This is a genomic window from Pantoea sp. SYBGC1 (assembly GCF_057197005.1).
Genome location: NZ_JBXUNM010000005.1, coordinates 57,672 through 259,306 on the forward strand (window position 1 = coordinate 57,672; position 201,635 = coordinate 259,306).

The window sequence follows — 201,635 nt, forward strand, 5'->3', positions numbered from 1 at the left end:
ATTCAGAGCCGCATTGCTGTATATCTGTATGTAACCTGTTCTCTGCACCAGATATCCACTATAGAGAGTAAAGTCGCTTTTCGGGGTCCGCTGAAAAGAGCTTTTGCCGCGCCGATTTGCCGTTTGTTGTTGTTTTATCAGCCTTTTTGGCACTCAGCCCATAAAGCCCTGAAGGCTCACTGACGCCCCTCTTCCCTCTACAGTGGTCAGTCGCGCAGCTTCCTGCGCAGTCATATATCCCGCTTCACTGGCTGTTCATCCTGCTGGCAGATATCCAGAATGGCGAGCAGATAGATGCGTACCATATCAAGATACTCGCTTATCTCAACGCGCTCGTCAGGCATGGTGTTGTACTTTCCGCCGGGTCCGCAGACGATACCTTCCATGCCCGCATGCTGATAAAAGTGTGCTGCATCGGTACCGTAAAAAGCGGGTGGTGTGATCGCCCCGGTGGGCTGATCGGTGCCGCGTACGGTTTTCCAGGCGCGGTTTACCGCCTGCACAATCGGTGACGCCGGTGAAACTTCAAAAGGCAGCATGGTGGGTTTGTCGCGGATACCGTCATCAAACAGCTCCGCTTTCAGGCCTGGATACTGCTGACAGAGCCTGTCGAGCAGCGCCTGAAGATCGGCCAGCACGCCTTCAACGGTCTGGCCGGGTGCAAAACGCGCCGATCCTTTCAGACGGACAAAATCAGCAACCTGCGGCGGACGCCACTCCTCCAGCTCTCGCCCCAGCGCACCGTGCACCGTACCGATATGGCCGCGATTAATTTTCCGATGTTCGTCGCTTTTAGCGCCGCTGAAAATCATGCCGTTGATTTGCGGAATCAGTTCAACTGCGGCGCTGATAGCATCGACCGCCTCTTCCCGCTTTGAAAGGTGACGCGTATTACCGGTTAGCTCAATGGTAAACATCAGCGAACCGGCATGCATGGTTAACGCCTGTAAATCGGTGGGTTCAGCATTGATAAAGTAGTCAGCGCGCACGCCCTGCTCTATGGCTGCCAGCGTTCCTATCCCGCCCTGTAACTCGCCCACAACATACGTGAGGATCACATCTCCTTTGAGTTTTACGCCAGCATCAATGAGCGTCTTCAGCGCGCAGAAATAGGCGGCATCGCCTGCTTTCATGTTGGAAACACCGATACCGTAAATGAACCGATCGTCAATTTTGCCGGCCCAGGGATCGACGGTCCAGCCTTCGGTAACCGGGTTGGTGTCAAGATGCCCGTTAAACAGCAGGCTGTGACCGCCGCCGCTGCCTGCCAGACGCCCAATCGCATTAAGACGATCGCCCGGCACCTTCTGCAGCTCTGTTTCCAGCCCGAGCTGCGACATCTGTTCAGCCATAAAGCTTGCCAGCGCGCGTTCGCCGTCGGTGGCACTGTAGCTTTTGTGCTGCACCATTTTGGCCAGGAAAGAGAGACAAAACGCGCGATCGATATGATGGATTAACTGTTCAGGATTCATGTGCTTCTCATTAAGCGACGGACGGAGACAAATCGGGAATATGCACAGCGTCAAGGAGCGCACGCGTATAAGGGTGTTGCGCCAGTGACGACATATTCCCGCCGGGCAAAACATCGACCAGATCGCCGCGATACATCACCGCCACGCGGTGGGCAATCTGACGGATCAGGTTGAGATCGTGGGTAATAAACAGATAGGCCGTGCCATAGCGACGGCGTAGCGTCAGCAGCAACTCAATGATGGTGGCCTGCACTGATACGTCGAGCGCAGCGGTGATCTCATCGCAAATCACCAGGTCCGGGGGATTGGCAAAGGCGCGTGCAATGGCCACGCGCTGTTTCTGTCCGCCCGAAAGCGCATGGGGATAGCGAGTGGCAAACTCCGCCGGCAGACGCACCTCTTCAAGCAAACGTGCTACCGCCTGCGCTTCCGTTTCGCCAGGCGGCAAGCCGTACAGACGAAGCGGACGCGCAACTATCTCACCGATGGTCATACGGGGGTTGAGTGAGGCATCAGGATGCTGAAATATCATCTGTACGCGGCGGCGATACGCTTTGTCCATCTGCGCAGGGCCCTGCATTCCCGAACCACAGAAATTTAACTCGCCGTGAAACGGCACAAGTCCGGTAATGGCTCTGCCCAGAGAAGATTTTCCGGAACCCGATTCGCCGACCACACCCAGAATTTCCCCCTGATGCACGGTCAGCGACACCGCATTTGCGGCGCGGGTGGTATTGGCCTCGCGCTTCAGCAGGCGATCGATAAAGCCGTGTTGGCCATAATGGATGGTGAGGTTATTCAGCGTCAGCAGCGGCTGCGTGCCCGCAGCATCCGCGATCAGCCGGTGCTGTGGATTCGGCACCGCCGCGATAAGCCGGCGGGTATAACTGTGCTGCGGCGCGGTAAAGAGCGTTTGTGTCTCTGCCTGCTCGACGATACGGCCTTTTTCCAGTACGCAGACGCGGTCGGCCACTTTTGTCACCAGTGCCAGATCGTGCGAGATATAGAGCGATGCCACGCCCGTCTCCTCGCGCAGGCGTTCATAGAGATCGAGAATTTGTGCGGAACTGATCACATCCAGGGCCGTGGTTGGCTCATCAAAAATCATACAGGCTGGCTGACAGGCAAACGCGGTGGCAATCAGGATGCGCTGTTTCTCCCCGCCCGAAACCTGATGCGGGTAGCGTCGCATCATACGTGCCGGGTGTTTGAGTTCTACATCATGCAGCAGGGATTCAGCCAGCTCCTGCGCTTCACGGGCGCTCAGCCTGCGGTGGCGCCGGAGCACTTCTGTGACCTGCTCGCCCAGTGTTAACGTCGGGTTAAGCGATGCGCCCGGATCCTGAAAGATCATGCCGAGCTTCGCCCCACGCAGCGCCATCAGTGCCGGCGCCGCTAAATTCAGAAGGCTGTCACCATTAAGACGGATATCCCCGCTTTTCTCCTGCGCGTTGTTCGCCAGCCAGCGCATGATTGCCCAGCCAAGGGTGGTTTTCCCGGAGCCGGATTCCCCTACCAGCCCCAGCACTTCACCGGGCATTACCTGTAAATTGATATCACGCAGTACGGGCAGCGCCTGCCCGTTTGTGAGCCGGTAATCGAGGCTGTAATTTTCTACCGACAGCACCGGTGCAGTTTGTACAATCATCCGTGGCTCCGTGGGTTGAGAACATCACGCAGGCCGTCGCCCAGTAAGTTAAAGCCAATGGCCACCAGTGCAATTGCCAGGCCTGGAATCAGCATCATCCACGGCGCGCTGAAGAAGTAGGTTCGCGCTTCTGACACCATTAAGCCCCACTCCGGTTCAGGCGGTTGGGCGCCTAAACCGAGAAAACTCAGGGTGGCAAACAGCATGATGGCAAATGCCACGCGGATGGTGGCCTCAACAATGATCGGTGCCAGAATATTTGGCAGCATCTCGCGCAGGATGATGTAGTGGGCTGCTTCGCCGCGGGCGATAGCCGCATTAATGTAGTCCTGCTGACGCGCAGCCAGCGCCACGCTGCGTGAAATGCGCACCATACCGGGTACAAAGGCGATGGTAATAGCGAGCACCGCATTCATGCTGCTCTGCCCCAGCGTGCTGACAATCAGCAGCGCGAACAGCAGACTCGGGATAGCCATAACGGCATCCATGGTACGCATCATAAATTCGTCGATTTTGCCGCCCAGATAAGCACTTGCCGTACCCAGCACCGAGCCAATGACCATGGCGAGTGCGGTCGCCAGCAGAGAGAGCAAAATCGTAGAGCGCGCGCCCACCAGCACCCGGCTAAAGATATCGCGCCCCATCTGATCGGTACCAAACCAGTGTTCTGCGCCTGGCGGCTTGTAACGTGTCAGTATGGAGATGGACTCGGGATCAAAGGGCGCGACGTGTGCGCCGCCGGCCACCATCAGTAATGTCAGCAGGATGATCAGCACGCCCGCTGCGCCCTGCGGTGAACGCAGTAAACGTTTTAAAATGTCAGGCATAGGAAATCCGCTTATCCAGAATGACGTAGGCCAGATCGGCAAGAAAGTTAACCACCGAATAGGTTGCGGCAAGGATCATGACGCCAGCCTGAATCACCGGCAGGTCACGCGCCTGTACGGCAACGATCAGCTCCCGACCGATGCCGGGGATGGCAAAAATCTCTTCCACAACCACAATACCGCCCAGCAGGTAGCCCACATCCAGCGCCACAATGGTAATGGTAGGCAACAGACCGTTACGCAGCGCGTGACGCCAGAGGATACGCCGGCGCGACAGGCCTTTCAGCCAGGCGGCACGGATGTAATCGGTATGCAGCACGTCCACCATTTCTGAACGCACCATGCGCGAGACGTGCGCCACCAGAATCAGTGCTACTGTGACCGAAGGCAGGATCAGGTGCTGTATCCCGCTGACAAAATCCTCACTCAGCGGCACGTAGCCTGTGGCGGGCAGAACCTGCCAGACGTCCGCAAACAGCAGCAGCACCAGCGTCGCCGTCACAAACTCCGGAAACGAGATCCCCGCATAGGAAATCACGCTCACCAACACATCGGCGGTTTTTCCGCGTCGTACGGCTGCCCAGATGCCGAGCGGAATGGCAACGATCAGCATGAGTATCAGCGCGCAGGCCGCCAGCAGCAGCGATCGCGACAGCGCCGTCAGCAGTGCGGGCGCCACCTCCAGTCCGTTGCGCATGGAGACACCAAAATTGCCCTGCAGCGCCTGTGTCAGCCAGTGCCAGTACTGCAGCCAGGCCGGCGCATCCAGCCCCAGGCGCTCACGCACTGCCGCCAGCGCTTCGGGCGTGGCATTCTGCCCCAGCAAGGTCACTGCCGCATCCGCCGGCAGCAGCTGGGTGATACCAAACACCAGCAGCGACACCACCAGCAGGGTGTAGATCATCAGCAGAAGGCGTTTAAGCAGATAGCTTGCGGTCACGGTCTCTCCTTACACGCTGCGTACGGGCGCGTTGCCGGTAAGCCAGACGTGGTCCAGACGGAACACCGCGCCGCGGGGATGCAGGTGGTAGCCCGCGACGTAGTCGCGACTTGCCGCCAGCAAATCAAAGAAGGTGGGGATCACCGAAGGCACCTCGTCATGCATGAGCTGCTGCGCGTTGGCATACAGCGTGCTGCGCTGAGCCTCATCGCGGGTTTCTCTCGCTGCCTTGATCGCGCGGTCAAAGTCAGCGTTGTTCCAGCGGGTTTCGTTCCATGCGGCAGTTGAGGTATAGAGCAGCGAAAACACGGCATCCGGGGTGGGCTGCATATTGTAGAAACCCACGTAGAAGTTGCCCTTTTTCCACACCTGATCGAGATAGGTGCTGTGCGCCATGGTTTGCACCTTGATGCGAAAGCCGCCAAGCCTCGCCATTTCACGCAGCGCAATGCCCAGCTGTGTGCGCGTCGCAGGTTTATCTGAGGCGATGAGAGTGATATCGAGCCCCTCAGGATAACCGGCTTCTGCCAGCAGGGCCTTGGCTTTACTGTAATCCACGGCCTTGCGGACCAAATCAGCGTAAAAGGGATAAGCGGCATTAATGGGCGTATCGTTGCCGGGGGCGCCCAGCCCATCCGCAACAAAATCCACAGAGGCCTGTCTGTCCACGCACAGCGCCAGCGCCTGGCGTACGCGCGCATCGTTAAAGGGTTTCTGATCGCAGCCCATGTTCACGTTCAAAAACTGCCCTGACGCCACCCGCAGTGGCAGTACGCCGGATGATTTAGAGAGGCGGGCAAACTCACTGGATTGCGCGCCCAGCATCAGATCGGTATCCCCGGAGATCAACGCAGAACTCTCTGCAATCCCATCGGGATAGACCACCACTTCAACGCCGTCGAGATAGGGGCGCGCCGGGTCGTAATAGTGCGGGTTACGCTTCACCACAATTTTGCGTTCAGGATCGTATGACACCAGCTGGAACGGACCCGCGCCCAGTGAACGCTTACTGAGCTGGTCCATCTGGCCCTGAGCAATACTGGCGGGAATGATTTTAGCGTCCGGATAGGCGAGCATCACTGGCAGGTCAGCGTAGGGCGAATCGGTTTCAATCAGTACGGTGCTGGCATCGCCGGCGCTGACGGTCTTGATGGGGCCAATATTATGCAGCGCAGGTGACGCGTTCTTCGGGTCGAGCAGCGCCAGGAGGCTGGCGACCACGTCTGCAGAGGTGAGTGCCGTGCCATCGCTGAATTTCAAATCGGGGCGCAACGTAAAGGTCCACTGCATGAGATCGGCACTGGCTTGCCACGACTGCGCCAGGTCCGATTCTGCCTTCATGTCCTGCGTCAGGCGCGTCAGCCCGCTGTAGAGCAGCTCTGCCACCAGATACTCCGGATTAACACGTACCTGATGCGGGTTGATCACGCTGACGGCCTGGTCAACGCTGATACGCAGCACGCCTCCCCTGCGCGGTGAGCCGCCGGGGGTGGCGCTCGCTACCGGCGCGGCGCGGGCAGAGAAAGGGCCGGTGAGCACTGCTGCCCCCGTCAGTACCGCAGAACCGGCGATGAACTGCCGGCGATTGACTGCTTTTATTGCGCACATGTCTTCTTCCTCGCGATTTAACTACCCTGGGTTGGCTGAAAATCACTGGCGAGATACGCCAGAATGGACTGCGAAAGAGCGATGAGATCGGTCATCGTGGTAAACTCATCGGCGGCATGAATCCGGTTGTCGGGGCGCGCTAAGCCGCCCAGCAAAATCTCCTGAATACCTGCCTGCTGAACCCACCCCATGTCCGAGCTGGTGGATGATCCCCACGGTTTGAAAGCGTCATCAGCAAAGCCAAACCCCTGGCTCAGCGCCGCCTGCCAGCGTGGCCAGTGCGGCCCATACGGATCAGCTACCGGAGCCAGATGCCCAATCAGCTGCACGGAGACATCCAGCGCGCAGCTCTCCGCCATGGCCTGACTGATACACGAGGTAAGTTCCTGCCAGACTGCGTCAAACGCCTCTTCGGGCGCATAGCGGCGATTAATCAGCAGTTCAAACCGCTCAGGGATGGTGGAGCCTTTGCTGCCGCCGTGTACCGCGGCGAGCGTCAGCAGTGATGTGAGCGGTTTGCCTTCATAGTGCGGGGGCGGCGGCATAGCAGACGTGCGCTGCTCAACCTGCCCTTTCAGCTGATACAGCGCGTTCATCAGCGGAAGCGCGGCTTCAATGGCATTGATGCCCGCGAGTGGATCGCCGGAGTGGGCGGACCGCCCGCGCACAATCACTTTGAGGTCAATGCTGCCAAAGCATCCGGCCCAGATGCGCGGTACCGCCCCGCCGTTGAAGCTCAGCAGATGCCCTGAGAAAAGCTGCTTCTCAGCCAGATAACGAATGCCCGGATAGAGGCCTCCCTCTTCATCGGTGCACAGCAGAAATACCGGATTAAAGCGCAGTGGCAGGCCGCAGGCCTGCGCTGCGCGGATAGCGGCCATGGCGGCCACGATGGTGCCTTTCATATCGGCCGCTCCGCGACCATACAGCTTGCCTTCGGCCTCTGTCAGCGCCAGCGGCGGAAAACGCCAGCCATCACCTGCAGGGACGGTGTCAGTATGAAAATAGAGATTACAGTTTTCAGCTGCCCCGCAGTTGAGCGTCGCCAGCAGATTCACACGCTCACCCTGTGCACTGCCGTCAGGAGCCTGCCAGAGCGCTTCCGGGACAGACACGCGCTGAAAATCAAACTGCAGTGGCGCGAGCATCTGCGTCAGCAGGTCTGCAAACGCCTCATAACCGCTGCCCGGCGGAAAACAGGTATCCACGGCAAGCATGCGTTGCAGATCGTCGGTAATCTGCGCGGTATCCCGGGTAATAGTCTCTAACGCATTGTTAAAACGATTATTTTTATCCACAGGGCGATTACCTGTTGTATTACTATATAGTTTATAGATAATGCAATTTATCAACACGGGTCAACCGGTAATCGCAGCTATGCAAAAAAACTATGACGCAGGTAACACCGCACCGTTTATGCGGCTGAATGCAGGCGAAGGTGCTCCGCTGCATGACGTGATTAAGCGCCACATCAGTGAGTCCATCCTGCAGGGAGAGCTGCCGGCCGGCACGATTCTGCCCAGCGAAAGCAGCCTGGCGCATAAGTTTGGTGTGTCGGTGGGCACGATGCGCAAAGCGTTAAGTGCACTTACCACGGAAGGCATGCTGATGCGCCGGCGCAAAACCGGTACGGTGGTCACGGGCTGGGCCCCGCTGCACAACCTGAGCCACTTCTTCCAGTACTTTCGTCTGCACGATAAAACCGGCGGTCTACTGCTCTCTGAAACTATCTTGCTGGATTATCAGGAAAGCATGGCCACCGCTAAGGAAGCCGGGAAACTGCAGATTGCGGCGGGTGACAAGGTTTACCGCTTGAAGCGCCTGCGGCGGGTCAGTGGTATTGCGGCGATGCATGAGACGCTGATTCTGCCCGCGAACCGTTTGCCTGCGTTTCCTGCAGCAGACCAGCTGCCTCCCCTGCTCTACCGGTATCTGTTTGAGCAGTTCGATATTCGTCTGGCCGCAGTACGCGAGCAGATCACGGCATCTCTGGCTAATGAAGAGGATGCTACCCTGCTTGAGCTGACGCTCCCACAGGCCGTGATGGTAATAGATGAAGTCTCCTTCGATCAGAGCGCCATCCCCGTGATTCTGGCGCATCACCGCTACAGTACTGAGCATTTCATGTATGTGAATGAGATCAGATAATTGATGAGCGATCCCGTGTGTTCATTACCACACTCTACTTTTTGATGCATGGCACAATGCAGCAGCACATCTTAAAGCCGTGATGCACGGTCATATTAAGCAGACTGCACTTTTCACACTGATGCTTCACAATGGCGTAGCGGGATGGATTCAAATCCGGAAAGTCCTGCCCGGGAAAGAATTCACCGTTAGCGCGGCTACAGGTAACCTAACCAGATGGCTGATAACTACAGAACTGGAAAACTGGCTGTGTAATGAGCTGCCTGAAGTCTCGCAAATCTAAACCCGAATGCCTTCAGGCTTCAAGGCGATGATAAAAATCAATGACGCTTTTCAAATCAGTGCGCCATTCAGATATTTTTATACCCTCTTCATTATGAGTGGTGCGAGGCTCCACAAACTTATTTATCTGCTCAACGGTAAAGCCACGGCACTCATCTAAAAAAACCATATTATTGTGCAGGTAGACATCCATACCGTCAAAATATAAAACCCAGGTAAATATGAAATTAGTTTGCTCAGGTTCATACATTGAGACCGCTAATGCTGCATGATCTTTCCTGGCCAGACCTTCTCTGAGCGATGCCAGCCATGCCTTTTTATAATCGTCTGCACTCCAGTAAGAGAGTGGCAGATACAGTGATTCTGTGTAATTATCAATAACAATTGATGCTGGCTGAACCCACTCACCCTCAAAAACTATCTGTTCGCCATCGAGTGTTATCTCAAACATTCCCTAGACCTTATTATGGATTGGTTTGCTATCAAAATTTATATTTTGGAGGTTTAAACGCGAACTTCATTAAGTCCCTCTCCATGGCACCGTTACGCCAATAAATGTATGCGTGCAACAACGACACGTCACCGGAATATCTTCGGCTGTTATCTGCGGATCGACCTGTCGCAATAATCCCCTCTCATCAATAAACAAACCCGGATAAAAGCTGAAATCCCCACAGCACACGATGTCTCGTTGCTGATGTTCATGCTGAGCAACCATCCAGAAAATTGGATCCGATCGATCCAGACGTTTTACGGCTTCGCTAAAGACCCTATCCCAACGTTGTCCAATTTTACTCAGCAGAAAATGGAACAACGGCGAATAATCGCGACCACGATGCTGCTTACCATGCATCGATGCCCATAGAGGTAAATCTTCTTCGGACGTTCTCTTTTTGTTTCTCTCCCAGCGATAATCTCCGCCGGGGTTATTCGAGTGATGACGCGTCGTTGTGTTTTGGCTGCGGTAAAGCTTGCGGGATTTGTTCACTTTCTTAACATGCACAATCTAAAATCCTTACCCGGTATTTTGAAGAGCCACCGAATCCAATATCACGATAAGGGTTGCTATAAGCAATTAAGTCTATTTTGCATTCAATTAAGGCTGCTTCATAGCTATGTTAATTGCGTTGGTTTCCTCATCAATCCATTTTTTGTTTTTTAGCATTACTTCTTTGAAATTATCCATGCTGTAAAATTCAGATGGGTTCATGTTGTTCCCTACTCCCTGGACAACATCTGGTGTATCGCTGCCTCTCCATTGATTCCAGAAACTATTCAAATCTAATAATGCATAAATATAGTCCTCATTCAAATCATCCAAAAGTTTCATGAACGCAACGAGTCTCCACTTTCTTGCCGACAGCTGTATGTCTGTATTGTCCCACTCTGCAAGTCGCTCCAGATGCTTTAGGGTTTCATCAGAGATGGCATCACAATAGGCAAGTTCGGCTACAGAAATAAACACGTCATTTGCTTCATCAACTTCGTTGATTTGACTGCATGCATAATCGCTAATGTCTGCAGGATCAACTGTGACGTCTGGAAGGCCTTTTGCGCCCATGTAAAGTGTCCCCCAATCCAGCCATTGGAGTTTTTTCAATAAATTCAATTTGCTATTGCTCATGGTTTCGTTGGGACTCCATTAACTTTACCGCCTGACACAAACATGCGATGGCTAACTCCACCTAATTTAGGGTCAACTATCCACTCAAATCTGCCTGAAGTACCATTCAGGGTGCCCTCAAGCTGATAGAGTGTTGCACCATTTTTAAGACTGGTTTTTACAGCATTACCCGCATAATTGTCGATAATATCATTGAAGCCATGTGCATTGGTAGCTGGCGGGAATTCCTGTTTAGCTATGGGCTTATCGGTGTTTGGATAAACAGAAATAGGTTTACCCTTCGAATCTATTACTGTTTTATCTGAAATTATGTCAACCTTATTACCACTTCCTGAACCTTTCTCTCCATTACCCACTCTGACGTTTTCAATTACGTCATTTTTAATTTCTTGCTCGCTGCGGGGTGAAGTTTTCGTACCAACTGGCCCAACGATTCCGACACCATATGAACCCGGTATTGGGTGACCTTGTGAATCGTGTTTTTGGCCTATTCCATTGGTGATATGAAATATTTCAGGTTCGTGAATTCCTAAATTATCTTCGTGCCCCAGTTCTTCATCATCACCGAGTGTATTATTCTCTACTGCATTCTTACTCGCCATCGTGCCGGCGCCAGAACCCATTAGCGAATCTGACGCGATACCGCCAGCAAATCCGCCTGCCAGCTGGCTCAGGGTGCTGATGGTCTGCTTCTGGCTCTCACTAAGGTCGCCAGGCTGCGTATCCGGATACATGACCTTGATGATTGCCCGCGCAGTGAGTTCTCCGCCTGCCGCGCCGGCGGCGGCGATGCTGTTCCCGCCTCCCATTTGCGCCAGTACACCGGCCGCCACAGCGTGCGCCATAGTATTGGCCAGCAGATCGGTATGCTCCTTACCGTTTGCATCATAGGTTGTAGTGGCCTTTTTAATCTGGTTTGCGATAAAAGGTGCCATGGCGCCGCTGGCAGCCGCTCCCGGATTACTGGCGCTGAGGCCTCCCAGCGCGCCGGCGACCGCCGTTGCCACCATAGAGTAAGTGCCGCCTGTGCCCCATTTGTCTGCGACCGCCTTGTAACCCGGGTCACGCTCTACCAGCGAGTTCATTTCATCCGATGATTTGCTGGCATAGTCAGGATGCGCCTTCAGCAGGCGCGCTTTGGTTTCTTCAGCTGCTGCGTCCAGTTTGTAGGCCTTAACGTCCCCGACCACTTTACCGGCCAGCTCCTGTACGCCCTGCGCAAAGGCCAGCTGATTACCAACTTTCTCTTTATCAAAGATCTTATCGATGTGACCGTTGGCATTGTCCGTATCGTGGCTCAGCCCACTGACATCCTGTGTCTGCCGGGCTTTATCACGGACGACCAGCGTCCCGTCTGCGACAGCAGATCGCGTGGTGCCGGATGCGCTGTCGCTCATATTCACCAGCGTGGGCAGAAGAGAGGGTTTAGTCCCGTCATTGCCGCCACTGATCCCAACAGACGTACTGCTGGCATGATATTCCGCGTGGTTCTCAATGCTGTCCCAGCCCAGCGTACCTGTGGAAAGCCGGTTATTGGCCGCATCGGCGGTTGAGGCGATCACCGCACCGTTGAGCTGCGTATGATGACCGGCAAAAATGTCATAACCACCGTTGCCCGCAAACAGTCCGCTCTGATCGCCAACGCTGGCGTATTCGCTGTTGACCCTGGTCTGGCTCAGGCTTAGCCCGAACGAGCCAGTCATGGTGCCAAAGGTAAAGCTGAAGCCGCCGCTGGCGCTCTGCTGTTTGCTCTGATAGCTATCCGTATCTTGCAGGCTGGACAAGGTCAGGTTATTTCCCGCATTCACACTGATGCTGTTGCCCAGCGCCTGGGCACCTGAGAGCAGCGTGTCATTACCGCTGCTGAGCGTAAGACTGTCTCTGGCGTTGACGCGACTGTTGACGTAGGTAGTGCTGCTGCCGTTCTCCGCGCCGCTGGCCATATAGCCGCTGGCCTGTATGCCAATACCGGTTTCCTGGCCGATAGCCACGTGTACGCCGGCGCTCCAGCCGGAAGACTTATTGCTGCTTTTTTGATCGGTGTTGTTACTGGCTGCGACCAGGTTAAGATCATGCGCGGCTGCGAGCGTCACCTTTTCGCCGGTAATGTTGCTGCCCGCCAGGGTCAGGTCGCCGCTGGTGCCTTTGGCACCCGTGGCCACGACCGCTACGTTACCCCCGCCGTTAAGCGAGCTTCCGCTCACCACATTGGTGTTATATTCAGATGAGGATTTACTCTTGCTGGCGCCGACGTTAAGCGCAATCTTAATGCCCGCTTCACGGACATTGCCGTTAGCCAGTGCAGTCGCCGATTGCGTAGCGCCTTTCGACATTGCCCAGCCGCTTTCCAGCATCTTCACGGCATTAAGCGCTTTCAGACGATCGTCTCCCGCCTCGCCGGCGGCTTTGGCCTGCGAACCCAGGCTGAGCAACGCGTCGGTAATAGGACTGGTGAGCTGCAGCGTCAGTCCGCTCTGCTTCTGCTCAAAACTCTGACGGCGGGTCAGCGTGTCGTTGCCCGGATCGATGGTCACGGATCCGCCAGCCAGAGTGATATTCTGTTTCGCAATCACGTCTGAACCCGCCACGCGCGCATCCTGTCCCGCCACCATGGTAACGTTGCCGCCGGTGCTGCCGATGGTGCTGGCGCTCTGGCTTTCGGTGGTGCCGTTTTGCTTCAGCTCCTGTTTGGATGACGCGCTGCCGAAGGTCACGCCAATACCGCCGCCGCTGATCATGCCGCTTTTTTTGGTCTCGCTCAGGCGATAGCGTGTCTCGGTCTCGGTGGCGGCCGTGATGTTGAGATCGCGGCCAGCCTTGAGGCCCACGTCGCGTTCGCCCACAACCGATGAGCCCTTCACCAGCAGATCATTGCCGGCACTGACTGAAACGCGATCGCCACTCAGGCTGGAGGCCTTTTCTGCCGTAGCACTCTCTTCGCTGAGCGTGTGCATGGTTTTCTTACTGAACAGTTTTTTCCGGGTTTTGGTCTCTTCGCGGTAGGCGTAATCACTCTCGGTCACTGTAGTGATATTGACATCGTGTCCGGCCTGAAGCGTCAGATCGTTACTGGCGGTGAGCGCAGCGGCCTGGCTGGTGATGTCATTTCCCGCCAGCAGCGTGGTGCTGCCGCCGCTGACGATTTCACTACCCTGCTGACGTACCGTTTCGTTGATGATCGTTTTTTTGCTGCCGCGCTCGCTGTTACCCGATCTGGATTCTTCGGCGTTCAGGTTGATATCGCGGCCTGCTTTCAGTCCGATATCGCCTTCTGCCACCAGCGCTGCCGCCTGACTGGTAATGTCCTGTCCGGCGACCAGCGTGAGTTTGCCGCCGCTGGAAACGGCTGTGCGTTCGGCATCAGAGTGATGACTTTCTGTATTGCGGATATGGTCATGGGTGGCAGACTGCTGAGACAGTAAATCCAGGTCATGGCCTGCCGTCAGCGACATATCCTTGCCTGAATGCAGCTGCCCGGCCGCTACAGAAAGCGTGTTGCCGGCATTAATCGTCAAGGCCGACCCTGCGGTTACCGTGCTGCCCGCCGTGGAGGTAGTAGCGTGGTCACGATAGCGGTTAGTAAAGCTGCTGCTAAGCGTATTCGCGCCGAGCCAGACATCGTTCACCGCCTGAATCTTCAGGTCATCGCTGGCTTTCAGCAGAGAGGCTGTGTTGAGAACGCTGTCTCCGGCGACCAGAGAGAGATCACCTGTTGAGATAATGGCCGCCTGATTTCCCTGCTCTGTCAGGGCGTAGCGGCTCCAGAATGAGGTATTGCTGATGCTGGCGGTGTTGGTCAGGTTAACAATGTTGCCACGGGCGCTTTCAAGCGCCACCTGCCTGCCACTGATAGTCGAACCGATGTTATTGATATTGCCTAAGGCGCTCAGGTTCAAGCCTTCGCCCGCCTTGATTAAGCTGCTGTTGATGTTCTCAATCTGCGTCTGGCTGGTGAGCGCGATATTCTGATTGGCGCTGAGGGTGCTGCCGTTATTGCGGATATTCTCTGCCGTCAGCGCAACGTTATTGCCCGCAATCACGCTGCCGTTGGCCACGGTGGCATCGTTGGAAGAAAGATAAAGTTTTGGCACCATCACCGTCTGACCATTGATGGTCGCCTGCTCCCACCACAATATGCTGTGATCAAGTGCAGCAACCTGGTCTGCATTCAGGGATACACCTAATGCTAACCCCAGCGATTGCTGCGCTTTCGCTGCGTTGTCCATCAGCCAGGACATCTGTTGCAGGTCCGACCCCATGCCGTTGATATAGCGATTTCCGGTCTGGCTCAGGAGCGCATTGCTGACATAACGGGTATCAAATGCCGCATCGCCCAGAAAGCGATAATCCTGCTCCGGTTTGAGATGCAACCTGTCCAGTAGGTAGGAAGACCCTAGGAATTGACGGGTATCGGTATAGACACCGCGCGTCTCAGCCGGCGCGGCGGACGGCTGGCGATGCAGCAGGGTATTGAGGTCGCTAAACAGGCTCTGATCGAGATCGCCCAGACCCGCGAGCTTTGGGTTTACGGTGATTAAATAGGGGCTGGCCGGATCCTGCGAAACCGTTAAATAGCCATTCTGCGTGGCCGGAATCGGGTAGGCGCTGGTATCGACTTTCTGCCCCTCGGGCAGGCTTCCGGGCTGTGGCATGAATGCACCGTCTGCGCCTTTAACCAGCGTAACGGGTTGACCACCGGGTTGCCGCGCTACCGTCGGGTCCGTGATGGTGCTTAGCCCCCGGGTTGCCGCATCGGATGACACCAGTGCGCCTGCGCCATTCACGGTTTGCACGGCACGATAAACCTCATCGACCCAGCCAGAACTGCCTACAGTGGTGGCCGCGGCCTGCTCAAGCCCAAGACGCTGTGAGCCGTTGCCTATCCCTGCGTGAGCCAGACTGGCCAGTGCAGGTGCAGCAAGCGTTGGCGTGATGGTGCCACGCACATCATTTGATTCGCTGTTGTTAACGATAGCGGCAAAGTTCGCGCTGACGTTGCCATTCGCCTGAATCACCCCGCGAATAGCCGTGGTGCCTTCTGTGCGATAATTGTCTGTGGCAACGTAGGTCACACTTTTTTTCAGCATGACGCCGGTATTGTAGTCATGAAAATAAAGGGCATCGCCTCTGGTGATGACGTCATCCAGGTTATCCCGGAGATATGGCGAGCTGCTACCGCTTTCGAGCATGGGCTTATATTGGTTGTAAACATCGGAAGGGATATAGGTTCGCCAGACAGACTGCGTGCCTGAGAGATAGGACTGGTTATTTAACGTCTGGCCACTCAGTGAGAGATCCCCGCCTGCAAGAATGTGACTGCCGAGGTTATCTACCGTGGTAGCCTGGCCATATAAATTATGGCCAGCCGCTATTCTGCCTGCTTGTCCGCTGACCTGCGTGCTGGATGTGGTCCGTGCGACCAGTGCCTCATGACTTTTCGTTAAGTCAGCAGGAATCGGGGTGACATCGAAGATTCTGAAATTGGGCCCCGGCTGGATCGGGTGATCCGCAAAATAATATTTCAATTCGCCTGGCTGAAACGCCTCCAGGGGGATTTCCACGGTGCCTGGCTTTTCAGACGCATAGCTGTTTGCCACATTCTCTGTTGTCACCGGCCCCACCGAGAGGGACGCCCACTGATTCAGCAGGTGCGCGGTATGCAGGGTGATATCTCCCTGCTGTGACTCAATGGTGCCGGACGTATTGACGACCTCGCTATTGGCATTTCCCGCCGCGTCGCGCTGCATCCACAGGCTGTTGCCCGCCAGGATATCGCCGTGCTGGTTTTGAATGCTGTTGGCATACAGATAGAGATTCTGACCGGCGTAGAGCAGGGCTGTGTTTACAATGCTGCCCGGTGAGGAAAGCGTCAGGCTGCCACGCGTGCCGGTAAAACCGCTGAGCGTGATATCGCTGCGGCTGGCGAGCGTCACGTTCCCACCGCCCTGTAACGCGCCTGCGCTGTTCAGCGTAATGCGCTGGCCGCTCAGGCTGCTGTCGCCACTGCCGGTGGTGATTTGACCGTTGTTCGTCAAGTCGCCCTCAGCGCTCAGTGTCAGCGCCTGTCCCTGTAATGTGCCCTGATTCTCAATCGCTCCCGTGCTGCTGACGCTGAGACGCTGGCCCGCCGCAAGAGTCTGTCGCGCGGTGAAGCCGTTGATCAGGTTCAGCGTGGCGTTCCCGAGCGCCACCACCTGTCCGAGCTGATCAAATCCCGTGCTTTCCAGCAGCAAATTGCCGCCGCTGAACAGGTTGCCCGAGGCCTGCTGCGTGACGTTTGTCGCTTTGACATTCAGCTGATTTGTGCCGAGCAGTGTGCCGCTGTTTGCGAGTTGCGCGTAGTTTACCGTGAGGTTCCCGCCCTGCGCGGTGCCCTGGTTCTGCAGGCTGGTGCCGGTGAGGGTCGCCTGCTGGTCCGCCATCAGCGTCCCGCTGTTGCTGGCGCTGGAGGCATTCACAACCAGCTGCGCAGCCTGCAACCAGCCGCTGTTGACCAGCTGTGGCGTGGTTAGTATCAGATCGGCCGAAGAGAGGAGTTTGCCACTGTTGCTGGTAAGTCCCTGAGTGGTGATACGGCTGGTGGCTCCCTGAATCAGGCCATAGTTATAGAGTTCGGGCGCAGTCAGCGTCAGGCCGTTCTGACTGAGAACCGTGCCGCTGGCGTTATTGATCAGGCGTCCGCCAGCGTTGAGCTGCAGGTTGCTGTCGCCCTGCATGCGCCCGCTGTTGGTGATGCTGCCGCTAGTGAGTAATAGATCTCTGCCCTGCATCCGGCCTGCGTTATCCAGGCTGGTCGCATGCACATCCAGTGTGCCGCTGCTCAGCAGCGCCGCATTTTGCTGCTGCGTCAGCGTACCTGACAGCGTGGTGGTCAGGCCTTCAGCGCCAGAGATCTCACCGCTGTTGTTAAGCGCCGTACCCTGCAGCGTCAGGTTACGGGCAATCCACTGCCCCTGATTCGCGAAACTCAGCGCAGTGAGCGCAGCGCTGCCATTGGCAGCGATCTTACTGCCGGCAGCGGACGTGAGGGTATCGCCCAGATTCAGCTGCAGATCGCCTCCGCTCTGAATCGCGCCGCCATTATTCAGGCTGCTGGCATCCAGCAGGATCTGCTGCCCCTGCCAGATGCCGTTGTTGGTCACGCCGTCGCCGCTGATGTGCAGCGTGCCCTGCGTCAGCAGCTGACCGCCTGCACTGTTCATCAGCACGCGCGCAGGCTGTGCCTGCGCAGCAAACAGACGCAGCCGGCTCGCCGGGGCGGGCGCCGGCCCGAGCGTCAGCGACTGCAGGCCAATCAGGCTGCCCTGGTTGGTGACGCTGGCGGGATAGATGGCGAGCGTCTCGCCCTGTACCGTGCCGCTATTGTTAAGCGTCTCCCCGCTGAGCGTCACGGCATGTTCTGCCAGCAGCCTGCCGTGGTTAGTGAGACTCTGTGTGTTAATCCGGGCTGCGCCCTGCGACAGCAGATCGCCCTGATTATCCAGGTCTCCGCTGACTGATGCCGTGAGGTCAGCGCTGCTGAGCAGCGATCCCTGATGCTGCCAGCGTCCTGCGCTGACCTGTGCGCGTTGCCCCTGCAGCGTACCGGCGGTCTCCAGCGTGTCCGCACTCAGCAGCAGCGCGCCCCCGGTCAGTGCCTGACCGCCTGCGGACTGTTGCAGATGGTCAGCCGCCTGTGCATCCAGCCCAGTCGTGCCCTGCCACAGCCCCTGATTCGTGAGCGTATCCCCGCGAAGCGTGAGGCTGTCTGCCATGACCTTTCCGCTGTTCATGAGGCTAGCGGCTGTCACGCTGGCGTCTCCGCCGGAGAGCAGGCTGCCGTGGTTGTCCAACAGCGTGTCTGAGATGCCGCTGAGAGAGCCCGTGCCGTTGATCGTGCCGCGGTTTGAGAGTGAGGTGAAGTGATAGCCCAGGGTTTTTCCCTGCCATACGCCGGCGTTGCTGGCCGCCCCTCCCGTGAGAGAGAGTGCATTACCGCTGACCAGCTGCCCCTGGCTGAGGTTATCCAGCTGACCGAACGCTGCGGTCAGCAGTGACTCCCCCTGCAACAGGCCCTGGTTCTGCAGCTTCTCGCCTGTGAGAGTGACCTGCTGCGCGGCAACCGTGCCCGAATTATTCAGGGTATTAGCCTGTAAATCCGCCCGCTGCTGAGCCAGCAGCAGCCCATCTGCATCGTTATCCAATGAGCCACTCAGGCGCGCGCCTAAATTGGCTGCCGTGATGCGACCCCTGTTGCTGACGTGGTGCCCGGTCAGGCTCAGATCGCCCGCCACCTGCAGCAGGCCAGCGTTGGTGAGTGTGACCGGCGCAAGGGAGAGCGAATCACCGGTGATGAGTTCACCCGAGGCGGTGTTTGTAATGTCAGTGCTGCTGAGGGCAAGCGCGCGATTACCCTGAAGCAGGCCTGCGTTCGTCAGCAGCGGTGCGGTGATGCTCAGGCGATCGGCGGCCAGCGTCCCGCTGTTGCTGAGCGCGCCGCTGAGCAGGTTCATCGCCTGCTTGCTGATGAGCGTACCGCTGTTATCCAGCACGCCACTTACGCGGGCGCCGAACTGACCTTCCGCCCGTGCGCTGCCGGTGTTTTGCCAGTTTTCCAGGGCGAGATCGAGCTTGTCTGCCTGAAGCGTGCCCTGGTTATTGAGCGCGGCGCCCTGAATGTCTGCCTTGCCTGCCGTGAGCAGCTGTCCGTTACCCTGATTAACAAGCGCGTCGCCCTGAAGCGTCAGGGCATCGGTACCCTGTATCAGCCCGCCGTTGACCAGGTCGCCCTGCAGCGTCAGCACCTGCGCAAGCAGCCAGCCGCTGTTGTCGGTGTGTCCGGTGACGGCAATGTGCTGCCGGCCCACTATTTTACCGCTGTTAGTGAGCGTGCCGGCCGCAAGCGTTGCGTCGCCCTCACTCAGGGCATCACCGCTGTTCTGCCAGTCACCCGCCGTAACGTCAAGCTGCTGCCCCTGCAGCTGCGCGCGGTTATCCAGCCGGTCCTGCCTGAGCACAAGCCGCCCCCCGCTCAGCACCGTGCCGCGGTTCGTCAGCTGCGTGCCGGTTGCCTGCAGCGTCTCGTTGCCCTGTAGCAGGCCGCTGTTTTCGGTAGTCGTGGTGTTGATATCAAGCTGGCTGGCGGCTATCTGTCCGGCGTTAGAGAGCGTGTCATTGTTCAGCTGCATGGCGTTAGCCGCCAGCAGCAGTCCTCCCTGCTGATTACTGAGACGACCATTTTCTGAGGTGAGGCTGGCCGCGCTGATTTCACCGGCGTTGGTGAGGCTACCGCCGCTCAGCGTCAGATTCGCGCCGCTGGAAATCAGCCCGGCGTTGTTTAGCTCCGGCAGATCGAGCCCGAAGCTGTTATCAGAGCTGACTGTGCCGTTTGCCTGATTGGTGAGACGCTGACCGCGGAAGCGAAGGGCCGTGGTCCCCTGAATCAGGCCATCGTTGAGGGTTTCACCGCTGTTGACGTCGAGTGCCTGCTGACCGAACAGCGTGCCGGTATTGTTCAGGCTGCCGGTCGTGACGGTGCCTTCAACCAGACTCAGCACCTTCCCGCTGTTCAGCCAGTGGTCTGCCGTGACGCTGAGCTGCTGACCCTGAAGTGCCCCCGCGTTGCTGAGCGCGGCGGTCTTAAGCCCTAGCGCCCCTTCACTGAGCACGCTCCCGCTGTTGGTCAACTGCTGGCTTTGGCTCTGGAGCGCTTCCCGGGCCTGCAGCGTACCGCTGTTATCGATGACATCGCCGTTGAGGGCAAGGCGGCGAGCCGCGACTTTTCCACTGTTGGCGAGCGCCTGATTAGTGATCTGCAGTGCCTGCCCGGCAAGCAGCGAGCCAGCTGCGTCATTCAGCACCGTATCATTGAACACGGTGAGATTATCAGCATTGATTTCACCGGCATTCGTCAGGCGCTGACCGCTCAGCGTCAGCGTAGCGCCGCTGCTGATGAGCCCGCTGTTATTCAGCGTCGGAAGGTTCAGTGAAAAGGCGTTATTGGAGCTGAGGGTGCCGCCGCTCAGGTTATCCAGACGCTCACCCCTGAAGCGCAACGTATCAGTACCCTGCAACAGGCCGCGGTTATCGGTCTGCGTGCTGCTGATATCCAGTGCCGGTGCCGAGAGCACGCCCTGGTTGAGAAGGCTGTCGCTTACCGTGGTCAGGCTGCGGGTGGCGGCGACGCTTGCCCCTTTACTGTTCTGTAAGCGCTCTGCTTTGATGCTGACATTGCCTGCGGCGAGCGCGCCGCCATTGTCAAGCTGCCGGGTCTCAGCGGAGAGGGTGCCCGCCGCGGTAAACTGACCGTTGTTGCTGATCTGGTTTTGAGCCTGAAGCTGGATGTTGCCACCGGCACTGGCGCGGGTGGCTTGACTGGCTGTCAGGGCAGACCCGTTCAGCTGGATGTCGTGACCCGCCGTCAGACTGGCGCCGTTGCTGGTGAGGTTACCTTTGGCTGTCAGGGCGATACCGGCATCACTCACCAGAGCTCCCTGCCCCAGCGTAGCGTCCTGCTGTGCACTGACGGTGATCTGCCCGGTGACTTTATTGTCACCGCTTAGCGCAACCGAGGTGCCGCTGGCCGTGAGGGCGCCGTTGCTCAGGCTGTTACGAAGCGTCAGCTTACCGTTTGCATTCAGCTGGATATCACCCTGTTTCGCAGTGAGGTTGCCGAGGTTAACCCCCACGCCTTTCTCACTTGAGACCAGGTGAATACGGTTGGCGTACATGCCGCCGAGTGCGCCGGTATCGACGGCCACCGATGGCGTGGCGCCCTGCCCGGCTATAGGGGTAATGGAACCGTCTGCGCCCACGCGGTTAGCCCCTACGGTGACGGAGAGGTCTTTTGCGTGGATGCCAGCGTTGATGTCGGTGGCGCGCGCAACAATGGCCACCGCGTCGGCACCGCTACCGTCCAGTCCTTTGCCCTCAACGATCACCGATCCCCTGGTCACCTCCAGCGCGGCGAGTTTGCCGCTGGCATCCAGTTGCGGCTTGCCGGTGGTCAGCGTCACGTTTGGCGTATTGATAAAACCGCAGCCGTTACAGGTGATGCCGTATGGGTTCGCCACCATGACATTGGCGGCTTTGCCCGCAACTTCCGTGTAGCCCTGTAGCTGTGAGCGGCTGGCACCCGTGACTTCGTTGATGATTGCGTGCGCTTCATGGCCCGCTTTCAGGTGGGGGTTGTTCTGAATCAGCCCGCCAAGCTGCGTGCGATTGAGCTGGCCGGTGGCGTTGTTCAGGATCAGCCCTTCCTGACTCACGTTGTACTGCTGGTACTGATTATGCGAGACACCGGCCCCGTTGGGCGTGGCAATGTTGACGACCGGCACCCCGTTACCCGCTTTGTCCATCTTTGTGCCCGGCGTCACCGGGGTGATTTGCGCGGCCACGGCCGGCAGCACGGGTTGCACGGCCACCAGAGAGCAGATGAGATAGCTCAGTACACGACGGGCAAGGGAAACAGGTTGGCGATCGTCCATAATCTTAGCCTCTTAGAAAACCAGCCCGACGCGGGCGTAAGCACTGACGCGATCCGGCTGCAGGTGGCCAGGATAGCTGAGCGGTATGCCCAAGGTGTACTGGGTGTAAAAATAACGGCTGCGGGTACTGATGCCCACTGCCCCGCCCCACAGCGTGCCGACCGATTCGCGGTTCTGCGTATCACTCTTGAGCCAGCCGCCGTCCACGGCAGCAAGCGCACTGACATCGCCCATGACCGGCAGCGTGAACAGGCTGTAGTCCAGCTCGTTACGCAGGTACCCCCCGGTGTCGCCCGAGAGGTACTGCTCCTTAAAACCGCGTACCGAACTTTCACCGCCGAGCGTCAGGCGCTCGCTGGCGTAGAGCCGGTCAGGCGACCACTGGCTGTAAACGCTGCTCAGCCACCACAGGCTGCTGGTCAGCGGACGCTGGAAGCTGCCGCTGAGGCTCCATTTGCGAAACTGCGCCTTGGGCAGGTCGCCGGTTTTACCGGCATCACGCTCAGCGTCGAACCACGGCATGCCGCGACTGAACGTCGGGTTAAGCGTGGCCACGCCGCCAGCGATTTTCTGCGTATGGTTCAGACCCGCCTGCAGGCTGGTGATTTTGCGGCTGCTGCTCTGCAATAAGGTGTGGTTGAGGAAGTTGTGACTGGCGTAGTGGTTCAGCCCCAGCTGCACGCCGGTTTTAATGTCACCGTTGCGGAACAGCACCCAGGAGCCGTTCAGGCGGTGTGCAACGTTGTCACCGTTGCTGAGCCAGGTGAAATCATTGTTGATAAAGCTGCTGTGATAGCTGCTGTAGCTGTAGCTGTAATCGAGCAGCCCGTAGCCGTAAGGTACGCTGACGCCTGCCTGCAGGCTCTGCGCATCCCGCCACTGGCTGAAGGCGCTGCTGCGCGCACCGCTCACAAACCAGCGGTCCGCAAGCCCCAGCAGGTTGTTGCCGGTGACGGAGCCGTAGAGTTGCCCCACCCCGGTGCTTTTCTGTCCGCTGTTATCAATGCCCAGCGAGGCACTGAGCGGAAACTCCGGTGTGGCCGTGAGGTTCACCACGGAATAACCGGCTTTGGAAGCAGGCTGGATTTCAATCTGCACCGGCGTGACGCGTACGCGGTTGATCTGCTCCATGCCCTGCTCGATATCGCGCAGGTTAAGTATCTTGCCCTCAAGACCGGGAAACGCCATCAACAGCGCGCGCGGATGCTCACCGTCGAGATGTATTTCATCGAGCTTTCCTTCCAGCACCGGAATAACGAGCTCTCCGGAAGAGAGATCCTGCTCAGTTAAAAACGCACGGCTGGTGATATAACCGCGCTGCATATACCAGTCAGATATCGCGTGCACCAGCGCATTGATGTGCGTTAAATTCAGGCAGCGATGGGTATAGGGCGCGGTGAGAGTTTGCTGCTGACCTGGCGACAGCAAGGACGCATCGCGAAGCACAATATGACGGATCGGGAAGCACGGACCGGATGTACTTATGTCCCCGGCCGGCGTGGCCTGAGGCGACACCGCATTCCACAGCGTATCGCGCTGGTGCTGATCCTGCTGCAGACGCTGCTGCTGCTGCGTCTGAATATAATCACGGTCGCCCGGCGTTAACGGTGCCGCAACTGCTGAAGCAGTCAATAAGCTGACGCTCAGCGCCAGCAACTTCCCTGTATGTGCCATTATGAAAGACTTAAGTAAAATTGATTGTACATGTTTCGCTATCCTGCACATGCAGAATATCACCTGAACAATCAGAAAGTTCCTGGCAGAGCAACAAAACGATAATAGGTCTATAATTTTGCTTAGATCAGTGATTTGATTTTGACTAACTCAAATATAAAGATAGCTGTTTGAGATTGCTGACAATCTCAGAAATTCTTCCGGATTAATTACGTTAATCCTATTATCGGTTGGGATGAAATTAATTTCAAATCGTCTTAACTGATTAGTAAAGCTGCGGCGAACACGTTTGCTGGATACTAAATTTGCCACGCTCACGATAATCGTAGGCCGCATGAGACAGTATAAAATAGGCGGGAAGAAAATTTTGATTCGGTTGGGTACGACCTGAGTGGTTATGCTTACAATAAAGCTATGAAAAGCTGAATGAGAGAATGTGAGAGGAGATGCTTGAGCGTTCCTGTTTTGGATCAATGCAGAGTGTGTGGCGGCTTAAGTAGTTAGTAACTTACTGCCAGACAAGGCTAAAATGCATCCTAAGCAGCTTTACTGAAGTGTGAAGTTGAGAATATCCCAATTATGATAAAGCAATTTAGTTGCATTATCTCTCATGTCTTGATAACTAATTCGATTAGTGGTGCCTTGCTATTCACTTCACTTAAAGGGAGGAGTGAAGCCTTTTTGAGTCTCTAAAAAAATTTTAACGTAGGCCACAATAAAATAATCTTGTGGATTGATATTTGAAGAAGATCAATTACAAGCAATGATCACTACATACCTATTTTCATATAAGAAGTTAAGCGAATGATGTGACCATACTGAACATGAGGAAATAAATGACTGATCGTAAATAGTAAAATAACCTTAAAGTTTGAATATTTTATGCCGATAATATTTTGGACGGTTTCTTTTTCTCCTTAGTTAATATGTATTGTGCTTTGCTATAGTAAAAAGTGATGTTGTCTAATTATGCATCAACCTGAAATGTAAATATTTTCGATTTTTTTTTGATTGTGCTAAAATTAGTAAGGTTTAACCGTTAAACTCAAAAATCAAGGAAAAACAATGTCATACCGTACATTTGTGTTAGACGAGTATCTTACTGTCGAAGCTACGAATGATTTGATTGATGTTGAGGAGAACCACACAGGCGTGGTTGATAATAATATTGTTGACTTTCAAGAAGTAGCATTAAAAATGGAAACTTTAAATGCTTTTAGTAAAATTTTATCAAAAAGCATTATATTTGACTAGGATTCAATATGAGTAATGCTCTTAAAAGAAAATTTAACGCTGCACAGACGCAAAGTCATAACGATGGTAATACAGCAATGGAAACCATCGAATTAAGGCAGTCAAAAGACATTTTTCTTGGCTTATGTGGTTTTGTTGGCTGCGGAATAAAAACTGTTGTTGATGTAACTAAAGAGATCGCTGAAAATTGGGGATATAATGTTATTCACATAAGAATATCTGATCTTATGCTTGATGATCTATATTTCGAAAAGTCTCTTATTGATGTACATTATAATAAGGTTCTCGATCGCCACTTATCTTTACAGAAATTAGGTAACGAATTAAGGAGGCATCATAAAAGAAAAGAATTATTATCTGAAGCGGCTATAGCTGCAATTAGCGCAAGAAAAATCAAAGAATCTTCTAACGCTGCCCCCAATGTTTACATTATAGATCAATTAAAGCGACCAGAAGAAATTGAGCTTTTTCGAGTAATCTATCAACATAATTTCTATCTGTTGGGTATATTGAGAGATCAAGAACACCGTATTAGAAATTTAAAAGAAGATGGCGCCTCAAAAAATGACATCCCTTTAATCATAAACGTTGATGATAAGTCCGATGACGAATATGGGCAAAGGACAAGTCAAGCAATTTTAGATTCTGATTTCTTTATTAAGAATAACCAGAGTCAAAAGAAAGACATCGAAAGAAAAATAGATAGATTTTTTGGCCTTATCCATGGAAAAAATGGCTTAACCCCCTCTTTAAATGAAAAAGGGATGTATGCAGCTTTTACAGCCTCACTTCAATCCGCTTGTCTTTCTCGTCAGGTCGGTGCAGCACTCTTTGATGATGAAGGTAATCTTTTGGCAGTTGGAAAGAATGATGTTCCTAAAGCAGGTGGGGGTTTATATGTAAGTGATGACGGTGATAAGGATCATCGTTGCGTACATAAAAGTGGAAAATGTTATAACGTCACTAATAAAATAAAAATTAAGGATAAAATTTCAAGTATCATATCTAATGAGTTAAAAGACGTTATAGGTAACGATACTGCTTTTGAACTAATTCTTAAAAAAATTACTAACAAAGTCCCCGACATAACTGAAGCTATTTATAAAGGCACAAAAATTGCATCTATAATGGAGTACTCCCGTTCTATACATGCAGAAATGGATGTTATTACCACCATGGCGAGAAAGTCTTCAGAGGGCGCTAAAGGTAAAATACTCTATACTACTACCTATCCCTGCCATAATTGTGCAAGGCATATAGTTTCTTCAGGAATAAAAAAAGTTGTTTATATAGAACCATTCGAGAAAAGCCTTGCTTTGGATTTGCATGATGATGCAATAACAAAAAATGAAGATTCTTCTAAAGTTATATTTACTGATTATGAAGGTGTTTCGCCTCGCAGATATAGTAAATTCTTTATGCCAACTGATGAGCGTAAAGATGATAAAACAGGGGTAGCAAATAAATTCAACACTAAGTATAAAAATCACATTGACGTGCAATATCTTGATAGTCATAGGGACTATGAGGGCATGGTTGCTCAAAAGTTTCTTATTGAAGTGTCAAAGCAAGAGCTGCCATCATCTGATTAAAATAAGCATGAAGCTGTTTTCCTCAGCAGCTTCATTACTTTTATTTGTTTAATTCTTATGTTGTTTGTACCATGTGGTTGCTCTTCGCCTTACAACATAACATCTAACCATTCTTCAATTAATTAACTTTGTGCTCATTACATCCTGACAATTGAAGAATGCTTACCCGATTCTATCATTTAAATAAATGAAACCTTTTTAAAGCACAAAAACTCATTTTCTGCGCTCAACACAAACAATGAGCAAAATTTATTATCCTCGCTGAATTTGCTTCATATAAGCTTGGCCTTTGTTCATCGGAGCTCTATCTCGATTCAATTATTAGTTGCGATCCTAACATTATGTAACTAGGGTTTTATCAGCAGAACATATGAGCTCCTTTCCCTGCCAATACCGACTTCAAGTGCACGGCTATAGCTTCATATAATTGGCGTTATATGAAGTTATAGAGCAGCTAAATCTTGACCATTTGCTCACAAAACAGGCAGCGCTACGCGAATTCTGCAAAGGTAATACCCACATACGCTCACAGATTTCACGTAGCGACGCCTCTGAATTTAAGTGTAAAAGATAGATTTTTATATGCCTTTGATAGCGTTAGCAGATTTTGGGCAGGAAACGCTGTTCTCGATTTGCATCAACTTATGTTCAGGTGCCTTTCAGCGTTGGTACCCCCCGAATAATGGGCTTAATATGTGACAACGTCACATTTCCTAAAGTCTTAACTTCAAACTGGGCACGTTAGCGAGGAGTGATTTTACGAACAATGTTAATTTCAGGAAGGTTATCAAAGCGTGGCAGCATGCACTCAGGGGAAAACCGTTCAAGAGTGCATGAGTGAAGTTTTATTTTGGTGACTGCCCTAACGGGTCTTCAGGATCCAGAAGTTCAATACTGCGAGGTTCACCGTTGACCAGTATTTTAAGGAAATGCCGGCGCTTCCACTTACCTGGTTCATACTGATGCTCTTTGAAAAAGTACGGACCGCGGACAAGTAAATCTTTGTTATCGTTGTAGCCAAAACCCACCTGCTTATTACCTGTCCAGTGCTGCTCAAACGCCACAACTGGCGCAGCGTCAAGGCGTGCACTCTCTTCAGCATCACAGACTGTATAGCTCTTACGGAAAATAAAGCACTGCCCGGATGTGTAGCGGTCGCGACCGTTGGTTTCCACTAATGCGATGGAGTAACCGGTGTAATCGGGGATTTTTACATACAGTTTGGTGTGACCGCCTGAACCCTCAACGTGTACCTTCAGAACCGGGCTCGAGCCCTCACTGTACCAGCTGGCGATCGAATCTGCTCCATCGCGGGCCTGCAGATAGATGTGTGCCACCCCTTCTGGCGTTCTGCCAGAGTGATCAGTTTGTGTCTCACTCTGTGAGAGGAACTGAGCTGTACCAAGCACGCGAACGTGTATTTGTGAGGCAGCATCAGAAAAGTTAAATTCGCCAATATAAAACCATTTGGGTTTATTAGTACGGTTATCCATATGATGTTGGGACGTCATGAAATCATAATTGAGCGACCCCTGAATCACTGCTCCCAAGTCAGAAATCTCCATGATGCCCCGATCGCCTTCAGCCAGCAGAGACCAGGGCTCAATACCTTCTTTACTAAAATCAAAGCCGGCACTGTCACGATGTACGCTTTTCTGGATGATCATCGCACGGCAATAACCCATTTTCATGGGATGGGTAGTTGATTCGATCACCAGCCCTTCGATGGTCCACTGCCCATTGGTCAGGTCGCCGGCAAACTCAGAGTGCTCAATCCAGCCATTGCGTATAAAGGATTGTGTACAACGTGGTAAATCCAGCACGGGTTTTTTGGTGCTGCGCTGCAGATTAAAATTAGAGAGCTCAATAGCAGTGCTGTGGTCCCAGGCACCCTGCTCCCGATCAGACCAGCGTGCATAGACAATACTGTCCTGACATCCGCGTGAGTAGAACTGATCAATTTTGCAGTCAAGCGTGTCGATCAAATCCAGTGCTCGTCCACCCAGATAGCGAAACTCCATACTGGAAACACGCAAAAACTGGCCACCGATAATGGTGTTGGCATAAAAGCCAACCTGATTGAATGCGGTGCCACCATCTTCGCCAGTTGAACTCTTTCCTTTGATAACAAATCCGGAAATTTCCGCATAGCGCGCATTTACTTTGAAAAAGTGCAGGCCACGAGGCTTGGTATCCCAGTTAAAGAGTAGTGTGGTTGTTGGAAAATAACCGAAGTTAACCGTGGCGCCACTAATTTTGAATCGGTTGATTTCTTTATCAGAGATGTCGAAAGTCGACATGCTAAATGTACCTGCAGTGAATTTAATACCCGCTGATGGCAGCACGCGTTGTGACCAGGCAAACATGCGCTTCACAGCTTCAATGCAATCAGTTTTACCATCAGAGACTGCACCAAAATCCACTACGGTTACACTGTTGTAGTCCAGTACAACCCGTTTCCATCGTTTTCCTCCTTGGGTGACAAATGTCATTCCGCCATCATCAACAGAACGGGTATCCGTAGGATCGTAAATGAATACGCCGCCGCCCATTCGAGTATTTGCAGTATATTCAAGCACTGAAGCGATAGCGCCAGGCGTCGTTGGTTCAGCTTGTCGAAGGGCAGCAATGTCAGGAAGCTGCGTAATGGTGCCAGGTGAAGATGCAGCTGCAGCGAATACTCCAGAGGGTTCAGTCATGGTGGCACTCTCCAATTGATAAAAAATCAGAAGAAGAGATAAGTATAAGTTTCTGAAAAAATTATGTTTATACTAGGCCAGTTATATTCGATTTGATTGGCACCATAGTTTCTGTATGGCTATCGCAACCGGCTGAATAATCAGCAAAGCGGACCGGCTATGTAAACACTTTACAGATTAACCTGACCAGATATTTGTATATGAATGGCTCTTAATTATCTTTTTAAGGGATTAACGCTCTGAAAAAATTGTATTAAAAGAAGCCTAAAGTTAAGAAAGTTAGGGGTTTTAGATTAGTGACGAGATGATGCCGTCATGACTATTTCAAAAGTCAAAACATCAGTTTTATTCCCGATTGGTACGTCTGGCCTGGCATCCTGTCAGGTTGCTAGAAGCCATTTTACTTTTCAGCATCAGGTTGCGTTACCCCCCTTTTTTTATGATGCCCGGGCATCAAGTAAGTCTGGTACCGTAAAATCACGGGTAAGTTACCGTCAACATACCTGTCTGATGTTAAGGAGCCAGCCACGATAAAGTCATGTCTGAAATTAACAGGCTGCTTTTCTCATCAGTGCTCTTACTGAAAGCCTTACTCAGGGGGATAAATAGAAAATGGTATATCACACTCTATCGTGACAATGTCACTTTATTGACCAGCAGAGCAGCTTTCCTGACAGTTGCACTGCTTAAAATGCCCCTACCACTTGAAGTGTTGGTAGCAAGACCAACTGGTGCATGGGCTATAGGGATCGTTAAGGCAAAGGGCAGCAGACAAGATTGCGTGCAATATTCTCTATAAGGATTACATGGTTTACCGGCCTGTTTCTACGGCACTTTAGTGATACTAACCAGCCCTCCTCTAACCTGTGCGTGTCCTTTTCACCTTTTCGCTGTCTTATCCTCATTCGCAGATTTCAAATCAATTACATACACCTCATAGCAACCAGCATGCTTTGTGAAAACCACCATAGGGTAATACATTCAAACCCTCTTAAATGACAGATCTGTGAAATTGAATAATTGCTTGTGAAGCTTCCTTTACAGGCGGTTCGTTGTTTTAATCTTAAGCTCGTGCTGACAGCAACAGCCTTTTTGCAAATATATAGAATGCTGTAACTAAATTGATGGCGCATTTTGTTCTTTTCAACATACATCACTTTTCATAGGACCTTTCACGAATGATTTCGCGATCAATACAAGGCAGACACTCATCTGTGTTTTCACGACGAGAGGTTAATTCTATTGCAGTCTGCTCATGCTCACGATCGCGCACGGCGAACGACATTTTAGAACCCACAGTAACCATAGCCTGCCTGGCTTTATGCTCCTCTACCTGTCTCTTTAGCTCTGCCTGGTGGTGCAGTTTCTCTGAAAAAATAAGGTGCTCAGGTTTGGTCTTCTCTGTGCGCGGTACCGATTGCGGCTCGCCTCCCAGTATTCGCTTTATGTTCCAGGGTTGCCCTGTGCCACTGAGCCGGAGGAGCACGCCGGTCATCGGGTTTTCGCGGGCAACCTTCTCTGCCTCCGCCCACGAATCTGCTATCACAGCGCACCCATCCCGGCTGCGCTGAAAGCCGGCAAAACTTCCGCTCTCGTTGCCTGCCCGGCGCAGGGTGCCGCCCGCTGAATACTGGCCTGCTGTTTGCCGGATTTCGCTGATTATCGCACCAGCAGCTTTACCGTTTACATCGAACAGCGGCAGAGCCACCTGAGGCACTGGATAACGGGTAGAGCCGGCAATAATACGCCCCATGAACTCCCCTTTTATCCCGGCATCATTTAGCATCCGCCGGCCCAGACCGTTATCTGCAGCGGGCGTTGCCCGCCTGTACAGGGTCACACCTGTCTGAATATGCCTGTCGGCGTCGGCTTCCAGCACATCGTGTGCGCTCAGCCGGTCGGCAGCACGCGCCATGCGCTGTAACCATGCTTCGCGATCGTCGGTATAGACCTGCACATGCTCCTTGGCGCGAGAAAGTTGTACGTAACTGTTCTCCTGAGAAGCAAGACTGCCGCGGCGCCCCGTCACACCTTGCAGTGAGATACTGAAGCGCTCACTGGCACCCTGACTGCCGTGCGTAGTGACTGCATAGGCAAGATCGATACGCCTGTCATACAGATCATGTACTGGATCCAGAACCCGTGTCGCGTCACCTGAACACAGATGCAAGCGGCTTTGTGCATCAACCCGCTCCAGTGTCCAGGTGCTGTTAGCCACATACCCTCGCCCCGTGTCTGTGGCAGCAAAGCGCAGCCGGTCGCCCTGACTGACTACAATCGTTTTGTTCTCCCATATGGAGATATCCTTTGCGCTGTTCTCTCTGACAGACAGCAGCCGCACCTCTCCATTTACTCCTTCCAGCGTAACGATACCCTGAGAGAGGTGTGTATCCCGGATAAGCCAGAACGCATCATCCATAAACGCCTGCCGACCAGTATACTGTGTCCAGGTTTCCGGGATGCACAGGGCAGTCTGCTGGGTATTAACGCGCGATAATGCACTGATGTGGTACTCCTCCAGCCCCGTATCGCCTGCCGCGTGGCGCAGATCGTGAATTTTGGCGTTGACCACATCCCGGTCTTGATTCGTCTGCGTGATCACGAGCGTATTGTGCTGCGCCTCAGGCGTACGCCCCGCATAGTCCAGGGCCATAGCATCAGTGACATCCAGGGGTACCTTTCGCTGTGTCAGCGACGCTGCAGTTTCAGAAGGTCCCTTTGCAGGGAACTCAACTACCGAGGCCGCAGGCACCCATGCATCCGGGCGACGCGGCACCTGATCCGGCGTTATCTGCTCTGCCTGATCAAGCGCACGCCGGTACGCGCCTTCAATCATGCTGTAAATAACCGGCTTGAGCGCTGGCGTCTGACGAACAATGTCTTTCATCACCGCAATGTCCACCGCGCTGCGACGCTGCTGCATCGTAAAAGGAATGCCGGGCTCGGGCGATTTGAGCTGAGCACTGTCGCCGCTCATCACCGCCCGACCGCCGCCGGCAGCAATAATGCGATAGAGCTCCGCCATATCCCGGTTGCCTGTCATGGAGCTTTCATCCACCAGAAAAAGGCGGCCTGCGTGCCGGTTCGCGTCCCCGCCCTGACCCCGCTGACGTTCATCTGCCAGAAAGGAAGCCAGCGTTTGCGCCTTCACCCCCGCCGCCTGCATTTCATGCACGGCACGGTGGGTGGGGCCAAGTCCGATGACCTCTGGCCGGGTTGCCTCAGGCAATGTGTTCAGCGCATTGAGCACGGCCCGCATCTGCGTGGTTTTGCCCACGCCAGCATAGCCCTGTATAGCGATAAAGCGGTCCGGGCTTTGGAGAATAAGCGCCGACGCTGCCCGCTGTCCCGGGGTTAGCCCCGCCATTACCTTTTCGGGTACCCTGTCCATCAGTGGCCTTACCGCCCCTTTTCCCTCAGCAATATGACGAACGATACTGCGCTCCATCTCATAACTGCTTCGCCGGACCATCATGCTGATACCGGCACCAGGTGCCACGTCGAGGTATAGAAGTTCACCTGTCCTTACCTGCCGCTGTATTTCCTGCCGTAAAGCATCAGGTGAAACACCGTCAGCAGCGCTCCAGGCGGCTTCCAGCAGCTGAACCGATGAAAACGTGATGCCGGACCGGTGTGCGCTTTCCGCCACTGCAGCCCCCTGTCTGACTGCTGACTGTACAGGTGTGTTCAGTGTCTTTTGCCTGGCTTTGATGGCGAGCTGAGGATCGGCAACGCCAACGTGCTGACCGACCTCAGCCAGCGGTGTGCAGGGCTTAAGAGACTCCCGCAGCAGGCTTCGCGCCCGCGCCTCTTCAAGCGCGGTGTAGAGTGAAACCGATTTACCGCTGCGCGCCAGCTGGTTCATGCCTTCACGAGAGAGACTGGCACGCGAAGCCATCGCCAGTACATGCGCTGTCGCGCTTACGCTGCTGCCCGGCGCATGCACATAATCGTGACTGAGTTTCAGCGGCTGCGTGGCATCAAGCGTGAGTGTCTTCTCACCCGCGCGTACTGTCAGCGTCTCTTTACTCACAGCCACTACCTGCACCTGATCGCCTCCCGTAAGCTGTCCACGCGCCTCCCGGGCTGTCACCTTAAGCTTGTCTCCTGGTGCAACCGACAGGGATTCTTTTCTGTAAAGGCTCCAGCTGGCGTCAATCTGACTGATTTTCAGGGTTTGTCGTGCACCCTCTGCATGGTCGAGTGTCAGGGTATGAGTCTGTTCACCTACGCGCTTAACAACCCATCGCGTCATGCGCTTTGCCTCTGCGTCCCACTGCTCCATAACCATGCCCTCACGGTAGTTATCGCGCAGGCCACGCGTTTTAGCGGTAAGCCATACTGGCGTGAGCGCCTCAAGCGTATGTGCTTCGCCAAGCAGGCCACGATCGGTCATCGCGCCGCGAATGGCTGCGGTCAGCGCCTTTTGCTCGCGAGGACCACTGATCTGCGCAGTGATTTCTTCGCCTGCCTCCGCACGTCTGACATATTCTTCTGCCAGGCGAGCGAAGCGTGCTCGTTTATCGGGTTCACAGATAAGGTTTATCTGCGCCTGCGAGCCATCTTTCATCTGGTAACGTGACACGCCCGCGTCTTTGAGTATGTCCAGCGCGCAGCCCGTACCCTGACGCCGGCCAGTGTTCATAAAAATCACCTGCATGGACTGACGTTGTGCGGTATCGAGAAGCGTCAAGGTCTGGCTTAACGACAAACTTTCTGCCTGCTCAACAATCACCGTGGATTGCTCCGGCATCGCGATCTGCCGAGTCAGCAAGTCTCGACCGGACAATGCGGCAACCTCACCCATACCTTTTTCACTGAGCCATTTCTCGCTTCGCCGGTCGGCAGCCAGAACTGTGACGGGTCGTCCCATATCCTGTGCCATGGCTGCGACCTCTCTCAATAGTGACAACGTCACATCAGCCCCTCCTCTACATTCGATAATGGCAAGTCGCGGCCGGTCCTGACGCATAACAGTGACCGCATCACTCCATGGCTGGGTGTGGCGTATTGCCTCTTTCTCTCTGACGGCGGCAGGGCCTTCCTGCCCTATGTCCTGCACAAGACTTCTTGCGCTGAGTTCATTGAGCAAATGGATACCTGAGGTGAATACGCCTTTTTCCTTATCCAGCGGTATCAGCCGGTCCTGTTTGATAGCCTCCTCAATGCCTGTTCGCACTGCATCAAACATGCCTGGTGCAGCCTCCAGCTGAGCGGCTGATTTGGCAAGCAGATCGGAGTAAGTAAAACGGACCGCGTTATCGCTCAGAACAGAGATAGCCCTGTTCACTGCTTTACGTGCTGCTGCGCAAAATGCAGGGTCTGGGATAGCGGGTTTGTCTTTCTCTTCCTGCGCGCGCATGCCGGCTTCCTGACGATACGCGTACGGGCTAAAGCCTGCCTCTTTGAGCCGCAGAGTCCAGTCAGCCAGCAACGTAAGCGGATCCACAGCCGCTTTCGCACGTCGGGTGTCCAGGGCAGCGACCGCGCGCGACTTGGGCGATGCCTCCGGCCCCACGGCTTTCTCAATAGCCTGCCGGCGCTGTGCAAAAGGGTTCACGGGCACATCCGTCATTTCCCAAAGCCCATTGCGGCCGGCATAACGCGTGGTATAGCCCAGCGCTTCGACCTCCTGCCTGAGCGTTCTGAGATAGATATTGCCTAGCGCAAGCTGATTTGCCAGCACGGCCTCAGAGAAACCGCTGCGGGTGTGCCTGTCAGAGGCAAGCGCGCGCCATCCCTGCTCTGTACGAGTGGCATTGGCTATCACCGCATGTGAGTGCAGCTGTGGATCAAGATCGCGGGAGGTATCGTGGGTGAACACGGCTGCCATAAAGTTGCCGGTACGTTTGATGCTGGTCATGCCATTATGGGTAACGCGCGCGCAGGCCAGCGTTTCCGCTTCGCGCAAGGCTGCTGACACAGCCGTATCGTGAGCAGTAAGAAGCCGGCGATCGCCCGCCACCAGGGCCATCACTGACACACTTTTAGGTGCAGAGAATGTCAGGTCGTAGCCGGGCCGGTGCGTTTCACGCCCTCCTGAGACACGCGAGAGTGAACTGCCATCCGGAAGCTGACCATGCAGAATACGTGTGAGTTGCGCATTCTCCACCGGCCCTGAGAGGCAGAGTGCCTGTGCACCTTTTCCTTCCCAGCGCGTTTCAAGAGTGCCCAGCACGTAATAATTGTCTTTGCCACTGTAATAATCTGCACCGGTAGTCGCGGATTTCACCAGGCTGAAGCTCATCACAGTGAATACTCTCCCATGTCATCGCGCTCACTGCGTGCATGATTGATATTCACCTCTTCCCGCCGTACGGCAGTGCGCGTCTCCTGTATCTGACAGTGCTGCTCAAAAGCCTGCATGTCTGTGATTTCACCGTCAGCGCCTACGCCCGGTATCGGTTTTTCAGCTTCTTGCTGGCATTCACTGCAATCAGCTATGCCTGATGACAACAGCGGCTCTCCTCCTGTTTGCTGCGCGTTTGTCTCTGTAGTGAACAAGCCAGCCCATGAAGAAGCCTCACGCTCACGACGCAGCAGCTCCCTCTCGATGACCTCGTCCAGACTCTCGCGCACCTCACGTGGTATGAACTCTGCCGCCACCGCCGGGCGGGAGACGTGCGGCAGCGACATGCGCACCACCGGATAATCGCCGGGAAGCGTCACAAAACAGCTCAGGTCAGGCAGCTTCTGCACCTCGGTGTAGCTCACCACGCTCACGCGGCGTTCATCCTTGCCGAAGCTCACGCCGTCGCGCACCTCATCGTTACCAAAGCTGGTCTGCTCGCTGAACGCTTTTTTCACCGTCTCACCGAGCTCCTCCTCCACGAACTTCGCCACCGCCGCGCTGGGCGAACGAAAGAAGAATTTCGTGTTAAGCAGGTCAAACATGCCTTCGGCCGCTTTGGGTCCGTAAATTTCCTCAAGCTGCGGGTAGCTCTGAAAGCCCAGGCCGAAGCAGCCGCCGAACTTTCGGGCTTCCGCCATGATCTCCGGCAGGCCGGGCAGCTTGTGCAGAGACTTGAGTTCGTCGTACCAGAACCACACCCGGCGCTCGCGGTTCTCGCCCATGGCAAGCAGGCTGTTGGCAGCGATGGCTAGCCACATTGAGATAACCGGCTTGAGCGATTCATGGTGCCGCTGATCGGAGGTAATAAAAAGCCAGCCGTTTTTCTCCCCGTCCTTCACGCCCCTCATCCATTCGCGGATGGTAAACGGCGGGCGGCCATTCTGTTCAATGCCCTGCAGATAGCGGATGGCCTTGACGTAGTTGGTCAGCACGCTGCGAATCGAGATGGCAGTTTTTTCGATCTTTCCCTCCACCAGCACCGAAGCAGGCGTGCCGGCGAGCACCTTACGCAGCTGGTCCAGGTTAATCGAGAGCAGGGTGCGCAGCAGACGGTTGTAGCTCCGGTCGGGCGCGTCGCGCAGCTTTTCCGTGCCCTCGGCAAAGATGGTGCGGGCCGAGCCCTGCCAGAACGGATCCTCGGAGGCCCCCATGGGGATGAGCGTGCTCGCCACCGTCTCCAGGTCCGACAGGCGCGGACACTCTGCCCACAGGTCCCAGTTGGCGCAGCGCGCGTCGTAGGGGTTCAGCACATGGTCAATGGCGGAGTCGTAAAACTCGCGGATAAAGGTGCAGCCCTTGTCGTAGATAATCACGAGGTCCCCGCGGTCGCGGCACTGCTCCAGAAAGCGGCGTATCAGCTGGGACTTACCGGTGCCCACCGAACCGTGCATGGCGAAGTTCTGGATTTCACTGTTCTTCACGATGGGCAGGTCGCCTACGGTGATGGCGGATGCCGTGCCGCGCCGGCGCATCAGGCGGGCCACCTCTTTGGGGTTTTCGCAGAGTACGCGCCCGCCGGTGATTTCATCCTGGCTCTGCAACCGCCCCTGCCTGCCGAGGTACCAGTAAAAGGCGCCGGCCAGCAGAAACACGCACACAAGTGCGATGACGAAGCACACCACAAGCTCCTGCGCAAGCAGCCGCCCGCAGTAGGTGGTATAGGGGTCAGACAGCACTTGCGCGGCCGGAAAGCGCAGCGTCTCTCCGTAGTAGCGCACACTGTAAATAGTCTGTCTGACCATGTGCTTTGAGAGCGGATGAAACGAATAGACCCACCAGTAGAGCAGACCGTTCTGAATGTTCTGCAGGCCCACGCGCAGCCAGAGCGCGCCGCCGGTAATAAGGGCGAGCAGAATAAGCAGGTAATAGGTCAGAATGCTGTTGATCTGCAGGAACATGCGCCAGCGCATAAACGTGACCTGACCGCCCTGCGTGACGTCACGGGCTTTTAAACTCATGTCTTTTTCCTCGGGCTGTAAAAAGGCCGCACGCAGCACGCGCGGCATTAAATCCGGTTAAAGTTTATTTTTCTTCCAGAGGTCATATAGCTTGTTTAGAGCGGAGAGCTCGAAGCGGGCCATGTCAATATTAAATATAAACATTAACATTAAACCGCTAATGAAGAAGCTAAGGGATGCTGTACTTAAAGAAGCCCCGGATGAATTCAGCACATATGCACCTGCGCAAAGATATATGCCAACCCATATCAATATGTACAGGATGGTTTTCTTAACCATTAACCGGATGATAACGGAACTTTTTCTGACTTCCTTTGGAATACAGAGATAACGGGCACGTGCATTCATTGCTGCAAGAGAAGCAATGAGCGCCATCATGCCGGTAAACAGCACATCAAAATATCTGTCACTATGGAAATTATCATCAAAAACATATTGAGAGCAGATATATACTTGCACGAAAACTATAAACATAAAAAATAATACTACCGGCCAAGCAACCGCCCATAACCCGGGAATAACAAAACCCTGTTCCCGGAGCATCCCCATGATTTTATCCATATCATCATCGATCATTTTTTTTGTGAGCATAAGTTCTCCTGGATTAAATGTTCTGAACTAGGGACACTATTTAACTTTTTCACCGGTCTCTCCTTTTTTCTGCCGGAAGTTTCCGTCAGCCATGTCAAAAGCGGCCTCCAGACCGGAGCGATTCTGTTTCATGGCCATCCGCCGCTGCTCAATTAACGGGTCCGAGTGCTCGTTCATTTTCCGGCTCTCTACCATATGGACGTCAGCGCGTGCAGCCGTGTCTGCCCGGATGCCGGCGGGCTCCCCGCGCGCCGCGACGTCGGCTACGCCTTTCTCATACAGGCTTTCGTGCGGGGCCGCCTCGCCCTGCACATCCGGCATGCCCTGCCCCAGGCTTTCGCGATGGCTTGCGAAGTCGCCCTCCACGCGCGCCCGCAGCCGCTCCTCCATGAACTGTCCGGCCAGCGCCTCGCGCTCCTCCCGCGCCCCGGCGTCCGCCGTGCTGGTCAGAACCCTGTCCGCGCGGTCCGGCGCGTGCTGCTGCACCCACGCCACGAACTCCTGTGTGTAGTTGCCCTGCATGCCCGCGGTGGTGCTCTCCGAGGCCGAGGCCATCTCGCTGTACTCGTGGCTGCGCGTGCGGCTCGCGGTATACTGCTGATACTGGCTGTCTGCCCGGCCGAACGTGGCGCCGATCTGGTCAAGCAGTGAGCTGCCGGCGGTGTCGGAACGCTGGGCCGACTGGTCGGTACGATAAGAGGTAAGCCTATCCAGCCCCTGCCGGAAGTCCCGGGCGTCCTGGGCGTTCCGGTCGGCTGAGATGTCCTGCCCGGCCGTATTGCTGGCATTCACACTCTCAGAGGATCCTTTATCTGAAATTTTATCTATTGATCCATGGAGATCTGCTTTACCACTGACTCCAAGCAATGCCTTACCAGCTTTACCCCACAAAGTTTTGGACCCATCAAAAGATAATTGTCCGCCAGCACCATATACATGCCTAGTGTTCTCGCTCAGCGAATGCAGCTGGCTGACCGCCTCGCTCTCGCTGACATTGTTGCGCCGCGCGTAGCTCTGCACCGCGGAGAGCACCTGCCCGGCCGCTTGGCTCGCCGTGGTGCTCTCAGACCGACCGCCGCTCTCCGTCACTCCGGCCGTGTGCCCGGCCTGCGACGCAAACTGCTTCAGCAGGCTGTAGCCGGTGTTCACGCTCTGGTTGTAGCCCTGCAGGGCGCTCTGCGCCTGCGCGTCGCTCTCCCGCGCCAGCCGCTGCGCCGTGCTGCTCTGTGCCCGGCTGAAGCTGATGTCCGTGGCAAGCTTCGATATCGCCGGCTGCGCGTTGATGACAGACCCGCCGTCGCCGGTCACCGTGCGCAGCGCCCCGCTGCCGGTCTGGGTCGTCACCTGACCTGACGCATAGCTGCTGTTGGTGTCCCACTTGAAGCCCTGCACGTTGTCGGTCTGCAGGTTGTTGAATGCCCAGGTCCCGTCCACCGCCTGCGCTCCCGACTGCGCCGCGGAGCTCTGCAGTGCCGAGCCGAGGTAGCTGCCGGCCTGCGACATCACCCGGTGCAGCCCGAACACGATGCCGCCCGCCATAAAGGGAATGGAGAGCGCCAGCCAGCCCGCGGTGGTGGCGATGTCCGAGAACTGCTGCTGCACCACCGAGATGTTGGCGAGCGTGACCGGGGTGTTCCCGGTCTTTACGCTCAGGTAGAAGTTCATGGCGTTGTTAAGGATGGCAAACAGCAACGGCCAGCACTGCAGGTAGGCGATAGAGAACACGTAGCCCTTGATGACCTCCAGCGTAAGCACGCTGATGAGCGCCATTATCATCACCAGCGGGAACATGCCCAGCAGCACGCCCATTAGCACCGACTGCATCACCGGCAGCGTTTTGGTGGCGATGTCCGCCGCCGTGGCCTGGCTCATGCGCAGCCGGGAGTAGGAGGTCTCCGACGCCAGGTTCAGCAGGCTCGCGGTGTCGCCGTTGCGCGCCGCGTAAGCGGGAATACCCTTACGCAGGGCGCTTATCGTGACGTTGCGCTTCATGATGTCGCTCGCGCTCTGGCCCGCGCCGTAGAAGTACTGGTAGCTGTCGCCCATCATCTCGCCGAACAGCGCCGCGGCGTCAGGCCGGGTGCCGAACAGTTCCCGCACGTAGTGCGTCCAGGTCTGGCCGCCCGCGCTGGTATCGGTGGTCATTACGGTCTGCAGCTCCTGCGCCGCCCACTGGCAGGTGCGGAAAGTGCCGGTGCGGTCGAACACCCCGCGCAGCGGGCTGGGCTTCGAGAAAATCAGCGCGTAGGGGTCGCCGGTGTTCATGAGGTCGTACAGGGTGTACTTATGGTTCAGCATGATGTCGCCGATAACGCAGTTCTGCGCGTAGTCGGAGAACAGGCCGCCCATGGCCGGATTAACCGAGAAAAAGTCGGCGCTGCGCCCCATCAGCTCCGCCCCGAACAGCATGCCCGTGCGGCTGTAGGTCAGGGCGTCCGGCTGGTGAAACACCGTCTCGTAGCCTTGCACCAGCGCGTGGCCCACGGAGGTTATCAGGCTGAAGGGCAGCGACAGGCCCACCGGCACGTTGTCCACCTGATAGACGTGCAGGGGGTCGGAGAGGTCGATGATCTGCACCGGGCGCTTCACCCCGACCAGCACGCCGGTGACCAGCACCATGGCCGCGGCCCAGCGCACGAAGGTCAGGATATCCTTGCCGCGCACCCAAACCATGGCCGCTGCGACCACCGAGAGCGTGGTCGCCATGCTGGCAACGGATCGCCAGTCGTTCATCTGAAAAAAGGTGGCAACCGCGTTCAGCGAGTCGCGGAACCAGCCGCCGCCCGTGATGGTGTATATTGTGTCCACGTTTCACTCCCCCTTGCTCATGGCACCCTGCCGGACCTGATATGACATGGTGTGCCTCTGCCTTCCGCAGCGTCACCGCGGCGGGACGACCTCAGCGCGTAAACCGATAGTTCTCCTGATAGCGGGTCAGCAGGTTGCTGGAAACCTGCTGGCGCATGTAGCTCATCTGCCGGTCCACGACCTGCAGGGCGTCCTGCTGCACCTGCACCTGCGACTGCAGCCGCGCGAGACTCTGCCCTGCCAGGCTCAAGCTCTCCTGCAGCGCCTCCATCGCCGGCTGCGGGTAGTTGCTGCCCGCCATCGCCACCCGCGTCTGCTGCATCATCTCGCTCACGTACTGCATCAGGATGTCGTAGCTGATGTAGTCCGCGACCTGCCAGAGCAGGGAGTTCGCCACGCCCAGCGACTGCGGGTCGGAGAGATACTTCAGCACCGGCACCCGGGTGGAGGAGATAAAGCCCTTCTCCTTGTCGTTCAGCGGGTCGTCCGCGGCGGCCTTGTTCTGGATGCTGCCCAGCAGGGCGCGCACCTGCCCGTTGAGCGAGCTGCCCGCGCTGATGCTCACGTCCGTGAGCACGGGGTTCAGGCACTTGTCGGCGGAGTCGCAGTGGTAAATTTTCGCCCGCCCGCCGTTCATCATGGCGCGCAGCACGTCCTCGTTGGTGGTGAGCGGGGCGAGCGGCATCACGTTGCCGTTGTCCGTGAAGACAATCGTGCCGGTCAGGCTCATGGCGAACTCCTTCAGCTCGCGGTTGCCGTCAAACAGCCGGTTTTTGCCGAGCGAGTCCCAGATGAGGTTTTTGTTCTTCAGCACCTGGTCCTTTTCGCTGTCGTCCGCCCGGTCGGTGACGCTGTCGTACTCCCCGCCCACCGTGCAGCCCTGCCGGGACGCGGCCCAGTCGGCGAAAATGTTCTTCTCGCCCGCGATGTCCTGACAGACCTTTTGCTGGGAGACCTGCGTGCGCGGCCAGAGGCCGCCCACGATGCCCTGCGCCGCTTGACAGGAGGACATGTTGGCGCTGTTGAGGTCGGCGGCCATCTTCTGCAGAAAGTCCTTGGCCTGCTTGAGCTCCGGTACGGTGGTCTGCAGCGCCAGGTCAAAGAAGTAGCCCGCGGCATTGCCCATGATCTGCTTGACGTAACGCTGGAAGTTTTCCCCGTTGATGAACGAGAAGGAGCCGAGGTAGGCGTCAATGCCGCCGCAGCCGGCGTTGAGGTCCGGCAGCGCCAGGGAGATCAGCTGGATCTGCTTTACCTGCGTGCGCATGTAGAGCGAGCCCCCGCTGGCGTAGCCCGCGGCCTGCCCCTGCCACGCGTGCGGCGTGCTGACGTTGCCCTCAAAACCGAGCTTACTGAAAAAGCCGTTCAGGTCGCTGCCGACGTCCGCCCCGGCAGGTACCGCGGCCAGCAGCACGAGGGCTGCAATCGTCCGTTTTATGCGCATCACCGCAGCCCCCCGCGCAGGGCCACGTGAAACACCTCGTCCAGCCGGCTCATGAGGGGCGTCTGGTTACCCTGCAGCAGCGGAAAGGCGGTCAGGGTATGCACGTTCACCAGAAACGAGGTCGGGGTGGCAACCGGAATGCCGGGTCCGAAGAAGCGCGTCATCACCTCGGGCGTTGGCGTCAGCGGGTCCGGAAACGCCCGGTCCCCCTGCCCGTCCAGCGAGTAGGCCAGCACGCCGATGCCCGCCGCGTCCGCCATCTGCTTCACCAGCGGATCGTATCGGTGGCAGAACGCGCAGGCCGAGCTCATGAATATCACTACCTTCCAGTTGTTCAGATCCACGCGCGCCCCGCCGGAGATCGCGTGCCAGCGCGGCGCGGGCGCGGCGGCCGGCGCAGGAGCAGGAGCAGGAGCAGACACTGCCGGCACACCGGTCGCGCCCGCCAAGGTTTTACCGGCCTCCAGTGCCGCAATGTCCTCCCGCGTGGAGGACATGGCCGGTCCGGACGTCGCACACAGCGCCAGGACCAGCAGGATCAGGGTCCGCGCCGGATTACAGCTATCAGATATCATCTTCCGTTCCTCAGAAATTTGGTTTGAAGTCGGTGGCGACGTATAGAAAGCGCCGCGCTAGGTCGTCCTGCGAGATGAAGCCGTAGGCTAGCGGCTTCGCCGTGCCCTCGCGCGGATCCACGAGCACTAGCGCGGGAAAGTGCGTGACGGCCAGCCGCTCCGCCTGCCCCTGATTCATCCGGGTCTCCGGCAGGGTGGCGCTGGCCTTGCCGTCCACCGTGACCGGGATGAACGACACCCCGTGCTCGCGGCTGAAGCCCTTCACTACCTCCGCCAGCTGCGCGTCCGCTGCCTCCCCGCCGCGGTAGAACAGAAACACCCCGAACCGCTCCGCCAGCGACGCGATCGCCTTCCGCTCGCGCCGGCGGTCGTCCGCCTGCTGCAGGCGGGCGGTGCCGTTGTAGTGGCTGTGCTGCAGGTTGTAATCGAGTTCGGGGTGCGCCAGCATGGCCTTCTGCGCCACCATGCTGAATTCGCCCGCCCGGGCGGTCCAGAAGTCCTGCAGGCGCTTGAAGCGCGCGAAGTTCTCCACCGTGGGCGTCATGATGGCCGCGGCCAGGGCAGCCTTCGTCTCCTGCTGCAGCGCCGCCATGCGTGCCTCCGGGGACATCGCCGGGAGAGGCGCCTCGTCCTCCGGCTCCGGCTCCGGCTCCGGCTCCGGCTCGTGATACCAGTGCCAGCCCGCCTCCTCGGAAGGATTGCGCAGCACGTCCGCGGCTGGCGCGCACGGCGGTGCCAGCAACAGGACAGGCAGGCTCATCAGGCTCAGCAGGCGCTTCATTTCGCCCCCTTTCGCTGCTGCTGTTGCTGCTGCTGCGCGATGATTTCCTTCGCCCGCTCCAGCAGGGCGCCGTCTTCCGGGATCGCTGACCCGCTCTCCAGGTCCGCGTAGAAGTTGCTGAAGTCCAGCCGGCTGAAGTCGATGCGCTGCAGCTCGTCGATGGTGATGCCCCGGCAGTCCGGCGACTTCGCGTCGCCGAAGCCCGCGCCCAGCTGCCACTGCCGCCCCTGCTGCTGCACGATCTGCGCAAGCTTCGAGTCAAACAGGCAGAAGCTGCGCTTTTTCTGCAGGCAGACCCCGAGCACCCGCCGGTTGCAGTACTCCCCGACCTCCACGGTGAGCTTCCGCTCGCGCGCCTCGCCCAGCGCCTTCTCCTCCGAGCTGCAGTGCGCGAGCCCCGCGTCGCTGCCCCATCCGCCACCCGCGCAGCAGTTGTTAAAGCCGGCCGCCGCCTTGCGGCAGCTCCGCGCCTCGCCCGTGAAGGCCCGCACGTTTGTGTCATTCAGTTCCGCGACGTCCTCGCCCGCCGCGGCCACGGCCGCGAGCTGGGAAATCGCGTGCTGGAAGCTGTGGCTTTTGCCGGCCTCCGCCTGCGCGCAGGAGCCGTCCGCGCAGAAGAACTCGCTCCCGCAGAGCATGCCCTCTGACTCCGTCTTCATTTCGCAGGTGTAGGTGACGTTCTCGTGCAGGCACACGCCCTCATCGCTGAAGGCGCAGGCGCGGGTGGCGATCGTGCAGGCCGGGTTCTGCTCGTACTCCCCGCAGGTGCCGGCGTCCGCCTCCTGCGTGCGGTAGGTGTCGGTGTACTCCCAGCAGTCGCTGTGGACGGGATAGGTAACCCCGTCCACCACGACGTCCCGCGTGCCGCCCGGCACGCTGCAGGCGCTGCCGGTGAGCGTGACGCCGGGCTCCTGCGCGAGCGCGCACGGCTCGCTCCAGACCACCTCCGGCACCCAGCGGCGCGTTTTGACCGCAAGCGTGAGCGTCAGGGTAAAGGCGTAGCGCATGTTTTTGTCCGGCCACAGGGACGCCGCCCACTGGCCGCTGCCGTACTTTTTATTGGTGAGGCTCACGGTCAGGCTGGCGTTCTCCCCGAACCGCCCGCCCGCGGGCAGGGAGGCGGTGCCGCTCGCCTCCTGCATCACCGCCTGGCCGCCCAGGGCGTTCACAATCAGCACGTACGCGTCCCCGCCGTAGGCCAGCTCCTTGTTCCAGGAGTACGCCACGGACGCGCTGACGACCTGCCCCGCCGGCATCGGCGCGCTGGCGCTGTAGGTGTCGCCCGAGAGCGTGAAGCGCAGGCTCTGCCCGCTGATGGTCACGGTTTCCTGCTTCGTGCCCTCTTCCCAATGGCCCGTGACGGAGGCGGTGCGCGTGCAGGTCCGGGTGGCGTACACGTCGCGCTCGCAGACGTGGCTGGTGATGATGGTCTGATCTTTTTTCACCGGCTCGCACCCCTCAAAGCTGCCGTCGGTGACCTGCCCGGCGTTGTCCTGCGCGTCAAAGCCTGCCGACACGAAGGGGGCCTCCGGCAGGATGGGCTCCCGGGGGTTGCTGAGCTCGGATTCGGTGATGGTCCGCCCCGCCTCGGTCTCCTGCAGGGCGCGGTTGCCGTCGTCGTCCATGTTGTTGGAAGGATCCGTGATCCCGCCGTAGCGCGAGGCCTCCGGGGGGCTTGCCGTAAAGCCCGGGATGGAAGCCGCCGGATCCATATCCCGCACCGCCGAGGCGCCCTGCTCCCTGATGCTCTGCGCGTAGCCGGTGCCGGCGGTGAAGTCCTCGTTCGCGCCCGCCGCCGCGCAGAGCAGCAGGGTCCAGCACAGGTGCTTAGCGTTCATCGCGCGCCTCCGCCTCCGCCAGCAGCGCCCGGGCGACGGGCGCGCACTCGCCCGCTTCGGCCACCTTTGCCAGCATCTCCGCGGGCGGCAGGCTGCCAGCGATGCGGTCGTGCTTCGCGCCGCAGACCACGATCAGCGCCGGCACCGCCGTCACGCCGTAGCGCCGGAACGCCACCGGATCGACGTTCAGGCCGCCCTGCCCGTTCTTTTTCACCAGCTCAAAGGTGAGCCCGGCGGTTTTGCGCAGGTCGTTGTCCACGAATCCCCGCAGGGTCACCGGGATGCCGAAGCGCGCCGCGCCACCCATCACGGCCCTGACGCCCGCCTCGCCCATGGAAGACGACGCAAAGTAGAGGGCCCGGTGCGCCGGGCGCGCCTCGCCTCCGGCAAGCTGCCGCTTCGCCCGCAGCCCGCTGATAAAGTCCCGGCCGTCCGGGCTCAGCCGGCTGAAGGGATTCAGGGCCGGGCCGGGCACCGGCCCGGCGGCGGCCGGTGTCCGGTTTTCTCCGGCCAAGTCCCGGGTAAACGCCTCGCCTGCCCGTCCGGCTGCGACCCCGTCGCCGCTCTGCCCGGCAACTGCGGAGCAGGCCAGCAGTGCCGCCGCGCACGTCAGTACACGTTTCATCTCTTTCTCCTCAGAACACGCAGTTGCGCTTGCGCCACATCAGGTAGCCGAAGTTCTTACGGCTGTCCGGGGTGTTGTGCCCCGCCTCCCAGCGCGTGACCGTGCGCCCCACCGGGTGGCAGGCCGCGACGTCGGGGTGCAGGTTCACCATCTGGTAGCGCCAGCGCCCCTTGGGCAGGATCGGGGAGGGATACTCAAAGCAGACGTCCGAGTCCTTTCCGCTGCTGTTCATGACTAGGCCCTGCCGATGCAGCTTGAAGGCCATCCGCTCGGAGAGCAGCACCGAGCTCTGCTGCGGGCTGAACTCGTTCGAGGTCCAGCCGGTCAGCGGGTACATGGAGCCCTGCGCGCCCGCGCACCAGAACAGCGCGTCAATGGGCCGCCCGGCGGCCGCCGCGATCGCGTCCGCGGCGCAGGCGCCCTGCGCGACAGTGTTGCCGAACAGCATCGCCTCGGGGGTCAGGATCAGCGAGAGGCTGCTGTCGTTCCACAGCGGGTCAAGCTCGGAGAGGTAGCCGATGTCCAGATCCCCCTCCTGCCGGCAGGCCAGCGAGGTGATGATGTTGATCCAGTACATCAGCGGGTACTTGTACCAGTGGACGTGATAGAACGCCCCCGCCGAGGGCTTATCGCTCTGCCCGGCGGTGCCGGTGCCGGTGCGCGACCCGGCGTCGAGGTGAATGCCGCCCAGGTTAACCAGGCAGTACGGTGACCTTGTCACGTCCGTCATGGCCACCGGCTCCCAGAAGCCGATGGCCAGGCCTATCCGGTAGCCGATGCCTATGGGGCAGATATGTATGGGACTGGATGGGTTGTCGGTGTCCGGCGCGTCGCCCATGGACACCGAGGCGCTCCCGAGCGAGATCGGGAAGATGCACTCCCAGCACACGTCGGTGATGGGGTTCACGAAGTGCCCCTGACACTCGAGACTGCCTCCGGTATCTCCTTCCGCCCGCGCATCCTGCGCCAGCAAGGCAGGCCCGAGAAGGATGAGCAGCATGCAGACGCTGAAAATCTTCATTACTGCAGCTCCTCCTCCGCGTACTCATCCACCTGCAGGCGCAGCCCGTCCGGGGCGGCGGCGACCCGCGCCGGCACCGCGGTAAGGCCAAAGCGCCGAGTCAGCGCGCCCTGCTGGTCAAAGTAGACCCGCGCGTCCAGGGCGTCCCCGGCCTCGCGCACGCTGCCCTTAACGAGAATGATTTTCGACGCGGCGCCCGCCGCCGCCTGCCGCTTCACCCAGGCCACCTGCTGGGGATCGTCCCCGTCGATAAACCAGAGCGTCTGCGTGAACGGCAGGCTCTCCAGCGGGTTTACCCGGTCGCCCCGCCGGGCAATCACCGCCCCGTCCGGGGTCACGATGTCCTCTGGGACCGTGAAGGTCGGGTCCGCGAAGCGCGTGCGGTGCGCACCCGCCCGCCCAAGGCCCGCCACCGGGTCCGGTCGCAGCGCGCGGGCCGCGATCCCGTCGCGTAGCGCCGCCTGGTGCCGGGCCAGCTCGCCGCTTTTCTCCATCTCCGCGAGCCGCCCGCGCAGGGTGTCCAGCAGATCGGGCTCCGCGACGGGGTACACGTCGCCCCACGTCCCGAGGTCCGCGGCGCGCGCGCAGGCGCAGAGCAGCAGCACCGGCAGGGCCGGGCGCAGGCACCTCATTTCCCGCCCTCCCGCATCCGGGTTGCGATGTCGCGCTGGATCTCCGGCGTCACGTCTTCCGCCCCCGCCACCACCGCCGGGGCCACCAAGATAAGCCCGTGATGCCCGGCCTGCCATGCGGCGAGGCTCTTGCTCACCGCCTCGCTGAAGCGGGCAGACAGGGCCGAGGCCGCCTCCGGGCTCAGCGTCTGCTTCGCGCTCTGGTCCATAAAGGCGTCCAGCGTGCCCTTCATGTCAAAGGTCACCACCCGCGGCGCCCGCCAGTCCGTGATGAACAGCGTCAAGGCCGCGTTAAGCGCGAGCAGGCAGCCCGCGGTCAGCGCCACCGGCACCAAGCACCGGTTTCGCCGCCGGCTGCGCGGGCGCTTTTTCTTCTCCGTACCGTCAGGCGCCCCATCCTGCGCAGGCTGCATACGCCGTATTGCGCCGGCAGGATCTTTTTCCACAGCATCTGTACTCATTCTTTGATCTCCCACGCCTCAAGCTCCCGCATCTCGTCCGGAAAGTTGCGCTGCGCCAGCGCCCACACCGCGTCGTGAATGTCCTCCCCCGCCGCCCGCCGGTCCCGGATGAACTCAAAGTCCGTGCCGCGCGAGCTGAACATCGCCCGGCTCAGCGGATCCACGAACAGGCGGTGGTACGACGAGGTGTCGTTGATGCGCAGCATGAAGGAGCTGAACCACTGATCTTTGGCGTCGCCGAAGCGGGTGATGATGTCGCGCTGCACGGGCGTGAACTGGTCCGGCCGCTTCTGGTTATACTGCCGGAACTCGGCGGTGTCCTGCTTGAGAATGACCTTGAAGGCGGAGTTGCCCCACGCCGCCCTGGCCGCGGGGCTGGCGTCGTCGGCGTCAAAGTCCTTGATGTTCTGGCTGATGGTGATGAACGACCCGAGGTGGCGGCGCACCGTGCGGTAGCCGGTTTCGATGAACGCGCCCACCTTCTCGTTGCGAAAATTCAGCAGCTTCCAGCCCTCGTCGATGGTGCAGCACTTCTTCTGGGTGCGCGGGCTGCGGTACATCCGGTCCTCGATGTAGATGATGAGCGAGAACATCACCGCCGCGAGCAGCGCCGGCTTGTCCTGCAGGCCGCCGAGCTCCAGCACCACCATGCGCGCGTCCGCCGTGAGCGACGGCTCGTCGCTGTTGAAGTACTCCCCGTAGATCCCCTGCGTGCAGTACTTGCCGAGCAGCTTCACGATTTCGTCCATCCGCCCGTAGATGCGCTCGGACTGCCCGGCGCGCGCCGCCTGGCTGGCGGCAGTGAGGTGCGCCACCACGTCGTCGATGCGCGCCCGGTTCTGCTTCTGCGCCCAGGCGGCCTGCACCGCCTCCAGCAGCAGGTCCTCGTGCACCTCGTCCAGCGTGCCGTTGGGGCTCGCCAGCACCGCCAGCTGGTCCCGGATGCGCTCTCCGGACTCGCCAATGTCGGTGATGTTGGCAAAGGGGTTAAACTTCAGGGTCCGGCCGTCCAGGTAGACGCCGCCCATGTTCTCGCAGAACGACTTGTACCCGTCGCCCATATCAAACACCCACACGATACCGCTTGCGTCCAGCACGCTGCGCAGGATGGGCTGCACCAGCCCGGTTTTGCCCGCCCCCGAGGTGCCCGTGACCGCCATGTTGTAGTTGGTGTTGCCCATGCCGGAGCCGTAGACATCGAGAAACGCCAGCTGGTTACGATAGGAAGGCGCGAGCAGGCCGCCTGCGCACAGGCGATTGTCGGCGATAACCGGCAGCAGGTTCACCACCTGCGCGCTTTCCGCCCGGCAGGTGGCGCCCGTGGTGCGGAGGTCTTCCCAGAGCCCCTCCGCTGCCATGAACGGAAACATCGCCATCCAGTTGCGCATCTGCATGTATTTTGGCGCGTAGAGCGTGAGCCCGTTCTTCTTGAAGGTGTTCACGATCTGCTGCTCGCACACCAGGGCCGCCTCCGCCGTGTCCTCGCAGAATGCCGTGACGTTGAAGTAGTAGCGCACCAGGCATGTCCGGTTGCTGTTGAGCCGCTCGCGGACCTCGCCCCACTCGGCGGCCTTGCGCGCCACGCCCGGAAACAGCTTGGCGTAGGGCGTGTTCGCCTTTTTGTCGGCGTCCATGTACTTCGCGGTGGCCTCGCGCTGCGAGCTGACCTGCTCCTCTGCCACCATAATGAACGTCATGACGAAGGGGGCAGAGATGGTGAGATCCGGGTTGAGCAGGTTGCTGATGTTGTCCCCGCCCTGCCAGAGCATGAACATGTCCGGATTGTGCTCAAGCTGAAAGTTCATGACGCGCGCCCGCGACGGCACCCCGCCCGCCCGGCTCAGCTCCAGGCGGATGTCGTCCGGCGTGACCCGGAAGTCCAGGCTCCGGTCCACGCACTGCGTGTTGAGCTGCTCCCACTCGTCGGCGCGCCCAGGCTCTTTATACAGCTGCGCCGGGCGGTGGTTCACTATCTCTCGCACCACGGCCGTAAACGCCTCCCGGTCTGCCACCTCCGTGCAGAGCTTTGCCGAATCCAGCGTGGCCCGGACGACCTTGAGCAGGTGTAAGAGCGCAGTAAGCTGCCCGCGCCGGTCGCGCTTTGTCTTTTCGGCGTAAGCGATAAAAAGCCGGTAATTGCGCAGGGTCACAGGCAGCCCGGTGGGGCTGTTGAACTGCGTCTGAGCGGCGCGCTGGTAATAGGCTCGAGTGATGCGGTTGAATCTCTCTGCCTCCTTGCCGCGCCAGCGAAAGTCCCGCAGGCCGTCGTCAATCATGTCGCCCACGACCTTGCCGGACATCAGGTGAAAGCTTACCGGAACACCGCGCGGCACCTTGCTCCGGATAAGGTCCTCCAGCACCTGCACGATGTGCTCGTTGGCGCCGATGAGCGGCTGCGCCTCAAGCAGAAACCCCACGGTGCGGTGGTTGATAAACATGCCGGTTTCTTTGTCGTAGTCCCGGTAGGGCAGCAGGCTGCTTATCTGGGGAAAGCGCATCTCGCCCAGAATCCTGTTGGCCGAGGCCGCCCCGTCGGGCGTGCGCAGGACGGAAACCAGCTGCCGGATGGTATCTGCAATGCTCATGACGTGCTCACTCTGCCTGTGCCGGCAGGTGCCAGCGTGAAGGGGTCGCCACGAAGGAAACGCGGCCGGGCTGGTGCAGTACGTCGGCGTCGTCCACGTACGGGGCTATCCAGACGCTTGCCGTCACGGCGGAGCTGCGCACGGCGGGCACATTACCGCAGGCCGCGCAGGGCTCAGGAACCTGTGCGCTGACGGGTATCACGGCGCGCGGCACGGGCCGCAGCAGAAGGGTGCCCGCAGAAGCCGCAGTTTTGATTACGGCCCCGGATCCCTGAGCCTGCGTACTGTCTGCAGGCTCCGCGGCTTTGACCAGGGTAACCGCGCGGCCCTTTATCGCCTCCGTGGACCCGGCTGGCGCGGCTGGCGCCGCCGGCCGGTCAGCCAGGCGAGGCAGCGCGCCCGCACCCGGCTTTACCGGTGCGGCCAGCTCCCGGGCCCGGTCGTTGGCGGCCTCCATGGTCATGCAGGTGTCGCCCGCGGTGGCATTACACTGAAAGTCGCTCTGCGCGCCAGCACAGCCCGCCAGCACCACTGCGGCGGCAAGCGTCAGGGCGGGCCTGAGTGTTGCGTTTTGAATACTCATATCAGATCCCTCACTTATCCGGCATTCCACCCGGATGAACGATGTCCCCGAGCTTCAGGTTGCTTACGTCCTGCAGCGCGCCACTGCCGCGAGCCTGCAGGTTATCCGGCCCGTCCTGCCCGCCTTTCGCTGCCTGCTTCCCGGCATGCTTCGCCTCCTCAAGCGTCTGCAGCTGAAAGCCGTCGTTAAAGACCACCGTGACCGGGTTGCCGGCGCCAATGGGAATGATTTCGTGATACTGCTCGGCGCGCTTGATGTAGTACTCCGAGAGCGTCTGCGCGGCCTTGCTCGCGCCGCCGCCGATGCCCGCGCCTACAACGTCCTGCGCGCCCATGCTGGCGGTGGCGCCGATGCCCACCGACGGCGTGGACGCCTTTTCAATGCCCTTGCCGATGCCGTCAAGAAAGCCCGAGGCGCCCGCCAGGCCAAGGATTTTGCCGTTGCGCATCACTACCGTGCCCTTGATGCCATTCTTGCCCATAAAGCTCACGTGGCCCTTTATCTTCATGTCCACGTCGCCCTCCGGCAGGCTGCAGCTGATGCTGCGCGTCCGCACCTCGGCACGCTCGCTTGAGACGTCGCCGTAGGCCTCGGCCGTAACAAAGCAATTGCGCAAGTCTGCGGTTTTGTCGTTAGGCATGTTCACGACGCCCGTAAGCCGGAACTGCATGGGAACGGTATTCTGGCTGCCGGTCACCGCCGCGTTGGCGTCGGCGCCTTCAACAACCAGGGCGTTCGCAAAACTGCCGGAAAAGATGTAGGGCAGCGCGGGCCCGGTTTTCTGCTCATAGCTGAAGGCGGTGTGGTCCATACCGGCTGGCGCAGGCGTGTAGACGGTCTGCTGTGAGGGCGCCTGCCCCATCCCGGGATAAAAGGCCACTGGCGGAGGCACGGCTCCGGACGGGGCCGTACCCGGGCGGGGTTCGCCGGGCGGCACGGCGGCGGGCGCGGCCCCTGCATCCGGAAACGCCGCCGTACCGTAACTCATGCCGTCAACCTGCGACTGCAGCCGGGTCTTGTCCTCCTCCAGCGCCTTAATACGTGCCTGGTCATCCTGCCGGTTTTTGTCCAGTAGCCTCAGCTCCCGGCGTAGGCTCTCCATCTCCTTCATAACCTGCTGGTTGCCGAGCTGGCTCTGCACGATGGCGTTCTGCTGCACCTTGTTATCAAAGGTGCGATCCACTACGCCGGTCAGGTCCGGGGGCGGCTCTTTAGGCGCGGCAGCCTGTGCTGTCTTCTCAGAAGAGAGCGAGGAGAGCCAGAGCCCGCCGCCGCTCACCACCACCACGGCCGCGGTCAGCCCCGCGGCAAGCAGCATCTGCCGGCGCTTTGCCGCCGTGTTGACGTTAGTCATCGCGGTTCTCCCTCGCCTGCGTGACGTACACGTGCGTGCTGCCGCCGCCTGCAAGGCTCCGGCCGGGCGTGGCGAACATCACGGCCCGCACATCCTCGGCGCTGAACTGCGGCTCGTGCAACGGCACGACCGCACGTCCCGGGTTGGTCAGCCGCCAGCGCGTCACCCGCAGATGCCCTCCCTCCCACGCGGCGTCAGGCACGGCCCGCAGCGCGGCGGGCAGGCGCGGAGGCGCATCATCCGGGCGCACCGCCACGGCCGCCCAGCCAGGGGGCAGCGCGCCCTGCAGCAGGGTTTTATTCACCCCGGCCAGCAGCGCTTCATAGGGCTGCGCCCGCTCCCACGCGCGCGCAGCCGGGCGCAGCAGGGGCTTCTGCGGGGCCAGCAGGTAGCTGCGGCCCGGTACCGCAGAGGGGTGCGCATTGAGCGAGAAGGTCTGCCCGCCTTCGGTGGTCAGAAACAGCGTGAAGGGCTTGTCCTGCACGGTTGAGATGAATGCCCCGCCCGCGGGCGTGTTGCGCGTTTCCGTGAGCCTGCCTGGCCCGCTGGTGACGCCAGTGATGCGGTCGCCCGGCACCTCGAAATAGTTAGGGTTTGTGCTGCTGATGCGCACGTCTGCCTGGCCGCCCGCGGGCACGTCAAGCGTGAGCGGCGTAAGAGCTGCCCGGCCCGGAAGCGCAGCTGCAAGCAGGCACCAGAGCACCGGAAGGTTATTGTTCATCCTGTACCTCGATAAATCGCGTAAGCCAGGTATGCCCGTCGCGGTGCTCGTACTGCATGGCGTAGTGCCTGAGCTCCCGCGTAGGCTTGCCGCTGCCTATCCAGGTGGTGAGCTGCCCGCGGATATCTATCTGCGCGGCGTGCGGATAAACCCGGATAGCGGTGGGGATAAAGTTGGAGTCCACGTCGTTGCGAACAATCTGCTCCGCCTCACCCGCCAGCTTTACCTTCATCTCCGGCTGCGCGCCCGGCCTGAACAGCGAGAGCAGGAGCTGATGCTGTTCGTGAATGGTTCCCGGCGAAACGTTCAGGCGCATCGCCAGGGCCGCCACGGCGTACATTTCCAGATAAGCCGGGCTGGCTGCATTATCAGAAACTGCAAAGGGTGCGTTGTAGCCCATTGGGGTTACTATCACCTTCTGCTCATTAGTAAGTCGCCGGTTATCAAGGATCAGCAGGATCACTGCAATCAGGGAGAGCAGGAAAAAACCGCCCAGAATCGCGTAGCCTGCTGCGATAAGCCGGGTGCGCGAGGCGTGTGCTGAGTACGTCACAGACGGCTCCTTATTTAATCCACTGCCGGAAGCTTGAGTCCGGGATCATCCTGAACACCGTGCCGGCCCGCAGGCCGGGCAGGTACCAGTACATGACGTTGTAAAGCCACATGCTGCCCCGGCCCCGCTTCGCGGAGCGGATGGCGAACCACACCGCGCACGCGGCCATCAGACCGAAGAGCTGCCGGTGCGTCCAGAATCCCCATGCAAGCACGGGGATAACGGGAATGAGTTCGTCCAGGGGCAGGCCCAGCACGCGCAGCTGCTCGGACAGTGTTTTGGGAAAGCGGTATCGCTCTGTGTTGTCCGGCTCCATGCTGCGCCCCGTCAGCTCGCCAGGCTGAAGCCAACGGTGGTGAACACCACGACCACGGCCACACCGAACAGCAGCATGATGTTTTTGGTGCGGATATAGCCGATCACGCCAAAAATGACCTCGCCAAGCACAATCCAGACCGCGATGGAGGAGTTGGCGCCAAAGGTGTCGTCAACGGTCTGCTTGCCGCCTGCCAGAAGATCATCCGCGCCCGCCGTGCCGGTCGCTGCTATGAGCACCAGCAGGGGGGCCAGAGCGTATCGTGCCGCCCGCGCAAGCGCTGATCGGTTCATCAGCGTCATGCCCTTATTTGCCAGCGCCGCTTTTACTTTCTGAGGCGTGCGGAGGCCCGCACCATTAACTGAAAAGTTCATGGAGTTTCCTTCATATAATTTATTTAACTTTGGTGAATAAATTCAGAGAGTGACGATCTACTTCCATGGATATTCAATTTTTTCTGCGAATATAATGCTCTTTGTATCCCCCTTGCTCTCGTTCTTTAAATAAATCAGGCGTTAAAAAGTGCTCATACCTTTTGATATGATTAACACTCCTCATTTCAGCCTCGACCACTCCTTAGCACTAAAAATATTAAAAGGTGAAGACCATACAAGTTCATGCTGGCCGAGATTATATCTTGGAAAGTGACTCGCATAGAGGTTGACTAAGTGGTATTGCTGCCAGATCCAACAGCACTCAGTAGAGCCATCTTGTGTAGTAAAAGGAAAAAACCTTAAAGAAGCCAATATACGATGGCGATTAAAAGGATAGATCAGTGAAAAAATGCAGGTTATTTCTCGGCGGTCGCTGATGACCTGCCTTTCGACATAATGTAGTTGAGAAAAATACCTGCTAATGGGTGAGGTGAAATTTTCAATATACTTGGGTGCCATTACCTGGGAGATATCAATTCCCATCCACCCGCAAAATCCGGCATCTATGTACATGACTCTTTTATCCGAAGAACGTATACATTTACCAATCCGCTCAAATTGATAAAACTCTGCAACAGTTCGCTCTGGATACCTTTGCGTATCCTTAGTGACCTTACTGCGAGTCAAAAGTACGGTTTCAGCCATAACAGTCTCTCATTTACGTTGCTTGCTTAGTTTCGCATAACAGTACCTACTACAATGCGAAGCGCTCAATCATGAAAACCTGTAAAGTTAGGATAGGAATTTATTTCATACAGATGATTAAATACATAGGATGATTCTTGTGGATAAAGGTTGCATCTAAATGAGTTAGGCAACCGCTTAATGGTCTTTTCCTTCATCATCGTTAAAGAAACGCTTGATAACTTCCTGCGTTGCTCTTTCCGTATCAGACTTCACTTTTAAAATATCGAACGCCTCATTTCCATTAAGGTCGGGCAACAACTTCATAGCCGCAATGATTTTTGCCGTCTGAATTCGCGCTGCAATCGCGTTCTCCAAAAGAGTACGGTTGAAATCAGTTTGATTGAAGATATCATCGTTGTTTTCTTGCCTGTATTGATAAACTCTGAGCCCAAGATCAATAAGCATTGCTGTTATACTCGACACGTTAGCTTCTTTAACTGAGGCACCTTCATTCAAACGAGCCTCAACAATGTTATTGATATGCTTTATGGATGTTTCGCTAAGAAAGGCCTGTACTCTTGGCATTATTGAACTCCAACTTATGTTCCACTGAATAAACATAGAATACGCACCTACCATATATTATGCATGGTCTGTTAACAAAAAACATGTCGCTAAACTGTGACTTTTCCAGACATTAATAAATTGAACTGATAGAGTATACTCTAGAGCACACTCTATCTAACTACATAATATGATTGCAGATACCATACTAACACTCTAGAGCACTCTATTTAGAGTGTCTTTGATGGCCTTTACATTAAAAAATGCATAGACTGTCAGGTAACTCCATGAGATAAAAGACATAAGCTGCAAGTGATTCACTTGCGTGATGTGTGATGTCAGGATCATTAAGGGAGGGCTATCCTTCAAAAACCAGATCAGACATATTGAATTATAAGCTCACTCAGTGATAATAAGAAAAATCGGCACGCACTCATCTTGCTCTGGAGGATGTTTTGTTTCGCAACTTTATTCTACCTTTGATGGCGCTGATGGCATCGGTTTGTAAGGCTGATTGTTATGACAAGGCAGGATACGATTATAGCCTGGATCCAAATTTGCTACGCGCAATTGCCTGGACTGAGTCACAATATCGCATAGCAGCGATTGGAAATAATCCGGAATCGGGTTATGGAATGGGTCTCATGCAGATTGACTCACAGAATATTGCACACCTTAAGCAATTTGGTATCACGCCGCGAATGCTTCTTTCCGATCCTTGTATGAATATTTACACCGGGGCCTACTTTCTGGCAATTGCATTCAAGCGATGGGGCGCAACGTGGCGTGCAGTGGGAGCGTATAATGCCGGCTTTTCTCCTGCCCCACAACAAGAGCACAGGCGAAAATTGTATGCTAGAAAGGTCTTTGAGGCTTATACTAGCATACGCCAAAAAGCGTCATCTTTTAAAACCAGTCAATAAGCAAACACTATTATTAACACACATAATAATTTAAAATCATTATTGCTTTGAGCCTGCACGCTTAAAAGGCAGGTCCATTTCAATGATACCCTGCTGGTAACAAAGCTTATCTTTCGCACAATACAAATAAACAGTCACATCTATGTGCAGGGTGTCACCACTCATTACTCTTGTAGAAAATAATTTAATCAAAAAAATATAACACCCCAAGAGAAAAAAATAAAAAATTTAATTTTATAGTTCGCGCAATATGCTTTTTTGCAAACATTCACACTCTGTATCTCTAAAAATATTTTTTTGTTTTGTAGCCCTAAGAACACATCGGGGCCATACTGGCCCCGATGTTGAATCAGATAATTTTCACGTTAAAGATAGCTCGCCAGTCACTGTATTCCACCCATTCACTGAGCGGTTCCAGCCGGACAAGATTTTCTGCCAGTCCGTTCATGATGAGGATTCGCTCTACAGCCTGAAACCAGCTCTCCTCTTCTGCGACAGGAAACCACAAATTGCAGTTAATTCCGCTCAGCAGCGCATGATTACAGAAATGGATTCCCTTGCCCTGAGATGTTGCGCAAGTGGTGACCACGACAGCGTTACGACTCAGACCTTTTTCCTGTGCTTTCATTTCTCATCTTCCTCCATGAATTTTCGCACCAGGTGCATAAACTGTGGCCATAACCGGAATAACATTGCCGGTACATGCACTCGCCCTTTCTGCTTAAAGCATTTTACAAACTCTGCCGCCTGTGCGACGATTTCAGGGTCAGTTTTCATTATGTTTATCCGATGTAGCTGATTAACTGACAGGGCCGCCAGCATCTACTGGTGCCCGTAGTAGAGGCAGACTTTGGTCTGCCTTTTTTGTGCCTGCTACATCCTGTTTTGATGTGCGTGACTGACTGGCGACATGCACGCCGCTATCTCAGCGAGGTACTGTGCCTTTGTCTCTATGGCCTCTGCCTGCATCGTCTCAAATGAGGGAAGCACGCCCGGCAGCCGTTCCGGCGTTATCGCCCTGCTCAATGCGTCTATATCACGCACCATGGCGTACACCTGCAGTGATGTAATGGCGCCCATCACATCGAGCCGCCCAATCTTATCCAGCGCTATTGCAGGCGCCTCTATCTCTGCATCCACATCCGCAGGTGCAATGCCCAAACGCGCCAGTGCGCGGTAAAACAACATCTCGCCCTCGCTCTGCGCAAGATCAGTTAGCGCGGCAATTTTACGAGTGAAATAAATGGTTTCCGGGGTGTTCTCCCATGTTTTGGGAGAGTCTGAAGCGGCGGTGTTGACGTTTTGTGTGTGCATGCTGGTTCTCCTGTTAGGTGGGTTGTCATGTTTCGGTCGAATCCTCGCGGCATAGGGCTGAGAAGCGCTGGCAGACAGCAGATACAGGGGCGCCGCAGGCGTTCACTTCACCCTTGTATCTGATGGATGACGGTGCTTTGATTTGCCCGCCGCGTGGAGCAGACCGGAATACAACTCCGCACTGAAGGTGAGCAGGCACACACCCGACCGCAACGCGGTCGGCTGCAGAGGCCACGTTTTTCGTGGCCGGTTAGCGCGCCGGCATCAGCCGGCTGCAGGGAGTCTCTTTCCCATCAAAACCAGGACGAAAGCCCGAGCTGGCTTGTAGTTGTCAACCCGGCGAGCTCAGCGTGTTACCGCAAATGGCATGAAAGTTTCTGGGATACAAGAACGTTCACTCAATGCCCTGTGCCGCGATGGCCTGGACAGTAAAAATGAAGTGTTTAAGAAAACAGAGAGAAAAGACCTTAAGTGCGATTCCTGAAAAGATGATGCACATAAAAAATGCCCTGCCTGCGCGATACGTCACACTCGGTTTCATAGCACGGGCTTTGAATATCCAATGTGGATTAGTGATGTAGCTTGCGGACAGAGAATTAATGGGTGCCTGATCCCGCGTTCAGAAACAGTTTTGACACTCATATCAGGTGTTGATTTCTGCACCCATTAACGTATCGCGACCGGGGATGAATCAGCGTTGAAAGCATGTCAGGTCAGGAGTGCTTTACCCGGACGCTGGATCACCATCCATCGCAAGCCAGTCATGCCCGAACAGAAAAAATTTGTCATTTTCTCCAATTTTCCCTGCACGTGTTTCGAGCCTTAACGCTGAACGCCAGGCCAGAACGCACGAACAGGGAAATCCTGAACGATATAGATAGCGCATAAAATCAGCAGACACGTACTCTGCACGAGTCTGTATATCGGTTCTGACTCTCCCCTGCCGCAGACAAACTGTTGATATCCGGATTTAGCCTGGCGCCTTGTAGCCAACCGGACGCGTGGTATCGGCTCTCGACCGGTTCAGAAATGCTTTAATACGGCATTTTTCTGCAGCATCCGGTTTAACTTTCACAGGAACGGTACAGATGTGAAACCTGTCCCGGCTATCCAGCCTGATTTCAAATAGCGTGCGTACCTCACCGGGCACCGGCAGATAAAGTACCCGCTCTTGTATTAGTTTCAACTTCAGTTCCGGCGTCAGATAGCCTGATTGCATTAGGGAAGCGGCGAAAGCATCAAGTAATCCATTGCCCGTCAATGTCGGTTCAGCCATAACTGTTCCTCTCTAATCGCCAGTGTGATGACGCGTTCATCGGCATACCCTTGGGTACGACGATACTACGAAGATAGCGCACAAACCCTCGCTTTATCGACCATCACTATTATTTTAGATTTCATCAGGTTTTAATGCGTTCAGGATCATACGCCGGACAATATCTCTAAAAAACTTCCTGCGTCTCTCTGCACGCCTGCCTGTCAGCGTTATCAGTCTGCCTGGAAACAATACCGGCCAGCGTGACCTCTCAGACCAGTAAGGGTGCGCATTACGTATTTGCGTACTTATCGTCAGAGACATAGCAGCATGCCTCATGCTGGCAAGTATGACTGGTTGCCATCCTGATGCTGGTGCCTGAAATTGCGAAAACCACCAGCCAGTTAGTCTGCGGCAAGCGGGATTAAAGCTGTTCTGATTTACACTGATAAAGCACGGCCATTGCTTCGCGCAGGTTTGCGGGTGGATCTGGCTGCTCCTCCAGGGTAATGAGTTCCTGAATCGTCAATCCGAGTTCGTGCGCGGCTTCTTCTGGTGCTATGCCGCGATATAAGCGCCAGGCCGCGTGCAGGCTACAGTTGCGGTCATGAGAGAGTGACACCACTTCATCCGGTATCAATGTGTCGTCATCAGACCCGGACGTATAGGGCACTGGCTCAAACGCCTCATCAATCTCTGTTTCAGCCATGAGCTTTTCAAACAGAGCAATAGGAATGACAGCACTGATGCGGTTGCCGTCCTCATCAGTGAGATAGTGAATACCTTGAATCATGGCGATACTCCTTTATAGGCCTGACGGGTGGCGATCAGCGCCTGAGTAAACCAGGCCGATCAAACTCAATGTAGAAGCATGCCTGTTGTCTGTCGAGGCACCACCAGCACCTCCCGGCGCACTGCAAAGTCGTTACACCTTAGGGTAGTTTTGCAGAAGGATACGTATTAAACAGTTTTCAAACACTAGCGATACATAAATGCGCCAGCGGCCACATTCAGACGTTGAGCACAGACACCAGCTGAAGCAATTTGCATCGGCAGCCTTGGGTAGCTGGCAGGTATGATCGCCACGGGTTTAAAAGATACCTCTGAATCATTTAAGACGGCTCAAAAAGAGGTGCCCGTGAGCGATCAGCGTTTTGCAGAAGAGTTTAAATCGAAGATGTCATACAGGTTGTTGATCGTGGCCACTCTGTTTCCAGCGTTGCATCACGTTTTGATATCCTCACTCATAGCTTTTACGCCTGAGTAAAGAAGTAAGGTCCGGATTCATCCACTAAGAATGAACCGTCAGATACTCAGACAGAGATGTGCCATCTTCAAAATGAGCTGAAGCAGGTTCCCAACGGACGGGACATAAAACGCCGCAGCGTACCTCGCAAAGCTGTCCGACTGAGATACGCCTTTACCCGTAGCATCTGTTGTTCCCCTGCTCTGACGAGACTGGATGTTCATCACAGTGACTTTTACGCCCGGCCTCTGCAGCCGCATTCACAACGCTATCAGTGAGACCCGAGACTGACAGGGCTGATTAAAGCGTTCTGATTGAATCACAATGTGTAGAGGGTTATCGCAAGCTAAATCTCGAAGCAGCAGGCAACAATGCAGAGTCAACAGAGTCAGGTGAGTAATAAGGTGCCGGTTCAAAGGCATACCAGACCCCGCGCACACGTAAAAGTGAGGTCAGTATCATGTCGGCTGATACGCCCCAGCGACAGTTCGAGCCGGAAAGGTTGGGTAACGGACATCACCTGCATCTGGCTCCATGAAGGCTGCCTATATCCCGGCGTGGTTGTTGATCTGTTCTCAAGCAACATTATTGGCGGGTCAATGTAATCCCGGATAATAAAGGATATCATGCTGTATGCCTTATCAGTGGCTGTATGACGGCACAATCCTCAAACACAGCTACTTGTTCATTCGGCTCAGGACAATGAGTACACAAACCATGAGTGGCAATCGTTTAAAAACACATGGCCTGGAGGGCAGCATGAGCCGTCACGGTAATTGCCACGATAAGGCGGTTGGCGAAAGCGTTTACCCGTTGCTGATATGCGAACAGGTAAAAGATATACAGAACACGGTAAGAAGCCCACAGCGCTATTTTTGATACATCGAAATGTTTTATAACCGTAAGCGTCGGCAGGGTTGTAGCGATTCGCTGTCATAAGCAGAACAGGAAAACCCGTATTATCATCGGCTCGGAAGTCGCGGCGATTCATTACTTGCCCACGGGCACGAAATGAAGGGTGTGCAGATAACTGAGCTGAGCTGAAAATAAAATGTGTGGGACAGGATGTCGTCCCACTGCCGCGCAGAATCCGGGTTTAGGATTTCTCATTAACCAGTATCGATCGGTCTTTGACCCCAGCTCCTGTAAAGCCCCTTTGAACACAGGTAGAGAAACCCGTTACAGCAGGCCAGTTATGCAGCATTATTTTTGCGCCATTCATCTACCATCTCTTTTGAGACTTCTTTCTTGTAGCAAACAGGCGCATAGCCGCCCTGCTTACTCCACGCGCTTCTTCTGCCACAGCTACTCCCGTTGCGTGCTGAGTTAAAAGGACAGGCACAAACTCCTGGGTATGATGCTATAGAATCTTCGATGATGAGTTGACGAATTTGATCATCGGACTGACGTGTAGATTTAGCCTCAGACACGTTAAGCCAGAATAAACTCATGGCCATAACCAGTGAAACAGCAACAGTACGTATATCCATAACACCCTCCTGATGATAAGAGAGTTAACTTAATCCATCACTGCATCCGCCAATCGCGCGAAAAGAACAATAACTGCTCTTATTTTGAACAGCCAATACTGACTCAGGGCTCGGAGCGCTTAGCCGTCAGGCCCGAATCCTCGAGGGATTCGACGGAACTTAGGGCACGGCTGGTTAGCGCACTGGTGGTGACGACCCGGCAGCGCTAAAGAGGTTATAAGGGTTTCAATGCCAACGTCCGCTTTGTGCCAAAAGCGGACGTTGTAAAAGAACTTCTATGTTGAATATCGAAAGCCGTTATCAGTGAGAAGTTATGGTAAAAGGGAATGACCGGGCAGCAGTGCCCGAAACCTGACAGAGGGGTAAATTATGTCTGATAAGAATGAGTTCGCTGAAGGAAAGGCTATCTGTAACGAGATCGGTGGTGCGGTACTTGAAGTTCTGGGTGACAAACGTGAGTTTGCCGTACAGTCGCTTATCGACGTCCTGCAGAACGCACAGCATGACGGGCACAGCTATGGTGAAGAGCGCGAGAATGGCATGGAGCTGGCGATCAGGATACTGCAGAAATTTGCGTGAAAATCGCCCGTCGGAGAGTTCGCTGTAGCGCTGTTATGTTAAATATGAGTGCTGGACAGAATCAGAAGAGGAAGAGGCCGCCTCATGGGTGCGGCCAGCAAACAACTACAGGGAGGATACGGCTTGCACGTCGTGCTGGAAGACGTAAGGATCGGACAGCAGCTCAAATTGCTCGTCGTCCGGATAGGTGACTGCAATATGATACTGTTCGCCTGCGAATGCCTTTACGGCCTCAAGATCTTTCCAGTAAGTAGCCAGGAAGAAATGCTCCCATTCACCCTGCGTTTCTCTGCGTACATATGTCCCCAGATTTCCTGGTGTCCTCTCTGAATGTTCGACGCCGGTTTTTTGCAGATGGTTTGCAAAGCCTTCTGCATGCTTGAACGGTACGCATCCGTGCCATGTTCTTACGATCATGTTTCTATCCTCATGTTCTGGAAGGGATTTAAACATAACATGATGTGAAAGGTGATGTGATTTGTGATCGAAATTTTATGTTGGATTGAGTGGGCTATGACAATCTAAATCAGTGACAGCAAGGAGCCAGCAGTGGAAAAATTTACGGTACGGCGCATCACCGAAAGCGATCTTGGCGACTTCAGAGAATTGAGGCTGGAGGCTTTGCGGCTTCATCCTGATGCCTTTGGCGCCTCTTACGAGGAATGCAACCATAAGCCACTGCAGTTCTTTGCCGAACAGCTGAGAGCCAGCCATGTTTTTGGCGGATACGATCACCATAATATTCTGCAGGGCATGATTGGCGTTAGCCGCAGCTCGCTAACTAAACTGAGCCACGTTGCAAATATCTGGGGAATGTATGTTCGCGCCGGGATGAGAGGAAGTGGCCTGTCATCTGGTCTCATGGAGGCGGCGCTGGAAGCCGCCAGCTCAGCTAAAACAGTAAAACTCACCGTGGTTACTACTAACCGGTCTGCGTATGCGCTTTATCGTTCCTTCGGATTCATCGAGTGGGCAACAGACACCGCTGCACTATGCGTTGAAGGGGTATATTATGACGAGTTCCTCATGAGGAGGAACTCTGAGACCGATTCATAACAGGGATGTTATGTCTAATGTGGCATAACATCTCTACTTCATAGGCTTGACGTCCGCTTTTCGCTCATAGCGGACGTTGCCCTATGTGCAAGTCCGCCTTGTGTCAGGAGTGGGCTTAACTGTTTTAAAAATGTACAGGCAGGGTCTTTACTCTTCAATCGGGTATACACACCCGGATACGATGGCCGTCAGGATCGAGCGCAACGAACGTTCTGCCAAAAACAGCCTGTCTGAGCGCCTGTTCTATCAGCACACCCCTGTCTGACCACTGCTGATAAAGCATCTCAACAGCCTGAACATCTTTAACCATAAAGCTCAACTCAGAGCGGTTGCCTTCACCGCAGGATACAAAGTCACGTGCCTTTGTTGACCATAGCCCAACGTTCAGGCCGTTATTGAAGGAAAAAGCCACCCATGTCGGAAGCCTCACGTCTGGTTCTGTATTGAACAGCTTCTGGTAAAATTCGCCGCTGGCAATCGGGTTTTCAACATAAAGAATAATCAGGTTAGGTATCATGAGTCTCTCGCATCTGAAAGAATGAGACGTCACTATTGCAGGGAGCATTGACAGAACATGTCAGCATCAGGACCGACGCGTGCAGAGCGCCTACTCAATCTTCTGCAAATTTTGTCTCAGCATCGCTATCCGGTTAGCGGACACTGGCTTGCTTGAGAGCTTTCCGTCAGCCTTCGCACGCTTTACCGTGATATCTCCGCACTGCGTGCTCAGGGGGCAGACATTCAAGGGGAAGCCGGCACGGGATTTCTGCTTTCCCGGAGCCATCATTTGCCGCCTGTGATGTTTACCCCTGAGCAGCTTGACGCGCTGGCGCTGGGTTTGCGATGGGTAGCTGTATATGGTGATGCGGGTATAGCAAAAGCAGCTTCTGAGGTGACGGGTAAGATCCGGCAAGGTCTGCCTCCACAGCTAAAGACGCTATTTGATGACTCGACGCTATTAGTCGGAAAGACTCAGATTGCCCATCACAATCCTGAAAATCTGAACTCTCTTCGAAGCGCCATCAGGCGGAGACAAAAAATCCGTACAGGTTATACAGACAGGTCAGGTAATGTGAGTGAAAGAACGATATGGCCTTTCGCTTTAGGTTATTTCTCAGGAGATATTGTGCTTGCGGCATGGTGTGAAAAACGTAATGCCTTCCGCCATTTCGACGTAACGCGATTCACATCTCTTCAACTTATGCGGGAAGGATACCCTCATTCGCGACATCGCTTACTCCGCATGTGGCGCAGTGCGAGTCTGGATAAAATAACCCCTGGGCATAGCTAAACTGAATGCCAGTGTTCGAGAATATTCAAGCTTGCCAATATCTATTAATTTGTCCGCTTTTTGCTCTTAGCGGACATTGGCCTGACTGCAGTCCGCTTTGTACCAGAAGCGGGCGCTGACGAGGCTGTGCATCAACGCACTACTCAGGCACGTTCATCTATGCTTCATAGTAGGAAATTCGGTATCCACTTCCCTCCCTGCAAACACGGGCAAATCCTGCCTGGCTTAAGTGCATGCCTGCAATAATCAATTTTTTGCTGACGGCTTTTTCCATAATTTGCCTCCTTGTTTTCTCAGCCTGACCGGGATCGGTATCAAATAAAACAGAAACAGCAGGTTGTGCTGCCTGTATATGAGGATAATGAACTATGTCTCCCCATATTAATAAGCGTTTATCCTCTGCACCAATGCAAAACCCTGTATGTCCCGGTGTATGACCCGGTAGCCATACCGGCAGAACGCCTTCTGCTATTTTTTCCCCGTCAAAAAAACGCATACGCCCGGCATAAGCATGAAACATTTCGCGGACCAGCCAGAAATTACGTTGCCCGCGCTCATTGGTCATTTTCATTTTTTCATCGTCCTGCCAGTGCTGTGCTTCGAGAGGATGAAGACGTATTTCAGCGTGTTTAAAACGCGGTCGTTTTTCAGCGTCCAGCAGGCCTCCGATATGATCCGGATGGCAGTGCGTCAATAAAACGGTATCGACGTCGTCAGGCGTAACCCCCACTACAGCGAGGTTTGCTGTGAGTTGTTCACCCCTGTTGTCCGGTTGCCCTGCGCCAGCATCAACCAGAATGGTTCTGCCCCGGCCGCGGATAAGGTAACAGTTTATATGAATATCCCCGGCTTCACTGACGCCAGCATGACATTGGATGGCATCCGCCTGATCTTTTCCAATACCTGACAGCAAATCCAGACTGGCTGACATAGTGCCGTCACTCAGCGCAGTTATCTGAAAATCTCCAATCTGACGGAAGGGAAAGGGCTGTGTCATTTACTACCTCGGATTTAGTTACGTGCGAATATGTGTTCTGCCATAGAGCCAAAACAGCGAATACGGGACATCAAACCAGAGGCCTGGTGAATGGCACAATCCGGTTCACGTATGAAGTTTTCCATCACTTCAGCCCTTCGCCACGTTGCGAGGCGATAGAAGAGTCCGGCACAGGCAGATTGCCCGCACCCCGGCTTCGCATTGGCAAAAATGATATGAACATTTGCGGGTTTTGCGCCAGGAATGTCACAGCGGAGGGCGCGGCGTCGATGGGCAAATTCGCAAAGGTTCCTGAAACTGTCAGACTGATTTTCAGCAATATAAAAGGTCAGAACAGGCATGATGTTAAGAGCTGCCTTCTGCAAAACTCTGCAATTGCGGTGTCAGAGCCGCATAGAGGCATACCCCGGGCATCTCTGCGAACAGCAATGCAATTTCAACGGGTAAAACATACGCAACGCGATATTCAGGAGATGTATCCAGCCCCGCCACATGCATTTCCAGCGCCTGATATTCCGGTTCGCTATCTGAAAAATCTACTGGTTTTGCGCTCAGTAGCAGCATTTCAGCAGAAGACAGGGCCGGAGCAGGACCTTCACATTCATACACATTACGATGCCAGTCAGTAATGCAGTCCTGCCACCGGGAGAAATTACCGCCTCCTTTTAAACCGTAATCATCACTGGTGAGAACAGCCGCGTTTTGAATGGTATGAATGGCAAGGTAAGCAGGGCAGCCGGAGTTCACAGCATGAAAGCGTTGAGAGGTACTGAAGCCAGTCACAGATATGAGTGCAGGTAATTTTTGCTCACTGTAAAAGGAATTCCATTCGGCCTCGCTTTCAGGATCGTTATAGGAGCATTCCACGATATAAAGCATCAGATCATCTCCACATCAAATACAGCCCGGGCAAATACATTCGCTCAATGATTTTTTATCATGCTACAGGCTTTATCTGCTGCTCAGAATCGATAATATGTCATGCTTTAGTGACATTAAGTCAATGGACGCGCTTGCAGGCTCAGAACAGGAGAGATTTTATGCGCAGAAAAATACCCAGTAGCGCGTCTCTGCAGGCCTTTGAAGCCGCCGCAAGACACGGTAGTTTTTCCCGGGCCGCAGAGGAGTTGTCGCTGACGGAAGGCGCGATCAGCCGTCAGATTGCGCGCCTTGAAGCGTTGCTGAACGGTAAATTATTTGACCGTGTGGGAAGCCGGGTAAAGCTTAACCCCGCCGGCGCACGTTATGCGCATCACGTGCGTGAAACGCTTGATCGGCTCGAAAGAGATACGCTCTACTTAACGGGAATGCCTGAAGGCAGTCAGAGTCTGGATATCGCCGTCCTGCCGACCTTTTCCAGCCGCTGGCTTATTCCCCGGCTGAACGGCTTCAGCGCGTTATTCCCGCATATAACGTTGAACATTGCGGCCAAAACGGATCCGTTCATTTTGCACGGAAGTGGCTTCGACGCTGTCATTCATTTTGAACACTCCGCATGGGCTGGCATGCGTATAGAGTTTCTTTTCCAGGAAAATCTGCTGCCTGTATGTAATCCGGCACTCTTAACGCATGATGATGTCAATCAACTCTTAAACAGACTTCCGCGGATTCACCGTCGGCAGAATCCGGATGCATGGCAACATTATGCCCGGGAGAGCGGGATAACCCTCGATAATCCGGCTCATGGCGTACGCTACGATCTTCATGAAATGGCAATCGCTGCCGTCATGGCGGGACAAGGCGTAGCATTGATTCCGCATATGTATATCGAAAATGAATTGAGATGCGGCATGCTTGTTTCGCCCTGGCCTGCTTCAGAAAGTCTGAGCAAGAGATTCTGTTTAGTGAAGCCAGCGGAAACAGGAGTCAATGAACCAGCGTTAAAGAGCTTTGAAACCTGGCTGCGTACTGAAATGAATAGGCTCACCACCACACCTTGATGCCGAACCATGATGTTACGCCTCCTCCTCCCCCAGCAAACCTTAACTCTACGTCAGTCCGCTTTGTGCCATAAGCGGACGCTTGTGATCGGATCGCCCTAAGCCAGCAGCCTGAACATGACGATTTGCGATAGAGCTATGACAACATGCAATACAGCCGTTAAGGTGAACAATCTGTTGCAACAGAGGTGATGAACTGTTGGAAGTTACACATTTATTCACTTATTCTTTTTGGTTAATTAACGCAGGAGTTGAGTCATGGTAGGCGAAATTCGCGGGCGTGGAAGACCGCGAAAAAGAGAAAGTTCTTATACAGATACCCGGGAGGATCTCATCCGAAGCGGGCTTGAGCTGCTGACGAAAAATGGTTTTCTTTCAACGGGAATCGACGCTATTGTCAAAAACGCGCATGTTCCAAAGGGATCGTTTTATTACTACTTCAGAAGTAAAGAGGAATATGCCCAGGCTGTTTTAAATGCTTATGACAGCTTCTTTAATCACAAGCTTAAAAAGCATCTGAATGAACCATCCTGTACACCAATGATGCGTATGGAAAACTTCATCAGAGACGCATGCGCTGGAATTGAAAAATATAATTTTTCCCGTGGCTGTCTGGTTGGAAATCTGATGCAGGAAAGCCCCGGGCTTCCGCCATCTTTCATTGAATTGCTGCAGAGCATCCTTGCGCGCTGGCAGGCGCTTATTGCGGCCTGCCTGTCTGATGCACTATCAGCAGGCGAGATATGCTCAGAGCTGAACGATACTCAACTGGCGGCTATTTTCTGGAGCGGCTGGGAAGGTGCTGTTATGCGTGCAAAACTCTATCGCTCTGTTCAGTCAGTATATGATTTCTGGAGTTTTTTCAAAATTTCAGTGCGCTATCAGCCTGCCGGGCAAGCGAAAGCAGGCCAGTAAAAAAGGGCCGGAGCCCTTAGCAGGATGAACACATCCTGGTTAATTAAATCTTCAGTATCATCATTTGCATTGAATCACTGCCCGTCCGCGAATTTCGCCACTTAAAAGTTTTTCGGCCACGCTTATAGCCTCACTAAGTGGGTAGATAGCGGTCAGGCTAGCCAGTTTTGCTTCTGGCAGATACTGCACTGCCTGTTGCCATATAGAAGCTCTTTTTTCCTTTGCAAACATCACACTGTCAATTCCTTTCAGCGTGATACCACGCAGAATAAACGGCGCTACATTGCCCATCATATCCATACCCTGCGCCATGCCGCAGGCTGCAACAATACTGCCGTACCTTACTCCGGCGCAGACATTACAAAGCGTATGGCTGCCAACAGTATCAATTGCAGCAGCCCAGCGTTCTTTCTGTAACGGTTTCCCGGGGCAGGAAAGTTCGGAGCGATTGATAATCTCATCCACCCCGATTGTTTTATAAAGCCAGGCAGCTTCTTCCGGTCTGCCAGTCGAGCCGGTTACACGGAATCCCATTGACACAAGGAGCATGGCCGCGATGCTTCCGACACCTCCGCTGACACCCGTAACAAGTATAGGGCCATTTTCGGGCCTGATGCCATGATTCCATAACGCGTCAACACACAGCATGGCAGTGAAGCCAGCAGTTCCGATAGCCATCACGTGTTTGCTGTTTGCGCCAGTGGGAAGCGGGGTCAGCCACTCGCCTTTTACACGTGCTTTTTCGGACAGCCCGCCCCAGTGTTTTTCTCCCACACCCCAGCCGGTCAGGAGAACCTTATCTCCGGCCTGATATTGCGGATGTGCACTGGCAGAAACCGTACCGGCAAAATCAATGCCCGGCACCATTGGAAAATGGCGAACGACAGGACCCCGGCCCGTAATGGCCAGCGCGTCTTTGTAGTTTATGGATGAGTAGTCGATATCAACATCAACATCGCCCTGAGGCAGTTCACCTTCTGACATTTCAGTCAGTTGAGTGCTGTAGCCATCATTTTCTTTGTCGATTAATAGCGATTTGAACATATTTACCTCGGCTTTTTTTAGCTACTGGTTGGCAATTAGTTGTTCAAAAATAATATTGACCGATCGTCTAATAATCAACGTTGCTCTCATAATTTTTATCAACCATGCTTCCGGCATCATAATACACGTCCGCTTTTTACTCATAGCGGACGCTAAGCAGGCTGCTGTGGCTAACTTTGCCGTTCGCCATCAGACCCTAGCCGGCCGGCCTGAACCCCGGAGAGATTCGGCGAAACTAACCGGCTCTGCCGGTTAGCGCAGTGGGGCTGACGACCCGGCAGCGCCGGGGAGCCGGAGGGGTCCATCAGTCTGCTCATGCCGTTGATCTTCATGGACAGGAAACAGGTGAAGCAGCCGCAGCACAGAAAAGGGATTAACAGCAGCAGGCAGCAGAGAGAGAAAATCGTGAGACAGTGTCCCGGAGAGAGAAAGCGCAGGCGAAGGGAGTGAAGCGGTAGGTCAGCACCGTCTTTTCCCGGTCCGCAGAGCCGCCCGCTTTTCAGGCAGCGCCCGCAACCTGCTCAGGCGTTACCGGTCACGCCATTAAAGTTGTGCGAGCGTTTGCAATGTTTCCGGGTTTTGCTGCACCATGCGAATCAACAGCACGGCCTGAGCATTTGGCTTAGCTCTGCCCTGCTCCCAGTTCTGATAGGTGGTCTCACCGGTGTGCAGATAGTGTGCAAAAACCGCCTGCGACAGGTTAAGTTTTTCGCGTACGTTGCGCAGTTCCTGCGGCGCGATAGTGATGGGCTCGCGCTTGCTGACCTTGTAAGTCTTTAGCGTGATTTTTCCGTTCTGGTGATCTTTCAGCTCCTGCATGCCCGTCATCAGCTCGGTGAAAATGTCGCGTTCAGTCATGCCTTAGCCCCTTTTTAATTGCGTTTAGCGCCTCTGCAAGCGCAGCGCGCTGTTGTTTAGTTAAATCGTCGCGCTGATCTTTGTCATAAATGGTAAACAGAATGAACTGCCCTTTTTCATTGGTCCAGTAATAGATAACTCTTATCCCACCCCGCGTGCCTTTATGCCGTCGCTCATCCCGAAACCGTACCTTACGTAGTCCGCCCGTATCAGGAATTACATCTCCTTTTTCCGGATCAGCCAGCAGCATGCTCTGAAACAGCCTGAACTGATCATCGTTGAGATAGTTAGCCCGATATTTCTGAAAAATTGAAAGCTCTATGAACAACGCGCGCATGGTTTTCCCTATCCCTAATATGGAATAGCATATCCCCAAAATGGGGATAGTTCAAATTCATTAGTTCCATATCCCCTGAGGTTATGGCCGTGGTCTGTGTGGCGCGGGGCCATATTTTGTCAAGGTTTTCTAATGCTCTGTCTTCGTCATAGATACTAGGGACGGAATCAGGCAGGGCTCACACCCTGCCTTTTTTCTGTCCTGAGTCAGACAAGCCCTCGCTCTGCCATTGGTATGGCATCATTACCCGCCACTACGACGTGATCGATCATCCGCACATCAATCAACCCAAGCGCTTTTTTAAGGCGAACGGTTATCTGCACGTCTGCGCGCGACCCTTGCGTGAAGATGCCCTGGTGCCAGGTTTCTGCACGGCTCAGGGGCTCAAGGGAACAGAACGGAACGCGGAAGGATGAACAGGGCACGGCCCCGGAACGGCACGCAACAGTGCCGGACTGGTCCTCAGCGGCCACGTCTTATGTGGCCAGTGAACGCGCGGGCACCAGCTGGCTGCAGGGGGTAACCTGCAGTTGCCATCAGACCACAGCCGGACAGATAACGCGCTTTTCATCGAGTATCAGGGCGCTTTCAAGCTGGTTAAGCTTACCGATCAGCGCATCATTGCCGTTTTCACTCCACGTCTGCCAGGACAGGCATTTTAGCCCTGCCAGCGTATCATCCTAAAGTCCGTTTCCCGCTCATAGTGGAACTCTGCTCAGTTAGCTTGTCCGCTTGATGTCAGAAGGGGAATCTGGCTGGGAACCCACACTTCAATGTTGTCCTGCCTTTCAAACTATGAATTTGCTGTTCATCACTTGCATGTCGATGCTTCGCTAACGTACAGGCATACTTCGGTGCTGACCGAAGCAACATGCCGTTGTCATCATTAAACTGTCCGTAAATCAACAACGGAGCGAACCATGATTGCAGTCCTTTTTGAGGCAGATGCCCTGCCAGAAGCGCAGGAAAGATATCTTCAGCTTGCTTCAGAGCTGAAGCCTCTCTTATCCGACCTGCCCGGCTTTATTTCAATTGAGCGCTTTCAGAGCCTGACTACACCCGGAAAGATTCTTTCTTTGTCGTGGTGGGAAGATGAGGAGTCTGTAGCCGGATGGAAGCGAAATGTCATGCATCAGGCCGCGCAGAAAGAAGGCAGGCAGTCGATTTTTTCATTCTACAGAATACGGGTAGCCCGCATATTCCGTGACTACTCTTCTGATAAGGGAATACATCAGCATGTATGACATTCACGTTCTTCTCAAAAACAGCCCGGGCTCTCTTGGTTCACTGGGTAGCATACTGGGTGAAAACGGAGTGGGACTCGAAGGCGGTGGCGTATTTACAGGACCTGAAGGCGGGCACGCACATTTCCTGGTTGAAGATGGCTATAAAGCACACAAGGTATTGACTGAAGCCGGTTTTAACGTGTGCAACGTATGTCGTCCCCTGGTCAGAAAGTTACCTCAGAAACGGCCCGGAGAGCTGGGAGAAATAGCTGACACAATTGCCCGGAACAGCATCAATATTCTGGTACAGTACAGCGATCACAGTAACCGGCTGATTCTCATTACGGATGATGATGCACGGGCAGCCGAAGTCACCCGAAAATGGGCCATACCTTCTGAATGAACCTCGTTAAAACAAAGTGCGACAGTGAGCCCGATGATGTGCTTGAAACATCAATGGCGATGGTGGCTTCTGCGCTGTCTGACCCGTCAAGGGTAAGTATTCTGTGCGCCCTGATGGACGGGCGCGCATGGACAGCGACCGAACTTAGCGTAGTGGCTGGCATCGCAGCATCAACCACCAGCGGGCATCTGAACCGACTTCTCAGCAACGGTCTGGTCATTTGTCTGACGCAGGGGCGTCATCGCTATTACAGCCTTGCGGGCCATCATATCGCCGGACTGCTGGAAAACCTGATGGGCGTTTCCATGGGTACTTCCAAAGCCCCCGTTTCCGGTACGCCGGTCTCTTTACGTTACGCACGCACCTGCTATGACCATCTGGCAGGCGAGCTTGCTGTGAATATTTATGAATGTATGCTGCAGGAAAAATGGCTTGAAGCAGATGGCTCGGAACTGACATCAGCCGGCAAAATACATTTTGAGAAAATGGGCGTTTTGCTTAACTCTCGCACACGCCGCAAGCCCTGTTGCGGCTGTCTGGACTGGAGTGAAAGACGTTTCCATCTTGGCGGTTACGCTGGCTCAGCCTTGTTTACACTTTTCCTGCAAAAAAAATGGATAACGCGTACACAGGGATACCGTGAAGTGAACGTAACCCATCCAGGCCGGGGTGCATTATATCGGCTGTTTAATCTAAAGATCACCTGAACTTAAGTCATATACCAGTTAATTTGATGAGGTGACTCAAGATGCCTTCATCTGACTCTTCCATTTTACCTAAAAGGTCCGCTTTTCGCTCATAGCGGAAAATAGGCTGGCTGTACGGGTGACCTTGCTGTTAGCCATCAGACCCTGGCCGTCAGGTCGGGATGCATCGAGGTCCGGCGGAGCTTACCGGCAGAGCCGGTAAGCGCAGTGGGGCTGACGACCCGGCAACGCCGGCGAGCCGGAGGGGGCCATCAGTCTTTTGATACTAATGACCGCTTCGTACCAGAAGCGGGCGTTTATGTATTCAATTTGTGATATTTTAACAAACCTGAATGTTATATACAGACTACAAAGTTCAATAATCGCAGGGGATTATCATTTGCCTGTAGCGATTGAATCATCAGTATTATGTAATTTAGTTTGCTATTTTAAGTTTTCTGCAAGTGAGAGACTTCGCCTGGACGTCTGCATGATGTATTGAAAAAGCACATCGTAAAGCATGACATAATTTCTTAATCCTTCATTTACGCTCTGACTGAGCTCGTAAGCTAAACCAGTCAGTGTATGGTTTTTATTTATTCCCCGAAACAGGCTACGGTCGAATACATTGGCCTGGCCTTTCCAAATGAGTTGTTCATCGCTGGTATGTTTTCTTACTATGCCAAACACACCTGAATTTGCACGGTAGTTGCCGGGCAGATCATAACCTCTGGCGTTTTTCCAGCGGCATATTTCATACTTTCCTTTACTTAAGGGCAACTGGAAGCTGACAGGCTTCATGAAATTATTGATATATATACCGCTTAGCATCACAGTAAAAAAAAGCTTGTCCTGTATCATTTCAAAATTTTTACTGGCATGAATAAATACGCTGCATTTAATCTCATTAGACTTCAATTTCCAGTTATTTATAAACCCGGAAACAAGGGAGTTAAATATCTGCCATTCTTTTTCTCTGTCTTCAGACGCGAGTTCCTTAAAGCGGTCAATAATTTCACGCGCATAAGGGCTTTGAAAAGCTTTCAGCACTGGATCGTTCATCCCTAAAAGTAAATTTTTATTTTGCATAATGTACTAACCTCCGACAAGAACTGTAAACTGAGCTGTCCCTCACTACCCGTTACTCTTACTGTCCAAAAACTTGAAGGAAACATTTATGACACTGAAACAGCTCGAAGCATTCTACTGGGCAGCCAGTCTGGGTAGTTTTAGTGCTGCAGCGAACAAGCTGAACGTTACACAGTCAACGCTTTCCAAGCGTATTCAGGAACTGGAAGTCACATTAGGCCGATCCCTCTTCACTCGGACAACGCAAAACATATCTCTGACTGACTCAGGCCACCGCATTCTGGCCCTGTCCCATCAGATGCTGCAGATGGAGAATGAAATCGTTAAATCTGCCACAGGCGATACTTGGATCAGGGGCTTTTACCGGGCTGGTATCAGTGAGCTTACGGCAACAACCTGGTTTCCGGCCTTCGCGGCACGTTTATATCAGGATAATGAAAATCTTACCCTTGAGTCTCACGTTGATCTCGCCTCTGCACTCTCCAGAAAGCTATTAAAGGGTGAAATCGACTTTGCTATATTACCCTTCAGTTCTTACAGCAATCACAGTTTCAACTCCGTCCCTTTGTCTGTCGTTAATTTTTTATGGGCTTCCTCACCACAACGGATTCCTGATAATCGCAGATTAAATTTAAAGGAAGTCAGCACTCATCCTCATATTACAATGACCAGCGAGTCTCAGTTAAAAAGCGCATATGATACATGGGCTGCCATGCATAAAATAAACCCAAAGCGTTTCATTTCTTGTAATTTACTTAATGCCATTGTTGCACTGACAATTGCTGATGTCGGAATAAGCCTGCTTCCTGAAAGCCTGGTAAAAAAACTCTCTGAACGCGGAGAGCTGACAGCTCATTTATGCGATGTGCCACTCCCTCAGATAGAATATTCATTCTGCTGGAAAAAAGACGATACAAGGCTGTCAATCTCCGCGATGGCGAATATTGCTGTTGAATACGCAAATTACGATCTAAAAGATAACGGATAGCTTATTCAAATATTAAAATCGAAAAATTAAATAAGCGTCTCATTCTTTTGGATTACACCTGCCGCACGAAGTGCATCATCCAGCCAGGGCGAAACCAGGATACCGCTGGCAATTTCTTCAAGTCGCTGTCCTTCCTGCTCAACTTTTTTAGCCGCAGCCTCAAGGACCTGTTCAACCTCCGTTGCGGGAATGACGACTACGCCATCGCAGTCACCTACCACCAGATCGCCAGACGAGACTGATACGTTACCCAGCGAAACGGGGTGACAAATCTTACCGTCAATGTTTTTAGTCGGACCGGCCGGATTGCGCCCTGCAGCAAAAATCGGCATTGAGGAGTGACTGATTGTGTCAAAATCACGCGAAGCACCATCCACTACAAAACCGCTCAGTCCTGCGGCCTCTGCCTGTTTCACCATCAGTTCCCCAAACAGTGCTCCGGAACCGTAACCGTGACCAGCAACAACGATAACATCTCCTGGTTTAGCTAATGCCAATGCAACATGAAACATCAGGTTATCACCCGGCCTGACTTCAACCGTAAAAGCCGTACCGACCAGTTTCATGTCATTTCGCAATGGCGCAATAGAGCTGTGTAGTGCACCTCGACGACCAGCAACATCTGACAGGATTGCTGCCTGATACTCGCGTGCACGTGAAATTACACTTTCTGGCAGGCGTTCAAACGCAACCAGCTGATCAAATTTAGTCGTGCGCATTTCTGACTCCTTTATTCAAACTGCGTTTTTAGGTTCTGAGCCGCTCAGGACGGCTTCGATATTTTCCAGCGCGCCCATACCCATACGGACCAGAGATTCATTACTGGTCCCGGCTACGTGCGGTGAGCCGATAAAATTGTTCAGGGATAATAACGGGTGAGCAGGTTCAACAGGTTCATCCACGAATACGTCACAGGCTGCAGCAAAAATAACGTTGTTTTTTAAAGCATCATAAAGATCTGCCTCATTAACCACACCGCCACGAGAAACATTAATCAGAATGCTTTCCGCTTTCATGATGCGTAACTGCTCCGCAGAAATCAGGTTATGGGTTGCTTTGGTCAGCGGGACATGCAGGCTAATTATGTCGCTGGATTCAAGCAGAATATTCAGCTCTGTTACCCGCTCAGCTCCATATTTACTGAAGGTGCTGTCGGAGGCGAAGGGATCATAGGCCACGACTTTTGCCCCAAACCCGTGAGTAAATATTGCTGCGACGCGCCCGCCTATATCCCCAAGACCAATCAGGCCGACTGTCTTGCCCGCAATTTCAAATGCAGCCGGCTCAGCGCGGAACACGCCTTGCTTGAGCCTGGAAGGATAGATATTTACGTTGCGATAAAGTGACAGTGTTAAAGCCACTACGTATTCCGCAACACTGATTGCATTCGCTGACGGTGTATTAGTGACAATTACGCCAAGCTCTTTGGCAGTATTAATATCAATGTTGTCAACGCCCACACCATGTTTGGCAATAATTTTCAGGCATCTGGCCTGCTCAAGATCCTCACGGCTTACCACCCAGGTACGGACAATCAGGGCATCGGCCTCATTTCTCCAGTCACGGTCACGTGATTCGGGATATGCCACAACTTCATGGTTTTCGCGTGCCTTAGCAATGACGCTTTCATGTACAGGATCGAGCACATAAATTTTCATACCTACTCCTTGTTATAACTGGTGACTTATCTGATGTTTTTCTGTGCTTACTGCTGGCTCATCATGAGTGTGTTCTTTCTCCAGTGGCTCAGTCATGGTTATTAACAAGATAAACGCAACCAGAGAGCTGATGCTGAGGAAAATAAACACCTGATCCCAGCCGCCTGAATCAAGTATCAGTCCGACAACAAATGGCGCGACAGCACCTCCAACGGAACCAACGGTATTCACGACTGAAACGGCTAAAGGAACTTTTTCTTTTTCTACGAGACCCATGGGATATACGAGAAACGTTGAATATCCAATGTTAAGCAGTACGCCGGTGATAAAGAAAAGCACGGCAATCAGGGCAGGTACAGATGGTGTATTGATGAGTACATACATCATCACTACCGTTGAGGCTGAAGTGATAAACATAACCGGCTTACGTCTCTTCCTGAAAAGACGATCAGACATTACGCCACCCAGGATGTTACCAACGATGGCACCCAGCCACGGAGCGGATGCAACGAAGCCCATACTCAGTATTGAAAGATGTTTAACATTGACCAGATAAGTCGGGATCCAGGTCATGATTGAGTAGGTGATGCCTACCATCAGGCCATAACCTATTGCACATGCCCAGTTATTCCATGATGAAAATATCTGACGGGAGGTGCTCAGTTTCTCAACGCGACGGGCACGGATAAAGAAATCAAATCTGGTTTTTTCAACAACCCCTGACTTCTTATTTAATGCACGCTCATTAGCATCTGAATTAAGGATGTAATCTTTCTCACTTTCTGAGCAGAGTTTGCTTTTCGAAGGGTCATCTTTAACCAGGAAAAGCCACAAAACGGCAATAATAAAGCCAGGAACAGCAAAAATATAAAACACTTCACGCCATCCCCAGTTAAATACAATGAAAGCACAGAGGGGAGGCACAAAAGCTGGCGCAAACTTTATTGACGACATGAAAATTCCGGTCGCTAACCCTTTTTCACGGGCAGGGAACCAGCGATTAATAATGGATACAATGCCGATATTAAGTGGGCCTTCAGAGGCGCCCAGGAGCGCCCGGGCAATTTTTAGCTGCAGTACACTGGTCGTAAAGCCCATCAAAAGGGTCGACAGCGAGGTCAGGATCATACAGCCGGATAAAATACGTCCGATTCCAAACTTGCTGAATAAAAAGCCAGAGGGGATCTGCACCGCAGCATAAGTAATGTAAAAAAGACTGGCGAGCATGCCAATATCTGTATTTGTCAGGTGATATTCTTTCTTAATGAAAGGCACCACTACACCGATATTAGCCCTGTCCGCGCCAGCAATCATGTATACCATAAAAAACATTACGGCGACTACCCAGCGATATTTTCCAGCTTTGGGAGATGTCGTTTTCATATAATTATCCCGGTTGTTTACAGATGTAAGGTCACTGCTTCAGGAAAATAATTACCTGTAATGTGACAAAACCGTTAAAGAAATTTGTCGCTGAGGGGTTATGAAATTTTCGAATGAACAACTTTTTTTGATATAATCAAAATTTGCGGAATAAATTATGTGATCTGTGTCGCCTAAATTAATGATTTTACGTTTAAATACGAGATGAAAATCACCCTTCTTTTTGTTTTATTAAAGTCGCTTCACAAAAACATTCCTTACAGGCATATGAACAAAATTCAACGCAGATCACATATGATGTTCAGATAAATCAGCTTTCGTGTCGTTATTAAACACTTTAGCGATGCGATGCACCTTTTCTCAGAATCAAGGTTTACCTTTATTTCTCGGAATATTTAGACTAATCGCCTATTTCTGTAAATAATGCCAGATCCTGTGCAATTTCAGACGCCTGAGCCGCTACTTATGATCGGCAGCGGCTCTTCCTGCCTGTGTAGCCGCATACTGAGGTTTACACGGTAACTGTTTCTTATCCGCCCTTTGTAGTCTTGCTGCGAGGAAATTATAGCGTTCCTGAAATATCTGAATGTCATTTCTAATCCGGACAGCTCACTGCCATATTAGCTGCAAACAGAACGTCCGCTTTTCGCTCACAGCGGACATCGGTTGCGGTTAAGCGCTGTAGTGACAGTTCGCCGGAAAGAGAAGATCGGACCTGTCCGGTTTAGGTATTGAACTATATCTATCTATTTTCGTTTTTTGCAAAACTGCTGTTTATGCTTTTCAGCACTTCATTGATTCCTCTGCTTACAATCCGGTCTTCCCGCATAACGGCCCCAAGCGTCCGGTGAAGAGAGGGCGTCACCGAGTAAAGATCAAGCCCTGCTCTTTCCTCAATGCATGCAACAGACATCCGGGGAACAAGGCTGTAGCCAAGACCTGCCCGAACCATTCTTTTAATAGCCTCAATACTGCCAAGCTCCATGACCGGGCAGGCAATATGTCCCGCCTCCCGAAACCACTGATCAATCAGGGCACGTGTCCCGCTTCCCTGTTCGAAGATAATCAGCGGAAGCGGCAGCAAGGCGCCCGGAGTCCATATTTTCGTGCTCGGCTCTGATGCATCTTTTTCCATGATGACAACAAACTCTTCCGTACCCAGCAGGGTAATGCTCAGGTTTTTACCCGCGGCTGGCAGAGTCACCAGGCCAATATCTATACGGTTTTCCTCTACGCCCCGCACAATATCGGAAGTGTTACCTGTACGTACATCCACCTTCAGCAGAGGATGGGCCTGTCGCAGTTGCTGCAATAAGGGAGGCAGCAGATGAATACAGGCCGTTGCGCCAGTGCCGACAGTAACAGTGCCGGTTATCTCATCGGAATACAGGCACACTGATTCAACTGCTGTATTTACCGCGGCGTCAATTTTCAGGCTGTGCTCAGCGAGGGTCTGTCCGGCAGAGGTGGGTCTGACTCCCCGGCTGGTTCGCTCGATAAGGCGGACCTGAAGCGCCTGTTCCAGTTGTTTTATTTGCAGGCTCACTGCCGGCTGCGACAGCCCCAGTACTTCAGCCGCGCCGGAGAAACTGCCCCGGCTGATAACCAGTCTGAAAGTAGCCAGATGATCGAGATTCAGGTTTGCCATCCCAAAATTTTCCTTATGCTGCTGATAAGTCCTGCTGCCTGTCTGAAATGCTTCATTCGGGTTAGTCTCAGCTTCTGACCCAGATGGAGCCGTATCAATGGAAATAACCCAGGCAGATGAACGACATATTCCTGCCATTCAGCAGATTTATGCTTATCACGTATTGCATGGCACCGCCACTTTTGAAACCGAACCGCCGGATTCGGCTGAAATGGCAGCCCGCTTGAAAAAGGTGCGGGCAGCAGGGCTGCCCTGGTTTGTGGCGGTTGAGAACGGCAACGTCTGCGGATACTGCTACCTGTCACTCTACCGGGAACGGTGTGCCTACAGATTCACCCTGGAGGACTCTGTCTATATTGCTCCCGACGCTCAGGGGCAAGGGATCGGGAAAAATCTGTTATTTAGTGCGATCGCATGGGCAGAGGCCCGTAATTTTCGCCAGCTGGTGGCCGTGGTTGGCAACAGCGAAAACACCGCCTCGCTTGCCCTGCATCGCGCGGCAGGCTTCAGCATTACAGGAACGCTCAAATCCGTGGGCTTCAAGCACGGACGCTGGCTTGATACGGTCATCATGCAGCGTACGCTTGGGCAGGGCGACAGCACACCTCCGGAGAGTACACGGTGACTGACGGGTATCTGACAGGCCGCACTATTTTCTGCGTTGGCATGACGCAGTTTATTAACTGGGGTATCACATTCTATATGCCGGGAGTCTTCGGGGGGGCCATCATGCTGGATACAGGCTGGTCACCGGTTTTCACATTCTCCGGCCTGACTATTGCCATGCTTGTGATGGGCCTTGTCTCGCCGCTTACAGGTGTCTTTGTAGCCCGTACCGGCGGACGAACGATGATGATGGCAGGAACCTTCGCCATTACCATTGGTTGTTTTTTGATGGCTTTTACCCATTCAACAACGTCGTGGGTTACCGTCTGGCTCCTGATGGGCGCTGGCATGCGACTAGCCCTGTATGATGCCGCATTTGCGCTGCTTGTAGAAATCGCAGGCGCAGGGGCCGGCCGGGCAATTACCCTGGTCACACTGCTGGGTGGTCTTGCGTCAGTCGCATTCTGGCCTGCTGGCGCTGCACTACTGCACATCACCGACTGGCGGCATGCCATTGTCATTTACGGCTGTGCGGGCATTGTGAGCCTGCTTTTTCTGTCCACCGTTCCGGCAGGGCATCGGCGTCAACTTCCCGTTGCCAGGCAGCCCGCTCTTACGGCGATCGGAGCAGCAGAAGACCGGAAAACTTTCGTCAGCGGCCTGTGGTACGCCACACTCATTGCGCTGATAAGCTTTGTGTCCACCGGCGTGTCCACGCATTTTCCTCAGATACTGGCCGCTTATGGTATGCCCGTTGTGACAGGTATGTTGTGGGGAGTGGGACAGGTGAGCGCCAGACTGCTGGACGTGACGTCTGGCGCACGGACTTCAGCGGTCCGTCTGAGCCTGGTTACCAGTATTCTGCTGCCCTTTTGCTTTCTGGCGGGCCTTGCAGGAAATGTTACCCCTGTGGCTACAGCCATCTTTATTCTGAGTTACGGCGCTGTGAACGGACTGAGTACAGTTGTTAAGGCCGCCCTGCCTCTTGCGCTGTTTGATCCGCAGCAATATGCGCGTAAAACAGGCATGCTGCTGCCGCCCGCTTTTTTCCTCGCAGCGCTCGCGCCGTCAGCTTACGCCATGCTGCTGGAGCGATATGGCGTACCCGGCACGCTGCTTTTATCAGCCATCCTTACCCTGTTCATTGCGGCAATTTCCATAGTGATCTGGCGGCGCCACCCTGCCCCTGCTGGACAGAACCGGAACAAGGGCATGCCATCCATTCCAGGGAGCAACATTTGACACTGACGATAGTGATTGTCCCGGAAATGGAGTTTAATGAAGCCTGGATTTCAACATCGCAGTAAAGGTGCTTAGGGAGATGGGCCACCCGATCCGTCTCAGCATATACCGGAAGTGAGTCAAGGCAGGCCATGATGGTCTGCCTGAAGGCAAAGTGCAAAACAGCCTGAATCTTTCGGCCTTTACGCTCAGCTATTAATCTCTGAACCGCTATCTTCCGGGCTGGCCAGCCCGAAAGGCAGCCAGTGCGGTGTAATGCGCCCTAACCAACTATCGTTGAACGCTACAGCGGCCAGCAGCAGCGGCGATCTCCACGTTTCCGAGGTTGCCCGCAGATATCGCTAAAGCTCTCAGCACGCGCCTGAAAAACGCTGCAATACGCCGAGGCAAACCCCGTACTGCCGTCAGATTGCGGCTCCACCCTGAAGCCGCGCGCGAGAAACAGCGCCCTGATTTCCTGTTCAATCACTAATGTTCTAATCCTTGCCCGCAAAAATATGAGCTCTCTGTCAGTGTGTCAGCGGGTAATTTATGCCAAAACGCAGGGCTAATTTTTCCAGTCGTTTATCTACCGTCCATAGCCGTGCGCCTGGCGTAATCAAAGCCGAAGCAAGCAAAGTAAAGTCAACTAATCCGCAACCCAGCCCGAAGAGCTTTTCATCTTCGATAAATTGCATAACCTCAGCGATGCTTGCCTGTGAACTTTGCGACAATAAAGCAAGGCTCGAAAGTGTCACCTGCCGTGGAGCTGGCGGTGTTCCGCAGGCTATCTCAGCCAGTATCATTGGGTGCATCAGCACTAAATCCGTATTTAACAAGCGCTGCAGTTCGGCTTCTGGATTTTTGAAATGATTTACCCAAACAGAAGTATCAACCAGGATAGCCATTACTCAGATGGCTCCTGATGGCGCCGGGAAATGTACTCCATATTCGGTGCCGCACCACCAAGCGAGGCCAGTCTCTTAGCAGCCTGTACCCGCACAAAGGTTTTCATGGCTTCACGGAAAATATCAGCTTTCTCCATATCAGGATCAGCCATTTCCAGCGCCTGCGCGTACAGCGCATCATCAATAGTTACAGTAGTTCTCATGATTACCTCCGTTTGTGATTCGTTTTATGATGAAATTATACATCAGTAAATGCATCAACAAACAGAATCATTAGCAGCAAGCGTTACCGTCGGTCATTAAGAAGGCAATTTTGCGATCTAATAAGCCTATTCTGTTGACGACGGTCAACGCTATTTTTTGGCCAGATGCCGATGCAAACAGAAAGTAAGTGGCGAATATCATCAGCGCCAGCGGCCGTTGCCTGACCACCGAGCCGAGCACCATCAACAAACCGGATAACTAGTTTGGCCAGCCCGTTATCAGACAGATGCACAGGCTGCGCCAGTTGCTGAACCCGCTCCAGGCATTGACAGACTATATTTAATTTCGCAAAATGTTACGTTATAACATAACCCAAAGCTTAATAATGAAACTGACCTCTCCGCTACTTATGACTGCAGTACTTTTATTTCCCCTGGTCAGCCTGGGGGCCACCAGCTACCCGCTTACCGTTGAAAACTGCGGGTTTAACGAAACATTCCGTGAGTCACCCTCACGGGTTGTCACCGTTGGTCAGCATGAAACAGAACTGCTGCTGGCGCTGGGACTGGAAAAGAAAATTGCAGGCACCTCTGTCTGGTTTGGCGCACTCCCCGATGATCTGAAGCAGCAGGGAGAAAAGCTGAAACGGCTGGCTGACAATGCGCCCGGATTCGAAGCCGTGGCGGCTCAGCGCCCTGAGCTTGTACTTGCCCAGTACAGCTGGCACGTGGGGCCGCAGGGTGAAGTTGCCACCCGTCAGCAATTTGAGCAGCTGGGTATCAAAACCTGGATATCGCCGGCTGACTGCACAGCAAAAGCAGTCACTGAGGCCTCAAATGGGGATGGCGCACGTTCTGAACCTTACTCAATCGATATAATTTTTGAAGAAATCACCACGCTGGCGCGCATATTTGATGTGGCTCAACGTGGTGAATTGCTGACGCAAACACTGTCCGAACGTATCACTGCCATACAGAAACAGCGTGATGTTAAGCCGTCAGCACCACGTAAAGTTGTTTACTGGTTCTCCAGCACTCGCCTGAAAGGCGATCCGTGGGTCGCCGGTAATAAAGGCGCACCGGGCTGGATCAGTAAAACGCTTGGTCTGTCTGACATCATCGATTCAGACCAGGAGTGGCCCGCCGTGTCGTGGGAATACATTGCTAAGGCTCAGCCAGACATTATCGTCATCGCGAGTATGGACAGGCGGCTTTATCCCGCCGATGACGTGGCAGCAAAAATAAGGTTTCTGAAAACCGATCCGGTCACGCGCGAAATGCCTGCGGTGAAACAAGGTCACATTGCAGTGGTGCCGGCAATGTCGCTCAATCCGTCTTTACGAAACGTAGAAGCGGCTGAGCTGATTGCACAACAGATCCAGACTTTCGAACACGCCAGATGACAAATCATTCTGTATTTAGCTGGCGACACGGCCTGATCATTGTAGCTGGCATACTGAGCCTCCCTGTCATGATGGTGCTGGCTGCTGCCACCGGTGATATCCCCGTGAGTTTTGCCACCACCGCCCAGGCAATCACCAACGGACTGGGCATAACGCATTTCGATCTGCCTTCTGTTGAAGCCGGCATTATCTGGCAGTACCGTCTGAGCCGGTCACTGATGGCCGCCAGCAGCGGGGGTGGGCTGGCGTTATGCGGACTGGTGTTGCAGTCGTTGTTGCGTAATCCGCTCGCCGATCCGTATTTACTGGGCATCTCTGCCGGCGCCTCAACCGGTGCCGTCAGTGTCATGCTGCTGGGGATTGGCAGCGGCGCCATCACCACCGGAGCCGGGGCGTTTACCGGAGCCTGTGTGGCTTTTTCACTGATCGTGGTGTTGTCGGGCGGCATGCGTGAGAACGCGTCACGCATCATTCTGGCCGGTATCGCCGGTACGCAACTGTTTAATGCGCTGACATCCTACATTGTCAGTACAGCGGCAAATGCTGAACAATCGCGCGGCGTGATGTTCTGGTTACTGGGTAGCCTGAGCGGTGTACGCTGGGCGGATGCACTGCTGTGCCTTGTCGTCGTGGCAACAGGCTTCCTGACAGCGCTCTGCTATGCCCGCTCGCTGGATACGTTCAACGTGGGCACCGACGTTTCTGCAACGCTTGGCACAGAGGTATTACGGGTACGCGTGATTTTGCTGCTGACGACCGCTTTACTTACCGCAGTAATCGTGAGCGCGATTGGCGCGGTAGGTTTTGTCGGACTGGTCATTCCGCATATCACGCGCATGATAGTCGGGCACCGGCATCTTATTACGATACCGTTCGCCTTTCTTGCCGGAGGACATTTCATGATCCTTGCGGACCTGGTATCGCGCACGCTGATCCGTCATCAGGTTTTACCTATTGGCGTGGTAACGGCCCTGGTCGGCGCCCCTGTGTTTGCCCTGATGTTGTACCGAAACCGGGAGAAGTGATGATGCATATCGTGGTTGAAAAGCTAAATGTGACGCTTCAGGCGCGTAGCGTGTTATCAGATATCAGCTTCAGTGCGAAACGCTCGCAAACAGTGGGGCTGCTCGGCCCGAATGGCTCGGGTAAGTCCACGCTGATTCGCGCGATGGCGGGCGTACAGGCCTGCGCTTACGCGGGCATAAAAATTGGCGGCATGCTGACAAGCAATCTGAGCCGGCGTGCGTTGTCCCGCACGCTTGCTTTTGTGCCGCAGCATGCGGAGTCTGAGGCGGAGATGAGCGTCAGGGAGATTGTTCGTCTCGGTCGTACGCCGCATCGCAGCGCATTCGCGCCATGGCGTCAGGCCGATGAGGATGCTGTGCAACAAGCGCTTTCGATGATGAAGCTTGATGCGCTGGCGCACCGATCCTGGCATCGCCTGTCAGGTGGGGAACGTCAGCGTTGTCAGATAGCCCGCGCGCTCACTCAGCAGCCGGATATCCTGCTGCTGGACGAACCCGTCAATCATCTGGATATCCAGTTTCAGCTGGAACTGATGCGACTTATCACCGCGTTGCCCGTTACCGTGATTGTGGCACTTCACGATCTCAATCTGGCGGCAAAATATTGCCAGCACCTAGTGGTCTTGCACGAAGGACAGATTGTGGCCACTGGTGAACCGGCTGCTGTGCTGACGCCAGCGCTCATTCGGTCGACCTGGCAGGTTGATGCCATGATCCATCAAACCGAACAGGGCGTGATGAACATCCAGTACGCCTGAGGCAAGGTGGCGGATACGCGTTATTAACCCATTAAATGTGCCATCTATACCTTACTGAACCCAAATCGACTGGCCTGATGTTTAAGCCTGTTTGTATCTGACCCATATCCAAGGAGTCATCATGTCCGTGAAGTCCCCCTGTACTGATATCTGTATCTTCAGTAAAACAAAAGGCTGGTGTGAGGGCTGCGGCCGCACGCTGCAGGAAGCGCGCGACTGGCGCAAGCTTTCTCCGTTCCATCGTAAAAAAATCGAACGGGAACTGCCTGTGCGGTTAAAAATCCTTTCTGCGAAGCCGGAAGCGTAGCAATGATTTTTCCTGGCCTATGCAAAATCGGTTGACGCGCGTTGCGTTTTTCAGAAGCAGACGTGAGTCACGGGTGCTTTATTGATACCATGATCCGCATCGCGAAACGTTGACCTCCTACCATTTTTGTTTATAGTTTAGTGCCTGTCCTGACAAGGCCCAGGCTTCGCCGTCAGCTCCCCGCCCCGGGTTTTGCTGGCTCACTGCAGTCCTGAAGGCACCTTTTGCCGTCAAGGAGAACTCAAACTTATGCGTCTTACGCCACCCTGAGTCGTCGCCCTCCCCTGTCGCACTGAGTTGTCTCGGTCGCACATCCTTAAACATCCCGCCTGCGGATGGACTTTTTCGTACCTGAATTTTTTGCCCTCACGGGCTGACTGTATCTAAAATCTGAGAAATTATTATGCTGCTGTCCTCGACACGTAAGGACTGGCTGGGCAACGTCCGTGGTGACGTGCTCGCCGGTATTGTCGTCGCGCTCGCGCTTATTCCTGAAGCGATCGCATTTTCCATCATTGCCGGCGTTGATCCGCAGGTCGGCCTCTATTCGGCGTTCTGTATTCCTGTGGTGATGGCTATCTTCGGCGGACGCCCTGCGATGATTTCATCGGCCACCGGCGCCATGGCGCTGCTGATGATAACCCTGGTGAAAGATCATGGCCTGCAGTATCTGCTGGCGGCATCGGTGCTGACCGGCCTGCTGCAGCTGGCGGCCGGTTACCTGAAGCTTGGCAGTCTGATGCGCTACGTGTCGCGCTCGGTCGTGACAGGCTTCGTCAACGCGCTGGCGATTCTGATATTCATGGCGCAGCTGCCGGAGCTGACCCACGTGACCTGGCACGTTTATGCGCTCACCGCCGCAGGCCTGGCAATCATCTACCTCTTTCCGTACCTCAATAAAACTATTCCCTCCCCGCTGGTCTGCATCGTGGTGCTGACCGCCATCTCCATGTGGCTGCATCTGGACGTGCGCACCGTGGGCGACATGGGCAAACTGCCCGACAGCCTGCCGGTGTTCCTCATTCCGGACATTCCGCTGAACCTGGATACGCTGCTGATTATCCTGCCTTACTCCGCCGGCCTTGCCGTGGTGGGACTGCTGGAGTCGATGATGACCGCCACTATCGTGGACGACATGACCGACACCCCGAGCGACAAAAACCGCGAGTGCAAGGCGCAGGGCATCGCCAACGTCTGCACGGCGTTTATCGGCGGCATGGCGGGCTGCGCCATGATTGGTCAGTCGGTGATTAACGTAAAATCCGGCGGGCGCGGGCGCCTCTCCACCCTGACGGCCGGGCTGGTGCTGCTCTGTCTGATTATTTTCCTTCGCGATCAGGTGTCGCAGATCCCGATGGCGGCGCTGGTCGCGGTGATGATCATGGTCTCCATCGGCACCTTCTCCTGGCGATCCATCACCGACCTGCGCCGCCATCCGCTCTCGACCAGCGTGGTCATGCTGGCAACCGTGGTCGTGGTGGTGGCCACCGACAACCTGGCCTTCGGCGTGCTGACCGGGGTGCTGATTGCTTCGCTGAACTTTGCCACTAAGGTAGCGCGCTTTATGACGGTCAGATCGTCACGGGAGGGTGAGACACGGATCTATACCGTGACCGGCCAGGTCTTTTTTGCCTCCGCCGATCGCTTTATGAGCCACTTTGACTTCAGGGAAGCGGCAGAGCGCGTGGTCATTGACGTCACGCACGCCCACTTCTGGGACATCACCGCCGTTAGCGCACTGGACAGGGCGGTAATTAAGTTCCGCCGCGAAGGCGCTGAGGTAGAAATACCGGGCATGAACGACGCCACCCGTACCCTCGTTGACCGCTTCGGCGTGCATGACAAGCCGGAAGAAGCGGAAAAACTGATGGGCGGTCACTAACTGACAGGAGTTACAGCTATGAACAATACCGTTGTGGCCTGCGTGGATGGTTCGCCGTCAACCGGGCCAGTCTGAGACTACGTGGTGTAAGTATTACCAGGCTGTTAGCGCCGCTGGCTCTGCCGAACGTGCTGGAAAACGCTCATGCTGCCACCTCTGACATAAGTGGCAGCATGAGCATCGAAGTAAAGAACGGCTTTCCGGCAATCATGGCAGTGAATTTCACTGCGATCTCAGAAAATGCCGGGGAATAAGTGTTGAAAATGCGGCAGAACGCGTTATCAAACAGCATAATCTCTGAGCCGGCATAATAAATCATGCTCTCAAGTCGCTTAACCTCATTCTTCACGCTTTCGCAATAGCGCTTAAGGTTACGTTTTAAGCTGTTCAACAAATTATCGCAGAGCAAAGCAGTATAAGTCCTGAGAGGATTCTTCACCTTTCCCGAATAACGGGCAGCAGGCAACTGACATATGATTGACGCTGAAATGACTCTATAACCTGTATAAGGCAGAGCAAACTCCAGACCTTTCATCAGTAAGCAGTGTACAAAAGCGAGAAACTGATCACGCTCATCTGGCAGATTATGAAAAAATAACGACTTAAATTTCAGGGCAACAGAGGGATATGTATGTCGGCCTTTCACAACTGGCTACTTGAAATCGCAGGCGGAAACTACTTCGTATATATAAAACGTCTTTCCGCTAATGATACTGGCGCAACCGGGGGGCATCAGGTCGGGCTTTATATACCTTCCGGTATCGTTGAAACGCTGTTTCCATCCATCAACCATACTCACGAGCTTAATCCTTCAGTGTTTCTTACAGCACATGTCTCCTCACATGCCTGCCCGGACAGCATAGCTAGGGCAATTTATTATAACAGCCGTCATTTTGGAAAAACCCGAAACGAGAAGAGAATTACCCGTTGGGGTAGAGGCAGCCCACTTCAGGATCCTGAAAATACCGGTGCCCTGACGCTTCTGGCTTTTAGACTTGATAAGCAGGGCGTTGATAGTACGGATGTGGACATCTGGGTTTGTGCAAACCCAGATGAAGAGGACATCATTGAGAGTGCTATTGGTGAAGTTATCCCTGGCACGTTGATCTCCGGGCCGGCCGGGCGAATTCTGGGCGGTCTGTCTCTGCAGCAAACGCCTGTTAATCGCAAGTATACTATTCCAGAGCCTTGGCAGCAGCGCTTTCCTACTGGCAATGAAATTATTGAATATGCCGCTGGCCATTATGCGAAGCACTCTGTTGATCCAGATGAGCAGCTGATAGATCGCCGGCGTGTCGAATACGATATCTTTCTGCTGGTGGAGGAACTCCACGTTCTGGATATCATCCGCAAGGGATTTGGTTCTGTGGATGAATTCATTGCACTGGCCAACTCTGTCAGTAATCGCCGTAAAGCCCGGGCCGGAAAATCACTGGAACTGCACCTTGAGCATCTCTTTATTGAGCACGGTCTGCGGCACTTTGCCACACAAGCCGTCACTGAGGGTAATAAAAAACCTGATTTCCTGTTTCCGTCCGCAGAGGCTTACCACGATGCTGAGTTTCCTGCAGAAAATCTGCGTATGCTGGCAGTAAAAACCACCTGTAAAGATCGATGGCGTCAGATACTTAATGAAGCCAACAGGATTACGCCAGTGCACCTGTTTACGCTGCAGGAAGGCGTATCACTGGCACAGTACAGGGAAATGCAGGCGGAAGGCGTCAGGCTGGTTGTACCGGCATCATTACACAAAAAATATCCGGAAGCAGTAAGGGCAGAACTAATGACGCTGGGTGCGTTTATAGCCGAGCTAACAGGGCTTTATGCAAATCTGTCGTAAATAATTTCCCGGCATACTATGCCGGGAGATAAGCTCAGATCTTTGTTGCCTTATCAGCATCGGCAGATACGGCCTTCAGAATATAAGGTTCAAGCAGTCTGGCAACCGCTTCAAACACCGGCACGACGACAGAGTTACCAAACTGCCGGTAAGACTGTGTATCCGACACAGGGATGCGAAAAGGCTTGCCATCAGGCTTCTCAAAGCCCATAAGACGCGCGCACTCACGTGGCGTCAGCCTGCGTGGTCGACGAGTCTGGTTTACTTCATCTACAAAGTCTGTTTCACCTACAGCCATATCCCAGCCACGGTCTATCAAAATTTCAGATCCGTCTTTGTGATAGCGGGCAGAAAGCGTACGGGCAACGCTCTCCCTGTTTTCAGGATTAACGAGGCCAAAACCAAAACCGTTCCCTTTAGCCGCGTGCTTTTTTGCGTAGTTGTAAAGATACTCCCAGAGCTTGGGTGTCAGGATATATTTACTGTCAACCACAGGCTCCAGCAGCTCGCCAAAGGACGGGCGCTGTTCCGGGTAAAAACGACTAACATCGCGCAGAGTAAAGCCCTGATGGATATTCAGATCGCGACGGAAACCCACCAGCACGATACGTTCACGGTGCTGAGGCAGGAAATGCTTACCATCGATGACTTTAGGGTCGCTTTTACCCATATCGGCGGCATCTGCGACTTCATAACCCAGCTCGTCCAGGGTCTCCATTATGACTTTGAAGGTTTTACCCTTGTCATGGCTCTTCAGGTTTTTGACGTTTTCCAGCACAAAGACAGCCGGCTTTTTGGCGCGAATAATGCGTGCTACATCAAAGAAGAGCGTGCCCTGTGCTTCACATTCAAACCCGTGCGCCCGGCCGAGTGAATTTTTCTTACTCACGCCAGCCAGGCTGAATGGCTGACACGGGAAACCGGCCAGAAGGACATCGTGATCCGGCACGTGCTCATCAATAAAAGCATAGGCCTCAGTTTCTGGCACGTCCGGTTTGTCACTGAGTGTCACTTCACGGATATCAAGATTAAACGTGTGCGCCTGCTCATCATTGAACCAGTTCGCTTTATAGGTGCGCACCGCCTCTTTGTTCCATTCACTGGTAAACACGCACTGACCGCCGATGGCCTCAAAACCTTTTCGGATACCACCAATACCGGCAAACAGATCAACGAACCGAAAGGCGTAGTCCGGATGATGCGCAGGCGCTTCTGGCAGCATTTTTCGCAGAAGTGCTTCTTCAGTGGTTGTCAGGGACTTAGGCGGGCATTTACCATTGATCCAGCGATTGAGCGTCTCGCGACTCCACTCATTTTTACCCACTTTTCTGAGCAGCTCAGCCACGTATTTCTGGTCATATATTTCCAGAACCTGACGGATGAGCTTTGTATCATTTTCCTGACGCAGTTGTTCTTCTACTGCTGCTTTCTCAAGCAGGTCCTGTGCCAGCAACTCAAATTCAGACATAATGCCTCCATAGGGTCTTATGGGTGAAACTCTATCACTCATATGACCCAGAGGGAAAGAAATAATCTGGATATTTAAACAGTGTAATCAGGAACGGCTGCTTAACCCTCAACAGCCTGATCTTGAAAAAAGACTTTCATAAAAGTAGTAAAAACACTAAACACAAAGCTCCAGCAACCCTGTCTAAATGGGGTAATTGATGTCCATTGTTTCTTAATCGCTACTCAACGCATTGACTTTGATTGTTACCCTTCTGTGTTTAGAACGAATCCGTGTCTGACCTGTTTGTATCGCCAGCGAGAGGGTTTTACCTCTGCCTGTCCTGCGTGTAAATCTCCCGGGTTGCGATCCTCCTTTATGGGTGCCTTTTCGAGTACTGCTGTTTGCAGAGCGTGTACTGAAGACTGTCAGCCTGAAATGAAATCATCCTGCTCTGCAGAAGAACAAATGCGGTGGTGCTGATATTGTGGCAGGCAGGTTTACAGCAGAGCACTGGACTGCCAAAACAGTCAGGCAATCAGCAACAGGGGCGGGCAGATGCAACGTTCAAAAAAATGTCACTTAACCTTGTACTTTACATGGGTTATTATTTTTCTGTGGAATATCCTCTGACACTTCCATTCCCTGTTATCTACTATTGACTCTTTAGCCTCTGTTCCCGGAGGCTTTTTTTGTACTAAACATACACTGTTTGGCTGCCAGGCATTGCACTCAGGTCTTGCTAATGACTCCTCACCTCTGACAAACCTTCGCGCTTGCATCGGGTAACAGGCAGGCAGTGTGACTGCCAGATGTAGAATTTACACACATAACTCCCGGCCATCGTGCATCAGTCGCATCGGCTGAGCTTACATTACATGCTGATGGGTATAATAAGATAAGGATGCGGTTACACCCACCCTTTCGCTTAAAAGCTATACCTGAACTCAGATTACAGTTATTGCGCCACCTGCCAGTTGCCCGGCTGATGTGGTTAACAGGAACCAGTATGCCGGTAACAGTGGATCGGCTCCTGATCTGTCGAAACCTGTTACATTCGTCTTGCATCCTGCCCAAAACGACAGATTAAGACAATCGCGACCAAAAGGAATGTTTATGACATGGCAGCATCTGCGAATTGCCAGACCCGTCAGCACACTCAGCAAAAGCTGTGAGATGTACTGCAAGGGACTGGGATTAGTGAAACTGGGCGAGTTTACGGATCACGAGGGATTCAGCGGATGCATGTTGGGACAGAGCGGGTCGTCATGGCATCTGGAGTTTACATTGTGTCACGATCATCCGGTGTTGCCCTCACCTTCTGAGGAAGATCTTCTGGTGTTATACGTCCCTGAAAACGAGCGCTGGCACGCCCTCTGTAACGATATGGATAACGCGGGCTTTATCCGCGTTACCTCCTGTAACCCCTACTGGGATCACACTGGCGTGACGTTCAGGGACAGAGATGGGTACCGGGTTGTGATTCAGAACAGTCACTGGAGCCCGGGCGGCGTTCAGCCCGAAGCGAAAACGGCATAACATGTAAACACTCAAGAGGGACAGCGGTGATAAGCTGGAATCTCTCCTTCAACCATCCGACATTGGCAGGGGCATGGCGTGAGCTGGCGTTGCCGTCAGTCCTGACCGGCCCTGTGTATGCAGGCTTACCACAAATGCGTCGTGCGCCACTTCTTCCCTGCGCCAGATAGCGAACCGCTATGCGCAAGGTTTCGACTAACACTGAAGCATCGTCATGTGGCCTCTGTAAAAACTCGCGTTTTGATGTCGTCTCCTGATTTTTTGCTCTGCGGGCAGGCTGATCGGTTGCGTGCTTTAGCTATGCCTAATGCGATGACACAAAGATCGTGGTTTGCTGCTCAGGCGGAATGGTGAAGTGGCGCTGCATGCGTTTAATCTCTGCCGCCGGCGGCAGACCAAAGAGACGTTTAAACTCGCGAGTAAACTGCGAGGGGCTTTCATATCCCACCGCGTAGCCTGCTTCGGCAGCAGTCACGTGCTGGCGCACCATGAGCATGCGGGCCTGATGCAGACGGACCAGTTTGACATACTGCATCGGCGGCATCCTGATAACGGCCTTGAAATGAAGATGAAACGTCGGGACACTCATGTCGGCTTTGCCTGCCAGCTGCGTCAGCGTTAACGGCTCTGCATAAGCGCGGTGAATATGCCTGACCACGTTGCCAATTTTGCTGAACTGTCCTTGCAGAGCCAGCGCGGCACGCATCACGGTGCCCTGTTCACCCGTCAGCACACGAAAGTAAAGTTCACGCAGCCGGGCATGTCCGAGTATAGCGGTCTCAAGTGGGCTGTTCAGAGCGTGAAGTAACCCCAGTACAGCCTGCCTGACCGACGCATCCATCTGGCTCGACATCATACTCTGCGGCGCGGCGGGCGGCGAAAATGCCTTATGCTGGTCGATCTGCAGGATGAGTTCCGCTGCAAGCTGAAAATCCAGATGGATGTAAATTGCCAGCAAGGGATGCGTGGCGGACGCATCAGTCTCCATGGTAAACGGCACAGGAACTGAAATCGCCAGATAGTGCTGTTCATCATATAAGTAGGTCTGCTGACCAAAATAACCGCGTTTGCTTCCCTGAAGCACAATAACGATACCCGGATCATAGAGCACAGGGGTTCGGGCAAGGGGCCGATCGGCACGCAGGATCCGTACGCCGGGCAACGCCGTAAGGTTATACCCTTCCTGCGGGGCCAGGGTCTTGATCAGGTCAAGCATGCCGGACATCACTGCACCTCATAAAATCAGGCAAGGAAACGAGAAGACAGGGTCTAAAAATACGCCAGTGACGAGAATACCATGCCCTCTCAACAGTTCACGGGAGTTCATGTTATGTCATCAAAAACATTTCTGATCACAGGCGTCAGCAGCGGCTTTGGTCGTGCACTGGCACGGGAGGCCCTCCGGGCCGGACACAGGGTTATCGGCACCGTACGCAGCCGTGAAGCATGCCAGGCGTTTGAAGCGCTTGATGTACAGCGTGCCACAGGTCGCCTGCTTGATGTCACCGACGCTGAGCGTATTCACGAGGTTGTCAGAGAAGTTGAGACAACGGTAGGTCAGATTGATGTGCTGGTGAACAATGCCGGTTACGGTCATGAAGGCATTCTGGAGGAATCCTCCCTTGACGAATTGCGTCATCAGTTTGACGTCAATGTGTTTGGCGCAGTAGCCACGATCAAAGCGGTCCTGCCGGGCATGCGCCAGCGTTGTCACGGGCATATCATCAATATAACCTCAATGGGTGGATTGATTACCCTGCCCGGCATTAGCTACTACTGCGGCAGCAAGTTTGCGCTTGAAGGCATTTCGGAGGCGCTGGGCAAAGAGCTTGCGCCTTTCGGCATACATGTGACCGCTGTGGCGCCAGGCTCCTTCCGCACTGATTGGGCGGGGCGTTCAATGGTTCGTAGCACCCGTAACATTGCCGACTATGACGCGCTGTTCAGACCCATTCGGGAGGCTCGGGCGGAGAAAAGCGGAAAGCAACCCGGCGACCCGGTCAAAGCGGCAGCGGCCATACTGACGCTGATTGAGAGCCCGAACCCGCCTGCACATTTGTTATTAGGCAGTGATGCCCTGGCGCTGGTGCGACAGAAACTTGCGGCACTGAATCAGGAAATCAGTCAGTGGGAGGACCTGACGCGTTCAACCGATGACAGCACTGCTACTGACAATGGGAGCAGGATGCAGTAAAGAGCGGGACCCTGTGGCAGTCATGGCGTAAAGAGAGGCGTAACGCATCTTTTTATTATGTGCTGCAGCGGTGTAAACAGAGTATGCACGTACATTCCCTTTTCAAATACAGGCCGCTTTAGGGCATACAGCAAAGCAAGTTTTGCCCATGATCAGGGCCAGACATAACAAAAAATTCATTTTATCCATATAGTTTCTTGGTGTTATTATCACTGCGTGGTTTACCTCTGTAATGTGTAATTCCTGTCTGAACTCCTTTGCCTCTGCTTGTAGAGGCTTTTTTTTGCCTTAAGCCATGCAGGACAAGCGACGCCTTGAGGAAACGCTGCATCAATGCCCTGCCGGACACGGTTACCTGGTGTTATCAACAAATCACGTGTACAGCCAGCCCGAAATCCTGTGGATAGATAGCGCGGAATCGTATGCTGAAAAACGCTCACTCATCTGGTTGCTTATTGATCAATTCTGTGCGCTGCGATAAAAAAACAGTATGTATAGTGCTGCCTGCCAGGCCCTGATGCACTTTAGATATTCCACCAGATCAAGTTTTCACTGTGCTGACCACAACGGATAGATGCCTGGTCTCCGCGTCAGCAGGGTTTTTGCCTCAGATTTTGCAGCCAGTAGCAGTCACAGTGCGTTAAACCGTAGTCGTGTAGGTTGCATCAGACGCATCAGCCAGACACCCCGGTCTGGCCGATTCCATTAACGCGAGCACTCAGGTAACCAGGTGAGGAGCTCACCTGCAGACCAGAGCCTTGTAATAAAGATAAAACCAGCTGCCGGCACTGGCCCTGCAATGTCGTTTGAACCAGGTGTATGACATGAAAATCATTACGCCGGGCGTATCAGCACTGACATGTATAGGATCCTGAAAAATCACTGTGCACGGGCTGTCTGTAAAAAACGTATCGCCACATCAGAAGAGGGATCTTGACTGCGGTATGTAAGGTCAATGACAACACGTCTTTTCTTAAGGCTCATGCAGTCAGCGCCTGCGTAATCCTGTCATCATACAAGCTAAACAGTCACTTACCGCGTTTATCCCTGTTTTCCACCAGCTCGATCCCATAATAAGATCCCTATAGAGATCCTCTAAGATCCCAAAGAGATCCCCGATCCTCTGCAGGCCGCGTCAGCTCTGCCCTGAAAGGGTGTCGCCATTGACTGTGGTATGCAACATCATGACTGAGGTATGTACTGCCATTAACTGTGGCATGCAAGTACCTTGACTACGGTATGGGTTTACCTTGACTACGGTATGCAGGTAGACTCACTGTCTGTAAACAATTGCTGGCAGGCAAAATGGCAAAGAAATCCAGTCCGTTACCGCTAAATCTCGAAGAAACCAACAAGTCCACGGGCGAGATCGTTTCACTGGATATCAACAAATCCAGCACGGTGCAGCCAGTCCCGCTGATGCGTTTGGGACTTTTCGTTCCCACGTTGAAATCAACGAGTCGCAGCAAAACCAACCGTAAAAGCGTCACCGATGCCACCGAAGAACTGGTGCAGTTGTCTATCGCGAAAAGTGAGGGATACAACGACGTCAAAATCACCGGCTCGCGTCTGGACATGGATACCGATTTCAAAGTCTGGCTGGGTATTGTGCGTTCCATGGCTGAACACGGCGTAAAAAACAGCGCGCTTAAACTCACCTTTGTTGAGTTCATGAAAATGTGCGGGTTCGACAGCCGGCGCTCTAATCAGAAAATGCGCGATCGTATCAGCAATTCCCTGTTCAAACTGGCGTCTGTTACGTTGAAGTTCCAGAACGAGACCAAGGGCTGGGTGACGCATCTGGTAAAGTCTGCCTCCTATGATGTGGTGGAGAACCTTGTCGAGATTGAGGCAGAGCCGAAGCTGTTTGAACTTTACGACATGGACAGGCGCGTGCTGCTGCGGCTAAAAGCCATCGATGCCCTGCCCCGCAAAGAGTCGGCTCAGGCACTCTACACGTTTATTGAAAGTTTGCCGCAAAACCCTGCCCCTATCTCCATGAAGCGGCTACGGGATCGGCTGAACCTGACCTCCAGCGTCTATACCCAGAATCACACGGTCAGAAAAGCCATGGAGCAGCTCAAAGAGATTGGCTATCTGGATTACACCGAGATCAAACGCGGTAACGCAGTCTATTTTGTGGTTCACCACCGCAACCCTAAACTTATTCAGCGCGCCAGATTGTCAAAGCGCGACGAAGAAGCGTTAACAGATACGCCAGCGCCCACCGCAACGGATGAGAATTATGATGAGGTGATTAAAGCGCTGAAAACAGCCGGTATTGATCCAGTCAAACTGGCTGAAGCCCTGGCAAAATCAAAGACCTGACATCAGCTTTCTCTAAAAATTGACTGCGGTATGCAATATTGACTGCGGTATGCATAGACCCCAGTGCCAGGCAGACCTGCCCTGAACGGATTATCCCTCTCCGCGTTTCTTTACTGCGGTATGCAGCGGGTATCAGTGAGGCTGCTTTCTTGACTGCGGTATGCGGAGAACGGCAAAACGCTCCTGTATATTGACTGCGGTATGCATATTACGTTAACCGTACCCTGCATCTTGACTGCGGTATGTAATGGTTACGTACCGCAGTCAAGATGCAGACATACTCTGATGCTGTGCTCTATCGTATTATGCAGCCCTGCCTGATGGGGCCGTTTAATTGGAGCAGGTCTTAGCGAAATATTCGCCTGCGCCGCGGCAGGCCACCTGTCAGTACGCTTGTCGGTATCAATCAGCTGAATTTTCTTTTTTACTCACTGCGTTTTAAAGAACAGGACATTACGTAGCCGTTTCCGGGATCATGCAGGGAAGGTTCGCGCTGTGTGCTGAAAAGCAATCGCCTGCCCTGCCTGAATGTTCAAACAGATCAACACTCTTTGAAGAGCGCATGACAGAAACGGCCTTATCAGGCATTGATCGCACACCCACAGATTTTACAGGCGGAAGAACTGCTGAATGGCACGAGTAAGTAGTGCCACGGCTTCATTCTTACCGGCGGTGTCGCTGCGTAACAGCAGAATGTGGTGGTCAGGAATGGCAGGCAGACCATCGAGGATCTGCATGCGCTCAGTGACCTTTGCCCGATCGATAACGCTCACGGCCAGACCGGCTTCCACGCAGGCATGAACCGCCTGACTGGAATGGCTCTCCAGGATAATGCGCGCGTCCCGTCCATCTGCCTCAAGTGCCGTGGTCATGGCTTTGCGATACACGCAGGGCGCATCGTAAACGGCGAGCGGCAGTGGATTGCACACAGTCAGATTGGCGTTAACCGGACCGGCCCAGACCGGGGTGGTGGTCATGAGCAACACGGCACCTGGAATGACCACTTCATGCGGTTGTACCACCACCGCCATATCCAGCTTGCCGCGCGCCACCTCTTCTTTAAGCATGTCGCTGGTGCCCATTTTCAGCGCCAGTACCACGTTTGGCCAGGCGGCTGAAAACACGGGCAGAATCTCTCTGATGATCCGGGCGGCGTATTCGTCAGGCACGCCCAGCGTAAGTCGGCCGGCAAGACGGGTGCCCTGCAGCTCGGCCAGTGCTCTGTCGTGCGCGCGTAATAACTCAGCCGTTGAGGCCAGCAGGCGTTTGCCGAGCGTCGTGAGGGCCACAGACTGGTTATCGCGGTGCAGTAACCGGCCGCCCGCCACCGCTTCAAGCCGTTGAATGTGCGTGCTGACCGCGGCGGGACTTTTATAAAGGTGTTCTGCTGCCGCGCTAAATTTGCCGGTTCTTACCACAGTGTGGAATGTGCGTAACAGCTCAATGGGAAGCGTATCGGGCATGATTTCGTTTTCCTGAATCACTGCTGCAGGTTATTTTGATTTACCAGATTACACCTGCCGGGTAGCCTTTGGAAATGTGCTCAGGCTTCTTACCAGGAAAAATCATGCGTGCTCACTGGCTTTACGTTCTTCCGTTGCCGCTGCTTGAAGCGGGATTACTGGTCTCCTGGAGTTCAGGCTTTGTTGGCGCCCGCTTTGCGATTGATTATGCGCCTGCGCTGCTGGTGGTGTTCTGGCGCTTCGCTGTGCTGACGCTGTTGCTGCTGCCTTTTGTCTGTAAAACGCTGGTAAACACACCATTCAATACGCTGCTCATTCATGCCGGGATTGGCCTGCTGGCCATGGCGGGCTATATGGCCGGTGTCATACTGGGTATCGCGCTGGGCGTACCCGCCGGGCTCGCGGCCCTGTTCGCGGATCTGCTGCCGGTGGGAATGGCGTTGCTCTCAGCGCTGTTTCTGGGCGAGCGTATTGCCTGCAGGGTCTGGCTGGGGCTGTTCGTGGGATTAGCGGGCATGCTGTGGGTGATGCACAGCGTGCTGAGCGTAGGTAATGCGCCTCTGTGGGCCTATGGATTGCCCGTCGCCGGCATGCTCTCGCTTGCCGTGGCCACCCTGTGGCAGAAGCGCATCCCGGCTAAGCACGCCATGCCGCTGCTGCCCGGCCTCTGGGTTCAATGCTGCGTGGCCAGTGTGGTCTTTGCGCTTGCCGGCGGCAGCCAGGGCAGTCTGGTTCCCCTGCCCTCCGCAGGTTTCATGCTGAGCGTATTGTGGACGGCAACTCTGCCCACCTTCGGGGGATATGGTCTCTACTGGCTCTGCCTGCGCCGCAGTTCTGCCACGCGCGTGTCCACGGTGCTCTATCTGAGCCCGCCGCTGACAATGCTCTGGGCTTGGGCGATGTTTAACGAGCCGCTCTCCTGGCACCTGGCTGCGGGCATGGCCGTTTCCTTAGTAGGTATCTGGTTGGTGTCACGCGCAGAAAATCATACCCTGCAACATGAAACAGAGAGTGCTTAACTGAATTGAATGTCTGCTAACGCCCTTTCACCCCGGGCAGAGCCTGCTAGCGTCTCATGCATCTTGAAACGGACATTGAGCGAGCCGATTTATCTGTTCAAAAACCAAACGAGTTTGTCTGATGCCTCAGTGACAGGTTAGCAAAACAGGACTCAAAACCGGGATATTGAAAAAGATGAAATTAAAGCTGTTAAAGCGGATAAAAACTGGCAGGCGATGCTGATACGCAAAAGGCGAAAGCCGATGCCGTTAAAAGACGCACGAGCGTGGATGCACAGGCAGGAAGTAATCAGTATGCAATGCCTCGTCGTTGCAGAGCTGGTGTCCCCCCTGAAACAGGTTTTCTGTCTGCATGCATTCTACTTGTGCACTTTTCGGCACGCTTTGACGGGTTTTGCAGTCAACAGACAGACACAAACACCATGGTATCTGCTGTTAAGCCTGCGGGGCAGCCCTGCCCCGCGTAAAGGCCTCACAGCCCGCCCAGCCCGCGCTCGGCCAGCGACGTGGTGGTGTGACCCGCCACAATAATGTGATCGATCACCCGGATGTCCACCAGCGCCAGCGCCTGTTTAAGGCGAAGCGTGATGTCGATATCCGCGCGCGACGGCTCAGGCGTAAAAGAGGGGTGGTTGTGACTCAGTATCACCGCCGCGGCATTATGCAGCAGCGCCTGACGCGCCACCTCGCGGGGGGAGACCTCTGTTGAGGCCAGCGTGCCGCGAAACATCTCCTCGCAGGCCAGCAGCTGATGCTGATTATTCAGAAACGCCACCATAAACACCTCGCGCGCATACCCGGCCAGCTTATGACGAAAATAGGTCGCGGACGCCGCAGAGGATGTGAATTTGGTTCCCACGGGATAACGGTAATCAATGGCCAGCGCCGCTTCCGCCAGCACCTGGCTGTCGGTTGCCATGACATAGTTACCCTGCGGGTCACGCGCGTAGAGCCGGCTGAAAAAGCGCAGACGAGAGGTGTTTTCGCATGATGATTCTTCAGATTCCCGAGCCGGGGTGTTGGGGTGTTGCTGTGACATGTTATGTCTCCTGCTGTGCATATGATGTTTCTCCGAGTTCCGTCGCCGTGCGACAGAAACCGGCACGCAGGTAAGCGCCAGCAAGGGAAACGGCAAGGCCGCAGCCCAACGGGACCGGGCGCAGACGTTTAGCATGCGGCCCTTGCGCCGCGCGGCCCGCGTGGCAGGTTTGTGCACGGCGAACGAAGTCGGAGAATCAGCACGCAGGAGATGAACAGGGCACAGCCCCGGACGGTGGCCTCGCACCGTCCGGTCCTCAGCGGCGGCGTACGCGCCGCCAGTGCAGGCGCCGGCCCCAGCCGGCTGCAGAATTAAGGCTGAAAGTGAAATTTATCGGCCACGGTGCCACTGGAGTCTGATTAAGCCAGACGCGTTTGCTGAAAAACGACGCCCGGGCAACCGGGTCACCCCTTAGTCCCTGGGCCAGCTGGCTGTTCGGTGTGGTCTGCAGGCTGAAAGAGGTAATACTATTGCGAGAGTGTCATGTCTGATTCTTATTCCTGACGGAGATCCGCATGAGACCAATCTGCTTATGCCAGAACAAGCCAGCCTGTGACGCCCGGCGTTTATGCTGGTTATGCCATTTAGCGTATGAAGCTGCTGTTCAGCAAACCGGGGCGACATCACCCTTGCAGGCCGTCTGTTTAACAGCGCACTGACAGACCCCTCTCTGCCGTCGGATGGATGGTATGCCTCTGCATTGGTAACCGGTATACGTTTTAACCTTGTGACAACCATAGCAATCGGTCTGCGGCTGCGCTTTATGGCAAAACCACGTGCACGCGTCTTGAAGTGCGCAGCGACCACTGAACAAGGCCGCAAACAAAAAATCGCTTGCGCTCACGGCCTGAAAAGCCGCAAGCCTCTGGCCATCATCTGTTTAAACTGATCACATTCTGTCTGCTCAGGTGCGGTGCACCGGGCAACATGCCTGAGACCCCTGCTTAGCAGCTGCAACCGCTGAATGGCGCTGTCTATGTGATGGGCCTGTTGCTCAAGGCGGGTATGGTCAATGGCCGTGCGGCCATCTTTATTTAACATCGTCGCAATCTCATTGAGCGTAAATCCCGCCACCTGCCCCATTGCGATAAGATCAAGCGTGCGGAGCACGCTTTCAGCGTACTGTCTTCTCAGACCACGGCGACCAATTGGACGAATTAATCCTTTCTTTTCATAAAACCGCAACGTTGAGGCTGGCACACCGGCCCGCTTCGCTACGTCTCCTATATCCAGTTCTTTCATAGTTGACTTGAACCTGAGATGAAGTTGCACACTGCACAGCAGCTTACCATCTTTGATTAATGAGGCTCTGAGAAATGAATTTAGAGATCGTCGCTCAGGCGACCGTAGCCGGTATCGGTGCAACGCTTACGATGGACATCTGGTCGCTGTGCCAGCGGTACCTGTTCAAGGTGCCGCCGCTGCAGTATGCACTGGTGGGCCGCTTGTTTTTAGGGCTATTACGGGGAAAAGTCATACACAACACCATTTTGACAACCCCTCCAATACAAGGAGAAGGACTTGCCGGCTGGGTCATTCATTATCTCACGGGCATCGCGTTTGCCTGCATACCCGTTGTACTGACAGGGACGAGCTGGTATCACGAGCCTGAAGTATTCACGGCGGTGTTGACCGCTTTCCTGACGCTGCTTGCACCGTTTATGATTCTTCAACCTGCGTTGGGTTTTGGCATCGCGGCAGCACGCACCCCGCACCCCTGGCGGGCGCGCCTCTTTAGTGCCTTGTCGCATCTGGCGTATGGGTGCGGGCTTTACATCACGGCGCTCGCGTGGGTTCACTGTGCGCACTTAAGTTAAATGGAAAACGCGGGTGTGTTGCAGACCTCACCGCAGGCCGAAGCATCGGTCAGCGGTATATTTTCAGGGGGCTACTTGCAGGCTCTTTAAAAGAGAGGCCAGCGAGTCTACCGGGCCTGCGTGCTGCTGGTCTGAACGGGTCTTATCCCAGGGCATGGCATCGTCGAGGCAGAAGTCGCCTGCACATGTCATGGCTGTCTTTTCGTTCAGCAAGCCTACCGGGATCCAGACATAAGGCATGTCGCGCAGAAGGTTCGGCACGGTTGAGCCGCATACCGTACAAAAGTCAGTGCGGTAGCCCGTGGGCCTGGACCATGAGGCAATACACGTTTCTCCTTTCACCCAACGAAACGCATGGCTGTTCACGATGGTCGCGAGATTGTAACCGGTGCCGCTCTGTTTACGGCAAAGCGAGCAATGGCAGCGATAAAAACGTGCCGGGTCAACGGTGAGTTCAAATTCCACTGTGCCACACAGGCAGGATCCATACATTTATCATTTTCTCACTGCTGATTGAAGGACTACACATAATCATCTCTCGGGCATCCAGACAGGCTTCCGATGAGCTCAGTTCACGCGGTTTACGCTGACTGCTATTGATTATTCGCTTACGGCCAACCGCTTTATAGCATAAGCGGACGTGTATCTGCGGAGTTCATGCTGAACATAGAGACTTAGGTACAAAGACAGAATCCATGCAGAACAGGGCTGCTGCAAAATATGCTTACCCTGTATCAAACGCCCCTATCCTCTTTTTATCGGGATTGCCGGTATGCAATTTAACCTCGTACACCCGGCTACATCGTTTGTCTCTGTACCCTCTCCTGCCGGCGATCGGCCCCCCTGTAGCTGACTCCTCTTGCAGGTTCTTTTGTGACAAATAAAGAGGTGATTTGATCAATCTCTTAAAGTAGGTAGACTGGTCTACCTACTCACCCGTCAAAGAGGCTGAACATGACAGCGTTATCTGCAGACTCTGAAACCGCCTATGAAAAACTGCTCGGTGCAGCGCGCGTGCTTTTTTACAACCATGGCATCAACGGCACGGGCATTGACGCCATTGTAAAAAGAGCCGGTGTGGCGAAAAAAAGCCTCTACAACAACTTTGCCTCTAAAGATGAACTGGTAGCGGCCTATCTCCGGGTTCGCCATGACGAATGGCTCTTGTTGTATAAAAACCGACTGGACAGCGCCACAACGCCCCGGGAGCGAGTAATGGCGGTGTTTGCGGCTTACGAAGATCACGCGGAATATGCCTATGAGAACGGTTTTCGCGGCTGCGGCCTCCTGAATGCGGCGGCAGAGCTGCCCGCCGGGGCACCGGGACGGCAGGCTGTGCGCGAGCATAAAGAAGAGGTGGAGGCGATACTGACTGCGCACCTGACGGAACTCCTGCACGGAGAGGCTGACCGCGCACGCGATATGGCACGGCATTTTGCTTTTCTGCTGGAAGGCAGCATGTCACGCGCCGGGCTTGAAGGGAACAGCGGCTGCGTGACGCAGGCCGGTAACATGGCCAGACAGATGATGGAGGGGTACTGATGCGTTCTGGACAACGCCCTGGCGGCATAGCGGGTGTGCTGGTCGCCGCCGTTCTCTGGGGAACCACTGGCACTGCCGCGACCTATGCCCCGGGCCTGAGCCCGCTGGCCGTGGGCGCGGTAGCCATGGGCGTGGGGGGATTGCTGCAGGGGCTTATCGCAGCCACCGCGATACTTTGCCAGCGCGTTCTGATACGTCAGAACCGGCACGTTCTGCTCACCGGCGCGGTGGCCGTGGCGATTTACCCGCTCGCGTTTTATGCTTCCATGCACTCTGCCGGCGTGACGGTAGGTACCGTGATTTCTATCGGCTCTGCCCCGATTCTGTCCGCCCTGATTGAATACCGCCTTGATGGGCTTCGCCTGACCCGACAGTGGATGTGGGGTGCCGCCGTGGGGGTCACAGGCATGGGGTTGCTCTGTCTTGCCGAAAGCAATGGAAGCAGTACCGCTCATCCCCATGCCCTGGCCGGTATCGTTCTGGGCCTGCTGGCCGGTTTTACCTATGCTTTTTATTCGTGGTCAGCACGGCGACTCATGCAGGCCGGTATAGCCTCCCGTGCCGCGATGGGCGTGACCTTTGGTGCTGGCGGTCTGTTGCTTATGCCTGTGCTCCTGATAACAGGCGCCCCCCTACTGACGGCCTGGAATAACGCTGCGGTGGGTCTGTATATGGCACTGGTGCCGATGTTTCTGGGCTATCTCTGCTATGGCTACGGGCTGGCGCGCATTCCGGCCAGTATGGCCACCACCCTCACGCTTCTGGAGCCGGTTGTTGCTGCGCTGCTGGCCGTTCTGCTTGTCGGTGAAAGGCTCCCACCTTGGGGATGGGCAGGCGTGGGCCTGATCGTTGCATGTCTGGGTATTATCACGGTGCCAACTGAAAAGCGCACGTTCAGCCTGCGTCGGCAACGCAACGAGTGATATTGCCGACAGGAGAAAACCCTGACAACACACTTTTTCTTGTCGGCTTGCGGTGCAGGCATGGGCTGCAAAGCGTGAAATCTTATCGCTGGCCTGACAACCAACGTAACCCCCTAGGCGAGCCTGAGATGATTATTGGTCAGACGCAATCCCTTAAATGTCACTTGCGAGAGAGTCTGTATACCGGCGCTCTGAGAATATGCCCGGTGATCCTTATCTCCCGTTCGAAAGAACAAAACCGGTCAGGGCATTGCGCCGCCGATCTGGATTGAAAAATAATTCTGATCGGCAGCGCTACGTCTGCGGATTTTCAAGCGGCAGGCTGCACTAAGCACTTCATCGGATGCGGTTCTGTCACACAGCGACCGCTACGTGGCCGGGGTCTGACATTTCAGCTGCCGGGCGTGATAAACAGAACGTGATTCAGGAAACAAATTTACCAGGTGTGGATAAAGGCACGCAAATTTTCTACGCGCTTGTAACTTTCCTGCATCCAACAACCTAGAGCGCACGCAAAACGTTAGTGTAGCATTGCTGCGAAGCCCGAAAACTAGGGGAGCGTGCCCCTATTCGGTCATTAGTGAATCCCTCCATGTCACACGCACTGCCCCATAAACTTACGAAAAACAGTTTAAGAAATGCAGGCACTTTTTAAGCTGGCAATTCAGGCGAAGAAAAAGATAGCAACTGGCACAGGCGTGTCTCTCGAATAAGTTTATGGGAGGTTACAGGCCGCAAGAAACCAAACGCAGGGTGTTGAGTGCCAAAGCAGTATCAGGTTTTAATCGCGTCGCTGGCAGAGCAGTGGCATACGTAAATTTTTACCAGATTCACTTAACAGATTACACATCACAAAATAAACACTGAACGCAGGTTGAAGTGCATCATATAAACCGGATGTTTATACCTGTATTTCAGCAAAGGAAGATTAAGTTAACCTGATTGTGTAGTAATAACCATGAAGCAGGCCATACGGCTTGGCAGCCAAGGGTGGTTTATTGGTTTATGATGAAAAGACTGTCAGATCCTAAACAGGCTCACGAATCGGGAACCCTACTTTGCTGAAACAGCTTATTGCCGTAGTCATAATGGGCATGCCCTTTGTTGCGTACTGTACGCCTGTATCTTCTGCTCTGTTTACGCCAGCAGAACGCGCCTGGATTGAGGCACATCCTGCGGTTACTTATACCGTAAGTGAGCGCTGGCCGCAGGAATTTGAGGAAAAGGGTGTCCATAAAGGACTCAGCCGGGCTGTTCTGGACGATATAGCACGACGAACGGGTCTGACATTTGTCTATGTTTCCCCGACTGAAGCTATGTTACAGCGTCCGATGCTTATCTCGGCGGTCAACCGTGACCTGCTCACAACGGAAGAGCGTGGCAAATGGCTGATGAGTTCAGCGTGGGCTAACACCATGCCCATGATTGTTGGAAAAAACAGTACTGTACGTATTCGCACCCTGGAACAGCTCAAAGGCCAGTCACTGGCCATTGCGGCTGGATCGGATTATGAGCCGTGGCTGAAGCATCATTATCCTGACATCAGGCTGCAGGTTGAGCCTGATATCAATGCGGCACTCGATGCTGTCAGGGTCGGAAACAGCGCAGCTGCCATTGGCTCCGGTCTGGTTATATTGCCTATACTTCAGCGTCACTATCTTCATAAGCTTGCCATTATTGCCCAAGTGCCCGAGATGGCCAGCGGCATCAGCATGGCTGTCGAACCTACCAGTCCTGAACTACTTAGCATCCTTGATAAGACGATGGAAACAGTCACAGCAAAGGAGGCACAGCAAATATTTGCCAGATGGGTAGGTATTGTTGACATCGGTACGCCAGGGATCGCCCTTGTGCTTTATTACTACCGTTATGAAGCTGCAATTTTCAGTATCATGCTAGTGCTGTTGTTTGCCGCGCTTTTTACAGCCATACGCGCAAGTCGCAGGGCAAGACGCAGTGAGCAGCATAAAAGTGATTTTCTCGCTGTTATGAGCCACGAAATACGTACGCCGATGAATGCTATTGTTGCAGCGCTCGAGCTTATGCAGAAAGAAACGTTGCCGACACCCCAGCATGCCTATAACAATCTGGCGCATTCGTCAGCGCTAAACTTACTGGAGCTGCTCAACACTCTCCTTGATAATGAAAAGCTTGAACAGGTTGATTTTATCCTGTCTGCTGAACCACTCAGGCTGGCGGATCTGCTGAAGGCAGTCTGTGACAGTCAGCGTCTGGCGGCTGAAGCAAAAACTCTCCGGCTTGAATTAACCTTTTCTCCTGAGTTCAGCACACGCTGGATAGAAGCAGATGCGTTGCGGTTGCGTCAGATCCTAACAAATCTGATTTCGAATGCCATAAAGTTTACGCAACAGGGTGGCGTAAGCGTTCATGCGGTTGCCGAAATGTCAGATGACAGAATATGCGGTCTGGAAATTGAGATCAGAGACTCCGGAACTGGCATGACAACGGATTTTCAGCAGCGGCTGTTTACCGCGTGGTCCAGAGGAGACCATCCGGCCAGCGGAAGCGGACTGGGACTCTTCCTTTGCCGCAGACTGACGTCGCTTATGAAAGGATCGATGACGCTGAACAGCAGCACAGAGCAGGGAACGACTGTGACGATCGTTTTGCCGGTTGAAGAATGTCCCGCCCCGCTACTTCCGGATGCGTCTGAGCTGGCGCAGATTTCTTATCAATATTCTGCCGCCGTGCTCTTGGTTGAAGATCATCCGGCTAACCTAAGGCTCATGACGGATCAGTTTCAGGCACTGGGCTGTCATGTCAGCCCGGTGGACAGCGCTGAGTGTGCGATGGCTCAGCTCAGGGATGAGAACTATTACGATATCATCTTCCTTGACTGCGGGCTTCCGGACATGGACGGTTACACGCTAGCCAGGCATATCCGGGAGTTTGAGCGGCAGGATGAGCGCGAAGAGACGCCGCTTATTGCCATTTCGGCGCTTTCCGGTCAGATTCATGAAGATAAGTGCTTCTCCAGCGGTATGAATGCAGTAATGACTAAGCCGGTTCGGATGTCACATTTAACCGACCTGCTGGCCGAATGGTGTCCTGCCTGTCAAGTTTCATTTTCACCCGTAAACCCTGTTGCACCGGTAGTGACGTCTGACGTTAATCGTGCTCTGCAGGATGACCTGTCGGCATTTATAAAAGCTATGGCAGACCGCGACCTGCGTTATATGGTCCATCATCTCCATCGTCTGAAGGGCGCAGCCCTTATGTATGAACTTGACGCACTGTCTCTTTACGCAGGGTCACTTGAGGATGCGCTCAGAAACGGGCTGCCTGAAACTGACTGGCACCAGTCTGAGTGGATATCCTGTCTGGAAGGGTTGATCTCTTCGCCTGCTGCCTGAGTGCAAAATCGTAAAGGTTGAGAGTGGTCTTGTAGCCGTAAGCACCCGTCACTTGTTCAAATAACCGTCTTTGAGGTAACGCTGATAGGCGGGTAAAGACCTGTCGGCGATACCTGACTTCTGAGCAGGCTGTCACGGTTATGTTAAGATCTTTTATTCTGTGGGCTTTATGTATTCTTCTGCTGTCCCATGAGGCTGCGGCCTCGGCATCATTGCGCCTGACTTCGGACGAGATCAGCTGGATCAAGAGCCACCGCCAGGTGAGCTACGCCTATATGCCAGTCTGGCCTCTTGAATATGACGAGAACGGGCAACATCGTGGTCTGAGTCGCGCTTATCTGAATGCTATCGGGGAAGCAACCGGACTACGTTTCATTCCGGCGCGTACAGGTGAACTTCCGCAGTTATATACCAACCTGGTTCCGGCACTGATGCCAGCTTCAGTACACAAAATTTGGTCGATATCACAGCGCTGGATGACCTCTAACACACTTATCGTTACTGGTCGTGATACCAGCAGCAGCCGCACGCTTGATCATCTTCAGGGAAAACGTGTGGCCGTGCTGGCCGGAACATGGCATGAGGCCTGGCTCAGGGAGCATTCTCCCGGCCTTATTCTGCAGCCCGTAACGGACGCGGATGAACTTTTCAGACGCGTTTACACGCTTGAAGCGGATGCCGGAATCGGTCCGGACCTGGTGCTGAGACCGCTGCTTCATCGGTCCTACTCACATAAGCTGGTCGTGGCAGGACAGATCCCCTCTATGGTTGCCGGTATTCATATGGGCATTGAAGCACATAATCCACTCCTTCTGGATATCGTGAACAAAGCGCTGTCAGCCATGCCGGCCCGGCAGGCAGATGCCATATATAATAACTGGGCTGGTGAGTTGCAGCTCGGTACCCCTTCCTTTGGCGTGATCTTTTCTCAGTACGCCGTCGAAATGGGTCTGTTCATTCTGCTTCTGTTAGCTCTGGTAATCCTGCTGTACAGATCAGTGATGATGAAAAGGCGAGCGGTTCATAGCGAACAGCGTACAAACCAGTTTCTGGCCATGATGAGTCATGAAATCCGGACACCGATGAATGCGCTTATTGCGGCCTTGGAACTTCTGCGGCTGCCGTGTCCGGAAGAGCGGCGAAAAGAATATGTTGAGCTGGCCTGCTCTTCTTCGGAAAACTTACTTACCCTCCTTAACAACATTCTCGATCATACCAAACTGTCACAAAATCAGATGCGGCTTGAGCAGAACTGCTTTTCGCTTTCCGCCACGCTCAACGCGCTGGTTGCAGCCTTTCAGCCGCTGGCCATTAGAAAAGGGCTGACCCTTGAGCTATCTGACTCGCTTGGCAATCAGGGAGGATGGATAATTTCGGATGAGTACCGCCTGCGGCAGGTTGTCGCCAATCTAATTTCAAACGCCATCAAGTTTACTGAAAACGGCGGAGTCCGGCTTAGTCTGTACTGGATGTCCGGGGAAGAAGCTGAAGGTCAGCTCTGTATTGACGTGGTGGATACCGGAATTGGCATCGCAAAGGAAAATCAGCACCGGCTTTTTGCAGCCTGGACGCAGGTTGACACTGCAACCACACGTCGCTACGACGGGAGTGGACTGGGTCTGTACATCAGTCATCAGCTCATCAGGCTGGCGGGCGGCACATTGCAGTGTTACAGTCAGCCCGGAGCAGGATCGACATTTCGTATACAGCTTCCTGCCAGACATTGTGTTCCTCCCAGCCCTGTCGCAGAGCCGTTCAGTCTTCCACGTTATGAACCGAACACCAGTATTCTTGTCGTTGAGGACCACCAGGCAAATCAGAGAATGCTGGGGGCCCAATTGGAACAGCTTGGCTGCCACTATGATATTGCGCCAGACGGCACGACAGCTTTGCGTCTGCTGGAAGAGGAGAACTACTACGACGTAATGCTGCTCGACTGTAATCTACCGGATATCGATGGCTATGAAGTTGCACGCAGGGTGCGTCAGATGGAAATCGAGCGGGAATTTGACCCGATGCCCGTGATTGCTGTTTCAGCGATGAGTGGAGAAGTCCATCAGAAACGCTGTCACGCATGCGGCATAGACGCATTGCTGACCAAACCAGTCTCCCTTAAAGCGCTTAGCCAGCTGTTGTCACGGTGGTGCAAAGTGACCAGAGAGGTGCAGTCAGTATTGCCCGTATCTTCTCCGCTCAGCGCTATTGAGCTTACCGCCTGTCTGACAGAAGACATCGAAGGTCTGCACCACGCAATAAGCAGCAGCAATACCCGGATGATGATCCATTATGCACATCGCATCAGGGGCGCTGCACTAGTATATGACTGCCCTGGCCTTGCGTCTCTGGCGGAAGAGATGGAGTCAAAGCTCAGAGAAGGGTATATTCCCGCACCAAGTGAAGGAACGCAGTGGCTTGCGAGACTTAGGGCTGAATTACCTTTAAAAGCTCACTCTTGATGAGATAAAGCTCATGGTCGGCTTTCAGTCCCAGCTTGCGCATGGCACGCTGCTTCTGACCACTGACAGTTTTAATACTGCGGTTAAATTTTTCCGCGATCTCGCCCACTTTCATTCCCGTAAGGAAACAGCGTATGACCTCCAGCTCTTTTGGCGATAGCGCCGTGAGAGAAATGGCTTCCTGTACGTTAGTTTCACTCAGATTCCCTCTGATAAGTTTATTGCCGTAAATCTGCTGATCTGAAAGCAGCTGCACCATTTCCGCTTCAATAAATACTTTTCCTTCACTGACGTCGGCCAGCGCCCTGTGTAAATCGTCAGACGGCCGGTTCTTACCAATAAAGCCGCTGGCTCCGGCCCGTAGTGCTGAGGCAACAGTAGCGGCATTATAATGCGCAGAGACAACCAGCAACGCTGTCTGTGGAAATGTGCGGCGCAGGATGCCTATCAGGTTAAGCCCGTCAGTATCAGAAGGTGACAGCTCGAAATCCATGACGGTGACATCCACCAATTCACTGCGCAGAAATTTTATTAAAGATTCACTTTCTGAAAATACTCCTCTGACGCTGACCGCACTGTCCTGATTGAGAATATCTTTCATACCATGCAGAACAACATAGTGATCGTCGAGAATGGCTATTGAAACGGGCCTTTTGTAGCGTGATTGCATAGTCGTTCTTCCGGAATTTTTGGTTAAAGCGGACAGGATTACACCGGATTTCTGACAACTTATCACGAGCTTCATAATTCTCCCTGAACCAGGAAAGCGGCGGATTAGTGTCTGATTACCGGCCAGGCCATATCCTCAGATTCTAGAACATCACAGAAATTTCTCATCATTATAGGCTGACAAGCCCTGATGCATATGAAAAATAAGAACAGATCCATCTCAGAGAATGAGGTTGCCCTTGTATGGTCAGACTTTTGCTCTGGTTCACTATTAAGAAAGAACTTCGTTACGGAGTCACATTCGGAAATTTTGAATGTAAAGAGTGAAAGAATCTTACATTTAATTGTGCACGGAGGATGTCGTGATAAAAAATGTCGTTATATTAGAGAGGCACCCGATTTATTCGACGGATATGAAAACAGTCATGAATTTGAACGCGGGATATTCTGTTGCGGCCTGCTGTCATTCTGCAGAGGCTCTGTTTGGCGTGCTGGAATGCCACAAAGCAGAAATCGCGGTCATCGACGGTGCACAGCCAGAAGATGAGAAAATTGTCATTAAGCTGATCTACCAGTATCCTGGGCTGAGTATGCTTGCAATAGGCGAGTGTGAATATCATAAAAAACTTGCATCAGAACTTTATCCGCTTGTGCAGGACTATTTCTGTAAGGCCCGAGAGGCAGAGAAGTTTATTTTTACACCCAACGAGATTAAAAAAGAAGAAATGCGTACCTGCGCAGTCGTCATGCGCCGGCAGGTATAGAGCCGGTCTATGACCTGGCGCAGGCAGCTGAGAGGACTACTGGCAGAGAGATGCTGGCTACCAAATACCTGCTTGCCGCCTATACCGTTACGCAGAGTGCCGGTAAAGTGCATCGCAGTATCAAAACCGTCAGCGGCCAGAAGCGTACCGCGACGGGAAAACTGCGCCTCCGGAGTATTTGCAGCATCTTCAGAATGACCGGCAGTTGCTGAGGGCTTCAGCAGGAACATTCAGCAGCCACAACCGTTTCCTGACGGAGCGGGAATTTACATATGTATCGTAACTGCTGTAGTGTCAGTTTAAAATCCATATAGAACACCGGCGCCACCTGGTTATTTTACATGGATTTTTCATGTGCTGCGAAATGCGCCAGCTCACTGTGCAGAAAGCGAATCTTTCATTCCTGACGGCGTGTCAGTTGAGATCACTTTCCATCATCAGGGTGACGTTACCTTTCCAGCTGGAACCCGGCTGCCTGACCATCTGCTCCACACCACTTCGCTTCACATTAAAATTCAGGGCTGAGCGCCTGTTAAGGATGATTTGGGGATTGGGACTGTCCACTATAATGCCTGCAGCACTGTTGTTCAGAGGAATATCCCGCATGGCGCGATTACCGCTCGTGAATCCGGGCAGCGTCATTAACACATCCAGCGGAACTTCCTCTGACGTCAGGGCGTTTTTTAACGCACAGCCCGACCCCTGATTATACTCACACAGCATTCTCACACGGATCCCCGTTGACGTGCTGAGCGTAAAAGGAACTTCTTTGCTCAGCCGGTCAGGAATACGGCCCCCGTTCTGCCACTCGGTCCATCCATTCGGAGGAGAAAGGATTACGCGCTCGCTGCCTGCCGGAAAAGCATAGAAAAATATGTGCTCAACTTTCGCTTTTATGCGGATACGAATTTCATTATCCGAGTAATTATCCGCGCCGAAGTCAGTATCCATCCCCTCACCAACAGTGTAAACCACCTCGCCCTCATAATCTCCGGACGGGATCTGAAGCGGATTTGACAGTTTAAGGTTGTAGCCCAGGCTGAAATTATTGATCAGAACGGTGCCGTGATAGTTTGAACTTGCATGCAGTTGTTTGTAACAAGTGACGGCCCTTTCAGGCAAGCCCCATCCGTGAGCGTAATAGTAGTCGTTTCCCACTCCGACCCGGCCTGAACAGCCACCCTCAGGATAAATGCCTGTCCTTGTCATTGCTCCGGATATTGATCCATCAGACTCCGCAGTGCGATGATGTGCTACGCCAAAAAAAGACCATCTGAAACTTCCCTGAATCCTTTTGCCGTTAGCTGTATTTACTAACGAAACCGATTTAACTGCTCCATCCAGAGTGAAGGATGTGTGATTTTTCTTCAGGTCAGATGATGAACTGTCGAATACTTTCGAGGCTGTCAAGCCCGGGATTAAAATGCTGAAGTCACCCGGTTCACAATATGCAGGGTGCTGGCTACAAAACCCGCTGACCGGTGTGGTATTAATGAACTCATTATGTCCGGGCCGCGTGACGTCTGGCTTAAATTCTGTCGTAATATCCAGCACTGCCGCCTGTGAGGCCAGCGCGATGGTGGCTGAAGCAAGCCCGCTCAGCAAGGTTAAAAGATTCGTTTTCATAATATTTTTCTCAGCTTCCTTCTTTATCGCGTGCTGAATTATCACTGGCGAGGCTCGCACCGGCACATACCAGATTGCCGGCAAATATAATCTCGCCCTTTTGCTTCAGGGCAGGGTTAAGCCGGACGCTGCACGTGGTTCCGGAAATATGCTTAACCTCCATGACAGGATTCTTTTCATGCAACTCCAGCGTAAACATGCCATCCGCTTCGCTGACCGTTCGCCCTGCGTGGTTAATCACGTGGGCCCCGCCCAGCGGCTGACCCTTTGCGTCTGTAAGGCGGCCCATGACCGTCACAGTTTTCATCACGCGAACTTCGTGCGCGCTGACGCCGCCGCGCACGTGGTGATAATCCAGATACTGCGGCCAGACCTTCAGCGCCGGCGCGTCGCGGCCGGGAAAATCAAGGTGAACCGAGCCGGGCTTCCAGGCGCTGACCGGGATAAAGTTGCGTCCCGGTTTCAGCGGCGTGCTGCCTGCCTCGTGGTGAGCAATCAGGCGCGCATTGCGGTCATCGGACGCCACGTCAACGATAATCCCGCCGCCCTGGTGGTTCAGCGGCTGACGGCTCAGGACGGCCTTTCCCTGGCCAAAAGCCAGCGTGCTGGACAGGTTGGTGCCGCCAGACAGGCGCTGGTCAAGGCTTGAGCTCTGCCCCCAGAAGCTGCCGGCCGCAACCGGCATGTCAAAGTGGTTATAGGTTGACAGCCCGGCGCCGTGACGATCGCCGGTCACGGTGGCGCTGCTGGACCTGATGAAGCTGTTCTGCCACTCCTGATTCACGGTAGCCGAGGCATACAGATCGCGCGTACCGCTGCGTGAATCTGTGCGGCTGCCGATGCTGGCGCTGGCGCTGCGCCCGCTGTCGCCCAGAGAGAAGCTGGCGGTGAGGCTCACGCCACGGTTGCGCAGGCTGCCCTCCTCGCTGTAAGGCCGGTCGAAGGCCGCAAAGCGCCAGTTCACCGCCGTGCCGGCGACGCTGGTGCGTGTGTTATACCCCACGTCCAGCCCGGCGCCACCGCGGGCACTTGAGTGCGAAAGCCGCCCGTTAAGGCTGTTGTTGCTGTTCAGGCGATAGGTTGCCGAAAGCGCGGTACTCTGCTCTGACAGCGGACGGCTGCTGCGGATAATCCGGCCCCGCCGGTCCTCCTGACGATACCAGCTGCGGCTGTGAGTCAGGGCTATGTTGCCTCTGTCATGCAGCCACATCGCCTGCGTATCAAAGCCATTGCCGGTTACGCTGCTGTGAGAGAGGTTGCCATAGAGCTGATAGTGTTTTCCCGTCTGCCAGTCCAGGGACACGCCGGCCTGACGCTCCCGCGCGGTTTTCTGTAGTGCCGCGCCGCCCGTAAGTGTCGGATGAAGCAGATAGTTGATGCTGCCGCCCGCAGCCATCTCGCCCTCGCTGTCATTTCGCTCTGTATTCCAGAGGGCGCTCTGCCGGCCGGCGAACACATTGTAGCGCAGGCGCTGTTCAGGGTTGCGCCACGCAGCAGACTTACTGACGGTTTCGGTAGTGCGGCTCGTTTCCCTGCCGTCCTCAATGATGCGAACCTCAACCTCATAGATGCCAGCAGGCAGCAGCGTGGTATCCAGCGTCTGCAGCCCGGGCGTGACGGGCTGACTGTTGATAAGCACCCCGTCACGGTATAGTTCCGCAACGCCTTCGCGGTTTGCTGTGACCCACAGGGGATAAAGGCTGGGAAAATTTTCATCTTTCATCAGGGTATCGCTGCTGCCGGCCATTACGCCCGCAAGCGTGGTGACACCTCCCCCGCGGGTATAAGGCTGACGAAGCAGCCCCTGGCTGTCGGGCACGAACAGGCCGCCGCGAATGAAGTTCTGCTTACCCTCACGCAGCAGATAAAGAGACCTGATAGCGTGCCGCGAGGCCATCTCATCGTCGCTGCTGCGGTCCATCTGAAATTCGCTGACGCCGGTCCATTTGCCCAGCCCGGCCTCCAGCCCGCCGCTCCAGCTCATGGCGCCGGGCTGCTGCTGGCCGCCGGTCAGGTTTAGCTGATTGCTGAGCAGGAAGCCCGCGCCGGGTGCGTCGGGCAGGTTATGCCAGAGGTCGGCACCTGCTGCGTTTACGGCAGGGGTATAGACGGCAAGCTGAGCGTTACTCAGGTTATAGTCCAGTGCCAGCACCCCTTCGGGGCAGTCTGCGCTGCAGGTTCCCAGAGATACGGGCTGAGAAAGTGCGGTGAGCCAGCGCTGCCGCTCGGCTTCGCCATACTCACTCTCTGCGCTGTCAGTAAAGCTGACGATCTGAACGCGATTATTTTCATGAAGGATAATACTTGCATCGCCCAGCAGCCTGCCGTCAAGCATGACGCGCGCTGAAAGTGGCGCATTGAAGAAGTGCGCGCGAAAGTCGGCTGGCATCAGGCGGGCCTGTTCTGACAGGGAGCCCGAAGGCTGGCCTCCGGCAGCCAGGGCGGAGCTGATGCAGAGCGCAAGACAACTTACCCCTGCCACTATACGTGAGCGAAGCATACGTATTTCCCGAAAAAGGTGTCAAAAAAAGGGAGCAGAGCTCCCTGAAACCTGCGCCCGGGGGCTGGATAACCCCGCCGGGCTGCCTGTGGCTGCTGCGTTAAGGAGCAGGGATGGTGGCCGGGATGCTCTCGAATACCATCGTAACCGCACCGGTATAGGTGCCCGCGGTCGGGCGCGTTGCGTCGGTGAACGCGCTGCTCTGAGTCACGGCCAGGGTAAGCTGTTTTTCTGTTGCCGCTTCAGCTGCAGTCAGGATGTTCGTTGCGTTTGCCGGACCGACGCCGATTGACTTGTTGAAAACCTTAACGTCCATGTTGATTGGCTCCAGCGATGCCGGGGTGCGCAGCGCGGCCGGGTCAGTAAGATAGGCCTTGATGCCACCGCCGGTGTTTTTCATTTTGAGGTCTTTCGCAATCGGAGCCAGTGACATGGTCTGCTCATTCCATGTGGTGCGGATCGGCGTCGTGTCCCAGCCGGTCGTCACAACATAAAACGAAGTATCCGGTACTTTAGCTTCAACGATGAAGTTAACTTCTTCAGCAGCGTTTACAGCGAAAGCGGAGCCGAACAATACGGCAGCTGCGATAATAGTTTTTGCGTTCATTTTTCTCTCCAGAGAAGTGGGTGTTTAAAAAAATGTTATTTATCGGGCGTCATGTCCCTGATCCGGATTCCTTCAGTCAGGGTGTAATACCAGAATTTGCCGGCTCTTGCGGTTTTAGCCAGCTGCATGCCGGGGCGCAGCTGCTGCGATATGGCGCTGCCGCAGTTTTTCAGGTCCTTGTCGCATTCCCGCAGGTCACTTATTACAATGCTGGCATTGCCGTTATTATTAATATTTAGCCTGCCGGATGAGTTACTTATCCGGGTATCAAAGCGGGCATTCTCCGGCAGCACGGTGACAATAATGCCGAACCCCGTCAGAACGCTGATGCCTGCGCTGATGTCTTTCTGGTAATTTTTCTGCTCTTCATTATTAAGGCCAAACTCATCGTTTTTTTCAGGCACCACCGGAATATACCTCACCCGGTAATACCGTTCATCCGTGCGGCTGCCGGTAAATACCAGCCTGTTGGTCTGCATGCCTTTTGACGGGATAATCATTCGCGCCGGGCTGGATATTAATCCGGACGCTTTTCCCTGCGTGAGAGCAGCAGAGTCCAGTTTGACTTCTTTATAACCGTCTTTTGAAAAAACCATCTCATCAACGGTTACACGAACGAAAGCTGTCGCGTCACCGGTATTGGTAACACGCTTGGCAAGCGTGCTTTTATTTCCCTGAATGTATTCATTAAGAGAGCCAACATTTATTGACGGGCCAGCGAAGGCGGGCAACACTGAGCAGGCCAATGCAGTAGCGAGCATATATTTAATCATGACTTCCTCATTAAGAATTAAGTTGCCCGCTGATGCACGACACGTCCGACATATATTTTGGGTGATTGTGTTAGCCAGCTTTATACTGACGGGCTTTTCCGTACCGGATAAGTGAATAGTACGGGCACACTGCCCTGCGCTATACAAGACCAGTCTCAAACTGGAATCTGTATAATCTGTATCGACATAACGTAACCCCAGAACGATTCATGCTGGTCAGCGCTGGTCTCTCCCACAAGAATCAACAAAACCGCAAATCTGAAGTCTTGTTAGTCAGCCAGGCAGGTATGTTTGAACGGAAGTAAAGTCCGGGAGTTAAACATGTACTGGCTGCCAGGATTAACAGGTATTTTTCAAAGCAAGGTGCGGCAGGTATCATCGGTTGTGAGCGACCTGTCTGCTCCGGTATGCCGCTTAAGCGGCATGGGGCGCATGATATTGCTTAAGATAACACTAATGTTTAATAGCGCCGTGTGCCCGGCGTTGCCGGCTACAGACCTATAAATTCTGCCATACCTTTAACTGCTTCGCCTAAACCAGCTTTTAGCAACAATAAAAGCTGGGTGATCCTATCAATCCCACTGAGCGGGCTTTCAGCTTTTTTGACGTGGAAGGCGAGATGTCCGGGCCCTTAACGGCTACAACGTGCTGCTGACGCTTAGGGGATATTCATCAAAACTTTTAGCGACTGCTGCGGAATTTAACTCAGTCGCTTTCCAGACTCTTATTTGATTTTTGCTAAGTTTATTTTTTCCTCCCCCTATTGAAAACCACGTCCTCTTCGATAACCCCTGCTATGCACCTACGTATTAAAAAAATAACCAGCCTTTCCGTCTGACTGCGCGTCTGTATCACGCCCGGTTTCTGTTGGATGTTGCCGGTTTTTATCATCAATCAACGTGAACGGAAGCTTTTGATGAATAACATCATTAATTCGACGCATTCAGCGCCTCACCAGAGTGTGGCCGGTGCCACCTATCCTTTCATCTTACCGCCAGAACAGCCTGCCATAGCCGGTCCGGCAGGGATCCGGTACGACTTTTACGACGGCGTACGAATTCTTCTGCCAGAAGGAAGCTGGCGCGTAATGATTCTGGATGATGACTCCGACAATATTCTCTTCAGCTGTGAAACGGGTGCCGGCTGGGTGACCTCTGCGAAAAAATATTATGTTCGTTCCCGCATTAAAGTCTGGCGCAGTGCTGAGTTGCAGCCCGTGCTTGACGAAACGCTGTCACTGACCGGACGCGACGTTCTGATCTCGTTTCCCAGTGGCACACTGGGCGACCTGCTGGGCTGGTTTCATTACGCTGAACGCTTTCGTCAGCTGCATCAGTGCCGGCTGGAGTGCGTAATGGCGCAAAACCTCATCGTACTGCTCAAAGCGCAGTATCCGGACATCTGCTTTTCAGCACCGGATACTGCCTCGCCTCGCCTGCCCTATGCCACCTACCGCATCGGGCTCTTCTTTGGCGGCAATACAACGCATCAGCCACTCGACTTCCGCCAGACCGGCTTTCATCGTATCGCAGGGCATATTCTGGGCGTCGCCCCGCGGGAAGAGGCACCGCGCCTGAATCTCAGCGCCCCCCGCACAATTTCTGAGCCCTATGTGTGCATTGCGGTGCAGTCCACCTGCCAGGCCAAGTTCTGGAACAACGGACATGGCTGGGCGGAGGTCGTGACACACCTTAAAAATCAGGGATACCGGGTGCTCTGCATAGATCGCGAAGCGCGTACCGGTCAGGGATTTGTCTGGAATCACATCCCCTACGGCGCTGAAGACTACACCGGCAATCTGCCCCTTCAGCAGCGTGTTGATCTGCTTCGGCATGCCAGCTTTTTCATCGGTCTTGCCAGCGGTCTGTCCTGGCTTGCCTGGGCGACACGCATTCCTGTGGTGCTGATCAGCGGCTTCAGCTTGCCTGGTGCCGAATTCTTTACCCCCTGGCGGGTGTCCAGCAGCCACGGCTGTCGCGGATGCTGGGACAGCATGCACGACACCTTTGATCATCAGGATTTTTTCTGGTGCCCCCGCCATAAGGGCACCGACAGACAGTTTGAGTGCACACGTCTTATTACAGGAAAACAGGTCTGCGGCGTGATTGACCGATTACATGCGCAGTTACAGCACGCCTAAACCCCTTTAACGCAGGGCGAGGATCCGCCCGTAAAAACCAAGAGAGAGACGGAAATGAATAAAGCATACAGAATTGTCTGGAGCGCGGCACGTCAGGCATGGATTGTGGCGTCTGAACAGGCAGGAAGTGGCGGGCGTCCGTCGTTAGCTGTTAAGCGGTCAGCGTGCGCCATGGTCATGCTGACAGGCCTGGTCTCACTGTCAGCGCAAGCTCAGGATTATGTGGATACCACTGTCTCCGGGCCAGGGGTGTCGCAAACGCTGGTATTTGGAGACACCTCAGACAATGTGCTCTTATCCAACAATGCCCAGCAGTATGTCAGCAGTGGCGCGATAGCCACCCGAACACAGGCCACAAGCGGCGCTGATCAGACTATCTATGACGGGGGGGATGCGTCATTTACCAGGGTCATCGGGGAGAAAACGTTCCAGTATGTTCAAAGCGGCGGGCAGGCTGCCGGCACCGTAGTTAATAGTCAGGGCCGGCAGTATGTTTATACCGGCGGCACGATAACTAATACGACATTAAATGAGGGCGGCAGTCTGATACTGACGCCAAATACTTCTGCTTCAGGCATCGTCATTATGTCGCACGCACGGGCAGACATTTTTGGCGCTTCCGCTGAAAATGTGAAGCTCAATACTGGCGGATTTCTGAGTGCAGGTAGTGGTGCCGTGGTGACCGGCATTACTCAGCAGACTGGCGGTACACTCAGCGGCGATACCAGGGCGACGTGGTATGAACCGCCTGGGTGAATTTGCTATCAGCAACGGTGTAGCCCAGAACCTGGTGCTGGAAGGTAACAGCGTGTTTTCTGTGTTGTCCGCCAACAGCCTGAATAATACAACCCTGGGCTCAGGTGCCCGTACATTGGTGTTAGAGGGAGGTACGGCGCACGCCACCCGCATAGCAGAGAATGCCCAGCAGATTGTTTATGCCGGCGGCCAGACAGACGGCACGCTTATAACCAGCGGTGGCCTCCAGACCATCAACGCCGGTGGCGTCGGCGCCTTTTCAACGATCGACGGTGGGCAGGAGAAAGTTGAAGGCCTTGCAATCGGCACCACAGTTAATCAGAACGGGACTCAGATCGTAAACGCCGGGGGTCTGGCTGCTAACACCATTCTCAACACCACGGGCATTCAGGATGTCTACGGTAAAGCTACGTCTGCGCTCGTGAATGTCGGTGCAACGCAATACGTGCAAAGCGGCGGGCAAGCCGATGCGACCACTGTGGCTGGGGGGGGACAGTTTGTTTCTGCAGGCGGGACGGCAACGCAATCTGTTATCAATGCAGGTGGCCAGCTCAATACTTACGGCAATGTCATCTCCGCTACACTCAACAGCGATGCGCAAGCCTTTATATTTAACGGAGCAGTATCAGACTCAACCATTATCAATTCGGGTGCGGCGGAACACGTGCTTTCAGGCGGGTTGAGTACGGGAGCTACCCTCAATAGAAACGGTTACCAGACCGTGGACTTCAATGGCAGAGCCGTTTCAGCCACTGTTGCAGGTGGAACGCAGCAGGTGTGGGGATCCGCGTCAGACACCACATTGATGTCAGGTGGAGTCCAGTACGTCAATGACGGCGGCATCGCTAAAGGTACCCTGATCACCAGTAACACTGCCCAGGGTGTAGGCGGCCTAGCCAGCCTCGCTACGGTTGAAGCACAGGGTGCGCAGTACGTGTACAGTGGAGGGCGGGCAAAGGGTACCACGGTGAAAAACAGCGGCCTCATGAACGTACAGAGTGGCGGAATGGCATCCGGCACCCTGATACAGTCCGGCGGCACGCTGTATGCCGATCAGAGTTCAGTCATCACTGATGTTTTGCTGGATACTGGTGCGTCGCTGAAAACCACAACAGGCGCCACGCTTTCCGGTACTAACACACTGGGTGCTTTTGCGGTGAGTGCGGGTAAAGCCAGTAATGTACTGCTGGAAAACAATGGCTACCTTAATGTGGAAGCGGGCGAATCATCCCTAAAAACCGTGCTGAATCAGGGAGGCTGGGAATCGGTTGGCGGACTGGCAACCGGGACAACGGTAAACAGCAGTGGTACCCAGTCTGTTCGTCAGGGCGGCATCGCCAAAAATACGCTCGTTAATTCAGGCGGCGGGCAGTATGTCGAAGGCACTGCAATTAACACCACCGTGAATGCCGGCGGTCAGCTCTGGGTCTTTGACGGCGGCACGGCCTCTCACGCACTTATCAAGCGGGATGCGCTTTTAACAGTCACCAGTGGCGGTACTGCAACGGATACCTTTGTCAGTGAAGGCGGCTTGCTGAATATTGCAGATGGCGGCGTATTGACGCTGGCAAACAATACGTTTGTGAACGATGGTATGACGACCTACGACACCAGCACCCGTGCCTCACTGAACACCAACATTACCGGTAGCGGGCAACTCACGAAAAACGGTGCCGGCACTTTTACCCTGGGTGGCCATTTCAGCCAGTCACAGGTGAATCTTAATGATGGTGCCCTGGTTATGGATGGGTTGCAGGCCAGCACCACCATCATTGCAAAATCCGGTACCACACTGTCCCTGATCAATAACACCTCGCTCACCGGTATCATTGATCCCACAGATGTGAACATCGATAAAAGCAGTACGTGGATCCTCACCGGTGATTCTCTTGTGGACGCGCTGACACATGCAGGCACTATCGTGTTTGCCTCACCTTCAGGGGCCTTTACGCCGCATACGCTAACGATGGCAAGTCTCTCAGGCAAAGACGGAACAATTACGCTCAATACCCTGGCCGGCAACAGCCAGTCGCTCACTGACAAACTCATCATTGATGGTGGGATGGCAACAGGCCGCACCAATCTTCGGATCCTGAACCGGGGCGGACTTGGCGCGTTGACCACCGGCAACGGCATTGGGGTCGTGCAGGCAGTGAATGGCGCAACCACTGAGACAGGAGCGTTTCGCCTGAGTCAGCCTCTGGTTGCTGGCGCTTATAACTACACGCTTTACCGCAATGTCGATGAAAGCTGGTATCTGACGTCGCAGCAAATCCCGGCATCAGCTACCGATACCGGTACTAAACCCGGCACAACGCCTGGTGTCTCTCCGGTGACTACACCTGCCACGGTGAACTATCGCGATGGAATGTGGAGCTATGCAGCCCTGCCCTCACTTTCGCTTGACTACGATCGTCTGATGGCGGGCTCAGCTGACACACGTTTCCACTATGCTGCTGACAGCCGCGTATGGGGACGTATCGAAGCAGGCCATCTGCATCATCCTGACAGCGGGCGCCTCACAGACAATAGCGTGCCGGAGAGCAGCAGCGCCTACAGTTTTGCGCAGCTCGGCGGTGACCTCTGGCAGCGTGAGGGCGCGAATGCTGACTGGAAAGCCGGTATGTACGGCGGAGCAGGCCTGATGCGCAGTGATGTCTGGCGTGACGGTAGCACACACGCGGCGGGCACCGACCGTGATACGGTCTATTCCGTCGGGACCTATCTGTCAGGCCATACGCAGAGTGGGTTACGTCTCGACGGTGTGTTACAGGCAAGTCATCACAGCCTCTCTGTCGCCTCAAACGACAGTACGCGACTCTCCACTCATGGCACAGGCTGGCTTGCCTCTGCAGAAGTGGGTCAGGCATTCGCCCTCTCTGACCTGCTCTCGTTAGAACCCCAGATGCAGTATACCGTGCAGGGTCTGAATCTGAAGGATGGGGAAGACGATGCAGCAGCGGTCAGCTGGTCAGACAGCCGCCGTCAGGCGATCCGGGCAGGCGTGAAATTCGGCACTTCACTGAAGACAACGCAGACTGTGGCTTGGTGGGTAACACCCTCTGTCACGCAGACGTTTGGCGGCCACAGTGGCGTCACCGCGGCGGTGCCAGGCGTATCCGGGTCTGAAGCGTCGTTCCGAAACACGCTGTCGGGGACAGGTGTAGGCATTAATGGCGGAGTGGAAGCGCAGATCCGTCAGAACGTCACGCTGGGCGTGCAGACCGGCTGGTCTGACTCGCTGCACGGCAGCGAGTCAGGTGGCTATTACGGCATGGTGAAACTGGGCGTGTCATTCCGGTAAGTCTGCACTCAGAGGCTATGTAATCAGCTGCCAGTACAAAAAATACGCACGCATCTTTGCATCCGGAAGCATATTGCTTCCGGATTTTTTAGAATCTGTGAATTGGCAAACGCAGTTTGCTTGCTCTTTACCGTTAAATTTTTAACCAGTAGCCAGGAGAGCGGCTTACTGTTCCCTCATCATGCAGAGCCCTGTCTGCCACGTCGCTATACCGCCTACCCGTGTTGTTCAGAGAAAATGCATGCTCAACTCGGGCTGTCACTGACAAATGGCATCGTCAATACCTGCTTTTTATTCTCATTCGAAGAAATAAAATCATTATTAATGTAACTCATCAAGTGAGATTGTTAGTTAAATGTAATAATAAATTATGGGGCAATGCTCAGTCTTTCATTTTTGTTGTTGTAGTTTTATCTTTAACATCACAATTTATGAATAATACAGATCAAATGCGCAAAGTGAAAAAAACTCACTCACTAATGCATGGCCTGTAGAGTTAGCACTTTTCTTAAATCAATTACATCAGAGAAAAAATCTCAGACAAAGCGAGACGGAAAATCAGTGACTTACATAAATGACAATTTTATTTTTGGGACCGCCCTTTCTTTTTTGCTGAATCGGACTAACTTTAGCGCTTAAAAATCTCTTTTTAAGATTTTTCCGTTAATGGTATCGTTTCCATTAAGCGAAGCCGGAGAAAGCTCTCGCACTCACTGCATGCTTATTTCTGAAAAATAACGCCATATGAATTTTTATGCATTTTACTTTAATTATATTGCTCACAGCAAAAGGCGCTCTCATGTATACAGCACAGAAGTATTATATCAGCGATCACTACCCACACGGCTTGTTATTACATTGTAGCGGCTGTCCGCACTTGCCCGCGATTGAGCAGCGGACGTTTATTGGCAGCTGCTATACGGTGAATCAGGCACATACCGTTGCCAGTATGCATTTCTCAGGTGTCAGCGAATGTCCATTTTGTCTTGATGCCGCCCTGCCCCCCGTGCAAAAGGCACCGCGTACAAGTAAAGCCAGAACGGTAGTTCTGACACCGCCTAAAAGGCCTGAGCGAAAAGTACCGGAAAAAAAATACCAGCCCGTTAAACATTTAAGCACATGGCGATAATAAGATTGATTATCATTCACCTGAAGAGACAGGTAATTTCAGTAGAGTGAGAATAAAAATATCCATGCTTTTAGTTATCTTCGCCTGAGGCGAACGTTATTACGGGCAACTTAGCGTCCCCTTATAATGTTAATAAGCGATAGCACGACTGCAGAAGATCGAATGCCTAACGTTTTGTTCCTTTTTAATCCTGCAGATATCAATTACAGACACCGAGCCCGGTCACCATCGGGCTGGATGTCTGAAAACTCCTGCAGAGGTCAACCAGAGAGTAAAGGTTTAATTCTCATGCCAGACCTGACAACCACTTAAGCACTGCCACTGTCTGCACCTGACTGAAAATGTTCACACGACAAGGCATTCCGCTTCAGGGGCACATATTGCGTAATATATGTCTTCCGCTAAGTTGATGCTTTAACACAGCCAGAATGTGTCCGGCGATGAGAAGCGCAAGCGTCATGCATGCAAGAACATGCACCTTGTTAAAAAACGTAATGACACTCGCATTATGCAGGGGTTGCGGCACGTGAAACATATGGAAGACATCGATAGCATGATTCATCATCAGCACGCCTGTTATCAGCACTACACTGATATTTGCATACAAAGCCAGATGTCCCAGATGCGCAATTTTCTGTTCTCGGGGGGTTAACAGACTTTCTTCCGGGCTGCCATGTTTAAAGAGGTACCATACCCGTAGTATAAAAAACGGGATAAATACTGTTGTCAGCGAAACGTTGAAAAAACCTACCCACTCTTTAACAGGCAGCGCGGGATGAAAAAATGCCACATAAAATCCGCTCAGGGTTGACCAGATTATAATGATGGCTGAGAGCCAATGTAAAATGATTTGCTGTGTGCTGTATTTCATTTTAAAAATCCGTTTTGAATTTAAAGCTCACAAACCGCTACAGGTGCGCCCCGTACAAGCCTGCGAGAAATAGAAGTAAATAAATGTACAGTTAAGAATATGCTGTAAGCATGAACAATATGGATAAGTGGTTCGGGCTTAGCGGCAAAATCATATCCAGACAATTTTTAAATAACAGTAAGGAAATTCCTGATTATCAGCGCCTATCTGGAAACTCGCCAAAGGGCTTATTTTCAATGGTGTAAATAAGCAGCATTCATTTAAAAAATGAATAAAAAATATTCAGCTGCTTCGGAAATTGGTGGTCTGTTCTTTTGTTGAGATTTCGCCTGTTTCACACCTTGTCGGACTTTACATCATGTCTTTAGGCTTTATCTCTGGATATCGAAACGCAAAGCGCTCGGAAATGTCCGTTTGGTGGAAGTCCACCCTAAATTGAGTGCTGATTAATGAGCTTGATAAAAGCGCTCGGGCGGAGTGCGCAATACTTTCAGATAAAGCTGACTTCTGCCGTCATCACAGTTTTATGCGCTAAAGCGATCGATCAGAGCATGACTGAGATCGGGTCCGTTGACCTGGTAATCATGCCAAGCCAACAGATTTCTCCGTGTTATACCTGAACATCTCAAGATGGAGTTAAGCATCCTTTCGTACAGAACTTATACGGTGCAGCGGACAGTTTAACCTGTGTTAACCCGCGTTTGCGGGTTTTCAGGCTGAATGAAGGATAACTGAACAGGAAGTGGCTGTAACAAACCTGGCTGACAGGAAAACACCTGAATAACGTTTCAGAACCTGCTAACCCACGCGATTACGCATCAATCGCTTCTCGCGCCTGTAGCCTGGCATCGAACATTCCACTTTCCGCGCCATCTATAATCACCCTTCCGCATGTCAGGCAGTGACTTCCTCTTACGGCGGGTACCACCTTTTCAGGATCGTTTATATCCATGCACACATCGCGTGTACCGTATAAAAACGACTCTTTCTGACAGCCTGGACATCGCATAACTCTCTCCCTAAGTAATGTCTGTATGACAAGAATAGCTAAGGGCGTTATGAGTGTGTAACAGATTTTTCTTTTTTGCATGCGGAAACGGTATGCGGTCACTTCAAAAAACAGCATTGAACCCGCTTAGGGCGCTCTTTATCGTAAATTATCTGCAGATTGTTTCAGGCTGCATGTCGCCCGCATAAGCAGGCTCTCTCCTTTGCCTCACGGCTAAATAAACAGGGAGTATCTGCCTTTTTCAGGTCCATAGCTGACTTTTACTCATGATAAAATCGCCTTAAAATGTAAGAGGCAAATAATGAAATTTGACAAGCAGGATTTTTTAATCAGATTTGCAGGCAAACCTAACCGGTTGTACCACCTTTCCTTTCTGGCTTATGCAGCAGTTATTTTGTGTAGGACAGCAATGCTGGCGCTGTCAGGCCACAACAACGCAGTGTCAAAGCCATATGTATATGTGGTTTTTTTCACGGCCCTGATGCTGACATGGTTTATTGAAAAATCGTTTCGTACACAGCCGCTGGAAAAACATGTCACTGCGTTCAGGCTGGGCCTGTTTCTGTTGCTCAACGCGCTTTTTGTCATGCTGGCAGGGGGACTTGAACTGGTTGTGCTGGATCATGCCATCCTTATTTCATCTCTGTTGTATGTACCGTCCATGATAATGATAATTACAGCATGTAATCATTTTATTACCTATATCAACGTGAGCTACAAGTCTGCCGTAGACTTGTCCCTGAATGATGAGCTGACAGGCCTGCCTAATCGTCGTTACCTGAATCTTATTTTCCGGGAGCTTGAAAACAAAGCCGGCACCGTGTGTGCACTGGATATCGATCACTTCAAACGCATTAACGACACCTTTGGTCATGAGACCGGCGATAAGGTCCTGACCACACTCGGACTAATCCTTGATAACTTCATCAGCAACGATGTGTTCATTGCACGGTCAGGCGGCGAAGAATTCTGTCTTGTCCTCTCCGACAGGATTGATGCAGAAGTCACTATCAGAGCCATCAAAGCCGCGCTGACGGTGCCCTATAATCAGGATATCAGTATTACGATCAGCGCAGGCGTGGCCCGCAAGCGCAGAAGCGAGCCTTGCAGTGAGGCGCTGATTGCGGCAGACGATGCCCTGTATCGGGCGAAACGGGCAGGCAGAGACTGCATAGTCACGGCTCGTTAATGCGGCTCATCCATTCGATGCCTGGGGCGCGGGCAGCACTCTCTGGCGTATGATATTTGCACATTGACATCTGCCTCTGCGCGCGAAGTCGTTGCTGTATGTTATTATTGAGTTGTGAATGCGAGGCGGCAACGTGGCCAACACCAGGGCAAGCGTGAAGGCCGCCTCGCAGACCCGTGTCATGTTTGCGCTCAGTAAAGGTCACCTGATTTGTGCGTCGTGCTGAAGTTGCCGCTCTTTGTTCAGCAAGAACGGCAGTGCCGGTGTAACAGGAGAGCTGGCTCACAAAACCCCTTACGCATTTCAGCGTCATGCTTATCTCCTCTCCCGCCAGAATGTGAACCCGATCATCGCAGATGCGCCAGATTCAGCGCACTGAGCAGCCAGGCTTTGAACGTTTCCCGGGCAAAATGCGTTTGCTGGTGCTGAGGAAATACCAGGTAATGTCCAATGTAGTGAATTTCACTGGTGGTGCTGATGAGCGGGCACACCAGTTTACCGCTGGCAATCTCTCGCTCGGCCAACAGTGTGGATTCCAGCACAACACCCAGCCCGTCCACGGCCGCCGCGATAGCCATAAAACTGCGATCAAAACGCAGCCCATAATGCCGGGGCGGCGTCAGATCGTTTGCCTGAAACCAGCCTTTCCACTGATAGAGCTGCACATCGCACTGGATCAGCGGCAACGCATACAAATCATCAGGTGTTTTCAACTGCGCGGCCAGCGCCGGTGAGCAAAGTGGCGTAAGTTCTTCTACTGCAAGTGGAATTTTTGCATAGGGTGACGGACGGGGCTCACCATAGACAATATCGAGATCATACGTGTCCTGCTCAAAGCGGGCGTAATCAGTGCTGGCTGAAAGCCGCAAATCAATATGCGGATGCGCCTGAATAAAGCTACCGAGTCTGGGCAGCAACCACTGATGCGCAAAGCTGGGTGCAGTGTGCACCCGTAGCGGCCGGCTCTCATCGGCAGTGATCAGCGACAGACCCTGCTGCATTTCATGAAACCCACGCTGAACATGTTCAAGCAGTAGGGCCCCCTCTTTTGTCAGCGTGATCTCACGCGTACTGCGCACAAACAACCGGATGTTGAGCAGCATTTCCAGCTTGCGAATGGCATGGCTCACGGCGCTGGGTGACAGTTCCAGCTCTGTAGCAGCAAGACTAAACGCACCGGTCCGACCCGCCGCTTCAAACGCACGCAGCAAATTCAGAGGCGCTTTTCGCAATAGCGACATTCATGAATCCTTTTCACCTGCAGGTGTAAAAATTGATTTTGTCAGGCCTGCTGCATGCGGCATAACCTCATGACCTCAGACAGAATTCCCGTGCTCGCTGGCCATGTGCGAAACCCTTACCTCATTACCGGTGCAGCACAGGATGAAAACAGTGCATGCATACGTTAACACGCCGTCGGCCCGTCAGCGATTATCTGCGTCGGCCTGACTACTACAACCAGTAAGGAGAGTACATGAGCACACTGGCTGAATCTGACATAACGCTGGATGACGTTCGCCGTCAACTGGCCCGGCACGCCTGGCGTATCCGCCGCTTTGCGCTGAGGATGGGAGAAGTTCAGGGACAGGGTTATATCGGCCAGGCGCTGGGTCTGGCAGATGTTCTGGCCGTGGCCTGGTGTCATGCGTTACACATCGATCCGGCAAATCCTGAGTGGGAGGGACGCGATCGGTTTTTGCTCTCGCATGGCCATTACGCCATAGCCCTTTATGCCGCACTCATCGAAGCTGGCGTGATTCCGGAAGCCGAACTCGACACATATGGGGCTGATGACAGCCGGTTACCGATGTCCGGTATGGCTACCTATACACCAGGCATGGAGATGTCCGGCGGATCGCTGGGCCAGGGACTGAGCATCGGTGTGGGGATGGCACTGGCATTGCGTCATAAAGGCAGCAATGCCTTTGTCTATAACTCTATGTCTGACGGCGAACTTGATGAGGGCGCAACCTGGGAGGCCGCCCTGTCCGCCGCTCATCACCAGCTCAGTAATCTGATTGTGCTCGTGGATATTAATCAGCAGCAGGCAGATGGTCCGTCGCAAAAAGTGATGGGGTTCGAGCCGCTGGCAGATAAATGGCAGGCCTTTGGCTGGCATGTTCAGCGCATAAACGGCAACGATATTGCGGCCGTTAAATCGGCATTTGACCGCGCGCGTGCGCTCAGGATGCCTGTACCGCGCGTGATTCTGCTGGATACGCTGATGGGCAAAGGCGTGTCGTTTCTTGAGACGCGTGAAAAAAATCATTTTATCCGGGTGGAAGCCCATGAATGGCAACAGGCTATTGCTGAACTCGATCAGGCCTGGGAGGCATACCAATGAGCGTTGCAGAGAAAAAGCCCCGTTTAACAACCTCCGCCATGATTGCATCAATTGCCGCAGAAGGACAAAGAACTGTCACGGCTCCGTTCGGGCACGCGCTGGTGAAAGCTGCCAGGGCGCGTACTGAAATTGTAGGGATGACAGCCGATCTCTCCAGATACACGGATCTGCATATTTTTGCTGAGGCTTATCCTGAGCGCCATTTCCAGATGGGCATGGCCGAACAGTTACTGATGGGTGCCGCAGGTGGCATGGCCAAAGAGGGCATGATCCCGTTTGCCACAACCTATGCAGTTTTTGCCACGCGTCGTGCTTATGACTTTATTCATCAGGTCATCGCAGAAGAGCACCTGAACGTGAAAATCTGTGCCGCTCTGCCCGGCCTCACCACCGGCTATGGACCCAGTCATCAGGCCACAGAGGATATTGCGCTGATGCGCGGCATTCCCGGCCTGACCATCATTGACCCGTGTGATGCGCTGGATACGGAACAGGCAGTGGCGGCCGCCGCAGCGCATCAGGGGCCGGTATACATGCGCCTGTTGCGCGGAAAAGTGCCGCTGGTACTGGACGAGTATGACTATACGTTCACGCTGGGCAAAGCCCATTTGCTGCAGGATGGCCGCGACGTGCTGTTTATCTCCAGCGGCATCATGACTATGCGCGCGCTGGAAACGGCTAAAGCGCTGGCCCAGGACAATATTCACGCAGGCGTACTGCATGTGCCCACGATCAAGCCACTGGATACCGATACCCTTATCGCCCAGTGTCGTCGGCAGGGGCGGCTGGTTGTGATCATGGAGAACCACAGCGTTGTCGGGGGGCTGGGGGAAGCAATCGCGTTGACCCTGATGCACGCGCAGGTGATGCCGCAGTTTCGGCACATTGGCCTGCCTGATGCTTTTCTGGCAGCGGGCGCCCTGCCCACCCTGCATGACCGTTATGGCATTTCCGTCTCCGCCATCGTAAACACGGTAAAAACCTGGCTTAAGTAAGGAGCACGTCATGAGCATTATTTTTGTGGGTGTAGGCGCCATTGGATTACCTATGGCACTCCAGATTAAATCAGCCGGGCATGAGGTACTGGGAGTGGATGTGTCTGACGCCTCCCGCGAACGAGCCCGCAGACAAGGTATAGAGACAGTCGCGCATTATTCGCAGGCCGCGCGTGCAGAGACGGTAATTGTCATGGTGGCCACCCCGCAGCAGCTGGCCGCATTAATTGAAGAGGCGTTACCCACGGTTTCAGGCCAGCACTGGATCATTATGTCTACGGTGGGACCGGATGCACTTTCAGCGGCGGCGTGTCGGTTGCAGCAGGCAGGTGCCTGTGTCATTGATGCGCCCGTGACCGGCGGAACCGCGCGCGCATGTACAGGCGAGCTGGTAATTTTTGCAGCCGGTGCCGCTGCGGCGATAGGCCACGTTACCCCTGTACTCGAGACAATGGGCACGGTAAAAATCGTGGGCAGCGAGCCGGGTGAAGGTCAGGGTATCAAAGTCATCAATCAGCATTTATGTGCCGTGCATATTGTGGCTGCGGCTGAGGCATTGCAACTCGCGCGCGCACTTAAGCTGGATCCGGCTAAGGTGCTGTCGCTGGTGGAAGGCGGCGCGGCCGGATCCTGGATGCTGTCCGACAGGGGACCCCGAATGCTCGAGGATACAGGGGTATCCGTCTCCAGTGCCATTAATATTTTTGTCAAAGACAGCGGCCTTGTGGCGGAGGCCGCCCATGCCTGTGGGGCGGCAGTACCGCTTCTTCAGGTCGCTCATGCCCGTTATCAGGCAGCGGCGCAGTCAGGTCTGGGGCAATGCGATGACAGTCGGGTTATTGAGACCTGGGCGCAATGATTCAGCGTCTGCGCTCAGCATAAAAACGGAGGTGAGGTATGAATACGCATATGGCATCTGCAAAACCGGACAGCAACCCGGTTAAAGTCTCGATTGCATCCATGATTGGATCAGCGGTAGAAAGCTACGATTTTTTTATCTATGGTACAGCCGCTGCAGCCTGGTTTGGTAAGATTTTTTTCCATACAGATAAACCCATCATTGGCATCATGGCAGCCTTTGCCACACTGGCGGTGGGATTTCTGATGCGCCCGGTGGGCGGGTATCTTGCCGGACATTTTGGTGACCGGTATGGCCGGAAAACCGTTTTGTTCTGGTCTCTGCTGGCGATGGGGCTCGCCACAGTACTGATTGGCGCTCTGCCCACCTATGAACAAGCCGGAATCCTGGCGCCTGTGTTACTCATTCTGTTACGTATGATTCAGGGCATCGGTTTTGGGGCAGAATGGGGAGGCGCGGTGCTGATGGCCTTTGAACATGCGCCGGCGAAAAGACGCGGTTTTTATGGGGCCGTGCCGCAGTTAGGTATTCCTCTGGGCCTGCTGCTGGCAAATGGCGCATTCCTTTTGTCTGGTGCGCTGTTTGACGGCGACTGGGTCTGGCGTATGCCTTTTCTGATCTCGTTTGTCATGGTTGCGATAGGCATCTTTATTCGTATGAGTGTGGCGGAATCGCCTGCGTTTGAAAAAGCCAAGGCAGAAAAACAGATCGTCCGGCAGCCAGCACTTGAAGTGATACGCCGCGACTGGCGCACTATCATGAAAATTGTGGGACTCAGGCTGGCAGAAACCGGCGGTTATTATATCACCACGAGTTTTATGCTCTCGTATGTGGTTCTCGCGGAAATAACGGATACGCGCCATATTTTGTGGGGCACACTGGTAGGCTCTGCACTGGGGCTGGGCAGCCACCTGTTTTATGGTGCGCTGAGTGACAGGATTGGCCGCCGGCAAGTGTTCCTGATTGGCGCATTGTTTACCATAGCTTTTGGCATTCCGATGTTTATGCTGATCAACACCGGTGCCGTTATCCTGGTGATTGTGGCGATCTCTCTTTCTCTGTTATTCAGTCATGACCCAATCTTTGCTGTGGAAGCAAGCTGGTTTTCAGAGCAATTTCCGCCTCACCTGCGTTCATCCGGCATCTCACTGGGGTACAACGCGGCATCCGTGGTGGCAGGTTTGCTGCCTTTCATTGCAACCGGGGTATACAGCATGGTGGGATGGGCAGGACCCGCAGTGATTTTTTCCCTGCTGGGTGTTTTATCAACGTGGTGTGCGCTGAAAACGCCAGAAACCGCACCGGTAAAATGTCATGAACATTTACCTCCGTCACACAAAGCCCTTAATACTCCCCACGATAAACAACCTGCTTCGTTCTGAACACAAGAGCAACAGGAGACGGCATCATAATAGCCGGAACAAATTTAAGCGCCTTGACTGGCGCTTTACTTTTTCATCAAATTTTTGGGCTGTATTCAAAACAGGCTGCTAATTTATTAGCACTGTGCACACCTTCTGCCTCGGTGGGTAAAGCCGACCTATGCTTTTGAATTTTTATCAAAATAGTTAGCTAACTGAGATTACAAAAAAAGCGTGCAGACTTTAGATCAGCCACAGTGTAAAAACTTTCCTGAGCAATCATGTGTTAAGCACTGGAATCTGTAAATATCTTCGCACAAGACTAACAGGTTGCGCTTTGTAAGTTATCATCCTATTGTTTTATCTCAAAAAAGCTATAGCAATCAGGCTCCAGATGAACAACGAAAAGGCGGTAACAGCCGTCCATGTCAATGGACGAATAAGTTCGTCGTTCACTTTATCTTTACATATAATTTTCATTTTCCTTTCCTCTTAAATTCTGCCCTGCCTTGATTTTAAATTTATTGTGTCAAATTATTAGTCATCAATAAATAAGACTGGGGCGAGACATTTGTAGTCATTTGACTACAGAACTTTCTTGGTTAAAAAGGAATGATCATTTATTTTATATTTTAAGATTACATGACATTTTATGTAGTCTTTTGACTACAAAAATAATAACTTTGCCGATTTCAAATTGCGGATTATTATTTGTGTGTTTTTTTTGAACAGGTGAATTATGGCTGCATTTATTGTTGTTGATGATCATCCATTGGCTCGTATTGCCCTGCGTCTCTTACTGGAGCAAGCCGGTCATACTGTCGTCGCTGAGACAGACAGAGGTGAAGATGCAACGCATCTTGTACGCAGGTTTGCCGCAGAGGCGCTGGTCATGGATATTGATTTACCCGGTATCGATGGAATTCAGGCTATTGCATCTTTACGTGCTGAAGATATTCATATTCCGGTTATCGTGGTAAGCGGTAAGAATACGGAGCACTACGCGGCACAAAGCCTGAAAGCAGGCGCAAATGGATTTGTGAGCAAGCAAAATCATCTCTCGGATTTCGCCGGCGCCGTGTCTGCAGTGTTTTCAGGCTATGGGTATTTTCCACTGCACACACATCAGGCTTGTCTTAGCCAGGGACCCGACCCCGATACAGCGCGGCTAAATACGTTATCGCGGCGTGAATTTGAGGTGTTACGCTATTTCAGCAAAGGGATCGATATCAGTGGGATTGCATCGTGCATGCAAGTCAGCAATAAAACGGTCAGTACCTATAAGACCCGACTGATGCACAAGCTGAATCTGGAAAATCATCGGGATTTACTGGATTTTGCCCGGCGTCATGCGCTGGACTGATGGTGCTCTGACGGGTACCGTGTGCGGTATAGTATTGCTGTAGTGCGCCCTGGGTCGCGGCTATGTTTGCCCGCTGCCTCTGCCTGAATCCCACAAACGATACCTTCCCTGCCTCACTCGCTGGACGTCTTTAACTCAGAGACGAATGGTTTCCGGATGGCTGTCCTGTTTTATCAGTAATGATTTTTACAGGATTGTCTGGCATTGCAATACAGAGCTTTCATACAAATTGCTGAAATATTATCCGATTTAATCCCTTCTGATTGTAAGGTTAACTACCTCCATGCAGACAGGAGGAATCATGTTTACGTTAACGGTTATAGACAGCGACAAGTGGATTGCCGCCGGCATCGCAAACTATTTCAATGCACGTCACATTCAGACCACGCTGCTTTCAGAAGGCCAGCCTCAGGATATTTTAACCATTGCTGCACGTTCAGATGTGGTTATCAGCGAAGTCTGTGCATGTGGACTGGATATGCAAGCCCTGACAGAGGTACTGATTGAACTTAGGCGCATATCGCCTCTGACACGTCTCGTTATTCTCACAGACAGTGAGGAAGCGGCGTTGCTGGGCTATCTGCAATGCGTTTTACCCGGCGTGCCTATCCTTTCAAAACGCAGTGATATGACGACATTAACGACGCATGTGTTTGGTGCTGAATGCCTTAGTCCCATACACACTCGCATTGACAAGGAGCCTCGCGTAAGCGGCGCGCTTACGCGTCGGGAATTTGAATTACTCAGATTGCTGGCCACTCATCGCAGCCTGACTGATATCAGCACAGTGTTGAAACTGAGTATTAAAACCATCAGTCATCATCGAAAAAGCATTATGCGTAAACTTAACTGCCGCACGTGGATAGAACTGCCTCGGCAGCTGGAACGTTTAGGCTATCGCAAAACACGGGCCTGACCGCCCTGACCTGTTGGCAGTGGTATTGACTGCAGGGCTGCAGTCAGCCTTTTCTGCTCGGGGAGGTGTGATTCCCGTACTCCCCGTTTTTTTTTGCAAAAACGCACAGAATTTTAAAATGGAATGTCATCATCAAATGAAGATGGCTGAACGTTTTCAGTAAAAGGCGTTTCTACCCTTTCTGAAGAGTGTGAAGTGTGTGGGGGCTGATCGATATCGCCACTGGTGTCCCGCTTGTTAAGCATGTGCAAAGTGCCGGTGCTGTTTACAACGATCTCAGTTGTGTATTTATCCTGACCATTTTGATCCTGCCATTTTCTTGTACGTAACTGGCCTTCGATGTAAATAAAAGATCCCTTGCGTAAATACTGACCCGCAATTTCTCCGACTTTGCCGAACAGTACAATGCGGTGCCACTCAGTGGTTTCTTTGTGTTCACCTGTGGTTTTATCACGCCATGTGTCAGACGTTGCCAGGGTCAGGTTTGTGACGGCGTTACCGGCAGGCGTGTAACGTACCTCTGGATCATGCCCGAGATGTCCAATCAGTATGACTTTGTTAATGCCTCTGGAAGCCATTCGATATCCTCCGCGGTTTGATTACTGCGATCTGTATGTAAACGAAAAATATTAAAGATTTATGAATACAGGCAATGCTTTTTTCAGCGACAGAGGGACTATGTTGAAGCACTACGAGATCAAACAATCCATGCGTTTGTCTTTTAAGTGGTTCAGGTCAGTAATGTGAAACCGAAATGTTTTGTTAGGCCTACAGGATGACACCTCTCTGCCATGGATACAGGAGAATTGCTACAGATAACGCCTGCGGGCGTTGCAAATTTTTTGTAGCGCCCGCAGGCGTTGAGCAAGCCGCAGGCGCGGTAGAGCACGATAAAGAGCGTAAAGCGTTAAGTTATTCACAAATCCACAGGACAGATCCAATAGATCTTCCATACAGATCCTTATAGTTCCTAAAAGATCCCGGTAGGCTCAAAGCCGCGTCATCTCTGGGCTGAGCCCCGATCGTGATGTGCGCTGGCGGGAAGTTGATGTGTGCTGGCAGGAAAAAGATGTGTGCTGGCAGGCTGGCAATGTGTGCTGGTGGGAGCTATTGTGTGTGCTGGTGGGATTGGTTTATTTTTAATCCACAACAGGCACTGCTGAAGGATAAACTGAGATAACCTTATGAAGGATAAAACATTTATAGCCGATGCGCTCTATAGCGACATGGTCAGTAAAGGAAAACAACTCACTGTTAATTCCAACAACACAGTTCAGCCAGTTGCTTTGATGCGCTTAGGGGTTTTCGTTCCCAAACCGACCAAATCTCAGGGTGAGAACAACGTTGTGGATGCCTCTGAGTTGTTTTCACAGCTGGAGATCGCCAAAGCCGAAGGTTATGACAATATCAACATCTCCGGACCCAGGCTGGATATGGATTGTGACTTCAAAGTCTGGATAGGCGTTATCTATGCATTCAGTAAATATGGCCTTAATTCCAATAAGATAGAGCTCAAATTCACTGAATTTGCCAAAGGTTGCGGATTCACTTCTAAACGCATTGACGCGCGCCTGCGGGGCTCAATCCATGAGTCACTGGGGAAATTACGTAATAAATCCGTGTCATTCAAACGGGGTGCAGACGTACGCGGTAGTTATCAAACAGGGCTGCTCAAAACCGGCTATTTTGACGCGGATAAAGATATCGTCAGGCTGGAAGCTGATGAAAAGCTGTGGGAATTATTCCAGCTGGATTATCGGGTTCTGCTGCAACATCATGCCATCAGGGCACTGCCTAAAAAGGAAGCTGCGCAGGCCATTTACACGTTTATCGAAAGCCTGCCTGCCAACCCTGTTCCTGTTGCGTTTGCGCGCCTTCGTGAGCGGCTTTCCCTTACCAGTTCGGTGAGTGAACAGAACCGGACGATCAAAAAAGCGCTGGATCAGTTGCAGAAAATTGGCTACCTGGAGTTTTCTCTGATAAGGAAAGAACGGGAAAATCACCTTATTATTCATAAACGTAATCCAAAACTTAAGCCTTTGGATTTATAAAAATGTGTGCTGGGAGGATACGATCGTGCTGTATGTGCGCTGGCGGGTGCGTTGCTTCCGGAGGGCCTGCAATATTCAATTTGCCTGTCGCGCCTGCTGAATTATTAAACGTAGTCTACCCGCCAGCGCACATTCAGGGAGCCGCTGCAGGTTCCCTCTTCCTCTCTTTATAATCCTGCTGCTCATTAAACCTGCCAGCGCACACCCACATACGCTTATCGCGCACCAATCCCGCCAGCACACATTTATTAGATCGTTTTATCCCGTCAGCACACATCGATGAGATCTGCTTTTCCCGCCAGCACACATCGATCCAAATTTTTGCTTTCCCTCCAGCACACATCAGTACAACTCAAATCTTGCTGCTGGTTAACTCGGGTAAAGATAATTCCATGTTTTCATGACGCTTTTATGAAAGCGGTGCGTAAAACGGGATTTTGAAGCCTGATATCTGTATACATCATGCAGGGGGCTCAGATAGCTATAGAGCGCAACAGGATCACAAATAGTGTTCTGATCATGCGAGGATCATTGAAGTCTGGCAGGGCTGGTCTTTTGGTTTTGGCGATCCTGTAGCACCAGATGTTTGCCTGCCTGTCTACTGCTGTTGAAAATGGCCATCCGAGAGGTAAAGGCTGTACTGCATGTCGCTGTGGTATTCCTCAAGCGTGATGTAAAGCGCATGCGTGTTGAAAATCCTTACAGTTAAATGAGCTGGAAGCTCTGATAGGTTTTTAATCGCTCTGTAAGCTGATTTAACGCGCTTTAGGACCTTTTAAGCTGTAGGTATCCATTTCGATGAAAAGTCTCTCAAAGTACTCTGTACGCGGCCTAAAGTGCGACCACAGTATGCAGACTCTTTTTCTGCACATAGAGGCAACAGAAAAACAATTTATATTTGTGACCCGCTTCTATGCTTGTGCTTACTTTTCAATGCATCACACTCAAAAAACAAACAGCTGTGTCATGGTTTTATCCAGGCACCCATAAATATTGACTGGCTGCCATCCGGGCTTTGTATGCAGAGCGGCCCCCCCCTTTGACTCACCACTGAATCTTCCCGTCAGCGCACATCCCTAAACAGGTGCGGTTGACCTTTATAACAGCAGAGACAAACGCAGGACTTCATTGTGGACGTAATTGCTGAATGCCACACACAACAGGCTGGTGAAGCGCAGGCTATTGCTCTGATGATTTGCGACAACACAGACAAATATGATCAGGCATGTTTTCATCAGCTGCCTGGGGGGACTGGAAAAGCAACCTGAACTGCGGGTACTTTAACAATAAAGCATTCTTTAACAGGCATCGGGCATCCTGACGAATTGACCATCACTGGCGTTCTGGTTGAGGATATTTACGGGTGATGTTGCTCATCAAAAATACGATAGTACATATTTTCATCAGTTATTCCGAAGCCAGTGACGCATTCAGACCTTAAGCCTGTTGCTGGCTCGTGCTCAACTTATGGTCAAGATGACAAACAGTCTCTTCTGCCCTTTCCTGCATTCATGTCTGATTACGCTTCAATGTATCTGTCCTTCAGCTGTTCCGGTTTATCTGCCATGTTATACCCACCTCCCCGCAGCAAAGATGAACTGCAAGCACGTGCTGGTGAAGATACAGGAAATAACTTCTCTCCTGAATGAATGATGCACCAGAGCACTTCAGCAAAGAGACGCGTTGCTTTTTTAAAAACCAGCAAAGCAACAAAAAACACGCTGAACGTCAGTACGCTGACATTGAAAGGACCAATATTAAGCTGCTAACAGCCTTTCTTTGCAAACCTGTTGTCAAAAGGCAGCTTGTTTTAATCCTTACGCGTTCACCAACTGGTCATGCGCATGCTTTGCCAGCGTGTATTGTTACAGCAGAACCGCAGTTTCCCGGGCAGCACAGGTGCATTTACAGTCCCGTAAATTATCCGTTATTTCTGTCCCATTATAAGCGTTGACTAATACCCGATACACCCAGTTGTCTTTTGAGAGTTCTGTACAGGAAGGGCATACAGATGGCCGATCCTGAAGCCGCTTAAACCTGTTTTGAGGCAGTGTAACTGCCTTGTGTTGCTGACCTGAATAGGTGCTATTTTGCACATGAGTGATGAACAGCACAGATGTGTCTTGAAGACACAATCCGCTGAGCGTTGCGATTGCGCTCAGCGCCCCGCGCAAGCCCTGGTTTCGCCTACTTAGGGTTTTTGCAAATCAGGCGCAGGGAAGCGTTCAACGTAAGTTCGCATAATGAGAACAGCTTATTGGGTCCGGGTTAATGCATGAAACGTCAACCTATGCACGTCAGGCACTGGCACGGGAGCGCGGTTATGTTGAGTAGACGGTGACTCTGTCTTCATGGCTGATATCCAGTGTGGCATTTGCCGCCTCAGTAAACGCGCCTGGCTTATCATGCACTGCCGGGCACACCTGTTTCAGGCGATAAGCCTTATAGCGGTCTCGATGTTCTTGCTTAAGCGTTAGCGCTGTGAGCATGACGACCGGGAATTTCAGGTTGAAATAAATGATATTTTAATTGCATAAACAATAAGTTAAAAATAAAAACGCATGGGAACCTTCTCAAGGTTTTCTCCTTTAAAATGGCATAGCTGCGTTCAGGATTTGCAACCGTACATGCCTTTGTCAAACCCTCAGAACTGGGTATCCGGAAATAGCTGTGCGGGTCTGAAGGTAATGCGGTGTGGGCTGTGGTGTATTTGGCAGATGCACCTGCAGTTGGGGGGCAGTACGGTTGGCTGTACCTCGCTTCGTTCTGACGGGGTCGCGCGGCCTGCAGTAACAATAGATGAGAATGATGTGGGAATTTCAGGTTGAAATAATGTGGGTTGTCAGTGTTATTTCAGCAGGTTAGACATGAAAAAGTCCGGGGAAATTCATTCTGTCACCTCAGATGAAATGACAGAATGAATTGCGTGAGAGGTAATTCAGTGGGATGCCTCAGCGGCCATTTTGTCCATCACAGCCTGAACAGCTGCATCAAGTTCTGCCTGCCATGCCGCAGGAAGGCGGGAAAATTCATAGGTCACAAGGCGTTTTTCTGCATCTGTTTTTTTGCGCGCAAATTGCTTTTTATCAGCAAAACCTGCGAGTTTCTCAACAGTGATTTTTTTAGCAGATTTCGCTGCGACGGCAGCCTTACTTTCATGGCGAACGGCAGTGAGTATGCGGGTTTTAAGCGCACTTTCATCGATGCTTTCAGACCCATCTGTGGGTATCTTTTCACGCACCTGAGCGGCCAGCGCCTCAGGTGTCATGCCCTTAAGATGGGCTTTTTCTGCACTCTCCAGTAATGTCTGATAATCGCTGATAGACAAATCAGCCATCGCCGGGAAAAGCGCAATCAGGGCATCCGGCACCTCGGCTGCCTGAAAAGCCCGGGTGACTTTTGCCGGCGACAGACCTTCAGCGGCGGCGATATCAGCACGCGTCATGTCTGCAGGGTACATGGTCTTTAAACGCATTCCGAGCTCACGCAGTGTGTGCTCGCGGGCAGTCTGAATATCGATAGCCAGTTGGCGGGCATCAGCCAGTGTCAGCGCATCTCGCGTGATAAGCACCTCAAATGGCATCCCGCTGTAAAGGCACGCGGCGCGTCGCCGTGATCCGTCCAGAACTTCAATGCGTCCATCTACTTCCCGGCCAATCGCAGGAAAGAACTGCTGTAATTTGATGGTTCGTGAAATATCGCTCACAGACTCAGGCGTAAGGAATGCCTGATCCCGGCCGTTAATCGCCGGATCAACATAGGTGTGTGCTTCAATATCATCGTGCAGAATTTTAGTAAGAGTGAAACGCGCTTCTGCGCCCGATTTCAGGACAAAAATGCGGGCGTTTTCTGTTTCGCTCAGCATGCGGGAAAAGCTGGAATTGCCGAGCGTACGGCCCATTTTTTTCATTTCTTTCACGGCTTGCTGCTCCTGATAAATTCGATTCGCTTAAACACAGCCTGTGTAAAACGCTCGGCTTCGCGCTTAGCATTTTTCAGTGCTTCCGTACTGCCAGGATAGGATTGCGGATCGGCACTGACAATGGTGTCAAAGGTTTCGCCACACCGCTCAAAACCATCAAGGCGTGGGAGTGCCGCATCCAGAATGTAAGAGGTAAAGACATCACGTGCCAGACCGTGCGTCATCTCGTGATCCCGCTTGGAGGTCATTTTGGACATAAAGCCAATGTTTCCTTTAATACGCGGATTGATGCCCTCCTCCTCCAGCTGCTCAAGCATTTCAGGCAAACGCGTAAGATATTTCAGTGTGGAATGAAAATCGACCTGTGCCGGAGGGGTAGGCGTCAGCAGAAGATCGCTTGCCGCAATGGCATTCAGCATAAATGCATCCAGATGCGGTCCGGTGTCGACAAAGATAAAGTCGTAATCATCCCCAACCCGATCGATGATATTACGTCGCAGGACTTCTGAGGGCAGCACACCCGGGAGGTGTTCACGGACCAGATCGTTCCACTGGCTGGCCACAAAGCCGTCATCGATTGAGGCTGGAATGATATCCACACCCGGAATAATGGTTGGCTGAATGATGTGCTGGTGTAGCTGTTCTGCATCCAGATCGTTGAGCATTGCCTGCGCTGCCGTTTCCATAATGGACCCGATGCTGTTGGCATGATTGAGAAACATTGTGCTGGATGCCTGCGGATCGAGATCAATGACCAGGTTGCGCAGATCGTATTGCAGCAAATCAGGATGCACGCGCAGCCCGTGAGCCAGTGTCACCGTGCTGACAGTTTTAGAGACGCCACCTTTGAGATTCACAACGAAGATCACAAAGGGCCCTTCGCCTTTGTGAATATCGCGGTACTTAGGCACATCACGATGCGCATAAATGTCTACCACGTCCTGCACGGTCAGTGCATAGGGGCGAGTGTTACCGGCTTCTTTGCGGTTAAACACATGGCCACGGACTTCCATTTCATCAATGGCTTGCTCGACCGCGCGTCGACTGAGTTTTGGAAGGTTTGCTACGGAGTTGCGGGTAAACGTCTGGTAATACTGATCGAGTCCAAATTCGTGACGCTTATCAATGATGTCATCGCTCATGCTGCGCAACATGGCATTGGCTCTGCGCGCCGTTTCGTCCACACCACCATAATTACTTTTCATTACTCCGCTCCGTTGGCAAATTTTGTACCAGTGTACGTGCTGAAATGTTATGTGCAACATTTTTTGCAATTCAGAAAAATATTGTACATGGCAAGAAAAGTCTGAACACATTGTAAGTGCGCATTAAGCCGTCACTGCCAGCCCTTCACTGTGAAGCGCTTTGCTTTGCGCATAGTGAAAAATTTACCCTTAAAATTTCGCCTTTAACTAATTGAATATTATACATTTTATGTAATTATTTCAGGTTGAAATTCCCAGCCCAAAAGGTTTCGTTCATGCAGTAAACGCAGACACTGTCGGCGAAAAGTTATTGCAGCAGGTAACCACAGTAAGAAAACAGACCGCAACCAGAACTGACGCAGGCAGGATTTATGGTGTTGAAGTCTCTGATACTTTCCTGTTCTTTAGACGGGTTTCTTAGTGCGAACTATTACCCCTACCGAAAAGTTAACGCTTTGTACATGATGCACGCTCGCACAGCGCGCGACAGACAGACTTTATAAAAGTATTCGTAGAAGGCCCTGATGACCCTATGGCAGAAAGAGTGCCAGGTAAAGCGGTTTGGTTAACCCTGTATACAGCCGTACGCAATAATTAACCGTTTCCTGAACGTGCCTGGACTGTAGCTTGCAACGGGATACACCTTAGGATCGGTATTGCTGTCTTACGGTCAACAGGCCAAACCGCAGTCATATTGCTTTAAGCGTAATGTAACCAGGGTCAGCACATCTCCTTTTCAAAGCTCTGCCTGTGAGGTTGCCGTCTGGAGTTAATTAAAATATTTCGTGCTAATGTATGACATGGATGTACTGACACGCTGTATCAGCTTCTGTACCTGACATAAGCACAGCTTTATGGAAATTTCTTATAAGCCTCTGACCTTAACGAGCGGTACGCCAGTATCCGATGCTCGAGAGGCACGGCTTACCGTAGAACACCTGTCTGAGCACAACACAGGATTTGTATCTGAACACGGCGCCTTCCTGATAAACAACCTGAAATCAAACCAAAGCCGCATCAAGCAGTTTCAGGACTCACAGACTTCTCGATTGAATATGTTTAGCCCGTCGGTTTTACTGTTATTCGTGATGGTTGCATCCATTTCTTTGCCTGCCCCGTATCCGCACTGGCCCACAAATCAACATTGAGCCCCATGTCAGCCATGACCTGAGCCGGTTTACTAAGGCATATTGGTCATGACGCATCCGTGTATGGCGGTCAGTGCTTATCAACCGGTGCGAAGCGTTTGCACTGCATCCGGCATCAACATCACACTCATCAGTGACATCATAAATATCCACCTTCACTGGTATAGCCGGCAGAAAGGCTCAGATGTACATAATACAGCGCAGCCATATCCAGCATGTCCGCACACGATGCCAGCAAGCGGCGCGGGGATAATGGAGCACGCCAGTGCATGTCCTGGGCAGCTTCTTTTATCAGAGAGATTACGGATTCCCCTGCTGGTCCATGCAGCCGTCTGATTGTGACGCTTGCTTCCTGAGCCAGAGAGCAGGCCTGCCCGGTAAGCGTTTCGAAAGGTAGCCAGCCGATTTCGCCACGCTGTCTGCAGCAGAGAACTTTAACGTCAAAGCGCCTGGCAAAATCGGCTTGTTTTATAAATCTGCTGAGCGGCGCGTTACTGCGCTGCTTTTGTCCTGTTTACCGGGCATGTATGCGCCATCGCGCAATGCTATTACAGACAGTGCGCCTCTGCGCAGGTGGGTCGGTGTGGGTATATTGGGTGGCAAAGATGCTGGCGTATTTAGTGGCCTGCAGGTTGTGCCGGTTCAGAGATTAGGCAGCAACTGAATGAGCAGAACATCAAGCATGCTGATGTCTCTTTTTAAACACATAAGGGGGAAAGCACATTACAGGCATGCCTGAGGATGTGTGCTGACTGATAACACACTGTGTCTGAGCATGACTACCTTATGGCCATGACGGTAAAAGCTCCTGACGCGTCAGCATTCACCCGCAAAATGTCCCGATGTAACTAACATAACGGCGATGCAGTCTGACGTTTTAAGGACACAATCGTCTTTATATTCTGAAGAGCGTTTTCATTTGTCTGGTCTTTATCATACCGGGGTGTCTGACTGAGTCTGATCGATTTGGCGTGTTACCCGGCAGCACACATGTCTCGATGTAAACACAATGCAGGACGTCTGCCAGACCAAGGTTATGCAAAGCTGGATGTGATCATGGTTATCACAGAAAACCGATGTCTGAGGGGAGCACGTTGATATGGCCTGAAAGGCCGCTCTTATCAGGGTAAGTTCAGCGCTCAGTACACATTATCGGTTGTAGCATCAGCATAAAAGGCAAAAAGTACCCATGCATATTCATGCCTAACACTATGTTTTTATTGTCATTTTAGTGATTATTTCATATTGAAATTCCCGAGCCTGCAAAGCGTGCTGACTGAAAACAGTTATGGCCACGCTATATGCGGCCCGGACAGGATGTCTTCCTGTAATGTTATCTGACCCCATTCAGGTTGAGGTATTTTAGCTCGTGAAAATAATTGAAGTGTTGCCGGTCAGCCGCATCCCAGGGCGTTAACACATCCGCATATCATGGCACTAATATAAATAGTCAGCGATATCTGGTACCCCTGCCGACATCATACCGAAGCCGTTAAAAGGATGTTTCCTCACAATGCAGGTACAGCGAAGGCGTGTCAGATGTTCATCGGTTGTGCGCACATTTGAGTACAGGGCAGGGACACGTTATTTTCTCACTCCTCCATGTGTTTTTAATGAAACGTTGCTTAAAAAACGTTATCCAAAACGCTCTGCCTGCTTCCGGGCATCCGATTGTATTGCTGTCAGTACAGAGACGAACGCACAAAGCTTAATACAAGCATACACATGTTCCTGAACCTGCCATATCAGCGTTCAACTTTTGACTGACTGCGATCGGCCCGTAACCTCTTTAGCCAGCCCAGGTGTTATAGCGCATCAATAACTAAAGCATGCTGCCCGATAGGGCAATGTTGCCCATGCGTATGTCAGACGTTGGTTTCGGCGTGCTCTCAATAAAGAGTCTGTAATTGTGTTGTCTATGTCAGAACGCAGTGCTCAGTCGCAATAAACGCGTATTCAACCCTGCCAATCCGACGCTGCGACAGGTTGTGTCATGGCATTTGCGGTCATTGTGGCTACAAGTATCTTCTGCCTGTGCAGCTGGTACAGCTCGTGCTTAAACCGGGTCTGGAAGGATCGCAGCCTGGTAAACTGAACATATATCACAAGCTTTTTCTACGCACGACCACTGCATGCTGACCAAGTCTAAAGTTCTGTTTGTCAGGCAGTAATGCCCGAAAATGCGCGCGAATTACATCTCATAACGGGCAGGCTAAACGACATCGCGTGATAGCGATGATGCGTGCGGACAGAGACGCCTGATGACGTGTGGCAGAGAATTGAGTAATGCAGTCTGTGTTCTCTTACTGTGCAGCTTGCCTGTTGAGAAGATAAACGAGCCTGTATAGCCTGTCAGAGCTGCTGTAAGTAGGGCAGCACACTGGGCGCTGAGCTTACTGCCAGAAATTACGGCTTTGAGACTTAACTTCGAAGAACTGAAGCCAGGAAAGGATTACTTGCTGAACAGCATGCCAAGCAATTCACGAAGATGAGCGGCCTCGATTGGATCCTCTACACAGTCGAGTTTCCCAATGAGTTTCAGACACACTGAGGTGCGTGTCAGCCGACGATCCTGACGCAAAATGTCGACTGTGATTCTGCCCAGCAATTCAATCTGAGAAGGATGGGTGACCTTGCTGAAGTAGCTTGTCAATCCGATGGCAGATTCATTAGGGGGTGAGCCCTGGTACATGTTATCACCTGAAGGTGTGAGTGAGGTCGTGCGCAAAGTAAACGATGTCAGAAGGTCTGTACAGTGCTCTTTTCGTCATGTTGTGTAAGTTACCAATGGTACGAATAAAACTGAAGATATTTCATGAAGATAAATGATTTTTTATTTTCGCATAAGAGTGAATTTTTCATCTGAAGCTTTTATCTCAGGCCAGATTGCATATCTTTTATCTGATGCAACGTTGTAAACATACTTTGTACAAGTTAGTCTGGCTGATGATAAAAAAGACGATCATGGTTTGGTTGTAAGTGATTGAAAAAACGTATTAAGCACATTTTGCAAAAAAAACAATGTGTACATGCAAATAATCTCTGTACAAGTTTGCGTGAGTTGTATAACTTTACGCTCATGCAGTAGTGCTTACATTATACACAATCAGAACAGACAATCAGAGGTTCACCATGCGTCAGAACATCGCGAACTATCCATCATCTGCACAGGATATTGCTCAGTACTTTAACAATATCTCAGCGCTCAGCCAGCAGGAAACGCTGGGCCAGGTTGTGGTGGAGATTCTACGTTCAGGTAAAAACCTAAACCGCAAAGCGATTTGCAGCAAATTATTGCGCCGCCTTGAAACTGCCACCAGCGAGCAGGAAGAGCGCCATTATCAGGTACTTATTGGACTGCTGTTTGACCGCTAAGTTCACTCATTGATGTGCCTGTGCTTGTCAAATGCGTTTCAGGATGGTCTGGATTGGCCATCAGATATTTTTGCCGGAGCAGGCGCACACCGTGAAGAAGCGATTATGCAACGAGATAATTTAGAACGGCTCACAGACATTGTTATTGGCGAGGCGGTTACAGTATTGCTGAATAATGCCGATCGCATTAATGCAAACGCGCTGGTGACCAGTCTCAAGCGTATGGCTGTTACAGAATCCAACCCGGAACGTCTGGCCGCCATAAAAAGCGCCCTGAAGGAAGTTCAGCAGGAATTTCCGCGGACGCGCGATGATGCCTCAGCACTGGGCTCGGATGTCGGCATAGTGGCCATGAAAAAGAGTCATTAAGCAAGGAGTAGTTTCCGCCTACGCGGAAAGTGGCACGAAGCCCGCAGGATGCGGTCATCGCAGGATGGCCGTTTTTATTTCAGGTGTTTAGCCTGGCAACTCAGCCGCCTGATGCGGATTAAACGGAATCAATATGCAACAGCAGAACACTCAGCAATCCTCAACCCTTGAAGCTGACATCATCCATCATTTTCGCCAGGCCGGCGATGCGCTCTCTGCTGAAACAGCAGTGCTGGATGCTGTCATTCGCGATATCGTGATTCATGGCAAACGTGTCACCAGCAAAACCATTATTCTGTATCTGATTGCTGAGCTGGAAAGCACAACAGATGTTGTTCATCTTGATGTGCTTCGTAATGCGCTGGAAATCGTGGTTGGCCGTACTCCTGATGATGAAGGTTTTTAACGCATAACCGCTCAGTTCTGCTGTGCACTCTGCACAGCAGAACGGGCCGCTGTGGTTTCAAACCCACCTTGAGAGGCCCATACAGAGCAGCTCACCGCCGCAACCAATGTTATCGCTATCCACACTTTCATCATGTCCTCCGTCTGGTTCCGTGTTTTCTGAGTAGACAAATAAGTCTGGCACGGATTTGCTGAACTGCAACAATAACAGCGGGATACAGGACGATTCTGAACGGTCAGACAGTAAACCGGGTAGGCTAATCCGCTTTGCTGCATGACGAAGAAATCAACGCAGCGTCCTCGGTCTTTTCGGCTAACGCCAGGCGTAAGCGCATTTCATTTCTGATGTGCTCAATGGCCTGCGTGCTGGCCTGCAGACGGTGCGGGTCAGCAGTGGTGTTAACTTTGATGTGCAGTTTATCCAGCAGCGCATGCCATGTCACAGTTTCGCGCGCTTCAAGCAGTTCCGTTACGGCTTCGCCAAGCACTGCTTCCATTAGTTTTTCGTCAAAAGAGCTCTTCATCACGCTATCCGGCCACAAATTTATAAAATTCCATCACAGCTGTCGTGTCTGTATGGGGAAATTGCAGGCTTACCGGCTCGATTATTAAGGAGACAGTCATCCTCATCACCCTGTCCGTATCAGGAGCGAACCGTCTGTCAGTCCTGCTCTGTTTTTTCCTCATTGAGCCGATAGAGGTAAATATCATTGCGCTCCCGGTATCTAGCCGGATAAATCATGGCGCCGTTGCCATCACTGATATAGTGCATGCCAATGGGTTCAATAATGGCAAACGGCTCCGCCAGCGCAGCGCGATAACGCAGGATTTCACGCGCCATTTCTACCGCTTCAGGTGAATTGTTATCAGGGTGGCCTGCTATATATTGCAGGCGTTCGTCGCTAAGCATCATGCTCTCCTCGTTCTTTCTGACGCTTTACGGCCTTACCTACGTCCGAATCTGTTGCCATCATAGCCAAGAGCAAGACGGAAACCAAAGCCTGTATGCTTTTGTTTGCTTCACCTTTTTCAGAGACGCAACGCGTGGATAAGGTTCTGAGGAAAGCAGGGGGGCTGGTGCCCGGATTTTAGGTGCAGAAATGCAGCCGTGACAGGGAATCAGAAACCTGCGCAGATCTCACGCGGCCTGATTCGGCAAGAATATGATAAGCGCCCTGATAACAGTTTATAGTGCAGACAGGATTGAAAGAAAATGAACAGCGTCAGGGGAACATGCCGCCGTCTGCATTATGCAGGAGTCACTGGCGAGTCAGAGGGATATGAGGTGGTTTTCAAAAAGCTGATAAAAAACAAGGCATCAGGCTTGTGAGTCGAGCAGGAACAGTCTGCCGGCCGCAGCATTACCACCGCGGCCGGCACATCACTTACGCGCTCTGCCACTCAGCTTCGACATCTGATTTGGATTTAGACAGAATGACTTTGTTGTCATCCACCTCTTTTACCCAGCTAAATGGAATGATGTGATGCTGACCACCTGCTTCCGGATCGCTTTTTGCCAGTTTGATCTTATCTTCGCCTTCAAAGTGATCAACGATACCGACGTGCTCACCGTTAACGTCAACAACCTGTGCGTGATCCAGGATTTCTGATTTGTTTACCATATTGCCTCCGTTCTGTTGATGTAAATGCAGCAGTTGTGCTGTCAGACTGCTTAAGTCTGGTTATAAATCTGCAGATTTCCAGTTATTTACAGAATGAAATATTTAGGGGCTTTCAGGTACAACTTGCTGGCGTTGTCTATGATTTGCTGTAGTCGCTGACTGGCTTGCATATCAAGGCGGTCTGAGTATTTCTCTTCATTACAGGAAACCACAGCATGCAGATATCACTCGAAGGGCAGGTGGCATTGGTCACGGGCGCAAGTTCAGGGCTGGGTCACGCCTGTGCGGAAGCCCTTGCCGCCGCAGGTGCGGCCGTTGTGATCAACTACAACAGCCAGCGGGAGCCGGCTGACGCGCTGGCCAGGGCTATTCAGGCGCGGGGCGGTCGCGCCATTGCCGTGGAAGGCGACGTGTCTGATGAAAAAGCCGTAGACGCGCTGTTTGCAGAAGCACTCAACGCCTTTGGGCGTCTGGATATTCTGGTGGCTAACTCAGGGTTGCAGCGCGATGCGCCGGTGGGTGAAATGACGCTTGAAGAGTGGAACAAAGTGATTCAGGTCAATCTCACCGGTCAGTTTCTGTGTGCGCGTGCCGCACTGCGTCAGTTTCGCAAACAGGCGGCCCGTCCTGAAATCAGCCGGGCGGCGGGAAAAATTATTCACATGAGTTCCGTGCATCAGCTGATCCCCTGGGCGGGTCATGTTAACTATGCTGCATCCAAAGGCGGGGTGGACTTGCTGATGCGCAGTCTGGCACAGGAAGTGGGTGAGGAGCGTATCCGGATCAATTCTGTGGCGCCCGGTGCCATCAGAACGCCGATCAATGAAGAGGCGACGGAAGGGGATGCAGAGAAAAAGCTTCTGGAGCTGATCCCCTATGGCCGGGTAGGGGACCCGGAAGATGTGGGTAATGCAGTGGTGTGGCTGGCAAGCGATCTCTCTGACTACGTGCACGGCACGACGTTATTTATTGATGGCGGAATGAGCCTCTATCCGGGGTTCCGCGATAACGGCTGAGCCTGTTCATCAGGTATAATCGTTATCCCAAAATGTGGCCACTTCTGATCTAAGGAGTGGCACTATCAGGCCGATATAACTAACTCTCCTTTACAACCGGAAGTTAGTTATGTCGCTGAAAAAGTCCTCCCTGATTGTGTTCCTCACTATGCTGATGCTGTTCCTCGCCAGCGTTATCCTCAGCAGCTGGCTGCTGGTGCGCAGTAATGCGTCGTTAAACGCCGTTAATAAAGAAATCCGCGTGGTGCTTTCGGTGATTGATCCTATCAACCACAGCCGTACATTACGCGTGCGGGTAATGGAGTATATGGAAGCCGTCGAGGACAACGATACGGCGGTGGCGTCGCTCGACAGTGTTAAAGCCGTGGCGGTTAAAGCCGATGCGGCGTTTCAGGCATACATGGACGCCCCCCGTCTGCCCGGAGAAGCAATGAATGCTGATGCCTATAAGCAGGCCTATCTGGCCTACAGAGATAACGGTATCACTCCCCTGATTGCCGCAGCGGAAGCGCGCGATCAGGCGCGCTTCAAAGCGCAGATCCCGGTGGTGGTGGGCCTCGACAGGCAGTATGAAAAAGTGCTGGATAAGGTGCTGGCTCAGCACGAAGCGTACGCGCGTCAGCTCAATGAAGATGCGCAGAGCCATTTCACCTCAGGCCTGCTGCTGCTTATTCTCTTTGGTGCGCTGTTTGTGGGTGTGATCATCGTGATTTCACTGCTGATGCACCGCTTTGTCTTAGCGCCGCTTAATGCGGCGACGCATCACTGTGACCTGATCGCCGCAGGCGAGCTTGATCGCGTTGTGCCGGCAACCGCCGCATCGCGCAGTGAAATCCAGAGCCTGATGCGATCGCTGGAGTCTATGCGCGGCGCGTTAACCACCATTATTCGTCAGGTGCGCGACTCAGCACACACGGTGTCAACGGCGTCCAGTGAAATTGCGGCCGGCAATATCGATTTGGCCTCGCGAACCGAACAGCAGGCAGCAGCGCTGACAGAAACGGCGGCCAGCATGGAAGAGCTGGGCGCCACGGTTAAGCAGAATACCGATAACGTGTTTGAAGCCTGTCGCCTGACCGGCGAGGCGGTGAAGAATGCCGAAACCGGTGAAACCGTGTCGCGTGACGTCGTTATCTCTATGGATCTCATCAACGCCAGCTCAAGGAAAATTGAAGAGATCATCTCGGTGATTAACGGCATTGCTTTCCAGACCAATATTCTTGCGCTCAATGCTGCCGTGGAAGCGGCCCGGGCAGGTGAGCAGGGCAGGGGATTTGCGGTCGTGGCAGGTGAAGTGCGCAATCTCGCACAGCGCAGTGCGCTCGCCGCCAAAGAGATTGAAACCCTGATTGCGGAGTCCGTGTCAATTATTCACACCGGTTCAGAGCAGGTCAGCCGCACCGGTGAGGCGATGAGTGCCATCATTTCATCAGTGAGCCGCATCAATCTGCTGATGGAGCATATCTCCACCGCCTCCGGAGAACAGAGTCGCGGCATTGAACAGATTGAAAAAGCGGTCACGGAAATGGATGCCGTGACGCAGCAGAACTCCGCACTGGTGCAGGAGTCCGCCGCGGCGTCCGCTTCGCTCGAAGAGCAGGTGCAGTACCTGACCCGTTCGGTCTCCACTTTCCGCCTTGCCTGACACCGTCCCGGCTGACCAGGCTATCTTCCGGGCAGCCACGGCGCTGCCCGGGAACGTACCAAAACGCGTAATTTTCCACTCTCAAACTGCCCGTGTTTTGATCGAAATCAATTTCTCCTGAAATCCCGATTTTTAAAATCATCTGGCCTTTTTAAACCCGGCATGCAGAAAAATGTAAATTTTTCTCATGCTTTGCCGATATGTCACTTGCCACCTTAGTGCATCATCGGGCGCTGTCTGATGATGCGGGTGTGCTGCGGGCAAGCGTGCGCCGCAGTTTTTCTCAGGGAGCAGTAAATGATCAAGCGTAAACCCCTTCTGGCGGCCGTTGTAGCCTCCTGCCTCGTGCTGTCCGGCTGTAGTGCCATGACCACCGCCATTAAAAAGCGCAACCTCGACGTCAAAACCCAGATGAGTCAGACCGTCTGGCTTGAGCCGTCCAGTGAGAAAACCGTGTATCTGCAGGTGCGTAATACCTCAGACAAAGACATGAGCGATCTTCAGACGCTGCTGGCGCGGGATCTGCAGGCTAAAGGGTACACTGTGACCTCATCTCCTGATGCGGCGTACTACTGGATTCAGGCAAACGTGCTGAAAGCGGAAAAAATGGATCTGCGTCAGGCTCAGGGTTTCCTGTCCACAGGTTATGAGGGCGCAGTGGCCGGTGCCGCACTGGGCGCGGGTATCACCGCCTATAACAGTAATTCCGGTGGCGCGATGTTAGGCGTGGGCCTGGCGGCCGGACTGGCAGGCATGGCAGCGGATGCGCTGGTGGAAGATGTGAACTACACCATGGTGACCGATCTGCAGATTTCTGAGCGCAGCAAAAAAGCCGTGACCACCGATCACATTGCTGCCCTGCGCCAGGGCACCTCAGGCATCAAGCTGCAGACCAGCAGTGAAGAGGGTAACCGCATGAAGTACCAGACGCGTGTGGTGTCAAACGCCAACAAGGTCAACCTCAAGTTTGAAGAGGCTAAACCTGTTCTGGAAGCCCAGCTGGCAAAATCTGTCGCAGGCATCATGTAAGTATGCTGCCGCTGGCCGCCTGAACGCCAGCGGCATTACCCTGACCGGCGCTTGCCGGTGCCTTAACTGTCCTGCATGACGATCCTCTCTGCAAGGGCCTGCAGAGTGGGGCCGATGATATCGGGCTGTTCGCCCAGATCCAGCGGCGCATTCCCGGGTCGGGTAAGCAGGGCACCTTTCCAGCCACACCCCATGGCACCAATAATATCCCAGGTATGGGTTGCAATGATTCTGAGCCGGGCGGGCTCCTGCTTAAGCTGATCGGCCACGCAGCGGTAGGCTGCCGCAGCCGGTTTAAAGCACCTGCTGGCCTCCACGGAAAACTGCTGCTCAAAATAACGGTCCAGTCCTGATTGTGCCAGCACGCGTTTTCCTGCTTCACTGGAGGAGTTGGTGAACGTCACCATCCGGAAACCTGCTTCGGAGAGCATGTCCAGCGCGGGCTGTGCATCAGCATGCGGCGGCAGGGTAGCCATAAGGCGTTTAAAGGTATCAATCTGTGCGGCAGTCAGCGTCAGGTGGTGTATTCTGGCGACCATGTTCAGCACGGCAACCGCCAGCTCGCCAAACGGCACATAGCGATGGCTCAGCGTAAGCGTCTGGGAGTAGAGGATCTGTTCGGCAAACCACTGGCGCATTACCTGCGCATGACCAAACGTCTCCTGAAAAAAAGGGGCCAGCGAGGTTAAATCCAGCAGGGTTTCGTTAACATCAAATACCAGTACGGTATTGCGCGGGGTCACATTGGCCTCCTGAAGCACGCATTCCGGTGCAGATACAAAACAGGGGCTGGCGTAATTCACGCGCAGCCCCCAGAGCGGGTTTATTCAATGACCCATACGCTGACGCTGCCGCCGTTACAGGTAAAGGTGGCTTCACCCTGCTCATTGGTGGTCAGGGTTTCTTCACGGTTGCCCAGGAAGTCACGCCAGGTTTTGTTGGCGTAATGTTCGCCCAGCGAAAGGGTTTTCTCTCCGTTATCGCCATTGGACATCACCACCACACAGCCCGGCTGCTCCTCTGTGCCGCTGCGGCTGAAGGCGATGCAGTTGGGATGATCAAAATAGAGGGTCTGTACGCCGTGCGCAAAGCGCTGGCGCGCGATCATGAGCTGATCGAGTTTATCAATGACCGGCATATCGACCTTGTGCATCTCGCCATCGCTGCCGGTATCTTCATACGACGCGCCGTACAGATCAGGGTAGAACACACACGGCACGCCGTTTTCACGCAACAGGATCAGGGCATACGCCAGCGGCTTGAACCAGGCTTCCACCGGCGCTTCTAGCGACTGCAGCGGTTGCGTGTCGTGGTTAGCCACAATGGTCACCGCATGGAACGGATCGGCTTCCACCAGCGTACCGGAAAAGATCTGACGCATGTCATAGCTGCTGCCCTGTTTCGAGGCCTCATGGAATTTCATGTGCAGGGGCGCGTCAAACAGCATGGTTTTGCCTTCGACCTGATGGATGTACTGCTGCAGCTTGTCGAGCTCAAAGGACCAGTATTCCGCCACGATAAACAGCGGCTGCTCTGAGACCTCCTGCACGTGCTCGATCCACTCTTTATAGAACCAGGCCGGGATGTGCTTCACGGCATCCAGACGAAACCCGTCGCACCCGGTGGTCTCCATGACCCAGCGCGCCCAGTATTTGATCTCTTCGGTGGCAGAGCGGTTGCGAAAATCGATGTTTGAGCCCATAAGATAATCAAAATTACCGAGCTCGTTATCCACCTGGTCGTTCCAGCCTTCACCGGTGTAGTCGTTGACAATCTTGAACACGCCGTCTTCATCGGGATTCTCGATATGATCCACACCGCTGAAGCATTTGTAATCCCAGACAAACTCCGAATATTTGCCGGCACGCACCGGAAAGGTGTAGCGCGTCCAGGCCTCGCACTCTACCACCTCTTCATGGATCTGCGAGCGATCCTGCTCATCCACCCGGTTAACGAGAATACGCTCTTTCTCATCCGCCCCCATTTTGTGGTTGACCACCACGTCCAGCAGCACAGCAATATGCTGCTGCTTGAGCGCATCAATGGCTGCGTGCAGCTGTGCTTTGTCGCCGTACTTGGTAGCAACCGTGCCTTTCTGGTCAAACTCGCCCAGGTCAAAAAGATCATAACTGTCATAGCCCACTGAACTGCCGCCGGCTGCACCTTTATACGCAGGGGGCAGCCAGATCATATTGATGCCGGATTCGCTCATGTGTGCTGCGCGCTCTGCCAGTTCAGGCCAGAGTTTGCCGCCTTCCGGGTAATACCAGTGAAATGCCTGTAGCAGGGTTGGATTTTTCATTGTCGGGCTCCGTTTATGGTCAACAGAATTATGGAGCGGGAATAAAAAAACGTGCGAATATCTAGCGGCCACCGCACGATTTGCTGCGCGGATCTAAACAAGGCCTGTGCGGTGCATTTGTCTTAAAAACAGCTCTGCCGGTTTGTGCCGCGGCTTTTAGCGGTATGCTGGCAGACCTGCTGCCTGCCTTTAAACCCGGAGCACTCATGCTACGACCGATTGTGTCTTCTCTTCTTTTACTTGTTGCGTCAGGGACAGCACTGCCTGCCAGCGCAGAGACATCCGCCAGCGAGCAGACGCCGCGCATTGCAGGCTACGGCGCTGTTTTCGCCACGCCGGATGCGGCTTTTCAGCCTGACAGCACCCGGCGTTATAAGCTGGTGTTTAAAGTCAGTGATGCTGCCAGTCACCCCTCAGAGCTTAATCCCGCGCTGAATGAAGTGGCCCGCGTCATCAATCTCTATGCCCGGGCGGGCGTGCCTGCCAGTCAGGTGGAGGCCGTGGTAGCGGTGAACGGCGGCGCGACACAGGCCCTGCTGGATGAGCCGCATTACCGGAAATTGTTCAACACCGCCAACCCGAACCTGGGTCTGATCAGGGCGCTGGATGCCGCCGGGGTAAAAGTCACGCTGTGCAGTCAGGCCCTGGCCTGGCATCACTACGATCCCAGCTGGGTGGCAAGCCCCGTCATTCGTACGCCGTCGGCGCTGACGACCCTGACCACGCTGCAAAATCAGGGCTATGCCTTGCTGGATACACAGGGAGCGGCGCGCTGAGCATCTAAAGCAGCGACAGCGCAACACGGCACGCGAAAAGGCAATCAGTGTTCTGATACGGAGATAACGACATGCGTGAAGTCATAAGAAAAACCTACCCCAGGCTCGGTGAGGTTAGCGCGCCTTACGTTCACGCCGTAAAGCATGGCGAAACGCTTTATGTCTCAGGGCTGACAGCGTTTGGCACCCCGGCACAGCATCAGGGTATCGCCATGCAGGCTGAAGAGATATTCCGGCAAATCCGGTACATTGCGCGCGCTGAAGGCACCGATCTTTCCGCGCTGATTAAAGTCACTATCTTCGTTACCTCTTTCAACGAAATTAGCGCATTGCGCACCGTGCTTTATCAGCACTACGGCGATCACCTACCCGCCAGTTCGCTGGTGGAGGTCAGTCGCCTGTTCTCACCGGATCTCCTCGTTGAGATCGAGGCCATTATCGGCCTGTAAACCCGCAGTTTGTGGGACGTCTGACTGACTGCAGCATAACAAAACCCTTGCCAGTTTTAACTTATAATATGTGCCAGCGCGGAATCAGCTTTTGAACGGTCAGGAAATTTCATCTGATGTGCGAGAAATAATAAAGGTTTGTTCAGATGTTCCTGTCTCTGTCCTTTAAACCAGGCAACGCTATCACGCATGTGCAGGAAAAATGTTAATGGGCATAATTCACTGCCCTCTGTCGCAGCGTGGTGCTACGGCAAGGCACCGCAGACTAGGCGACAGGAGTTGAAAATCCGCAAAACTTATTACCCACTGGGTTTTGCAGAGACGCAATGCATTCACCACCCAGACGAACGTGCGGGTTTAATTAGGCAGATTTTGCGCCATTAACTACGCACGCGGCATGCCAAACATACACTTCATGTGAGCTTGAAAGTTTAAATCCAATCGTACCGCCATTCGCAAATGTGGCTGCAAGCCTATTGATAGAGAGGGTCACGATAAACCGCTGCTTGCTGACCTGTAGAATGGACGATCCAGCTGATCATAACCCTGCTCATCAAGTGCAACATACGCAAAACGGCATCACAGACGCTTATAATTTCGTGATGTTTCGAGAGCCCATTAAAATATAGATAAATATCCTGCATCCTTTTATTTGACCCTATTATTTTTCATATTATATCTTCAAAAAAAAGTTTTATTACATAGAGGGAATATACTTTATAATATTCTCAGTTTTTGTTTTTTAGTTGTTATTATTATTGCTTATGATTTTTGAGATATAGGAAGCATCAGGCACTGAGTTTTTAGATATATTAAATAATGAGAGTTTATTATTAAAGGACATCGTAAATAGCAGAGCGATGTCCTAGGTAAGTATAATTAGATAATTAAGGCCACATGCTATTTTTATCTAAAAAATCTAGCCCAATACGTGTTTGAGAAACGCCGAATTTATGTAAAAGGTTCAACGCATATTCATAACGTAGTTCTGAAATTGCCTTAGCGTGCAAAGATTTCATGCTGAGCGATGGCATTGTGTCCTGCTCAATGATCCTTGGAGAAAGCAGGTTTAGGGAAAAACCTTCAGCAAAGCGTCCAAGATCGGCAGCATAAAAAGTATCCCAATGAGGATTATCGCTACCAATCCAGAAAGCAGTAGGATGACCATCAATATTCAGATAAATATATTCATTCAAGTTCGCTTTTTCGTTCGCTGTAGTCAGCTTAACTGGAATAAAGCGAATAGCTTTAAATACCAAGTAGTTTGAACCAATTCGCGATTGCCACTGAGAGTTTTTTTGGCCGGGAACTAAATCACAGGCAGGACTCAAACATACCCAAGTTTCACTTTCTATTTCAATAATAGTACCTGTAACAAGATGGCTATTACGGATGGGCATTGAGCAGGAATAGGCGTTTAAGTGGCCTAATGCTAATTCCTTATTGCTAATACATTCTTTAAAAAAATATTCGACAAATTTTTTTTCTTCTGAAGGATACATGTTCTGAGCAGCATCAAGTATACGTTTTGAAAAACGGCGCAGTTCCTCTCGCGATGCGTTCGCTAATTGCTCCCAGTGAAGGTTGACAGCTTTGTCATGTGCAAAATCATTCTTCCCGTTTTGCAATAGATGAAAAAGCCATCCTGCTTGCGCATAGCGATTACTGATGATCTCTGAGGCCTGTTCAATGCCACGTTCATCGAGTTCATAACGCATTTTTGCCATCAAAAGTTGCATAGGTGAAGCATTATGATGGATGAGAGCTTCACTCAGTGAACCTATCAATTCTTCTTCAGGTTCTACATCGCTCTTCCTTATAACAGAAATAAATATTTTTCCAGTACTAATATAATTTGTATTTTTATCCCAATACCATTTTAGATCAGAACGCGTATTATCTTTTGGGTGAATATTATAATTTTTTAGCTGTTCAGCCAGTCGCCATCGGACTAAGTCAATTTCTTTAATTCTTATTTCGCGCGCAAATAATTGAATATCATCTGCAAAATTATGAAGTGGGCATAGTGGACTACGAGGTGCTAAGTATCTTTCTGGAGAATCAGAGGTGCAAATTTTAAATATTTCTAGTAATGAGATATTGTCAGTTATCCAGCGATGACTTTTCCCATCCTCGTTAAGATCTAGCCAATCATCTAAACTTTCTTTTATTGAGTCAGCTGGCCATAAAGTGTGCGCCGGATCGATGACAATAAAATCGCTAAGAATATCTGTGAATACTTTTTCAATGTTATCTGAAAAGCCTTTCGTGTGTACAATAGTTAGATTGTAGTGATTGTTTTTATCTAAAGATTTGATAATGTTTCGTGCACGATATCCATCATCGGATGGGCCATTACCATCTAAATGATAGTCTAGTACGATAAGATCGCTATGATGAATATGAGGAGGAACACTATCTTCGCCGCCAAGAGCAGGTGTCTTACCATCAAACACATCTATACTCCAGCGATAACGGGAATGGCACATTGCAATAATTTTTTTCAGGCGTGCAACATTTTCAGTGTTTTTAACTCTTATGGCTCGCGCACTATCGCTATCCTCCTCTATCAGCGACAGCAAAGTTGGGTATTCATCGTCAATAACAGTAACATTACGAATTGGCGTAATAAAAGCTTCTTTTATAAGATCTGAATATTTATTTGTCACTTCAAGCATTTTTCAATCCTTTAAAAGTCATGACAAAATGGGCTCCTTTATCTACTCCATTTATAGATTTACTTTCATAACGAATATTATGACCTCCTGCCTTAAGATTTTGCTTGCATAAATACAGGCCTACACCGCGCCCCCCTTTTTGACGGCGGGTAAAGAACAAAGTAAATAGATGATTAAGATCATCAATGTCCACGCCAGGTCCATTATCACTAATCCATACTTCATTTCCTCTGCAGTCCAAAGTAATGACTGGACAGGGGTCATCCGTTTTTTGTACCCAGAAGAACGCATTATTAAGGAGGTTGATAAACACAGGGTATATTCGGGCAGGAAGTTCTATTAACGTAAGCTGTCTAAATGTATGAGTAAATTTTAGCTGAACCTTACATGCAGCAAGCTGCGCAGAAAAATAATTAGTCACATATTTTTCAATATCTTCCCCACTTATGGTCACAATTTCCTTTTTACCTGAAAGCTTAAGCGGCGAGAGAAATCGGAGTTTTTCCATTAGTGTGCTTTGACTTTGTAGAGCTCGGGTAACGTGGTTTTGTTGAATAGGTAATAGAGGCTCCTTCTCAAGAGATTTGAGCGAGTATGTCAGTTCCTGATCAAGTCCATCAAGTTCATGACCAATAATTTCGACAGTAATGCCCAACTGAGCAAGAGAATGTAATCTTGCTACCTCATCACGATGGCGGGTAGTTTCATTCATACTGTGTATAGCTAGACTTTCCAAATCAATCTGCTCGTTGATTCTCTCTAATGCTGTAATATACGGAGAAAGTTTCTGAACGTTTTCAATATCTATCCGTTGATGTTCTGAATCCAAACGATTCAAAACTGCTGCGAGCGTTGTCTTATTAAGTTTAAGATCTTCTAAACACTCATCTATGCTAAGTTTGAACTGCTCTCGACAATGCCGGACTAGCTCATCGAACTCACCTTGCTGACGAGCAAGCATTTCCTTGCCTCGTATAGCGTACCGTGTTATTGAGTTGTTAATAATAGCAAGCTTACTACGGTATATTTCGTGAGCCTTTTCATAATCAGTTTTCTGTGCAGATGCAGTTATTGCCTGATTGACAGCGAATGTTACTTCACGAATTATTTGTTTACACCTTAACTCTTCTTTACGGTAAGCTCGATAATCTTCTTCTAAGCGTCCAAGGCTTGTTGGCACAGGGCTCAATGAATATCCTTGAATTCTTTCAGAATACTCATCGGTTGCCAATTTAAGGGATTGTAATTCCTCTATCGCATTTAGGCTCAAACGACCAGCAAGGTTTTTTTGAAACTCAGATAATGAATCCACCATTCCAATTAAGTCATGGAAATTTCTATTCATTGCTAGGCGAATTCGTTTACGCTCTTTACTAAGTAATTTGCTACGGTCTTCCTCTGCTTTTAATTGCGCTTTTGTATCTCGAATATCTTCAATAGCAAACTGTCGAGTTTTAGCTCTACTACCAAAATGAGTGTCAGCAGAATCCAACATTATTTTTTCTACTATTTCTCTAAAAAGCTTTGATGCACGATTCTCAATAAAACCTTCTCGACCTGCTTTATCTTTAAGATTGGGATTGTTGTCGCGAGTAATTGCTATGCGCCCAAACATTTTGCGATTAGACCAGAAATATCGACCTGCATTTTTAGAGCGGCGTTCTTCAATTGAAAAGTAATCGCTGTCAACTCGGCCATAGGGCATTACACGTAATCCATCCCGGTAGATACGCAAACCGCCATATTTTTCTGACTGAGCAGTGAAATGTGCGTGCTGTATATCATTGAGGGAGGATGAATGTTTGTTTAATTCATATGTGCCTAACCGAAGATGGAATGAACCAAATGCACTATCTTTTCGGGTCTTATAGGCTTGACGTGGTTTAATGATATAGTCTTCAATCCAATTGCCAAAGACTTTCACCCGTCCACGAAAATAGCCTTCTTCATCTACATATCCTTCGATAATGTGTTCTAAATCTTCAAGATCATTTAAATCAAACTCTCGCATCGGACCAATTATTTCCCGAGCTATATTACCAGACCAGCTAATTGCACGATAAGTAAAATCATTTATAGATGATTCAGTTTTATCTGCAAAAGGATCTGTAAAATTCGATAGCGTTTGAAAAAATCGTTCACGGGTATTTTTTTCCGTATCGTCCGCTTGATTTAATGGGACGCTTGAAAGTTGTATGACTAGGTCATACTGAATATCGGCGATAAACATAGCTGTGCCATGGGTAGATCTACCTGTCCAAACAGACCATTGATTAAAATGATTTTCTTGGAACACAGCACTTATTAGTGTTTTTTCAATTTGCTGCTGTGTAGTGCGTTCTAAACCATCGAGCTTTTCTTGTTCGCTAAAAGCCTGCCAAGCATCGCTAAGGCGAATATTGCGTGCAGTATCATCCGACTCTCCCCAAATATTTCCCATCAACTGATCGAAAAGCAGAGGCAGTACCTCTGAAAGCTGATTTTTGTGATCAAATTCTCGGACTGGAATTCGGATGTCATTGAGATAAAGATAAGGATTTTCAAACAAACGCCAGTCAATGAGTGCGGCAACATAATTCTGATTTTCACGTTTTGACACCAGCAGCAACAGCGGACCTAGGGCAGCGGATGATAGCCTGCCAATACCTTTCTGCCCTTGCTTAGGGCGTACGGATAAACCATTACGATCCTTTTCCGGAATAGTAAATCCATTTGTTTTGGATTCCGTACCGACAGTAAGCCATTTAGACTCAAATTCATTGCGGTTCATGCCATGGCCATCATCCAATAAAGCTGCTACTGGGACATCACCATCAAAAATATGTAAACTAACATCTTGCGCATATGCATCATAAGCATTCTTCCAAAGTTCCGATATAGCAGTCGGGCAATCGGCAATTTGCTCGCGGCCTAAATGATCAATGGTCCTTGCGCGGGTTTTAAAAGTGACATGCCTTGTCATAATTTACATTCCTCCTGGATAGAAGTTCTTAAATTCGCTTGTAATGAAATTGGATCTTCCTGACTTACCAGAAATTCTTTAATGGCCTGCAGGAGCACTTTGCCTAATTTGATAGGAACGGCATTACCAATCTGACAAGCAATAGCAATTGAACCACCTTTGAAAATGAAGTCATCCGGAAACGTCTGGAGACGTGCGGCATGTCTTAAAGATATGCCGTGCGGTAGCCAAGGATGTACAAAACGACCCTTAGATGGGTTATAACAACCTGTTGTTATAGTATTTGATGGTATATGAGGATATAGCCTCCCATACACATCTTTATGACCATTGTGAACAGCATGACATGCAAGCTGTCGACCTGACTCTTGTCTGTCACCAAGAAGTGGGGTCTGTGTAAAAAGTGCAGTCATCTTAGGAGAATGCTTCATCTTAATATTACAAGGATCTTCTTTTTTTAACGGCTCGCCCCACTGAAGTTCCGATACACATCGATCTGATTCCTCAGGGGTAAGATTGTATTTTTCAGCTAATCGTTTTTTGAACGTTTCCAGTACTGTTTCTGACGGACGTTCAAATACTGTTGAAGCGGTCATCCAGGGATTTGTACCACTTTTATGGTTAGTGGCTAAAGGCGGCCAAATCAAGCTCTCCGTGCTGATATCATTGCGCACAGCAAGAATAAAAGCGCGTTTGCGATTTTGAGGGACACCGTAATCTCGTGCATTAAGAATGACAGGGCACCCACCTGGCACGGTATATTCATGTTCTTTTATTAGAGACATGAATTTATCCAAATATTCGGCGTGTCGAGACCATAATAGTCCCGGCACATTTTCTACTAGGAAAGCTTTAGGTCGTAAATTTTTAACAAAATCGAAATATCTTAACAACAAGTCATTTCGTGGATCGCCTTTTCCAGCATCATTAATACGGTGCGACGAAAAACCTTGGCAAGGAGGACCACCCAACAAAATGTCAAGTTCTCCCTGCCTTAATCCTTGGAACTTCATTAATGCATCAATATCAAAGTCATTGATATCTTGTGAAAAAACTTGCGTCGGTACATGGTATCTTTCAACGAGGTTAGCATAATAGGTTTCTGTAGCTTGCTTATCCAGTTCGATCGCAGCCTGAACCTCTATACCTGCCTTGAAAGCAGCAAGCGAGAACCCTCCTGCACCTGCAAACAAATCAATCGCTTTCAAAATTTAGACTCATTCTTTTTGGTTTGAAAAGATATTATACCGAACATTTACTCAAAATCTTCTTAAAGTCGATAGCTTAAGCAAGATAAAATTCATGTTAATTTTCCTTATCCCATTGATTAAAAAATAAAAATTCCCGAAATTCCTTCAATGTGACCGATTAAGCTGATAAAGGTTTGAATGGCGTTCTATGTACCTCTGCTTCATAGTGGCCACAATAGTTGCGACGCTTCAATGCATAGGCATGCACTGAGGATGAAAGTTAACCTACTTTTTTTGTATATTCATACAAGAGAACGCCGTGCGGGCCAGTGCTATGCAGTCTTTTCTCAGACGTATAAAGGAAAAGATAGACGATTTAGTTAGCTTAAGCTTAGGATTATCAGACCTTTAGAATCAGAGGGAAGTGGAAATTCACATGAAACCATATGAGTGACAATCAGCCTAAAAATCATTCAAGTTTTACTCAACCAAGTATCACTTTTAGGGGTAATATGCAATTGCCCTAAGGTTTCTGCCATGGATATGACCAATGTAATAAATATTGTTAAACCTTAAGATAGAAAGAATGGCAAAATCATATAGCTGAGGAGCATAGCTTATAATTACCTGATTAAATCTTAGCAACAATCATTGAAGTGTTTTAGTCAAAACATGCGATTACAAGCTTATTGTGTTCACTAATCTTACTATTAATTGGGAAAATTCATGCTTAAAATATACTTCATCGCTTGTAGCAGAAATTTTGTCAATGCATTACAACATCAACTAAAGCTATCTTCTATAGATCATTGCTCTGTCTGATGCTGATCGGATTGTATAAACGCGTGTAACAGCATTGTTAGGTTGTGATTCAGTTGCGCCTAAAGGATGTCTGATAATCCCAACAGAATTTGCCTTTCGCTTTCCACGCCCTTTTCAATAACTCTATCAATGACTTCAAGGTTCCAAGGTGTCAGCTAAACCAGCATACCTTACGCAGCCTGACATTGGCATGCTGGCTGAAATACGTTAGCTCTTCCAGACGATTAGGCCGATGCGTCATAGTGCCGGAGGTTGCCATCTGAGTGGCAAAAAGCCCCGTTAAACTCAGTCTGTAAGAGACGCTGGCACGTGGCCAGCATATCAAAACTCCCACAGGCTTAAGTCAAACACGGAAAACGTATTTTAAGCTGACCAATCTGCTTGTACACAAAGCAGACAGGCCAAAGCGGATCTGCTGTGCAGGTTCAGCGTGATAACACCTCAATCAGCTCGAACTCTTCTGCCACCAGCTCCATGCGCTCATCAAATGTGCCGGTACACGCAAAAAAGCGCTGATGCTCCCGGCGCCAGTACGCGAGACTCAAATCGCCTTCGCCTTCTTTGCGCGCAAAGTCTGCCGTGACATCGCAGAAGCGCATTAATGTCAGGCATACAATCCGGATCACGCAGGTGGGTTGATTCTGCCCATCGAGAACAATGCAGTAACGGCCCGGCGCGGGGGCGTCAGCATCCTGTTCAAAGGCTGCAAGCGAGCCGCAGGTTGCTGTTTTCTTTCCCTGGGCAATCAGTGCAGCCAGCGTATCGGCAAGGGCCGGTGAGTCGCCAAATGCCCAGTGTAATGCGCGCGGGTATTTTGCCTGCAGGGTAGCCAGATCGGTCATGTTTACGCCTCCTGAATATTTAGGTGTTGAGGCGCTGCATCAAAGCGATCGCCGCGTGGAGTCGGGTGTGATATCACCAGAAATTCGGTGGCAACGTCGCTGTCATTACGCGCCTGATGCATCCTGTCCGGGGCAATCTCAATGCCTTGCCGCGCGCTGAGGGTAACCTCCTGGTCTTCCAGCGCCATGGTCAGTGTCCCCTCCAGAACAAAAAAGAACTGACGGGAAAGGGCGTGATAATGACGCACTTCAGCTGTGCCCGCGGGCATTTTTTCATGGATGATCATTAAATCCGTCCGGTTCAGCAGGTACCAGCCATCGCAGTGATCCCCCCAGGTGTAGTGCTCAGCATTCTCGGTTGAAATCACACATGTCTCCTCGTCCAGTGAGTCTGTTAATCAGGCACGTATCCGTGCCAGGTTCTGACAATCAGGGCTGTTTTGCGTGATCGCGCAAAAACACCGACAGCACATCCTTAGGCGGCGTGACGCCGCTTGCTGATAACAGTCCGCCCACCGCACCACGATGGTAGGTACCGTGAAACAGCATGTGATGGAGCATCTCTTCAGCCTGCATTTCGCCTGTTCCGCCGTCTACAAATCGAAAATGAAGGGTTTCCGCCAGGTCGGCTTCGGTCAGGGTAGCCACGTGCGCCAGATACCAGCGGGTGGTCGCGGACATCTCGCGTATCAACGTGTCAATTGCGGGCGTGTCCGGGGTGTTCAGGGCGGTAAAGCCATGCGGCTGGCCAGTGAGGTTGGCTTTGAAAATGGTATCCACGACGAATACATGATTCATCAGGCGCACTGCCAGATGACGTTTCTCTGCAAACTTACCGGCGTCAATGCAAGCAATCGCCTGTAGGGTCAGCTCATCAATCCATAATTTGTAACGCAAAAGGGTCGTCAGCGAACGGCTCATGATTTCATCCTGAAATGGGCAGAGCCTCATCATAACAGCAAAAAAACACCGGCAGGCGATAAAAAAAAGAGGAGCTAGGCTCCTCTTTTGTCATGTCGTACGTTAACGCACAATGTGCAGGAAGTGCAGGTGCTTCTCGTACTGGTCAAGAATATCATTGATGATCTGCTCCTGATTCCAGCCCATCACGTCATAATCCTGTCCCCCTTCCTTGAGATATACCACTGCGCGGTAGTATTTCTGCTCCTCCGCTTTGTCGCTGCCTGACATGCCTGCTAAGGCGAAGGCAGGCTGCAGGTAAGGGCGCGCACGAACTTCATAAACAAAGTTCAGCTCCTGACCCAGATCGACCTCGAACCGTACCCGGTCGTCTTCATCGTCTCGGGTATGCGACAGCGTATTTTGCTTCGCCAGCTCCTGCTCCACCATCTCCATGGCCGGATAAATCACCTCGGTCATGAAACGTTTAACCTGGGAGCGTTTGGGGAAGTAGGCGATGTTACGCAGACGACGCTGCCACGTAATAGGATTGCGTGCCGCTGTGGGCGCAAGGGTGGCAATCTGCTTGCTGTCCCGTTTCCAGGCATCAATGCGCAGTGCCTTGAGCAATCCATACATCGACATCAGCAGAATAATGGCAAAGGGCAGGGCACTGGCAATCGTCACCACCTGCAGCGCTTTCATCCCGCCGGCCAGTAACAGCGTGATTGCCACCACACCCATCAGGCCAGACCAGAAAATACGCTGCCAGACCGGCGTCTGATCGGTACCGCCAGACGCCAGCGTATCCACCACCATGGCTCCTGAGTCCGCAGACGTCACAAAAAACACCACGACCATGGCCACAGCAATGCAGGACAGCACAAAGCTGAAGGGAAAATGCTCCAGGAAATTGAACAGCGCCAGCGTCTGATCGCTCATCACCGTCTGCGCCAGATCGGTGGCGCCCTGCTGCATGATCATCCAGATTGCGCTGTTGCCAAAAAAAGTCATCCAGAGCAGCGTAAAGCCCGCCGGCACGAACAGTACGCCGGTAACAAATTCACGGATGGTACGACCGCGTGAAACGCGGGCGATAAACATCCCCACAAACGGTGACCAGGCCAGCCACCAGCCCCAGTAAAACAGCGTCCAGCCCCCGAGCCACTTGCTTGACTTTGGCTCATAAGCGTAGAGGTTAAAAGTTTTGTTAACCAGTTCGGAGAGGTAGCCACCGGTGTTCTCCACAAAGGATTTAAGCAGCAGCACCGTGGGTCCCAGGGTGCCGACCAGAATCAAAAGCAGCACGGCCAGCCCAAGGTTAATTTCTGAGAGAATGCGAATGCCTTTATCCAGACCTGAGACCACGGAAAGGGTAGCCAGAGCGGTGATCACCACAATCAGGATCACCTGCATGGTGGCGCTCACGGGCAGGCCGAAAAGATGATTAAGACCGGCATTCACCTGCAGCACACCATACCCCAGGGAGGTCGCTACCCCCAGCACGGTGCCTATCACCGCAAAAATGTCCACGGCATGCCCCATCCAGCCATAGATGCGATCGCCGATGATAGGGTAGAGCGCAGAGCGCAGCGTTAACGGCAGTCCGTGCCGATAGCTAAAGAACGCCAGAATCAGCGCCACAATGGCATAAATCGACCAGGCGTGCAGACCCCAGTGAAAGAAGGTTATGCGCAAGGCTTCCCGCGCGGCGTCGACGGTTTCGGGTTCACCCGATGGCGGTGCCATGTAGTGCATCACCGGCTCAGCCACGCCAAAGAACATCAGGCCGATGCCCATGCCGGCAGAGAACAGCATGGCAAACCAGGAGTGGTAGCTGAAATCAGGTTCGGCGTGATCAGGACCGAGCTTGATATCGCCGTAGCGTGAGACCCCCAGATAGACGACGGTCAGCAAAATCAGGGCAACGGCCAGAATGTAAAACCAGCTGGCATTGGCGAACAGCGACGTCTGAAGGGCAGTGAGTTGTGTATCGGCCTGTTCAGGAAAGAGGGCCGCGAAGGCCACCAGGATGAAAATCAGCGCGGCAGAGGTAAAAAATACCGGGGGATTGATGTGGCTTCTTTTTTTCGGGAGGTCCGTTTCTGATGTTGGCATACGTATCCTGCATAACGTGAATGAAGACCAAATGTAACAATCAGTATGGAAGAGTAAAAGCGACGCGCCAGTATGTGGTTAAAATTTAGGCGAATTATGTGGCGTTTTACACAAGTTTACCAATGCATAAGTTGCGCTACCGTTGTCTTGTCCACGTCTGAAGTCATTGCCTGTCTTGCACGTTCCGCCGCCAGACTGGCATGACGCTTTGCTTCGGTGGCATAGCGATGTGGCGCAATCAGTGCCAGCGCATGAAGTGCTTTTTGCAGGCGGATCTGCACTTCAATCAGACCGGCACCGTCACGTCCAATGGCGGTAAAAACATCATCAAACATATCGCTGACCTGCACAGGCTGAATAAAGAGACGCGGCCAGATGACCGGGCCTGATTGAGCAGGAACAGGCTCACCAAATAGCCTGACAGCACGGCCGATGATATCGATGGCCGTACCCGGATCGTTAACAGCGGGTGAAAGCGCGCGTGAAGCGATTTCTGCAAGCACACAGAGGCCAAAACGGGGATCCTGCTCATAAGAGCGCTGTTCGCCCACGGTAAATGCGCGTTGCAGATGGCTCTGATCGTCTTCGGTGATCGGTTGCGTGCACCAGAGCAGCGGCACGCCAGGATGCACAAAGCTGCCGGGCTGAGCAGCCAGATACAGATGCGCCTGGTGCGTGTCTGCCCATTCACTGAGCCGTTGCAAATCGATGTGTTGCAGGTAACCAATCGTCTCTGGCAGGAGCGGATGGGGTTCTGCTGCTGCGGGCAGCTCACCCTGCCAGGCCGAGCCACCCATGCACGGATTCTGTAATCGTTCAGTCAGCGCCGCGCGGGTGGCCTGCTCCACACGCTGAGACGTTTCACCCAGGCTGCCAAAATTAGCGAGATGCTGGATCCAGCGCAGCAGGGTGATCACAATCATAGCGATCACCAGCAGCGTCACAAAGAACAGCACCACCCGTCCCTGTGTGCCGTAGGCGCCCATACCCAGTGCGATGATCCCCACCAGGCTGAAGAGAAACGAGCCAATAAACGTTGCGAGCACATTCTGCGTGGTACGATCTTCCATCAGCAGGCTGGTGGCCCGCGGCGTCACGCTGCTGCTCGCAGAGTTATAGGCAGTCACCATGATGTTCAGTGAAAACGTCGTCACGGCCAGCATACTGGAAGCCAGGATAGCCAGAATTTCGTCCACCGCTTCACTGCCGATCAGACCGGATACGGAGGCAGGAATAAACGGTTTGACCGCGATAGCCACCAGCGCGGTGATCACAGCCAGTACGGCAAACAGTGAGCTGCGAAACCAGAGCTGTTTGGTCAGCTGGCGTAACACCCATTGCGTTTTTGACATGGTCTTCCCTGTCATCAAAGTGGTTAACTGCGGCTCAGCAGCAGGCGCACACCGGCCAGTGCAAAACACGCGGCCAGCACGGCATCAAGCGTGCGCTGAACGCGCTGGTAAAGGGCCACCATCACGGGCGTGGAGAACAGCAGCGCATAGCCGCCAAACACCCCCACACAAATGGCGGCACAGCCGCCGATCACGTCAGGCAGCACGCTGGCATCCGCACCGGGTGTCAGCGTAACGGACATGATAGAGACCCAGGTAAGGATAGCCTTGGGATTTAATATGTGCATGAGCACGCCCTGCCGGAACAGTTTGCCGTAGTGCACCACAGGCTGCGAAGCAGGGTCCACGCGCGGTGCCGGGCGCAGCGCAGATTTCCCGGCTTTCCACGCCAGCCAGAGCAGATAGAGTCCGCCTGCGATTTTTAGCACGATCAGCAGCTCTGCAAACGTGGCCATAAACGACAGAATGCCTCCGGCGGCCAGCAGGGCCCAGGTCATGGAGCTCACAATGACGCCGCCGGCCAGCGCCAGCGCAGCCCGCCGGCCGCTGCGCATTGCCGTCCCCATAATAGCCATATTGCTGGAGCCAGGACTGGCGGTGGCTACAAAGTAGGTAATAAACACTAACAACAGTTCGCTGATGTGAGGCATTCAGTGGTCATCCTTGTGTGAGTCAGGCGACGTGAGATGCTGAGCGGCTGCGACAGTGGCCTGACGGCGCATCTCAATGAATGACGCCATCTGGGTGGTGGCCTGCGCTACCAGTTCAGCCGGTGCGGTGCGCGGCGTGCCACTGCTAAAGGGAGGTTGAGGATCGTATTCCATCTGCAGCTGAATCATCTGCGCCACTGCCTCACCCTGCAGGTCAGCCACGACCCTCAGTGCAAAATCAATGCCCGAGGTCACCCCTGCGCCGGTGATGCGGTTTCGGTCACGCACCACGCGCGCGCTAACCGGCTCCGCGCCCAGCAGTGCCAGCTGATCCAGCGACCCCCAGTGGGAGGTGGCCCTGTAGCCGTTGAGCAGACCCGCCGCGCCCAGCACCAGCGAGCCGGTGCAAACCGAGGTCACGAGTGAGGCCTGCGCGCTTTTTTCACGAATAAACGCCAGTACCGCGCTGTCCGTCATCAGGGCAATCTGCCCCGGACCGCCCGGCACGCAGATCACATCCAGCGGTGGACAGGTGTCAAAGGTGGTGGTGGGCAACATCGCTAATCCCCGGTCTGAGATCACCGGCTCAGGCGTTTTCCAGATGAGATGCACCCGGGTATCTGGCGCACGGGCAAACACCTCAAAGGGGCCGGTAAGATCCAGCTGAGTGACGCCCGGAAACAGCAGTAATCCTACAGAAAGTGCAGACTCGCGCATGACAGTGTCCTTTCAGGTGTGCGATAAAACACCTTAGCGAATTTGCATACCGCGTGTATAGCGCTCCGGCAGCCCATAAGAGGAAAATCACACGAGATGAAAACCATTGGCATTCTGGGCGGCATGTCGGCCGCCTCCACCCAGACTTACTACCGGCAGCTGTGCGCCCTGACGCAGGCGCAGCTGGGCGGGCTGCACTCGCCGGAGCTGCTGATCCGCTCACTGGATTTTGCGCGCATCGAAGCGCTGCAGGCCGCAGGGCAGTGGGCGGCAGCGGGTGACATCCTCAACGCCGAGGCGCACGCGCTGGAGCGCGGTGGCGCCGCCTGTATCGTGCTCGCCACCAACACCATGCACAAGCTGGCAGAGCCGATGATGCAGGGCATCACGATCCCGCTGCTACATATCGCAGATGCCACGGCTGCGCGCATTGTCTCGGCGGGCCTGCGCACACCGGGTCTGATTGCCACCGCGTTTACCATGGAGCAGACCTTCTATCGCGCAAGGCTTGAGGCCGCAGGCCTGCAGCCGCTGACGCCGGCGCCGGCCGATCGCGCCCTGGTGCATCAGATCATCTATGGCGAACTGTGCAAAGACATCACCACGCCAGCCAGCCGCGCGGCCTTTGAGCAGGTTGCTGCACGGCTGGTGGCGCAGGGAGCCGACTCGCTGATTCTGGGCTGTACCGAGGTCGGCATGCTGCTCGATCAGGGCAATGTCTCTGTGCCGGTGTTTGACACCACGCTGATTCACTGTGAAGCCGCGCTGGCCTTTGCGTTAACGCCTTAAGCCGGGCTGCAGCACCAGCTGAATAAACGCGAGGATATCCGCCAGCGCCTGCTGATGTTTGTCGGGGGACGGGCTGATGCTCAGGCGCTCAGCATACCCATTGAGCATGGCGCTGAGCTGGCGGGTCGCCTGCGCCACATCCGTGGTGCGAAAATGCTGCAACGCCACGCCCCGCTGGATAATTCCGCCAATCAGCGCACACCAGCTCGCCATGTTCTCTTCTGCGAGCGCGGCATAGGCGGGGTTGTTTGCGGCCATCTGCCAGAGCGAGTCGTAGAGCTTCCATGAGGCGTCTGCCGCCTCGGGCAGATAGATGTCAGCCAGCCGGCAGAGCTGCTGCTCGGGTGTCAGCCCCTCAATCTCCTGCGTAAACTGCGTGATTTCCTGCGTCATAAAGCGCTCGACCGCGGCCAGCGACAGCGCCTGCCAGTTGATGAAGTAGTGATAGATATGACTGCGCGAGAGACCAAGCTGTTCTGTGACTTCGCGGGTCGTAACCGCAGCAATGCCTTTTTCAATAAACAGCGCCACCGCCGTGTCCAGAATACGGTGCGTTAACTCATCATTTTTTTTCTTCATCGGGGCGTTTTGCAATCCGGGAATCTCTGCGGCACAGGGTAGCAGAAATCACCGGAACTGCCGCCTTTAACCATTGGTGTGGCCGATATCAGCGATTACTGAAGTTTACGCAGGCTTCGCCGATAACCCGGGGCCATCTCAGCAGCGCACAGTCTGCCGGGAAGGTAGCTTACAGATGAGTTCTGATTGCGAACGGACCCTGCTTTTAGCCCTCTTTGACACCACCAGGATGCGCAGTGTATTGCGCGATAGCTTCAATGCAGGAAATAAAAATATGTCTTTAAAGACGATGTTCACGCGTGCTCATTTCAACTCACACGCACAGCCCTCCGACGGCCGCTATGATTGCCAGCGTCTGCCTGCCGCACCCGGCGACATCGGTCTCTCCGCGCGTGCGGGCGGGATCCTGCTGACCTTTGTGCCACCGGAAGCCGATTTTCATCGCGTCAGCCAGGCCTGGCAGCGTTTTAATTCTGCGTCACGCACGGTGATCACGCTCTCCTCCAACGGGGCGCTCAGCGCCAGTGGTGCGCAGAGCACCTACTGTGACGGAAACGGACAGGAAGGCAGCTGGCTCTGGCTGCCTGATACGCTGGTGGCGGAACATGAGACCCACGTGATCGATCTGCACCTGCAGGATACACACAGCGTTACCGCGCGCATCCGCGCCATTCAGCGGGATCTGGCGGCGTTGCCCCTGCGTATGCCGCTGTCTGCCGATCGCACCTTTGCCATGATCTACTGCGACGGGTTGTCAGCCTCTGAAGGCTTTTTTATGCAGGCCTGGTATGACAGCGGCCGCTTTCCGTGTCTGGCCATTGGCGGCTCAGCGGGGGGGCGTGTGGCTTTCGACGGCACCTGGATTGGGGCGGGCGGACAGGTGCTGCAGGGCAAAGCCGTGGTGGTATTCTGCCGTATGGCGGCCGGAAAATCGTTTGCACCCTTTAAAAGCCAGAACTTCACGCCGCTGGATAAAAGCTGGCTGATTGCAGAAGCGGATCCCATGACGCGCACCGTGACCTCGGTCTTTACGGCGCAGGGCCAGCAGCAGCCCTTTACGGCGGCACTTGCTGAACAATTGGGCTGCAGTGAGTCGCAGCTGAGCACGCGGCTGCAGGGACTCACGTTTGCAGTGAAAGTGGGCGAGGCCTTTTTCATCCGCTCTGTGGCCAAAATCGAGGCCGGACGCGTGCACTTTTTCTGCGATCTGGAGTTTGGTGACCGGCTCTATCTTATGCAGGAGCGGGACTTCAAAGCGGCCACGCTGCAGGACTGGGCGACTTTTACCGCCCGCTATGGTAAACCGGCGGCTGTGATGATGAACGACTGCATCCTGCGCCGTCAGGGTAACCTGGGTGCCCTGCAGAGTGCACATTTCTTCAAAGGCATTCCTGCAGCGGGCTTCTCAAGCTTTGGTGAGATTCTGGGCGTGCCCATCAACCAGACGCTCTCTGCGCTGGTGTTTTTCGATCGCGACGTCAAAGCCATGACGCAGTTTCCGGTGGAGTATGCGGGCTATGCGGCGCACTATGCGCAGCGCGCCCTGCGCCGGTGGGAAGCGCTTAATGCCATTCAGACGCGGGTGCTGGAGCGTGTGGTGAGCTATCAGCAGGAGCTTGCGCCGATTGTGCAGGCGCTGCCCGCGCTGGAAGCGGCTACGCAAAGTCAGGGGGAGACGCTGAGCCTGGCCGAGAGCAGTATTCGCGCCATCAGTGCGCTGGCAAGTGATAGCCAGCAGGCGCAGAGCCAGCTGGGGGAGGGGCTTGACGATCTGGAGCGGATTTCAGACGGCATCAACGTGATCACGCACGGCATCAGTAACATCGCCTTTCAGACCAATATTCTGGCGCTGAACGCGGCGGTGGAAGCGGCACGCGCCGGCGAAGCGGGACGCGGCTTTGCCGTGGTGGCCGGTGAGGTCCGGCGGCTGGCGCACTCCTCCAAAGATCAGGCTGAAGCCACGGCCAGCAACATCAGCGATGCGGTCAGCACGATTTCCCGCATCCGTACGGTGGCAAGTCACACGGTGCAGGCCGCCAGTGATATGGCCGATCGCAGTTTGCATGCGGCGGATGCCATCGCCGCCATGAGTCAGCAGACCCGCAACGAACGGGCTGATATCTCGCAGCAGCTGCAGAGTCTGCGTACGCTCACCGCAGGCATGGATGCCATGCAGGCAGCCGTTGATGAGCTCAAGGTTCTGCAAACCCTTTCCTCCGATCGGTAACGATCGTCGTGCCGGGCGCAGCACGCTGCTGCGCCCGTACTGTTACTCCCCAATAAAAGCACCTGACGGCTCTCCCTGAAGCAGAATGCGGCCCGTCTTTCCTCACACGCATAATGAAACTCAGCGTGCCTCACACGCATAATGAAACTCAGCGTGGTAGTGATGAGGCGTATTGTACTGTGGGAAACAGGAACCCACGGATTGATATCTTGGTTAGTGATAGAACTAATGATCAGAATGCGTGGCTTTAAAGACATTTTCAATGAAACCAAGTGCATGGGTGACGTCTATACCATTACCTTACCCTTGTGTTATCACGACATTTACTGCCAGAGCGGCTTCATAGCCAAATCAAACGGCTCAAGCCCGCGTAATACGCATCGTTGTCGTATTTAGGCGCGTATTCGCGCGGCGCTAACATGCCGCAGGCACGTAAAGCACGTTTCCACTCTGATCCACTCTGAACCTTTCGACCCGATTAAAGGCAGCGACGCTAATTACATCGCCAAATACATCTCGAAGAACATTGATGGCTTTGTAATGCAGGGCGAAAAGGATGATGAAATCGGCTAAATCCTGCGTGATATGTTGAAAGCCGTTTGCGCATGGGCATCGCTCTGGTGCATTGATCAGTTCCAGCAAATTATCAATATGCCGGTTACGGTTAAGCGCGAGCTTCGCTACCTTCGCGATACACTTTTATCTAAGGAGAAGATGAACGCTGTGCTGGCGTCTGCTTCCGTTGTCAGCTGCTGGGCGTCTTATACGATGGCGCAAGACAACCTACTGGTTGCTCGTGATGATGTGGTGATCTGCTTCTGCTACGAAATCACCGAAATGGGCAACGAGTACGCTGAAGATGTACAGAGCATTCACTCGCCTCACTATCAAGATGTTTAAGTATTCACGCATTCGGTGAAGTGGGAAGCCGTAGCCAAATTAGCCTAAGCGTCAGCGAAGGCCGTTCCTTCTAACGGCATTGCCGCCCTTGGAGTTCTGTCAATAACTGTAGGGGGCCAGAGCGCCGACTGTTAGAGCTTGAACTAAAAGCCAGGGGATTCAACGGTGATGAATATGAAATTGGGCTGTTGCTTAAGGGTTGTAGCCTCAATGCAGGGGCGAAAATGCGGCTTTTCTACGGGAAAGGCAGATTGCAGGAAGAACCATTCTGATCTGGCAAGGTTCAGATCAATCCCATTGATAAATAAAAAATAGTTCCAATTCCTACTGGATTTTCTATGCTGTATGCATAAGCAGTAGTTGTAAGCAGAGGAAGGAACATGCAGGACTATCTTTTGGAGTCGGTGAAGCTTCAGCGTATTGATTTCTTTTAAAACTCGTTGCTGTCAGTGATTGTAGTGATGATGAAAAATAGCTTACTATTCAGTGGGTGTCAGAACTGACGGATGAGCTGATGCGAAGGGTTAGCAGCCACGAATATTCACGCATGATGCAGGCTTCTGAATAGTTTTTTCAGATGTTAGATGCAGTGAAATGTGATCGAATGGGAATCTCTAACTAGACCGGAAACGCTTACGGAAGGTAAGTCCGAACATTATCAGAGTTGTGAGGCGTTAGGTTATGGCTAAAAGTCCCGAAAAATTCCAAATCATTTATCAGGGTGAAGTGCTTACCTACTACAATCCTGGCGAATAGGTGTTTTTCCAACGGCCAAAAAAGTGTGGCGGGGGCTATTGGCTCGGTAAAACTCACGACTTCGTTTTCATGCTTGAGATCCCGTATCCCGTTTGATTGCAGCAAGGAATGGAGTTCATAGACATGGCTGAGGGATTTGTCGCTTTTAAACTCCCGTCTGTGGACGACTTCAAGCTGGAGTGAAGAGTGCGTGTCTATGCCGCATGAATTCGCATGATCCGAAAAGGATCGCTTTAGCCTCGGCCCGCCAGTTCTGGCGGGCTTTTGCTTATGTCAGGCAGGTGCATGAAAACCACTGCATAAAGCGGGCAGGCGTGGCGGGGGTACGAGCGCGCGCTGACTAGAATAGGCAAACCCATCAAACTGTCGGATCTTCATTAAAATCTGGAAATATGTTATGAAAAGAAAAAAATAGAGGATTTGAAATGAAGAGTACAAGGAAAATAATTAAGGTATTTATTGGTTCCCCTGGCGATTTAACTTTAGAAAGGGAGTTAGCTAGAGATGTTGCAGCTGAATATAATGCGAATAACTCTAATTTAACCGGATATCAAATTGATATGGTTGGTTGGGAAGAAACTATTGGCGGGATTGGAAGGCCTCAAGAAATAATAAATAAGGACTTGGCTAGCTGCGAATTGTTTGTTGGTATGCTTTGGAAACGATGGGGGACGCCTCCAGATAAGTCAGGAATTTATACGTCTGGCTTTGAAGAAGAGTTTTCATTATCGTTTAAAAAATTTCAGTCTGAGGGAGTTCCTCAGATGCTAATGCTTTTTAAAGATGTAGAGAAAAATCTATTACAAGACCCCGGGGTTGAGCTTAAGAAAGTGATCGATTTTAAAGAAAAGTTGATCAGAGAAAAAGAGGTGCTATACGAAGTATTTAATGATGCACGTTCTTTCGAATTCAAGTTAAGAAGATTCCTTACAAACTATGTCAATGAATTATTTGAGAGTGAGCTAAGTAATCCTGTTAGCGAGGGAACGGATAAAAATAAGCAGAATAAATCAAGTGAGGTTTCGATAGCGGAAGGCGAAGAGCTTTCAGGTTTTTCTAACGAAAGCACTAACTTTATAAACAAACTTGCAGAAGAGATGAAAAAGGATGAGAGAAATAATTTAACTTCTGAAGATGTTGCTTATTTTAGACTGTTAGCTAGCTCTCTAAATAAGCATGGTAATGATGAAATGTATTTAGGTGCTCACGATTCAAATTTAATTTTCTTACATAAGGATAAATTTGATATTGGTTATAGAGAGCGGTTGGCGTTGGCTTCTGCTGGATTGGATTCTTTTGATAATCATAATACTCCATTGTGGGAGTGGTTAGATCTAGATGATGTGCCGGTGAAAATCTATCTTCTATACTTTGAAGGCAAACTTAAGGCTAAGCTTATAGAGGCATTGACTCTAATAGGTCTTGAACTTGATGAATATAGAAGTGAAGAAGTCAAAGATTGGTTTAGAGAAGGTCAAAGCGATGAAGTTAAAATTGCGGCTGCAAAATATCTTGCTAATTTAGGTAAAGTTAATGATATCCCAATCCTGACTTCTGAGTATAATAATAAAAACTATCGAACAGATGCTTTAGTTCGAGAAGCATTAATCTTAATTGAAATGAGAGAGAGTGTCGTAAAAGGATTTGACAAGTATATTGAGTTACAACCTTCAATGTTAAGTGCTAAAGCATTAAGCTATTTGCGCGAGGGGCAGGATAGCCTCGATAATGAAAGATTATATATCGGTTTAAGTAGTAAAAATACAGAAATAAAGCTATTGTGCATTGATAAATTAAAAGAACGTAATTTATTAAGTGTGGATTTGATTGAGAAAGTCATTGAGAGTGATGACTATAAATTGAGATTGCGAGCTTTAGAGTATCTATCAAGTGCAAATAGGGCGTTTTATCGCGATAGGGCTAAGTCAGTTTTAATTATAAAGAATGCTTCTAGTAATAATGAAGAATATTATGATCAATATATCTCAAGCTGTCAAGTCTACGAAGAGTATGATTTATTGGTAAAAGAAAATGATAAGTTCTCATTGAGTGCCATCCCTCTTGTGTGTTTAGCAAAATTAAATAAGAAAAAATATTTGCCTCTGATAAGGGGGATTTTATCAAATGGATGTAGTGACTATTATGATAAGCGGTTGTTATCTATACTACCGGAAGGCAAAACTAAGGACGATTTTTTTTCAGGTAGTGCTAAGGAATTTGTTACCAATAGAATGACATCAGAATTAGTAACATGGCTTTCCTCGTGCATGTACAAAGAAGACCTCATGTTGATTAGAAGCATTGTATCGAATGGTAATATATATATATCAAGTGAAGTTTTAGATTACTTTTACAAGAATGGTGAATGGATAGATATATCGTTGTTGAGTGATGCAAATTTGCAAAAAAGGTCAGCTAGTCTTTTAAGTTTCGTAGATAATAATTCAGCTTATGCTCGAGTTGCTGATGTTGCTCTCAAAATCGGCAAGGGCAGGGAGGGGGAATTGATTGATTTGAATTTAAATAAAAACATAATACCAATTATTATTTCAAGGTTGCCCGCTAAGTCATTTAAAAACCTGAGTGATGATAAGATAGTGAGTTTGTTGAATGACTATTCATCGAAAATAAGAGAGAAGGCAGCATTAAAATCAATTGACTGCCTTAATAAATCCAGAGTTAAAGGTCTTCTAAAAAAATTGCAGCTTGGCGATAGTTATTATTACAACTCAGTGCACTGGCTTGATATGGGTATCTCTGTAAAACATGACTTGATTGGCCGAGCAGTTAAGACCATTTTAAAGGATTGATTTTATAAGGCTGGCCTTGCGTCAGCCTCATTTAAATAAATTTATATTTGAGGAAATTAATAACATTTATGCCTGACCATGTGTTCATCTCTCGAATTCTTTTTTGTTGAGGCAGTATTTCATTTCTTACAAAAACCTCGCTAGCTTTCTCTACTTCCCCAACCCCCCCAACATTATTCGGCATGATTCCCATCATCTGCGGCGGCACCCGGTGCGCGGCCATCATGTCGTCACGGCTCACGTTTTTGATGTTAAGAAACTCATCCTTAGCTGCCACCTCTGACAGCGGGATGATCTGAATCCCGTCCTTCTTCCCGTTCGGCGAGTACATGAACTGATTGCGGAAGTTCCCCGGCCCCTTGGCGCTTTTCATTGCCTGGCGGATATTATTCACGTCTTCCTGATTCTGCGTGGCGTCGGTCATGTACATGATGAAACCGGCATGGCTGCCATTCAGGTAGTATTTGCGGCGGAACAGCGTTGCCGACTCGTTTAGCAGTGTGGACGGGAACGCCGAAAGGTATTCCGGCAGGCCGTAAACTTCCTGGTTTAAATCCGGCTCCATCAGATGAAACACGCTGCCTTTCATGAACTCATAGGGCTGTGTGTTAATGCCGTACTGCACAAACCAGTAGGTGTCTAAATCGGTGCCGCGTCGCGTAAATTTTGCCAGTGCTGGCTCAAGCGCCAGCACGCCGCCGAGCTTGTTGGTGCGCTTCTCCAGATAGGCGTTGCCGAACACCAGATAGTCCTGGGAAGCGGCTAAACGCCTGCTGGCTCAGCAGCGGATGCGGGATCAAGGTGCTGGTCAGAATGTTACGCTTTACGTTGATCGGCGAACTGTGATGCATGGCTGCGCGGAACGCGCGCGCCAGCACGTCAAAGCTCACCGGCGGTTCATACCATTAGTCGTGGCACCAGACCAGCGTCGGTGAGGTGGTGAAAGAGATTGCTGGGCGTCACAAGCTCAAAACGGCGGTGGGCGACGACGTGGCGAAAATGGCATTTGATCACATCGATCAGACTAAAAAGTCAGACGCCAGCTTTTTAATGCGCCTAGCGAAACAGTGCGGCGCGGTGGCCTGTATCAAGGACGGCAATCTGCTTTTTATCCGGCAGGGGCAGGGCAAAACGGCGAGCGGCAAGGTGCTGCCGGTGATCACCATCAAACGTCAAGACGGTGACGGGCACCGCTTTACGCTGGCTGACCGCGACGCCTACACCGGCGTGATCGCCAGCTGGCTGCACACCCGTGAACCTGCAAAGAAGCCGGAAACCAAGGTGAAGCGCAGGCGGCGTAAAACCACGGCCAAGAAGAAGGAGCCGGAGGCAAAGCAGGGCGATTACCTGATCGGCACCGACGAGAACGTGCTGGTGCTGAGCCGCACCTATGCCAACCGGAGCAACGCCGAGCGCGCCGCCAAAATGCAGTGGGAGCGGCTACCGCGCGGCGTGGCAACCTTCTCCATCCAGCTGGCGCGTGGGCGTGCAGATCTCTACACGGAAATGCCGGTGAAGGTGAGTGGGTTTAAACAGGTGATTGATTCGGGGGAATGGATTATTACGACGCTGACGCACAGTCTTAACGCCGACAATGGCTACACGACCAGCATTGAGTTTGAAGTGAAAATAGATTCGCTCGAAATGGAATGAGTGCTATCTCAAAATGGTTAAATTAAGTATTATCCATTTCAATTGGGTTATGGAGACAACGCGATGATGAATTGTCCTTTATGCGGGAATGCGGCACATACACGTAGCAGCTTTCAGGTATCAGCAACAACCAAAGAGCGCTATAACCAGTGCCAGAGTATTAATTGCAGCTGCACGTTTAAATCCCATGAAACGGTTTCTGAGATCATTATGAAGCCCGGAACGGTTAAGCCAGTTCCTCCGCATCCGGGAAGAAATCAGCAGCAACCGCTATGGCTGTGATTTTGGATGATATTTGACTATGCTACAGCCAATCAAAAATTTCAAAAAAATAAAAAACTTTGGTTATTAGGTGCAACTATGCGTAGTTGCACCTTTGTTATTGCGATCAAAATATCAACTGGTTAAGGTATATTTAAAATTTAGGGCGCTTATTGTGAAATCAATCTTCGCTATACTCTACTTTGCGTCTATACATAGTGATAGGTCTTGAACCGAAACGGCCTCTTCCGTATCCACAAATCATCGAAACTACAACTAGCAATGACATTATTGTGCTAACAACTACGAAAATATTAACAGAGTTTGTATCTTCAATAGAACGAATAAGATTTTGGTCTAATAGGTATTTAAAACCTAGAAGAAACCATACTATTACAAAAACACAGCTCACAATCTCATTTATTTTAGAAACAGAATAAGTCTGCGTTGGATAAACAGTTTTGTATAAGGGGCCAGTAAAGGCATCTTCAAGTAAATCAACGTGAACCTCCCAGTGGCGTTGCCAAGTCTTACTACCTATGTTAGTAAAATGCCATGCTAAAGATAATACAAATCCAATGCATATTAAAAAGTACACTTCAACATGATTAAACTTATCTGGCTTGAAATAGTTGTCAGAGGAGATTAAAGCGAAGTATCCGACAAATGTACTGGCTATAAAAGCCCAAAAATATGTAGCTCTTTTCCAATACATTTCAATTTCAAAGTTTCTAGTGGCCCATGCCATTTCGAAAGCTCTTTCCGCTTTTTTTGGATCTATTTCTATTAACTGCTCGAAATATTCCCTTTTACTAAGCTTAACTAACTCAGAAGGTTTGTTTGAAACTAAATATTTAAACATGCTCATAAATCAAGCTCCTATATTCCCTATCAAATTAAATAGATTTTTTATGAAACTATTAAGTATTGGATGCAAAAGTTTTTGTAGATCTTATCTAAATAAAAAAATTGCTTGATAACTTAATTGCATTGTTCAAGCAGTTATATAGAAACGCAGGTTCATATCATCAATTGAATCAATCTTGATCCGAAATTAGCGTTGGCACAACAAGCATACATGTTTTTTGGGCACTTATCAGGAGCTGCATTAGCATGTTCTATGTAAATTTTTAGGCTCCAATTGCCTATCGCTAGGGCGGCATCGAAAAATCTGCTGCCATTTTGCTGCCAATGGCAAATTCTTAAAACAAAAAAGCCACCTCGAAAGGTGGATTAATTATATGATTTTAAAGATAAAATTTGGTAACCCCTGCTGGGTTTGAACCAGCGACCAAGCGATTATGAGTCGTGTGTAGCTTAAATTTCTAAACCCTCCAGTTCTTATACCCATTCGCTTCTTTGTGTCTTATATGCCAAATAGGCGCTGTCTTCTTCTAAGTCAAAAGGCGCATTGACTTTGAGCGACCGCTCAAATAGACTCGCATTCAGTTTGAGCGCTCGCTCAAACACATGCTTAAGTTAAGACGTTATGAATATCCTGAATACTCAACACACTCAGCAGGCGCCTGCAGGTGCAGTTGCCACGCTTAAAAGGCTGGGACTGCGTCACAGCAAAAAACTCATTATCACACTGGGGCTCGTGATTGCTGAGAATGCGCTCTATTTACTTTATCCCCTGTTAGCGGGCTTTGCGGTGAATGCCATACTGGCGGGCAATGCCTTGCATGCCGTGCTCTATGCCGTGATGGTGTTTGTGATGTGGCTGATTGGCGCAGCGCGACGCAGCGTTGATACGCGCACGTTTGCGCGCATTTATGCTGAAATGGCCGTGCCTGTGATCCTTGCTCAGCGTCAGGAAAATAACCGTGCTTCCATGGTGGCGGCACGCGTGACCTTATCACGAGAGTTTGTGGACTTTTTTGAGAAGCACCTGCCGGTGCTGATTACCTCTGTGGCCTCAATTGTGGGAGCGGCGAGCATGCTGCTGATCATTGAGTTCTGGTCAGGGATAGCGTGTCTGGGCATTTTGGTGTTTTTTGCGCTGTTTCTTAAAAGGTTCACACGCCGAAACGAGCAGCTTTTTCTGCGTCTGAATAACCGGCTGGAAAAAGAAGTGGATATGGTGAGTCATGCCCCCGCTTCACCGCTGGTGCGACACTACAGCGTGCTGGCACGCCTGCGCATCTGCCTCTCGGATCGGGAAGCGCTGGGGTATCTCGCCATTGGCAGCGTGGCCGCGTTGCTGTTTGGCAGCACCATTCTGGTGATGAGTCTGCGGGGGCATGTTGAGGCAGGTCATGTCTATTCTGTGATGACCTACATGTGGATGTTTGCCATGAGCCTTGACGACGCGCCTCAGCTACTGGAAAAATATTCCCAGCTCAAAGACATCGGGCGCCGGGTTAACAGCGCACAGGTTTAGCCGGACACCCATCCGGTGATAAAGAGACGCCGGAGGGAACAATGTGGCTCATCACCCTACTGACGCGCCTGACCCACGGACCCCGCTCCGTGAAGCGAAAGGGCAGGTCAGTTAACCGGGGGCCGCTTATCAGCCTGGCCTTCAAGCCAGTCTGCAAAGTGAATGCCTTCACACCAGACGACACGCCCTGAACGCGGCACCGCACCCGCGGCGCTACTGCTCGTTGAGCAGACTCAGCAGGTGCAGCACGCTCCGGCTTGGATGACTGCGACGCCAGGCAAAGGCGATATCCGTAAACAGTGTGTTGTTTTCGATTTCACAAAACCGCAGCTGTGGATGACCAATACAGCACAGCGAAGCGGGAACCAACGCAATGCCGCAGCCGGCGGCAACCATGCCCAGTGAGGCCGCTATCTGCGGGGCCTGCTGAAAGCGCGCGGCAGACAAGCCGGCACGCAGGCAGGTACTGACAATCAACTCATACAGGCTGGGGGCAACTTCGCGCGGAAACATAATCAGCGCGTCATCGGCCAGCTGCGTCAGCGCCAGCGTACCTGCTCCACTCAGCGCATGCCCTGCAGGCAGGGCTATCATCATGCGTTCTGTTTTGATCACCCGCAGATTAAAGGCTTTGCTGCTCTCACACGGCAGCCGGATAAACGCAGCATCAAGCTGCCCGTCACGCAAATCCTGCATCAGCAGCGCCATGTTCTCTTCACGCGTAATGAGCTCCATCGCCGGGTAGCGCGTTTTAAAGCGCTCCAGCAGCGTAAACACAGGTGCGCCAAAGGCCACTGAACTGGCAAATCCCAGTGACATCTGGCCGCTCATGCCACGCGCCACGCCGCGGGCTTTCTCCAGCGCATGATCCGCCAGCTGCACAATCTGCATGGCGTCCGGTAAAAAGGCGCTGCCGGCGTCAGTCAGTTCCACGCCCCGCGTCAGACGCCGGAGCAGTGGAGTGCCTATCTCATGCTCCAGGCGCTGGATCTGCTGACTCAGCGGCGGCTGCGAGATGCCCAGCATTTCGGCGGCACGGGTAAAGTGCAGAGTCTCCGCAACGGCAACAAAATAACGTAAATGGCGAAGTTCCATATCAAAAACGTCTCAAAGTTGGCAGCTTTCGCTATTGGATTCTGTGAGCACGCTGGCTCATCCTGATATTAACACGGCTTAACTATCAGTTTGTGAGGCAGGAAATGTATGATTTTGTATCCGGTTGTTCGTGCGAGGAACAACTTACCGACACCGTCCGTAAACTGGCCACGCATTCAGCAGAAAAGGTTATCTATCAGACCTCACTGATGAGCGCGCTGCTGCACGGCGTGTACGACGGCGCCACCACCGTCGCCGCGCTCTTGGAGCGGGGCGATTTTGGACTGGGCACGTTCAATCAGCTCGATGGCGAACTGGTGGCGTTTGATCGTGAAGTTTATCAGCTCCGTGCCGACGGCAGTGCCCGTCCGGCCCATCCGGAACAGCAGTCTCCTTTCGCGGTCATGACCTTCTTCACCCCTGAATATGAGCACCACTTCAGTGAGACCGCCAGCCGGGAAGCGGTGCATCGCGTGATCGACAGCGTCATCACCTCTGATAACCACTTCTGCGCACTGCGCATCAGCGGCGAGTTTACCGCCGTGCAGACCCGCACCGTGCCCTATCAGTGCCGACCCTATCGCTCAATGCCCGAAGTCCTGGGCAACCAGCCTGTGTTTGCGTTTCATCAGCAGGCTGGCGAGCTCATTGGCTTTCGCACGCCACAATACATGCAGGGCATCAACGTGGCGGGTTACCACGAGCACTTTATCACCCGCGATCGTCAGGGGGGTGGCCACATCCTCGACTACGAACTGGCCAGGGGCACGCTGACGTTCGGTGCCATCAGCAAGCTCGTGATCGACTTACCCCAGGATCGCGACTTCCTGCAGGCCAATTTAAATCCCGACAACCTGGATGAAGCTATCCGCTCCGTTGAAAGTTAAGGACAGAGGTAGAGATGAAAGAGCTGAAAACCCATACAACCTGGCGTAGCGGGGCCGATCTGGTCGTGGCGCAACTGGAAGCCCAGGGCGTCAACCATGTGTTTGGCATTCCCGGCGCGAAAATCGATAAGGTGTTTGATTCGCTGGTGGACTCACGCATTGAACTGATCCCCGTGCGACACGAAGCCAATGCCGCGTTCATGGCCGCAGCGGTGGGCCGGCTCACCGGCAACGCCGGCGTCGCGCTGGTGACCTCCGGGCCTGGCTGTTCTAACCTGGTGACCGGCATGGCCACCGCCACCAGTGAGGGGGATCCGGTGGTGGCCATTGGCGGGGCGGTAAAACGCTCGGACAGTGCAAAGCAGGTGCATCAGAGCATGGACACGGTATCGATGTTCCGTCCGGTCACCAAGTTTGCGGTGGAGGTCACCGACGGGGCCGCGCTGGCCGAGTGCGTGTCGAATGCGTTTCGTCATGCTGAGAACGGGCGTGGAGGCGGGGCATTTCTCAGTCTGCCACAGGACATCGTCGATCAGCCGGTGACCGGCAGCTTGCTGCAGCATAAAGGCCGCGTCACGCTGGGCGCCGCGCCGGATGCGCTGGTGGAGGCGGTAAGCCGTGAAATCGCCCGCGCCAAAAATCCGGTGATTTTGCTGGGGCTGATGGCCAGTCAGCCGGAAAACAGCGCGGCCATTCATGCGCTGTTAAGCAAGAGTCATATTCCCGTGACCAGCACCTATCAGGCAGCCGGCGCCGTGCGTCAGGAGCATTTCTCCCGCTTTGCCGGGCGTATCGGATTGTTTAATAACCAGGCAGGGGATCGTCTGCTGCAGCAGGCCGATTTGATCATCACCATCGGCTACAGCCCGGTAGAGTATGAACCGGCCATGTGGAACAGCGGCAATGCGATACTGGTGCATATTGATGTGCTGCCGGCAGAGACCGATAACCGCTACCTGCCCGATGCCGAACTGGTCGGAGACATTGCGCAAACGGTACGCAAAATTGCCGAACGCGTGACCACGCCGTTGCAGCTCAGCCCCGCGGCTTCCGCTATTCTTGACGATCGGCAGCATCAGCGTCAGCTGCTGGCACTACAGGGCGCGAGCCTTGATCAGTTTGCCCTGCATCCTCTGCGGATTGTGCGTGCCATGCAGGACATCATCAACAGTGACGTCAGCCTCACGGTGGACATGGGCAGCTTTCATATCTGGATTGCCCGCTATCTCTACAGCTTCCGTGCCCGCCAAATCATGATTTCCAATGGACAGCAGACCATGGGGGTGGCCCTGCCGTGGGCGATCGGTGCCTGGCTGGTGGATCCCTCCCGCAAAGTGGTCTCTGTTTCAGGAGACGGCGGTTTTCTGCAGTCCAGCATGGAGCTGGAGACCGCGGTGCGGCTCAAAGCCAACATTTTGCACATTATCTGGGTAGATAACGCCTACAACATGGTGGCGATTCAGGAAGAGAAAAAGTACCAGCGCGTCTCGGGCGTGAATTTTGGTCCGGTGGACTTTAAAGCTTACGCCGAAGCCTTTGGCGCCGCGGGCTTTTCGGTGAACAGTGCCGCTGAGCTTGAACCCACACTGCGCCGCGCTATGGATGTGGAGGGCCCGGCGGTGGTGGCCGTGCCTGTTGACTACAGCGATAACCCGCTGCTGATGGGGCAATTGCACCTCAGTCAGCTGCTTTAATCACCTATAAAAGGATAACGCGATGAAGACCCGAGTGGCATTGGTGACCGGAGCCGGTCAGGGCATTGGCGCGGCGATTGCGCGGCGCCTGGCGCAGGACGGTTTTGCAGTGGCGGTCAGCGATTACAACGCGCAGACCGCGCAGCAGGTCGCTGACCAGATTGTCTCCGCCGGTGGTAATGCGATTGCGCTGCAGGCTGATGTGGCACAGCGCGAACAGGTGTTTGGTGCGGTTGAAGAGGCACGCCAGAGGCTGGGCGGATTTGATGTGATTGTGAATAACGCCGGGGTGGCGCCTTCCACGCCGATTGCGGAGATCACCGAAGAGGTTGTGGACAAAGTCTATAACATCAACGTGAAAGGTGTAATCTGGGGCATTCAGGCCGCGGTGCAGGCGTTTGCGACAGAGGGGCATGGGGGCAAGATTATCAATGCCTGCTCGCAGGCGGGGCACACCGGTAACCCGGAGCTCGCTGTCTACAGCTCCAGCAAATTTGCCGTGCGCGGGCTGACCCAAACCGCGGCACGCGATCTGGCCGCCGCCGGGATCACGGTTAATGCATTCTGTCCGGGCATTGTGAAAACGCCGATGTGGGAAGCGATTGATCGGCAGATTTCTGCCGCGGCAGGTCAGCCGGAGGGCTATGGCACACAAGAGTTTGCAAAACGCATCACACTGGGACGGCTCTCTGAGCCAGAGGATGTGGCGGCCTGCGTAGCCTTTCTGGCCGGTCCGGATTCTGACTACATGACCGGGCAGTCACTGCTCATCGATGGCGGGATGGTTTTCAATTAATCGCCCGCGTCCAGAGCCCGTGATGCAGCCATCACGGGCTCTGGACGCCTGATAACCGGACTCAGCGGCACAGCTCGCGCAGTTTCCACAACAGCCATGTATCCAGATCGGCATCCGTCATCGGGCGGGCATAGAAAAAGCCCTGGGCCTGATCGCAGCCATATTCCGTCAGCGTATGCACGGTTTCTGCATTCTCAACACCCTCAGCCAGCACCACATAATCAAGCTCTTTAAGCATGCTGATAATGCTGCGCGCAATAATACGCGACGCCATATCTGAAGAGAGATCGCTGATAAGAGAGCGATCAAGTTTGATCACATCCAGCGGCATGCGTCGCAGATAGCTGATGTTACTGTACCCGGTGCCAAAGTCATCCAGCGCAATATTAAATCCCCGCTGCTTCAGCCGCACCAGGCCTGCCATGGCCAGCGGACTTTCGATGATGCGTTCGGTCTCCAGGCACTCAATGCCCAGCAGCGAGGTGGGTAACCGATGCTGCTGCATTTGCTCTTCAAGCAGGGCCGCAAAGCTCTCGCGGGCAAAATCATTGAGGCTGACGTTCACCGTAATGGGCAGCTGTATACAGTGCGCGCGCAGGCGCGCCAGGCGTCCGATGGCGCGATCAATCACCCAGCGGGTCATGGCTTCGAGCAGCTCCGTCTGTTCTGCCAGCGGCACAAAGGCCACAGGCGAGAGTTCGCCATACACCGGATGACGCCAGCGGATCAGCGCTTCCAGACCAATGGGCGCGCCGGTTTGCAGACACATTTTAGGCTGATAAACCAGATAGAGTCCGCCCTCAGTACGCAGGGCCGCCGCAAATTCCTGCATCAGCGTGTCATCACGCGTGTCATACACTTTGGAGGACATGCTGTAGGTCACCGACGGCACGCCCCGGCCGATAGCGTCATGCAAGGCGCTGACGGCCCGGCGCAGGATGTCATGGGCCGTAAAAGCATCTGCAGTGAAATCCGCCTGGCCTGTGTGCGTGGTCAGCGCCACAGTCAGACTGTCATCCAGATCGGCCGTGATCCCCTCCATCCGGCCGGCAATCCACTCTGCGCTCAGGCGGCTGGTATGGCGGGTGAGCAGGGCAAAACGCCCCGTCGCCACGGTGTAGAGCAGCTCTCCGAGCGCCGGACGCAGGCGCAACGGCAACAGGGTGGCCACGTCTTTCAGCAGGCCCTCGACCGGGCCCATACCCATTGAACGCGCCAGTTCGTAGGCGCGCGGCATATCAATGCAATCAATTAACACCAGGCGCCGCGGCGTGACGTCACCGGACGCGGCGAGATATTGCAGATCGCGAAGCAGACGCTGCCGGTTAGGCAGGCCCGTCACCGGATCGGTTAAGCCGGAGGCGTGCCAGGCTTCCAGAAACGACATCACCAGCCGGGCCAGCAGCGTCAGGGTATCCAGCTGCTCTGCGTTAAAGGGATGGGGCTTGCTGTCTGTCACACAGAGCGTGCCCAGAATCAGCCCCTCCCGGTTTTTCAGCGGCACCCCAGCGTAAAACCGGATAAAAGGCTCACCTGTGACAAACCGGTGTGTGACAAAACGCGCATCCAGCCAGGTGTCCGGCACCACCATGGCCGCGTCATCATCCACCACGTAACGGCAGAGCGAGTCTTCACGCGTGGTCTGTTTGAGTGAAAAGTTGCATGCCGCCCGGATGTACTGTTCGTGATCGTCCAGGACAGAAATAAAGCAGCCCGGCATGCCCAGTACCTGGCTTGCCAGCCGGACAAATTTGTTCAGCACGTCATCGCGGCATTCATCGGCTTCACGCAGCGCGTCCAGCGCGCGATGACGCCGGTGATCGTCCGTGAGGTCAGTCAGCATAACGCCTCCCGGACAGGCTCATCAGGAGGACGGGTACGCGAAAAAAAGTCATGAAGGGCGTGTTCATCAGGCCGCTCCTCTGGCCGTTAACAGCCGTTCAAATTCGTCAGGACTCAGGGGCTGGCTCAGCGCATGACCCTGCAGAATGTCACACTGCGCCTCATTGACCAGCGCACGCTGCGCGGGACTCTCTATACCTTCTGCCAGCACACGGAGATCAAGGCTCCGGCCCAGTGCCGCAAGCGCGCTGAACATCATGCGAATCCGGCTGCTCTCTGCCAGCTGCGCCGTCAGGGATTTATCGATTTTCAGGCCCGCGATGAAGTCATATTGCAGCAGGTTTACGGCACCCAGCGTGCGCCCGTAGTGATCGATGATAAAGCGGGCACCGGTTCTTCTGAGGGCGTGAAAACGTGCCGGCACCTCCTGAACCAGTGAGGTAAACAGGGACTCGTCCACTTCAAAATGCACAAAACTGGCGTCATTTTGCGTTAATTCGCCCAGCAGCCGGTCCAGCCGGATATCATCAAGCTGACGCGGGAAGAGATTGATACTGACATGTAAGCCGGGATAGCACCGGCGCCACTGGCTGACCTGATGCAGCGCACTGCGCAGCACCCACTCACCCAGCATAATCGACAACGAACTTTTCATCAGCATGCCCATAAACGCATCGGGCAAGAGCAGACCGCGTACCGGATGCTGCCACCGCAACAGTGCTTCACAGCCAATAAGGTCATCGCTTTGTGCACAATATTGTGGCTGATAGAACAGCACAAACTGTTGCTGGCGCACGGCGACTTCCAGCTCTCGCTCCAGGCGACGGCGCTGCTGCTCCGCCTCCCGAAACACCGGTAAAAATTGCACGCTGCAGCCTTTACCCGCAGCTTTGGCCTGATAAAGGGCCAGATCGGCGGCCGACATAATGGCAGAGGCATCCCGTGCATGTTGCGGATACGCGGCGATCCCCACGCTTGCCCCCACGGTGACCGGCGAATCCTGATAGTTAAACGGTCGCTGTATAGCTGCGATCAGCGCCTCTGCAGTCAGCGTTGCCGCCTGACCGCTCTCTGGCAGCAGAACCACAAACTCATCCCCTCCCGGGCGGGCGGCAAGGATGGCATGCCGGCACACTGTGCGGATCTGTTCGGCGACGTGGCACAGCAGCGCATCCCCTGCGGCGTGGCCCAGCATGTCGTTGACCTCTTTGAATCCGTCCAGATCAACCATCAGCAAGGTAAAAGGCACCGCAGCCTGCGTGAGCTGCGTGAGCTGATCCATGAATGCGCTGCGGCTGGCGAGCCGGGTCAGCATGTCCAGCGAGGCGAGCTCACACAAACGGGCCTCACTGGCATGCCGGTCAGTGACATCGCGGACAATCATGCCGACCAGCCGCTCCTGCTCCTCCTGCCAGCCTGAAAACGAGACTTCCGCCGGAAACTCCTGGCCGTTGCGTCGCAGTGCCCAGATCTGCATACGCCGCGGCGGTGACGTCACCGCCTGCTCAGCCATCATGCGCGCCAACTCCTGACGATAATCGGTCTGAGAACGCTCAGAGACCAGGTTTGCCACGTATTCCCCCATCATCTCCTGCGCGCTGTAGCCAAAAAGCCGCGTGGCAGCGGGGTTCCAGAAAATCACGCCCTGCTTGATATCAGTACAGATGATGGCATCAGAGGAGGTTGACGAAATGGCCTCCAGCCGCTGCTGGCTGCTGTGCCGTAACAGCTCCAGCCGGTGTACTTCCATGCGATCCATGACAAGCGAGGCAATCGCGGTAAGGTGCTGATGGTCAACGGCGGTGAGTGCGGGTCTGGGCTGGCTATCCACCAGGCACACCGTGCCAATACGATGTTGCTCAGGCGTAATGAGCGGAATACCTGCATAAAACCGGATGTGCGGATACCCCAGTACCAGCGGATTTTGATTAAAGCGTTTGTCCAGCAGGGTGTCTGTGACACACAGGATGTCGTCTTGCTCAAGCGTGTGATGACAAAACGCAACGTTGCGGGAAGATTCGCAAATGGTCAGGCCGTAGCGCGATTTGAAAAACTGCTTTTCGCTGTCGATAAGCGAAATAAAGGCCATGGGCACCCGGAACAGCCGGGCAGCCAGCATGGTCAGACGATCCAGCGCCTCTGAAGAGGACGTGTTCATGAGTTGATATTGTTCAAGCGCCTTAAGGCGAGCGGCTTCATTATGCTGTGCGGGCTGCATGCCAAATCCCCCTGTAAACAAATACTGTGGCCGGCGTGACACAGCAAAATTGGGGACACGATCAGTCAGACAGGGTCGCTGTCGCCGGAAGAAAGGTCCTGCAAGTAAGCTCTGGCGCGTAAGCCAGAGTGTGGGTTTCTGTGTCTGTTGTTAACAGAACAGGGTCACAGCGTGACAGCAGGAGAAGAGTGTGGTCTGGCCTGCCACCCGATTATCGGCATGTCAGACCAGAACTTCAGGCAGGTTTTATTCTTAACGGTAAGTAACTGTGTCTTACAGCGGACAGCTCAGATCACCCTCTTCACAGTGCAGTAACCCCTGGAGCTCTTTGGTACGCTGCTCGGTTTTTTGCTGCAGACATTGCGATACCAGCATGGGATGGATAGAGCCACCGTGGCTGCTGGAGGTGGTGAAATCGCAATCCGCATCGCGAAATCCGATCCAGCGCCGCTGGGCCGCTTGCAGTAACGCTTTCTGCTCGCTGTCAGTGCGCCTGAGCACCTGCTGATAGGTTTGATTGAGGGCCGCATCCGCCGTTTTGTAGGCCGTCGCTGCGCATTGGTTCATCTCAGTCTGCGTCATGGCATTATCGCACTCTGCGGCAAAAGCACCCGCAGCAGGCAACATCGTCAGCAGGACCACTATCCGTTTTTTCATGCTCTTCTCCTGTTCCGTGTTTCAGCGTACGCGTTTACCCTGTACGCCTGCAGCCATTACGAGGGCGGGAAATGCCCATCCATGAAGTTCACCATGGCGCCATCATGCGCATCCACATGACGAATATAGCGCATCAACGTCTCGGGTTTCTTCCAGGTCCCTTCCTGCATGATTTGGGCAGTACTGTATTTCTGGGCGGCCATATCGATAGCGGCGCCAACGCGCGTGCTGTGCCCGGACCAGCCGCGGTAGCGTTTTTTATTGGTGAGCGCATCTTTTCCCGGACCGGCTTCTTGCCAGGCGCGGACAAAAATGTCTTCCAGCGCGCGCGTGGACAGGGGCTTACTGGTGGCGGGAACAGCGCGATTAGTCCGATGCACGGGCCCGAAAATATAGGCATCCGGCTCATGGATCAGGCCCGAGCGCGTAAGCCAGGCAGTGAGGCGTTCAGAGGAGAGCTCCCCCAGTGCCTTGATCAGGCCGCCGGTCATCACAATGGTCTTTGTCCAGCCCACATCCAGCACGATGCGCCCGTCTGCTGCACGCGTGATATCCCGCACGCGCAGCCGGCTGACTTCACTGACGCGCAGCAAAGTGGCATAGGCCACATGCAAAAACGCCAAATCACGCACCTGCTGCAGCCGCTCGGAGGCACGCCAGCACGTGTCGAGTTTCAGCAAATCCGTAATACGAAACGGCACGGCCTGCCCGGCGCGCTCTCCCTGAATCACGGCGGTGCGGTTGATTTTTTTCATCGCGCGGAACACCTGCGGCGCGCTGTTAGGCGGCACCAGCCCGGCATTGCGATGCAGCATGGAAATCAGCGCGGCGTGGGTGGCAATGGTCGAGGAGGCCTTGCCGCTGGCCTGCAGCCAGAGCAGGTAATCGCGCAGGCAGGCCGGCGCCATGGGTAAAAACGTGCGCCCGTGTTCACTGGCCCAGCGCTGGCAAATGCGCATCACGCTAAGCAACTGACGCCAGGTATTCTCCGAGAACGCCTCTTTATCACTGACAAATTCTTTAAGGCGCTGGGTGATGTCATCACTGCCAGAGACCATCAGGCCTGATGAAGATAAGAGTTCACTCATAAATGCTGTTACGCCCAGGTGCCGGCAATGCAGCACAGAAAGACAGGATTAGCGGGATAGCCAGCATCTTACCGTGATGTATTGAAAAATTACAGGTTCATATAAAGGGGTGCGCGTTAAGGCTATCCCACGCTGTTAACCCACACCGGCAGAAAAGCGGTTATGGGTTTAGCACGGTCGCGGACTAAAGCATGTGCATATGGGGGCAGCGTGAAAAGCGGTGCAGTTATACTGACATAAAAGCAAAAAACCCGTCGATTTGGGCATCACGGAGAGGCCTGACGGGTATGTCAGGAGAGTATACCCTTTGCAGCCTGGCTATCAATCCCCGTTGTTAACTGCAATGCACGCGGTCAGCGTTTATGGGCAGACAAACGAAGCGAACGCGCATGAAGGCACATCAATATGGGGTTGCCGGCTGAAACGCGCCTGCGCGTGGGTTTAAGAATAAATGTACATCCGGGCATGCGCGTTACCATGGCAAAACAATCAGCCGGAGATGTTAAATTTCTCGACGTCTGTGCTGCACGCGTTCAGGTCCCGTTTCGGGTTCCATGAAAAACGCAGGAATAATCAAAGCAACAAGCAGTGTCGTGAAACCATCTTGGAATAACTTTTTGTGATTAACGTTTACGTTCTGTGTGCACGGTGGGGCAATGAAGTATCAGCTCAAGCCATCAACTGCATAATTCACTTCTTTATATTCAACTTAGCCATCATGCCGTTTTTTCTGTTCTTCAGGTCAGCATTCAATAAAAGCAGAACACTGTGCTGTTGCCTGTAAACTTCCTGCAGAAAACGCGGGAGTCGGTTGATATGGACTTTATTAAAGGCAGGCCAATCTTATCAGCAGGAAATGTGAAGTAAGACTTCACCCTGGTAAGCATAACGACAAAGCCCGCCGAAGCGGGACTGGATTACCAATAATACTTGGTTGGTCTTTTATCGCACAGCCAGCCAATTCCATCGGGATCGCGGCCATGCAGAATCTTCCCTGCATTCGCGCGGTCATCAGCACGGCGTTTGCGAGTAGTGAAGATGTTATCCCACCAACCGGGATTTTTGTTGTAGCTCACACCCGGTGATCGTCTGCCATAACGGTCAGCATAATGGCAATATTTCGCCGCATAGCTTGGGTAAGGCACACGAAAGTGTGGTTTGGCTTTTCCGTGACGATCACGGTCTTTAATCTTATTGAAATCAGACATTTCCAGCTCCTTAAAGGTAACTAGAAATGCTCTCCTTCGTAAAACATTCCTTTCTCCTGTTCATGCCTGGCATCATAAGCCCGTTGTTCCTGAATGTCCGGTCTCTGGTGTCTTCTTCTATGACCACACATTCAGCAACCACAGCAACAAGAGGGCAAGAACTTTGTCTCTATACTTTTTTTTCACCCCCGCCAGCATTGTTGGATCTGGAGCTAACGTTTTTCAGCCGCCTATTATGACAGCGACGCATGGCTGTATTTTCAGCTATATCAGGCCTTCTTTTCCGGCGACAGTATGCCGTTTTGGTGTGTGTTCTGAATGGCGTGTTGAACGATATTTATCCATCACAGGCACATTGCGACAGCGTTGTATGAATCGCCACGGATCATTCATACACGCCTGAGTCGTTGATTATATTGGTTTTTGTATTTAGTCGGTCGCCTCTGAACGCTTGAGCCAGGCTAACATTTACTCTTACATAGCCTTCCCATGTAATTAAAAAATATCACTCCAGGCTTCTTCTTTTGGTCTGCATATCTTTACCTATCCATTCACGCTTCAGCAACCGGAAAAGCTTTCTGGTAGCGTTGTCCTGGCCGTCACCGCAACGGTTTATGCTGCTTCCGGACCGCGTGATGTCAAAAATGACTGCTATTCATAACTGGTGTACGGACTGCTCTGATCTGCGTGAACCAGCGCCTGTTTCTGAGGATACGTCCCCACACGGCCATCAGCAGCGCATTCAGGGCGATATCTTTTGTCACCCGGGATTTCATGGACCAGCCAACAGCATCTTTGTTTAAGTTCTTAAATGACGTTGGGGTGTCTGTTAAACCTGTGGCGATTCAAATAGCCGCAAATTGTGGGTGCTCATGGCTGTATAAAATATCTGCATAATGCGTTTGAAAACGCAGAGTTATATTCACAGAGCAGGTTGCTGACCTTCATCTATACTCACAGCGTTGGATACGTAATGTGGCCGGATAGATTTCCGGCTGTTGCGCTATCTTTTTGGCAGGCCTTTTTGCGCAACTCCGTGTGCCTGCGTGGTTTTATGACGTCTTTCAACAGGGGATCTCCTGCTATGTTGCATTCTCAATCATCACGGCTGGGCAGCATATTACTGCTGCTTGCAGCCGTTATCGGCTTTGGCGTGGCGCTTTATGCGTGGCTGACGCCACTCACCGGCGTAACCGGCACCATTGGTGCCCTGGGCGTGGCGATTGCCAGCGTGGTACTGGCGCTGCTGACCTTTATGGTCCGTGGCACCGCGGGGCGGGGCGTACGGGTGCTCTGGATTATCCTGACGCTTGCTGTGTTATTTGGCATCGGTTTTTCCGCTGCGTTACTGCATCAGTACATTATTACCGCTGCCATGGTCGTCGGGCTCATTGGCCTTATCGCGCTGTGTAAAACCCCACGGCATCATGCCAATCGCGTCAGAGTCTGAGGAGCCACCTGTGCAAAACAAACATCACTCACCGCTGATCAAAGTCAGCCTGACGGCGCTGGCCATGCTTGTCAGTGCGTCTTCAGTGCATGCTGAAGATAAAGCCACCGAGGCGTCTATGGGCGCACGGCAAAAGCTCAATGTGGACGCCGCCGACCAGCAGGATGCCGGCACCACAAAAACCACCAGTGAGGCTTCAACGGGTAAGCATGAGGGACAGCCTGTTGCGTCTGCCGCGCATCCAGGCACGCCGCTGGTGCCCACCAGTGCAACGTGGGACAGTTTTCATGGTCAGCTCAATGCACAGAAATACAGCCCGCTTAAGCAGATCACCGCAGAAAACGTCAGCAAGCTCAAAAAGGTCTGGGAATTTCACACAGGCGATGTGTCAGATGGCAAGGGCGATACGCCAGCTACCGTCTGGTCAGCCACACCCATCTTTGCCAATGACACCATCTATGTCGGTACGCCCTTTGACCGTCTGATTGCACTTGATCCGGGGACGGGCAAAGAGAAGTGGCATTACGACACCAAATCCCCGCGCAAAGCGCTGACGCAGCCGGTGCTGAAAAACCGTGGTGTTTCGTACTGGCAGGCGAAAAATCCGGCGGCGGGTCAGGCGTGCCAGAAGATTGTCTACATGGGTACCGTGGATGCCAAGCTCTGGGCGCTGGATGCGGATTCCGGAAAGCCGTGTGAGAATTTTGCAGACAAAGGCGTACTGGACATCGACCAGTGGAACACCGTTAACGCAAAATACCCGCTTTCCATTCTGCAACCACCCACGGTGGTGGGCAATCATTTGATGATTGGCTGGGCAGGAAAAGACTGGGCCTATGCTGAGGCCCCTCCGGGCACAATTTTTACGGTAAATGCGCAGACCGGCAAGCTTGAGTGGACCTTTGAGGCGCTGCCTGAGGATGTCCGCGCGCGCACCGGGACGGCAAACGTCTGGACACACATGTCAGCGGATGAAGCCAATGGCTTAGTGTATCTGCCGGTCTCTTCACCGTCACCGAACTACTGGGGTGGCAATCGCACCGAGTCGATTCCGCTGGGTACCTCAACCACGGCCCTGGACATCAACACCGGTAAAGTGGTCTGGTCACGTCAGTGGGTACATCATGACGTCTGGGATTACGACATCAACTCAGCGCCGACGCTGATGGACATTACCGTGGACGGCAAGCAGATCCCGGCACTGGTTCAGGCCACCAAACAGGGCTTCCTGTTCGTGGTTAACCGTCTGACCGGTGAGGATGTCTGGCCAATTGAAGAGCGTCCGGTACCGCAGGGTGACGGGTCAGTGCAGGGTGAGAAACTTTCGCCAACACAGCCTTTCCCGACCAAACCGGCTCCGTTGCTGGATCAGTCGAAAAAGCCGGCTATCTGGAAACTGGCGGATATCGTAGGTGCGGGCCAGTGTTCACGTCTGTGGGACAAGCTGAGCTACGATGGCATGTATTCGCCGCCTACAACCAAAGGCGAAGGTGTGCTGACCTATCCTGACAGTGCCGGTGGCGTACAGTGGGGCGGTGTAGCCTTCGATCCGCAAAAGCAGATCGCTATCGTGAACACCTCGCACATTGTGCAGTATATAAAGCTCTACAGCCGCGAAGACTATGAAAAAGCGGATAACGGGTCGGGCAATGAAAGCGGTTTTGCACCTCAGGAAGGCGCACCGTATGGTCTGCGTCTGATGGTCGCAAACAACTGGCTGGGCATGCCATGCTGGCAGCCGCCGTTTGGCGAAATCGTGGCTATTGATATGCACACCGGTGATGTGAAGTGGCGTCGTCCGGTAGGGGCATCGCAGCAGTACGGCTTCTTTATGCCGGAAAGCTGGGGCTCACCTACCATTGGTGGCCCGGCTATCACGGCAGGTGGTGTGATCTTTATCGGTGCCTCAATGGATGCCAAGGTTCGTGCTTATTCCGTGGACAGCGGCGAAGAGCTGTGGTCCGATCAGGTCGAGGCACCGGCTGTGGCGAACCCGTCTGTGTATGAATATAAAGGCCGTCAGTATGTGGCGTTTGTGGCAGGGGGCAATACCATCCTGAAAGATCAGGTAGGTGATCAGGTGGTGGTTTACGCCCTGCCTGAATAAGACGTTCTCAGCAACCGTCCGGAAAAGCGGGGCCTCAGTGCCCCGCTTTTTTCAGTTCTGGCCTGCCTTTCGCATCGGCATGCTGTCTACCAGTGAAAGCAGGGCCTCTGCACTGACAGGCCGGGTCTGTCGCAGCTTCATGCCACCGTCTTTGCCCACCAGCACAATTTCAAATCCAGCAGGATTGAGCTCTTTACGCAGTACACCGTTATCCGCAGGGCGGGTATCACTTAGCACCACCATGTCACGCTCACGCAGCGCCTGCTGATGCTGTTGCAGCAGCGTACGCTGCCGGACATAATCGGCATCCTGCGCAGAAGGCGCAAAAATCACCACCGGGCGCTGTTTCCAGCGGTAACCGTCAAGCGAGGTGCTTGACGGCGACAGTGTCTGGAACAGGTCATTGTTGTTCGCGTGCGCCAGACTGCTCATTGAGAGCGCCAGCAGCGCGCTTGCCACCGTAAAGCTGCATCGTGCCGTTCTCATTCCCGTCTCCTCTGTTCACCACCAGTGATAAGGATAGGTTGTCACGACGCGGCAGACGCTGTTCTGACCCTTCTTTACATCCGAATTACGAAACCGGTTCGCTGACACGATTGCGCCCGCTGCGTTTAGCCTGATAGAGCGCGCGGTCAGCCTGCTGTTTGAGCGTGTCTGCTTCACTCATGTCGCCCTGCGACACCAGCGCATAATACCCGGCGCTTATCGTGACCACGCCTTCTGGCAGCTCGCTGCTCTCATGAGCAATGCCCCGTTCCCGAACCGCTCTAACCGCCTGATCCGCGACGATGCGCGCCTCTGAGAAGTCGGTGTTGGGTAAAATGATCGCAAACTCCTCGCCGCCGTAGCGGGCCACGACATCTCCGTGATAATGCACCACACTTTTCAGCACCTGCGCCACATCCTGAAGACACTCATCGCCTGCGACATGTCCGTAGGTGTCATTGAAGCGTTTGAAATCGTCGATATCAATCATAACGAGCGCCACCGGATCGCCGGTTTTGTGTGATTTTATCAACGCCATCTCTAACAGCGCATCAAACTGCCGGCGGTTGGCAAGGCCGGTAAGGCCATCAACAAGCGCCAGCGACTGCAGCGTGTGATTGATGCTGGTGAGCTCATCCCGCACAAAGGTGAGCTCAATCTGATTACGCACGTTGGTGCCAACCTGACGCAGCACCAGAAAGCCCATGCCGGCAATCGCCAGCAACAGTGTCAGGTTAAGTAACAGATTGATCAGGTTGCTGGTTATCCAGTTTTTACGGATATCTGCGATATCATAGCCGGCGGTCACAATCAGCGGATAGCGTTCCAGTCGCGCATAGCCATAAACGCGCACCACGCCATCCAGCGACGATCGCCAGGTAGCATTGCCGCTGGAGGCGGCTTTGAGTTGGGTTTTAAACAGGGGGCTTGCAGACAGCATACGGCCGATATACGCATCTGAAAACGGGCGGATATATAACGCCGACGCATCGGCGAGGATCAGGCCCAGCGTATCTTTACTGCCCAGAGCATAGTAGCTGTAGTACTGGCGAAAGTAATCCACGCGCACGGTGGCCAGAGCAACCCCGGCAAAATTGCCTTTGGCATCATTGAGGCGTACCGAGACCGGGATCACCAGATCTCCCGTGGAGCGGCTGCGGACGACACGGCTTATCAGCAGGTTGGTGTCGTTATGGTTGCGGTGCCACTGAAAGTAGGCGCGATCGGCATTACTGGCGTTTGTAGGAACAAAATTGCCTGACGAGGCGATCCAGTGGCCGTCAGTATCATACACAAACAGCCCGTGAAGCTGCGGCAGTTTGCTCTGCTGCTCTTTGAGCTGGTGCAAAAACG

158 protein-coding genes and 6 pseudogenes are annotated in these 201,635 nt (G+C 53.0%); 67 read left to right on the forward strand and 97 right to left on the reverse strand.

Annotation, left to right across the window (positions count from 1 at the left end):
• Nucleotides 1-230: 230 nt before the first annotated feature.
• From AC2CF9_RS10880 to AC2CF9_RS10905, 6 genes are read right to left on the reverse strand one after another with little or no spacing between them, the layout of a single operon-like run.
• Entirely contained in the window at nucleotides 231-1,472 is a 1,242-nt protein-coding gene (locus AC2CF9_RS10880; RefSeq protein ID WP_484556961.1) for a M20 family metallopeptidase, read from the reverse strand.
• 10 nt (nucleotides 1,473-1,482) lie between these two features.
• Nucleotides 1,483-3,120, reverse strand: coding sequence for a dipeptide ABC transporter ATP-binding protein (locus AC2CF9_RS10885; RefSeq protein ID WP_484556962.1), 1,638 nt, complete (start codon nucleotides 3,118-3,120; stop codon nucleotides 1,483-1,485).
• Nucleotides 3,117-3,947, reverse strand: coding sequence for an ABC transporter permease (locus AC2CF9_RS10890; RefSeq protein WP_484556963.1), 831 nt, complete (start codon nucleotides 3,945-3,947; stop codon nucleotides 3,117-3,119). Before AC2CF9_RS10890 ends, AC2CF9_RS10885 begins: the two co-directional genes overlap by 4 nt.
• Nucleotides 3,940-4,887, reverse strand: coding sequence for an ABC transporter permease (locus AC2CF9_RS10895; protein ID WP_484556964.1), 948 nt, complete (start codon nucleotides 4,885-4,887; stop codon nucleotides 3,940-3,942). The genes AC2CF9_RS10890 and AC2CF9_RS10895 overlap by 8 nt, the downstream gene beginning before the upstream one ends.
• A gap of 9 nt (nucleotides 4,888-4,896) precedes the next feature.
• The gene (locus AC2CF9_RS10900) at nucleotides 4,897-6,495 is read right to left on the reverse strand and encodes an ABC transporter substrate-binding protein (RefSeq protein WP_484556965.1); all 1,599 of its coding nucleotides are present in this window, start codon (nucleotides 6,493-6,495) and stop codon (nucleotides 4,897-4,899) included.
• A gap of 17 nt (nucleotides 6,496-6,512) precedes the next feature.
• Entirely contained in the window at nucleotides 6,513-7,793 is a 1,281-nt protein-coding gene (locus AC2CF9_RS10905; RefSeq protein WP_484556966.1) for a M20 family metallopeptidase, read from the reverse strand.
• 79 nt (nucleotides 7,794-7,872) lie between these two features.
• Here AC2CF9_RS10905 and AC2CF9_RS10910 point away from each other — a divergent pair, with 79 nt between their 5' ends.
• Entirely contained in the window at nucleotides 7,873-8,643 is a 771-nt protein-coding gene (locus AC2CF9_RS10910) for a GntR family transcriptional regulator (protein WP_484556967.1), read from the forward strand.
• A gap of 295 nt (nucleotides 8,644-8,938) precedes the next feature.
• Here AC2CF9_RS10910 and AC2CF9_RS10915 read toward each other — a convergent pair whose 3' ends face one another.
• The 5 genes from AC2CF9_RS10915 to AC2CF9_RS10935 form a co-directional block, all read right to left on the reverse strand.
• Nucleotides 8,939-9,376 carry a hypothetical protein gene (locus tag AC2CF9_RS10915; protein WP_484556968.1) on the reverse strand — a complete coding sequence of 146 codons (438 nt, stop codon included), beginning with the start codon at nucleotides 9,374-9,376 and terminating at the stop codon, nucleotides 8,939-8,941.
• A 69-nt stretch (nucleotides 9,377-9,445) separates the two neighbouring features.
• Nucleotides 9,446-9,928, reverse strand: coding sequence for a hypothetical protein (locus AC2CF9_RS10920; protein WP_484556969.1), 483 nt, complete (start codon nucleotides 9,926-9,928; stop codon nucleotides 9,446-9,448).
• Nucleotides 9,929-10,021: 93 nt separating this feature from the next.
• Nucleotides 10,022-10,549, reverse strand: a complete 528-nt coding sequence (locus tag AC2CF9_RS10925; protein ID WP_484556970.1) for a DUF2247 family protein — start codon at nucleotides 10,547-10,549, stop codon at nucleotides 10,022-10,024.
• The gene (locus tag AC2CF9_RS10930; protein WP_484556971.1) at nucleotides 10,546-22,014 is read right to left on the reverse strand and encodes a hemagglutinin repeat-containing protein; all 11,469 of its coding nucleotides are present in this window, start codon (nucleotides 22,012-22,014) and stop codon (nucleotides 10,546-10,548) included. Before AC2CF9_RS10930 ends, AC2CF9_RS10925 begins: the two co-directional genes overlap by 4 nt.
• A 12-nt stretch (nucleotides 22,015-22,026) precedes the next feature.
• Nucleotides 22,027-23,688, reverse strand: a complete 1,662-nt coding sequence (locus AC2CF9_RS10935; protein WP_484556972.1) for a ShlB/FhaC/HecB family hemolysin secretion/activation protein — start codon at nucleotides 23,686-23,688, stop codon at nucleotides 22,027-22,029.
• A 1,065-nt stretch (nucleotides 23,689-24,753) separates the two neighbouring features.
• On the opposite strand from AC2CF9_RS10935, the gene AC2CF9_RS10940 reads away from it, so the two are divergent.
• Together AC2CF9_RS10940 and AC2CF9_RS10945 are read left to right on the forward strand one after the other, a co-directional pair.
• Nucleotides 24,754-24,942 (forward strand): hypothetical protein, encoded by a 189-nt coding sequence (locus tag AC2CF9_RS10940; RefSeq protein WP_484556973.1) that lies wholly within the window; start codon nucleotides 24,754-24,756, stop codon nucleotides 24,940-24,942.
• A gap of 8 nt (nucleotides 24,943-24,950) precedes the next feature.
• Nucleotides 24,951-26,534: an anti-phage dCTP deaminase gene (locus AC2CF9_RS10945; protein WP_484556974.1), complete on the forward strand. Its 1,584-nt coding sequence runs from the start codon at nucleotides 24,951-24,953 to the stop codon at nucleotides 26,532-26,534.
• 845 nt (nucleotides 26,535-27,379) lie between these two features.
• Here the strand turns inward: AC2CF9_RS10945 and AC2CF9_RS10950 are convergent.
• Entirely contained in the window at nucleotides 27,380-29,233 is a 1,854-nt protein-coding gene (locus tag AC2CF9_RS10950; RefSeq protein ID WP_484556975.1) for a hypothetical protein, read from the reverse strand.
• A 538-nt stretch (nucleotides 29,234-29,771) separates the two neighbouring features.
• On the opposite strand from AC2CF9_RS10950, the gene AC2CF9_RS10955 reads away from it, so the two are divergent.
• A complete protein-coding gene (locus tag AC2CF9_RS10955; RefSeq protein ID WP_484556976.1) occupies nucleotides 29,772-30,032 on the forward strand; it encodes a hypothetical protein in 261 nt (86 codons plus the stop codon).
• A 354-nt stretch (nucleotides 30,033-30,386) separates the two neighbouring features.
• Here AC2CF9_RS10955 and traI read toward each other — a convergent pair whose 3' ends face one another.
• The 21 genes from traI to traM form a co-directional block, all read right to left on the reverse strand.
• Nucleotides 30,387-35,480, reverse strand: a complete 5,094-nt coding sequence (gene traI, locus AC2CF9_RS10960) for a conjugative transfer relaxase/helicase TraI (RefSeq protein ID WP_484557088.1) — start codon at nucleotides 35,478-35,480, stop codon at nucleotides 30,387-30,389.
• Entirely contained in the window at nucleotides 35,480-37,543 is a 2,064-nt protein-coding gene (gene traD, locus AC2CF9_RS10965) for a type IV conjugative transfer system coupling protein TraD (protein WP_484557089.1), read from the reverse strand. Before traD ends, traI begins: the two co-directional genes overlap by 1 nt.
• Before the next feature lie 57 nt (nucleotides 37,544-37,600).
• Nucleotides 37,601-38,134 (reverse strand): hypothetical protein, encoded by a 534-nt coding sequence (locus AC2CF9_RS10970; RefSeq protein WP_484556977.1) that lies wholly within the window; start codon nucleotides 38,132-38,134, stop codon nucleotides 37,601-37,603.
• Between the two features lie 36 nt (nucleotides 38,135-38,170).
• Entirely contained in the window at nucleotides 38,171-40,942 is a 2,772-nt protein-coding gene (gene traG / locus AC2CF9_RS10975) for a conjugal transfer mating-pair stabilization protein TraG (RefSeq protein ID WP_484556978.1), read from the reverse strand.
• 91 nt (nucleotides 40,943-41,033) lie between these two features.
• Entirely contained in the window at nucleotides 41,034-42,386 is a 1,353-nt protein-coding gene (traH, locus tag AC2CF9_RS10980) for a conjugal transfer pilus assembly protein TraH (RefSeq protein ID WP_484557090.1), read from the reverse strand.
• Nucleotides 42,386-42,961, reverse strand: coding sequence for a conjugal transfer protein TraF (gene traF, locus AC2CF9_RS10985; protein WP_484556979.1), 576 nt, complete (start codon nucleotides 42,959-42,961; stop codon nucleotides 42,386-42,388). The genes traH and traF (AC2CF9_RS10985) overlap by 1 nt, the downstream gene beginning before the upstream one ends.
• Before the next feature lie 10 nt (nucleotides 42,962-42,971).
• Entirely contained in the window at nucleotides 42,972-43,742 is a 771-nt protein-coding gene (traF, locus tag AC2CF9_RS10990; RefSeq protein ID WP_484556980.1) for a type-F conjugative transfer system pilin assembly protein TraF, read from the reverse strand.
• Entirely contained in the window at nucleotides 43,739-45,580 is a 1,842-nt protein-coding gene (gene traN / locus AC2CF9_RS10995; RefSeq protein WP_484556981.1) for a type-F conjugative transfer system mating-pair stabilization protein TraN, read from the reverse strand. The genes traF (AC2CF9_RS10990) and traN overlap by 4 nt, the downstream gene beginning before the upstream one ends.
• Nucleotides 45,570-46,205, reverse strand: coding sequence for a type-F conjugative transfer system pilin assembly protein TrbC (gene trbC, locus AC2CF9_RS11000; RefSeq protein WP_071669497.1), 636 nt, complete (start codon nucleotides 46,203-46,205; stop codon nucleotides 45,570-45,572). The genes traN and trbC overlap by 11 nt, the downstream gene beginning before the upstream one ends.
• A gap of 10 nt (nucleotides 46,206-46,215) precedes the next feature.
• The gene (gene traU, locus AC2CF9_RS11005) at nucleotides 46,216-47,226 is read right to left on the reverse strand and encodes a conjugal transfer pilus assembly protein TraU (protein ID WP_484556982.1); all 1,011 of its coding nucleotides are present in this window, start codon (nucleotides 47,224-47,226) and stop codon (nucleotides 46,216-46,218) included.
• Complete coding sequence (traW, locus tag AC2CF9_RS11010) at nucleotides 47,226-47,858, reverse strand: type-F conjugative transfer system protein TraW (protein ID WP_484556983.1); 633 nt, start codon at nucleotides 47,856-47,858, stop codon at nucleotides 47,226-47,228. Before traW ends, traU begins: the two co-directional genes overlap by 1 nt.
• Nucleotides 47,855-48,319 (reverse strand): type-F conjugative transfer system protein TrbI, encoded by a 465-nt coding sequence (gene trbI, locus AC2CF9_RS11015; RefSeq protein WP_484556984.1) that lies wholly within the window; start codon nucleotides 48,317-48,319, stop codon nucleotides 47,855-47,857. The genes traW and trbI overlap by 4 nt, the downstream gene beginning before the upstream one ends.
• Nucleotides 48,316-50,904 carry a type IV secretion system protein TraC gene (gene traC, locus AC2CF9_RS11020; protein WP_484556985.1) on the reverse strand — a complete coding sequence of 863 codons (2,589 nt, stop codon included), beginning with the start codon at nucleotides 50,902-50,904 and terminating at the stop codon, nucleotides 48,316-48,318. Before traC ends, trbI begins: the two co-directional genes overlap by 4 nt.
• 7 nt (nucleotides 50,905-50,911) lie before the next feature.
• A complete protein-coding gene (gene traV / locus AC2CF9_RS11025; RefSeq protein ID WP_484556986.1) occupies nucleotides 50,912-51,487 on the reverse strand; it encodes a type IV conjugative transfer system lipoprotein TraV in 576 nt (191 codons plus the stop codon).
• Between the two features lie 10 nt (nucleotides 51,488-51,497).
• Nucleotides 51,498-52,841: an F-type conjugal transfer pilus assembly protein TraB gene (traB, locus tag AC2CF9_RS11030; protein ID WP_484556987.1), complete on the reverse strand. Its 1,344-nt coding sequence runs from the start codon at nucleotides 52,839-52,841 to the stop codon at nucleotides 51,498-51,500.
• Nucleotides 52,834-53,562, reverse strand: coding sequence for a type-F conjugative transfer system secretin TraK (traK, locus tag AC2CF9_RS11035; protein ID WP_484556988.1), 729 nt, complete (start codon nucleotides 53,560-53,562; stop codon nucleotides 52,834-52,836). The genes traB and traK overlap by 8 nt, the downstream gene beginning before the upstream one ends.
• Complete coding sequence (gene traE, locus AC2CF9_RS11040; protein WP_484556989.1) at nucleotides 53,552-54,115, reverse strand: type IV conjugative transfer system protein TraE; 564 nt, start codon at nucleotides 54,113-54,115, stop codon at nucleotides 53,552-53,554. The genes traK and traE overlap by 11 nt, the downstream gene beginning before the upstream one ends.
• A 10-nt stretch (nucleotides 54,116-54,125) precedes the next feature.
• Nucleotides 54,126-54,431 carry a type IV conjugative transfer system protein TraL gene (traL, locus tag AC2CF9_RS11045; protein WP_071669503.1) on the reverse strand — a complete coding sequence of 102 codons (306 nt, stop codon included), beginning with the start codon at nucleotides 54,429-54,431 and terminating at the stop codon, nucleotides 54,126-54,128.
• 11 nt (nucleotides 54,432-54,442) lie between these two features.
• On the reverse strand, nucleotides 54,443-54,805 hold the full coding sequence (gene traA, locus AC2CF9_RS11050; protein WP_484556990.1) for a type IV conjugative transfer system pilin TraA: 363 nt from the start codon (nucleotides 54,803-54,805) through the stop codon (nucleotides 54,443-54,445).
• A gap of 180 nt (nucleotides 54,806-54,985) precedes the next feature.
• Nucleotides 54,986-55,510: a hypothetical protein gene (locus AC2CF9_RS11055; RefSeq protein WP_484556991.1), complete on the reverse strand. Its 525-nt coding sequence runs from the start codon at nucleotides 55,508-55,510 to the stop codon at nucleotides 54,986-54,988.
• Nucleotides 55,511-55,687: 177 nt separating this feature from the next.
• On the reverse strand, nucleotides 55,688-56,077 hold the full coding sequence (traM, locus tag AC2CF9_RS11060; protein WP_071669505.1) for a conjugal transfer relaxosome DNA-binding protein TraM: 390 nt from the start codon (nucleotides 56,075-56,077) through the stop codon (nucleotides 55,688-55,690).
• A 461-nt stretch (nucleotides 56,078-56,538) separates the two neighbouring features.
• On the opposite strand from traM, the gene AC2CF9_RS11065 reads away from it, so the two are divergent.
• A complete protein-coding gene (locus AC2CF9_RS11065; RefSeq protein WP_484557091.1) occupies nucleotides 56,539-56,979 on the forward strand; it encodes a transglycosylase SLT domain-containing protein in 441 nt (146 codons plus the stop codon).
• 349 nt (nucleotides 56,980-57,328) lie between these two features.
• On the opposite strand, the gene AC2CF9_RS11070 is transcribed toward AC2CF9_RS11065, so the two are convergent.
• The 4 genes from AC2CF9_RS11070 to AC2CF9_RS11085 form a co-directional block, all read right to left on the reverse strand.
• The gene (locus tag AC2CF9_RS11070) at nucleotides 57,329-57,607 is read right to left on the reverse strand and encodes a hypothetical protein (RefSeq protein ID WP_071669507.1); all 279 of its coding nucleotides are present in this window, start codon (nucleotides 57,605-57,607) and stop codon (nucleotides 57,329-57,331) included.
• 245 nt (nucleotides 57,608-57,852) lie between these two features.
• The gene (locus tag AC2CF9_RS11075) at nucleotides 57,853-58,293 is read right to left on the reverse strand and encodes a hypothetical protein (protein WP_071669509.1); all 441 of its coding nucleotides are present in this window, start codon (nucleotides 58,291-58,293) and stop codon (nucleotides 57,853-57,855) included.
• Nucleotides 58,294-59,263: 970 nt separating this feature from the next.
• The gene (locus AC2CF9_RS11080; RefSeq protein ID WP_071669510.1) at nucleotides 59,264-59,569 is read right to left on the reverse strand and encodes a hypothetical protein; all 306 of its coding nucleotides are present in this window, start codon (nucleotides 59,567-59,569) and stop codon (nucleotides 59,264-59,266) included.
• A 403-nt stretch (nucleotides 59,570-59,972) separates the two neighbouring features.
• Complete coding sequence (locus AC2CF9_RS11085; RefSeq protein ID WP_484556992.1) at nucleotides 59,973-60,341, reverse strand: transcriptional regulator; 369 nt, start codon at nucleotides 60,339-60,341, stop codon at nucleotides 59,973-59,975.
• 345 nt (nucleotides 60,342-60,686) lie between these two features.
• Between AC2CF9_RS11085 and AC2CF9_RS11090 the strand changes: the two are divergent.
• Nucleotides 60,687-61,733: pseudogene (locus tag AC2CF9_RS11090) on the forward strand (DDE-type integrase/transposase/recombinase).
• 254 nt (nucleotides 61,734-61,987) lie between these two features.
• On the opposite strand, the gene AC2CF9_RS11095 reads toward AC2CF9_RS11090, so the two are convergent.
• The gene (locus tag AC2CF9_RS11095) at nucleotides 61,988-62,284 is read right to left on the reverse strand and encodes a hypothetical protein (RefSeq protein ID WP_071669512.1); all 297 of its coding nucleotides are present in this window, start codon (nucleotides 62,282-62,284) and stop codon (nucleotides 61,988-61,990) included.
• Nucleotides 62,285-62,653: 369 nt separating this feature from the next.
• Between AC2CF9_RS11095 and AC2CF9_RS11100 the strand changes: the two genes are divergently transcribed.
• Complete coding sequence (locus AC2CF9_RS11100; protein ID WP_071669317.1) at nucleotides 62,654-62,863, forward strand: hypothetical protein; 210 nt, start codon at nucleotides 62,654-62,656, stop codon at nucleotides 62,861-62,863.
• A gap of 105 nt (nucleotides 62,864-62,968) precedes the next feature.
• Here the strand turns inward: AC2CF9_RS11100 and AC2CF9_RS11105 are convergent, their stop codons facing one another.
• Nucleotides 62,969-63,280 carry an antibiotic biosynthesis monooxygenase gene (locus tag AC2CF9_RS11105; RefSeq protein WP_484556993.1) on the reverse strand — a complete coding sequence of 104 codons (312 nt, stop codon included), beginning with the start codon at nucleotides 63,278-63,280 and terminating at the stop codon, nucleotides 62,969-62,971.
• 132 nt (nucleotides 63,281-63,412) lie between these two features.
• On the opposite strand from AC2CF9_RS11105, the gene AC2CF9_RS11110 reads away from it, so the two are divergent.
• Nucleotides 63,413-63,919: a GNAT family N-acetyltransferase gene (locus AC2CF9_RS11110; protein ID WP_484556994.1), complete on the forward strand. Its 507-nt coding sequence runs from the start codon at nucleotides 63,413-63,415 to the stop codon at nucleotides 63,917-63,919.
• A gap of 154 nt (nucleotides 63,920-64,073) precedes the next feature.
• Here AC2CF9_RS11110 and AC2CF9_RS11115 read toward each other — a convergent pair whose 3' ends face one another.
• Complete coding sequence (locus AC2CF9_RS11115; RefSeq protein ID WP_223810686.1) at nucleotides 64,074-64,436, reverse strand: VOC family protein; 363 nt, start codon at nucleotides 64,434-64,436, stop codon at nucleotides 64,074-64,076.
• Nucleotides 64,437-64,604: 168 nt separating this feature from the next.
• On the opposite strand from AC2CF9_RS11115, the pseudogene AC2CF9_RS11120 reads away from it, so the two are divergent.
• Together AC2CF9_RS11120 and AC2CF9_RS11125 are read left to right on the forward strand one after the other, a co-directional pair.
• Nucleotides 64,605-64,673: pseudogene (locus AC2CF9_RS11120) on the forward strand (transcriptional regulator); the annotation flags it as partial.
• 42 nt (nucleotides 64,674-64,715) lie between these two features.
• Complete coding sequence (locus AC2CF9_RS11125; RefSeq protein WP_484557092.1) at nucleotides 64,716-65,210, forward strand: helix-turn-helix transcriptional regulator; 495 nt, start codon at nucleotides 64,716-64,718, stop codon at nucleotides 65,208-65,210.
• Between the two features lie 157 nt (nucleotides 65,211-65,367).
• On the opposite strand, the gene AC2CF9_RS11130 is transcribed toward AC2CF9_RS11125, so the two are convergent.
• Both AC2CF9_RS11130 and AC2CF9_RS11135 read right to left on the reverse strand, forming a co-directional pair.
• On the reverse strand, nucleotides 65,368-66,207 hold the full coding sequence (locus AC2CF9_RS11130) for an MBL fold metallo-hydrolase (RefSeq protein ID WP_484556995.1): 840 nt from the start codon (nucleotides 66,205-66,207) through the stop codon (nucleotides 65,368-65,370).
• Between the two features lie 345 nt (nucleotides 66,208-66,552).
• On the reverse strand, nucleotides 66,553-67,086 hold the full coding sequence (locus tag AC2CF9_RS11135; protein ID WP_484556996.1) for a sugar ABC transporter: 534 nt from the start codon (nucleotides 67,084-67,086) through the stop codon (nucleotides 66,553-66,555).
• Nucleotides 67,087-67,247: 161 nt separating this feature from the next.
• Here AC2CF9_RS11135 and AC2CF9_RS11140 point away from each other — a divergent pair, with 161 nt between their 5' ends.
• Both AC2CF9_RS11140 and acuR read left to right on the forward strand, forming a co-directional pair.
• On the forward strand, nucleotides 67,248-68,147 hold the full coding sequence (locus AC2CF9_RS11140) for a LysR substrate-binding domain-containing protein (protein ID WP_484556997.1): 900 nt from the start codon (nucleotides 67,248-67,250) through the stop codon (nucleotides 68,145-68,147).
• A gap of 258 nt (nucleotides 68,148-68,405) precedes the next feature.
• Nucleotides 68,406-69,062, forward strand: a complete 657-nt coding sequence (gene acuR / locus AC2CF9_RS11145; RefSeq protein ID WP_484556998.1) for an acrylate utilization transcriptional regulator AcuR — start codon at nucleotides 68,406-68,408, stop codon at nucleotides 69,060-69,062.
• A 60-nt stretch (nucleotides 69,063-69,122) separates the two neighbouring features.
• Here acuR and acuI read toward each other — a convergent pair whose 3' ends face one another.
• The 4 genes from acuI to AC2CF9_RS11165 form a co-directional block, all read right to left on the reverse strand.
• Complete coding sequence (gene acuI, locus AC2CF9_RS11150) at nucleotides 69,123-70,106, reverse strand: acrylyl-CoA reductase (NADPH) (RefSeq protein WP_484556999.1); 984 nt, start codon at nucleotides 70,104-70,106, stop codon at nucleotides 69,123-69,125.
• A gap of 543 nt (nucleotides 70,107-70,649) precedes the next feature.
• The gene (locus AC2CF9_RS11155) at nucleotides 70,650-70,964 is read right to left on the reverse strand and encodes a helix-turn-helix domain-containing protein (RefSeq protein WP_484557000.1); all 315 of its coding nucleotides are present in this window, start codon (nucleotides 70,962-70,964) and stop codon (nucleotides 70,650-70,652) included.
• Entirely contained in the window at nucleotides 70,957-71,301 is a 345-nt protein-coding gene (locus AC2CF9_RS11160) for a toxin (RefSeq protein WP_484557001.1), read from the reverse strand. Before AC2CF9_RS11160 ends, AC2CF9_RS11155 begins: the two co-directional genes overlap by 8 nt.
• A gap of 206 nt (nucleotides 71,302-71,507) precedes the next feature.
• A complete protein-coding gene (locus AC2CF9_RS11165) occupies nucleotides 71,508-71,774 on the reverse strand; it encodes a JAB domain-containing protein (protein WP_484557002.1) in 267 nt (88 codons plus the stop codon).
• A gap of 447 nt (nucleotides 71,775-72,221) precedes the next feature.
• On the opposite strand from AC2CF9_RS11165, the gene AC2CF9_RS11170 reads away from it, so the two are divergent.
• The 3 genes from AC2CF9_RS11170 to AC2CF9_RS11180 are packed head-to-tail and all read left to right on the forward strand — an operon-like array spanning nucleotide 72,222 to nucleotide 73,637.
• Nucleotides 72,222-72,545, forward strand: coding sequence for an antibiotic biosynthesis monooxygenase family protein (locus AC2CF9_RS11170; RefSeq protein ID WP_333715610.1), 324 nt, complete (start codon nucleotides 72,222-72,224; stop codon nucleotides 72,543-72,545).
• Nucleotides 72,538-72,930, forward strand: coding sequence for an amino acid-binding protein (locus AC2CF9_RS11175; RefSeq protein WP_484557003.1), 393 nt, complete (start codon nucleotides 72,538-72,540; stop codon nucleotides 72,928-72,930). The genes AC2CF9_RS11170 and AC2CF9_RS11175 overlap by 8 nt, the downstream gene beginning before the upstream one ends.
• Nucleotides 72,927-73,637 carry an ArsR/SmtB family transcription factor gene (locus tag AC2CF9_RS11180; RefSeq protein ID WP_484557004.1) on the forward strand — a complete coding sequence of 237 codons (711 nt, stop codon included), beginning with the start codon at nucleotides 72,927-72,929 and terminating at the stop codon, nucleotides 73,635-73,637. The genes AC2CF9_RS11175 and AC2CF9_RS11180 overlap by 4 nt, the downstream gene beginning before the upstream one ends.
• 423 nt (nucleotides 73,638-74,060) lie before the next feature.
• Here AC2CF9_RS11180 and AC2CF9_RS11185 read toward each other — a convergent pair whose 3' ends face one another.
• Nucleotides 74,061-74,705, reverse strand: a complete 645-nt coding sequence (locus AC2CF9_RS11185) for a hypothetical protein (RefSeq protein WP_484557005.1) — start codon at nucleotides 74,703-74,705, stop codon at nucleotides 74,061-74,063.
• An 88-nt stretch (nucleotides 74,706-74,793) separates the two neighbouring features.
• Between AC2CF9_RS11185 and AC2CF9_RS11190 the strand changes: the two genes are divergently transcribed.
• The gene (locus AC2CF9_RS11190) at nucleotides 74,794-75,693 is read left to right on the forward strand and encodes a LysR family transcriptional regulator (RefSeq protein ID WP_484557006.1); all 900 of its coding nucleotides are present in this window, start codon (nucleotides 74,794-74,796) and stop codon (nucleotides 75,691-75,693) included.
• A gap of 26 nt (nucleotides 75,694-75,719) precedes the next feature.
• Here the strand turns inward: AC2CF9_RS11190 and AC2CF9_RS11195 are convergent, their stop codons facing one another.
• From AC2CF9_RS11195 to AC2CF9_RS11210, 4 genes are all read right to left on the reverse strand, one after another.
• Entirely contained in the window at nucleotides 75,720-76,412 is a 693-nt protein-coding gene (locus AC2CF9_RS11195; protein WP_484557007.1) for an RraA family protein, read from the reverse strand.
• Between the two features lie 15 nt (nucleotides 76,413-76,427).
• Complete coding sequence (locus AC2CF9_RS11200) at nucleotides 76,428-77,351, reverse strand: NAD(P)-dependent oxidoreductase (RefSeq protein WP_484557008.1); 924 nt, start codon at nucleotides 77,349-77,351, stop codon at nucleotides 76,428-76,430.
• Between the two features lie 12 nt (nucleotides 77,352-77,363).
• Nucleotides 77,364-78,734 (reverse strand): MFS transporter, encoded by a 1,371-nt coding sequence (locus AC2CF9_RS11205; RefSeq protein WP_484557009.1) that lies wholly within the window; start codon nucleotides 78,732-78,734, stop codon nucleotides 77,364-77,366.
• 742 nt (nucleotides 78,735-79,476) lie between these two features.
• On the reverse strand, nucleotides 79,477-80,382 hold the full coding sequence (locus AC2CF9_RS11210; protein WP_484557010.1) for a LysR family transcriptional regulator: 906 nt from the start codon (nucleotides 80,380-80,382) through the stop codon (nucleotides 79,477-79,479).
• 97 nt (nucleotides 80,383-80,479) lie between these two features.
• Between AC2CF9_RS11210 and AC2CF9_RS11215 the strand changes: the two genes are divergently transcribed.
• Nucleotides 80,480-81,007, forward strand: coding sequence for a GNAT family N-acetyltransferase (locus AC2CF9_RS11215; protein WP_484557011.1), 528 nt, complete (start codon nucleotides 80,480-80,482; stop codon nucleotides 81,005-81,007).
• The gene (locus AC2CF9_RS11220; protein ID WP_484557012.1) at nucleotides 81,004-82,230 is read left to right on the forward strand and encodes an MFS transporter; all 1,227 of its coding nucleotides are present in this window, start codon (nucleotides 81,004-81,006) and stop codon (nucleotides 82,228-82,230) included. Before AC2CF9_RS11215 ends, AC2CF9_RS11220 begins: the two co-directional genes overlap by 4 nt.
• A 509-nt stretch (nucleotides 82,231-82,739) precedes the next feature.
• Here AC2CF9_RS11220 and AC2CF9_RS11225 read toward each other — a convergent pair.
• Nucleotides 82,740-83,117, reverse strand: a complete 378-nt coding sequence (locus tag AC2CF9_RS11225; protein ID WP_333715593.1) for a type II toxin-antitoxin system VapC family toxin — start codon at nucleotides 83,115-83,117, stop codon at nucleotides 82,740-82,742.
• Nucleotides 83,117-83,320, reverse strand: a complete 204-nt coding sequence (locus tag AC2CF9_RS11230; protein WP_333715592.1) for a type II toxin-antitoxin system VapB family antitoxin — start codon at nucleotides 83,318-83,320, stop codon at nucleotides 83,117-83,119. The genes AC2CF9_RS11225 and AC2CF9_RS11230 overlap by 1 nt, the downstream gene beginning before the upstream one ends.
• Nucleotides 83,321-83,706: 386 nt before the next feature.
• On the opposite strand from AC2CF9_RS11230, the gene AC2CF9_RS11235 reads away from it, so the two are divergent.
• The 5 genes from AC2CF9_RS11235 (at nucleotide 83,707) to AC2CF9_RS11255 (ending at nucleotide 88,695) form a co-directional block, all read left to right on the forward strand.
• A complete protein-coding gene (locus AC2CF9_RS11235; protein WP_484557013.1) occupies nucleotides 83,707-84,723 on the forward strand; it encodes an ABC transporter substrate-binding protein in 1,017 nt (338 codons plus the stop codon).
• Nucleotides 84,720-85,748 (forward strand): FecCD family ABC transporter permease, encoded by a 1,029-nt coding sequence (locus AC2CF9_RS11240; protein ID WP_484557014.1) that lies wholly within the window; start codon nucleotides 84,720-84,722, stop codon nucleotides 85,746-85,748. The genes AC2CF9_RS11235 and AC2CF9_RS11240 overlap by 4 nt, the downstream gene beginning before the upstream one ends.
• On the forward strand, nucleotides 85,748-86,506 hold the full coding sequence (locus tag AC2CF9_RS11245; protein ID WP_484557015.1) for an ABC transporter ATP-binding protein: 759 nt from the start codon (nucleotides 85,748-85,750) through the stop codon (nucleotides 86,504-86,506). Before AC2CF9_RS11240 ends, AC2CF9_RS11245 begins: the two co-directional genes overlap by 1 nt.
• A gap of 121 nt (nucleotides 86,507-86,627) precedes the next feature.
• Nucleotides 86,628-86,813 (forward strand): DUF1289 domain-containing protein, encoded by a 186-nt coding sequence (locus AC2CF9_RS11250; protein WP_071669340.1) that lies wholly within the window; start codon nucleotides 86,628-86,630, stop codon nucleotides 86,811-86,813.
• A 403-nt stretch (nucleotides 86,814-87,216) separates the two neighbouring features.
• On the forward strand, nucleotides 87,217-88,695 hold the full coding sequence (locus AC2CF9_RS11255; RefSeq protein ID WP_484557016.1) for a SulP family inorganic anion transporter: 1,479 nt from the start codon (nucleotides 87,217-87,219) through the stop codon (nucleotides 88,693-88,695).
• 142 nt (nucleotides 88,696-88,837) lie between these two features.
• Here AC2CF9_RS11255 and AC2CF9_RS11260 read toward each other — a convergent pair whose 3' ends face one another.
• Nucleotides 88,838-89,341 (reverse strand): hypothetical protein, encoded by a 504-nt coding sequence (locus tag AC2CF9_RS11260; RefSeq protein WP_484557017.1) that lies wholly within the window; start codon nucleotides 89,339-89,341, stop codon nucleotides 88,838-88,840.
• Here AC2CF9_RS11260 and AC2CF9_RS11265 point away from each other — a divergent pair.
• Nucleotides 89,327-90,535: a type II restriction endonuclease gene (locus AC2CF9_RS11265; protein WP_484557018.1), complete on the forward strand. Its 1,209-nt coding sequence runs from the start codon at nucleotides 89,327-89,329 to the stop codon at nucleotides 90,533-90,535. The two genes, AC2CF9_RS11260 and AC2CF9_RS11265, sit on opposite strands and share 15 nt — an antisense overlap.
• Before the next feature lie 34 nt (nucleotides 90,536-90,569).
• Here the strand turns inward: AC2CF9_RS11265 and AC2CF9_RS11270 are convergent, their stop codons facing one another.
• Nucleotides 90,570-92,003, reverse strand: coding sequence for a DNA cytosine methyltransferase (locus AC2CF9_RS11270; protein ID WP_484557019.1), 1,434 nt, complete (start codon nucleotides 92,001-92,003; stop codon nucleotides 90,570-90,572).
• Between the two features lie 1,095 nt (nucleotides 92,004-93,098).
• Between AC2CF9_RS11270 and AC2CF9_RS11275 the strand changes: the two genes are divergently transcribed.
• A complete protein-coding gene (locus tag AC2CF9_RS11275) occupies nucleotides 93,099-93,521 on the forward strand; it encodes a VOC family protein (protein ID WP_484557020.1) in 423 nt (140 codons plus the stop codon).
• 304 nt (nucleotides 93,522-93,825) lie between these two features.
• Here the strand turns inward: AC2CF9_RS11275 and AC2CF9_RS11280 are convergent, their stop codons facing one another.
• Nucleotides 93,826-94,746 carry an AraC family transcriptional regulator gene (locus AC2CF9_RS11280; protein ID WP_484557021.1) on the reverse strand — a complete coding sequence of 307 codons (921 nt, stop codon included), beginning with the start codon at nucleotides 94,744-94,746 and terminating at the stop codon, nucleotides 93,826-93,828.
• A gap of 105 nt (nucleotides 94,747-94,851) precedes the next feature.
• Here AC2CF9_RS11280 and AC2CF9_RS11285 point away from each other — a divergent pair, with 105 nt between their 5' ends.
• Nucleotides 94,852-95,715, forward strand: a complete 864-nt coding sequence (locus AC2CF9_RS11285) for an oxidoreductase (RefSeq protein WP_484557022.1) — start codon at nucleotides 94,852-94,854, stop codon at nucleotides 95,713-95,715.
• 1,305 nt (nucleotides 95,716-97,020) lie between these two features.
• Nucleotides 97,021-98,043 carry a RepB family plasmid replication initiator protein gene (locus AC2CF9_RS11290; protein ID WP_484557023.1) on the forward strand — a complete coding sequence of 341 codons (1,023 nt, stop codon included), beginning with the start codon at nucleotides 97,021-97,023 and terminating at the stop codon, nucleotides 98,041-98,043.
• Nucleotides 98,044-98,651: 608 nt separating this feature from the next.
• On the opposite strand, the gene AC2CF9_RS11295 is transcribed toward AC2CF9_RS11290, so the two are convergent.
• Nucleotides 98,652-99,506: a LysR family transcriptional regulator gene (locus AC2CF9_RS11295; protein WP_484557024.1), complete on the reverse strand. Its 855-nt coding sequence runs from the start codon at nucleotides 99,504-99,506 to the stop codon at nucleotides 98,652-98,654.
• Nucleotides 99,507-99,610: 104 nt separating this feature from the next.
• Between AC2CF9_RS11295 and AC2CF9_RS11300 the strand changes: the two genes are divergently transcribed.
• Nucleotides 99,611-100,525, forward strand: a complete 915-nt coding sequence (locus AC2CF9_RS11300) for a DMT family transporter (RefSeq protein WP_484557025.1) — start codon at nucleotides 99,611-99,613, stop codon at nucleotides 100,523-100,525.
• Nucleotides 100,526-100,997: 472 nt separating this feature from the next.
• Here the strand turns inward: AC2CF9_RS11300 and AC2CF9_RS11305 are convergent, their stop codons facing one another.
• Together AC2CF9_RS11305 and AC2CF9_RS11310 are read right to left on the reverse strand one after the other, a co-directional pair.
• Nucleotides 100,998-101,564 (reverse strand): JAB domain-containing protein, encoded by a 567-nt coding sequence (locus AC2CF9_RS11305; RefSeq protein ID WP_484557026.1) that lies wholly within the window; start codon nucleotides 101,562-101,564, stop codon nucleotides 100,998-101,000.
• Nucleotides 101,565-102,404: 840 nt separating this feature from the next.
• Nucleotides 102,405-102,806 (reverse strand): helix-turn-helix domain-containing protein, encoded by a 402-nt coding sequence (locus tag AC2CF9_RS11310; protein ID WP_484557027.1) that lies wholly within the window; start codon nucleotides 102,804-102,806, stop codon nucleotides 102,405-102,407.
• A 74-nt stretch (nucleotides 102,807-102,880) separates the two neighbouring features.
• Between AC2CF9_RS11310 and AC2CF9_RS11315 the strand changes: the two genes are divergently transcribed.
• Nucleotides 102,881-103,381 carry a DUF2938 family protein gene (locus AC2CF9_RS11315; RefSeq protein ID WP_484557028.1) on the forward strand — a complete coding sequence of 167 codons (501 nt, stop codon included), beginning with the start codon at nucleotides 102,881-102,883 and terminating at the stop codon, nucleotides 103,379-103,381.
• Nucleotides 103,382-103,444: 63 nt separating this feature from the next.
• Here the strand turns inward: AC2CF9_RS11315 and AC2CF9_RS11320 are convergent, their stop codons facing one another.
• The gene (locus AC2CF9_RS11320; RefSeq protein ID WP_484557029.1) at nucleotides 103,445-103,873 is read right to left on the reverse strand and encodes a GFA family protein; all 429 of its coding nucleotides are present in this window, start codon (nucleotides 103,871-103,873) and stop codon (nucleotides 103,445-103,447) included.
• A 462-nt stretch (nucleotides 103,874-104,335) separates the two neighbouring features.
• On the opposite strand from AC2CF9_RS11320, the gene AC2CF9_RS11325 reads away from it, so the two are divergent.
• The 4 genes from AC2CF9_RS11325 (at nucleotide 104,336) to AC2CF9_RS11340 (ending at nucleotide 111,676) form a co-directional block, all read left to right on the forward strand.
• Nucleotides 104,336-104,923 carry a TetR/AcrR family transcriptional regulator gene (locus tag AC2CF9_RS11325; RefSeq protein ID WP_484557030.1) on the forward strand — a complete coding sequence of 196 codons (588 nt, stop codon included), beginning with the start codon at nucleotides 104,336-104,338 and terminating at the stop codon, nucleotides 104,921-104,923.
• Nucleotides 104,920-105,846, forward strand: a complete 927-nt coding sequence (locus tag AC2CF9_RS11330) for a DMT family transporter (protein ID WP_484557093.1) — start codon at nucleotides 104,920-104,922, stop codon at nucleotides 105,844-105,846. Before AC2CF9_RS11325 ends, AC2CF9_RS11330 begins: the two co-directional genes overlap by 4 nt.
• A gap of 1,058 nt (nucleotides 105,847-106,904) precedes the next feature.
• Entirely contained in the window at nucleotides 106,905-109,220 is a 2,316-nt protein-coding gene (locus tag AC2CF9_RS11335) for an ATP-binding protein (protein ID WP_484557031.1), read from the forward strand.
• A 140-nt stretch (nucleotides 109,221-109,360) separates the two neighbouring features.
• On the forward strand, nucleotides 109,361-111,676 hold the full coding sequence (locus AC2CF9_RS11340; RefSeq protein ID WP_484557032.1) for an ATP-binding protein: 2,316 nt from the start codon (nucleotides 109,361-109,363) through the stop codon (nucleotides 111,674-111,676).
• On the opposite strand, the gene AC2CF9_RS11345 is transcribed toward AC2CF9_RS11340, so the two are convergent.
• Complete coding sequence (locus tag AC2CF9_RS11345) at nucleotides 111,642-112,346, reverse strand: response regulator (protein ID WP_484557033.1); 705 nt, start codon at nucleotides 112,344-112,346, stop codon at nucleotides 111,642-111,644. The genes AC2CF9_RS11340 and AC2CF9_RS11345 overlap by 35 nt on opposite strands.
• Before the next feature lie 361 nt (nucleotides 112,347-112,707).
• Between AC2CF9_RS11345 and AC2CF9_RS11350 the strand changes: the two genes are divergently transcribed.
• Nucleotides 112,708-113,109, forward strand: a complete 402-nt coding sequence (locus tag AC2CF9_RS11350) for a helix-turn-helix domain-containing protein (protein ID WP_484557034.1) — start codon at nucleotides 112,708-112,710, stop codon at nucleotides 113,107-113,109.
• A 414-nt stretch (nucleotides 113,110-113,523) separates the two neighbouring features.
• Here AC2CF9_RS11350 and AC2CF9_RS11355 read toward each other — a convergent pair whose 3' ends face one another.
• The 4 genes from AC2CF9_RS11355 to AC2CF9_RS11370 all read right to left on the reverse strand — a co-directional run bounded on the left by AC2CF9_RS11355 (nucleotide 113,524) and on the right by AC2CF9_RS11370 (nucleotide 118,615).
• Nucleotides 113,524-114,735, reverse strand: coding sequence for a hypothetical protein (locus tag AC2CF9_RS11355; RefSeq protein ID WP_484557035.1), 1,212 nt, complete (start codon nucleotides 114,733-114,735; stop codon nucleotides 113,524-113,526).
• 10 nt (nucleotides 114,736-114,745) lie between these two features.
• Complete coding sequence (locus AC2CF9_RS11360; RefSeq protein ID WP_484557036.1) at nucleotides 114,746-117,235, reverse strand: CS1-pili formation C-terminal domain-containing protein; 2,490 nt, start codon at nucleotides 117,233-117,235, stop codon at nucleotides 114,746-114,748.
• A gap of 100 nt (nucleotides 117,236-117,335) precedes the next feature.
• Nucleotides 117,336-117,842, reverse strand: a complete 507-nt coding sequence (locus AC2CF9_RS11365; RefSeq protein ID WP_484557037.1) for a CS1 type fimbrial major subunit — start codon at nucleotides 117,840-117,842, stop codon at nucleotides 117,336-117,338.
• Between the two features lie 35 nt (nucleotides 117,843-117,877).
• A complete protein-coding gene (locus tag AC2CF9_RS11370; protein WP_484557038.1) occupies nucleotides 117,878-118,615 on the reverse strand; it encodes a hypothetical protein in 738 nt (245 codons plus the stop codon).
• Between the two features lie 916 nt (nucleotides 118,616-119,531).
• Between AC2CF9_RS11370 and AC2CF9_RS11375 the strand changes: the two genes are divergently transcribed.
• The 4 genes and pseudogenes from AC2CF9_RS11375 to AC2CF9_RS11390 all read left to right on the forward strand — a co-directional run bounded on the left by AC2CF9_RS11375 (nucleotide 119,532) and on the right by AC2CF9_RS11390 (nucleotide 124,815).
• Nucleotides 119,532-120,755, forward strand: a complete 1,224-nt coding sequence (locus AC2CF9_RS11375) for an autotransporter strand-loop-strand O-heptosyltransferase (protein ID WP_484557039.1) — start codon at nucleotides 119,532-119,534, stop codon at nucleotides 120,753-120,755.
• Between the two features lie 54 nt (nucleotides 120,756-120,809).
• Nucleotides 120,810-120,887: pseudogene (locus AC2CF9_RS11380) on the forward strand (ESPR-type extended signal peptide-containing protein); the annotation flags it as partial.
• Between the two features lie 90 nt (nucleotides 120,888-120,977).
• Nucleotides 120,978-121,511 carry a hypothetical protein gene (locus AC2CF9_RS11385; RefSeq protein ID WP_484557094.1) on the forward strand — a complete coding sequence of 178 codons (534 nt, stop codon included), beginning with the start codon at nucleotides 120,978-120,980 and terminating at the stop codon, nucleotides 121,509-121,511.
• Nucleotides 121,495-124,815 (forward strand): AIDA repeat-containing protein, encoded by a 3,321-nt coding sequence (locus AC2CF9_RS11390; protein WP_484557040.1) that lies wholly within the window; start codon nucleotides 121,495-121,497, stop codon nucleotides 124,813-124,815. Before AC2CF9_RS11385 ends, AC2CF9_RS11390 begins: the two co-directional genes overlap by 17 nt.
• A gap of 1,496 nt (nucleotides 124,816-126,311) precedes the next feature.
• On the opposite strand, the gene AC2CF9_RS11395 is transcribed toward AC2CF9_RS11390, so the two are convergent.
• Nucleotides 126,312-126,815 (reverse strand): cytochrome b, encoded by a 504-nt coding sequence (locus AC2CF9_RS11395; protein WP_484557041.1) that lies wholly within the window; start codon nucleotides 126,813-126,815, stop codon nucleotides 126,312-126,314.
• A gap of 811 nt (nucleotides 126,816-127,626) precedes the next feature.
• Nucleotides 127,627-127,941, reverse strand: a complete 315-nt coding sequence (locus AC2CF9_RS11400; RefSeq protein ID WP_484557042.1) for a type II toxin-antitoxin system MqsA family antitoxin — start codon at nucleotides 127,939-127,941, stop codon at nucleotides 127,627-127,629.
• A 184-nt stretch (nucleotides 127,942-128,125) separates the two neighbouring features.
• On the opposite strand from AC2CF9_RS11400, the gene AC2CF9_RS11405 reads away from it, so the two are divergent.
• Nucleotides 128,126-129,013: a GGDEF domain-containing protein gene (locus AC2CF9_RS11405; RefSeq protein WP_484557043.1), complete on the forward strand. Its 888-nt coding sequence runs from the start codon at nucleotides 128,126-128,128 to the stop codon at nucleotides 129,011-129,013.
• Between the two features lie 347 nt (nucleotides 129,014-129,360).
• On the opposite strand, the gene AC2CF9_RS11410 is transcribed toward AC2CF9_RS11405, so the two are convergent.
• Nucleotides 129,361-130,254 (reverse strand): LysR substrate-binding domain-containing protein, encoded by an 894-nt coding sequence (locus tag AC2CF9_RS11410; protein WP_071669358.1) that lies wholly within the window; start codon nucleotides 130,252-130,254, stop codon nucleotides 129,361-129,363.
• 233 nt (nucleotides 130,255-130,487) lie between these two features.
• Between AC2CF9_RS11410 and AC2CF9_RS11415 the strand changes: the two genes are divergently transcribed.
• The 6 genes from AC2CF9_RS11415 to AC2CF9_RS11440 all read left to right on the forward strand — a co-directional run bounded on the left by AC2CF9_RS11415 (nucleotide 130,488) and on the right by AC2CF9_RS11440 (nucleotide 136,851).
• Nucleotides 130,488-131,357, forward strand: a complete 870-nt coding sequence (locus AC2CF9_RS11415; protein WP_071669359.1) for a transketolase — start codon at nucleotides 130,488-130,490, stop codon at nucleotides 131,355-131,357.
• Entirely contained in the window at nucleotides 131,354-132,352 is a 999-nt protein-coding gene (locus AC2CF9_RS11420) for a transketolase family protein (RefSeq protein WP_484557044.1), read from the forward strand. The genes AC2CF9_RS11415 and AC2CF9_RS11420 overlap by 4 nt, the downstream gene beginning before the upstream one ends.
• A gap of 10 nt (nucleotides 132,353-132,362) precedes the next feature.
• The gene (locus AC2CF9_RS11425; RefSeq protein WP_484557045.1) at nucleotides 132,363-133,211 is read left to right on the forward strand and encodes an NAD(P)-dependent oxidoreductase; all 849 of its coding nucleotides are present in this window, start codon (nucleotides 132,363-132,365) and stop codon (nucleotides 133,209-133,211) included.
• Nucleotides 133,212-133,249: 38 nt separating this feature from the next.
• Nucleotides 133,250-134,593, forward strand: a complete 1,344-nt coding sequence (locus AC2CF9_RS11430) for an MFS transporter (protein WP_150016824.1) — start codon at nucleotides 133,250-133,252, stop codon at nucleotides 134,591-134,593.
• Between the two features lie 718 nt (nucleotides 134,594-135,311).
• Nucleotides 135,312-135,935, forward strand: a complete 624-nt coding sequence (locus tag AC2CF9_RS11435; RefSeq protein WP_484557046.1) for a response regulator — start codon at nucleotides 135,312-135,314, stop codon at nucleotides 135,933-135,935.
• 301 nt (nucleotides 135,936-136,236) lie between these two features.
• The gene (locus AC2CF9_RS11440; protein ID WP_484557047.1) at nucleotides 136,237-136,851 is read left to right on the forward strand and encodes a response regulator transcription factor; all 615 of its coding nucleotides are present in this window, start codon (nucleotides 136,237-136,239) and stop codon (nucleotides 136,849-136,851) included.
• Between the two features lie 113 nt (nucleotides 136,852-136,964).
• Here the strand turns inward: AC2CF9_RS11440 and ssb are convergent, their stop codons facing one another.
• A complete protein-coding gene (gene ssb / locus AC2CF9_RS11445; RefSeq protein ID WP_484557048.1) occupies nucleotides 136,965-137,429 on the reverse strand; it encodes a single-stranded DNA-binding protein in 465 nt (154 codons plus the stop codon).
• Nucleotides 137,430-138,035: 606 nt separating this feature from the next.
• Between ssb and AC2CF9_RS11450 the strand changes: the two genes are divergently transcribed.
• Nucleotides 138,036-138,902 (forward strand): RepB family plasmid replication initiator protein, encoded by an 867-nt coding sequence (locus AC2CF9_RS11450; protein WP_484557049.1) that lies wholly within the window; start codon nucleotides 138,036-138,038, stop codon nucleotides 138,900-138,902.
• A gap of 2,938 nt (nucleotides 138,903-141,840) precedes the next feature.
• Here AC2CF9_RS11450 and AC2CF9_RS11455 read toward each other — a convergent pair.
• Together AC2CF9_RS11455 and AC2CF9_RS11460 are read right to left on the reverse strand one after the other, a co-directional pair.
• The gene (locus tag AC2CF9_RS11455; RefSeq protein ID WP_484557095.1) at nucleotides 141,841-142,812 is read right to left on the reverse strand and encodes a ParB/RepB/Spo0J family partition protein; all 972 of its coding nucleotides are present in this window, start codon (nucleotides 142,810-142,812) and stop codon (nucleotides 141,841-141,843) included.
• A gap of 5 nt (nucleotides 142,813-142,817) precedes the next feature.
• Nucleotides 142,818-144,029, reverse strand: a complete 1,212-nt coding sequence (locus tag AC2CF9_RS11460; RefSeq protein WP_484557050.1) for an AAA family ATPase — start codon at nucleotides 144,027-144,029, stop codon at nucleotides 142,818-142,820.
• Between the two features lie 4,280 nt (nucleotides 144,030-148,309).
• On the opposite strand from AC2CF9_RS11460, the gene ycgZ reads away from it, so the two are divergent.
• From ycgZ to AC2CF9_RS11475, 3 genes are all read left to right on the forward strand, one after another.
• Nucleotides 148,310-148,552: a regulatory protein YcgZ gene (ycgZ, locus tag AC2CF9_RS11465; RefSeq protein ID WP_484557051.1), complete on the forward strand. Its 243-nt coding sequence runs from the start codon at nucleotides 148,310-148,312 to the stop codon at nucleotides 148,550-148,552.
• A gap of 24 nt (nucleotides 148,553-148,576) precedes the next feature.
• A complete protein-coding gene (locus AC2CF9_RS11470; protein WP_484557052.1) occupies nucleotides 148,577-148,921 on the forward strand; it encodes a hypothetical protein in 345 nt (114 codons plus the stop codon).
• 133 nt (nucleotides 148,922-149,054) lie between these two features.
• Complete coding sequence (locus AC2CF9_RS11475) at nucleotides 149,055-149,327, forward strand: biofilm/acid-resistance regulator YmgB/AriR (protein ID WP_071669370.1); 273 nt, start codon at nucleotides 149,055-149,057, stop codon at nucleotides 149,325-149,327.
• 256 nt (nucleotides 149,328-149,583) lie between these two features.
• On the opposite strand, the gene AC2CF9_RS11480 is transcribed toward AC2CF9_RS11475, so the two are convergent.
• The 3 genes from AC2CF9_RS11480 to AC2CF9_RS11490 form a co-directional block, all read right to left on the reverse strand.
• Complete coding sequence (locus tag AC2CF9_RS11480) at nucleotides 149,584-149,850, reverse strand: hypothetical protein (RefSeq protein ID WP_071669371.1); 267 nt, start codon at nucleotides 149,848-149,850, stop codon at nucleotides 149,584-149,586.
• Between the two features lie 137 nt (nucleotides 149,851-149,987).
• The gene (locus AC2CF9_RS11485) at nucleotides 149,988-150,239 is read right to left on the reverse strand and encodes a hypothetical protein (RefSeq protein ID WP_254794554.1); all 252 of its coding nucleotides are present in this window, start codon (nucleotides 150,237-150,239) and stop codon (nucleotides 149,988-149,990) included.
• A 472-nt stretch (nucleotides 150,240-150,711) separates the two neighbouring features.
• Nucleotides 150,712-150,948: a DUF2171 domain-containing protein gene (locus tag AC2CF9_RS11490; RefSeq protein WP_071669373.1), complete on the reverse strand. Its 237-nt coding sequence runs from the start codon at nucleotides 150,946-150,948 to the stop codon at nucleotides 150,712-150,714.
• A 215-nt stretch (nucleotides 150,949-151,163) separates the two neighbouring features.
• On the opposite strand from AC2CF9_RS11490, the gene AC2CF9_RS11495 reads away from it, so the two are divergent.
• The 3 genes from AC2CF9_RS11495 to traT all read left to right on the forward strand — a co-directional run bounded on the left by AC2CF9_RS11495 (nucleotide 151,164) and on the right by traT (nucleotide 154,638).
• Entirely contained in the window at nucleotides 151,164-151,964 is an 801-nt protein-coding gene (locus tag AC2CF9_RS11495) for an SDR family oxidoreductase (protein WP_484557053.1), read from the forward strand.
• Nucleotides 151,965-152,073: 109 nt separating this feature from the next.
• Nucleotides 152,074-153,609, forward strand: a complete 1,536-nt coding sequence (locus AC2CF9_RS11500) for a methyl-accepting chemotaxis protein (protein WP_484557054.1) — start codon at nucleotides 152,074-152,076, stop codon at nucleotides 153,607-153,609.
• Nucleotides 153,610-153,906: 297 nt separating this feature from the next.
• Entirely contained in the window at nucleotides 153,907-154,638 is a 732-nt protein-coding gene (gene traT / locus AC2CF9_RS11505) for a complement resistance protein TraT (protein WP_484557055.1), read from the forward strand.
• Between the two features lie 62 nt (nucleotides 154,639-154,700).
• Here traT and AC2CF9_RS11510 read toward each other — a convergent pair whose 3' ends face one another.
• Together AC2CF9_RS11510 and amyA are read right to left on the reverse strand one after the other, a co-directional pair.
• Nucleotides 154,701-155,381: a haloacid dehalogenase type II gene (locus tag AC2CF9_RS11510; RefSeq protein WP_484557056.1), complete on the reverse strand. Its 681-nt coding sequence runs from the start codon at nucleotides 155,379-155,381 to the stop codon at nucleotides 154,701-154,703.
• Between the two features lie 80 nt (nucleotides 155,382-155,461).
• On the reverse strand, nucleotides 155,462-156,940 hold the full coding sequence (gene amyA / locus AC2CF9_RS11515) for an alpha-amylase (RefSeq protein WP_484557057.1): 1,479 nt from the start codon (nucleotides 156,938-156,940) through the stop codon (nucleotides 155,462-155,464).
• Between the two features lie 206 nt (nucleotides 156,941-157,146).
• On the opposite strand from amyA, the gene AC2CF9_RS11520 reads away from it, so the two are divergent.
• On the forward strand, nucleotides 157,147-157,716 hold the full coding sequence (locus AC2CF9_RS11520; RefSeq protein ID WP_484557058.1) for a DsrE family protein: 570 nt from the start codon (nucleotides 157,147-157,149) through the stop codon (nucleotides 157,714-157,716).
• 71 nt (nucleotides 157,717-157,787) lie between these two features.
• A complete protein-coding gene (locus AC2CF9_RS11525) occupies nucleotides 157,788-158,165 on the forward strand; it encodes a RidA family protein (protein WP_484557059.1) in 378 nt (125 codons plus the stop codon).
• 887 nt (nucleotides 158,166-159,052) lie between these two features.
• Here AC2CF9_RS11525 and AC2CF9_RS11530 read toward each other — a convergent pair.
• The 10 genes from AC2CF9_RS11530 to AC2CF9_RS11575 form a co-directional block, all read right to left on the reverse strand.
• Nucleotides 159,053-160,843: a response regulator receiver domain gene (locus AC2CF9_RS11530; protein ID WP_484557060.1), complete on the reverse strand. Its 1,791-nt coding sequence runs from the start codon at nucleotides 160,841-160,843 to the stop codon at nucleotides 159,053-159,055.
• Nucleotides 160,836-163,805 (reverse strand): ATP-binding protein, encoded by a 2,970-nt coding sequence (locus AC2CF9_RS11535; RefSeq protein ID WP_484557061.1) that lies wholly within the window; start codon nucleotides 163,803-163,805, stop codon nucleotides 160,836-160,838. The genes AC2CF9_RS11530 and AC2CF9_RS11535 overlap by 8 nt, the downstream gene beginning before the upstream one ends.
• Nucleotides 163,802-165,013, reverse strand: coding sequence for a DNA cytosine methyltransferase (locus AC2CF9_RS11540; RefSeq protein ID WP_484557062.1), 1,212 nt, complete (start codon nucleotides 165,011-165,013; stop codon nucleotides 163,802-163,804). The genes AC2CF9_RS11535 and AC2CF9_RS11540 overlap by 4 nt, the downstream gene beginning before the upstream one ends.
• A gap of 1,229 nt (nucleotides 165,014-166,242) precedes the next feature.
• The gene (locus AC2CF9_RS11545) at nucleotides 166,243-166,659 is read right to left on the reverse strand and encodes an ASCH domain-containing protein (protein WP_484557063.1); all 417 of its coding nucleotides are present in this window, start codon (nucleotides 166,657-166,659) and stop codon (nucleotides 166,243-166,245) included.
• A gap of 2 nt (nucleotides 166,660-166,661) precedes the next feature.
• A complete protein-coding gene (locus AC2CF9_RS11550; RefSeq protein WP_484557064.1) occupies nucleotides 166,662-167,027 on the reverse strand; it encodes a cupin domain-containing protein in 366 nt (121 codons plus the stop codon).
• A 61-nt stretch (nucleotides 167,028-167,088) separates the two neighbouring features.
• Nucleotides 167,089-167,580 (reverse strand): DinB family protein, encoded by a 492-nt coding sequence (locus AC2CF9_RS11555; protein WP_416340598.1) that lies wholly within the window; start codon nucleotides 167,578-167,580, stop codon nucleotides 167,089-167,091.
• Nucleotides 167,581-167,682: 102 nt separating this feature from the next.
• Nucleotides 167,683-169,677 (reverse strand): choline BCCT transporter BetT, encoded by a 1,995-nt coding sequence (gene betT / locus AC2CF9_RS11560; RefSeq protein ID WP_484557065.1) that lies wholly within the window; start codon nucleotides 169,675-169,677, stop codon nucleotides 167,683-167,685.
• 116 nt (nucleotides 169,678-169,793) lie between these two features.
• On the reverse strand, nucleotides 169,794-171,029 hold the full coding sequence (locus AC2CF9_RS11565; RefSeq protein WP_484557066.1) for a DUF2254 domain-containing protein: 1,236 nt from the start codon (nucleotides 171,027-171,029) through the stop codon (nucleotides 169,794-169,796).
• Between the two features lie 23 nt (nucleotides 171,030-171,052).
• Nucleotides 171,053-171,679, reverse strand: coding sequence for a LysE family translocator (locus AC2CF9_RS11570; RefSeq protein WP_484557067.1), 627 nt, complete (start codon nucleotides 171,677-171,679; stop codon nucleotides 171,053-171,055).
• Entirely contained in the window at nucleotides 171,680-172,396 is a 717-nt protein-coding gene (locus AC2CF9_RS11575; protein ID WP_484557068.1) for a DJ-1/PfpI family protein, read from the reverse strand.
• A gap of 96 nt (nucleotides 172,397-172,492) precedes the next feature.
• On the opposite strand from AC2CF9_RS11575, the gene AC2CF9_RS11580 reads away from it, so the two are divergent.
• Nucleotides 172,493-173,185: an aspartate/glutamate racemase family protein gene (locus AC2CF9_RS11580; protein ID WP_484557069.1), complete on the forward strand. Its 693-nt coding sequence runs from the start codon at nucleotides 172,493-172,495 to the stop codon at nucleotides 173,183-173,185.
• On the opposite strand, the gene AC2CF9_RS11585 is transcribed toward AC2CF9_RS11580, so the two are convergent.
• A complete protein-coding gene (locus AC2CF9_RS11585) occupies nucleotides 173,174-173,764 on the reverse strand; it encodes a TetR/AcrR family transcriptional regulator (RefSeq protein ID WP_484557070.1) in 591 nt (196 codons plus the stop codon). The two genes, AC2CF9_RS11580 and AC2CF9_RS11585, sit on opposite strands and share 12 nt — an antisense overlap.
• A gap of 289 nt (nucleotides 173,765-174,053) precedes the next feature.
• On the opposite strand from AC2CF9_RS11585, the gene AC2CF9_RS11590 reads away from it, so the two are divergent.
• From AC2CF9_RS11590 to AC2CF9_RS11605, 4 genes and pseudogenes are all read left to right on the forward strand, one after another.
• Entirely contained in the window at nucleotides 174,054-175,991 is a 1,938-nt protein-coding gene (locus tag AC2CF9_RS11590; RefSeq protein WP_484557096.1) for a methyl-accepting chemotaxis protein, read from the forward strand.
• A gap of 585 nt (nucleotides 175,992-176,576) precedes the next feature.
• Complete coding sequence (locus AC2CF9_RS11595) at nucleotides 176,577-176,891, forward strand: hypothetical protein (protein ID WP_484557071.1); 315 nt, start codon at nucleotides 176,577-176,579, stop codon at nucleotides 176,889-176,891.
• Between the two features lie 380 nt (nucleotides 176,892-177,271).
• A pseudogene (locus AC2CF9_RS11600) lies at nucleotides 177,272-177,459 on the forward strand (hypothetical protein).
• 613 nt (nucleotides 177,460-178,072) lie between these two features.
• Nucleotides 178,073-180,457: a hypothetical protein gene (locus tag AC2CF9_RS11605; RefSeq protein WP_484557072.1), complete on the forward strand. Its 2,385-nt coding sequence runs from the start codon at nucleotides 178,073-178,075 to the stop codon at nucleotides 180,455-180,457.
• 31 nt (nucleotides 180,458-180,488) lie between these two features.
• On the opposite strand, the pseudogene AC2CF9_RS11610 reads toward AC2CF9_RS11605, so the two are convergent.
• Nucleotides 180,489-181,362: pseudogene (locus AC2CF9_RS11610) on the reverse strand (phage portal protein); the annotation flags it as partial.
• A gap of 4 nt (nucleotides 181,363-181,366) precedes the next feature.
• Here AC2CF9_RS11610 and AC2CF9_RS11615 point away from each other — a divergent pair.
• Nucleotides 181,367-182,110, forward strand: a pseudogene (locus AC2CF9_RS11615) (contractile injection system protein, VgrG/Pvc8 family); the annotation flags it as partial.
• 63 nt (nucleotides 182,111-182,173) lie between these two features.
• Entirely contained in the window at nucleotides 182,174-182,392 is a 219-nt protein-coding gene (locus AC2CF9_RS11620; RefSeq protein WP_484557073.1) for an ogr/Delta-like zinc finger family protein, read from the forward strand.
• A gap of 160 nt (nucleotides 182,393-182,552) precedes the next feature.
• Here the strand turns inward: AC2CF9_RS11620 and AC2CF9_RS11625 are convergent, their stop codons facing one another.
• The gene (locus AC2CF9_RS11625) at nucleotides 182,553-183,239 is read right to left on the reverse strand and encodes a RipA family octameric membrane protein (protein WP_484557074.1); all 687 of its coding nucleotides are present in this window, start codon (nucleotides 183,237-183,239) and stop codon (nucleotides 182,553-182,555) included.
• 621 nt (nucleotides 183,240-183,860) lie between these two features.
• On the opposite strand from AC2CF9_RS11625, the gene AC2CF9_RS11630 reads away from it, so the two are divergent.
• A complete protein-coding gene (locus tag AC2CF9_RS11630; RefSeq protein WP_484557075.1) occupies nucleotides 183,861-184,754 on the forward strand; it encodes an ABC transporter six-transmembrane domain-containing protein in 894 nt (297 codons plus the stop codon).
• Between the two features lie 213 nt (nucleotides 184,755-184,967).
• Here the strand turns inward: AC2CF9_RS11630 and AC2CF9_RS11635 are convergent, their stop codons facing one another.
• On the reverse strand, nucleotides 184,968-185,849 hold the full coding sequence (locus tag AC2CF9_RS11635) for a LysR family transcriptional regulator (protein ID WP_333715524.1): 882 nt from the start codon (nucleotides 185,847-185,849) through the stop codon (nucleotides 184,968-184,970).
• A 104-nt stretch (nucleotides 185,850-185,953) separates the two neighbouring features.
• On the opposite strand from AC2CF9_RS11635, the gene budA reads away from it, so the two are divergent.
• Genes budA through AC2CF9_RS11650 form a run of 3 tightly spaced genes read left to right on the forward strand, consistent with a single transcriptional unit; the run spans nucleotide 185,954 to nucleotide 189,226 of the window.
• Nucleotides 185,954-186,736 (forward strand): acetolactate decarboxylase, encoded by a 783-nt coding sequence (gene budA / locus AC2CF9_RS11640; protein WP_484557076.1) that lies wholly within the window; start codon nucleotides 185,954-185,956, stop codon nucleotides 186,734-186,736.
• A 14-nt stretch (nucleotides 186,737-186,750) separates the two neighbouring features.
• A complete protein-coding gene (alsS, locus tag AC2CF9_RS11645; RefSeq protein ID WP_150016858.1) occupies nucleotides 186,751-188,430 on the forward strand; it encodes an acetolactate synthase AlsS in 1,680 nt (559 codons plus the stop codon).
• Between the two features lie 22 nt (nucleotides 188,431-188,452).
• On the forward strand, nucleotides 188,453-189,226 hold the full coding sequence (locus tag AC2CF9_RS11650) for a (S)-acetoin forming diacetyl reductase (protein WP_484557077.1): 774 nt from the start codon (nucleotides 188,453-188,455) through the stop codon (nucleotides 189,224-189,226).
• Between the two features lie 61 nt (nucleotides 189,227-189,287).
• Here AC2CF9_RS11650 and AC2CF9_RS11655 read toward each other — a convergent pair whose 3' ends face one another.
• The 5 genes from AC2CF9_RS11655 to AC2CF9_RS11675 all read right to left on the reverse strand — a co-directional run bounded on the left by AC2CF9_RS11655 (nucleotide 189,288) and on the right by AC2CF9_RS11675 (nucleotide 196,239).
• On the reverse strand, nucleotides 189,288-191,069 hold the full coding sequence (locus tag AC2CF9_RS11655; RefSeq protein WP_150016861.1) for a bifunctional diguanylate cyclase/phosphodiesterase: 1,782 nt from the start codon (nucleotides 191,067-191,069) through the stop codon (nucleotides 189,288-189,290).
• A gap of 66 nt (nucleotides 191,070-191,135) precedes the next feature.
• Nucleotides 191,136-193,226, reverse strand: a complete 2,091-nt coding sequence (locus AC2CF9_RS11660) for a putative bifunctional diguanylate cyclase/phosphodiesterase (protein ID WP_484557078.1) — start codon at nucleotides 193,224-193,226, stop codon at nucleotides 191,136-191,138.
• A gap of 333 nt (nucleotides 193,227-193,559) precedes the next feature.
• Nucleotides 193,560-193,943, reverse strand: a complete 384-nt coding sequence (locus AC2CF9_RS11665; protein ID WP_484557079.1) for a lysozyme inhibitor LprI family protein — start codon at nucleotides 193,941-193,943, stop codon at nucleotides 193,560-193,562.
• A 56-nt stretch (nucleotides 193,944-193,999) separates the two neighbouring features.
• Nucleotides 194,000-195,031, reverse strand: a complete 1,032-nt coding sequence (locus tag AC2CF9_RS11670; RefSeq protein ID WP_484557080.1) for a tyrosine-type recombinase/integrase — start codon at nucleotides 195,029-195,031, stop codon at nucleotides 194,000-194,002.
• A gap of 917 nt (nucleotides 195,032-195,948) precedes the next feature.
• Nucleotides 195,949-196,239 carry a hypothetical protein gene (locus tag AC2CF9_RS11675; protein ID WP_484557081.1) on the reverse strand — a complete coding sequence of 97 codons (291 nt, stop codon included), beginning with the start codon at nucleotides 196,237-196,239 and terminating at the stop codon, nucleotides 195,949-195,951.
• A gap of 1,084 nt (nucleotides 196,240-197,323) precedes the next feature.
• Here AC2CF9_RS11675 and AC2CF9_RS11680 point away from each other — a divergent pair.
• On the forward strand, nucleotides 197,324-197,689 hold the full coding sequence (locus tag AC2CF9_RS11680) for a hypothetical protein (RefSeq protein WP_071669404.1): 366 nt from the start codon (nucleotides 197,324-197,326) through the stop codon (nucleotides 197,687-197,689).
• A gap of 64 nt (nucleotides 197,690-197,753) precedes the next feature.
• Nucleotides 197,754-199,796 carry a pyrroloquinoline quinone-dependent dehydrogenase gene (locus AC2CF9_RS11685; protein WP_484557097.1) on the forward strand — a complete coding sequence of 681 codons (2,043 nt, stop codon included), beginning with the start codon at nucleotides 197,754-197,756 and terminating at the stop codon, nucleotides 199,794-199,796.
• Between the two features lie 51 nt (nucleotides 199,797-199,847).
• Here the strand turns inward: AC2CF9_RS11685 and AC2CF9_RS11690 are convergent, their stop codons facing one another.
• Together AC2CF9_RS11690 and AC2CF9_RS11695 are read right to left on the reverse strand one after the other, a co-directional pair.
• Complete coding sequence (locus AC2CF9_RS11690; RefSeq protein ID WP_484557082.1) at nucleotides 199,848-200,282, reverse strand: DUF4174 domain-containing protein; 435 nt, start codon at nucleotides 200,280-200,282, stop codon at nucleotides 199,848-199,850.
• An 85-nt stretch (nucleotides 200,283-200,367) separates the two neighbouring features.
• Nucleotides 200,368-201,635, reverse strand: a 1,268-nt coding sequence (locus AC2CF9_RS11695; RefSeq protein ID WP_484557083.1) for a sensor domain-containing diguanylate cyclase, incomplete at its 5' end; no start/stop codon positions are given.

Coding starts and splice junctions, on each gene's coding strand:
- AC2CF9_RS11315 (WP_484557028.1), top strand. CDS start 102,881: ATGAATTTAGAGATCGTCGCTCAGGCGACCGTAGCCGGTATCGGTGCA.
- AC2CF9_RS10925 (WP_484556970.1), bottom strand. CDS start 10,549: ATGAGCAATAGCAAATTGAATTTATTGAAAAAACTCCAATGGCTGGAT.
- traA (WP_484556990.1), bottom strand. CDS start 54,805: ATGAACTTTTCAGTTAATGGTGCGGGCCTCCGCACGCCTCAGAAAGTA.
- traT (WP_484557055.1), top strand. CDS start 153,907: ATGATCAAGCGTAAACCCCTTCTGGCGGCCGTTGTAGCCTCCTGCCTC.
- AC2CF9_RS11345 (WP_484557033.1), bottom strand. CDS start 112,346: ATGCAATCACGCTACAAAAGGCCCGTTTCAATAGCCATTCTCGACGAT.
- AC2CF9_RS11580 (WP_484557069.1), top strand. CDS start 172,493: ATGAAAACCATTGGCATTCTGGGCGGCATGTCGGCCGCCTCCACCCAG.
- AC2CF9_RS11230 (WP_333715592.1), bottom strand. CDS start 83,320: ATGAGAACTACTGTAACTATTGATGATGCGCTGTACGCGCAGGCGCTG.
- AC2CF9_RS11440 (WP_484557047.1), top strand. CDS start 136,237: ATGTTTACGTTAACGGTTATAGACAGCGACAAGTGGATTGCCGCCGGC.
- traH (WP_484557090.1), bottom strand. CDS start 42,386: ATGCGCATAAAACGGACGATTGCAGCCCTCGTGCTGCTGGCCGCGGTA.
- AC2CF9_RS11520 (WP_484557058.1), top strand. CDS start 157,147: ATGCTACGACCGATTGTGTCTTCTCTTCTTTTACTTGTTGCGTCAGGG.
- AC2CF9_RS11290 (WP_484557023.1), top strand. CDS start 97,021: ATGGCAAAGAAATCCAGTCCGTTACCGCTAAATCTCGAAGAAACCAAC.
- AC2CF9_RS11455 (WP_484557095.1), bottom strand. CDS start 142,812: ATGAAAAAAATGGGCCGTACGCTCGGCAATTCCAGCTTTTCCCGCATG.
- AC2CF9_RS11070 (WP_071669507.1), bottom strand. CDS start 57,607: ATGAAAGCACAGGAAAAAGGTCTGAGTCGTAACGCTGTCGTGGTCACC.
- AC2CF9_RS10890 (WP_484556963.1), bottom strand. CDS start 3,947: ATGCCTGACATTTTAAAACGTTTACTGCGTTCACCGCAGGGCGCAGCG.
- AC2CF9_RS11370 (WP_484557038.1), bottom strand. CDS start 118,615: ATGATTAAATATATGCTCGCTACTGCATTGGCCTGCTCAGTGTTGCCC.
- AC2CF9_RS11460 (WP_484557050.1), bottom strand. CDS start 144,029: ATGAAAAGTAATTATGGTGGTGTGGACGAAACGGCGCGCAGAGCCAAT.
- traD (WP_484557089.1), bottom strand. CDS start 37,543: ATGAGTTTAAAAGCCCGTGACGTCACGCAGGGCGGTCAGGTCACGTTT.
- AC2CF9_RS11340 (WP_484557032.1), top strand. CDS start 109,361: ATGTTAAGATCTTTTATTCTGTGGGCTTTATGTATTCTTCTGCTGTCC.
- AC2CF9_RS11375 (WP_484557039.1), top strand. CDS start 119,532: ATGAATAACATCATTAATTCGACGCATTCAGCGCCTCACCAGAGTGTG.
- AC2CF9_RS10955 (WP_484556976.1), top strand. CDS start 29,772: ATGTCTGAAATTAACAGGCTGCTTTTCTCATCAGTGCTCTTACTGAAA.
- AC2CF9_RS11565 (WP_484557066.1), bottom strand. CDS start 171,029: ATGTCAAAAACGCAATGGGTGTTACGCCAGCTGACCAAACAGCTCTGG.
- AC2CF9_RS11620 (WP_484557073.1), top strand. CDS start 182,174: ATGATGAATTGTCCTTTATGCGGGAATGCGGCACATACACGTAGCAGC.
- AC2CF9_RS11660 (WP_484557078.1), bottom strand. CDS start 193,226: ATGAACACGTCCTCTTCAGAGGCGCTGGATCGTCTGACCATGCTGGCT.
- AC2CF9_RS11155 (WP_484557000.1), bottom strand. CDS start 70,964: ATGACTGAACGCGACATTTTCACCGAGCTGATGACGGGCATGCAGGAG.
- AC2CF9_RS11200 (WP_484557008.1), bottom strand. CDS start 77,351: ATGAAAATTTATGTGCTCGATCCTGTACATGAAAGCGTCATTGCTAAG.
- AC2CF9_RS11415 (WP_071669359.1), top strand. CDS start 130,488: ATGAGCACACTGGCTGAATCTGACATAACGCTGGATGACGTTCGCCGT.
- AC2CF9_RS11395 (WP_484557041.1), bottom strand. CDS start 126,815: ATGAAATACAGCACACAGCAAATCATTTTACATTGGCTCTCAGCCATC.
- AC2CF9_RS11190 (WP_484557006.1), top strand. CDS start 74,794: ATGACACTGAAACAGCTCGAAGCATTCTACTGGGCAGCCAGTCTGGGT.
- AC2CF9_RS10930 (WP_484556971.1), bottom strand. CDS start 22,014: ATGGACGATCGCCAACCTGTTTCCCTTGCCCGTCGTGTACTGAGCTAT.
- AC2CF9_RS11175 (WP_484557003.1), top strand. CDS start 72,538: ATGTATGACATTCACGTTCTTCTCAAAAACAGCCCGGGCTCTCTTGGT.
- AC2CF9_RS11285 (WP_484557022.1), top strand. CDS start 94,852: ATGTCATCAAAAACATTTCTGATCACAGGCGTCAGCAGCGGCTTTGGT.
- ycgZ (WP_484557051.1), top strand. CDS start 148,310: ATGCGTCAGAACATCGCGAACTATCCATCATCTGCACAGGATATTGCT.
- alsS (WP_150016858.1), top strand. CDS start 186,751: ATGAAAGAGCTGAAAACCCATACAACCTGGCGTAGCGGGGCCGATCTG.
- AC2CF9_RS11205 (WP_484557009.1), bottom strand. CDS start 78,734: ATGAAAACGACATCTCCCAAAGCTGGAAAATATCGCTGGGTAGTCGCC.
- AC2CF9_RS11310 (WP_484557027.1), bottom strand. CDS start 102,806: ATGAAAGAACTGGATATAGGAGACGTAGCGAAGCGGGCCGGTGTGCCA.
- AC2CF9_RS10940 (WP_484556973.1), top strand. CDS start 24,754: ATGTCATACCGTACATTTGTGTTAGACGAGTATCTTACTGTCGAAGCT.
- AC2CF9_RS11690 (WP_484557082.1), bottom strand. CDS start 200,282: ATGAGAACGGCACGATGCAGCTTTACGGTGGCAAGCGCGCTGCTGGCG.
- AC2CF9_RS11135 (WP_484556996.1), bottom strand. CDS start 67,086: ATGCTTTATATCGTGGAATGCTCCTATAACGATCCTGAAAGCGAGGCC.
- traF (WP_484556979.1), bottom strand. CDS start 42,961: ATGATATCTGATAGCTGTAATCCGGCGCGGACCCTGATCCTGCTGGTC.
- AC2CF9_RS11080 (WP_071669510.1), bottom strand. CDS start 59,569: ATGGCTGAACCGACATTGACGGGCAATGGATTACTTGATGCTTTCGCC.
- AC2CF9_RS11480 (WP_071669371.1), bottom strand. CDS start 149,850: ATGAAGAGCTCTTTTGACGAAAAACTAATGGAAGCAGTGCTTGGCGAA.
- AC2CF9_RS11245 (WP_484557015.1), top strand. CDS start 85,748: ATGATGCATATCGTGGTTGAAAAGCTAAATGTGACGCTTCAGGCGCGT.
- AC2CF9_RS11355 (WP_484557035.1), bottom strand. CDS start 114,735: ATGAAAACGAATCTTTTAACCTTGCTGAGCGGGCTTGCTTCAGCCACC.
- AC2CF9_RS10950 (WP_484556975.1), bottom strand. CDS start 29,233: ATGACTGAACCCTCTGGAGTATTCGCTGCAGCTGCATCTTCACCTGGC.
- AC2CF9_RS11545 (WP_484557063.1), bottom strand. CDS start 166,659: ATGACCGATCTGGCTACCCTGCAGGCAAAATACCCGCGCGCATTACAC.
- AC2CF9_RS11255 (WP_484557016.1), top strand. CDS start 87,217: ATGCTGCTGTCCTCGACACGTAAGGACTGGCTGGGCAACGTCCGTGGT.
- AC2CF9_RS11685 (WP_484557097.1), top strand. CDS start 197,754: ATGCTTGTCAGTGCGTCTTCAGTGCATGCTGAAGATAAAGCCACCGAG.
- AC2CF9_RS10915 (WP_484556968.1), bottom strand. CDS start 9,376: ATGTTTGAGATAACACTCGATGGCGAACAGATAGTTTTTGAGGGTGAG.
- AC2CF9_RS11390 (WP_484557040.1), top strand. CDS start 121,495: ATGAACCGCCTGGGTGAATTTGCTATCAGCAACGGTGTAGCCCAGAAC.
- trbI (WP_484556984.1), bottom strand. CDS start 48,319: ATGAGTACAGATGCTGTGGAAAAAGATCCTGCCGGCGCAATACGGCGT.
- AC2CF9_RS11585 (WP_484557070.1), bottom strand. CDS start 173,764: ATGAAGAAAAAAAATGATGAGTTAACGCACCGTATTCTGGACACGGCG.
- AC2CF9_RS11535 (WP_484557061.1), bottom strand. CDS start 163,805: ATGACAAGGCATGTCACTTTTAAAACCCGCGCAAGGACCATTGATCAT.
- AC2CF9_RS11105 (WP_484556993.1), bottom strand. CDS start 63,280: ATGATCGTAAGAACATGGCACGGATGCGTACCGTTCAAGCATGCAGAA.
- AC2CF9_RS11065 (WP_484557091.1), top strand. CDS start 56,539: ATGGCGCTGATGGCATCGGTTTGTAAGGCTGATTGTTATGACAAGGCA.
- AC2CF9_RS11265 (WP_484557018.1), top strand. CDS start 89,327: ATGTCGGCCTTTCACAACTGGCTACTTGAAATCGCAGGCGGAAACTAC.
- ssb (WP_484557048.1), bottom strand. CDS start 137,429: ATGGCTTCCAGAGGCATTAACAAAGTCATACTGATTGGACATCTCGGG.
- betT (WP_484557065.1), bottom strand. CDS start 169,677: ATGCCAACATCAGAAACGGACCTCCCGAAAAAAAGAAGCCACATCAAT.
- AC2CF9_RS10900 (WP_484556965.1), bottom strand. CDS start 6,495: ATGTGCGCAATAAAAGCAGTCAATCGCCGGCAGTTCATCGCCGGTTCT.
- AC2CF9_RS11235 (WP_484557013.1), top strand. CDS start 83,707: ATGAAACTGACCTCTCCGCTACTTATGACTGCAGTACTTTTATTTCCC.
- AC2CF9_RS11095 (WP_071669512.1), bottom strand. CDS start 62,284: ATGGATATACGTACTGTTGCTGTTTCACTGGTTATGGCCATGAGTTTA.
- AC2CF9_RS11425 (WP_484557045.1), top strand. CDS start 132,363: ATGAGCATTATTTTTGTGGGTGTAGGCGCCATTGGATTACCTATGGCA.
- AC2CF9_RS11485 (WP_254794554.1), bottom strand. CDS start 150,239: ATGATGCTTAGCGACGAACGCCTGCAATATATAGCAGGCCACCCTGAT.
- AC2CF9_RS11555 (WP_416340598.1), bottom strand. CDS start 167,580: ATGAGCCGTTCGCTGACGACCCTTTTGCGTTACAAATTATGGATTGAT.
- AC2CF9_RS11215 (WP_484557011.1), top strand. CDS start 80,480: ATGGAAATAACCCAGGCAGATGAACGACATATTCCTGCCATTCAGCAG.
- AC2CF9_RS11605 (WP_484557072.1), top strand. CDS start 178,073: ATGAAGAGTACAAGGAAAATAATTAAGGTATTTATTGGTTCCCCTGGC.
- AC2CF9_RS11195 (WP_484557007.1), bottom strand. CDS start 76,412: ATGCGCACGACTAAATTTGATCAGCTGGTTGCGTTTGAACGCCTGCCA.
- AC2CF9_RS11665 (WP_484557079.1), bottom strand. CDS start 193,943: ATGAAAAAACGGATAGTGGTCCTGCTGACGATGTTGCCTGCTGCGGGT.
- AC2CF9_RS11410 (WP_071669358.1), bottom strand. CDS start 130,254: ATGTCGCTATTGCGAAAAGCGCCTCTGAATTTGCTGCGTGCGTTTGAA.
- traC (WP_484556985.1), bottom strand. CDS start 50,904: ATGAGCATTGCAGATACCATCCGGCAGCTGGTTTCCGTCCTGCGCACG.
- AC2CF9_RS10885 (WP_484556962.1), bottom strand. CDS start 3,120: ATGATTGTACAAACTGCACCGGTGCTGTCGGTAGAAAATTACAGCCTC.
- AC2CF9_RS11075 (WP_071669509.1), bottom strand. CDS start 58,293: ATGCACACACAAAACGTCAACACCGCCGCTTCAGACTCTCCCAAAACA.
- traL (WP_071669503.1), bottom strand. CDS start 54,431: ATGGAGCCGGACAACACAGAGCGATACCGCTTTCCCAAAACACTGTCC.
- AC2CF9_RS11130 (WP_484556995.1), bottom strand. CDS start 66,207: ATGACACAGCCCTTTCCCTTCCGTCAGATTGGAGATTTTCAGATAACT.
- AC2CF9_RS11495 (WP_484557053.1), top strand. CDS start 151,164: ATGCAGATATCACTCGAAGGGCAGGTGGCATTGGTCACGGGCGCAAGT.
- AC2CF9_RS11115 (WP_223810686.1), bottom strand. CDS start 64,436: ATGATACCTAACCTGATTATTCTTTATGTTGAAAACCCGATTGCCAGC.
- AC2CF9_RS11320 (WP_484557029.1), bottom strand. CDS start 103,873: ATGTATGGATCCTGCCTGTGTGGCACAGTGGAATTTGAACTCACCGTT.
- AC2CF9_RS11625 (WP_484557074.1), bottom strand. CDS start 183,239: ATGAGCATGTTTAAATATTTAGTTTCAAACAAACCTTCTGAGTTAGTT.
- AC2CF9_RS11525 (WP_484557059.1), top strand. CDS start 157,788: ATGCGTGAAGTCATAAGAAAAACCTACCCCAGGCTCGGTGAGGTTAGC.
- AC2CF9_RS11430 (WP_150016824.1), top strand. CDS start 133,250: ATGAATACGCATATGGCATCTGCAAAACCGGACAGCAACCCGGTTAAA.
- AC2CF9_RS10935 (WP_484556972.1), bottom strand. CDS start 23,688: ATGGCACATACAGGGAAGTTGCTGGCGCTGAGCGTCAGCTTATTGACT.
- AC2CF9_RS11680 (WP_071669404.1), top strand. CDS start 197,324: ATGTTGCATTCTCAATCATCACGGCTGGGCAGCATATTACTGCTGCTT.
- traW (WP_484556983.1), bottom strand. CDS start 47,858: ATGAGGTGCCTGCGCCCGGCCCTGCCGGTGCTGCTGCTCTGCGCCTGC.
- AC2CF9_RS11225 (WP_333715593.1), bottom strand. CDS start 83,117: ATGGCTATCCTGGTTGATACTTCTGTTTGGGTAAATCATTTCAAAAAT.
- amyA (WP_484557057.1), bottom strand. CDS start 156,940: ATGAAAAATCCAACCCTGCTACAGGCATTTCACTGGTATTACCCGGAA.
- traV (WP_484556986.1), bottom strand. CDS start 51,487: ATGAGTATTCAAAACGCAACACTCAGGCCCGCCCTGACGCTTGCCGCC.
- AC2CF9_RS11295 (WP_484557024.1), bottom strand. CDS start 99,506: ATGCCCGATACGCTTCCCATTGAGCTGTTACGCACATTCCACACTGTG.
- AC2CF9_RS11595 (WP_484557071.1), top strand. CDS start 176,577: ATGTTGAAAGCCGTTTGCGCATGGGCATCGCTCTGGTGCATTGATCAG.
- AC2CF9_RS11420 (WP_484557044.1), top strand. CDS start 131,354: ATGAGCGTTGCAGAGAAAAAGCCCCGTTTAACAACCTCCGCCATGATT.
- AC2CF9_RS11100 (WP_071669317.1), top strand. CDS start 62,654: ATGTCTGATAAGAATGAGTTCGCTGAAGGAAAGGCTATCTGTAACGAG.
- AC2CF9_RS11490 (WP_071669373.1), bottom strand. CDS start 150,948: ATGGTAAACAAATCAGAAATCCTGGATCACGCACAGGTTGTTGACGTT.
- AC2CF9_RS11530 (WP_484557060.1), bottom strand. CDS start 160,843: ATGCTTGAAGTGACAAATAAATATTCAGATCTTATAAAAGAAGCTTTT.
- AC2CF9_RS11365 (WP_484557037.1), bottom strand. CDS start 117,842: ATGAACGCAAAAACTATTATCGCAGCTGCCGTATTGTTCGGCTCCGCT.
- AC2CF9_RS11575 (WP_484557068.1), bottom strand. CDS start 172,396: ATGCGCGAGTCTGCACTTTCTGTAGGATTACTGCTGTTTCCGGGCGTC.
- AC2CF9_RS11270 (WP_484557019.1), bottom strand. CDS start 92,003: ATGTCTGAATTTGAGTTGCTGGCACAGGACCTGCTTGAGAAAGCAGCA.
- AC2CF9_RS11085 (WP_484556992.1), bottom strand. CDS start 60,341: ATGATTCAAGGTATTCACTATCTCACTGATGAGGACGGCAACCGCATC.
- AC2CF9_RS11405 (WP_484557043.1), top strand. CDS start 128,126: ATGAAATTTGACAAGCAGGATTTTTTAATCAGATTTGCAGGCAAACCT.
- AC2CF9_RS10970 (WP_484556977.1), bottom strand. CDS start 38,134: ATGCTCACAAAAAAAATGATCGATGATGATATGGATAAAATCATGGGG.
- AC2CF9_RS11650 (WP_484557077.1), top strand. CDS start 188,453: ATGAAGACCCGAGTGGCATTGGTGACCGGAGCCGGTCAGGGCATTGGC.
- AC2CF9_RS11180 (WP_484557004.1), top strand. CDS start 72,927: ATGAACCTCGTTAAAACAAAGTGCGACAGTGAGCCCGATGATGTGCTT.
- AC2CF9_RS11305 (WP_484557026.1), bottom strand. CDS start 101,564: ATGTCACAGCAACACCCCAACACCCCGGCTCGGGAATCTGAAGAATCA.
- AC2CF9_RS11170 (WP_333715610.1), top strand. CDS start 72,222: ATGATTGCAGTCCTTTTTGAGGCAGATGCCCTGCCAGAAGCGCAGGAA.
- AC2CF9_RS11360 (WP_484557036.1), bottom strand. CDS start 117,235: ATGCTTCGCTCACGTATAGTGGCAGGGGTAAGTTGTCTTGCGCTCTGC.
- AC2CF9_RS11475 (WP_071669370.1), top strand. CDS start 149,055: ATGCAACAGCAGAACACTCAGCAATCCTCAACCCTTGAAGCTGACATC.
- AC2CF9_RS11160 (WP_484557001.1), bottom strand. CDS start 71,301: ATGCGCGCGTTGTTCATAGAGCTTTCAATTTTTCAGAAATATCGGGCT.
- AC2CF9_RS11140 (WP_484556997.1), top strand. CDS start 67,248: ATGCGCAGAAAAATACCCAGTAGCGCGTCTCTGCAGGCCTTTGAAGCC.
- AC2CF9_RS11675 (WP_484557081.1), bottom strand. CDS start 196,239: ATGTCTGATTTCAATAAGATTAAAGACCGTGATCGTCACGGAAAAGCC.
- AC2CF9_RS11670 (WP_484557080.1), bottom strand. CDS start 195,031: ATGAGTGAACTCTTATCTTCATCAGGCCTGATGGTCTCTGGCAGTGAT.
- trbC (WP_071669497.1), bottom strand. CDS start 46,205: ATGAAACGTGTACTGACGTGCGCGGCGGCACTGCTGGCCTGCTCCGCA.
- AC2CF9_RS11500 (WP_484557054.1), top strand. CDS start 152,074: ATGTCGCTGAAAAAGTCCTCCCTGATTGTGTTCCTCACTATGCTGATG.
- AC2CF9_RS11435 (WP_484557046.1), top strand. CDS start 135,312: ATGGCTGCATTTATTGTTGTTGATGATCATCCATTGGCTCGTATTGCC.
- AC2CF9_RS11275 (WP_484557020.1), top strand. CDS start 93,099: ATGACATGGCAGCATCTGCGAATTGCCAGACCCGTCAGCACACTCAGC.
- AC2CF9_RS11325 (WP_484557030.1), top strand. CDS start 104,336: ATGACAGCGTTATCTGCAGACTCTGAAACCGCCTATGAAAAACTGCTC.
- AC2CF9_RS11300 (WP_484557025.1), top strand. CDS start 99,611: ATGCGTGCTCACTGGCTTTACGTTCTTCCGTTGCCGCTGCTTGAAGCG.
- traM (WP_071669505.1), bottom strand. CDS start 56,077: ATGCCAAGAGTACAGGCCTTTCTTAGCGAAACATCCATAAAGCATATC.
- traU (WP_484556982.1), bottom strand. CDS start 47,226: ATGAAGATTTTCAGCGTCTGCATGCTGCTCATCCTTCTCGGGCCTGCC.
- budA (WP_484557076.1), top strand. CDS start 185,954: ATGTATGATTTTGTATCCGGTTGTTCGTGCGAGGAACAACTTACCGAC.
- traB (WP_484556987.1), bottom strand. CDS start 52,841: ATGACTAACGTCAACACGGCGGCAAAGCGCCGGCAGATGCTGCTTGCC.
- AC2CF9_RS10880 (WP_484556961.1), bottom strand. CDS start 1,472: ATGAATCCTGAACAGTTAATCCATCATATCGATCGCGCGTTTTGTCTC.
- AC2CF9_RS11590 (WP_484557096.1), top strand. CDS start 174,054: ATGTTCACGCGTGCTCATTTCAACTCACACGCACAGCCCTCCGACGGC.
- AC2CF9_RS11240 (WP_484557014.1), top strand. CDS start 84,720: ATGACAAATCATTCTGTATTTAGCTGGCGACACGGCCTGATCATTGTA.
- traF (WP_484556980.1), bottom strand. CDS start 43,742: ATGAAGCGCCTGCTGAGCCTGATGAGCCTGCCTGTCCTGTTGCTGGCA.
- AC2CF9_RS11210 (WP_484557010.1), bottom strand. CDS start 80,382: ATGGCAAACCTGAATCTCGATCATCTGGCTACTTTCAGACTGGTTATC.
- AC2CF9_RS11630 (WP_484557075.1), top strand. CDS start 183,861: ATGAATATCCTGAATACTCAACACACTCAGCAGGCGCCTGCAGGTGCA.
- acuI (WP_484556999.1), bottom strand. CDS start 70,106: ATGTTCAAATCGCTATTAATCGACAAAGAAAATGATGGCTACAGCACT.
- traI (WP_484557088.1), bottom strand. CDS start 35,480: ATGAGCTTCAGCCTGGTGAAATCCGCGACTACCGGTGCAGATTATTAC.
- acuR (WP_484556998.1), top strand. CDS start 68,406: ATGGTAGGCGAAATTCGCGGGCGTGGAAGACCGCGAAAAAGAGAAAGT.
- AC2CF9_RS10945 (WP_484556974.1), top strand. CDS start 24,951: ATGAGTAATGCTCTTAAAAGAAAATTTAACGCTGCACAGACGCAAAGT.
- AC2CF9_RS11570 (WP_484557067.1), bottom strand. CDS start 171,679: ATGCCTCACATCAGCGAACTGTTGTTAGTGTTTATTACCTACTTTGTA.
- AC2CF9_RS11250 (WP_071669340.1), top strand. CDS start 86,628: ATGTCCGTGAAGTCCCCCTGTACTGATATCTGTATCTTCAGTAAAACA.
- AC2CF9_RS11055 (WP_484556991.1), bottom strand. CDS start 55,510: ATGGCTGAAACCGTACTTTTGACTCGCAGTAAGGTCACTAAGGATACG.
- AC2CF9_RS11185 (WP_484557005.1), bottom strand. CDS start 74,705: ATGCAAAATAAAAATTTACTTTTAGGGATGAACGATCCAGTGCTGAAA.
- AC2CF9_RS11635 (WP_333715524.1), bottom strand. CDS start 185,849: ATGGAACTTCGCCATTTACGTTATTTTGTTGCCGTTGCGGAGACTCTG.
- AC2CF9_RS11655 (WP_150016861.1), bottom strand. CDS start 191,069: ATGCTGACTGACCTCACGGACGATCACCGGCGTCATCGCGCGCTGGAC.
- AC2CF9_RS11280 (WP_484557021.1), bottom strand. CDS start 94,746: ATGTCCGGCATGCTTGACCTGATCAAGACCCTGGCCCCGCAGGAAGGG.
- AC2CF9_RS11400 (WP_484557042.1), bottom strand. CDS start 127,941: ATGCTGTTTTTTGAAGTGACCGCATACCGTTTCCGCATGCAAAAAAGA.
- traK (WP_484556988.1), bottom strand. CDS start 53,562: ATGAACAATAACCTTCCGGTGCTCTGGTGCCTGCTTGCAGCTGCGCTT.
- traN (WP_484556981.1), bottom strand. CDS start 45,580: ATGAACGCTAAGCACCTGTGCTGGACCCTGCTGCTCTGCGCGGCGGCG.
- AC2CF9_RS10910 (WP_484556967.1), top strand. CDS start 7,873: ATGCAAAAAAACTATGACGCAGGTAACACCGCACCGTTTATGCGGCTG.
- AC2CF9_RS11450 (WP_484557049.1), top strand. CDS start 138,036: ATGAAGGATAAAACATTTATAGCCGATGCGCTCTATAGCGACATGGTC.